Consider the following 230,686-nt stretch of genomic DNA (forward strand, 5'->3'; position numbering starts at 1 on the left):
TAGATCGATTGATCGATGTTTTGCAGGGATGACAGATAGAAAATCATGTTATATCCGGTCCAACGCCAAGTAACGGCGATTATGATCGTAATTTTAGCCCAGAACGGGTCTGTGATCCATTGAATTGGATCGCCAATAATGTGCAAGCCCATCAAGAATTGATTCACCATTCCATCTGGTGCGAACAAATATTTGAATACAACAGAGTACGCTACCAATGAAGTTACACAAGGCAAGAAAATCGCAGTACGGAAGAAGCTCCGGAAGCGTAGTGTGCTGTCATTCAGCAATACGGAAATAAACAAACCAAGAATAATCATTACAGGCACTTGAATAATCAAGTAGATAAATGTATTCGATAATGCTGTACGGAACGTTGTATCAACTAACAATCTTTTGTAGTTAGAAAGGCCCGAAAATTCAAGATTGGCTCCTACACCAGATTTGAACGATAAGAGCAGCGCTTGGATCATCGGGTAGAAGTAAAATGCAACAATCCCGACAACAGCCAGCAAAACAAAAGCCCATCCAGTCAAATTATTTTTCTTTTGGAGACTGTCTCCTGTATTCATGGCTTTCACAGTATGGCTCCTCTCTCTCCATGGAACATGGGTAGAACCCACGGAGCCTCTCGCCATATCCGGTTCGACTTGCGCCGGACATGGGAGACGGCTCCGATGTTTCCTAGGGTTCTATAAGTTACCTTGGGTATCTTAGTTTAATTGTGCTTCAGCTTGTTTTTGTGCATCAGCCAGAACGTCATCGATTGATTTACCGTTCAGGAATGCTTGCATTTCTACAACCAGAATATCTTCAATGGCATATGTGTTGATACCATAGTTTACGCTTGGAATTTCTTTCGTCCAATTCGCAAAGTCTGTGAAGATTTTTTGTCCGCCGAAGTACTCGTCTGCTTTGGCATACGCGTCACCATCAACTGCTGGTTTGTACGTACCAATTGCGCCGATGTTGTTCAACAGATCTTGATACAATTGTTTGTCAGAACCAAATGTTTTTGCTACAAAATCAGCTGCTTGATCTGCACCAGGAACGTTGTTCATAACATACCAAGAGCTACCACCCAAGTTGGATGCGTGAACAGAGTTTGGTTGACCAGCCATTTTCGGTATTGGAGCTACAGCCCATTTACCGGATTGGGAAGCTTCTTGACGTACAGATGGTGAGAACCAGTTACCTGTAGGAATTGTTGCTACGCTACCGTTATTGGCGTTGGCAACGAATTGACTCCAGTCAGAGTGCAATTTAACAATGTTGGCATCCATCATTGCTTTGTAAGTAATAAACGCTTCTTTCAGAGCAGCATTATTAGCAATGTCAGGTGTTTTACCATCTTCTGCGGAATACCATTTACCTGCAGTTTGGATCATCATACGAATCAAACCAAGGTCATTCGGGTCAAGAGAAAGAAGCTCTTTACCTGTTTTAGCTTTTACGTCTTTACCAATTTGGATGTAGTCATCCCAAGTGATGTCTTGCAGGTCAGCTGCTTTGTAGCCAGCTTGCTCCAGCAGATCTGTTCTGTAGTACAAACCAGCAACGCCGGAGTCAAATGGTACTCCGTATTGTTTGCCATCAAACGCTGTTGGTCCGAGTTTGTAATCTGCAAAATCGGAAGCCGTGATACTGGAAGACAGATCTTTGAACGCATCAGGATATGCATTCAGGAAGCTTTGTGAACGATAGTCTTCAATCAGAACTACGTTTGGAAGACCGCTGGCAGTTCCGGAGTTAAGACCTGTGTTCAGTTTCTGAATGATATCAGCTTGAGCGTATTCAATGATGTTAATTTTCACATCAGGATTTGCTTTTTGATATGCTTCTTTTGCTGTTTCCATTGCAGCTACGTTAAAAGCTTTGTCCCAAGCCCAGACCGTAATTTCGTTTGTTTTTTCGTCACCACCACTAGCGGAATTACCTCCGCCACCGGATGAACATGCGGACAACAGCAGTACTGTAACGAGCATCAATACCCACATTTTTTTCAAAACATTCAACTCCCCTTCAACCTCTTTGTGTGTAATTTGTTTGCGTTTTCTGAAAGCGGTTGCTTTCGATATATTCATCTTATCATTCCCATATCTCCATTCGTTAGTAATAATTTTGTACGGATTTGTCATCTTATTGCCACAATGAAAACCTTTACAGAAACCGCTTGCATTAAATTTGGTTTTTTGTAATTTCTTTTGATTTTGTAATTTCTTGATCTTGAAATAGTACAAAAATGATTTCACCCGCTTTACCTCTGACACGTGAAAATCCCCCGCCTCTGTATAAAACAGAAGCGAGGGATCTCGATTTTAGTGTATTTAATCGAATCGGGGTTCGATTCAACTCGTGATTAAAGGCAGTGTAACGGTGACTCTCGTTCCTTCCCCAACCGTACTCATAATGGTGACACCATAAGGTGAACCATATAATAATTCAATACGGTCATGTACGTTGCGAATACCGATACCGCTGAATAGTTGACGATTGTTCTTTGGATTGGGTAACGTTTCTCCCATAACGAGCCCTTCAATTCCATCACCATTGTCCATGATCTCACAGATGAGCGATTCCCCCGCTCTGGAAACCATGACATGAATCGTGCCCGTCTCTTTTTTGATAAATCCATGGAAAAATGCGTTCTCGATAAACGGCTGTATAACCAGCTTCGGTACATGGTAATGTGTACAATCGGGAGCGACGTAGAATGCTGCTTTAATCCGGCCACCATATCTGACGTGATTAATGAAGACATAATTTTTCAAATTCTCGACTTCTTGTTCCACGGTAACAGTCTGACTCACATCACTGATCGTATTTTGCAACAATCCAATTAACGCGTTAATCGTCTCCGCAGCCCTGTCTTTGTTGCCTTGTTGCACCAGAACTTTGACAGATGCAAGTGTATTGTACAAGAAGTGAGGATTAATCTGACTCTGTAATGCCGCAAGCTCTGCGTTACGTTGTTCATGCTGTGTCTGTACTAACTGATCCACATAATCATGCAGTTCATCAAGCATGTAATTGTAAGCATGACCAAGCTGCCTGCTCTCGTAGCTTCCGCTCACCGGAATATAGTTGTCCAGATCACTTTTTGTAATGTTGGACATCTGCTTCACAAGTCTGCGCAGTGACTTGGTAATCTGGCTGGTGATGAGAAACACAAGGATGAGTGCCCCCACAACGATAGCTGCACAGATCAGGGCAACCGTCTTCATGTCGATAAGTTGACCCATCGCCAGATCCTTATCCACTACATTGACAATATAAAACCGATAGAACGGTAAATACTCGGATAGCACAACGCTATCCTGATCCATCACACGAGCATTAATACTTCTCGGAGAGTTGTTGTTCATATCCCGGGCATACGATAGCAAATCCAGCTGAGTTGTTCCGATCCAGTCTTCACGATTCGATGATACAATCTCACCTTTTTCATTCATAATGACCACATCATTGCCACGACTTGTAAAGCTACTGTAAAATTGCCGGAATATGTCTTCTCTCATCGTGACATAGAGCGTACCGTATATTCGGCTGCGTGTTCGGTCCGTCAACGCTTTCGTCGCAGAGATCATCTGCTGACTCCCGAGCGTTGCCTCGTTTTGGTAAACATCAAAGATAAGACGACTCGGCGTCTCAGCGGCTTCCATCGTAATTGGCTCCTGCTTCAATTCATCCACGGACAACTGAAGGTGAGCACGATTCGTGGAATAGCTTCGTCCATTAATCCCGATAATTGTTATCCCTACTTCGTAGGATTCTGTGATGGATTGAATTCGATCCATCGTTTCCCTCATATTATAGAAGGATTTGGCCATCGTGAGGGAATCGGCATCTCCTTCGGACAGGAATCCTCGGATCGATCCACTCTGCGTCACATTATTCGATACGGCAGCAATGGCCTCATTAAAGGATTCAAAATTTGTTTTGATCTGATTAAGCACCTTGGAGTTTGTGATACTGAACGTCTCAGTAAACAGATTGGTTGACATGTGAATGGTCGTCCATAAGATGAGTACAGAAACGAGGACAATACTGACCACCATAACCAGAAACAACTTGGGAAACAATCCAAGACGAGATAATTGGTTCATCCATTTCTTCATAATCTTATCCTTCTGACTTTATGCCCAGAATTTGCGCCGGTATCGGCTTGGTGATAATCCGGTGAATTTTTTGAACACTTTGCAAAAGTAACTATGATCGGAATAGCCTACCATACTGCTAATCTCAGAGATCGTTACATCATCGGATCGGAGCAATTCCTCGGCCTTTTCAATCCGAATTTTATTTAAGTATTCATTAAATCCTTCTTTTTTGTGAGATGAGAAATAACTGGATAAATACGATGGATTAAAATGAAAGTGCTTGGCTACTTCAGCAAGCCCGAGCGGCTGATCAAAGTGCTCATGCATGTAATCCAGCAGCATCTTCATGTTGGGATCACTTCGTTTTCCACCCACACCCAACGGTGCACTCCTGAACTTCCGTCATGAATTGGTCAAGCACAGTCATGACTTCGTCCAGACTTGAAGCCCCGTCCACATTTTTAAAATACGTATATTTGCTCTCTTCCAGCCCGGCAGACTGGACATCCATATCCGCGAGGGTAATGGTCACGTTAAAGATCAAGTTACCGAGAAATGATTTGATCTCAAACACATCGGCAATATAATCCCGTCCAAGAGTTTTTGCATGATCCTGTAAATACTCCCTTGCCGCTTCGACCCGGTTACGCTTCACATGCTGCAAAAACATATTCACATTAAACTGGTAACCTGCGGGATGCATTGGAGGCAGTTCACCATACACCAGGATTGGTCGATCCTTATAATAGAAGCGATATTCAATCAGCTTAATCAGGCGTTCCCGGTAAACAACACCCATCTGTTCAAATGAAGTAAAGCTTTCACTAAGCACCCAACCAGGACTGTCTTCTCCTGCTGCATTTTCACTGGCCAACTGTCTGATCCGTTCAAGCATCCATTCATCTCTCGCAGGATCGACATTAAGAAGCATCACAGGTAATGTACCCTCTGCGGGAACCATTGCACATTCTACTTCAGGCAGATCACTGCGGAGCTTGGATTCTATCTGTTCCTGATCCATCTTCAGTGGATTCCCTCCAGCACCCACGGGTTTATACACCAGCAGACGAAAGGATTCATACGGAAAGGTATCTCGAATGATCGGCATTTCGCTATCTTCATCCAGTGTAAATCCGGACAGCATCTTCTCCATCAGTTGCCCAAGTCTCCAGCCATCGTGCGACGGCTCGAACTGTAGCTCGGGAATTTTACCCGCTGTGCGTTGAAGGACTTGCAATAATTCATTTGTATCCAGCTTGGGTTTCAGTATATAATCGGCTGCCCCGTGCTGAAGCGTTGAACGTACATACTCGAATTCACTGAAGCTGCTAAGTACAATTACTTCAATCTGCGGATTACTGGCTTTTAGTGTACGGACAAACGTTTCGCCATCCATGACAGGCATGACAATGTCGGTGATCACAATATCCGGTTTTAACAGGTTCACCTGCTGTAATCCTTCTTCACCGTTGGAAGCTTCACCCACAATGATAAATCCTTCCGCTTCCCAGTTCATATGGTGCTTTATGCCCTGTCTTACCAGAAACTCATCGTCAACAATCAGCACCTTGCACAACCGGTTCATGATCGCGACCCCCTTGTCTAATCTTTCCTCTATATCTGTACAGGCTATACCAACTATTATATATCGGTTATAAACACTTTCCAGTGTTAGCGGTTACATTAATTTTAAATTGATTGTACATCTTTTTATATCTTAAAACGATCCTTTAAGCAATGGTAACTATCTATAGTTTACACTATATTTCGACAAAATAAGAAGCCCCGACTCGCCATTTGATCATCTGGCGAATCAGAACCCCTATTTCAATCCTTTATTTCGTTAAATCACTCACTTATGGTTCAATTCCCCATTGGAGACTTCCCGCGATATAACCGGTGACTTTGGACCAGTCCGTATAGGAAGTCTGACTACCTGCAAAAGAATAATCATCCGTTTGCGTATAGTTGGTCCAATTGTTCTTGGAGATGCGCGTATGGATTTCCGTGCTTTGTCCCGCATTCAGTGTTCCAGCCGAAGCTGTAAATCCAATCTCAAGCACGTGATCAGCACCTGTCCGTACCGGATTGAGTGCACTGAACGTGCCTGTCACATTCACACTGCCAGCAGTCGCCCAGTCAGCGAAAAAGTTCTGAGGCTGTTCACCGTTTATCGTGTAATAATATCTGATTTTCACATCAGACAGATTCAAGGCTGTAGTACCCGTATTTGTCAGTTTGAATTTGGGACTAATCGAGCTGCCCGTCGCTGAAGTGTTGCTGTTAAACATCTCAATGCGTATGGTTCCAACAGGTGCAGCTGTCGTGTCTTTAATGAGCAGATTCAAGGTCGCAGGAGCGCCTGCGCTGAATTGAAAGGTTAGCGTCGCTGCGCCATTTGGCAGTGAAGCCAGGTAGTTTTTACTCAATACGACCTCATTGCCTGTCAACGTGTAATCTGTACCTGAAACCAGCGTTGCATTCCCGTTGCGAATGGATGCAAGTGTATTGCCGTTAAGTGTTAACGTGACTGGAATATTAACCTGATTGCCTGCTTTGCGATCAAATTCGGCTGTAACCGGTGTAATCGCAGAGTTGGTCACTGGTGTACCCCCGCCGTCTCCTCCGCCATTGTTACCTCCAACACGGTCAGCATACAAAATTCCGCGGCCATTTGTTCCGAGATATACTCTTCCATACAAACGCGGATCACCCGTAATTGTAGTTACACGAGCATACTGATGCTGATCATCGTTGATACGAACCCAATTGGCACCACCGTCATCGGAGCGGAAGAATCCACGTGTTCCATCGATCTGTGCAACCGTGTATAACGCAACAACGCTCTGCCCAGGTGCCGCTTTACCAAATCCGATACTGTCTGCTTCCTCTACATTGGCAAGCTTTGTGAATGTCGCTCCTGAATCCGTAGAATGCCATAATCCGTAAGGACCTTCTTCCTCACTGCCACCAGCAAACCAGAGTTCACCTTCAACACCTGGAACGGCATCCAGATCGGCATTTCCTTCCATCGGAAGTCCGGTCGCAGACGATGCTGTGAAGGTAGCACCACCATCCACACTCACATAGATTTTACCCGCTGCAAATCCATAAAATTTGTTTGGATTGACACGATCCGAAATCACTTTTGCCTGTGCAGGTATCCCCGTACTTGCCGTCCATGAATTGCCACCAGTCGAATAATGTACGCCTTTATCTGACGTGCTCCATACGAGTCGGTTACCATTCGCAGAGATGGCTACGGTCCCCCCTCCGGTTGTGCCGGCAGGTTCTGCATTGGCCTTATACCACGTAGTACCTCCGTCACTGGACAAACCAATGGATTTTGCATTTGGATCAGCAGCATAATCTGCTTTACCTACGCGAACCATCGTATTTGGACTTAACTCTGCAAAATCCAGACTTTCTGTGGAAGGATAGTTCGGGCTCGTAAATATGGTAGCTGGAGCCTGGTCCAGATTGTTATGACGGAATCCGGAGACATCTCCCACTCCGCTTATCAAATGTGCACCACTTGGCGGGCTGATCAGATCCAGTACGGCAATCTCCTCAACCCCCTTCGCCATCACTGAAATATTGATTTTTTCATCATCATCCCAGTCTGTCAGATTCTTCGTTCCATAGATCGTAGCACCTGTTCCATACATCATACGATCCGAATCAAACGGATCAATCTCCAGATCACCGATCATCCAGCCCAGTTTTGGGGTTGTTTCGGGTGGGGCAGGATTGGTGCCAAATGTGAGCCATGGCGCTGCCGAAATATCCTGTGTATAACGTAACTTCCGGTTCGGATATCCTTCAAATTCCCATATGCGTGTCCATGTCGCTCCGCCATCTGTACTGCGGAACAAGGTGGCATCCGGCCACCAGGAATTTAATGTCGCAACCATCAATGTACCGGGATTCTGTGCATCAACAGCCAATCCGCCATATCCAAAATAATTATCCGTGCTGCTGCTTGGAACAGGGCTGATGTTGGTCCAAACACCTGTCGACGTGTTCAGTTTCCACACGTCACCTTTTTCCCCATCATAGGGTCCAACACCATCGCTGTACGTAATATAGAGGCTTCCGTCTGAATCAAACACACCATGATGCGGGATATAACCTGTAGGTTGACCAGCAACAGCTGACCAAGTCAGGCCGCCATTTGTGCTGCGATATACGCTTTGATCTTTATCCGCAACACCCACATAGATTGTCTGGGTTGCTTGCCCTGCCGAACCTGTTGTTTTGTCAAATGTAATCCATGCCAGACCTACGATGTCACTGGTATATTCATTCGAAGGGTCTTGCACATAATTTCCCGGATTCGGGAAGCTTGTGACTTCGTTCCAGGTCACACCGTAATCGGTACTTTTCCATAACCCATGACCACTTCGTGCACCGAAATACAGGATACTGTTATCATTTGGGTCCACGGTCAGGCGTTCTCCCATTGAACGTCCCGGCATGTTGCCGCCCACTTTGAATGGAAGTGTTGTGGTTTGCCATGTATCTCCCCGGTCCGTAGAGCGCAAGATGGAGCCATTATTTTGGTCCCACGAATTCGTATACGTCCCAACTGCCATATACACCCGATCGGGATCAACCGGGTCCGTAGCCAGTGCGTCCACACCATTCTTGTTCCAGTCATCCCAGCCGACAAAATCCGTTAAGGGTATCCATCTCTCGTCAGCCGCATTCCAGCGATAGGCTCCCCCGATATCCGTACGGGCATAGATCAGATCCTTTTCCGACTCGTTGAAAATAATGCCTGGTACAAACCCGCCTCCTGCACCAGTCACCACATTTTTCCACTCATAGGCTTCACTTGGTGCCGCCGCTGTTGTTCCAGCAAGTCCTCCCAGCGAAGCGGTTACTACGGCAACCGTCAGGCTCATCATTCGCAATTTCCCCATAAACGTTCTCATATCAACTTATCCTCCTCTTCTACTTCGTTACTGCATTTCGGTCTATCCCCGCTGTCTCATCGTGCTGATGATGGCGTGCCAGACGAATCAATGCATCCCTTGATACAAGAAGCCTCACCCCCTTCCAGTCACATTGTTAAGCGCTTACATAATTGTTCTTGATTCGCGGTTATCTGGATAATACTTTCAATAAATAACATTCGCTGGCAATCTTCAAACCCCTCTGTCGAAATTCCGATTTTTGTAAAATATTTTCAGTGTTTAAACTTGTTTATACAACAAAAAAAGATGCTGTTAGAACAGCACCTTTCGACATTTTATATAAGAGTAAAAAATGAACTCGTTTCTTACCTGGCAAACCAGGCAGAGGTTCACTAAGATTCACTACATAAATGGCACCTGTTTATTTCTGGCTACCATAAGCGTGAGTCTCCTGCCCTTTTAACCCCCGGTCTGATGACAAAAAGTGAGCCCGCATCCGGTGTCTCTTTCAGACGTTCTTCCTTAATCCCTATACGTGCTGTTGTAATGTATAACTCTTCGAGATCCGGTCCACCAAAACAGCAGGATGTTACCTGATCTGCCGGCACCTCAATCTGTTGCAACAGTTCTGATGTATGCGGGTTCCAGCGAGTGACTCTTCCTCCGCCCCAGTGCGCAACCCACAGCATGCCCTCACCATCAACCGTCATCCCATCCGGAAAACCGAATTCCTCCGGTATGTGAATGACACTTGTCCGATTTTGTATCGTACCTGCCGTCAGATCAAAATCAAACCGGTCAATAGAACGTGTCGGGGTATCAATGTAATACATGGTCTGCCGATCCGGACTCCAGCCCAGGCCGTTGGATGTAGACACACCTTGTACCATTGTGCGAACGGGTTGCCCTTGCTCCAAACAATACAACGATCCGGCTTTGCTTTCATTATTCATGCTCATCGTGCCTGCCCAGAAGCGGCCCTTCGCATCACATTTTCCATCATTAAAACGATTGGTATCCTTATCTTGTTCGGGGTTCTCAATGGCATGCAGCTCACCCGTATGCAAGTGATACGTATGGAATCCACTGCGTAAAGCAACCAAAACTTCGTCACCACGATAGGGAACAACAGCCCCGACATGTTCACCGACATCATAAGCCTGATCCTGCCCTGTAGCCGGATCATACACATGCACCTTAAAACTTTCAATATCTACCCACAATAATCGATTGTTCTCCGCATCCCAGCTTGGACCTTCCCCCAATAATGCCGGGGTTTGTACTGCTACAGTTACGTCGCTCATGCCATCACGTCCTTATTTAGATTTGACGCCGCCTGACCATTCGAATCCGATGGCATCCAAGAATGCTTTGGACAGTACCATATGGCCCGTTGCATCCGGATGTACCCGGTCATAAGTCAACACAGACGTATAGAAATGATCCCAAAATGGAGCAAATGCAGCCTGTGTATCCACATACACCGCATCATACTCACTCGCTACCCTGCGTACCGCTTCTCCGTAGATATCCATCGTTGCCCGCATCGGGTCTTCCGGATTAGCCTCAAGATAATAAGGCGTCATTAGTACCAGACCTTTCAGGTTGGGACGAACCGAAGCCACCAGTTCACGCAATGTGGATTCGTATTCTTCAAGAAACACATGTGAGTCTGTTGACAATGGGTTGTCGAACTGACGCCATACATCATTAATGCCAATCATGATCGTCAGCCAGTCCGGTTTAAGGTCAAGCACATCACGATCCCAGCGCTGTTTCAGATCACGAATCGTATTTCCACCATTACCCACATTCTGGACACGCAACATCAATTCCGGATAGATGGACCGCAAGAGGGCATAGACTTGTGCTACGTAACCATGGCCCAGACCTGAACTGCCTTCACCTACAGGATGTTCCCGACCACAATCTGTAATCGAATCCCCGATAAACAGAAGCTTGTCATTTTTCTGCAATTTCATCGTCGTTTTCTCCTTCGCTCCAAGGCGTTAATATAGGAATAATTGATTAGTCAGGACCGTTAACTTGTTATCATTCAGTGATTACCAGCCTTGATTCTTGAGCCATGTGAGACACAGATCCGACCATACCCGAATCGCATGGTTGTCCTCAGCTAATCCAAGTCCATGTGAACCTTTCTCAAAAACGTGCAAATCATAGGGAATCCCATGCTCGCCCAATGCAAGTGCGTAACGCAAGCTATTCTCTACAGGCACTGCCTGGTCACCGCTGGTGTGCCAGATGAACGCTTCAGGAGCATCCGCTCTCACCTGCTGCTCCGCGCTGAAAGCCTTGATCTGCTCGGCAGACGCGTCAGACCCAAGCAAATTCTCACGGGAACCGGCATGTCCATAGGACTCCATCGTAATTACCGGATAACAGAGAATAACTCGGTCCGGGCGTGAACTTTGGCGTTCAATGAGGTCCTCATGATCCGGTTGTCCCTCGTCATACAGCGTTCCCAGTGTTGCTGTGAGATGTCCGCCTGCTGAGAAACCAAGCACTGCAATCTTGGCAGGGTTGATGCCATACTGCTCAGCATGAGCACGAACATAACGTATGGCACGCTGACCATCTGTTATAGGTGCAGGATGCTGGTGAGGCGCCACCCGATATTTCAGGACAAATGCACTTATACCTGCACGGTTCAACAATTCTGCTATTGGAGCACCTTCATGATCAGCCAAAAATCCATAGCCGCCCCCTGGACATACAATGACAGCGCTCTCGGAACCGGGCTGAATAAATGGAATCAAATGTGGCATCTCGTCTTCATGGCCATGGGCTGCATAAGGTGCAGCATGATCCCATAAGGGTATAGTTGTTGTCATCTTCAATCATCCTCTCCAAGTAGAACGGATACATGGGTCCGTTTAAACGTTTTCGAATCTCAGGAATCGATACCATCATAACGGTAATGACCCTAACGCATCAATACCTTCCTGGCATCACTTTTTGATCATTTGGGTACATGTTAGTACAAATTACGGAACTGTTCAGGAGTTACCCCCTCAATCCTGCGAAAAGTTGCTACAAAATGGCTTGCATCTCGAAACCCTACCCTAACTGCAGTCTCCCTAATCGTCCGGGCGGTATCCCCGGTCATGATTTCCTTGGCTTTGCGGATACGCAGCAAAATGAAATAACTGTAGGCTGTCATGCCAAAGGACTGCTTGAACAAGGTGTTCAGATGTCTGGACGAGATCCCCGTGACGTCAGCCATATGTTCGAGACCAATCTCAGGATTCGCATAATGCTGTTCCATGAATGCAATGAGCGGAGCGAGTCTCTCCACGGCATGAGAGATCGAAGACCGATTGCCGGTCATGCCATGTTTTTTGAGCAAAATCAGAAATCGATATATATCCGCTGACGCCTCGAGTCCCGACAAATCCTGATCACTTCTGATCGAATCCAGCACTTCCTGGCCGTAATCATTGAACGGACTGCTCTGCTCCCACTGATGGAACGCAGCTTCACCCAGACTAAGTGACTCCAAAATTGCCGGACACTGGGAACCGCCAAATGTAATATAAAGTGTCTCCCACTCTCCTTGGGCGCGCACATATTCATGCGGTTCATTCGGTGGCAGCAAAATACCGGATGCTTCCCCCAGTATGACCGTGGACCCGGCAAACTTGAATTCTCCGGCTCCCTTCACAGTCTGAAGCCAGTGGTAACAGGGATACCCCACAGGTCTGGACACCTTCTCCTGATTGCCGTTATAACCCAGGCTCTCAATATAAAGGGGTAGCGGCTGATCACGTGATGTCATGAAATATCGTTGATGTCGGGGGGAGATAAACATGGGATGCCTCCTTGGGTATAAGCTGAAATACACTTCCGTATTCTTATATGAGTCATTACTTTTATTATATTTTAAAAGTCATATGTATCATATAGTATAGGATTATTCTTATACAAGAGGTGAACACATTGATTAGCAGCAAACTGCCCAAAATGTTCTACGGGGGCGATTACAACCCGGAACAGTGGGATCACGAAACCCACCTTGAAGACTTGCGCATGTTCCAATTGGCAGGCATTGATATTGCCACAATCAACGTATTTTCATGGGCACTGATTCAGCCTGATGAAGTTACTTACCGTTTTGAAGAACTCGACCAACTAATTAATCGTTTATATGAAAACGGTGTCTATATATGCCTTGCAACAAGCACTGCTGCCCATCCGGCTTGGATGGCAAAGAAATATCCAGACGTGCTTCGTGTAGATGCCGATGGACGCAAACGCAAATTCGGTGGGCGCCATAATTCCTGTCCCAACAGCCCGACCTATCGCAAATACGCTGAGAAGATTGCAAATAAACTGGCAGAACGATACAAGGATCACCCCGCGGTTCTCGTATGGCACATCTCCAACGAATATGGCGGTGAGTGCTACTGTGACAACTGTGAGAAAGCGTTCCGCGTGTATCTGAAAGAACGCTATCAGACTCTGGAACAGGTCAACAAAGCATGGAACACGAATTTCTGGGGGCATACCTTCTACGATTGGGACGAGATTGTATTACCAAGCAACCTGAGCGAACATTGGGGTAACAATAATTCAACGTTCCAGGGAATCTCGCTGGACTACTCTCGCTTCAACTCCGACAGCATGCTGGATTGTTATCTGTTGGAATACAATGCGATCAAAAAACACATTCCGGACTCCGTTGTTACTACCAATCTGATGGGATTCTTTAAGCAATTGGACTATTTCAAATGGGCAAAATATTTGGATATTGTCTCCTGGGACAGCTATCCCGGTCTCGCAACACCCGTCAGCTTCACCGCAATGGCTCATGACCTTATGCGCGGACTGAAAGATGGTCAACCGTTCATGCTGATGGAGCAAACACCAAGTCAGCAGAACTGGCAGCCATATAACTCACTGAAACGTCCAGGTGTCATGCGTCTGTGGAGTTATCAATCTATTGCGCACGGGGCCGATACCATCATGTTCTTCCAGCTTCGCCGCTCCATCGGTGCCTGTGAGAAGTATCATGGTGCAGTTATTGAGCATGCTGGGCATGAGAATACACGTGTATTCCGCGAAGTTGCTGAGCTGGGCAAGGAATTGCAGTTCCTTGGAGATACCACGCTGGATGCATCTGTTGAATCCAAAGTGGCAATTGTGTTCGACTGGGATAACTGGTGGGCCATCGAAAAATCAAGCGGACCTACGGTTGCCCTGAATTATGTGGATCAGATCCATAAATACTACGCAGCCTTCTTCCGCCGCAACATACAGGTAGATATCATCAGTGTGGATACGGATATGAGCAAATACGACATTGTCCTTGCTCCTGTTCTTTACATGGTTAAACCAGGGTATGCCGCCAAACTGGAGAAGTTTGTTGAATCAGGTGGAACATTCCTGACGACCTTCTTCAGTGGCATTGTCAACGAGAACGATCTCGTGACCACAGGTGGATATCCGGGAGAACTTCGTAAACTGCTCGGAATCTGGGTGGAAGAGATTGATGCCCTGCTGCCTGAGCAAAAGAACCGCATTGTCCTCAAAGAAACCTACGGTGATCTTCAAGGAGAGTATGGCTGCGGCATGCTGTGTGACCTGCTGCACAGTGAAGGAGCCGAAGTCATCGCGGAGTATGGAGACGACTTTTATAAAGGCATGCCTGTTGTGACACGTAATACCTTTGGCCAAGGTGAAGCCTGGTACGTTGCATCCGACCCGGATGAGCGCTTCCTGGATGGTTTGCTGGGACAGCTCGCAGCAGCCAAGAACGTAGAGTCCTTGCTTGAGACACCAGAAGGTGTTGAAGTAAGTGCACGAACCAAAGATGGCAAACCCTACCTGTTTGTCATGAACCATAACGCAACCACACAATCCTATGATCTGGGAACAGCTAAGGCACATGATCTGCTCACCAATCGTGAGCTTTCGGGAAGTGTTGAGATTGAAGCCCGTGGAGTGCAATTGCTCGAAATGAAATAAGCGATTTCACTTAATTGAAATCATTCGGAATAATATAATGTGATAGAAATACCCGTGATACAAAGTGTCACATATTCATTCCTTTTATACTTGTTATTGTCTTCAGCGAGGATATTGGTATAGATTTCAGACCATTATCGACTTCTGTAAGCCAAAAGCTGCTACTTCCCGTATCCGTCTACACCGGATACGGGTTTTTGGCATGAACTGTGGTCTTTTTGATAGAAGGAAATATCAGTATGCAAAGCGAATTGGACGAGAAACACATTTTAACAGAGCCTGCCGGAAGATGCTTGTGAATCCTGATGCTGATCCATTATAAAATAATGAACAGTTGAAATATTAGTGACACTCATGATGTCACTTATTCGTTGTTACAATAGAAACATAACTACGACATCACTTTCCGGCGGCGCAGATCGAAACGGAGTGGCTGACATGAACAGAACAAATCGGCTTGCTGCCATTGTAATGGCATTACAGCATGGTCACGAAACGGCACACTCATTAGGCGAGAAATTTGAAGTTTCCCGTCGCACGATTCTCCGGGATATTCAGTCCCTCTCCGAGATGAATGTGCCCATTATTGCCATCTCCGGTCCGGGAGGCGGTTTCAGACTTATGGAGGGTTACGTATTACCCCCATTACAGCTGGACCCGGTAGAAGCAGCGACGCTCATATTCGCTCTTGAAGGTCTAAGTCGCTACGCTGACACACCCTTTCATGAGAAACGCTGGACCCTGATGAACAAAGTTAAGGCCATCATTCCGGATGATATTATGTCGCGAATTGATCCCATGCTCAAACAGCTGCATCATCATATTCCAGACCGCAATTACATTCTTCCTTATCTGGACGCACTGCTGGCATGCATACCCGAACACGGGTGGCTTAGTGTGCTGTATCGCTCCGTATCAAGTCAGCGATGGTTGCATATCTGTCCCACACGGGTATATGCTTCCTCCGGCTTCTGGTACTGTGAGGCATATTCCATCGAACATGGTGAACAGCGTCTGTTCCGAGTTGACCGAATTATTGAAGTCAAAGCGATCGAACCACAGGATGCACTGGTGCTTAACGAACAGGCGCAGCAACAGCAGAGCAAGCCGATCCCTCCAGAACAGCCGCCAACCCTGGTTAAGGCACAACTGAGTTATCGGGGAATGATTGAAGCTGAACAGGACGAGCATATTGGTGAAAAGATGATTGAAATTGCCCCGGATCTCTGGGAATTATCATTCCTTTGTCCACCAGGGGAATGGGACTGGGCCGTACGATTCTTTTACCGATTGGGACGTGAAGCCGAAGTGATTGAACCCCTCCAACTTCGCAGTGAGATTCGTCAGCATGCCGAGGAAGTGAGCCGGAGATACCTTGCTTCAACCAAGTCGTAGCCTGACTACACACAAAAAGGAGCCTACTGATATCATGACATATGAAGCCGTTATAACGTACGAAGAAGCAGTACAGCGTATCCAGTCTATAGGGCTGCTGCCTCTGGCACCACTATTTGCCGAATATCCTTCTCTGTCATCGCTAACCCCCAAAGAACATTGGCACAAGGATGATGAACTTGATCCCTGGTTATGGCGTTCACGCCTGGCTGAAGAGGGCATTGCTGCATATGGAAAATTTGTCAAAAAGAAAGCGCTTCTTGTCTCATCTGAATACTTCCCTTGGGTACACCGACTGCTGGCCGATTCCAGAACCATCAAGGAACAGTATGAAGCGGGTCTGCTCTCCCGTGAAGCGTTCAAACTTCATGCGTTAGTTGCAGAACAAGAAGGCATCGATGGACGTGCCTTGCGATCACAAGCCGGTTTTGGGGCAAAAGAGGACAAAAAAACATTTGACCGTGGACTTCTGGACCTTCAGGGCTGTGCAGCCATTGTGATCAGTGGCACCAAAGAAAAAGAAGGGCTCGCAGAAGGCAAAGTTGCATGGAACAGCTCCGCATACGAGACTGCTGGTCACTGGATGGAACGTCACGGCATTAAGCCGTTTGAAGGTAGCGTTGCAGAGGCGCGTGAACTGCTGGTTGCTCAACTGCAACAACATGCCTCACCAGCCGCATTATCAAGCATCGCCAAAGCCCTTGGCATCCGTGGAATCTAAATAAAGCCAATTCCGGTTGTAGTGCAAATTTCAACCGGAATTGGCTGTGGTTCACCATATAATGTAACCCAGACGATAAACAGCCCCCATCGACAATGGATTTAGAGAATTACGCCATCCTTGAATATGGCAATCTCCCGGAATCCATGCTGCTCACTGAGTGTGTGTGACCGTCCTGAAGCAATGTCAATCAGCTGGCTGAACAGCTGTGCTTTCACCTCATCCATCGTCTGCCCCTCCAATAGCTGGCCTGCGTTGAAATCAATCCAGTGTTTTTTGCGATTAGCCAGATCGGATTGGGTCGCAATCTTGACGGTAGGTACCGGACCTCCGAAGGGAGTCCCCCGCCCTGTTGTGAAGAGCACAATATGTGCACCCGCCGCAGACAGTGCCGTTACAGACACCAGGTCATTACCCGGTGCTTCTACAATGTTCAGACCGGTTTGAGTTACACGTTTGCCATAGCGCAGAACGTCGACAACGGAAGAACGTCCTCCCTTTTGCGTACATCCAAGTGACTTTTCCTCCAGCGTTGTGATGCCACCAGCCTTATTCCCAGGTGAAGGATTCTCATAGATGTTCTGGCCATGGTTCACAAAATATTGCTTGAAGCCGTTCACGAGGTCCACCAAATCATGAAATACCTGCTCATTGGCAGCCCGGTTCATTAAGATCGTCTCCGCACCAAACATCTCCGGAACTTCCGTCAGAATAGCCGTACCCCCGGCAGCAACCAGCATATCAGCAACTGCACCGACCAGCGGATTGGCTGTAATGCCGGATAAACCATCGGAACCACCACACTTCAAACCAATTTTGAGTTTGCTGAGCGGAAGCGGCTGCCGTTGTTCATGTTCAGCGATCTCCACAAGTTCTTCCATCAGTCGAAGTCCTTCCTCAAGCTCGTCATCCGTTTCCTGTGCTTTGAGAAACCGTACTTTGCCGCGGTATTCCGGAGCAATACACTCACGGAACTCGTCTACTTGGTTGTTCTCACAGCCCAGACCGATGACGAGCACGCCTCCTGCATTCGGATGCTCCACCAAGGAGGCCAGCAACTGTTGTGTATACTTCAGATCATCACCAAGCTGTGAACACCCGAATGGATGTGGAAAGTGAAATACACCATCTACCCGGCTTCCAAACTGGGACTGACCCATACGTGCCAAAGCTTCACACACTTTATTGATACATCCAACCGTATTCACAATCCAGATCTCATTACGAATACCTGCTTCACCATTGGGGCGCAAATATCCATCGAATGAGCGCAGATGTTCCGGAGGCATGTCTGTCTGAACCTTGGCTCCCGGTTGGTACTCATATTCAAGCAATCCGTGCAGACCCGTCTTCAGGTTGTGACTATGAATCCAGCTTCCCTGCTCGATCTGTTCTTGGGCAATCCCGATGGAAAAACCATACTTCATCACATCATCACCTGGCTCCAGGGTATGCACAGCAATCTTATGCCCCTTCGGCACGTCATCGAGCAGTGTAAAGGAAACACCGTCTGGCAGTGTAATACGTTCTCCTTTGGCATAATCCCGAAGCGCTATAATGACATCATCCTGTGGTTGAATGGCAATCCAGTCATTGATTGTACTTGTTGTGTTCATTTCCCTTCACCTTCCAACAATCCGATTTCACGAACAAGTGCTGCACGCAGCCCTTCTCTTGCATCCAGATTTTCGCCCCAGATCAGGGTATCCGACAACACAGCCGCTACTCGGTTATCCAGTTGCTTCTGATCCCTGTTAAGCGTGTCATAACCGTCCCAGTGTGCAGCCAAAGCAGCCAGGACATCGGGGTCATCCCGCAGCAGAATGTCCTCCCCATTCAGTCGTTGTGCCTTGTAACCTTCTGGCGTATCTACCGGACGATATAGACACAATAATCCAGCAAACCCTTGAATTAAACGTTCTGGCCAACTTCCCTGATTTTGCTCATAAGACAAAAGTGTAGGCAGCACACGAACCTTGAATTTTCCGATCGTATTCAAAGCAATATCTTGCAATTTGTGATTAATATACGGGTTAAGGAACCGTTCGAACACTTCTTCTGCATACTGGTCCAGCTGATGATCGGGCATATCCAGAGCAGGGACGATCTCCTGATGCACAGCTTCCCTGATCCATGTGCCAAAATGTGGATCTTCCATCGTTTCTCTCACATGCTGCTTGCCTTGGAGAATGCCGAGGGATGACATTAAGGTATGCGCCCCATTCAAAATACGAACCTTGCGTATCTGAAAAGGCTTCAGATCTTTCACCCAATGTACATTAAGACCTGCCTGCTTGAGAGGAAGTTTTTTGTCCAATGATTCATCACCCTGAATGGCCCAGAAATGATATGGCTCTGCCGTATTAATCAACTGGTCCTCATACCCCCAACGATTCGTCAGGGAATCGGCTTCCTCCTGGCTCGGCGCACCTGTGACAATTCGGTCTACCAGATTGTTCAAGAAGTGATTATGATTCTCGATCCATGAACGGAAGCCATCCGAATACCCATAATCCTCACTATGACGGAGTACACAACTGCGCAGCACATCACCATTGCCTTCAAGCAGCTCGCATGGCAGATGAATCAAACCTCTGGATGGATCACCATCAAATTTCAAATATCGCTGATGCAGAAAAACCGTTAATTTCCCCGGAAATGATTGAACGGGTTCACCCTCGATATAGTCTGTCTGCATATATTTCAATCCTGATTCGGTTGTATTGGAAATAACGAACTCAAGTGAAGGCAGTTCTGCCAAGTTCAGAAAGGCATCCCATTCCTCATACGGATTGATACACTGTGAGAAAATGGAGATCAACTCTGTCCGCTCAACCGGCTTTCCTTGAGACAGCCCACGCGTAATCATCGTATATAATCCGTCCTGATCACGAATCTGCTCCAGCTTGGCTTTGCCTCCCGGTCGTGGTTGGGTAACAGCTACACTTCCATGGAATTTGCCTTGTCTGGCACTCTCATGAAGCATCCAGTCTGCAAATCCCCGCAAGAAATTACCTTCTCCGATCTGCAAAACCTTCACGGGACGCTCCATAATCTCCTTGCACTTGCGCTGACCATCGCTCCCCAGTAAATTCAGCTTCAACCTGGGCCGTTTCGTGCTTGCCGACATGGACACTCACCTCATCGATTATTTGTACTGTCGGAATGCAGCTCAAAGGCTCTGCACCCTTTTATTGTAAACGCTTTAAATTCATTGTATCATCAATAAAAGGAAATTAAATTGCTTATATTGCGGTAAATATACTCTCTCATGACCAGGTATAACATCTCGTTGAAGACGATCGTCTGGAAAGGAGTCTTTATGGAACGTTCACCTGTTCGTACGACTATTCAGGCAGAATCCGGTATTCCGTTCCGCCTGGTATACAGCGACACCAAATCCCCTCAGAACGAATTGCCAGATCACCTTCACGACTGGCATGAAATTATCTATGTATATCGGGGGCAGGGAAGCATCTTTATTGATACTGGACTTGAGAATATGCAAGAAGGAGATCTGTTCATTATACCGGGCAGCACGGTTCATCGAGCCTTGCCGGATGCAGGCAATCCTGTCACATCTTCCGCATTGTTCTTCAGCCCGGGATTGCTGGCATCCACCGCCGGAGGTGCTGCTTCTTCCTTGCTAAGTCTGTTTGAACGTTGTCGTAAACAACGCGTGTATAAGAGACATCTGAACACAGAGGAGCAATCACAGGTCGCCGCCCTCATTGATGATATTCAGACCGAATTCCAGCTCGGTCATCATCTAAGCGCACATGCGGCCCTGTTAAGGCTGCAACTGTTGCTCATTTTTCTGGAACGTCTGGAAGCTGCGGGACCTGCAAATCCGGGTAAATCCGCTCCGGGTCCCTCATGGCTCTCTTCTACGATCTCTCATATTGACGATAACCTTCGGAATGGCCTGTCCCTCCCTGAACTGGCGCAGTACGCCTCTGTATCCCCTGCCCATTTCAGTCGTGCCTTCAAACGATACACGGGTATGACTCTAACGGACTATGCATTAGCGCGAAGGGTTATTATGGCGAAAGAGCATCTGGTGCAAGGTGATGAAACGATGGCAGCCGTTGCCGATGCTTGCGGGTTCGACAGCCTGCCCCATTTTTACCGTCAATTCAAAAAATTAACCGGCACAACTCCCGCAGCTTATCGCAGAACCATGAACAGTTCTCGTTAAAATAGACACACCCTAATCATATATATCCACATATTCTTCCATATGGAAGATGTGGTATGATAATCTGGATTATTACTTGTCGGAAACATTGCATTCCGTTGTCAGAGGAGCTTAGCATTCCATGTTAAACGAATTGAATCGCAGGAATATTGGCATCTTCGCCCATGTGGATGCGGGGAAAACAACCACCACCGAGCATATGTTATTTGAGAGTGGTGTCGTCCGCAGTCCGGGACGTGTAGATGACGGAACAACAGCCACAGACTCCCTGGACATTGAGAAAGAACGTGGCATATCCGTTCAGGCAGCCATGACCTCTCTGATCTGGAAGAACACCATCATTGACCTCATTGATACGCCTGGTCACATTGATTTTAGCTCCGAAGTAGAGCGAACGCTACGGGTAATGGATGGCGCTATTCTCATTCTGTCGGCAGTAGAAGGCATTCAGTCCCAGAGTGAAGCCATCTGGCATGCCCTTCGTTCACTTCGCATCCCAACCATCATTTATATTAATAAAATGGATCGGATTGGCGCATCTGCCCCAGCGGTAATGGAGCAGATTCGTTCTACCCTGTCCCCTTTCGCATGCGAAATCCAAACGTATCAGCTCCATGAAGATTCATTTCATGGCATCGACTCCCTATGGAACCCGAATCAAGATTCTCTGTCAGATGGCACACCTTCCATTCCAGGTCTGGTCGAGATACTTGCCGAGCTGGACGAAGAGGTCATGGAAGCCTACATCCAGGAGACTCCGTTATCGCAAAGGGATCTGAATGAAGCATTCCTACGGTATGTGCATCAGGGTGAGATGTTCCCTGTGTGTTATGGCGCTTCCGGCAAAGGAATTGGCGTCACGGCATTGCTGGACACGGTCCTTGCATTCCTGCCCCCACCTGCACAACCAGTGGATTCTCCCGTATCGGGTGTTGTATTCAAGATTGAACGTGACCGTACGATGGGACGCACGGCTTACGTCCGTATGTATGCTGGCAGCTTACACAATCGGGATACCATCCATAATTCTACGCGGGAGCTTGAAGAGAAAGTGACGCAGATTCGCCGCATGGATGGACGGAAATGGGCGGATACCGGTGCCGTTCACGCGGGGCAGATTGCTGCGCTGTACGGACTGAGTGACACACATGTGGGTGACATTATCGGCAATCCTGAGGGTGTGCCTCCTCTGCCACAGATGGCTGTGCCTTTGCTGACCGTACAAGTGCATGGTAAGGACCCGGCACGTTACCCCGATCTTGTCGCAGCATTGCAAGAATTGACGGATGAAGACCCCTTACTCGACCTGCAATGGTTGCCGGAGGAACGAGAACTGCATCTCAAGGTCATGGGAACCATTCAGCTTGAGATTTTATCCAGCCTGTTGCTGAGTCGTTTCGGATTGAATGTCGTGTTTGATCCTCCATCCGTCATCTATAAGGAGACACCACGTACAGCCGGAGAAGGTTACATCGCTTATACGATGCCTAAGCCCTGCTGGGCCATCCTCCGCTTCAAGATTGAACCTTTGCCTCGCGGAAGCGGTCTGATCTATGCCTCAACCGTAAGGACAGAAGATCTGCTGTTACGTTATCAGAATGAAGTTGAACGACGAATTCCGGAAGCCTTGTCTCAAGGTATGCTCGGTTGGGAAGTAACCGATCTGCGCATCACGCTGGTGGAAGGGGAACATCATGTCTGGCATACACATCCGCTGGATTTTGTTGTAGCCACGCCTATGGGAATCATGGATGGATTGTCGAGAACAGGTACCACGTTGCTGGAACCCCTTCTTCAGTTCCGGCTGACGGTCCCGGAGGAATACGGCGGTAAGGCCCTTAGTGATCTGGTACATATGCGGGTAACCTTCGAAGCCCCCGTCATTGGTAGCGGACGTTGTATTATTGAAGGAGTTATGCCTCTTGCCACCTCAATGGATTATCCGGTGAAACTGCGTTCCGAGACAAGCGGCCGCGGATTGCTTACGACTTCGTTTGCCGGATACCAAGATTGTCCTGCGGATGTGAATCATGCTCGCAAACGCAGAGGAGTTAACCCGCTGGATCAGTCGAAATATATTTTAAGTGTACGAAACGCGATTACATCATAAATGGAGTTGAACCTGTGCTTATTAAATTTCTTATCTTTGGCCTTCTATGGCGGATTGTAGGTAATCCGTTCATTGCCATCCTCATTTTGCTCGTTATACTGTATTTCCTGGATCGTCGTTACGTTGGGGTGTTCCCAAGCTTCACAAAACCTCTCAAACGTATGCGCAACATCTCCCGGCTTCGGCAACAGCTTGCCATGAGTCCCAATGAAGTTTCCTCCAAGCTGGAACTGGCTCGCCTGCTGATTGAGCGTAAACGTTACAGTGAGGCATATGCGTTATTGCTTGAACTGGAACGCCCATATGAGCAATCGGCTGAGTACTGGGAGGCATTAGGGACGACTGAGCTTCATTTGGGCAATATCGAAAAAGGCGAACGTCATATTTTGCAAGCCCTTGAGATCAACCCCAGAGTCAAGTACGGACGTCCGTACCTAACCCTTGCTGGAGCCTTCAAAGATACGCATGAGGACAAAGCGCTGGATTATGTGCATCAGTTTCAGGAGATTCATTCCTCTTCCAGTGAAGCTTATTATCTGCTCGGCTCGGTTCACCGTTCCCTCGGACGCAATGCAGACGCGAAGCAGGCATACGAGCAATCGTTGAACGTTTATCGTTCGTTGCCCAAATACAAAAAACGTCAGGAGCGCCGCTGGGCTGTCCGCAGTTGGTTCCGCAAACGTGGATTGTAATGTCATCCGCTATACACTGTAATCTTCATATATCACTTTTCTAACCAATAAAAGTGCACTGATCTCTGCCCTCGTATGAGCAGAACCAGTGCACTTTATTCTTAACAACGATATTAATACACCAATATCTCACGCAGTCGTTCTTCATGGAGATGCATCCAGTCGATCCGCTGTTTGAGCTTCACAATCTGCTCCACAGCCACTTCCGGCTCATCTGTACCCTCGAACATCCGACTGATGAAATGCATGACCACATCCAGACTACGCAGCAAAATCAATCGAGGTATGGCCAGCAACTCTTCCGGTTTCAGGCTGACCTGTTCCCGAAATCCCCTGATCAGTCCCTCCTGTGCCTGCCACATCCAATCTTCACTCTTGTCCATGGTAAGGAGGTCAGACATTGGAACAGCCAGCTCCATTACCCGCAAATCCCATGTCGCAAATTCAAAATCCAAAATGGCACAGATTTCACCATCCTGCTGATCTACCAATACATTTGAGGCATTCACGTCCCCATGAACCAATTGATGCGGCAGATGTTCCATTCCCCGCAGGGCTTCAAACAGATCTGGCAGCGCATCTCTCAGTTGCTTCAACTCATTTGCACATGAGGCCAATTGCTCTGGCGGCGATGTGCATAGCTGTAATAATCGTTCTGGTGAACAGAGCGGATACGCATCCTGAATTCGATAGTACGGTGGGTACACAGGTTCAAGTGGTATATCCAACGTAGCCATAACAGAAGACAGGGCCCCCGCCGCTTTACCGAGCCCTATCAATTGATCTGGTGTATGCCAGATGGGATTGACACCTTCCCTATAATGAAACAGAGTCACGATTTTGGTATGACCTGTGAGGGTATCTTTTACAGGAAGGAATGTACCTCCCTCACCAGATAACCGCCTTACAGGTGAAGGTGTATCAAGCTTAAAGTTCGAACGTTGAAGGGCTGCCAGCACCTTGTGTTCAAAGGCGATTTTCATCGGATCATTATGTGTTTCATATTGTCTCATGACGTAATTAGTCCCGTCTACATCGAGCATGTAAGTAGAATTATTCATTCCACCCTTTCCACGCTCGCCTTTCCAATCCGATGTGAAACCATATAAGGCCAACACTTCGGATATACGCTGCTGCTCTGAAGGATGGAGGGAACCGGAATCGATGTTTTGCACCAAAAATTAACCCCTTTATCTCACAAAATGGAACTGTCTTCTATTTATCTTAAAGGAAGTCCATCGCTTGGTCTAGTTCTGTTCCAAAGTGATCAAGAGAACGGATAATATCCCGTCCGATTAAGCTGCTCCGCAATGACACGATACCCTCTTGCATTAGGATGCACTCTGTCCCAGAACAACAGTTCACGTTCACGACCTTCAAACCTGTCATACACCTGAGCACACGCATAATTGCCTGATCCCGCTCCATTCAGAAACGAATTATATTGGCGCACCCAGTACGCAGCTTCCGTCGCTTGTGGGTACGGGTTGTACAATCCGATGGATCGGACCATATACTCATGGTTACCCTTTAACTGCCGAATGTGCCGCATGATCTGGGATACATTACTGCGGGTTTCTCCGAGCACCTGTGTCATTTTACTGGCATTTGGAATGCCATTACTTGCTTTGAACGTACGAATCAGATCATTCCCGCCAATGGATAGGGTAACGATATCTGCTTCACGGAGCGATTGCCGTACACGGGGATGCGAAGAGATCATCTGCAACATTTCCCCCGACGTCAGTCCATTTACGCCCATATTTTCCATGGATACAAACGTACGAACATTCATTTCTGCCATTCGCCGATATAAAGGAACAAAGCCGGTGCCCAGCAACGCTCCTGTACCTACCGTTAATGAATCGCCTATAGCCACGTATCGATATACCATCCCGTCGCCCCTCTCTGCTGTGATTTCTCTGAACAATAATGAACTGCTCTATATCTTATGATGAGTGGTAAGACAAGGCGCGGGATGGTGTCCTTAGGCATGCACCTTTCTTTTGCTGCACAAAACCACTGTTCTTCTGTAGAGGTAAAAAAAAAAAATCCCTGCCGCATAACGCGGCAGAGCCTAATCCATTGCAATGCATTACATGCCTATGGTCCGATCCGAATCAACGGAATCTGATTGTTCCTTGTTCGGAAATGGCCACCAGTTGGCCCGGCCAAACATCTTCACCATCACTGGGACGAAGAATGGCAGGAACAACAGAGAGTACAAGATCAATCCGCTAAGGACTACTGTGGCAATCTGCATCATCGAGAGAACACCGGATGGATACATGGCAGCAAATGTACCGCTCAGAATGACCGCGGCAGATAGAATAACGGTGCCCATGTTCTTCATCGCATACAACATGGCATCCTGTACTTTCATGCCTTTGTTCTCATTGAAACGGTCCATCAGGAAGATGCTATAATCCACACCGAGTGCAATCAGCATAACAAATCCGAAGAACGGAGTAACCCAGCTGATGCCTGCGAATCCGAGGATATTAACAAAGATCACTTCGGTTAACGCCATCGATGTGAAATAAGCCAGTAATAAGGAAACGATCAGATACAATGGCATAATGACTGAGCGGAGCAGCACAACCAGAATAATAAATGTGCCTGCCAGCATCAGCATTACAGTACGTGTATAGTCGTTATTCGAGATCTCCTGCAGATCTGCAAACGTACTGGTAACTCCGCCTATGGCGATGTCTGCTTTTTCAAGCGTACTGCCTTGTACCGCGCGATGTACTGCCGCCTCAATGTCAGGAACACGATCAATGGCTTCTGTTCCGTATGGATTTTCGGCGAAAATAACATCAATCGTCATCGTTTTCCGATCTTCGGACAGATACGTATCAAATACCTGTGTGAAGTCTTTGCTGTTCAGTGCTTCATCAGGAACGTACCAGCCTGCCAGATCGGAATCTGGTGAATTTTGCAATTGCGTCAGGTAGTCCTGCGCTGAATCCAGTCCCCCGGATACCTGTTTGATACCATCGACACTTTGATTCAAGCCATCTGTCAGTTGTGTCAGCTGACCACTCAGATCCGAGAAGCCTTGCTGAATTTTCTCCTGACCACCCTGAAGCTGGCCAAGTCCATCCTGAATGGAAGGAATTTCGCTAATCACTTTGCCCTGACCATCCGCAGCCTGTTTGAGACCGGATTGCAACTGACCGATTCCCGTTACAATCTGGCCCAGGCCATCGGCAAGTGCCTTTTGTCCGGCTGCTGCGGAGGCAAACCCTTCATTGGCCTGATTAATTCCAGCAGCGGCTTCCCCAAGTTTGGTCTTAATTTGACCCAAGCCTTGAGCAAGCTGAGCTGTGCCAGAACCTGTTTCACCAATCGTACCTTTGATACGCTGGTAATCAGCATCTTGCTGCAATTCAGGATAACGCTCTTCAAGTGCTGTGAAGGATTCGGACAGACTGGTTAGAGCTGTCGAAACCCCGTTCAGCTGTTGTTCCAGTTCGCGGGTTCCATCCCCCAGTGCAGCGACCCCTGCTCCCGCCTGACGATAGGCTTCAAGCAACTGATTGTTCGCCTGCGCAAGTTGATCTGCACTTGTTTTGGCTTGCTGAAGTCCGGCTTTCAGTTCACCCGCACCTGCGGAACCATCTCGAATGCCTTTTTCAATCTGCCCAAGTCCCTGACTGAGTTGCGTGATACCCGATTGCAACTGAGTCGTTCCTTTCGTAAGTTCACCTGCTCCATCAGCAGCTTCTTTTAACTGTGGTTCATTTTTACTTAGCTGACTGCTGGCTTCACTCAGGCCATCACGGATTTTGTCCAGACCCGTCTTACCTTCACCCAGTCCATCCGATAATGTTCCGACTTGCTGTGTAACTTCAAAATCTTTAATCTCATCACCCGTAGGTCGTGTCATACTGCGGACACCAGAGACTCCGGCTACTTTCTCTACTTCCCGGCTAATTTTCTCGGCAACGGCCATATATTTGGCATTATCCATCGCTTCATCGTTCTGGATGACGATCTGACCCGGCAGCGATTCACCCGGACCGAAGCTGTCAGAGATAATGTTGAATGCTTTTACGGAATCATATTTCTCACCAATCTCATCGAGACTGTTGAACGACAGTTTGCCATCGTAGGTTGCCAGAAGAGGCACACAGACAGCTGCAACGATGAGCAGCGCAGCCCATGGACGTTTAAGTGAAAAGCGACCAGCTGCACCATAGATCTTGCTCTCCGCATGTTCAAGTGAACCCTTCGACGGCCAGAATAACTTCTTGCCCAGCACCGCCATGAAGAATGGCACAATGGTCACCAAGGCGAGCATCATCACAGCAATACCTACAGCTACGGCAACCGCAGAACGGTACAACATAAACTGGGCAAAGCCGATCGCAATGAATCCAACCAGCACAGCTAGTGCTGAGAAGAGTACCGTTTTACCGGCAGTACGATAGGTCGCAATGATGGCATCCCACGTATTCTCATGATGAGCCAGTTCTTCCTTGAACCGACTGATCAACAGGATGCAATAATCCGTACCAATCCCGAACATAACTGCGACCATAAAGATCTGTGTAAATGTGGATATCGGGAAGTCGAGCCCATCCACCAGGAATGCAACAATCTGTTGCGATACAATGTAACTGATCCCCACCGTCAGCAGCGGGACAAACGGAGCTACAAACGAACGGAAGACCAGGAACAGAATGAGTAAAATAAAGACAACGGTAATATATTCCGATTTCTTAAGCCCCTCTTGTGAACTTTCAATGGTGTCTTCATCAATCAGACCTTTACCAGTTATGTAGTGCTCCACATTGACGGACTTCAATGCTTCATTCAGGTCTTCCCGCATTTCCTTGACCGTACGATCTCCCTGATTAATGGATAGCGATGTTAGAATCGTTTTGCCATCAGCTGAGATCATCTTCTCTGACAATTCAGGCTGAGAGAAAGGTTCTAGAATGGACAGAATGCCCAACTTCTCCTTGTCGGCCTCCAAGTTTTTAACGGCCTTCTCTGCTTCTTGTTTTCCCGTGGTACCCAGACCTTCCGGATTATAAAATACAAGAGCGATCTGGCTGCCTTGCTGCTCTCCCTTTTGTGCTGCAGCTTCATTCAAAATTGCTGCTGCCTGGGTGGAAGAGTACCCTTCCGGAACCGAAAACTGTCCCTTTTCCCGAATCAGTTCACTCATGTTAGGGGCGGTAAACATCAAAACGGCAGCTACAACAACCCATAGCCCCATTAACCACCATCTTGCTTTTAGTATCGTTCTCATTCGTTCTCCCGTCCTCCTTCATGCGATAGCAAAGCTGCAAGCTTCTCAAAAGATTCAATGAAAATTCGGACTTCTTCCGGTTTAAAATGAACCAGATACGGCTCCAGAATCTGCTGTATTTCCTGTTCTGTTTCCCTGTATACCTGTCGTCCGGTATCCGTCAGTGTCAGATATACAACGCGGCGGTCGCGTTCATCCCCGGCCCGATGGACCAGATCGCGATCCACCAGCTTGTTGACCAAAGCGGTAATGCTGCTCTTACCTATGCACAGAAGCTCTGCCAGATCAGAGGGTGTGCAGGAAGGTTTCTCTTCAATCAGACGAAGTGCGCAGAACTGATCGGTCGTTATGGTCTGCCCAACTTGTTCACGTATCCGCGTATCGAACCGCTTATTGACCATAAAGGAAGCATCTAAATAGCGATTCACCAAACTTTTTGCATCCGGTGTATTCATTCTTCATTCTCCTTTCCCGAATCTATATAGTTCACTTAACGAACTATTCTCCTGTGAAACTATTCTATAATGAAACAATCTCTTAAAGCAATACTTTTTTCCTGGTTTTATGATAAAAACAACAAAAAAACAGGACGTCCGACTCAGCTCATTGCTAAATCCAACATCCTGTAATGATTATGATCCATATATTTCTTAAAGTAATAAAATCCTCTGTGCTACTCTTCGTCTGTATCTTCCTCTTTTTCAAGCACACAACGGAATCGCTCCACACCTGGGTATAATTCACCCAGACTATACACCACGAACCCCGTATTCCGATAAAACTCGACGGCTTCCAGTTCGGTCTCAGCGATCAGTCTATCGGGATTGTAGGTTGCCAACAGTTGTGAGATCATACCACGTCCATAATTTTTGAAGCGGTTTTCAGGCAAAACCGAGATATGATGAATGGTAATCTCACTTGTTCCTGTCTTCTCATATCCAATCAGACCGATCAACTGTCCTTCATCTTCGTAACCGGCCATTTGCAATTCGTCTTTCTCTACATATTGTTGCAACGCACGGTTCAAGTGATCCGGATCAGGAAAGACCGAGTAGGACAACAGCTCCTGTACTTCCGGCTCCTGTATGCGTGATTTCAGATTAATTAACACCTTGATTCCTCCTATACCTTGCTTGTTTCCGTTATCGTATTGTAGTCGTTAGCCTCTAAAAGTTCAAGTCGTGTGCCGATTCAGCTCCGATTGAAGCACAGTTGAGATGTTATCCGATACGTTGATCTGCGCCAAATGATAGGCATCCAGCAGTGCGCCCCCAACTGCCGGCAAGTTACTGGTTATGTATTGAATTCTTTTGCCTTCGCGCACATAGGCAGCATCCAGTCCTTTCTGAACAGCCTCCACCATATATGGTGAACTCAGACAGCTTCCGGTAAGCGTCATGGACACTGTGGGCTGATCGAAACAGGATGCCAGCATGAGGATTCCCACAACAGCCGTATCGGCAGCCGAGCCGCACACCCTAACTGCGAGGGGAATATTCCGATCTGCAGCTTCAGTCACCATAGATGCCATCTGACCAAATTTCCGGTTGGTCGCCTGTTTATTTTCGGCAAAACCGGCTATCCCCAGCGCAGCGAGCTCTCGAATTGAGGTAACATTCCAATATTTCAACACCTGCTCAATCCATTCTTCATCCTGCAACTCATAACGTCCAGCCAGTATGGAATGAACAGTGTCGTAAGCTAAAAAACGTGCTGCTGTAGGCGCGTAATGTCCGAACTGATCATTGCGGAGCCAAGCTCCCTGTTCGGTTCTGCCTAGGATCAGAGATCCTGTTCCTCCAATAGCGACAATACCTGGCTCACCGTCGAAGGCCGCTGTATGTGCGATATGCGTATCGTTTACTGCACTAATCCTGCCTGTAATCCCCGTACGAGCGAGTAATGCCTCCGCCCAAACTGTATCTTCAGGCCGATTCAGACCCGCCATTCCTGCCTGAATGGCAGCGATCTGATCTGATTGGACTCCAGCCTGAGTTATGGCTTCAGCGATACCCTCCAGCACATTTTGTTCAGCATTGGTATCGTGATAGCGGTTGCAACCATTCTGTTGTACATAGGATAAAATCTTCCCGTTCTGATCTGCGACAGCCACACGCGTGTGGCTCCCTCCTCCATCCATCCCAATTACATATGTATTCATCCTTAACGATCCCCCTTCAGACCACACATTAAGAGTGCCGGGTCCATTGTCAGGTCCCGGCAGAGAATTTATTGCTTTTGCACAGCAAAACGAAGCAGTTCACAACGAAATTGTGTCGGTTCATCATACTTTTCCTCTTCAATCGTCTGTGTAACATGTTCCTGGAGCAGAATATTCCAGCCTTTGTAGGCATCCTCCAGTATAGCAATCGCCTCGGCTGTGGGCAGGTTCAGCTCAATTAATGGTTCAATCTCCTTGCCTGTATTGATTTCTTTCTCCTCCACATTGGTACTCATCGTAATACAATGAATGCCCCCTGTACGAGTTCCGGCCTGTAACCGGTCTATCGCTTCCATGAAGGCTTGCTTATTCGAGACATGTTCCAGACAAGAACAAGCAGCAATATAATCAAAATAGTTTGGCTCCACAGCATAATGTTCAACATCTGCTTTCACTGCCTGTACGATATGATCAACCTGATATTCTTTCGCATACTTGCGAAGTCCATCTATAGCCTCGTCCAGCAAATCCACACCGATGACTTCACTGTTTGTTTTTGCAAGGCGCTGTGCAATCGGTATCGTATGCCTTCCCACTCCGCATCCCAGATCGAGGACACGCAATTCCTCCTTGTGAGCAAGTAGACGTTCCAGCATATCCATCACCATAGGCATGGGCCTCGACATCCAGGTACCAGAGGCGAATAATTCATTATTCTGATAGAAATTGGAATGATAACCTGCCTCTGCTTTTCGCGCAGCCTCAAATTGTTCGTTTCCCATCAAGATACCCCCGTCGTTTAGAAAATGATTTGCATCTTCTACTTAATACCCAGATTGTCACAAAAAAATCAATTAAAAGCAGGCGACAGATTTTTCTTCATAAAGGATTCCAGTACCGCCTCATATCCGGTGCGATCGACTTGAAACGCTGTGCCATGACCCGCACGGGGGATGGTCAGCAATTCCTTTTTGGTTGGGCAAGCTTCATACAACCTGTACACCATTTCCGTTGGTACAAACATATCAGCCTCACCGTGGATGAATAACACGGGAACGTTAACTTTGGCAAGCTGCTTGAGAGCCGAAGCCTCTCTAAAGGAATACCCTGCTTTCCACCGGGAAATCAGACTTGTGACAGGTATAAACGGAAATGCAGGTAGCTTGTATAATTGCTTTAACTGGAACGTCAGTTCTTCTTCCACGGATGTATACGCACAATCAGATACTATCGCTTTAACCTGAGTCGGCAGGGCTTCACCACCTGTCATCAGTACGGTTGCTCCTCCCATGGATATGCCGTGCAATATGATTTCCCCTTGTGTACCCACTTTTTCAAGCACCCAGTTGGCCCACTGGACATAATCCTTCCGATCTAACCAGCCAAAACCGATGATATCACCTTCACTCTGTCCATGACCTCGATCATCTGGCATGAGTACGTTATAACCATGCTTTTCCGCATAAAACCGGGCGAATCCAGCCATTTCTCTGCCTCTCCCCGAATAACCATGTGCCAGAATAACCGTCTGATCCGACCCTTTATTGGAACCGAGCCATGTACCATACAGTTTTAATCCATCATGTGATTGAAGAGATATCTCTTCTGTAGGCTGAGCATCCAGCCACTTCAGGTCAGAAGCACTGCTAATGATTTCATTGTCCGGTTCAGGCATCAGATTTGGATTATCCACCAAGAACGTTTTTGGCGTACGGCGAATGGCCGTTTTGAAAAAATAAAGCCCACCTGTCCATAGAAGAGCAAGAACGATCAGTACCAGTGCTGCAAGTACGTAGAATAACATGAACGAGTCCTACCCTCTTTCCTTATTAGATATGTTCAATCTTTACTTACTCGTTGCAGTGACGCACATGCTGCTTGATAGGCGGGTAACAAAGCATCCAGCAAAGGTTCTGCTTTTCGTGATTGACCTTCCTTCGCGAACTGCTCTATCCGGGCAAACAAAGTTGATAAATAACGAATCCCCAGACTCAAACTCCCTGATTTCAGATCATGGGCTACCTCGGTTGCAGCAACATGGTCGCCCGACACAATATGTCTGCGCAGCACCTCAATCTTGCCAGGTGTTTCGGTACGGTACATGTCCAACAACATACCAAGGAGTGTACGATCGCCATCGGTGTTTAATTCCGCAATCTCATGTACGATGCTCATATTTAGTACCTCTGTCGGTTCAGAGGATTGCTGCCATTTTTCGATCATCTTACTTAGAATTTCCAGCGTGAAGGGTTTGCCAATAAAGTCATTCATCCCGGCTTCCATACACTTGTCTTTCTCTTCCTGCATGACATTACCCGTCATTGCAATAATGGGTGTGGTATGGCGCATTTCATCCATTTCTATCGAGCGGATTTTGCGTGTTGCCTCCAAACCGTCCATCAATGGCATCATATAGTCCATGAGAATCAAACTGTATTTTTTGCTGAGAAAAGCAGCTATTGCCTCTTCCCCATTCACTACAGCGTCAACTTGGGTTATTCCCAGTTTCTTGAGCTGCAACATAACAAGCTGCCGGTTGATTACATTATCATCGGCCAGCAATACAGATACAGAAGGAGCTTCATCATCCATATCCTGCCCCTGATGCTTTTGAGCGGAAGCAACAGACTGGTTAGCGGACTGGTTACCGTCTTTCTTACCAAGTGTAAGTTCGAACCAGAATGTTGATCCTTCACCCTCCTGACTGTCTACTCCAATCTGACCTTCCATCAGTGTAACGAGCGACCTGCAGATCGATAATCCAAGGCCCGTTCCTCCATACTCACTTGAGCGTCCTCGTTCAGTCTGCATGTAGGGTTGAAATAACTGGTTCTGATCTTCTTCCGAGATACCAATCCCCGTGTCTTCGACTTCAAAGCGGATCATTTGTGTAATCTCATCATCTTTCATAAGGGTAACTCGTATCCGCACCGTACCTTCTGATGTGAATTTGTTCGCATTCTGAATTAGATTGATCAGTATCTGTGTAATCCTCGTTGGATCCCCTTCAAGAAGATTAGAGATTCTGGGATCACAGTCTATCGATAACTGATTTCCGTTCTTTCTGACTTGGGGTTCGAGCAAACGAACAATATAATGTATCGTTTCTTGCAGATCCACTTCCCCCAGTTCAAGTCGCATCTGCCCCGCCTCAAGTTTGGACAGATCCAGAAGATCCTGAATCAGCTTAAGCAACAGTCTGGCAGCATCCTGTATAACAGAAACAGAATTCTCCTGTTCTTCAGACAAAGGAGACAGCAACAGCATTTCAGCCATCCCCAATATTCCATTTAATGGCGTACGAAAATCATGACTGATTCCTGCAATAAATGCGCTTTTAGATTCACCTGCATCTACTGCCTTCTGGCGTGCGGCTTCAAGACTAATATTGTTCTTCGCAAGCAGACGCTGGAGTGTGACCAGTTCATTATTCATATCCGAGAATTCCGAGAGTGTCCGTTCCTCCTGCTCTCTGCTGCGGATCATCTGATCCGATAACTGCTCAATCGTTCTGCGTAGCCTCTGTATCTCTCCGCTCTCATTAGACATCACATCATCCCTCTCCTAATCCCTAACCATATCAAGATGATTACATGTAGCTGGCTGAGCCAGTAATTGTTCTGCAACCGCTACCGCTTCATCGGCTCCTGGAGCATAACCGTCAGCTCCTATCGTTTTCCACAACTCCTGATCAATATTGAAGGGATATCCCCCAACCATAATCTTCACATGTGCCGTTGCCGGATGATGACGGATCAGATGAATCAACTCTTTGGCCAGATGAAGGTGATACGTCATCGTAACCGATATCGCAACAACATCGCCCTGATGCCGCTCTATAGCCTCTATTACACTTCCATTGGGAACATTGGCTCCCAGATAGTGCGTATCCCAACCTTCCATCTCGAACACATCTGTGAGCATACGCAGCCCGATCTCATGTTGTTCACTGCTTACACAGGTAGCCACTAGTTTTTTATCCTGACCCGTATGATTCAACCAGCGGGAATAAAGACGTGACATAAATGACTGGGTCGCTGCAGTACAAAAGTGTTCTTGCCCGACACTGATACGATGGCATTGCCACAATCGTCCAATTTCATATTGGGTGGGCTGAAAGATATATCGATAAATATCACGAATCGTCACCCCAGTTTCTAACTGAGCTTCAATGATCTCGAAGGCTTCTTTCCGTTTATTCTCAAGCAAACACTGCAAGTACGATTGCGCGGCATCTCCATATGGCATGGATTCGTTGATGTAACCCGCCTCTGACTCCATGTGTGTTGTTCTATATATTCCCATCTCCAGATACTCGAGCAGAAGTGCCTTTGACGGATGGTCAAATTCTTCTTCCAATGTCTCTTTGATCAGATTGAGATTAATCGCCAGGTCTTCTGGTGATACCTTATAACCCTCAAGTAGAACTTTCAGCCAGGTAATATAATGAGTAAACAGACCTGGACTCTGTACGAGCGCACTTTCTGCCAAATAGTTCAAGCTATACTCCGAATCCTGTTTGGTTCGCATTTTTCCATTCTCGCCAAATCGCTCAAGTAAATCGGGCTGTCTGAGATACTGTTTCTCCGTTATTTTATCAGCTAAGTTCGCAGATACTTGGAGCAAACGTTCTCCTGCTTCTTGATGACTCATAGATGTCCCCTCCTCATACCCGCATCACACTCAATTCGTGGCTAATCCAGAATGAGATTGATGTTAGCTAACTTGCAATCGAGATAGGTTCTTCTACTTGATCCAATCCATCCATTCCGCTCTTAATCGTTCTGTTCCATTATACATGAACTTTCGATAATCATGTTTTACACACGATGGATGTATAGAACAATCTTCCTATATTATGGAGGACCTTGCAAGTCAGTCAGCCAGTATATACCTGTACTTTTCGAGTTCCACAAAAAAACTGACCTGCGTTATGAACGCAAGTCAGTTTTCCCTTCTGCCGCCAGTCCCAGCTTCTTCAACATCTTAATCGCATCCACTTTCTCAGAAGGATCAAGTCCTTCCAAAGCATCAATGATGACCTGATGATGTTGAGGAAATATCTGTGTGAACAATTCTCTTCCTTCCTCGGTTAACTCAGCGTAAATGACACGCCGATCTTCCTTGGATGGTCGACGAAACAGCAGATTTTTATTTTGCAACTTATCTACAACATACGTAATATTACCACTGGACATTAAGACCTTTTCACCAATTTTTTGCAATGCCTGCGGTCCCTTATGATATAACAAATCAAGCACACCAAATTCTGTCGTATTCAGTCCGTGACTCTGGATGTCCCGATTGGAACGTGAGGTCACAGAATTGTAGGCCCGAACAAGAACCACGAATAATTGTAAAGACAGTTCCCGGTTGTCCTCCGTGTTCAGCATTTCAATAATCCTCCATCAGTTGTTTACATTTCGGTTCGTATGGGGGGCCAGCTTCTGCTCCCACTCCTCACGGAGCATCCCCATACGAATTGAATCATAGTACTGCCCGCGAACGATACGACACTTCCGCATTCGCCCCTCCACCTGTAATCCGGCTTTCACAGCCGCACGTATCATTCGTTCATTACCAGACCAAGTAGTCAATCCAACCCGAACCAAAGGCAGCTGTTCAAACAAATGACTTGACCACATGACAAGTGAACGTGTGCCAACCCCACGTCCCCACTGAACAGATCTGTATATTACAATCCCCATTTCCAGCCACATGGATAACTCATCTTCTATGTAATAGCTGATTGTACCCACAATTTGTCTGTCGGATTCAATGATACGGATTGATACGGGTTTGGAATCGCCTGGATCTACGTCCATACGTTTGAGCATACCTTGTTCAAAACTTTCATAACTTTCGTGTTTAAGTGGGTAATAGGGGGCATCCCATTGCTTCCATTCAGGTACGTCATCACTGTAGATCAATTCATAGAGTTCTTTCAGATCCTGTTTCTCCACACACCTGAGTACAAGTTCACCATCAACGATTGGCAGTTCTTTCATACGATGAAAAGCACCCTCTTCCATATTAAGAACGATGAAGCTCTTCGATACTTCCGTCCGCATTGGCAAGAATGACTGTACTAGCCATATCCACAAATAGTCCGTTATCAACAACACCTGGTAACATGTTCAATTGAACATTAAGATCGGCAGCGTGATCAATCGCCTCCAAGTGGCAATCCGCTATCAGGTTTCCGTTGTCTGTCAGATAACGTTGCTGTCCATCCATCCGCCACTGTGGTTGACACCCCAATTTTTCGAGCGCCTGGAAGGTCCACTCAGAAGCAAATGGAACCACCTCAACTGGAAGCGGGAATTTCCCCAACTTTTGCACGGCTTTGCTGCCATCCGCTACAATAATCAATTTGTCACTATTGGCCGCCACGATTTTCTCACGCAAAAGAGCCCCGCCCCCCCCTTTAATCAGGTTAAATTCGGGATCTACTTCATCAGCGCCATCAATGGTCAGATCCAGACGTCCAATCTGGTCAAATGGGACGATGGGAATCCCCCATTCACGGGCAAGCTTGTCCGAAGCCTCTGAAGTGGCAACCGCTTGAATGTTTAATCCATCACGTACCCGCTCACCGATCCGACAGATGGCATAATAAGCTGTTGAACCTGTACCCAATCCAACCTTCATTCCATCTTCAACATATTCTGCCGCACGCTCTGCTGCTATCTGTTTAAGATTCATCTATAAACCCCCGCTGCTCATAATTTGAGAAATGCATATGTAGTTATTATAGATAAAACCGCTTCCGATGTATATCCGTGCCTTCTGTTGCATCTTTGCCATCATATTTTTGTTTTGTTGAAGGATGTATTTTTACCCACCATGTTATAGAATACAGAATGAAGCTAAAAAATGGGAAATTTTAAAATAAACAGTTCTAAATACCTATAATACATCTGATATGTCCATAAATACGTAAAATATTAAAAAAAATTTAACGATACTATTCAATTTAACGACATTTTATACGACATATTAATTATAGATGTGTTTTAATAATTAGACACCTATGGTTCATACGGTACATAAGTCTCTACGAAAGCGACTGATAAACCAAGACCATGGTCGCATAAATTTCCTTTGGAGGGGATCACGGAATGATCTAGTTCACTGTACCAATGCAAACCTAAAGTTTCTTAATTTAAAGAAGATCAGGAGTGGAATTTAGTGAAATCATTAAGTTGGAAAAGCATGTCGTTTTTCTCCAAAAATTTGTTACTCTCATTTACTAATATCGTTATCATCGGGGTAGCACTTATCGCAAGCAGTTACTATTTTCAAAAAACAGTTCTTGTTGATCAACTGCATGGACAGGTGGAGCAAATTACCAAAAAGTGGGCTGAAGATATCAATCCTGCCGAGGTACAAGCTGCTATTACGGAAGGTAGCTATGATGGAGCAACACAAACGAAATTACGAGCGTATTTCGATGAGATGCAAGAATATTATCCTAACATTGCACAAGCCTACATCTTTGGTGTTGAGCTCGGTGGCGATAACAAGAGATTAACTTCCCTTGTAGCGATGCCGACCAACCTAAGAGAGGCTTTTCAAAGTGAGAACGTAAATATTGGTGACATGTATGAGCAGCCGGTTGTTGTAGCCAATGCACTGAAAGAAATGCTTAATACGGATCGCCCAACATTCACAACATTTTATTCCGATGATTTCGGAACATGGACAACCATTGCATATCCAATCAAAGACAGCAACGGTAAGATTTTCTCATATTTTGCCGTTGATGCAGATGCATCAGCCGTACCCGCGGGACTGAACTCCTTGCTCAAAAACGGAATTATCATCCTTGTGGCCTTCTTGCTGTTATTCCTGATTATCCAATACCTTGTAGTTAAAAACACACTTTCCCCTATCCGTCACTTGATCAAAGGAATTGATGACGTCAGTCGGGGTAATTTGAATGTCAACATTCCGACAGGCAAAGACGATCTGGGACTCGTTAACGAGAAGTTCAACACCATGGTTCGCAAAATCAACGATACGATCGTTAAAGTGCAAATCACATCACAAGAAGTAAATCAGTCTGCCAAAGAGCTATATGAAGTTTCCGAGCGCAACAGTGAGAATGCAGATTCTATCAATAATAATGTGACTCAAATTACTTCCAACATTCGTTCACAGGAACAGGCAACCCGGGATAGTGCACGTGCCATGTCCGAGATGGCTACCGTAATCCAGACGATTGCCAGCAGCTCGGCAAGTGTAGCGGATGAAGCCTATGAGATGGAACGTCGTTCGCAACAAGGTAACAGCGTTGTCCGTCAGGTATCTGAACAGATGAATCTGATTACGGAATCGGTTAAAAATACCGCTTCTGCCATTGAGGTTCTGGAGAGTCGTTCACAGGAAATCGGCGATATTCTCAATATCATCTCGGGAATCTCCAGCCAGACCAACTTGCTTGCTCTTAATGCATCCATTGAAGCAGCTCGTGTTGGTGAAGAAGGAAGAGGATTTGCAGTTGTTGCAGGTGAAGTACGCAAACTTGCCGAGCAGTCTGAACAAGCAACCAGCCAGGTTGGCGTATTGATCCAAGAGATTCAAGCTGGAATTAAACAAGCTGTACGTGCTATGGAACAAGGTACATCAGAAGTAGATACAGGGCTCAGCGTAGCCGATCAAACAGGACAACTGTTCGAAGATATTTTAGAAGCAGCGAAAAAGGTATCTAATCAGATTCAGGAAGTATCAAGCGCGACGGAAGAAATCTCTGCGGGTACGGAGGAAATGACCGCTACAGCAGAAGACTTGTCTTCAAGCGTAAGTAAGACAGCAAACAGCAGTGAACAAATTTCCTCATCTGTTGATGAGCAAAAAGCATCTTTGATTACACTGGTAGACTCCTCCACACGTCTTAACAGCATGTCTGAGGAACTCCAAGAATTGATCTCTCATTTCAATGTAAGCAAACAATAATTCAAATCCACAAACATTCGGTTTGTACCAAGGAGGAATAACTGAAGTGATTGAAAACCAACCATCTTCTTCCCATTCCATGGAATCTAGCTTGCCAGTTCTGCAGATTCCACTGGATTTTGGGCGACGTCAACAATCATTCTCTTATCAGTCTGCTCAAATCACATTACATGCTTCTCTGAGCCGTGAACTTAAACAGAAGTATGGAGAACAGATGGTGTACCCGGTACTCCTCTCAGCTTATGCAGCCTTGTTATTCCGTTTGTCAGCTGAACAGGAACTTGCCATAGGTATACTTTCCCCAGATCAGGCAGCTTCCTATCTTTCATTACAGATTCAGGGAAAATTGACCTTCAGCCAACTATGTCATCAGGTTTCAGAGCAGCTCAAGATTGAATATACGTTGCAAAACGGTGGATACCCTGAAACGTTTTTTATGCTGAATAGTGTACAGTTGCCTCAAGCTCCTCAAATATTAAACTGGAACGTTCGAGATGATCAGAACATGCTCATCCTCGATCTGTTCTATGATAGTTCACTGTTGAAAGAGTCTACCGTGCTGAGATATGCAGAATATTATCAGACTCTTCTACTCGCCCTTGTGCGTGACGGTGAGAAAGCAATCGGTACGGTAGATATTCTTTCTGCCTCAGATCGATTGCTTTACCGTGAAATGAATGATACTTCTGTTCTCGAACCAGAGAATCAGACGGTTCATGGCTGGTTCGAAGCAACGGCAGCGGCATATCCGGATTCACCGGCGATAACATCGCCATCCAAAAGTTATACGTACAGAGAATTGAATGAACGAGCTAATCAGGTTGCACGTGTTCTGTTATCCAATGGATTGCAAAAAGGTGAATTCGTCAGTATCTTTATGGATCGAAGTCTGGAGACGATCATCTCACTACTTGGTATTCTGAAGGCAGGTGGTGCATATGTTCCGATCGACCCTGAACATCCACAAGAACGTAACAGTTATATCGTGGAAGATACGGCGTCCTCATTCGTGTTGACAACGGAAGCTTCTTATGCCCAAGCTTCCAGCTTGTTCTCCAGTATAGCTACGGTCCGTCAGATTCTCGCTGTGGATGGTCGTTTGGCCGGATTTGCAGCAAGTAACCCCAATCTGGATATTCAGCCAGACGATCTTGCGTATATTATCTACACGTCAGGGTCGACCGGCAAACCCAAAGGTGCACTGATTGCCCACCGGGGTGTAACCAATCTTGGCAGTGTGGTTCAGCGTGATTGTGACATTCAACCAGGTGATGTATTAACCCAGTTTGCTACATACAGCTTTGATGCATCCGTGTGGGATACCATTGGCGCCTTGTTCTATGGAGCAGAATTATATCTGTTGTCTGCGGAAGAACGTGTATCCGTTGAAGAATTCGCAAGTGCAATTGAACGGACAGGAACAACCATCATTACGATACTACCTACGATTTTCTTCAATCAGCTTGCTTCCTACTTATCCGATGAAGGTTTCCACAAACTGGCCAAAGTCAGAATCATTACTGTAGCCGGAGAAGCGTTGTATGGTGAACAGGTTCGTGCCTTCCAGCGCAAATTCGGAAACCAGATTGATATTGTTAATGTGTACGGACCTACCGAATGTACAGTAGCCACAACTACTCACCGCATCAGTGAGCAGGTTCCCGAACATGTGGTGAACATCCCTATCGGTAAACCGATTCATAACTACAAAGTATACATTGTGAATGAAGAACAACAGCTCTGTCCGGCAGGTGTACCTGGTGAGGTATATATTGCTACCCCTGCATTGGCCAAAGGTTATCTGAATCAGCCAGAACGTACAGAGCAAGCATTCATTGAGAACCCGTTTGCGATAGGTGAGAAAATCTACAAGTCCGGCGATATTGCCAAATTGCTGGATACCGGGTTGCTCGAATATGTTGGTCGCAGTGACTCTCAGCTGAAAATTCGTGGTCACCGGATTGAGATCGGGGAGATTGAAGATCACTTTGCACGGCTTGATCAGATCCAGAACGTTGCCGTCATTCCGAAAAAAGAATCCGATGGACAAAATATGCTGGTTGGTTACTTTACATCGAAAGATGGCAGTACCCTCTCTGTTTCGGACATCAAGGTAGAACTGACGGAGAAACTTCCTTCTTATTTTGTACCAAAGTGGATCTGTCAGCTGGATGAAATGCCGATTGCACCAACTGGAAAAATCAATCGCAAAGCGATGGTATCCCTGCCCCATGTGGAACGACATGAAGATCGCCCTGACCGGGTCATGCCTGAGACGGAGACGGAATCCATTATCTTGGACGCATGGAAAGAAATCCTTCAGCACGATGACTTCGGTGTCGAAGACAGCTTCTTCAATATCGGTGGTGATTCACTCCGGGTCATTCATGTACTGGTCATTCTGAAGCCACATTATCCGCAACTGAAAATCGCCGACTTCTTTGCCGAGAAAACAGTCCGTGCTCTCGCTCGTCGTGTGGAAGCATTGTCTCTCAGTGCTGCAGAAGTTACGGATTCAGTGGTGACCGAAGGTATGATTACACAACTATCCGAACACCCTGTGGAGCTAACATCCCAGTTGGGTTATCCGCTCATTCGTGAACCTGAGCATGTGTTACTGACCGGAGCGACTGGTTATCTGGGCTCTCATGTGCTGCAACAGTTAATTCTGAATTCCAGTACACGAATCTACACCCTTGTTCGTCGACCTTCCAATGGAATAACTGCAATGGAACGTTTGACTAACGTGCTGGAAGGATATTTCGGCAAACAACTGACTGACCATCTCTCCACTCGTGTGGAGATTATTGAAGGGGATCTCGAACAACCTAATCTCGGTCTTTCCGCTGAACAAACGGCTTATGTTCAGAATAGAATTGACCGTGTCATCCACTGCGCTGCAGACGTACGTCATTTTGGCGATGCCGATCAGTTCGCTAAAACAAACGTGGAAGGAACGGTCGCATTGCTAGACTTGATTCGCAGCAAACCAGGTGCTTCCTTCCACCATGTATCCACGATGGGTATTCCGGAAGATCTCGCACTCAGCGGACAATGGGAATCTTCCCTGCAATATGATCGGTTCCCGGCTGACTTGCATGTGGACAACCTGTATTCGGACAGCAAGCTTGAAGCCGAGAAAGTGCTCATGATTGCGGCAGAGGAAGGTGTACCTGTCAGCATCTATCGTGCTGGTAATCTCACTTGCCACTCCGAAACTGGACGCTTCCAGTCCAATATTGATAGCAACGCCTTTTATCGTATGATCAAAGCGATGTTATTGCTCGGCAAGGCTCCTGCGGCTGACTGGATGGTTGATTTTACACCGATTAACTATGCAAGTGAAGCCATCGTTCATCTGGCCTTACGTCAGGATACCGCCGGTCGTGTATTCCACATCTGTAATCCAGAGCCTATCCGCTATGATGAGCTAATCCGTTCTGTGAATCGGGCTGGTTACGAAGTCGAGACGCTACCATTCGCGGATTACACACGTTGGTTGTTCGATGCGAGCATCAGCAAAGAGCCGGAAGCTCTTCAGTTGGCTATTGCACAGCTTGAAGGCGACGGTGCGAAGGATTCAGCATATGTCTATGCTTGCCCTGTCACAACGGCTTATGTGGAACCTGCCGGAATCTCATGTGCGAGAACAGATGATCGCTTCATCTCCGCCATGTTGGACTACGCCGTTCAGATCGGATATTTCCCGTCTGCAATCCGGCACCATAACGGCACTTCTACAGCAATGGAGTAAGTTTCAATTTATCATTAGCATTTATTTAATAAATAAGGTCACACGAAGAGAAGCCATCTTATCGTCATTCACTGACGATAAGATGGCTTCTTTACTTCGCATTTTTGGATCATTCTTTTAGACCCATCGGATAATTGCAATGATGGCAAGATGCGCTGGATAGAAATAACGCCAGACCCAACGTGGCCCCTTCATACGGAATCCCGCTTGGTAATACTGAGCAATAGCAATGCCGGCGGTTGCGAGCACACTATACATTTGCACAGAGCTGTTATGCAGGAGAAGATATAGTGCATTTAACACGACATGTGCCACGACAAGTACAGGACCCTGGAAATAACGGAATAACAGAACCAATAACAATCCGTACATCCCGTAATCCATATGGCTAATTTCCATGAACCAACCTGCTCCAATTACAATCGGAATCCCCAGTAGTTTGGATGGCAATTTATCAATAACGAATAATACCAACAGGGCTGACCACAATGTCCATACCACGTTCAGAGAATAATGATTAAACGCAGCCATGAACGGCACCTGTGATATGATCGCGATCCAGAACAGCCGCCATATGTATTTTTGTACGTCTCGTGTATGTTTGTAACCGATATACACTGCAAAAGCATAGATTGGAAAAGCGATACGACCTATGATCCTCAACTCTATAATATGTGGAAAAAAGACAGCCCCTATATGATCAATTAACATCGTGATCATGGCAATCCACTGCATCATGTTGCGACTCCCCTCCCTTGTTCCCGACGACACGAGTCTGCCATTCATTTATATAGTGCGTCTTTTTGAGCAACCTCTTATACATTAAGTTCATAATACATGAATTTGGTATCCTGTGCATATCCTTCGGATTCATATAGAACTTGCGCATGTTTGTTATTTAACTCAGTAGAAAGTGATATACGAAGAACTCCACGCTCAAATGCCAATCGCTTGGCTGCTTGTAAGAGCTTCCTTGCAATGCCTTGCCGACGATAATTCGGATGCACATATAGATCATTAAGTACCCAGACAGGCCCCATCGATACCGAACTAAAACTGGGATATAGCTGAACAAATCCACTACAGATTAAGCCATTGGAGAGTGACATAACGTTACTTTTATCTGTCCCATGATCACTTTCCGCATCTGTTTCTGCTACCAAAATCACCGATTCATGGCCTTCCATTCGTTCTCTAATATACTGACGTGCTGCCTCAATATCAGCATTTTGGTTGTAGAACATCCTGTACTCATTGAACAATCGTCCCACTTCGTTACTATCAGGAAGACCCGCTTGTCTGATTCGGTGCTGCATTTCACTCAACTCCTCTGGGATGGAGACCATCGTCCCATCGTTTGTATGTCTTCAATTGTAAAACATTCCTTTCCTTTTCCCCATTCATCATCTGTATCAAAGTTTGTAGTATCCTGAGCAGTGAGCTGACATTCGTTCATGCGCGCTTCCAGATTGCATCTTTCTCATCTAGTCCATGCCAATTCTGTACGTTTTGTTATATTGACCTCGTATTGGCAAAAATAAAAAGGCGACCAAAGCATCCACTGCTCCATCGCCGTAATTATTCAGTTCGATTCAGCATTCTGCTGTTCCTGACCAGGATCAGCATCGGGGAAAATGACGCCTTTCTTCAAAATCAGATTGGCGTATTGCGCTCGCTCACCAGTTGCAACAATCACATAGGCATTCGAAGCCCTTTTATAAAAATCAAATCGCTCTTCATGATCAAAAGCATCCGTAATGCCTTCGTATTCTTCAATCAACCGGCGATAGTCTTCCCATATGATCGGGATCACCTGATCCCCTTCCACAACCTGCATGACAGCAGCGGGACGCTCAGCATAGGTATCCAGTGGATATAATTGCAGGATAGCATCCAGCAGTTCAACAACTCCCAGTGCATCACAGCGTACCAGTCGCTTGGCATGACTGGCTGCGGGGAAATTGCCATCCGCCAGAACCAACTCGTCTCCATGGCCCATTTCGGACATGATTTTGAGTAACTCTGGAGGTATTATTGCGGGTATATTCTTTAGCATACACAGCTCTCCTTGGTCATCTCCAACATTAGTTAGAGCAAATTGGTTTTCTCCATTTTTCAAGCACGCCAGATATCGATTTCATAAAAGCGGTTTCATCACTATTCTAACAGTATTTTTGGATGATTGCACAGCGCACACGTACGTTCGATATGATAATATTTCATTTTGACAAAAATACTTGTTTGACATATAGTTGTTATAACAACTAATTGATTGGGACATTTTATTATGGAAGCGAGGTCTAGCAATCACATGGACTATACACTGGAACAATCTGTTGGATTCATGCTGGGTTTCACACATCGTAAAGCTGTAGCTTTACTTGCAACGCGATTCAAACCTTATGATATTACGACAGAGCAATTTTCTGTTCTCTTTAATGTTGACCGCGGTGAAGGTGTTAATCAGAAGGAGCTCGCTGCACGTGTCTTCAAAGACCAACCCACCACTGCGCGGATTATTGATCTGCTTGAGAAAAAAGGCTGGGTAGAACGCCGGACCAGCGAACAGGATCGCAGAGCCTATCTGTTATATCTCACCACGGAAGGCAAAGCGTTAATTGATATCCTCGTTCCGATTGAAAGAGAAATGAATAAAGAACTTGCTGAAGGTATATCCGAAGACCAGATGGAAGCATTTAAACATACTCTTTCCCTCATTAACCGCAACTTGTAATGAATCACAACTCAGGGGGAATACATCATCATGAAAGAACAATCTACACAACAAGTTAGACTATGGACCACCGATTTTATACTGCTGATGCTGTGCAACTTCTTGTTGTTCTTGCAACTGCACATGATCGTCTCTCCGCTTCCGTCCTACGTTCAGGAGCGATTTCACGCCAATGCATTTGAAGTAAGTTTATTCACCTGTCTGTTTGCACTAAGTGCTATTGCAGCCCGTCTCTATTCCGCTAAAGCACTGGAGAAGGGCCTTCGTAACGCCATGATCTATATAGGCCTGTCCGTAGCCCTGCTGGCAACGCTCGGCTATTATTTTGCTGCCGGTATAGCTGTACTCTTGTTGCTGAGAATGTTGTTTGGTATCGGGTTTGGTATGAGCAGTACCGCTTTTCCAACGATGGCCTCGGACATTGTGCCCGTTAAACGAATGGGTGAAGGTATGGGTTACTTTGGTCTATCGACTAGCCTGGCTATGTCTATGGGGCCAATTATTGGGGTCACTCTGCTACAGGGTTCTGGATTTGTAACCCTCATGTTATGTACTGCCGGTGTCCTCGCTGTGATCTATCCACTGAGTTATTCGCTGACACGTAAAAAAGCAGTCAGAACCGATAACAGTACAACCATCATGCCACAAGCTACAACAAGTGCTTCAGGGTCCAACCCGAAACAAAAGACACCTTTCAACCGCAAGCTGATTCTGCCCAGTGTGCTGAATTGCCTGTTATCCATCACCTATGGTGGACTTGTCGGATTCATCGTTTTGTATGGCAAGGAAGCCAATCTGGCCAATCCTGCGCTGTTCTTTTTGTTCAATGCACTCGCCGTGTTATTGGTTAGACCATTTGCAGGACGGATTTATGACAGTAAAGGTCCAAAAGCACTGCTCATTCCAGGGGCAATATTCGTTGCTGTTGGCCTCATTTTGCTCTCGTACGCAACCTCCATGTCTGTCCTGTTCATTGCTGCCTTTATCTACGGAATCGGTTATGGTTCCATGCAGTCGTCTCTGCAGACCTGGATGATTCAAGTTGTATCTCCTACTCAACGGGGTATGGCTAATGGTATGTTTTTGAACTCGCTGGATCTGGGTATTGCGACCGGTGCCCTTCTTCTTGGCGCCATTGCGGCCATAACCAGTTATACCGATATGTATCGATATTCCGTGATGTTTATGATTCTGTTCTTGCTTATATATCTGATTCAGGGAAAACGAAGCGGCAGCTTCTCCATTGAACCTCATGCTCTGCTCGCTCATACGCATATACCTGCAACAAATACAGGTCAGCCTAAGGATTCGGAACATAATACGCAAGATACCAGTAATAAGAAATAAACCAGTCAATGGGAGTGTACGATTACGAGGTTTATTCTGATGATCAAGAAAACGCGTTTACACCGAGGATGCATACTTTCTCAGGCGTAAACGCGTTTTTTATGTGTTCATGGTATTCAATTAAAGATAAGAATGAATTGTCGGCTAATACCATCCATCTAGAGTGGACTTTTCTTGCGCCGTATAGGAGCATAACCTCGACTCGTCTCAATCCGATCGATATGCCGTTCATCCTGTTTATGTCCGCTTCCTGAAGTAGGTTGGTCTCCCTTATTGGGTTTGACCGCAAATAAGGTGAGCAATGCCCCTACAGCTCCAGATGCGGCGAGCACACCAAAAAGCCAAAAATGTTGGGTGCCAATCAACAGAGATACAACAGGAGGACCTAGCGATACACCGATGAATCGCATGCTGCTGAACAAACCCGTAATCGTACCACGCTGTTTCTTGTCTACTCCCTCAGTAATAAGGGCATCCAGACATGGTAAGGTTGCTCCTATTCCCGCACTTCCTAATGTGAACAATCCCACCACAACGAAGATATTATCGAAAATTCCAATAACACCCAGCGAAACGGTTACAAGAACAAGTCCTGCGAATCCGAGCCATTTCATGCGAGGCTTACTCTTTCCAATCCACTTTCCTCCGAAAAAGGAAAAAAGACATAAGGCTGCCAACGGAATCGCAAGTACAAGACCTTTTACGACCCCTTTCATGGCGAACTCGCTCTCCAACGTCTCGGATAGATAATAAAGCACACCAAAAAGAATAAACATGCAAATTCCACCGATTGCAAACAAGGCGTATAACCATCGTCCTTTTTCTTTCAATACGTCCCGAATGGAAGCCACAAATTCCGTAAAGGTGGGTGGCTTTTCTTTTTTCTTGGGAGACTTCACCAAGAAAATAACCAGAATCACCGAGATTAAACACAATACAGGAATAGCCATAAATGGTAAAAACCATAGCCAAACAGCCAGTGCTGCACCCAAAATCGGACTTAACACTTTACCAAACGTATTCGAGGTTTCAATGATTCCCAGGCTTTTGCTAACCTGATCTTCATCATTGAACATGTCCCCAACCAATGGAATGACAATAGGGAATGCGCCGGCTGCTCCAACCCCCTGCAATAACCTGCCACCCAAAATGGTCCAGTAAGCTACATTTCCATCCAGAATCCATGCACCTACACCAGCTACAGCACCCCCGACGGCTGCAATGATAAGGCTGGGAATAATGACTGCTTTTCTGCCAAAACGATCAGACAAATACCCTGCGAGTGGAATAAGCAGGATGGCAACTACAGCGTAGACTGTAATAAGCATACTGACCTTGAATGCAGATACCTTCAATTCACGTTCAATCTGTGGCAAGATCGGTATAAGCATGGAGTTACCCAAGGTCATAATTAAAGGGATGGAAGCAAGTGCGACGAGGTCCCACTTTTTATCATTCATACCACAACCACCTTTACAGATTCTACACACAACAGCATTATTGTGCTTGTTTCGGAGGTTGATTATTCAGGATATGCTACAACTACAACAATCTAAAGTGCCGTAACGCTGCTCCACCTTTGAAAATAATATACAGCTCATTCACCTTATGTGGGGCCTCAAGCGAGCACTGGACTGTTGTCCACTTGATATCTTTCCCATTCACACTGCCTCCAGGTCCAGAAACTTCACATACACCAAGCAGTTCGCCCTCCAGTCCTCCGGAACGAATCTCCAGACTGCCCTCTTCCCCAAAAGCTGCCACTCTGGCTTCAAATCCTTGTACTTCTTGAACAGCATTATGGTTGAAAGCGATCCAGGACAACTGCGCCTCTTGATATAAGGGTTCTTCCCGAATGATTGCCCGAACTGCCGAACGCCCTTCCAGACATTCATCCAGTAGAACACCTGCACAAGCATCGTAATTTTCGGCAAAGGTAAGCAAGTGCAGCGGACGATCAGGAATTGTCTCACCTTCAATTTCAATATCAGCCGACTGACGTATATCTGCGGAAGAACGCCCTGCCAGGATGGACCAGGTCGCTGTCTCCAGGCAGTATCGATCTCGGGTAACATCCCATAGCACCAGCTTCTGAACAGGGACTTCGAGACTTATCGTAACACGCGTCCCTGCTTTGACATGAACACGACGGAAAGCAAGGAGTTGCTTCTGAGCACGTTTCACTCGGGAGGTATATGAAGAACCATAGATCTGTACGACTTCATCACTGTCACGTTCACCTGTATTGTGTACCTCCACTTCAATCTTCAATTGATCTGGGGTGGTGGATTCCGCCGAAGCACTTCGACTTACACGAATCGCTTCGTATTCGAATGCGGAATACGTCAGGCCATGACCAAATGCATATTGAACCGGTCCTTCATGATACATATAAGTCATGCCATTCTGAATGATGTCATAATCCATCATGTCAGGAAGCTGTGATTCGTCTTCATACCATGTCATATTCAATCTGCCTGCCGGGGCATAATGACCTAACAGCACATCTGCAAGCGCGTTCCCCAATTCCTGACCTGCATGTGTCATATAAATGATTGCGCGGGCAATACCTTTCAACTCCTGCAAGGCAAATGGATAACTGCCCATAATGACAACCACTGTATTGGGATTGGCTTCACACACGGCTTTGACAAGCTCGACCTGACTCGGCGGAAGCAGAAAACTTGGGCGGTCAATTTCTTCTTTGCCGTTGATATATGGGCTGTTGCCAACAACAACGACAGATGCCTGACTGCCACGTGCAGCTTCTACGGCTTGTTGTATTCCGCTGGTCACAATATCAATATTGAATGCAGAAGGTCTCTGTGTATTGCCTGGTGATTGACTTGCGTGTCCAGAGTCACCAATATCATTCGGGTTTGTATCTGTAGCTGTAGTTTGTTCTCCATGTGGCCGGAGTGGTGATACAGCAGACTGTCCCTGATATTCGCTCAGTCCAACAGGGGTACCGTTCCAAGACCGCAAGGTGTTACTTCCATCCGTTAGAGGATCTATACGAACAACTTCCTTCACAAACCAGCCACCAATCTCCGGTGCGTTTGCCTGATACATGCCTTGCTCGGTTAAGCTAACGTATCGATTATTGTTCACACTTCTCAGCGTATGACTTCCCCAACCCCAATCCTGATGTTCAAATTCGGCGGCTGTAGGTACACTGGCTTCCGGTACAGCGACGAGTGTACCTTCCGCACCCAAGGTTATAACCTGACCATCTGTTGTCTTCAGCTGAATACGGTCATTCCCATCGACATAGGTCACGTCTGCTTCAGGTAGCCGATTGCGCAATCCATCGAGGACGGATACACGATAAGGCAGTGTGCCACTGTACCAATCGGTGTAGACAACATCCGCAAGTGGTCCAATCACACTGATTTTCTGCAACACTTCTGGCTGCAACGGAAGCAATCCATCATTTTGGAGCAAAACAATCGATTCGGCAGCGGCACGATAACTAAGTTTGGCATGTTCCGGTGCACATAATACCGACTCGGGAATAGACGCATATGGATTGAGCCCGGACAGATCCAGTTGTCCAAGTCGCATTCGCACACCAAAGATGTTGCGGATGGCTCTGTCCAAATCAACTATTTCCAACAGATTCCGGTCAAGAGCCTCCTCCAGAGCAGATACAACAAGATCAACTTCATCTGTAAGACAATCCACTCCTGCCTTCAATGCACCTGCTGCTGATTCGGCATGACTGGTATGATAACCATGATAGTTCACCGTCTGTGACAGGTCTCCACCATCACATACAATGAAACCTGGCATCGCCCACTCACCCTTAACCACATCATTCACATATGGACTTTCAATGGCAGGTGTACCATTGATGGAATTGTAGGCTGTCATCATGGACAAGGCTCCACCTTCCACAAATGGTGTCTCAAATGCTTTTAAATAATATTCACGCAGATTGCGCGGATCGATGCTGGATGAACAATTCAGCCGATCTTTCTCATTATTATTGGCAAAAAAGTGTTTCAATGTCGCGACCATTTTCAGATAAAAAGGATCATTTCCCTGCATTCCTTTGACGAGAGCTGCCGACATTTCTCCCGTGAGGACTGGGTCCTCACCATACCCTTCTTCTGTTCTGCCCCAGCGTGGGTCACGTTCCAGATCAACCGTTGGTGCCCACAATGTTAACCCGTGAACCTCAGGATTACGGTGATGGTATGCCCTCGCTTCATCGCCAATGACTGAACCAATCTCCCGCATGAGCCTTGTATTCCAGGTACTTGATAGACCGAGCGGTTGCGGAAATACCGTTGCCTCCCCTTTCCATGCAACCCCGTGAGCAGCTTCGCCCCCAACGTTGTAGGCTGGAATGCCCAGTCTTGGTACAGCTGCTTCGCGTGTAGGAATTAGTCGGATCTTCTCCTCCGTTGTCAATCGTGAAATCAGGTCATCCAATCGTTCCTCAAGTGAAAGTGACGCATCCCACATTGGGTATTGATGATACTCCTTCATCCTTCATTCCCCCTGCGAATTAGTTAAGTCCAAGTTGCTTCCATTGCTCCAGTAAATCCAGCGTGCGCTGGCGATACTTCTGACCATCTTCAGGTTGATTGACCTGATGTTCATGAACGTAGGCATTAAAATAGGAAGATAGTATTCGGTAGGCAAGCCTGCGTGCCTGTCCTTCAACAGATGAGTCCAGAGGACGATCATATCCTTCATGAAAATTCACCGATTCTGTCGACAATATGGCTTCAAACTCCCTGTCGGCAAACATGGATCGATCTCCGTCAATGATGGCCGCAATGTTTAGCTCACCATTTTCCTGATGAACAAGTACATTTGCTTCCCACAGGTCATTATGAACGAGTACCGGACGGGTCACTTGATCAAATAAGTCTTTATTTTTGATGAAAATAGCGGCGATCTCTTCTCCCACACCTGACATATAATCGGCTTGTGCCGCTTTAAGTGCCGTTTCTTCTGCAAAAGAGTGAAGCACCTCGGACCATTGATCCGAGCCTCTAATCGTCCCATCTCCCTGCGGCCACCCAAACGATGCCCCCTCGATCTGATGCATGATAGCGGTATAGACGCCAAGCTGATGATACAATCGCTCTTTGTCTATGTCTGAAATTGATGCGTGATCCAGCTGCTTACTCGGGATAAATTCCATAAACATGTACGTTCTTGGAATGATTGAACTGCTGTCATCACAGGCGATAATGTTTGGAGCAGGAATGCCTGCCTTACGGTAATATTCATACACAATCGGTTCAGCCGCCATCATCGTACGTTCAAAAGAAAAGAGTGGGTCACTCGCAGAACCAGCCGCCATCTCTCCCCGCTCTGGAGCCAAACGTAAAATCACATCCGTATAGGATGTATGTTCAAGGTGAATCCGATAGGTTGTATTAAAAAGTCCACCTTGCAGGAGACCAAACTCCTTCACTTTGGTATCGCTTCCAAAATGAATTTCTACCAGTTGATGCAGCATATCTGCTGATATCGTACAGTGCAAACCCGAATTCATTGTACTCATTTCATTCAATCTCCTATCATCGTAGACAAACAGACGGCACCTTTCGGCACCGTCCTTTTCTTTTACTATATCATGTTACAGTTGGATTGTAAGCGCGTTTGAGCCAGTTGCTGCCGTAACAACAACACCATTTGCACCAGATACTTGGGAACCACCTTCAACGCTGGATACACTCTCAATGCCGCGAAGCACCAAGCTCCATGGTTTGCCTGCACCTTCAGCACGAACCTCCAGCACTGATCCATTACGTGTAACGTTAACTGTCAGCTCCTGTTCAGCCGCTTGGTTCACAACGATAGCTTGAGCCGTTTGACCGTCAGCCAGTTCGAACAAGTGCAGGGACACCTCATTCGCAAAGTCGTAATCCGGTTTGCTATCCACCGCACCTACAGCGATCAAGCTGTTTGGTTTGACCATCATTGGCAGTGTTTTGAAGTCATGGTTTTCACTGATCCAGCGTCCACCTTGTACTTTCGCTCCTGTCAGATAGTTCGTCCAAGTTCCTTCAGGCAGGTAGTAACGAACATCGCCTTCCTTGTTGAAGATTGGAGCCACCAGAATCGAATCACCAAACATGTATTGCGTATCCAGGCTGTATGTTGTTGGGTCCTCTGGGAAGTCCAGCAGCATAGCACGCATCATCGGAATCCCTTTTACCGTTGACTCCACCGCAGAATTGTACAGATACGGCATCAGGCTGATTTTGAGTTTGGTAAAGTCACGAACAACGTCCACGGATTCCTCGTCAAACAGCCAAGGCACACGATACGAAGTACTGCCATGCAGGCGGCTGTGTGAAGATAACAATCCGAATTGTACCCAGCGTTTGTATACGTCAGGGCTCGCTGTGCTTTCAAAACCACTGATATCATGGCTCCAGAATCCGAAACCGGAAAGTCCCAGTGAAAGGCCACCGCGAAGTGATTCAGCCATGGATTCATACGTGGAAGAGCAGTCACCGCCCCAGTGAACCGGGAATTGTTGCCCACCTGCTGTTGCAGAGCGTGCAAACAGGGCAGCTTCGTTTTTGCCAATCTTCTCTTCGAGCAATTCAAATACAGCTTTGTTATAGAGCTGTGTGTAATAGTTGTGCATTTTAACCGGATCAGAGCCATCGAAGTACACAACATCTGTCGGAATTCTTTCACCAAAGTCGGTCTTGAAGGAATCTACACCTTGATCAAGCAGGACTTCCAGCTTGCTCTTATACCAATTCACAGCATCCGGATTCGTGAAATCAACCAGAGCCATACCTGCTTGCCACATATCCCATTGCCATACGCTGCCATCCGCTGTTTTAACCAGATAACCATTCTCCATACCTTCATCGAACAAGTAGGATTTTTCTGCAATATACGGATTGATCCAAGCACAGATTTTAAGCCCCTTTTCTTTCAGACGTGCAAGCATGCCTTCCGGATCCGGGAACATCGCTTCATCCCATACAAAATCAGACCATTGGTATTCCTTCATCCAGAAGCAGTCAAAATGGAATACAGACAGCGGAAGATCACGTTCAGCCATGCCATCTACGAAATGGTTAACCGTTGCTTCGTCATAATCCGTTGTGAATGATGTTGTCAGCCACAGACCAAATGTCCATGCTGGTGGAAGCGCTGGTTTACCTGTTAATTTCGTATAATTATCAAGTACATCCTTAGGATTGTCACCGCCGATAATGAAGTATTCCAACGTCTCGCCCTCTACGCTGAACTGAACTTTGGATACATTCTCGGATGCAATCTCGTATGATACGCGTTCAGGATGGTTTACAAATACGCCATATCCTTTATTGGACAGGTAGAACGGAATGTTTTTATATGACTGCTCACTGCTTGTACCGCCGTCCTCATTCCAGGTATCTACGATTTGGCCATTCTTAACAAACGGCGTGAAGCGCTCACCGAGTCCGTAAACGTATTCACCAATACCGAGATCAAGCTGCTCGCGGAAGTATGCTTCCTTGCTTGGACCTGTAATATAACCAGCAGCTCTTTGACCGCTACCTGTAATCCGTTTTCCTCCATACAGGAAGCTAATGTCCCAACCGTTTGTTTTGTCGATTTGAACTTCCAAATTGCCGCTTTTCAAAACAGCACCTTGTTCATTTTTTGAGATCTCAACGTTGGCTTCTTGTGTGTTAAGCTCAAATACAGGCCCTTTTTTCACGCCGCCTTTATGGTGATTCAGAGTTACACGAATAACGTTAGGCATTGGTGAGCTGTACGTTGCTTTCAGCAATGTACCGTTCAACGTGTCGCCTTTGGAACGAATATATTTAGTTGCCGCATATACGGTCACAGAATTCTCTTTTTGCACAATATCACGAATGTCAGTCGGGTTTTGAATCTGGTACCCTTCACGAGTCATCCAGAATCCATCAGTAAATTTCATGTTTTCTTTCCCCCTTTGGTTATATTATAATAATATTGATATTAATAACGAATTTCTTCTCTTATTTTGACCAAATATATCACGATTTTGATAATAACTACCCGATTCTTGAACATCATCACCAATCTATGGAAACGATTACATTAATAATGATACAAAAGGAGAATCTGATATGGAACGTGAACGATTACGGGAAGACCGGATTCACGGCAATGCCATGTATCCCGTCAGTGTGTACCCGGATATTCAACAACTGAACGGGGATAGCATTCTCGATTGCCATTGGCATGATGAGATGGAGTTCACCATGGTGACCAAGGGCCGCGCCGTCTTTCAGATTGATATGAACACCGTTGAGGTACAAGCTGGAGAAGCCATTTTCATCAATCGAGGGGAGATCCATGCGGGCTACCTGAAGGGTGAGGTTCCCTGCGTATTCTCTTCCATTGTGTTTAATCCAGAGCTGCTCGGCAGCCGCACCTTCGATACGGTACAGGAGAAATTCATCGGTCCACTGGTACGTAAAACAGTGATTCCCCCTTTTCATATCAAGGCAGATGGGGATTGGGGGCAAGAAATTCTGGATCATCTGAAACGTATATTTGCGGATCATGCTACCAGAACAGAAACGTGCGAAATGTCAACAAAAGCGTACCTGTACCTCATATTTGCCCGAATGTTCGAACACATGAGATCTGCTCCGCTCAAAGGCACCGTGACTACAGGGAGTCACGATAAGATCGAGCGACTGAAATCCGTACTCGGTTATATTCACAAACGGTATCCTGAACCTCTGAAACTAAGAGAACTGGCCGATGAGGCCAATATGAGCGAAGGACACTTCTGCCGTTTCTTCAAACAGATGGTGCAGAAAACCCCTGTTGATTACATTAACTATTACCGTGTTCAACAGGCCTGCGTTCAGCTTGAGAATACGGATCACAAGATTGTTGATATCGCCATGGATGTGGGTTTTGAGCATCTAAGCTACTTCATCACTACATTTAAAAAGCATAAAGCCACTACACCTTCACAGTATCGCAAAATGTTCTATGAGAACGTAGGAATGGAATCTGCCCTGGTTCAGGTGTAAAAGAAGAAGGTGCTCACAGCTCATCAGCTGCAAACACCTTCTTTATCAACTTCCAATTCCCAAGAACTAACAAGATAAGGTTCCGAGTCACGTTGTCTCAGTTAGAACTCATTTCATATGCTGCTACAAGCATTGCGCTAAGGAGTTATTGATGTCTCACTTTTTCAGCGTCTTCCATGAAGTGTACTCATGTACGGAGAAACCGTTAAAGGACGCATGTACTGAAGCCATTTTTTCGACCAACTTTAATTGTGCTTCCATATAAGCAGATCCCTCTTCATAAAAAGTAATGAAGTCGCCTTCCTTACTTTGCTTTGTTTCCACGGCGATCGAGATCGTCTTGCCGAGCAGAGCTGCTTCTGCAAGTTCATCCTTCGCTACACTATAGATTGCAGTAGCTGTATCGCGGTAAGCCATAATGGTGATGGAATCAAACTTGCGAATCATCCAGCTGCTCACGGCCATCGTGGAACCCGGAATTTTGTAGTTATCGAGCCAGAAAGGCAGATCAGCCGCTACCGGCATCTTCATCCGTGATGCTCTCTCAACAATATACTCCACATTGCCTTGCCACTGGGTAATTACACTGGCCTGATTGATTTTCCATTGTGGGTGCACATGTGGCTCAATATCCAGATGAATACCAGCAAATTTCTCATTGGACAACGCCTGCGCCTGATATGCCTCGATCCAGTCCAGGAAGGATGCAATCTGCTCCCGACTTTCCGTCAACCCCCAGGCTGATCTTCCATCCATGACGTCAACCGCAATGTTCTTGGCTCTCGCCTGACGGATAAAACTTTTATACTCAGGAAGCTTTATATCCCGGTTCAACTGCAGATAGATCGTATTGATCTTGTTCGCTGTAGCGTAACTTAACACCTCTTGAGGATTACTTCGGATCTGGGTGGTATCCCATACCCAAGTCGCTCTCACTGGCACATCAAGTTCTCCATGAATCGTTGCATAACTGTCGACTGAACCATCCGCAATGGCTTTGGAAGAACAGGCTGTACTCGCACACAGGATCAAACAACTCAGTAATAAGATAAAACGGTAACCCCTTTTGCTTTTCATATTTGTACACTCCCTCTGAAGTTATCAGCTCTGACGTGCAAATCTGGATGAAATTGTGTCGTTTCATATTCATTTAATGGATACTTATTAGGTACGACGAATTTGGATTGCTTTTATATGCAATATCATCTTTAAGACTTACTACGAAAGAATCATATAACTATATTTCGGGAATTCGTAGTTCTGTATGTATAGTTCAAAAGTCACAATTATTCATTATTTTCAAATTCGATCCTTATTTCAGCATGACTTCAGTCATTATTTCCATATGTACACCAAGCTCCGGAAGACCTAGAAAGCGTTTTCTCCCAAAACACACTAAAAAACCGCCCTAAGGCGGCTTTATATGGAACCCTATTTAATGATGTCTTGTCGACATTTCCGTTCATTCATTACCCGATGGAGCTACGGGTGTATTCTTAACCACTTCATCGAAAAGGGACACCAGTTCAATACCTTCTGCCGAGATCCGCACAAGCCCCTTGTCGGACAAACGTAATTCCGGAATCACAACCAGCGCGAGCAACGAAAGCGTCATGAACGCATTATTTAATGTACATCCCGCGGACCGTAAAGCTTCACTGACTGCTGCCGATTGGGCTGCAACGACTTCGAATGGCTCGGTTGACATCAAACCTGCAATCCGTAGCGGGAATTCGGTTACACCTGCTGCCGTTACCACGGCGACCCCGCCCTGCATACGAATGACGCGATTACCGGCTTCAGCCATTAGCGCATCATCATTACCGATAATCAACAGATTGTGACTATCATGAGCAACCGTCATCGCAATCGCTGCAGGTGATGTGAAGCCGATGCCTCCAACAAGCGCTACCGCTCGATTCCCGGTTTGTTTATGACGCTCCAATACCGCAATTTTACATACTTCCCCTGAAGTTGAAACCACAACCTTGCCGTTCTCTACGGTGACTGGCAGGTGTTTCTCCTTTGTATTCACATGGTTCTCTGTCACATGAATGATTTTGGCACCAATGATCCCCTCTTGAATCGGCGCAGCCAACTCCAGATCTACTGGCTGAATATTAGCTTCTAACTTCACCGTGTTCAGCGCTTCCTCAGGGTACGTGAAGCTGTCCCAGACCGCCGTCATCTTCCCATTCTCGGCTACAACTTGCCCGGCAGCAATCGTCATACCCACACGTACATCCGCCAACCGGCCGTCCAGCAGAATAATATCGGCTATATTGCCTGGAATAATCGCTCCAATGTCGCGCGCAACACCAAAGCGCTCAGCCGTGTTAATGGTTGCCATCTGGAAAGCCGTGACCGGCTTCACCCCTTGGGAGATTGCGAGACGAACAACAAAATCCATATGTCCTTCTTTGAGCAGCGATTCAGAGCTTCGATCATCAGTCACCAGCATCATCCGGCGTGTATCCAGACCAAGCTCAGTGCAGGCTTTGATTGTCTCAGCCACATCATGCCATGCCGAACCTTGGCGCATCTTCGCGTACATCCCGAGTCGCAGACGTTCAACCACATCTTCCTTGGTCACACATTCATGATCCCCTGTAACGCCACTCGCTGCGTAGGCTGGCAGACGCCAGTCATCTGCAGCCCAGGTGAAATGACCGTCTGCCACTTTACCTGCCCGGAGGGTTGCCTGTATCTCACCAATCATCGTCTCGTCCCCATAGACTACCCCAGGGAAGTTCATCACTTCACCAAGACCAATCATGTCTGGACCCCAGGAAAGAGCCTCAGCTACCTCTTCAGGTCCGATATAAGCACCTGTTGTCTCCAATCCTGGATGCGTGGAAGGCACACAGGAAGCCACCTGCATATAAGCAGCCATCGGTGTGGTCCGTGCTTCATCCAGCATCAGTCTCAGACCTTTCAGACCAAGCACGTTGGAGATCTCATGTGGGTCAAAGAAACCTCCGGTCGTGCCTGAAGGCAATACCGCTCTCGCAAACTCGGTTACTTTCATCTGTGTACTTTCAATATGGCAGTGTCCATCCAGCAAACCAGGAGCGATATACTTACCGTTTGCTTCAATAATCCGGGTATGTTCTCCAATGGTGTGGCTTACATCTTTACCAACATAAGCGATTCGAGCTCCCTGTACAGCTATGGACATCTCAGGCAAAATCTCACCCGATATCACGTTTACCAGCGTACCTCCCCGAATGACCAAAGTCGCTGGCAAATCTCCCCGTGCTGTAGCGACCAGATCAGGTACACAATCGGCCATAAGTGGCCGTTCAAAAGATGATTTGTTCATTTTGTTGCCTCCTTTAATAAACGATCCAAAAAAAATATATTGTTACGATTATATGAGTCCGGACTTCATGTGTAAAGAAAAATCACATCGATTGTGCTTAAATACAAATTATGCAGTCGTATTTATCCACGGGACCCAATCCTTACGAATTCACGTTAGGTATTTTTATCAATACGATCACCTATATGGCTGTAACCTCATCATCTATACTTCCCTCGCTAAGCTAGCTTCTTCCCGATATATGTATCATATACAGAAAGACTCCCGTTCCATTGAACGGAAGCCTTCTTCATGCATATGAAGTGTTATGTCAGTCCACTTGCGCAGCAGACACCTTGCCAAGATCATACTTTTCTTCCGACTGGGCGGTAATGAACGGACTCGGTGTGCCCACGCAGTAAACGTGCAGCAGATGCATCGCTCGTGTGCAAGCCGTATAGAACAACTTGCGTTCATGCTCCTGAGCATACTGCTCCGCAGAGCCGTCATAGATCAGGACAGCATCGAATTCCACACCTTTGGCCAGATACGCCGGGATCACATGAACACCCTGCTCAAAAGCCAGCGTCGTTTTTTTGATTAACTTCGGTGCTGTGGGCAGCGCCTTACTCAATGCAGCATGTACGTCCCTGCTCTCTTCGGCGGTTTTGCAGATAACTGCAACCGATTCGTACCCTTCCTTAATCAAGTGCTTGAGGTCTGTCGTGATGACATTCATATGACGCTCTGAATCGGAAGATACGATCACTTTAGGTTTCTCACCGCTGCGGTTAAATGGAATAATCTCTTCCCCACCAGGCACCATGCCACGTGTAAACTCCACGATCTCACGGGTAGATCGATAACTTCTGGTTAGCTCAATCACTTCCGTATTGTCTGGTCCGTACAGGTTAGTCAAGGGTCCTGTTCCACTAAGTACTGAAGAGTGGGCATAGATTGCCTGATTAAAGTCACCAAGTGCTGTTATTTTCGCCCGTGGGAACAATCTCTTCATAAATGCCAACTGAAACGCAGAATAATCCTGGGCTTCATCAATGATGACATGGCGAATATTGGAGTTAATATGGAATCCAAGCATAAGCTCACGCAAGTACAAGTATGGCGTAATATCTTCATATGCCAACTCCTGAAGCTTTAATCTGCGTAAAGTCATTTTACAGATTTCATCCCATTGAGCAGGCAGCGCTTCGTCACCCAACAATCGCTCCATCTGAGCCTGATCGTTGAATAGATGTGCGTATAATTGTCTTATATCAACGAATCGTAAGGACTTAATCCATTTTCGCAACGGTTTGAGTCGGTCACTGACCACCATACGTGCCAGAATTTCTCTTTCCTGCTCAAAGTCATTAAACGTATGGGTCTTTCCTTTTTGCTTGCGCTTCAGGCGCTGATAGGCACGTTGCAGATCCTCCGGCTCCATCAGATCAAGCTGCTGATCGACCCAAGGCGCATCCAGTTCACCTTTACCAAAGGCAGACAGTTCTTTCAGCATCCATTCCCGTAACATCTCCAGACGGCTCACCAGCTTAACGGACGACTCGAAGCTGTAGAATTTCTCAGCCATAGCCTCTGACGTGACAATCGCTCGGCCCTGGAAGCGAACCGGCTTGAATTTCATGCCACCTGACAACATACTTTCCTTATAACGTGTAATCACCTTGAGGAACGTTTCGGACGACTTGAAGCGAATGCTGGACATGCGAACATCGTAATCGGGATCTTCCGTCCCCGTAAGTACATATTCGAGTTGAATAAACGGATCTTCCAGTTGATATTCACGACCCAAACGGCGCTCCAGATACTCCTGGAAGGTCGTTTGCAACATGTTTTCCTCCCCAAGCTCAGGCAGTACCGTGGAGACATAACTGTTGAACATTGGATTTGGTGAAAAAAGAACCATCTGATCCGCTTGCAGATGCTCGCGGTATTTATAGAGAAGATATGCCACACGCTGGAGCGCCGCGGATGTTTTGCCACTGCCGGCTGCGCCTTGCACAATGAGCATACGTGTCCGGTCATTACGGATAATCCGGTTTTGCTCCTTCTGAATGGTCGCTACAATACTCTTCATCTGTGCATCCGAAGTTCGACTGAGCACGGCCTGCAACAACTCATCACCAATCGTAACCCCCGTGTCAAACATAAAACGGATACGACCGTCCCGAATGACAAACTGTCGCTTCATCTCTATATCACCGCTGATCTCCCCACTGGGTGTATGATACGTGATTGGACCCGGTGCTCCGTCATAATACAGGTTGGAGATTGGCGCACGCCAGTCGTAGACCAGAAAAGATTCTTCCTTCTCATCCAGCAACGATGCAATGCCCAGATAAATGCGTTCTGCATTTGGATATCCATCTTCTTTGAAATCAATGCGCCCAAAATACGGTGAATGATGCAGTCGTTTCATTTTATCCAACGCAGCTGCTGTATTGAGATGGCTGCGCTCCCGATCGGACAATACCTGTGACTGCTGCCGCATGCTGGTTGAAGTCTCTCCAACATCATCCGCTTCGCTAAAGTTCATCGTGACTTCGTCCCAGAAGTCTTTTCTCATTCCTACCACTTCGTCACGGAAGGAACCGACTTCATCTTCTAACGTTGTGATCTTGCGTTCAATCTGATCGGTCACCGTGTCGACCCGTTGTTGTTCTTCACTCCACTGCTGGTCTGTACTCATATGTTAATAGCCCCTCTTTCCCCGGATTGTGTCCTCAAAATCCCATTTGACAAGCCCGAAAAGGCAATGGTATAATTATTAGAAAGTAAACATTTTAATTATATGTTAATTAGTTCTAATTTTCGAAAACCATTTTTTATTGTACCAGTGACAACGTCCCGATGCAAGCGGAGGCGTTTTTTGTTGTTTTCTTCTTCATTATTACCCATCACCGGGTCCTCATCTGACTTAGCTACTCCTGCCTATTTTCGTAATTCTTCAATCGTCTCTTTCCAACGTGTAATTGCTCCAAGTTCATCTTTTAATTGAAAGGTTATTCCTGAAGTGATGTCCGCATATGGCGCGTGATCCACACGTACCTGAAGCACTTGTGCTTCAAAACGATCTCTCGGATGAACAGCGCCCTTCATCTCAGGCAGCCGTTCTACTTCTATACGGATATGCAGCAATCGATGTCCTTGAACCGCAATCAAGGTAGCCTTGCCTGTTTTGCTCATGTTCATACTGGTCTGTGTACCTGGCCATAAAGCAAGTCTAAGCTGATGCGGATTTATCGCAATCACTTCCCCCATACTAATCATCGCCTGATGCGGCCATTGATCCTCAGATACGGTTAGCAGTTGCATGGCTTCATGCTGTTTATGGTCCAGATTTGTCCCACTCAACCATTCCATTAGTTCAGCGTCCAATTCCTCTATAATCATGTCTCTATCCCTCAGTTCGTTATATTCATTCATGCCCTTCAGCCGTATGTATGACAAAACAACCCGGACACGATTGTCCGGGCAATGTTGTAACTACATTGTATATGATCGCCAAGCAGGTGCGCAATTCGCACGTAGAGAGGTTGTTCAAAAAGTCTAATTTTGATTACGAATCATGCCTAACGGCATCATCAGCATCGAATATGAAATTCAGCCGAAATCTCCGTTGCTCACGTAGTTTTTCCTACGCTCCGCCACTCCATTTCTAGCTTCATTCCATCTTCTCGGTACTGAAAACCAGCCTTTTTGAACTCGCACTTAAGGCCACTTAAGCCAATTCAAAATTTTGTCCTGTGATTCTTTGTCTTCACTGGCGCTATGCACATGTTCGGCAAGTCGATTCAGACGTTCCAACTGATATCCGTAATCATAAATGGCAGCAGCCACGATGGACAATCGTAACATCCCTTCCTTGTCGATATCAAACTGCGTGATCGCCTGCTCCATGAAACGGTCATTATCCAATACAAACTGTGCGGCCTCTTCCCCATTAGGTTTCAGCTTATCCTCGAACTTGAGCAGTGCATGCTCATGGAATTTGATAACCAGTTCAAGATGTGAGTCAAAAAACTGATCCATGGCCGTTGTCCGCGGTGCCTGGAAATAGTGGCGTTCCACCGAATCCAGCACCTCATACCCTTTTTGCAGACTCAGCAGCATTTGTTTGTAGACCACCATCTGCCGAGTTTCGCTGAACTTCGAACGTTTCATCTTTTTCTGTTCCTCTTCGAACAAGTTATACTTGTCGGAGAGAGACTTAATGGAACCGCCCAGGTTGCTTTTCTCCTCCCGGAATACAACTTCCTTGATCTCATCCGAGATCGAGGTTCGTAGAAGCAATGACATACCGCTGAATACACTATGGATCTGCTTCACGAACTGAACCTTCGGTTTCGGAGGAAATACCGTAATGTTGATGAGAAACGCCGATACAATACCAACCAGTGTCAACAGAAAACGATTGAGTGCAAAATGCCAGTCACCCGAGGCTTCCATAATGGATACAACCGTGACCAGTGTCAGGCCAACCGTCTCACCCATATTCAATTTAAGACAGATCATGATGACAAGTACAATAATTAATCCAACGGCGATTGGCTCATTGGACAACACCATGCCCCCCAGAAGGGCGACAATAGCTCCCAGCGTGGTCGTTTGCAACTGATCCAGGAAGTATTTCCAGGAACGATAGATGGAAGGCTGCATGGCGAATATAGCCGCGATTGCGGCAGGCACGGGAGATTGCGGGTTCAAGAACAGGCTGCTTAGGTACAAGGCAAGTGTGACCGCGATCCCCGTCTTAAGTACACGTGCACCAAACGACATGGTGGTGACCCCTCCTCTTTACCGAACCTGAAATTTTACATTTGATAATCATGTTCATTATTACCCCATATTTCTTTTTTTGCCTGAATTCATTCAGGAGAACGATTTATTGTACCATGTAAGGTCTTCCGTTGCCATGTCATAAGTCAGAGGTATTGTGAAATTGATTTCTTTATGTATGTTAATACACATTATTAACCCAAAAAGAAGCAAATCTTCAAAATGGATTTTCGCCACTTCAAAGATTCGCCCTGTTACTTATTATACCTCTGTGGAATGCTCATGCTTGTTATGCCTGCCTAACGGTCCGTGCCCTCCCATTCCCTTTTGAACTGGTCCACGAACTGCACCATATAATCATGACGCTGTTCCGCCAGCTCCTTGCCATAGGAGGTATTCATCAAATCCTTGAGCTTGAACAACTTCTCGTAAAAGTGATTTATCGTTGTACTGCGCCCATTGCGATATTCCTCATGGGTCATCTGCTCCCGTGGGGGAAGGGACGGATCGTACATCTCACGCCCTCTGGCGCCTGAAAAGGCAAAGGTTCGCGCGATCCCAATCGCACCCAGTGCATCCAGTCGATCCGCATCCTGAACAACCTGTGCTTCAAGCGAACTGACCGCAGGACGCTGTCCTCCCGCATATGAGATGGTGCTAATAATACCCACAACCTTATTACGTATATCCGGGTCAAGAGGCTGGGTATCCAGCCAGTTATTCAATTTGGCCATCCCGGCTTCCAAGCTCTCATTCAGCTTCTCATCCGGTACATCATGTAATAATGCAGCCAGTTCGCAGACAAATGGATCTGCCCCCATGCGGTGAGCGAGTTCAACCGCAAGTGCGGTTACCCGTTCAATGTGCGGCCAGTCATGACCATCACTATGCTTGGATGAGTCCCCTTGAACAAAGGATCGGGCGGCGCGCAGAACAGCCTCTCCTGCCGTTATTCCATCTATATTATACATGTGCCCTAATTCTTGCAGATTCCCACCAGGTTCAAGAGGGTTCTCTGACATCTTACGATTCCCCGCCTTCACGGGCCTGTTCACGCGGAATACGCCGAGCTACACCCGTCTTAATAGCTGCTTCAATCACGCGACTGCGCATCGATTTGACCACTTTATCATTGAACACACTCGGAATAATGTAATAACGTGTACGCTCTTCATCCGTAATGGCCGAAGCAATCGCTTGAGCGGCTGCCAGCTTCATTTCTTCATTAATTTCGGTGGCTCGGCAATCCAGAACTGCCCTGAAGATACCCGGGAAACATAACACGTTGTTGATCTGATTCGGATAATCGGATCGTCCCGTTGCCATTACAGCCACAATGTCTTCCACCAAGGCAGGCATAATCTCAGGTACCGGGTTTGCCATCGCAAACACGATTGGATCTTCTGCCATGGTCTGCACATCTTCGCGAGTTAACAGATTCCCGCGGGACAGGCCAATGAACACATCGGCTCCACGAATGACATCACGCAGCGAGCCAGTCTCCAGTTCGGGATTAGTACGAGCTGCATAATCACTCCAGACTTCATTCTCATAGGTTTGTGTTCGTACAATTGCACCCTCACGATCGACACCAATAAGTCGACTGGCTCCTGCAGACAATAATATGTTGCTGCAAGCTACACCTGCTGCACCAATACCGCAGACCACAATCTTCACATCTTCAATGGACTTGCCCACCAGTTTGAGCGCATTGATCAGACCAGCATATAACACAACCGCTGTGCCATGCTGGTCATCATGAAATACAGGAATGTCCAATTCCTCATTCAGACGACGTTCAATTTCGAAACAACGCGGTGACGAGATATCCTCCAGATTAATGCCGCCAAAACCAGGTGATATCGCTTTCACAGTACGTATGATTTCCTCGGTATCCTGTGTGTCCAGGCAGATTGGGAAAGCATCCACACCAGCAAACTGTTTGAATAACATCGCTTTACCTTCCATGACAGGCATCGCTGCACGAGGCCCAATATTACCAAGCCCAAGCACCGCACTGCCATCAGATATGACGGCCACTGTATTCCGTTTAATTGTCAATGAGAAGGCTTTGCCAGGTTCTTCTGAAATGGCTGAACATACACGAGCCACATCCGGTGTGTACACACGTGACAGATCTTCCCGGTTTTGAATCGGGGTCTTTGGTGTTACTTCGATCTTGCCGCCCAGATGAAGCAGGAACGTCCGATCCGATACATTAATAATGGACACACCTTTAAGCTGGCGCACCCCTTCTATAATTTTACTGTTATCTTGTGCATCTGTAACTGCGACCGTCAAGTCGCGCACGCTTACATCCTGATTGGTGGAAATCACGTCGATGGCAATGATGTCTCCCCCAGCTTCCGAGATGGCCGAAGCCACTTCGCCAAACTTGATATCCTTAGTTGTCATTTCCAGTCGAATAATAATGCTGTTACCATCCAGATTTCTTTGATTCATTTCCATTCCTCCCAGACTGAAAGTCTTGAGTTACATGTTACGTGTTTGTCTTCGCTACGCGGACACGTTTATCCTTTATCTTGTCCAGAAAAAGTGGTTCAACAGCCAAATGCATAAAATAAAAAGATGCCCTGAACACCAATGCAGGCGTTCAGGGCAATCTCTTCTTAATACTACTTCATTTATTTAATAACATAAGAATCTATATTATTTCCGGGCAGCCGGTCTGCGCAGAACACAAATGTCATATGGCTTCAAGCTGAGACTTGCTTCCACGGTATCACCACTGAGCAGATCGGTATAGGACTGTCCATCTAGTTCAATCAGCTTCTCATCTGGCGTGTAGTTCTGTACAAACACATAATCAGCTGTACCATCTGTACGTGTATGTGCCGTTGTTCCGGCAGGCAACTCGGTTTCAATTCCACGCTCAATGTTCAGGTCAGCGATTAGTTTCGCATAGAAATCATCATAGAATGGCGCTTTCAGACGTGTCGCTACATAATATGCTTTTCCTGAACCTAACTGGTTAACCGTCAATGCCGGGCGTCCGGCATAGAAGTCAGAACGGTACGTAGCCAGGGACTTCGCGCCTTCCAGATGAATCAGATCACACAGTTCAATTGCATCATACGCTGCATTGAGCTGAAGCTCATTGCCCTTCTCCGGGATAATTCCGTTCAGATCACGATCATGCAAGCCGTCAATTTCCTCGGACCAGATGCCAAGTGTCTTACGCAGTGGGCCTGGGAATCCACCCAGGAAACACAGATCGTTTTCGTTAACAATACCAGACCAGTAAGTTGCTACAAACGTACCGCCTTGTTCTACAAACTTCTCAATGCGTTCCCCGACACCTTCACGTACCAGATAGAGCATTGGAGCAATCAGCAATTTGTACTTGGACAGATCTGCATCCATATCAATAACGTCTACAGCGACTCCCTTTTTCCAAAACGCTTCGTAATGCTCTTCCACCGTCTGCTCATACTTTACACCGATATTACGCGGACCCTGTGAATCATTAACGGCCCAGCGGTTTTCCCAATCAAATATGATTGCAACTTCTGCCGGAACCGCTGTTCCTACAATGGCTTCCATACCTTCAAGAGCCGTTCCTACGTCGGTGACATCTTGGAACACTCGAGTGTGTTCCGTTCCTACGTGGTCTACCACCGCACCATGAAGTTTCTCACTGGACCCCCGGCTTTTTCTCCACTGGAAGTACTGAACACTATCGGAGCCGTGTGCCACAGCCTGGAGAGAAGAGAGCAGATGCATGCCAGGTTTTTTCAGTTTGCTGACATCTTGCCAATTCGTTGAACTTGGAGTACTCTCCATCAGCAAGAACGGCTGACCACCTTTGATAGAACGAACGATATCATGCATCATTGCGATCCGGGATGCCTGTTTCGCGTCGTCATCTGCATCATGCCAAGTCGGATAACTGTCCCAAGAGAGGAAATCCAGAATATCAGCGAACTTCCAATAGTTCAGACCGCCATAGAATTCCATCAGGTTTGTTGTGACCGGCAGATCAGGATTCTGAGCTTTCAATGGTTTCGTTTCATGCACGATAAAATCAGCTGTCTGGTCCGTAACGAAACGGCGCCAATCCAGATTCATTGCGTGTACCTGTGTCTCACCGTGTGGAGCCGGAGATTCCACTTGGCTCCAGTCTGTAACCGTATGGCTCCAGAATGTCGTCCACCACGAATGATTCAGTTCATCGAGTGTTTTATACTTCTTCTGAACCCAACCACGGAATGCTTCCTGACAATAATCACAATGACAGTCTCCGCCGAACTCGTTCGAGATATGCCAGCCGATTACAGCCGGATGATCCGAATAACGTTCTGCCAGTTTTGTGTTAATCGCAGTAACCTTCTCACGGTATACCGGGGAAGTATAACAATGGTTGTGACGGAAACCATGCAGATTGCGGACGCGCTTCTCGGATACGCGGAGCACTTCCGGGTACTTCGCGGACATCCAAGCAGGTCTGGCACCACTTGGTGTAGCGAGGAATGCATAGATACCGTTTGCTGCAAAACGATCCAACACCTGATCCAGCCATTCAAACGTGTATACGCCCTCTTCTGGCTCAAGGGATACCCATGAGAAGATACCAATGGACATCACGTTACACTTTGCAAGCTTCATCAAGCGAATATCTTCTTCCAGAACTTCAGGATAGCGGAGCCATTGCTCCGGGTTATAGTCTGCGCCATGCAACATGTGCGGGGCTTTGGAACTTACAGGTGGAAATTTGTATGTCATAAGGACAACTCCCTTGCTTTAATTACTGTTTTTTTAGTTTATATACGATAACGATAACAACGACTTCACAGACGATACGTATTACGCTAGATTACACGTATGTCACGACATCTGATTCTTCAACAGTAGCAAGTGCTGTAAACGATTCCAACTTGCGACCTTTAAAATCAAACATGGTGAGGTTGCCCCAGTTATTCGGATGACCGACGGACCATTCTTCTTTACTTGGTATCCAGGCAGGTTCCCAATAATAGAATCCGTGACCCAAACCACCAGGAACTTCGCGAATAATCTGCAATAGATCCTTCAGGTATTTGGTCTGTCCCTCTACACTTGCAGGGTATCCTGGTAACAACATATCTTCCTGATTCAATATCCATTCAATACCTTCCGGCTGCTCCAGCGTCCATGGATAAGCGGTTTCAACTACATTGATAGGTTTGCCATAACGCTCAGCCAGATCATGAAGATTGTCACGTAATGCGTCGAGTGTGCCATGCCACCAAGGGTAATACGAGAGACCAATGATATCAAACTCCACACCCAGTGCTTCAAAGCGATCGTAAAACTTGCGGCTCTCGGTGTTATCTCCACCACGATCAATATGTATCATAATCTGAATATCCGCGTCAACGGATTTGACCGCAGCAATTCCGTACTTCACAAGGCCTGCAAAACGCTCCCACTGTTCATCCGTATCATGCTCTTCTCCACCGACACGTCCCTCATTCCATAACATGCCTGGTGTAATCTCGTTGCCCACCTGCACCATGTCCGGAAGCGCATCGTGTTCCTTCAACGTTCTCAGAACGTCTGCCGTATACATGCATACCGCACGTTGAAGCTCTTCATAGGACAGCTGCTCCCATGCTTTCGGCTTCCATTGATTGGCTGGATCAGCCCAGCGATCAGAATAATGGAAATCAAGCAAAAATTTCAAGCCCTGTTCCTTGATCCGTTTGGCTATCTCCACCGTCCGTTCCAGATTGCAGAATCCACCAACAGGATCATTCCAGATTCGAAGTCGTATCGCGTTAGCGTCATTAATCTTCAGGATGGACAGCAAGTCTTGTTCCTTGCCATCCACATCACTATAACTCCCGCCATGCTGTTCGATTTCATCCATAAAGGACACATCCATTCCCAGAATGAATGTCTTTTCCGTCAAGTTGCTCACTGTATCAACCTCCATTAATTTGGGGTACAGGCTCAGCCTTTAACTGAGCCCAACGTCATACCTTTGACAAAGAAACGTTGCAGGAAAGGATACACAATCAAGATTGGTGCACTTCCGATGAAGATCTGAGCTGCCCTTACCGTAGTTTGAGAGAGGGCTTCCATTTCTTTTGGATTCATGCTCATGCTACTCATATCACGTCCAATAATGACCGTTTGCATAAATGTAGCAAGTGGGTAATCCTTGGCGTTATTCATGTAGAGCAATCCATCAAACCAGGAATTCCAGTGGAACACCATACTGAACAATGCAATTGTTGCAATGGACGGCATCGAAATGGGAAGGAAGATACTGAACAATGTTCTGAAATGGTTAGCTCCATCCATGAGCGCCGCTTCCTCCAACTCTTTTGGAATACCGCGGAAGAAGTTCAGCATCAGAATGACAAGGAATGTGTTAACTGCCCCTGGGAGTACCAGTACCCAGAAGGAATCCATCAACCCGATCTTCTGGATAACCATATAGAATGGCACCAGTCCCCCATTGAAAATCATACTGAATACAAAAATCCAGGAGTAGATCGTTCTGCCTTTGAATTCACTATTCTCTTTGGACAACGGATACGCCGCCAGGAACGTAATCAGCAAGGTAATAGCTGTACCAATTACTGTACGTAGAAGTGAAATCCAGAGCGAGTTCAAGAAAATTGGATTATTCATCGTTTTTTTGTAAGCCTCAAGTGAAAATCCTACGGGCCAGAGATTGACCAGATTGGCGTCGGCAGCTGCCTTCGTACTAAAGGATACAGCCAGGACATGAACCATCGGTATGATACACATAATGGCGATCAAAATCAGAAAGCAGGTATTGACTATATTAAACACGCGATAAGGCAATGATTTATGATACATCGTGGTCCCTTCTTTCTCTGTTCATTCGTTTAGAATATGCGATATCCAGCGTATTTTTTGGCTAAGCTGTACGATACAAGAATCAAGATCATACTAATGACCGATTTGAATAATCCAATCGCGGTTGCAAAGCCCATCTCACCATTCTGCATTGCGGAACGATATACGAATGTATCAATGATGTCACCCGTTTGATATACGAGCGGGTTATACAAGTTGAATATCTGGTCAAATCCGGCATTCAGTACGTTACCAAGTGCCAGTGTTCCTACAACCATCAGCATCGGCACAAGCGAAGGGATTGTAATGTGCAGTGTCTGTTTCCAGCGTCCTGCTCCGTCAATTTCCGCTGCTTCGTACAATGCTGGATTAATTCCGGCAAGGGCAGCCAGAAAGACGATCATGTTATAGCCAAATTCTTTCCACACATCTGTCAGAATGACCGTAGATCGGAACCAACTGTTGTCTCCTAGGAAGAAATATGGCCCGAGTCCGAAGGTTCCCAGAACCCGGTTAACCAAGCCGCCTGTTGACAACAGATCTATCAAAATCCCGCCCAGAATGACCCAGGACAAGAAGTGAGGTAAATAGACAAGTGTTTGAATCGTTCGCTGTATAGCCATCTTGCGAACCTCATTCAAAAGAATGGCAAAAACAAATGGAACAAATAAATTAAAAATCAGTTTAAGTACAGCAATAATCAATGTGTTCCAGATGACCTGTAAGCTGTCTTCACGTTCAAACAGATATCTAAAGTTGTCCAGCCCAACCCATTCAGAACCGCTAATCCCAAGCCATGGCTTGTAGTTCTGGAATGCCATAATGATCCCGCCCATAGGCACATAACTGAAGATAATCAGAAAGATAATGGCTGGCAACAGCATAACGTGGAATGGCCAAGTGCGTTTCAAAGTTCTCATGATTGCTCCCCCTGTATTTCTTCCTACTCAAGTACTCCCTGAGTGGCTTATAATGCGATTATATCAACCTTTTACGGGGTCCAAACAGCACATAAAAGCAATATAAATGGCACAAATTCAACCACTTTGCCTTAGCTTGAATAAACAAAAAAAAGCGCCCAGACGTTAGTTGTCCGGGCGCTACTTGTAACTATTTTTTCACACTGTCATACCATTCGTTAACCTCTTGCGTGATTTGGTCACCGCCACCCGATTTCCACGTTTGTACAAAGGTATCAAACGCATCCGCCGGATTTTTGCCATAGATAATTTCGTTAAATGCTTGATTCTCGATTTTGTTCAGATAGTCAAGCTTGGATTTCATCGTCTGTGTTGTTGGACCTGTGAACATGTTTTTAAAGGAAATTTCTTCTTGGCTCAGTAACACTTTGGCTGCTGCTGGAGTTTCTTTACCGTAATTAACAGCAACATCTTTCTCAAGCTTCGTTTCAGGCTCTTTGCCATCCGCTAAGTTCAGAAGTGCTTTCATCTGGGCATCTGGAATACGAGCACCGTCACGAACAAGCAAATAACGTACAACGTTCACGTATCCGCCTTCGATCTGGTCAATCGGCATTTGTTTTCCATTTGCATCCAATTGGTAGTCATAACCTGCAAACAGACCGTTATCATAAGGGCTGCCTGGTGCTGGATCTGCATAATTGTCAAACAGGTAGTTCTGATACGTAAAGAACGCTTCTGGGTGTGCCATATCTTTTTTGATCAACGTAACACCATTAACGAACTGTGTTCCGTGACGCATCGCTTTTCCTTCAGGACCGGTAGGAATTTCAATCGGTTTCCATACCGCACTCGGTACATTTTTCACTGTATCGAGAAGTGGCCACCCACTCATCCAGTAAGGTCCTGGTATAATGCCGGCAGTTCCTGCGACTGCTGGCTCTGCTGTTTTGTTCTCATCCCATAGAGCTGCTTCCTGCGGGATATATCCTTTTTTGAGCCATTCGCTCAATTTGGTCAGACCTTGCTTCATGCCTGGATTAATGGAGCCATACTCGAGCTTGCCATCCGCAGCAAGATTCCATTGTTGAGGTAAGGTGCCATATGCACCAAAGATCCAGGATACATCTCCCATCCATGTGTTCATCGATGTTTTGAAACCAACGCTGAGCGGAGTGACTTTTTCAGGAGCCAAGCCGTCCGGGTTATTGTTTTTGAATGCTTCCATAACGGTTTCCAGCTCATCGATTGTTTTTGGTGCTTTCAGATTCAACTTGTCCAGCCAATCCTGGCGAATCCAGAGCAAGTAATCATTGTTGTATGCGTAGTCCAGAACAGGGATACCCATTCTTTTGCCATCACGACTATATTGGTTCCAAACGTTAGGATCTTGCTCCATCGCTTTTTTCCATGTGTCTGAAGCATATTTGTCGAACAGTGGACCGACCTCTTCGTACATGCCAGAGTCGATCAAGTCTTGAGCAACGAGATTGTCCGCACTACCAATCGTCACGATATCTGGCATTTCCTGTCCAGAGGACATAGCCAGACGAAGTTTGGTTGCAAACGCACTGTTTGTGTCTGTTACTGACCAGAGCGCGCTGACATTAATCCCGAATTTTTCCTTGGCCCACTTGGTTGCCACGTTATTTTCCATGGATTCGCCATTTTTAAACTTCAGCTCAGGATCGATTCCCCATGCTGTTGTAATGGTTACTTCCGGATCATACTTTTCTTTGTATTCGTTTTGGGTTCCAGATGTACTTGGTGTTGCACTATCTCCGCCCCCACTGCCTCCTGAACATCCTGCAAGAACGACAGTTAGACTCAGCGTTGTAGCGAGAAGCGTCAAGAATCTCTTTTTCGTTGATTGCGCTCTCATGTTGTTCCCCCTTAAATCGTTTTGGTTACCCTTTCATTATAGGCTGACCAGGCCTTTGAGCCTATGATACGAAATCAAGATTTCTGCACCTTTGCCAACCTATATTCTGGAATGTTGTTGTAATTATGCCTGATCCCGAAATTCATTTGGTGTCATACCATAATGTTTTTTGAACATTTTGCTGAAATATTGCGGATTTTGATAGCCAAGCTCACTCGTAATCTCGTATATTTTTTTGTTGCTATTCTTAAGCAGATACAGAGCACGCTCCATGCGCATACGAATCATGTAGTCCCCAAGACCTTCCCCAGTCTCTGCCTTGTAAATTTTTGATAGATATACGGGGTGTAGATATACCTTGTCCGCAATCATCTTCACCGACAGATCCTGTCCTGTATCTCTTGTCACTAGCTCCTGAACCTGCTTGATCACATGTCTGCGGCTCTGCACACCTTCCTGATCGGACAACTCTTCCTGAAGCTTCGCCAGCATCTCGGTTGCCCAGCGTCGCAGCTTCTCGGGGGATTGAATCAACTGATGAGCAAGGAGCAGATCGAATCCCGCATGATCAATCTCATGCACCAGATGCCCCTGTTTATGGGCGATATACATAAATGCATTGGTTACCGACAGATACATCTCATACACATGTTCTCTGGACAATCGAACCTGTTCTGCCGCGTCAAAGACCGTGTTCAGCTTACGCGCTGCCGCTTCCCATTGCTTGGTCTCAAGCAATTGCGGAAGTACAGGCGGTTTGTACAGCTCTTCGAGCGCCTGCGTTGCATCATTCTCCGGTCTTTTGCTGAGTGCCTGATCCATGTCCATATATATAATCTTGTGTTCTTCCGGTCCTGAAAGGACAAGCGAACCCAGACTTTTTCGATAAGCTGCTGTCAACTCATTAAAGGGAAATGACGGTGTAACTACCATGGACAGATCTCCCTGTAAATATCGAATGACATGCTCACGGAAAGTTTCAGCTGAGATTCTCAACGTCTCCAAGTCCATCTGCGGAGCTACGATCTGATCTTGATTCTGCAAGAACATAACCAGACACTCATGGGGTCCGCGACCAAACCACACGTTAAATTGCTCTCCGAGTACTTCCTCTGCAATATTACCTACCGCAAAATCCATCAGATCCAGAGACTGCTGGTCCATTGATGAGAAGCGTCCTGTAAGGCGAATCAGCATCATCACAGCCGATTGTTCCGGATCAATATGAATCTCATATTGTTGCAGTTGTTCCCGAAGCGCCCGCGCCGTGATCTCACGTCCAAGCAGCAGATCATGCATAAGATTTTCTCGTAAAATCTTATAGTCAGACTTCCGACTGTATAAAAGCCGGTGATATTTATCAAATTCATCCCACTCATCGCGAAGAGACGTGATGGCTGCCGACACCGATCCCATAAACTCATCATCGTTTACGGGTTTGAGGATATAATCCGCTGCCTGCAATTGAATGGCTTTTTTAGCATAATCAAAATCACTGTGACCCGTTAGTAAAATACAGCGAATATGAGACCAGCGCTTGCTTACCTCTGCAATGAGATCCAGTCCGGACATGCCAGGCATGCGAATATCGGTAACTACGATGTCTACTGCATTTTCCTCCATAATCTCCAACGCTTCCTTACCGGATGCGGCACGCAGCACGGTCGTTACTCCAAGCTCTCCCCAGGGGATCGTAAGTTCCAGACTTTCTGTTACGTATGTCTCATCATCTACCAGCAATATATCAATCAAGTGATTCACTCCCTATTTCGTTCATTCTGCAAATGGATTCCATCGTGCATCATGCACTACACATTCCAAGTGCTTATCCTTCATTCTCCAGAAGAAATTCCTGCTCGGCAGGCCACGACAGCGTAACGCGTAATCCCCCAAGTTCCGATTCCGTTATATCAAGCCCAGCCTGCTCCCCATATCGAAGCTGGAGTCTCTGATTTACATTCCACAGGCCACAGCCCATCTCCTGATCCATCGTTCCCCTGAGCTTATTCAGAAGCGCCTCACGTGCCTCCTGCGTCATGCCTTGCCCATCATCTTCTACCACAAGAACCATGACACTGCCCTGTTTTTCCCCGGATACTCTTATTTCTCCGGCCTCCGCGTCCGCTTCGATACCGTGAATCACCGCATTCTCCACCAATGGTTGCACGATGAGTGGCGGTACCTCCTGTCTTAACATCTCATCAGGCAGATCAATCTTGTAATGAATGCGGTCCATACGCATCCGTTGGATCTCCAGATAACAGCTGACAAATTCAATCTCTTCTGTCAACGGTACCACGTCCCGCTCCTGTCTTGTCGTATACCGATAATATCGCGATAGATTATGCGACATCGCTACAACAGCGTCCATACGCTTCAGCTTCGCCATACTTGTAATGAAGGAGAAACAATTATAGAAAAAGTGCGGGTTAATCTGCGATTGCAGCTGCTTCAACCGGGCTTCACGCACATGAATCTGTTCCAGGTAAACGTGTTCAAATAACTGCTGGATCTGCTCCACCATCAAGTTGAAACGTTCGGAAAGGAAACTGAATTCATTGCGGCCTTTTGGCTTAATCCTCACGGAATAATCTTCTTGCTTCAACCGCTGGAACCCACGAATGAGTTGTTTCACTGGTACCTGTACCTGAACATAGAACAAATACGCCACACCAAAACTCATTAACAACAAACAAATCATGGAAGAATAGAACAGCATATTGGATTGATGAATAGGCTTCAGAATATCTGACAGGGGCATGTAGTCCACCAAATACCAGCCTGTTGTACTGGATTTCACGGTGTTAACCATGTAAGGCTCGTCCCCGATCACCACTGTACGGTTATCAACGTCCTGAAGTTTATGAACGGACAGTTCTTCCATCAACTGATTCGTTAATGAACGATCTGAAGTCCGATTATAGATAACCCCCGACTCTTCTCGGAAATAGAAGGGATCATGCCTGCCATCGTCCTTGAATTTGTCGAGCATATCCCGAATGTTGTCACTATCAAACTCCAGTTTAATAATCGTTTCCGCATTATTAGCCGGGTCTTTAATGCCGTACGGAGATACCGTAATCCAGCTAAACATGAACCGATCATCTTCCCCATCCTGAATTTTGCGTACATCCCAGCCGGAACTGATATTCTCCCTTAGCGCTTGTTTATCGTAAGAACGTGCGTCCCTTTCGGAAACCACCCTGCCCAGCGAAGGAGAATACAGATATAATTTCGTGGCCCAATTGGATGAGCTTTCCTGAATACTCAGCTTATTCTGAATACGTTTGACCAGGTTGATCGCATCCAGGTCAAAGTAGTTACTGTCCGCATAGATTCGCCTGAAGCTGGCAATATCAGGATCATGTATGAGCAGATTCGGCCATGAGGATAACAGTTCGATGTTTGTGTTCACTTGATTTTGGAAAAATTCAAGCTGATTACTATTTGATCGATTCAACTCATCTCTGAGAACAGCTGTTGTTTTGTGATTGGAGTACCAGTACAGAAGCACCACAGGAATCAGCATAATCAGAATAAGAATGACCATTTTGGAAAACAGATTTGTCCGATATGACATCTTTTCATCTCACCTTGTCTTAATTTGTCGTGACATTAATTGTAATGATGTAAGCGCTAAAGACAAACTATTTTTTTTGAGACAAACCGATTCATTATCTAGCGTAAGCGTTACCAATTCAAGGGGAAAGGAGATAAAACCAATATTTCTGCACTAAATGCAACTTCCACGCACAAAAAGAGCCAGCGATTAGCCAGCTCTCTATCTAATTTCAGTATATATCTTTGATCTTTCTATTCAACTCAAACCTTATTCCACTTCTGTTTATGTAATTATTCTTTTTTTCTATAAAAATATCAACTATGGAATATCATAATCAAACACCGTATTCGCTCCATCCACGCCTACATCCAGCACAATATCCATAAGTTTCCCACTGACAAACAGAGGGGATTCCGCTTTCCCGTAAAACTCCAACTTGCCTGTAAACGTTCCATGGCGTTCAATCTCAACATGTACTGGCTTTAATTGGACAGACTGCAAGGCTTCCAATAATGGATCGTCCTTAAACTTATAACTGCGTGCGAGATCAGGCAATAACACGGCGGATACGGAATCTCTGCCGTAATTTTTGAGTGTCAGGTCACAGGTTGCTCGGGTCTCACCCGTTTTCAGCACGTTAAAGGTACAAGAGCTTGCATTCTGAACATAGGATACCGCATTAATGCCTGTAGCTCCCCACTTGGCTACATACATGAATTTATCCGTCATGTACGAATAACTGAGAACGATAGCGATAACTACGATCCATAACCCTTTTGCAAGACCGGGGAACGATTTCCCGATTTCTTTGCGTGTAAGGTAGAAGCCGCAAGCGAAGATCCCCAATCCTAGAAAAAGTGTGATATGTACACCACTTAAATAAGACGTAGTATACGGTGATATACCTATTGCTGACAGCATGGTATCTCCAACAGAAAAACCAAGATGATGGTTAAATGTAAAGATAATAGCAAATAGCAATAAAGCCCCTGAGAACACAAGTCTGGTTCTCGACACACGAACACCCCCTAATCAACCACCTTATTATATCATATTTTTCCTATTTATGATTAACAATCCAAATCAAAAAAACAACAATAAAAAGAACGCCTTCGGTTGTTCACCGAAAACGTCCTCCCTATTTGCCACCGACAAGAGCTTGTAGTAACACAGGTCTCTCTGGCATGGCTGACGATCATTTATTGCTTAGACAAGAATGCATCGAGTTGTTCCTGTTTGGCTGCAATAATTTTATCAATTCCCGCTGCTTTCAATTTCTCCAAATATTTCGGAATCATCTCATTTGGATCAACGGCGCCCGATGTCATACCCGGCTTGAACTGTTTGTTCACGTTGTTGACCGCAGCAATTTCATTTTTGACAGATTGGCTATTGAACGTAAAGCCCAGTGCTGGAGACTTCACACCTTTGGCGTTAAATTCTTTGAACTTTTCCCACTTCTGCGGATCTTCATTATCCCATAGGAAGTTCAGGAACTGGTTACCAAGCTGCCATTGGGCACCTGGGTTATAGGTACGACTGTTAGCATCAACGCCTTCAGGGAGAGCAATGATATTATCCTGTCCGTCTTTTTTTACATAATGAGTACCTTCAATTCCGAAGTTCAGCAAGTTGTTAATTTCCTTGTCGGAATGCAGCAGGTTAATAACCTGCATCGCTTTCTCCGGTTGCTCGGAAGAACGGGAGATTGCAAGCATCGCTCCAGACGCATCACCCGTCGTGATTGTCGGCTGTGTCATCTCAATCTGAGTGAGTGGGAAACCCACATACCCTTCTTCTTCTTTATCCTTGCCTGGCTTCATGCCATCTGTCCAGAGAAACGCTTTTCCAGCCTTGGCCTGGTCTTTCGGGAACACATTAGAAGTAGCAGCATCACTGTTGATATATCCCGCTTGATACCACTTGCGAGCGAGTTCAGCCGCTTCTTTGAATTCAGGGGTCTCCACTTCATTCAGCACCGTTGTTCCGCCTGCTGTTTTGGAGATGACTCCAGGTACGGAAGCATCACCGAGATAATCCCAATCCAGATTTTCCAACAGCCCGTTACCGTTGGTATTGGACATATAGAATGGTGTGATGGCTGGCTCGTTTTCCTTGATTGTTTTGAGCAGGGGCTCCAGATCAGCCCATGTCTTTACAGCTGTCAGGTCCAGCTTATACTTGTCAGCCAGATCTTTACGTACCAACACACCACGTGTGGCAGCGAGTTCCTTATTCGTAGGAACGCCGTAATTCACGCCGTCTACCTGGGAACCTTCCAGAAAGGCAGGGTCCAGGTTTTTCTTAATATCCTGACCATGTGCATCAAGCAGATCATTCAAGGGCAAGAATGCGCCTTTAGCTACATTCACCGTGTAGTTCTGCCAAGCTGCTGTGAAGATAATGTCTGATTTTTCACCTGAGGAAATCATGAGATTCAGCTTGTTATCCCATTGTCCCCAGTCAATTGCATTGATCTTAAGCGTGGCTCCGATCTTTGGTTCCATCTTTTTGTTAATCTCGGCTTCCACCAGAGCGACATCCTTCTGTGGTGTCCCTGGGTAGAACAGTGTCACTTCATAGGGTTTGCCCCCACCTTCACTTGCTCCTCCGCCTTCTGCGCCAGGTGTTGTTGTTCCACCCTTGTCTGATGAGCAAGCAGCCAGCACCAGGCTCAGCGCCATAACCGTTGCCATCATGCGTGACCATACCTTTAATGATCTAACCAATTGAACCCCTCCTGTCATGTGTTGAACCATACAACCGAATTCCCCAATTCACAATTAAACCGATAACTACTTCTGTATATGCCCTTTCAGTCCATCTTCATTTACCTTGCCCACTCCGCTAACCGGTTCAGAGTTATCCCTTCACAGCGCCAACCGTAAGACCTTTGATGAAATAACGCTGGAAGAACGGATATGCCAGTACAATTGGACCAATACCGACCACAGCCATCGCCATTTGCAGAGTTTTGTTAGGCAGATTGAGCAATCCACCCTGCGACGAAATCTGTGAAGAGACGTTGGAGTTGGTTGTTAAATATTGAATATCGAGCAGCGTCCGGTACATAAGGTACTGAAGGCTGATCGTCCGGTTATCTGATATAAAAATCATGCTAAGGTACCAGTCATTCCAGTAATTCAATGTACTGAACAACGCAACGGTTGCCATTACGGGAAGAGAGAGCGGAAGCACGATACGTGCAAACGTTCTCAATTCTCCCGCACCATCAATCCGAGCCGATTCCAGAATAGACACCGGAATGGAGTTCGCGAAGAATGTACGCATGACCAGTACAAAGAATGGGGATAGCAGTAGCGGCATAATGAGTGCCAGTAGGGAGTTTTTCAGATCCAATACGTTGACATAGACCAGGTACCAAGGTACCAGACCCCCATTGAACAACATTGTGAAGAAGATGAAAAAGGCGAACCAGCCCCGGTAAGGCAGATCTCTCCGTGAGAGCGGATACGCATACAATGCGGTCAGCGCAACACTTGTAATGGTACCTACAACGGTAACGATAAAGGATATACCATACGAGTGAATGATCTGATCCATATCTCTGAACAGAAACTCATAAGCCGTCAGGCTGAATTTCTCTGGAATAAGTTTATATCCATTGGCAATTACTGTTGTCTCGTCCGAAAATGAGATGGCGAAGACAAGCAGGATCGGCACGATACAGGCAATGGCATAGAATAGAAACATCGCATGAATAACGGATGCGGAACGCTTCGATACGGCTAGTGGATCACGTGATTTCACAGCTGACTTGCCTCCTCTCAAAATAATGCATTATCTTTATCTATTCGCCTTACGATGGTATTGGATACAAGAACCAGAACAAATCCAACGATTGCTTGGTATAGACCAGCTGCTGATGACATCCCGATATCTCCACCGATAAGGAACGTACGATATACGTAGGTATCCAGTACATTCGTTACAGGGAACAGCGCCCCCGATTCCAATGGAACCTGGTAGAACAGACTGAAGTCTGCATAGAATATACGGCCAATTTGCAATAACGTCATAATGACGATTAATGGGACGAGAAACGGAATGGTAATGAAACGGATCTGATGCCATTTGGTTGCGCCATCGAGCACAGCTGCTTCATAATATTCTTCATCGATACCCACGACAGCTGCCAGATAAATGACGGCATAATATCCAATATTTTTCCATGTGTTCACCAGTGGCAAAATATACGGCCAATACTTCGGCTCTGAATACCAGTCGATCGGCTGACCGCCGAACATCTGCAGAATCGTTGAGTTCATGAAGCCTGAATCCTTGCCCAGGAAAGCCAGTACCAGATAACTGACCACAATCATGGACAGGAAATACGGTAATAACATAAGTGATTGATATAACTTGGACATTGCCTTGTTCTTCACTTCATTGAGCAGAATAGCAAGCCCGACACCTACAAAGAGATTCAGTGCAATGAACACCGTGTTATACGCGAGTGTATTTCGGGTAATTTCCCATGCATCACTGGTTGAGAATAAATATTTAAAATTGTCCCATCCACTCCATGGGCTACCCCAAATACCATCAGCATAGTTTACATTTTTGAATGCGATCAGAACGCCGAACATCGGCATATAGTTGTTCACCAGCAGAAACAGGACACCTGGCAAGAACATGAGATACAGCACCTTGAATTTGCCAAGATTGTGCCACACAGACTTGCGCTTTCGGACTGTTTCTCCCGGTATTTCCGATATCCGTACTCCCTGACCCGCCTGGGGTTGTGTCTTCATAACTTGTTCTCCCTCACTCCTCTTGAATTCTTCCTCAGGATGAAGCTCCGTTGCGGCTCCTGTGGTTCAAGTATACGGCGGGGCGAGTAAGACCTCTATCTGCTGTGGTGACCTGTTGACTTATCAAATTATGACTTTAGTACCAAAAAAAACAAAAGACGCAGCATGCTGCGCCCTGAACTATACGGTACGTGACTGTTTTCGAAACTCCTGTGGCGTTATACCCGTGCACTTTTTGAACATTTTAGTGAAATGCGAGTAATTATAGTACCCCACCTTGCCAGCGATATCCGTCACTTTGACGGTGGACTGGGACAACAATGTCTTTGCTTTGGCTACTCTGCCCTGCAGGATAAACTCAGATAGGGACATCCCCTTCTCTTTCCGAAACAGACGTGATAGATAAGCAGGATTGAATCCGGCAAAAGCTGCAAGCTCCTCTCGCATAAGTTCTTCACCAATATGAGTTTCAATATAAACGCACAACTGATCCACAATGGTCATGGGGCTATGATCGTCCGGGTACAACACCGGGATAACACGATCAATCAGATCCGACGTCCCACTGCTTCAACTGCGGCAACGACCTTGTCACCATACCCTCTTCCGGCTCCCGTTCACCCGGATAAAGACTGCGTATTGACACGTTTTTCTGATGAAGCAGCGGATAGACCACATGCAGCATGGCATGATAGTAGAGATGCAGCATTTCAGGAGACAAACCCTCCTGTGCAGCAAGCAACTCAAAAATCTCATCCACACGTTCTCGCAAATCCCCTACTTTACCTGTCTCAAAAAGAATGGATAATTCCGAAAACCATGGAATAGGCAAAAAGCGATCTTCCTGATCTCTTCCCCGCTCATCATAGACAAATACTTCTTCAAGCTCCTTAATATTACGCCGCTCCATATCCATCAGTTCATTTAACATGCCTTGCAGCTCAGTCACAGCAACCGGGGCACCAACATAACAGGACAACCGACAGTAGAAATACGTACCACATTCCTGAATATATCCCTGACAACGTTGTGCCACTTCGCTCGCACTCGGAATGATGCCATCTTGCTCATAAGCAAGCACAATATTTAATCCACTTTGATCCTGAAACACCTCACCGGGCTTGTCGCCAAGCAGCATCTCTTTGGCTGCATTACGAAGGGCATATTCCAATACCTCTTCGTCACGCAAATCAAAATCACGCACCCATTCCTCTACCGATATCACAATGGGTAACACACGAGCCTGCGGATCAATCTCGGCACCATACAGTTCTGCGAGCTCTTGCAACCGTTGTTCGGTTAACGTGATACGCTGAGAGATGGCATCTTTCCAGAAGCGTTCCGTCAGTAGCGGTTTATGGGTTTGCCAGCGTTTGTATACGGTCTCATAAACTTCGTTGGTACGGGTACGCTGCTCTCCATCCTTGATCTTCTCCACTGCCTGGGTGACTACCTTAATCAATTGATCCGCTGGAGCCGGCTTCAACACATAATCAAAGCTGCTTAGCTTAATGGCTGTCTGAGCATAATCGAATAAAGCATGCCCTGTCAGGAAAATGGTCAGTATGCCTGGATCATGTTTTAACACCCAACTTTGCAGGTCAAGCCCTGTTTCACCAGGCATCTCGATATCACAGATCATGATATCAATAGCATTAGCCCTTAAAATCTTTCTTGCCTCTTCGGCATCACCAGCACTGTATATCTGGTCGATGCCTGCTGCTTGCCAATCGACTCCTTCCACCATTGCTTGTAGTGCATACACTTCATCATCCACGATCAACAGGTTCCGCATAGGCTCCCCCTTCTTCCTCTTCGGTCTGAGCGGGTAAATCAATGATGACTTTGGCGCCATGATCCACCTCATTGCCAAACTGCAAACTGGCTTGATCACCATACTTTACTAAAAGCCGATGAGCCACGTTCCATATACCGATATGCTGTCCACTCGGGTCTTCAGCGTATTGTCCATGTTGCAGACGCCCCAACAACTCCTCTTCAAATCCGACACCATTATCCACAATCATCAGTTGAAGCACCGTCCCATCGACCTGACCGGACGACTTCTCACCAAGGCGCGCCACGATCCGAATGACAAATGCTTGTGTCCGGCGCTGAAATCCATGAATAATGGCATTCTCCACAAAAGGTTGAATGGTTAATGGCGGAATCACATAATGTCCCAGATTCGGTTCGATATCCAGTTCAAAATCGAATCTGCTTGGAAACCTCAGCTTTTGAATTTCTAAGTAATGACGAATGTGCTCCAGCTCTTCATCCAGACGAATAACACGTTTGCCTGCACGCAGACTGAATCGAAAATAATCGGCCAGATGACCAGCCATCTGCTGCACCAACTCATGCTTTTGCAAGGAAGCCAGACTATGAATAATATTGAGTGAATTCAAGTAAAAGTGAGGATTGATCTGCATCTGCAGTTGTTTGAACTCTGCCTCCCGCGTCCGGAGTTGTTCCTCATACACATCAATCTTCAGATGCCTGATCTCACTGGTCATTTGATTGAAACTTCGTGTCATAAATTCAAGTTCCGAGGAAGATGGCGGGTCCAGCTTCACATCGAGATCTCCACGGCTCACCCTTCTCATGCCTCGGATTAACGCATTCATCGGGCGGAATAACAGATGCCGCAAAAAGATCAGTGCAGTAACCAGAATTACTGCCGCACCAATGGGAAGCAGACGAATGATCTGCTGGAAAAACGGGAGGTTACGCATCATGTCTTCCTCAGGCAGCAGCACGATATAATTCATCTCGGACATGGCCGAAGCAATACCCAACATCAAATATTGACGTGCTTCTCCCTTGTTCACAACTTCAGAGATAACCTGATACGGATTCTTCAGGCCAGGAAGATGCGCTGCAGCCAGCTGAATCTGTGCAGTATTTAATGTGGAATCCGATAGTGCCCCACCGTCTGTTCCAACAATGACTGCGCCTCCCCGATCTCCGGATTCAGTGAATTGTTGTGTATGATTCAGTGCATTCATATCAACAAGTGCACCTGCATAGAACTGCTGGTTGATTCGCACCGTTTTCACCAGCGCATTCCACGTCCCGCCACGCACAATGCTCCATTCCGGCTTCTGGATATCCCCTTCCAATTGCTGCATCTGGACTGGCATACTCTCCTGCACAACCGACTTTTTGACATCATAATTGCCTGAAGTGGCGAGCAGCAGATCATCATTCACGGCATCATATAGAAAAAAAGAATCGATTAGATTATAAAAACCGATATCTGTCATGAATTTGTTCATAATCCGTTGCTTTGCAATGATATAATCACCGCTGCCGTATTTCAGAAAAAACAGAGAGATAATATCCGGGTCCCGCTCACCCAGACTATATAAATACCGATTCGTCTCCTGTAACACACGTTCATTCTGCTCCACACTCTTGGCGAGATGATTCATATTGGTGAGGGATACTTTGTCACGTACAACTTTCATGGCGTAGACGTTGTTGTAATAAAGCAGCATGAATAATGGCAGCATGATCAATGTAAGACCCACTATAAATTTAAAACGAAGTGAACGGATTAAACTCATGGATTATAGATTCCCGCCCTTTTAGTTCAACATAGTTTTTCTATTTTCTTCCTTATGATGGCATGTTTATTGTAATCACCCCTGCTTGCCATTGTCTATGGGGTCCCGTGACCTTCACCTATCAATTCTGGTGACTTTCATCCGCTCCAATTTCAAGAGTAACAAGCTTCATGTTGTAATAAATTCTCCAGTTGTAAAAAAAATCCTTCATTATTACTCTGAAGCTTCTCCCTAAAAATAAATGCTGCGGCAAACCCCGGACTCCACGAACGCCCGATCTTGACATGCATACGATATATCACTCCTCGGGTTAGTCACCAGGATGTAGGGAGGCCTGTTCGATGAATATTCAACTCACTGCGTTACACTATGTCTATCTGGCATTTATCGTCTTGATCATCGCCGTAATGATCCGGCGCAGGGACACCACCATCATCTGTGTCGCGGGTATTATGACCATTGGACTTCTGGCAACCGAAACCTTAAGCGGGTCAGTTGCTGGGATCTTCAGCAGTTTTATCTATGCAACAAAAGAATTGTTAAGTACGATCTTCATCATCTCGATTATTGTGGCAATGAGCCGTGTTCTAATCAGAACCGGCATTAATGAGGTCATGGTAACACCCGTCACCCGGTTTATCCGTTCCCCTCAGGTCGCGTATTGGGGTATCGGATTGATCATGATGGTAGTATCGCTATTTTTCTGGCCATCCCCAGCAGTAGCACTCGTCGGTGCAGTACTGCTTCCTGTAGCCGTGCGTGTAGGTCTTCCTCCGATTGGAGCTGCTATTGCCATGAATCTGTTCGGACATGGGATTGCACTGTCGGGAGATTACATTATTCAGGGGGCTCCCAAACTTACGGCCGATGCAGCCGGTATACCGGTTACTTCCGTCATGACGGCCAGCATACCTCTGGTCATTGTCATGGGAACGGTATCTACACTTACAGCCTTCTGGATGCTGCGCAAAGAGATGAAATCAGGTTCACCTGTCCATTCCCCAAACGTTATATCTGGTACCGTGAACACGGAACCTTCTTCCTCATCAGAGGCTGTGTCCACTTCTCAACCTGGCAATCTGCCTGTTGAACGTCAAGCCATGTCACTCCGTTTGCAAAAAGCATTCGCTCTGCTTATCCCTCTGTTATTCGCAGTTGATGTGATTCTGATGTTTGTATTGAAGTTGCAAGGTGGCGACGCAACAGCTCTGATTGGCGGAACCGCTGTGGTTATACTGATTGCCGTTACCCTTGCCGCACATCGACATGCGGGACCAGAGGAAACGACCAATTATTTAATAGAAGGATTTCAGTTTGGTTTCAAGGTGTTTGGACCAGTTATTCCCATAGCCGCATTTTTTTATCTGGGAGATGCTGCGATTACGGAATTGTTCATCAACCCTCTTCCTGAAGGTTCACACGGGATTGTGAATGATCTCGGGGTCGCACTTGCTGGGCTGGTGCCATTGAATGATACGGTGGGCGCCATTACAATGACGGTGACCGGAGCGGTCACAGGAATGGATGGTTCGGGGTTCTCGGGGATATCCCTGGTTGGCTCGATTGCGTCCATGTTTGCAGGATCGGCAGATTCCGCACCTGTGCTGACAGCACTCGGTCAGGTTGCAGCCATATGGGTAGGTGGCGGAACCTTGATTCCATGGGCATTGATTCCTGCTGCTGCAATCTGCGGAGTCAATCCTTTTGAACTTGCAAGACGCAACCTGAAGCCTGTGCTGCTGGGGCTCACGGTAACAACAATTGTAGCCATCTTTCTAATCTGACCAAAGGTTATGCTAAACCGTTTAAAAAGACGTGCGTGAACGCGCCCAGTTCCAGAGATCTTCACGTTTCATCTCTGCCAGATGCAGCATGTCCACATATGGATCTCCCTGTAATCCAAGTACAGAAGCAAAAGCAGGCTCCGTCTTCCACCCTGCCTGTTTCAGTCTGCGGATCTCACGATGTCCCGCGTCCCCCCACAGTTGCAACAATCTCCACTCTACGATCATATGTAAGTATGCATTCTGCCTGTAAACTGGCACGGATTGGGCAAAAATCTCCACAGGCCAATGTCCCACTTGCAAATTACAAGTCACATAAGGACGTTGGTCTGGAAGATCCCCACCACGTACACATTGAAATTCAGCAACGGCTCCGATTCGATTGTGTATCTCGGCTTCAAACACGTCCAGATCCTCTGCATAACACAGCAGATCCAGATCACTGCCCGGAATATCAATATCAATCGGTACCGTTCCTGCTGGATATGGGTGATAGTCAGCTAATATATCGAGCAAGCCACTGCTCTGTAACACATGATAGGCATCCTGCTGACGTGCATCACCCGAAGCCAGATGTGCCATTACTTCTGCGGTAGTACTCATCTCCCCGCCTTGGGCCACAGTTAGTTCGTGCCTCCTGTAATGACCTGTTTCACACGTCCCACTTGACCACTCGTCAGTCGTACTTTGATTCCGTGTGGATGCGTAGGTGACTTGGTTAACAGATCCTTTACAATTCCACGTGTCAGCTTACCAGTAGCTTGATCCTGCTTCAGCACAATGTCCACTTCCAGACCTGGCTTAATATTTACACGTTGTTGTCCATTCATTATGTTCACTCTCCTCTATATCGTAATTCATATCTTGTATACTATATAACCCTTAAACACAAAGCTCCATCTATTGTAGACGTTTTGGTTTCAAAAAAAAAGCTATGCAGACAACAACCTCCTACTTCTGGTTCAACGTTTTATATGGGACACATGGAGACCAAGATAAAGAAACCGCAGGTCTCTTCATCTGAGACCTACGGTTTCTAAATTGGATTACCATTCTTAGGGCTTCACGTGCTTCAATATTGACGAAGGTGAAGTGTTGTCCTTCGCAGCTTCGCGTGCCTTCACAGCAAGCAGCTCAGACACCGTCACGAATCGATATCCCTGCTGCTGTAACTTCGGCAGGATTGTTTTGAGTGCAGCTACTGTATGGGACTTGCCTTCCACCTTATCGTGGAAGAGTACAATATCCCCATTGCGTGCGTTATTCAGTACTTTTTTAACGATAGCCGATACACCTGGAGATGCCCAGTCCCGTGTATCCTGATGCCAAGACCAGAGTACAATGGTATATCCTTTTTGTTTGGCAGCCTGAATGACCATGTCATTGTAATAGCCGCCCGGTGGCCTGAACAACAGGGGCCGCTCCGCGCCTGCTTCAATGATGGAACTTTCTGCTTCGTTCATATCCTTCATGTACTTGTCCGCACTAGTTGATCGAACTGCATACGTGTGCGCATACGTATGATTGGCGATTTCATGCCCTTCGAGCTGTTCCTGCTTAATCAGTTCAGGAAATTTATCTGCCCATTTGCCAAGTACAAAAAAAGTTCCTTTAGCATGATACTGCTGTAACAAAGCCAGAATCTGCGGAGTCTGAATCGGATCTGGTCCATCATCAAAGGTAAGGGCGATGAGTTTATCCTGTGTGGGAACTTCCCACACAATCTCTCCTCGTTCCTCATAATACTGACGGTTCTTCTGTACAGGCTTTGCATAGGCAGAACTGCTACCCAGCAAAATAATTAGCGTGAACATTCCGATGACTCGGGCTGCCTTCAGGTTCATGTGGTGTCCTCACTTTGTCTTCATACGTAAACTCCCTGTTAGCATTTCCCGATTCACCCGAACTCATTAACGAAAGATCTGATCCACGACTGCAATTTCTTCAGCAGTTAATTCCACATTTAATGTTTGCAGATTGTTAATGACCTGCTCGGGTCGCTTGGCACCCGGAATCAATGCATCGATGGAAGGCTGAGTCAGGTACCAGGCCAGAACCAGATGAGCAACCTCAACATCCTTGGATTGTGCTATGCTGCGCAGTTGCTCAACTTTATCGAGATTTTCAATGAAAGCTTCACCCGTAAACAGCGGGTTCTTTGCCCGTCCATCCTTAAAGGTTGTATTGCGATTATATTTACCGCCCAGCAGTCCCGCAGCCAGTGGGAAGTAGGGCACAAAAGAAATCTCATGCTCAGCCGTATACGGCAACAGCTCTTTCTCCGCATCTCTTTTGAACAGATTATATTCAGATTGCAGTACGTCTACATGCCCGTCCTTGTTGGCTTCACGCAACTGATCAATGGAGAAATTAGATACGCCAATGGCACGAATTTTGCCAGCGTCTTTCAATTGTTTTAACGTATCTACCGCTTCATCCTTAGGCGTATGTTCATCCGGAAAGTGGATGTAGAACAGATCAATGTAATCGGTTTGCAGTCGTTTCAACGCCTCATCCACGGACGTTTTCAGAAAAGCAGGTGAGTTATCCATGACAATCTTGCCATCCACTAATTTATGAGCTGCCTTGGTTGCAATGATGGTATTCTGACGCTGACCGGTTTCCTTCAATACTTCACCGATCAGTCGTTCGGAATGCTCCGGTCCATAGATGTATGCCGTATCCACAAAGTTAATACCTTGTTTCAAAGCCGTACGAACCACTTCCTTACCTGTCTCATCATTCAGCATGTCCGGATAGATATTATGTCCGCCTACTGCATTCGCACCCAGTCCAATGGGATTCACGATCAGATCCGTCTTGCCCAACCGAATTTGTTGTTCTGCCATGTCTCATCTCTCCTTCACTGATCGATATAAGTACATTTCTGTAATGATGCGTGTTTCTTGTTACATATTATAGCAAACCATTTAGCATATTTAAAATATCGGGTTTATCGGATTAAGTGTTTTTCAACGCAGTCGCTTCCACATCGTTAATAAACCGGCGCAGTTTCGCAGCCACATCACGGGTGATTTCACCGTTTTCATACAGTTGTTGCACTGTATTACGCTGTTCCTGAATCGCCACCATCTGCAACTCCAATTTCTCCTGATTAAACGGATCTTCCGTTTTACCTTGGTTCCAGGTGCGCAATTTGGCAATTACACGCTCATACTTGGCAATGACCGACAGTGCGACGACTCGATTCCCATCATTCATATGAGCACGAATGGCCTTAATTGCTGCTTCAGAGGTGCGCAGCTTCACCTGACGGAACAGTTCTGCATTTTCAAGCATAAATGGTTGATTCGGCTTCTGGGACCGGTTGGTGAACAGATGTCCTAACACACGCCCGATCTCGCTGATCGAGGTCATGAACTGAGTGTTTGCGCGATTCGCCAGCATCATTTCCTTGCGATCCAGCCAGCTGTCACATTTGAAGGCCGCATCAGAAGCAATTGCATTGTCGTCTAACATTACTTCAACTTCTTTACGCTCCGCCCGGGTGGCAATCAGGTTAATAGCCGTTTCTTGTTTCTGAATATCTTTGCGTTTATCGGCGGTAAGCTGACCTGCGGCCTGTCTGATGTACTTGGACAAGTCGGAGACAACCGCGAGTGCCGCAGCTTTGTTCTCATCGTTCATTTCGGATTTGACAGCTCGTATTGCCGCATTCAGCATAATGTCATGTGCTTTTCGTTCTGACTTCTGCGGTGTTTCTTCTGTGGATTTCCCATCGTCCTTGGCCAGAACTGGAAGAAACACGCTCGCCGCAATCAGGGAGAAGAGGATAACCCCTGCCGCGAGGAAAATAATCAGATCCCGTTCAGGGAAAGGTGATCCATCCTGAAGCACATAAGGAATGGAGAACGCACCCGCCAATGTTACAGCCCCCCGCACCCCAGAGAGGGAAATGATCGTAATATCCTTGAATCTGGGCCTGCCAATAGAGGATTTGGTACGCAGCAATTCATTCCCTTGCCAGAACAGATAGATCCAGAGAAAACGCAGAACCAGCAGTAGCACCGAGATCAAGCCCACATATCCCAACACCTGCAGATTATTAAACGAAACATTTTCAAAGATGGTACTCAACACATCCGGTACCTGTACACCCAAAATAACAAACACCAGACCATTTAGTATAAATAAAATGACTGACCATGTGCTCGCAGATACCACCTGCATTTTCAACTGAACCGATTCAGCGCGGTCACGCTCAATGGCGTGGATAATACCGCCTGCCACTACCGCAAGAATACCTGATACCCCAATTTCTTCACTCACCAGATAGATGATAAATGGCGTCAGGATTTGCAGCAGCATGTGAATGGTCACATCTTCCATGCCCAGTCTACGGATCCATACCCCTAGCCTGATTAACAGAAAAGATAACAATGCCCCGACAAGAAGTCCGCCAATCGCAATCAGAATAAAACTAAAGGTTGCCTGCGCCAGGGAAAATACACCTGTAACCGTGGCTGCAATCGCGAATTTGAAGGCGACCAAGCCGGATGCATCATTCATTAATGCTTCACCTTCAAGAAGCCTATGTATGCCTTTGGGCAAATGTACTCGCCCTGCCATGGCACCAACGGCCACTGCATCTGTCGGGGACAATATGGCTGCAAGAGCAAAAGCAGCAGGTAACGGAATCGAAGGAATCAGCCAGTGAATGGCATATCCCGCCACGACTACTGTCACGAATACAAGTCCCAGCGCAAGCAGAAGTATCGGTGCACGCAGATTCCATAATTCATTCCTAGGTGTTCGCTTACCATCGTTGTATAACAAAGGTGCGATGAACAGTACAAAGAACAACTCCGGATTCAACGGCAGATGAACACCTGCAGGAAGCAAAGCTATAGCTACACCAAGCACAATCTGAATGAGCGGAATGGGAATAAAGGGTACAAACCGGTTTAAAATATTGGATAAACCAATCAGTACCAGTAACACAAGTACGGCAATAAATATTTCCATGATGACAATCCCTTTCCGCTATAGAAGTGGTGAAACCTTTGTTGTATAGGTTTATTTTAACATAATCCAACCTTTATTATAAAAATGTTGTCATATTCATATACCCAATCAACTCGCCTCAGACCAGTCTGAATTGAAGATTTCTGATGGATTCTGTATATAAGATGTTACAATATGCTCAGGACAATACCCGTTTGGAAAGGAACTTGCATCTATGGCATTTGGAATTAAACGACAAGAGCTGGCTGCGTGGAAGGAACAAGTGGCTCGTGGTGAAATTGCGTACCTCACTCATTTCTGGATTGACAACCGATTCCCCGGTATCACCAGTGTCACCAAAGTTGGCTGTGCAGATCTGGAACGTCTCGAGCGTTGGTGCAACGATCATGGGCTGGACCCGCGATACATTCATCGGCGGCAGCCATTTCCCCACTTTGACCTGATGGGCAGCAAACAAAAAGAAATTTTGATCCAGGAAGGCTTTACGGATCATGTGGTTCGCTTTCATTTGTAATCAACTCAAAAACGCCAGTCTTCAAGGTTCATCCCTCCGCAATTAGGGACGAACTCATGAGGACTGACGTCTTCAAGGATCAAGTCATATTATGGACTACCGGTGGATCTGCTCAAACGACTTCATGTTCTCCAGCAGTTTCAGTTCAATTTTCTTTAGCATGCCAAACATCTGCTGTTGCTCCTCTTCGGAAAGTGCTTGCAACAATTCCCACGTCATTCGGCCACGATTCGCATTAAGTGTCTTGGCAAGCTGCGCGCCTTCATCCGTTAAGGACAGCCACACAATTCTCCGATCTTCTTCACTGCGCACCCGCTGGATCAACCCTTCCGTCTCCAGTTGATTCAGTACAATGGTGGTTGCGCCCGAAGACAAACTGAGTTGTCTGGCCACATCAACCGCCATGCAGCGTTTTTCACGTAAAATCATGCCCAATATATGACTTTTTGTCGGATTCAGTTTACAGTTGGTTTCGGTCTTCTGCTGCTGATCCAATACTTTGTTTTTATATCTGAAGAAGGCCTCCAACAATTGATCCACATTTGCCAATTGAGAGTTTCGCTCCGTATCCGGGCTCATAAACGTTCCTCCTGCCTTTCATCATAACCTACCTTATATTGTAACATATTTACACTATGATGTTTGTGAAAAATGCGCTTGTATCCGACACCCTATAGTTGACCGAAACACTCTTGTTTTATTTCGGGTTTCACCTATTGCATAATGGCAACGGGTTTGTTTATAATAACCTATATCTCCAAAGTTACTTTTAGTTACTTAATGATTTTAATAAATCTGTTGTTATAAAGTAAATAAAGCGTCACCATTATAATGCAAGGGACTTATGCACATGAATCAGAATACACAATCACAACTCAAAACGGAAGTTTGCATCGTCGGCGCTGGACCTGGCGGGGCTTTGCTTTCTTACTTACTGAATCAAAAAGGAATCTCCACGATGCTCATTGAGCGGCAGCCCCACCTGCACAAGTCGTTTCGCGGGGAGTTGCTCAATGTAGACGGCGAAGCCATTTTAAATAAACACGGCCTCTATTCCCTCATCCAGGAACGCGGAGCGCTACTCTTGGAACAGATTCAGTATTGGGAAAATGGGCAGATTATTCATACGGTATCACCAGGCAATGGAGAATCTCATGTTGGTATTCATGTACCCCAAGATCATCTCCTGGAAGCCATCGTGTCGCACGCTCAGCAGCACAGTTCATATGAACAAGTACTATTCAATACGATTATGACCGGTTTGTTACGAGACAAGAACGGCCAGGTCGTGGGTATTAACATTCGGCAGAACGGCGTTCCTGCTTCCATTGAAGCATCTGTTATTGTGGGTGCTGATGGCAGATACTCTGCTGTACGCAAACATTCCGGTATGACCCCGGAGATTCGCAAACACGGGTATGATCTGCTCTGGGCACGCATTCCGGCACCCGTAGGTTGGGAACCCGCTGTCCGGATGGCCAGCATGGATGGTCAACAGCTCGCACTGTTCTCTCAGTTCGGCGGTTATGTTCAGATTGGATGGAACATTCCCGAGGGAGCTTACTCCAAGCTGCGAGAGCAGCCGATTGCTCCTTTTGTAGATAAACTTGTATCTGCTTTTCCTTGCCTGTCTGATTCTGTAGCTGCCAACATTCAGAGCTGGAGTGATTTTGTTTTGTTATCTGTTGAAAGCAGCTATTGCCAGTCGTGGGTACAGGACAATGTTGTTCTCATCGGTGATGCCGCTCATACCATGACACCAACCGGTGCGTTTGGACTTAATGCCGCGCTCGAAGATGCGGATGTGCTCTCCGAATTACTTGTCCAAATGGCTGCAGATCACTTCAGTTCCACTGTACAACTTCAGGAACTTCAGACGATTCGCGGGGCAAAGGTACAGCAGCAACTTGCTCGGCAAGTGGAGATGGAATCCTCTTTCCAACAGCGTTATGAATCCTTTCTCTAAACCCAGTTAATACGGATAAAATGCCTATATGCCCAAACAGCCGATCACTTCATCATAGAGAAGAATCGGCTGTTTGGCTTGTTGGTTTATCTTTTTATGTAATTCCGTATCCTTCTTCATTTTCGTTTGCGTGGAGCAAACGTGTCTTCTCTGGGTGCTTCTTGTACAGTATCAACGTCCTTCGGATAGGATGAGATGTTATCTTTTTCATATACTGCTTTCTCCAGATTGCTTAAGCGGCGCAATACTTGTTTGCTTTTACGAACGATATATACAATACCAATAATCAGCAGGATCAACATCAGAATGAATATAACCATCTCCGGATAAAAGACAAATGACATGAATCCACCTCCTTTGAAAACGATTTCTCTATATCATTCTAACCTTAATGATCCAAGATGTGAACCCGATTGGAAGTTTCGCTTGTGGAATAAGGACAAGATCGCCTGACACGACGAAATGAACTCACTTGCTGCAAAAGTAAAAAAGGTGGCATCCCTGATCAGGATTACCACCTTGAACCTCGAATAAGATTCGAAGTCTGTTATTATTTTATCCTTCTCTGCCGTTCATGGCACTGACCCGAAGTTCTGTCAGTGGCAGAGACGACTGCTCCGGATGACGAAGTCTTACTGTTCGACTCTCACCAGGGAGCAGATCGAAATAATTGTCACTGAATCGGACACGTCCAAGGGGAAGCTCCAGCTTCACCAATCGTGCAATCGCACCACTGGCCGTAACCGTTACAGACTGCTCCTCTTCGTTCACATGCACGCTCAATTGAGACTCCGGCAATGTCACATCCTTCGGATCACGCAAGAAGTATCGATTGCTCGGTGCCGCAAACCCTTCGGATACCAACTCAACCATTACTTCCTCCGCACGTCTACCCTGTAGCACCTCTACTTCATTTAGTTCGGCAATACACAGTGAGGATTGGGATGTTACTTCAACAGCATGTGAGCATGAGTAGATCTTCTCTCCATTCAATGCATAGACATTGAGTTGAAGCTCGCCTTTCAAGACGTCCTGCGTATCGTTCACGACCCACAACGCAAGCGGCTCACCCGGTTCATGCTCCAGTGACAATAGGACAGGATGAAAGAATATTTTCCCGTAATAAAAGGATGCCTTCGGCAACAGCTCATAGTCAATCATGGACCAGCTTGTTCCTGGCCAACTATCGTTCAATTGCCATACGAGCGCTCCGCTGTTGCGATGATTGATGCGCCGGAAATGTTCAATTCCATATCGCAGCCCTTCTGCTTGAGTGAGCATGGAGTAGTTCATATACTCTTCTATATCTTGCGGAATGCCTGTATAACCCTCCATTAGCAGAATACCTTTTTGATGATTGGTATCCTTGTTACGGTAGGCCATCTCCGGGCTGCCCCAGTAAAACTGACCTGCGGGCATATTTTTCTCCAGCGTGTAGCGGTTAGCTGAGGCGTGCATACCGAATTCACTGCTGAACAGCGCATAATCCTTTTTATAATTTTTGAACGTTACACCTTCAATACTGTAGTCCAGCAGCGGTGGCTCTCCATGCTTCCTTGGATAGACCGAACCATGCCATACCTGCCAGTTGTGGCGATCCCCCACATCCGGGTCATTCGCATCCTGACCGTTGCTGTCCCCGAACGGCGAAGAAGGCCAATATGGACGGGACAGATCCAATCGCTCCAGCACCTCAGGGATCAGTTCATGATAGATAAGTTCGCCGTAGAACGGGCTGGTAATATCTCCACTTGCCGACTTCATATCATAGAGCCAATCTATTTCATTATTCCCACACCAGAGGGCAAGCGAGGCACGGTTACGCAGGCGTAAGACATTGTTTTCTACCTCTTGCCGCACATTATCCATGAAATCACGATTGAAATCCGGGAACAATGCGTTCGCGAATGCAAAATCCTGCCACACCAACACCCCTTGCCGATCACACTCATCGTAGAAGACATCCTTCTCATATATACCACCAGCCCAGACACGCAACATGTTCATATGCCCTTCCACCGACAGCTCGACAAGCTCACGATACCGGGAGTTTGGGATGGCACCAATCAGATGATCAGCCGGAATCCAGTTGGCACCCTTGGCATATACTTTGACTCCGTTCAGAATAAAAGTAAATGTATCTTCACCCCGTTCATTGTGAAGAGCCAGCTCAATCGTTCGTAACCCATAAGGCTCGTTATAACGATCCACCTCAACGCCATCTGCGTATAATGTAACCTCCAACGTATACAGATAAGGCTCACCCAGATCATGGGTCCACCATAACTGAGGTGACGGGACGTTCAACGTGGTATCTGCCTTAGCACCATCTATGGGTAGTTCAGGCACACCTGCCACCTCGTGTCCGCTGCGATCCAACAGACGAACATTACAGGTCGCAACCACAGCCTGCTCACGTTTCTGTCTGCTACGGTAAGACAAGACCGACTTCACATCTGCCGTGACATGTAAGACAGCCAGCTCTGTACTGACTGATTCCGTTCGAGCATACACACTTTCCAGCTTGGCGATTGTTCGTTTTTCCAGCCGTACAGCACCCCAGATGCCCACCGTAACCATACGTGGCCCCCAGTCCCAGCCAAAGTTCATCGCTGCTTTGCGCAACCATGGCCGTTCCTTCGTATACGAGGACCAGTCGAAGGTTTCTTTGTCCCGGTGATGCAGGTGAAGCGGATCAAACTTGACAGCAATCGCATTCCAGCCGCTCCGCACCAGTGACGTTACATTAAACGTATGTGACATGAGCATATTGGCCGTTTTCCCGACCTCATGGCCGTTGACATATACCGTTGCAAACGTATCCAATCCTTCGAACACCAATTCAAAGTGCTCCTCGATCTCTGCATCTCTCACCAGATTGAAGGTTGTGCGGTACCACCATTCCTTTTGCTCAATCCAGCGACTTTTGGCATCATTATGTCCGTAATATGGCGGATCAATGATACTGCGTTCAACCAGTGCAGCGTGTACATCGCCAGGCACTTCAGCCCCGATCCAGAAACGGTCATCCAGTGCAGCAGCTGCCACATCCATTGCCCGCTTCTCTCCAACTTCAAAATGTTGTATCTTCCATTGTCCCGATAAATCCTGACTTGAACTATAGGTCTTCATCAGTATGCCCTCACTCTCCAATAACCCTGAGTAATACCATATCGAAAACGTTTGCAGAAAGGCAAGACATGTTTCCTAATCTGCTCATTTCTAACTTCCCGAAGGCTTGAACGACAACGCCTCTTCGCGATATTCACTCGGGGTTTTGCCGGTATGTTTTTTGAACAGTCTGCTAAAATATTTCACGTCCTCGTAGCCGCTGATGGCAGCTACTTCACTGACCTTCGCTGGAGACACCGCGAGCATATCCATCGCTCTTCGTATACGCATATCGGTGACAAAATCTCCGAAGGTCACACCCATTTCTTTTTTAAACAGCTCACTGAGATGACCCGGATGCAAATGAACATGTCCAGCTACCTGCTGCAGATTAATATCCTGCGCCAATGAAGATTCAATATAACCGATAGCCTTCTGCACATGGGCAGCCTGTCCCTGACCCATTCGGCTATGATAGACATGCATCAGACCATACAGATGATGAAACAGCATATCCCCGAGCTCCGCAGCTTCGGCATCCGGTTCCGGCAACCAGGGCTCGAGCCTTGCGGGTTCTTCACGCCCTGTGGCTCGCATTGTGCGAGTCAGCCAGCGATGACCTGCAATAACGGCGGAGTGCAGACAAGCACTGAGAGATTCTGGTGTGACCTCTGGTTCTGTAATCAAATTAGCCACAAGTTCTCGCGTCCATGTCGTTAACGTGACTGAATCATTATCCAGCAATAATGTACCAAGTGTGGTCTCCTCTTCGTGCGTAAGTACGGTTTTGCCACCTTGACGATCCTGAATGTGCTCATAATGCCATACTTTATAATCCATCAAACCCCGATATCGGAATGCAGCTGAGGCAGTACTGTAGCTTTCGTGCAGATCTGCATATCCACGCACAGGCAGACCCACCGCTACGCGCAGGGTGCACTTCAGTAATTGCTCCACCCGACGTAATGCATTCTCCAGCCTGAACGTAGTTTCATGTTCCACAGGCGGCCATGCAACTACACAAATAATTTGCTGTTTCTCTACATGAGCAATGGCACCAGGTAACATATCCTCCAGGGTATTCTGCACCGCAAATCGTAATAGCGCATCCGAGGATCGATCCCAACCCTCTGCTCGAAGAATAATGACTTGTCTGAGAATCTGTTCATCATCAAGGCCACCAACCCCTGCCTCTTTTCCAGCATCAGATCGCAAGAATGAAGGAAAATGGCCCGAAGCGGTGTCACCATCAATGATCCATCCAGCAAATAACCGCTCTCGATTCTCCCGCATAAGCTGGCCCTCTCTGGACTTCTCTGCCCAACATTCCGTGATGCGCTGTTTGGCCTGTAATACAGTCTTGATGATCTCTTCCGGCTTGCTTGTTTTGAGCAGATAATCTGTAACGCCTTGGCGAATCGCCTGTTGGGCATAAGAAAAGTCATCGTATCCGGACAAAATAATGACCTCCAGCTCAGGTAGCAATCGCAGGCCCTCTTCTGCCAGTTCCAGCCCTGATCTGCCTGTCATCCGAATATCCGTCATCAGGATATGCGGACGTTCCTCAGCCATGCGTGTTAACGCCTCCTCTGCCGAGGCAGCAGGTTGAAGAAGTTCAATTCCGAGTTCATGCCAAGCGATAACGCTGGCAAGCCCTGTACGGATAATCACTTCATCATCAACAATTAATAGTCTCATGGCGAACCCTCCAAGATTGGAATGGAAAACGAAATCCGAGTACCTCCCCCAACCCTGCTGTCTACTTCAAGCTGTGCATCCGCTCCATAATGGAGCAGCAGTCTCTCATTCACGTTGCAGAGCCCATAACCGCCTTGGTTCAGCTGTTTTTCCGGCTGTTTTCCCTTCCATTCCCTAATGCTTATCCTTAATTGCTCCAGTCTGTCCGGCTCCATGCCAACACCATCATCCAGCACCAGCACATTTATCTGTTCATTATCCGGGTCCTTGCGAATCATTATGGTGATGGTACCCACGCCTGCTTTGGGCTGAATGCCATGAATCATGGCGTTCTCAACAAGCGGTTGCAGCAATAGCTTCAGCATCATTCGCTTCTCAAGTGCTGGATCTACGATATAATGCAACACAAATTGATCAGGGAAACGAATCGACTGCACACGCACATAATGGCGAATATGAGCAATCTCCTGTTCCACAGGGCAGTAATCCTGACCATTGTTCAAGCTGATACGCAGAAAATCACTTAGGCCCTCAACCATATCCGCAATCCGCTTCTCTTCAGACATCAAGGCAATCCAATGAATTGAAGAGAGCGTGTTATATAGGAAGTGCGGATTAATCTGCGCCTGAAGCACCCGAAGATCCGCTTCTTTTTTGCGAGCTTCACCTCGAATAACCTCTTCCTTTAATAACTGAATATGTGCACCGAGCAGATTGTAACTCTCCCCAAGCCTGCCAATCTCGTCATCACTTTCAGATCGAAACAAAGGAAGCGGGCGTTCCGGATCAATTCGGGACAGATGCCGGGTAAGCACACGAAGCGGCCTCGTCACACGCCGCACCGTAAACCAGACCAAGCCAGCACTGATCACAGCAGACATGGCAACGGCGCAGCCGGTTAGAATAAGAATGTACCGATTCTCGGACTTGTACTGGTCGTATGGGACTGTTCCAACCAACGTCCACCCCGTCAATTCTTCCGGATAATAGAGCAACGTCCGTTTATCGTCACCACTGCCATACGTGGTGGTTCCGCTACCGCCATCCTGAATTAACGTCGAAATCCCTGGTTCGACACCTTCCAGCTTAAGTCCAAGCCGGGATTTGTCCATCGAAGACAGAATCTCTCCAGAACTGCCAATGAGCTCCAGTCTGCCTTGCCCTCTGCCTAATCCCAGAGCGGCCCATCCCTTGGATATGGCCTTCTCATCCAGACTAATGGCTAACCAGCCGATGGGTCGATAATCATGGATACTGCGAATCGGCCGAACCAATGTGATCACATTTTGTATACCCGCGTAATTCTGCACCGGGTATACCCCTGTCCATTGTTTGACTGCTTCACCGCTTGGGACAGAGGGATACGAAAGGTTCGATTCATTGGATTCATACCAGGTAGCGGTTGATAATGTAGCATTAAAACGTCCCGGATATATGGCGATGTTGGCGATATATTTCTTAGAAGCCGCCAGATTAGTCATCCTGCCCAGAATATCCACCCGGTCCAGCTCATGATCTTCATTATGGCTAAGATACTGCTGGATGTCCCGTTCTCCAATCAGGAAAATCGATAGGTTCTCGGCATCTTGCAACATATAACGAAGATTTGCTTCTACCTGTTTCAGCGTATCCATGCCGGACAGCTTTGTTTTTTGCTCTGTGATGCGGGAAGAGATCAGAAAGGCGAACAGGCCCAAGGCCAGCAAAGGCACAATCATTGAAGCCGTCACAACGACGGATAGCTTCCTTTGTAACGAAGATGTGAGCCAGCGTGCCAAACGTTTCTCCTCCTCTGGATGCGCTTTCGTTTACCCTTTGACAGCTCCTGCGGTCATGCCTTTCATAACCTGTTCCTGGAATATAAGATACAAGATAATGGTTGGAATGACTGACAGGGTCATGGCGGCAAGCGTTAATCCGTAATCCGTCTGATATCCATCCGCAAAGTTCGCAATGGCCAGCGGTAACGTTTTCAATCCGGTTTTGTTGATGAATACAAGCGCAAATGAAAAGTCATTCCACGCATGCAGGAAACTCAGGATCGTAACCGTCGACAACGCAGGCACAGACATGGGTAGCATGATTCGGGTAAACAGCCCCCACAGGCCTGTTCCATCAATAAAAGCTGCCTCTTCAATGTCACGTGGAACACTTGTCAGATAAGCCGTAAGCACAAAAATTGCCGTAGGCAGTGCAAAAGCCGTATAAGGTAATATTAAGGCCCAGTACGTATTTAACAAGGACATCTGTTTCATTAGAATAAATAAGGGGACAAGTGTACTATGGATCGGAATGAGCATCCCTACAACAAAGAAGGTCATGATTAACCCTTTCCAGCGAAACTGGAAACGAGCCAGGATGAATGAAGCCAGCGCTGCAATAAACAGCGTCAAAATAAGTGATCCCACCGATACGATTAGTGAATTGCCAAAAGCGGTCCCCAGCCTGGAGCTTTCCCATGCATTGCTGAAATTGGCAACATTCCAGTTTTCCGGCAGTCCAAAGGGCCGGCTATAGAAATCTTCATTTGTTTTGAATGCACTAATCACGAGCCAGTAGAACGGATACAATGTTAAAATACCATAGACCGTTAGCAGCGTCCAAACAATTCCGCTACGTAGGCGGCGAATCGGATGGCCCGAGCTGCTTCGTGGTGATGGCATGGATACAGGTGTCACTTGCATGATAACTCCTCCTCTCTATTGATTCTCTTTTCGTTTGCGACTGGTTAGCCACTGGCTTGTTCCGATCAGAAGCAGCGAGATCAGTACGATGGTTGTTGAGATCGCACTACCAAAACCATATCGGTATGTTGTAAAGGTTGAATTGTACATATACGTTGCAAGCAGTTCTGTCGCATGTGCCGGACCACCCTTGGTCATGATGTAGACCAGATCGAATGATTTCAGACTACCCGAAATACATAGAATGATCGCTACCTGAACCGTACCCCAGATCATGGGCAAAGAGACGGATACCAGCTTCCGGATTCCTGAAGCCCCGTCTATTTTGGCAGCATCATGAATTTCGCTGGGAATATTCTGTAGTGCGGAGATAAAGATAATTAGATACAACCCAACAAAGCTCCAGAGCAGCGGCGGTACCAATGAGAAAATGGCAATCTTGTCATCGGACAGCCATTGCAGCTTCCAACTTTCCAGCCCCAGTGCGTCCAGCAGAAAGTTCAATATCCCGATCTGCGGATGATAGATATACTGCCAGATCATACCGATAACTACAGTGGATAACACCATCGGCAGAAATACGGCTGAGCGCAGAAACCGCTGTAATGGATTGCTTTTGTGTAAGATGACCGCCAGCATCAGCGCTAACGGAATCTGTCCAAAGACCGATGCCAATACAAAAATAACGTTATTTTTCAGTGCCCGCCAAAACACAGGATCATGCCAGATCTCAATGTAATTATCCACACCAATATATTTCGATGCGCCGATGCCGGACCAGTTGAAGAAACCATAGTAGGCCGACCACACGACCGGTACAAATACAAACAATGCATAAATGATGACTGCCGGGGCCAGCCCCAGCATAATAAAACGCCGACTGCGCAGTGCGTTCATCTGTTCACTTCCCTTCCTTGAATGAATGCCTTTCTCAACTTGCAACTGACTATCTCGTCCAGACTCAAAACCCCTCCCCTGCCGGGAAGGGGTTTTAACGAATGGTTACTGACTAACTGCATTGGCTTGAGCCGCCTGAATTTTGGCTGCAATGTCTTCGGCCTTGCCGCCCATTAGCAACTCTTGCAATGCATTATTAATAACCTCAACCGTTGCCGATCCCAGCTTGGAATCGTATACTGGCGTGATCTTCACTTCTTGCATCAGATCATATAATTCTACGAACAATGGATGTGCTTTGGTTTTGTCCAGATCAATCTTGTAACTCACCAATGTGCTGCTATCCAATGTGGCCTTCTGACCATCAGGTCCTGCCAGCGCGTAGAACAGCTCCATCGCTGCCTCTTTTTGTGCACCGCTCAGCTTTTTACTTACACCCAACCCGGTTCCTACAACACCGGATGTTGTTCTTGGTTCACCCTGGCCTCCGTCCACTGGAGGAAGAATCGTAATATGCGTGTTGTTCAACACCTCTTCAGGTGCATTGTTCACCAGATTTGCCAAGGCCCATCCGCCGTTCATGACCATCGCTGCCTTACCTTGGAAATAAAGCTGCATCATCTGTGTCTCATCGATACTATTGAATCCATCCTGGAATGCCTTGGTGTTGCCAAGCTCCTGCATCTTGTTCAAGGCTTCAATAAATTGCGGATCGGTAAAGCTTGCACCATCTTGTGCTGTCGCTTTCAGGAACCAGTCCGTGCCGGTAATCCGATCAGCCAGTGTACTGAATATCGTTGATTGAGCTACCCAGTTGGCTTTGTTGCCAAGTGCCATGGGAATGACTTTATTTTGATTAAAAGTAGCAATCGCTTGTTCCAGTTCCGCCCAGGTCTCAGGCACTTTTACGTTGTACTGTTTGAACAAAGCTTCATTGTAATAAATGAAGGAACTTGGCGCCAGATTCATCGGCACGGAGTAGATATTCCCGTCCACAGTGTATCCATCCAGTGCATTCGGGATAAAGTTGTCTTTCCACTCCGGCTTTGCGTCCAGCTCAGCATTAATGGGCTGTAACAGATCCCCTTTTACAAATTCCTTAGTCATGGCATCCGGCCACATCACAAATAGGTCTGGCATCTCGTTAGCAGCTGCCACCGTGCGAAGCCGGGTTTTGAGACCATCTGTTGGCAAGCCTTCATCCACAACTTCAATATCTGGATGCGCCGCGCGAAAATCTTCAATTATTTTGCGCATCGCAACCGCCTTTGCATCCTGTCCGGTCCAGTTGTGCCAGAGAGTGACGGTTACTTTGTCATTGCCGCTGCCTCCTTCTGAAGTGTCCCCGCCAGCACAGCCAGCCAGAATAATGCAGAACAATGTTATTGCCAGGAAACCCGAAAGCCATTTTTTCAACATCTCTATAATCCCCCTCGGCGATTTGAATACACTTATTGTAAATGTTAACGCTATCATACCGTAAGGTGACGATCCACGGATGCAGGGGTGAAAAATATCGGTTCCCCTGTTTGGAATTTACTTTGCTGACTTATTGTTCATAACATATAAAAAGAGCCCTCACAATGAGAGCTCTTTCTTGTTGCAGCCGTCGGTAGCTTCACCCCAGGCTAATATATAATGAATTAGTGCTAAATCGTATTAAATATGGATTGCGTATTATTGGATACTGTTCTTCACCAGTTCTGCAAAAGCTTCGGACCCTTGCGTAGTGAGATGTACGCCATCTTTTTCAAAATATTCGTCATGTCCCTCACTTGCACTGTTCCAGTCAATCAACGAGACATTGCTGTACTTGGATGCAGCCTCATTCAACGCCCTGTTCACCGTTCGTTCCCACGGACGAGGTACGCGCACAGTAACCAGATATACCCGATCCTCATCCTTCAGATAATCAAGCACAGCATTCAAGTTTTTGGAGTTAAAGGAACCATTCGTCCCGAGCTCCAGCACCACTTTACTGCCCATTTGGTTGTTTTGCTTCAGACCTTCCAATACATCGCCTGCCTGCCACATCTGACGACCGACATGTCCGTCCACATACACTCCTGATATACTTTGCTCCAGATACGGTTTTGCATCCAAAATCACCGAATCTCCAATAACGGTATAATGAACCTTTCCATCCTCGGCAGGAGAAGCCGTTTCTTCATTGCCCTGAGGTGAATCAGGTGTATCATCCGTATGATCCGTATCATCGGATTGATTCGCTCCGGCGTCATCCGGTGTATCATTCTCGTTATTCACGGAGTCATCAGCCGGCTTATCTTCAGACTGACCGTCCTTGCCAGGATTCACTGAATTGTCCTGTTCGTCAGGTTTTGAGTCTGGAGCAGACTCTCCTGTTGGCTTCTCATTTTTCCCCGGATCATCTTTCGTTCCTGCTTCCGGTTTATGGGTATGAGCATCGTTCTTTTGGCCAGAGCCTGACGTTGCTGTAATAGCTGGCAACACATCCTGTCCCTGTTCCTCCGCTACGGAATTCTCTCCATTCAATGTGTTGGACATCGATACCGAATGGGAGTCGGAGTTCGCTGCATGTGTGACCATCATCTGAGATACCGTATAGGACAACAGCAGAATCGTCATCAACAGACCTGCCCGCTTCCACCATACGTTACGTATACCGATCGATGACCGCCCTCTTCCCCATAATCGGGACCAAGAATCACGGAATCCATTGTACCGAATCGGATTTTCAATATATTTAAGGGACAATGAGGCCAGTACAACCGTTGCAGCAACCTGTAAAATGATTCGTACAGGATGTGCTCCTCCCGTATCCACCGCGGGATTGGTTAACATAATGACAGGATAATGCCACAGATATAATCCGTAGGATCGCTCTCCGATCCAGCGTAATGGCTTCGCGCCAATGATACGTGCCAGTAAAGACGATGGGTGAGCCAACACCGCTACCAGCAACGTTGTTGCGATAGCCTGAAGCACCATGCCCCCTTGATACAGAAACGGATCATATTCACTGCTGTTCAGCATCATGTAGATTAACAAAGCGAGCGCAGCAAGTCCCGACACATCGAGCACAAGCCGGTTCATGCCAGACAGAGAGTTCGACAGCTTGCGACTAGGCCACACCACGGCAAGAGCAGCACCAGCAAGCAGTGCGAATGCCCGCGTGTCTGTTCCATAATATACACGGCTCGGGTCCAAATCCGGATTATACATGATGGCCATTGCGCCAGCAGATAATTCAGCTGCGACGACAATGAAAACGACCAGCCATCCCTTTCTTTTGAACACTACGATTGCTGCGATCAGTAGAAGAGGCCATATAAGATAAAATTGCTCTTCCACAGCCAGTGACCAGAAATGTCCAAACGGTGATGGAGGGCCAAAACTTTCGAAATAGGAAACGTTGTGAAAGATATACCACCAATTGCTTATGTATAATACACCCGAAACGATATCACCACGAAGCGCAGCAAGCCGGGATGGGTCTGTACAGGCCAACCAGATCATCACCACAGCTGTCATGGTCAGCATGCCTGGAAGCAAACGCCTTACCCGTCTTACCCAGAAATCACCGAGTGAAATGCGTCCATGTTCCTGCCACTGTGACACGAGAATATCTGTAATTAAATATCCCGAGAGAACAAAGAATATACCTACACCGAGCAGTCCGCCCGGAATAAAATCCAAATTCAGATGATACGCGATTACCGCAAGTACAGCGATGGCTCGCAAGCCGTCAAGTCCGTTCATATGTCTCTTACGATTTAACGATTGTGACATGCATGCCCCTCCTTGTTACTGTGAGTCAACAACATCGGTGTTGGGGGCATAAAGGAACTCCTGATCGTTCTGGTTGTCATTAACATACGTATTGCACCTTCCATCTTTCATTTACAACATAAGAAAAGCTTCTGTTTGAAGCACTATCCAATGATGCGACATTCTGTGTGAATTCTATAATCTTAAAGAAGACGAGTTGCCTGTCCATTAAGTTTAATTATTAAAATATTCTTTATATTCATTCGTGAGTTCACGTTTAGCATTATACGCCCGAAATAAGCCTCATACTTTACAGGAATAGTTACAAACGATTAAACCGATGTAACCTTTCCTGCCAGCTCATATAGCTGTAAAATCATACTCTAATTTTGTCGTTAAATATAGTACTTTTCATCGAGTGGCTAAAATTACCTGTCCCGCTTGCGCAAACCAGCATACCCACGCACACATCGATTGAAACAATTGAATTCATAACAAAAGGCTGCCGACTTGCTCAGCAGCCAATATCCATTATAAACCTATGTCAGACCGGATTGAAAGTTTTGCTCATAATTGCTTCTTCTTGCCTAGGACCCTAGAGGTGGAACGGGTGAATCTTTTCTTCTGTCCTCGCATCCATGATCCGGTATGCTGAACGCCCTGTGTACATTGGAATTTGCAACTTCTCCAGATCAACCATTCCATTCTCTAGAAAGTACTTCTGATCCTGATATCGCTGCAACACTTCGCCTGCAATCCATTCATGGTCACCATATGTCGTAATCTCCATAACCTTGCATTCATAAGCAAAATAAGCGTCTGTCAAAATGGGTACACTTACCTTGATTCCTTCCTCATACGGAATGCCGAATCTTGTGAATTTATCCGTATCTCTTCCACTGAACGTTCCTGCAGCTTGAATCCACTCCGATCGATGACCTGGCAGGAAATGAACACCGAATACGCCACTCTTCTCAATGAGTTCATAGGAGTATGTTTCCTTACGAAGGGAGATGCCATATACGCCTGGTGATGATCCGATGTATGTATGCCATCCGGACGCCATCACATTCTGAACTCCCTCATGACGTGAAGTCACCACCGCTACCATTCCAGGATAAGAATAAAATATGGGTTCTTCTATCGGCTGACGCATCTAATCCCCTCTCTTCTTCGTTATAAAGACAACTTTAATTATAAAGGAAAGAAACAGGTTGAAAAAGCGTTTTGCAGAGGATTTCGCTATAAGCGACACATTCAATATCATGTTATACTGAGATGGTCAATTTCTAAAAATACGATACTGGGAATGTGATAGGATATGGTCAAATCAGTCAAATATACCTCCTAAATAAAGACATTATTCAAATTTAGGAGGTTATAACTTATGTTTAATTCAATCGTGTTAGATCAGTGGGATCGAAAGCCATACTTTGACCACTACTTGAATCAGGTCAGATGTACCTACAGCATAACTGCTAATCTGGATATCACTCTATTGAGTACCGAACTCAAGCTTAAAGGATTGAAATTCTATCCTGCTCTTATCTATATGATCTCTACGGTTGTCAATGCACACAGAGAATTTCGAACCTGTTTTGATGCCGAGGGGAAATTGGGCTACTGGGACGAAATGTCTCCGAGTTATACGATTTTTCATGAGGACAACAAAAGTTTCTCAACGATCTGGACAGCATTCCATGAAGATTTCGAGACGTTCCACAATCGACATCTGGAAGATATGAAGAATTACAAAGATCACAAACAATTTGTTGCCAAACCCAATGAACCGCCAAATACATTTCCCGTTTCCAGCATTCCCTGGGTGAACTTTACGGGATTTAATCTGAATGTTTACAATGAGGGAACCTACTTGTTGCCTATATTCACGATGGGAAAATATGTTCAACAAAACGATCGAGTTTATCTTCCCTTATCCGTTCAGTTACATCACGCGGTGTGTGACGGCTACCATGCTGGCGTTTTATTTAATGAACTGCAATCACTTGCAGATCGATGCCAAGATTGGTGTTAGTTAGCTAAATGACAAAAAGGCATTCCTGACTTCGTAATGGAGTCAGGAATGCCTTTTCTTTTTTACTTTTTCCAAATGCTATTTAATTGCACTTACTGTACCCACAGTTGCTGCATGTTTTGCAACCTTCCACATTCATCAGGGATGCCGAGCCGCATGAAGGACATAAATCTCTCGATTCGATAAAGGTTTTCTGATCCTCCACTTTTGGATACGTGCTCTCCACTTGATTCTGTTCTTGTACTGCTCCAGTTTCATTCTCCAGCACATCGCTCTGTACATGACTTTCCAATGCTTTGGCAACTGCATCAGCAATCGATTCAACCCGATTGGCTCCGAAGCCAATCGCTCCCGAACCACCGATTCCCTTGAGATGTTTGATCAACAGTTCAACCTTGTGCCCATGATCTCCGTATCGAAGGAACAGAGAGCATACTCGACCAAGTGCCTCAGCCATGGCAAACACGTCCGAGCCCGCTTTGCCCACGTTCAGGAAAATCTCACCCGGCGTTCCCTCCAGATCATTGATCGTAATGTAAGCCATGCCGAATGGCGTATTGATTTTATATGTCGCACCGCGCAGTACTTGAGGACGGCTTCTATACTGTTTATCCAGCACTGTAGAAGAGGAAGGGGCTTGATCGGAAGAATGCGTTCTAACACCAACCTGGCTATTGGAAGTTCCATCACTTGCCTGTACTTCAGCATTATTCGGGTTTTCTATTGCAGATACGACTGTCTTCTCTTCAGCTTCCGCCGTGTTCTGATCTTCAGCCTGGGTCGCTTCCTTCTTCGACGTGGACAACACCTGCACATCCCTGCTGCCGTCGCGATATATCGTTACTCCCTTGCAGCCTAGGTCGAAGGCCAGTTCGTACAGCTCAGCCGTGTCCTCCACTGTAAAATCAGCCGGACAGTTTGCCGTTTTCGAGATCGAACTATCCACCCATTGCTGGATCGCAGCCTGCACCCGGATATGATTCTCAGCCGACAGATCCATTGCCGTCACATAATAATCTGGTAAAGCTTCACCCGGATGTTCATCCAGCCAATCTTGTGCAATCGGTACGAACTGTTCATCATAACCTAGACGGCTTTGACGGAAATACTTGAAGGCGAAATACGGCTCAATACCTGTTGATGTGCCCACCATCGTACCTGTACTTCCCGTTGGCGCCTGTGTGATCAGTGTGACATTTCGAATGCCCTGTTTACGAATGGCCTCTCCCACTTCAGGGTACGTCGCAACCATGTTTTTCATGAATCCACTCTGTAAGTACCGTTCAGCTTCGAAAGCTGGGAAAGCTCCCTTCTCTGCTGCAATCTCTGCCGATGCCAGATAGGCCTCCTTCGCCATGAATCCATACAGTTTATCCAGAAAAACAAGAGATTCAGGACTGCCGTATCGAATACGCAGCTTAATCATCAGCTCTGCCAGTCCCATCGTGCCAAGCCCAACCCGGCGTTCACGCTGCTGATTCAGTCTATTTTCCTCAAAATGATATGGTGTTGCATCGATGACATTGTCCAAAAATCTAGCCGAGATACGAGTGGTTTCCGCCAGTTCATCCCATGCCACATCATGATTTGTTTCATCGTAGAATTTGGACAGATTAATGGCAGACAGATTACATACACCCCAGCCAGGCAGGCCTTGTTCCCCGCACGGATTAGTACAGATGATCGGATTGAAGTACCAGCTGTTGGACATCTGGTTATAGTACTCCATGAATACCACACCAGGCTCTGCCGATTTCCAGGCTGATTCAATAATGGTATGCCAGATTTCGCGCGCCTTCAGTGTACGATAGTGCACCACCGAATGACCTGCTGCTTTCCACTGCTGCATATCCCCGTTCCACTCGGTATCATAGTCTGGATCGTTTGTATCGGGGAAAACCAAGTCCCAATCACCGTCCTGCTTGACAGCCTCCATAAATGCGTTGCTCACACATACAGACAGATTGGCATTGGTCACCTGCCCCATCGTTTGTTTCACGGTAATAAAATCAAGCACATCCGGATGCCAGTCATTCATCATGAGCATGAGCGCACCCCGGCGGCTCCCACCCTGTTCAATCAGTCCAGTCGTATAACTGAACAATCCGCCCCACGATACGGAACCGCTGGATGATCCGTTGACACCTTTCACCACCGCTCGGCGAGGACGCAAAGAGGACAAATTAATACCTACGCCTCCCCCACGTGCCATAATCTCCGTCATCTCGGTCAAGGTTCTCATGATGCCACCCCGACTGTCTTGCGGAGACGGAATAACATAACAATTGAAGAGTGTCAGCTCATCGCTTGCCCCCGCGCCCGCAGCAATGCGTCCTCCGGGTACTAACTTCCAATCTTCCAGCACAGAGCGGAACTTGGACTCCCACGTTGCCCGCTGATCGGCTGTGGATTCGACAGAAGCCATCGCTTTGGCGAGGCGGTCCCACATCTCTTCCGGTGTTTTTTCTATGTTGAGTGTCAGTTTCTCCACATTTGTCTCGATCATCTCTCCGCTTCGAGTCCTTACCTGTACAAGCTGACCCTGACGTTCTATGATTTCGCCCACTTCCTTGGTTGGGAACTTGGGATCATCCTTCGTTAATACCAATACAACATCTCCGACCTTGGCATGATTCGAATCAGCGTCCTTCCAGGCGTATCGGTCCAGAAATATTTTTTCGCTGAGTCCTTCTAATTGGTGCGATCGTTGGTTCGATTTCATCGCTACGTTCAACCTCCCCGGATTCAAGCTCCATTTTCACTATAAGAGTAAATTATGATAAAACACCACATATAGTGATTTAAATCCAGTATAATACACCATATATTGATTTTCCATATGACTTTTATCACAGACCTTATTTTATAGACTCTCCTGCTCGGACAAACTTCTTCACACACCCTCAAACTCACGCATACAAAATCTGTGAATTTTTTGGGACAGAAAAAACCTGAAAAAGCGAAGCGTTCGCCTTTATCCCCGGATTTCCCCCTCCAGAAAAGGGAATCAAAGAAATCTGGGGATAACAGCGATTGGAAGGTTGTTCTGTCATCGTAGTGTTCGTGCAAATAAACTGTAGTTCAACTTATATAGTTATGAACTGACTCTCATTCGTCCATACTATTACCTACGAATAAAACGTCATCACGTATGGCAGGGGAGGAAGCACCATGAACCGGAAAAACCCGCACCACATGAATCAACCTGTAGCCGAGCTGCCCGTTCCGCTGGAATTTGATCGAAGCTGGATTAATCAATTGGAATCACGACTGGATAAAGGAGGTCCTTGGGGGGATTACAGACTTTTTCAACTTGGCATTCAGGCCGAAGAGACCAACCTGATTCCAAATTTTGATGAGATCCAATGTTTGAAGCATCTACAAGGCCTTACCCCACTCCCTCACCAGATGGACACTGCACGCAAAGTATTATTTGAAATGTCAGGCCGGGCCATTCTCGCCGACGAGGTGGGGCTTGGCAAAACCATTGAAGCCGGTCTCATTCTGAAAGAATATATGGTTCGAGGTCTCGTATCCAAGGTGCTTATTCTCGTGCCTGCTTCTCTTGTGTTGCAATGGGTACGAGAGTTGAATTCAAAATTTGGCATCCCTGCTATTGCCCAGAAAAAGGCTTATTCCTGGCAGAATGAAGTGGTCGTTGCTTCCATGGATACAGCCAAACGTGACCCGCATAAAGATATGCTGCTGAATACCGATTACGACATGATCATTATTGACGAGGCCCATAAGCTCAAAAACAAGAAAACAACCAACTATCAATTCATGCTGAAATTGCGCAAAAAATATTGTCTCTTGCTTACAGCTACACCTGTGCAGAACGATATGAGTGAGCTATTCAATCTGATCAACCTGCTGAAACCCGGTCAACTGGGTCGTCAGGGTGACTTTGCGGCCAACTTTGTCGTAGACAAACGGGTTCCGAAAAATCAGGAACAGCTTAAGAACGAGTTATCCAAAGTCATGATTCGTAACCGCCGCGGCGAAGGCCCCGTTCAATTTACCAAACGGAATGTATCCAACGTGAATCTGCAACTATCGCCCGAAGAACAAGCGCTTTATGATGGCGTGACTTCCTTTGTTAAAGACCAGTACCAGGAAGCTGGCGGCAACCTGAGCAGCATGCTCTCTCTTGTTACATTGCAGCGTGAAGTGTGCAGCAGTCGGGATGCTGTATTCGTGACGCTGGTTAATCTGTCGAAGAAACTTCCGCTGGACTCTCCCCTTCGGGACAAGATTTGGGAACTCGTTGCCCATATTAAAGCGATCAAGGAAAATACCAAAGCCGAGAAAACGATGGAACTGATTCGGAACATGAATGAAAAAGTAATTATCTTCACAGAATACCGGGCCACGCAGGAGTATCTGCTAAACTATTTCCGCAACAATGGGCTTACAGCTGTACCCTATCGGGGTGGCATGAATCGAGGCAAAAAAGACTGGATGATGGATCTCTTCCGCGGGCGTGTGCAGGCCATGATTGCAACCGAAGCAGGTGGTGAAGGCATCAATCTGCAATTTTGCCATCATATGATCAACTTTGATCTGCCTTGGAACCCCATGCGGGTAGAGCAGCGGATCGGTCGGGTACACCGGCTTGGACAGCAAAATGACGTGAACATCTTCAATTTATCTACGACCGGAACCATCGAGGAACATATTCTGAGTCTGTTGCATGAGAAGATCAATATGTTTGAAATGGTGATCGGCGGGCTGGATGTCATTCTGGAACGGCTGGAGAAAAAGGAGTCTATTGAGAAAAGTTTGTACAAAATCATATTGGAATCACAAACTGATGAAGATATTCGCCGTAAAATGGACTCCCTTGGACAATCGCTGAACTCCATTCAACGTGAGGTTGCCGATGAAGGCCCTGCCGTATCCGGGTTGTTAGATCTTCGCAAAGGAGGTAGCTAACTCATGACCATGTCTCCCCATGAAGTGCAGGCTTATGTTCTCACCTATCTGGAAGCACTCGATTGTCAGATTATGGAGCGTTCCCCTGCCCATGTTACAGTCAAACTCTCGCCTGAGGCGGACAAAGCGTTGACCAATCGCCCCTATTATTGGGGGTTCGTGGAACGAACCGGAGCACCCGCTGAGACGATGTCCTTTACATTTATATTTGATCCTGACAGTTATCAGCAGGCCATTGAAGCAGCAGAAGCCAAAGCTGCGCAAGCATCACCTAACGCTACTGAAACGAATGGCATAACCAACGGCAGTCCTCAAGGCGAGCCACCAAAAGAAACTATTCTAGGCCGTTACTTCGGTATTACGCCATCCCTGCCACAGCTGGGGCCAGGACGAATACTACGTGAAGAAGTGGTGTACGGCAGTCGCAGACTCCAGCAGATTTTCGGCGCTGCCCGTGAAGGCGGTGCCTTCGTGAACCTGTTCGAACAGGCTGCCAAACGGCAATTGCGGGCTACAGCGCCAGCCGTATATGAGCCTTGGCTTGGTGTTTGTTTCAAGGTGGAATTCGCCTGTGATTTGAAACGGGAGGAATTACACTTCCTCGGCATCTCGCTTCGCTCGGGTGAAATTATAGAAAAATTCGGCACCAAGCTAAACCGACGTGACCTCAGTCCGAGGCTTGCGGAGAACATGCATGTGCAGACAGCTAAAGTTTCAATATTTGATGCCGGAGCTGCTTTGGAATCTCATTTGACAAACCGCTTGCTGGAACTTGATTATAGCTGGGCCGAGAAAGCCCAAGAGCGGCTTGATCTGGAGCTGGACGTGTTGGACACCTACTATGAAGCGGTACTCCGAGAAGATACGCCTGAGGTAGAATCACCAGGTAAGATAACCTCAGACACGGAGAATGTCCATTCTAACCGCACGCCACCTGTACCACTGAAAAAAGTTCTGGATATAACTAACGCTAAACCCATTGGAGCAGATGTAGAACTGGCGGCAGAAGCCGCAGTACCGATCGAATCCGAGACAGATGCCGAAGAAGAGAAAACAAAACAGGCGGTAATCGATCGTGAAGCTATGAAATTGCAGTATGAGACACGCCGGACCGAGATGATCTGGCAATATGAACCCAAAGTGAAAGTGACTGCCATTAGCAGCGGCATGTTTCACTTAAGATAGACGAAGACACTACTTTTCCTGCAAATGCTGGCAAAAGTAGTGTTTATTCATGATCGGCTGCCCGACAGGTTGCGGCAACCTTTGCATAGCCTGTCCCCTAGAATGAAACTAGGACCCTCTCAGGTAACGGATAAATGAAAAGTAGGTGTAAATTTGAAACGATTCTTTCATATGTGTTGGAACAACGCTCGGAAAACAACCTGTATAACCTTGGGCTTGCTCAGTTGTCTTGCCCTATTCTCTTTTTGGTCGGTAGCCAATGCAGAAGAACAAGAAACGTCTTCACTAGCTCCCGCTGCTGTACAACGGTTTGCAGAGCAACAAGCTGTTGCACTTGGCTCAGTTGATACCAAAGCGCATTGGAAGAACGCCGACCTGGACTTCTACCCTCTGGGTCCGGGTACACATAGCTGGCTCGTTCAAGCTGAGTTTGAAGGCAAACCGATCGGATATATGATTATTACAGCCACAGAGCAGGGTCAGATGATGCTTAGTGAATATGGTCATGGAGAACAGTCACCATACAACAATGAACTTCTTGGACAAGCCTTGGATCGACAACATGTGAACCTTGAGGCATTACTCGCTGGCGGAGGAGAGCTTCATCTTGGTTATACTCTTCCCCTGCTGGCTTATTGGAAAGTGGAACAACCTAACCATCCTGCACTTTATATTGATGCTACGAACGGAGATGTACTACCGTCAGAGTTCCTGAACCTGCTGGAGGCTGATTCCAAACAGACCTCTGTCAGCATAACTGATTTATCCACAACGCCATCTTTATTAGTCGACCCACTTCATCTGCGACCCGTCTTCAATCCGGCTGACAATCTGTTGTGGATTACCTCCAAGCCTGTTGCTGCCGACCGGGCAAAAGATGTGATACAACACGGGGAGAATCAAGAGATTGTTTTCTCAGCGGGTGATCGTAACGTTGTATACGGCGGTCCTCTACCTGTTAGCGGTTATCAGCTGTGGCATACAGATCAGGTAGCAGAGTCTATTCTATATGTAGCGCTAGGTGGAAAATCATCCATTCAACGCTTTGTCCCTTTGAGCACATTGCAGCAAGATGGCCATTTTTACATCGTAAATCCTTGATCATCAGCAAATTCTTAAGACACAGTCAGATAACCTGTAAAACAACAAATAAGACGCCTTCCCATTATTAAGGGATTGCGTCTTTTGGTTTTACATTAGTGAAATAGGTAAGCGATTGTCACCCTTTGCCCGAAGAACTTCGTTTATGAGACTTTGTATCGAATTCTTTTTCCTTTTTCCCCACCCACAGGGATACAGCGAAAGGGATCATACCAAACCACTTCATCGCCCACGGCTCTTTCCTTTTGGTGCGACCTTTCCGCTCATCCTTCGGCGTATCAATATAATGAACAACACGCTGCGTAATGTATTTTACCAACTCATCACTTTTGGCCATAATTCTGCCTCCTTCGCTCCTTCACATTTGCGGAGCTTACGATAGTTCTATTGTGTGCAGGATGTGGACTGGTTAAACATTTTTTTATTGAAAGAAGTATGAAAACCCTCAGAATGCACAGTCTAATGCCAAAGGTATCCATCGAGTCATTAATCTGAAATTCGATACCTATTTCATAAAGGAGTGTGTATTCCCATGTATAAGCTGCTGACCGCTTCGGTAGCCTTGCTAATCAGCTTCCATTGCCTTCTCATGCTGCCCCATGTGGCTTATGGAAAAGCAGCCTATCTTGATATTGCCGTACCTCAAAGTTCAGATCATTCCACCCCGTCCCAGAACAGTCCATCCATGCTACCAGTGACCGATGGAGATGCTTATCGCTCAAGTCATCATGCCTTTGCAGCACCGGTTATCCTGCTCGATGTAGGCCATGGCGGTATTGACGGTGGTACGTCAGCCCAAGGTGTGTTGGAAAAAGATATCAACCTGGCCATTAGCCAAAAGGTCTATCTGCTGCTTCGCAGCAAAGGTTATGCCGTTATCATCAATCGACTTGGTGATTATGCACTTAGTGATGAGAACCGCTGGCTGAACAGCCGCTCCCGTCATACCAGAGATCTTGCCCAACGTAAAAGCCTTAGCGAAGAAGTAAGTACAGATATCGTGGTCAGCATTCATGCGAACTGGAGTCCCCGATCGAATGTACACGGCCCGGTGGTACTACACCAGAAAGAAGGCAGGAGTTATTTGCTGGCCCAATCCATTCAGGATGCCATGAACAAGTTGTACGGAACGGAGCACGGGGTCGTATGGGGCAAGCCCTTTTATATATTGAATTACGTGAAGCAACCTGCCGTCATCGTTGAAACCGGATTTTTGAGCAATGCGGCAGACCGAGCCAGAATGAATGACCCCGCTGAGCAAAAACGAATCGCCCAGTCCATTGCCAATGGCATTATTTATTACCTGTCGGTAGTGTAGGAGCAGAATGCCATTGCCACACATCTCGAACCAGATCACCGATTCCTACAAATTGAACCTGATTTTGCAGACGGGAGACGGATTCACGAATTACTGCGGATGTGTTCATTCCCGAATGACCGACATGACCAATGACAACACAGATATTCTTATCGATCGCACGCTGAGCAGCCAGATCCAGTTGTTTGCGAATGTGTTGCTTGGAGTTTTGATCATCCAGGAAAATGTCATTACCCACAGGTGGCATATTCTTGGATATGGCCAGTTCCCCCACCACGGAGCGAAAGTTCGTACGACTGTCTACAAAGAAGAGGCCCCGCTCCCTGCATACATCGAGCACAATTGACATGATGCGTTTGTCCGAAGTAATTTTGGAACCCATATGATTGTTCATTCCAATGGCGTGGGGCACATCATCAATTGCTTTCTCCACGCGTGAGCGGACTTCTTCATCTGTTAGACTGGATGTGATTGCACCCGGGCCCAGCCATTCAGGTCGTCCTTTCTTGGGTTCCATGGGCATATGCACAATCACATCCATCCCCTTTTCATGTGCAGCTATCGCATCTTTCTTCGTTGTTGGCAAAAAAGGCATGACCGCTACCGTTAGTTTAACTGGCATCGCCAGGATCTCTGCCGTACCCTTCATGTCATTACCAACATCATCGATGATAATCGCTAACCGTTTGTGATTCGATGGGGACTCTGAAGCTGTTGCTGTAGGCCCTCCTGCCGATGTGCCTGCGTAAAACACAATCAAAAATGCCATGATACCTGCAATGAATCGATAATTCTTTCTCTGTTCCTTCATCATGATTCCCTCCCCGTAACTTCTGTGATCTCATTGTTTGATAATGAAGGGAGGAATATGTAAGCCAAAGCCTTCCTTAATAACAATACCCCCCACCATTGGAGACCTCTATCTCAAGCGAAGATCTCCATCATTCCAATTTTCTCCTTTGCATTCAGACAAGAACTGTCATTGAACAGTTAGAAAATAGAGATTAATTAGAAAAAATACTGTAATTTGTCAGGTTTTCAGTTTAGGAATTATTTAGTAGAATCAACAAATGAAAGAGCTTATGTGCTGCATTTCATTCCTATGATTTATGGAAGGAGGTTTTGAAAGGGTTTACATAAAATAAATGCCAGACAATCCGCTATTCTTGTTTGTTATCCCTGGTCGCGGTTTCTCTATGTAACCATTTACCATTATCGAGGAGGATGAAAGTAGTGAAATTCAAACTAAAAAAGACGATTAATGTTCTTTTGGCCTGTTTAACAGCCCTGCCTTTGATGTTAACACCGACAAATGTGTCAGCAGCCAGCGATGCCAACATTAATTTGTCCTCGGAAAAACAGCTGATCAAGGGCTTTGGGGGCATTAACCTTCCTGCCTGGATTGGTGATCTGACTCCCGCTCAACGTGAAACTGCTTTTGGTAATGATCAGAATCAGTTAGGCTTCTCAATTCTCAGGATTTACGTCGATCCAGATTCTAATAACTGGTACCGTGAAGTTGCCACAGCCAAGCGGGCTATCGAAAAGGGTGCTATTGTATTTGCATCCCCATGGAATCCTCCAAGCAGCATGGTTGAAACGTTCAACCACAATGGTGACACAAATGCCAAACGTCTGAAATACGACAAATATGCCGCATATGCGCAACATCTGAACGACTTTGTAACCTACATGAAAAATAACGGCGTAGATCTGTATGCCATTTCTGTGCAAAATGAACCCGATTATGCTCATGACTGGACCTGGTGGACTCCACAAGAGATCCTTCGATTCATGAAAGAAAATGCCGGGTCCATTCAAGGTACCAAAGTCATGGCGCCTGAATCCTTCCAATACTTAAAGAACATATCCGACCCAATCCTGAATGATCCGCAGGCACTTGCCAACATGGACATTCTGGGAGCACATACGTATGGAACCCAGATTTCGAATTTTGCCTACCCTCTCTTTAAGCAAAAAGGAGCCGGTAAAGAACTGTGGATGACTGAGGTGTATGTTCCGAACAGTGACAACAACTCAGCAGACCGCTGGCCTGAAGCATTAGACGTTTCCTATCACATGCACAATGCCATGGTAGAAGGTGATTTCCAGGCCTACGTGTGGTGGTACATCCGCAGACAGTATGGTCCGATGAAAGAGGACGGTACCATAAGCAAACGCGGGTATAATATGGCTCATTTCTCTAAATTCGTGCGTCCAGGCTACCTGCGAGTCGATGCAACGAAAAATCCGGATACAAACACATTTGTCTCAGCCTATAAAGGTGATAACAAAGTCGTCGTCGTGGCGATTAACCGTGGAACTTCAGCCACAAGCCAAAAATTCGTTCTGCAGAATGGTAATGCCTCTACTGTGTCCTCATGGATTACGGACAGCAGTCGAAACCTGGCAAGCGGAACCCCGCTTACCGTATCCAATGGAGCCTTCACGGCACAGCTCCCGCCTCAGAGCGTAACAACGTTTGTTGCCAACGTTACTGGCGGAAATAGCGGCGGGAATACAGGCAGTGGCACTACGTATGAAGCCGAGACCGGAACGTCACTTACGGAAGCTGCCATTGAAACAATCTACCCCGGTTACACTGGCTCCGGGTATGTTAACTTCAATGCGATGACTGGTTCAGCCATTCAATGGAACGGCATTAATAACACGACAACAGGTACCAAAAACGTAAAGTTTCGTTATGCGCTGGAAAGCGGCACACGGAACCTCGACATTTTTGTGAACGGAACCAAAGTCATCAGCAACGAGCCCTTTCCGGCTACGGGAAGCTGGTCCACTTGGGTTGAAAAAACAATACAGGTCCCCATGAACACGGGGACCAATACATTGAAAGTGGTCACCACTGGATCGGAAGGACCAAATATTGACAGCGTTAATGTTACCGCAGCACAATAAACGTTCCGTATGGCTGATGGAAGACCATTTGCGGTAAGAGCAGCTAAGCACTAATCTCTTGGATACTAAATCTAGTGTTATATCAAAAAATGCAAAAAAAGACTCCTTAAGCGTTAGCTTAAGGAGCCTTTTCATTAGATGCGGTCGAGAGGACTCGAACCTCCACGGGGGTTAGCCCACACGGACCTGAACCGTGCGCGTCTGCCAATTCCGCCACGACCGCATATTGTATCTCCGTCATCAATATCGGCGACAAGAAATAATATATCATGCGGAATCTATCATGTCAACACTGAAAATAATAACAATAAAGCCCGAACCAGACGTCCATGTCGATTCGGGCTTTACCTTTAACTGCTGCTAATAGTTTGGTTTATTATAATGGAAGCATACTTCAAATTATAGCTTGGAAGGCCAGTTGCCATACCATGCGTAACCGCCTCTTCTTTCTTTATCAATATCACTTAATTTGTATTTTACTACCCCGTCACGACCAATAAAGATTGGTTTATCCGTTCCTATCTCATAGAAGCGTGCCCAAATTGGTGCAGCTTTGGAATCAGCGATAATTTTACTATCTCCATTAGCTCTTTCATATTTGTAACCCGTAATTTTCACCTTGTTAAACCAAGCCTCCGCTCCTTTAATGGATGCAGTAATTTTAGCGTTAGCAGGTCTGGTTTTCAGAAATTTAACAATCGTTACACTCTCTCCAGCTGTCAGCGATGGCACTTCGTAGATTCTTGCGCTCGCTGGTTTAAGGGAACTGGAATCATGTTGTTGTCCCCATGCTGTCAGCTTACCACCTGAAACGACTTGTGTATTTAGAATCGCCTCCACACCTTTGGCAACTGAATTTTTACTGCGGTTAGCAAGTGTGCTGTCGATAAACGAGAAATCACCTTTGCGTGCCGCTACTTCATCCAGCATGATCATTACATTAATCATGGCATCATCATTGTAAGTGATATGCTTGTGATATCCAGAGCTTTGGTAAACTTGTGGCCATCCGCCGTTTGAATACTGCATGTTGATCAAAAAGTTAATTCCTTTGATTGCAGCTGTGGAGTAACGCGGATCATTCGTCTTTTTAAATTCCTTCGCCAATCTTCTAATTTCTGAGTATGTAGCCTTGTTGTCAATCGTGGACTTCGCCCACTCTCCACTTGTCTGTTTATAATCTTTTCTCCAACCTCCATCCGGCAGCTGGTTCTTCAAAATATCAGAAATACTCGCTGTCGTACCCGATGCATCCGCAGCAGATACCGTCCCTACAGGAAGAACTGCCATTCCAACTGCTGAAAACACCATCGTACATGCCAGGACAAAAGTAATTATTTTCTTCGCTTTCAATTGTAACACTCTCCTATGCTCGTTTTTATAAATCTTCCACTTCTACTTTACCTATGATACGCGTCTATAAACCTCCTTTATTTGTATTTATCGCATAATAAAATCAATTTTAATCCAATATGTGGATTGGATAATCAGATAATATGCAAAAAATCGATTTTTGTCAATATATGCAACTTAATGAATATAATCTCTCCAATTCTACATAACGGGATAGTTCTTTTAACTCATGACAAACCTATTTATTTATCCAAATTCGTCTTAAACGAATCAATAATGACGTTTTTGTCATGAATGATACCCAAACTTGATCCCTTCTTTCATATAAAAACCTTAATTCCGCTAACATTGAGGTATTACGAAGGGTTTTAAATGGGTTTGACAATTACGCATTTATGCAATATAGTTTCAAATAGTTACAAAAACTTAATTATTCATTGCCGAGTTTCATGTTTGAAAACGGGGGAACCAATTTGGGTGAATTATTCTTATACATAGGAAATATAGGGAACCTTCTACCGAACCCTTAGCTAACTCCGTAGGCATCGAAGGGAGAACATTGATTTTGAAAAAACTGATTATCTCCATTTTTGGAGCAGCTGTATTATTTACATCCGGGGCAACAAGCACAGAGGCAAGCAGTATCAACTCCGTAGTGAACAACATGACAGGTATTCCTTACAAATGGGGTGGCACAACTGTAGCCGGCTTCGACTGTTCTGGTTTTATGAGATATCTTTTCAACAAATACAGTATTGAATTGCCACGTACTTCTCAGCAGCAAGCCAAAGCAGGTACTCCGGTATCCAAGAGCAATGTTCGGACAGGTGATCTGGTGTTCTTTAATACAACAGGCAAAGGCATTTCACATACAGGTGTATATATCGGCGGTGGACAATTCGCTCACGCCTCCAGCAGTAAAGGCGTAAGCATCACGAAGTTATCGAATCCATACTTCAATGACCGCTATGTAACAGCACGTCGGGTAACTGGACAGTTTATGTATGATAAAATGTTAGGTAAAATGTAATTCACATACAAAAAGGCATCGGTTATTAACCGGATGCCTTTTTTGTTTAACCATTTTTTGTCTTTAACTGCTTTCTTAAACAATGTAAAATGTTTTAGGAAATAAAAGGAGATGAGGAGAACAATTGAAAAAGTTAATGTTTGTTTTAAGTTTTGCTATTTTAGTAATAGGTAGTTTAGGATGCAGTAGTGAGAACGAAAAAGATTTTAGAGATGTTTCATGGGGTACCAAGATCGACAAAGTCATTTCAGCCGAAGAAAAGAACGGTAACTTGGGCTATGAAGAGGACGTACATAATGACCATGAGAAAAGTATCGAGTATTCCAATCTTGTAGTCTTGGGTAAGAAAGCAGATGCTAAATACGTATTCACTGATTTATTAGACAATGATGGCATTCTGGAAATGATGGAAGAAGGAAGTGAATTATCAGAGGAATTAAATAACCCCAATACCACAGAAACAAGGAAAGAAGAGATATACAAAATAATGGACCAGCGCCTTGAAGAAATGGAAAATGCAGCAGATGCATATCCATTAGATGACTTTTTAATGATTGAAGCAAGTTACGATTTCGGCACTTTGACTAATCAGGATTCTGATGAAATTTTGGAAGAACTTACGAATAAATATGGTAAACCAGAGCTTGAAAGCTACAATAACAGTTTTATATATAATTGGACCAGTGACCGATCAACGATTGAATATTGGACTAAATCATCATCGATTAAATATAAGGCACGCTATTCCATAATGGAAAAATTTGCGGACGTGGACAAATACAATAAAAAACTGAACAGTAAAACAAGTAAAGATGAACTTTAAAAAAACATGGTCATTACTCCTGTACTAAACAGAGTATGACCATGTTTTTTCATTAATGCAGCGCCTTCTGCACTCGCATCGCACCCTGAGACAGGGCATGTCCTCCTCCAACAGCTCCGGCCACCGCAACGGTCTCCATAATCTCCTGATCTGTTGCTCCCTTGGCACGGGCTTCTTCTACATGGTAGAAGGTACATACCTCATTGTTGGCGAATAATCCAATGCCGAGTGCAATTAGCTGTTTTGTCTTCGCATCAATCACGCCAGGTTGGAAGCATTCTCCGGTAAACTCATGATACGACTTAACCACACCTGGCAGCACATCGCTTAATGCTCCAATCTGATCCTTGTAGGCATGAACTTTATCATTCATCAATGTCATGGCTTGTAGCACACCCTCTCGGCTATAGTTACAGATCTTCCTCACTGTACCTATCTTCTCTCCCGAGTGAGTCAATTATGCCAAGAAATCATGGTAATTCCAAACATTTAACGCTCATGGCTCTGCCATAATTATAAGCTGTTACTCACTAAGTGGACTCTGGCGCGGCTCGCTGAACAGCTGATATCGGTAACCTCGATCCAGCTTAACGACACGTCGATTCTGACGACGGATAAGTACCTGCTCGCCATCCCAGGCAACAACAATCCCGGTTACATCGTTAGATTCCAGCTCGTCCCGTACTACTCTTACTTTCTCACCTGACAGACGCAGGGCGTCCAGTTCTGTATCACTGATCATCTTCATGGCTCCTATATTCCAAATTTATTTACAAAAAGAGACCTAAATGAAATGTCATTTAGGTCTCACGTGACTGTATTGGACTGTCATGTCATTCGAAATTATGTCCCGACTGAAAGTTACCGCTGCGCGTGCTCTTTGCTGTCGTTCTTCTCGAACCAAAAATCAAGCACTTTGGCGGACATCACACGTTCTTCAAGGTACTCCACTTGATGCGGTGTAAATTGTTCTTTCCAAGAGAAGGACAACTCTTCGCACAAGCCTACAATCGTCAGTAATTCTGACCAGGCAACATAGCGTTTGTACCAGAAAAATTGAGGATGTTCAATCATATAGGGATAAAGGTCATCGAATTCCGTATGTTTACAATCCAGGGCACGTTCAAAATGAACTTTCGATTCCGCCAGCTTATCATTAAAAAATTGTTCTGTTGCCGGTTGGTTCCCCATGGTGTTGCCTCCTCTCCCTAACATAACCCCATTATAAATGAAATCCGCGGTCATGCAAAGGCATAGTTCAAAAAATAGGCCCTATTCCTTTAAAATGTCACATTTCGTTATCGTCAAATTGTACCGTACCATCGTTCAGGGAACGAATGCGTACCAAGGCTTCCACCGGAATACCCTGTTCACGAATCGTGCGTGCCCCTGCCTGGAAACTTTTCTCGACCACAACGCCGAATCCGACGAGTTCCGCACCGGAACGCTCGATAATTTTGATGACGCCACGAGCGGCATCTCCATTGGCAATAATATCATCAATGAACAAAATGCGGTCATTCTCATGAATGAACTCGCGGGATACCATAATATCAGTTACAATTCCTTTGGTAAAGGACGGTACACGTTCACAGTATGCATCAGGATCAGCCAGAAGTGTTTTTTTGCGACGGGCGAATACAAGGGGCACCCCAAGTTCATAGGCTGCGGCAAACGCAACCGGAATCCCTGAGGATTCTACCGTGATTACCCGAGTTACTCCACTTTCACGAAAACGGGCAGCGAACTCACGTCCCATCTCCATCGTTAATGCAGGATCAATCTGGTGGTTCAACAGACCATCCAGCTTTAATACTTGATCCGAGATAACCACACCTTCTTGTAAAATTCGTTGTTTCAATAATTCCATGATTTGACCTCCCAAGCCTATCCTATGAGGTAAAAGTATCATATATCTATCTATAAGTTCAAGCGAAATTGCCTGGGCGCTTTCCTTGAGACGCAATTCAAGCCAAAGCTCATTATCGATTGTCATGACTTTCGTGGGTCAAGCATACCTTGTACCATGGTACCCGCATGTCCAAACTATACAGGGGCCTGAGAGGGGAAACACATGAAACAGGCATTTCGGGTGCTGCAGATCGCATTTACATACATCGGAACGGTTGTCGGAGCCGGCTTCGCTACAGGGCAGGAAATTTTGCAGTTTTTTACCCAGTATGGCAAATGGGCCACCATCACCATAGGCTTATCCACCATGCTCTTTGTCTGGTTAGGTACCAAAATGATGCTGATCGCTCACGATACCGGGTCCCGCTCTTATGAGGATCTGAACAAACATTTATTCGGCCACAAGGCGGGCAAATGGATCACTTGGGTGACCCTTCTCATTCTCATTGGCGTGAACAGTGTCATGCTTGCCGGAGCAGGTTCCGTTTTTGTCGAACATCTGGGTTTGCATTATCAGACAGGTCTGATCGTCACACTTGTAGGGTCATATCTGCTTCTGGGTCGAGGCATTCAGGCCATTCTACAAATGAATAGCATCGTCGTGCCCATGATGCTCCTGTTATCTCTGCTCATGATCACCAGTACCATCCATCATCCAGGTGCTTCCCGATTCATCACACTGACGACAGATTCAAACCCTATTCAAGTGTGGCTGTCTCCACTGTTGTATACTTCATTCAATCTGGTGTTGGCTCAAGCTGTTCTTGTGCCTGTAGGTAACCAGATTCGTAGTCGGAATGTGCTGAAGTGGGGTGGAGTATTGGGTGGAATTGGCGTAGGTTTCATGCTGATGGCAGCTCATTTTGCCATGTCAGCCCAGATGCCCGGCATCATTCAATTCGAAATCCCGATGGGCAGCATTGCCTTTCAACTTGGATGGGCAGTGCAATCTGTATATGTATCCCTTATTTTCATGGAAATATTCAGTACCTTTGTAGCCGATATCTATGGAATGACCTTGCAACTCAGGCAACATATACGTGTTCATCCCCGTTTCATTACATTAACCATTATGCTGTTGTGTTACTCACTCAGTCAGTTTGGATTCAGTTCCCTGCTGTCCATCCTTTACCCTATCTTCGGAAGTATGGCACTGTTTTGGGCTGCCAAATTGGTACTGAACCGCTGGGGCGCCTTTCGTAGACGCAACAATATATAAACCTCACGGTCCATGTACTTCATGAATATGAGCATCCGTTTACCTCAAAACCACAAGTCACCGCGGGTACTCTTTCCTTAAACATGACAAAAAGCCGCTGTTTATCACAGCGGCTCGCACTTTTTGCTCTACATTTTAGGCTTTGCCAGGAAACTGCAAATACATCTTTTTTAACTCATTGACCGATCTGCCGAGTGAGTAATGTGTCTTGGCTTTTTCACACGCTGAACGGGCAAGTTCATAACGATAAGCCGGGTCCAGCATCACCTTTTCAAGCGCTTCAGCCAATGCAGAAGGATCTTCTGCAGGTACAAGCAACCCATTGCTACCGTTCTCGATCTGTTCAGGTATACCCCCTACATCTGTACCCACAAGGGCAAGACAACTCAGCGCCGCTTCAGCGAAGACGGAACCAAATGCTTCTGCCCGTGAAGGAAGTACAAAAATATCAAAGAATGGCATGAATTCCTCAGGGTGCAGTGTATAACCATAGAAAATGGTCTCATTATAGATCCCCAACCGCTGCGCCAATTCTTCCAGATCAGGACGAATCGGTCCATCTCCAATAATATGTAACACATAATCATGACCTCGGCCCTTCAGTTCCGCACAAGCTTTGAAAAGAATATCCAACCCCTTCGCCGGAACAAGCCGACATACCGTGACCAGTTGTGGTATCGCATTATCATGAGGAATCGGCTTAAACCGCTTCTCATCAAATCCATTGGGAATCACACCGATGACATCAGGTTCCTTCACGTAGGGAGCCAGATAACGACGGAACGAATCCGACACTGTCAAGAGACGCTCTGCCTGGTGTTCCAGCTCACCATATATCGCAAGCAGGAATCGATGCTCGGGACCATCCGTTTCAATGCGTCCATTAAGGATTAATTCTCGTTCATAACTGGAGTGAATCGTCTGAATGAGGGGTGTATCCGGGAAAACCGTTTTCATCGCAAGTCCAGCAATTGGGTGGTGGGCATGGATCAGATCATAGGGCTTCTGAATACGCAGTTTGGTCCACCAAAGATAATCACGATAAGTTTGAATATATTTTTGGACAACAGGACTATCCTGATATTCCGTCCAGTCAAACGTTTCGAACTGAACTTCCTCTCTGCCCTTGTTGCGAATTCGCTTTGGCAACGAGAATAGATCCATTTCCCACCTCGGGGTTGTAAATCTCTCTTGCATATACGGAATCATAGAGGATACACCTCCGGGCTGCTCCGGAGGAAAGAAAAGCGCCTGCAGCAATTTCACCGTTAGTTTCCCCCTTTCTAACTTACGTACTGCTCTACTATCCATTATGACATAGGGAAGCCGGAACATCTATATTACGATAACTCGTATATACAACATATTCATGAAACGTTCCCCTCAGAAGCAAAAGCTTTAATTCAGCAGTCCATCGCTTGCAGTTGTCGTCAACATATTCATTGGATAACCAGAATTTCAGCTCCGTAGCTCCACGGGCTTCTCATATGTACTGTAACCATCGGTCTCTCCCAAAAAAGTATACCCGTTCCGCGCGTAAAAGGCGTTCAACGTAGCATTGCTCGCTCCGCAATCTAACCGAACAGTATGTTTGCCTTCAAAATGTATGCCGCTGCTGGACCATTGCAAAATGGACCGTCCGAGACCGCTCTGAGCATATTTTCTTCGAATCGCTAGCCGATGCAGATAAATTGCACCATCCTCGGCATGAGCTTTTGAACCCCAAAGATGAATATCCCAAGGGCTTGGCTGAACCATAAGGATGACCATCCCCGCTACATCCGCTCCTTTTTTAAATACAAACACATCCCCACGCCGAATCGCCCCTGCCGTATCATGTGAATCTTCACCTTTAAGCAAAGCGTTCCATTGGGAAGAACCTTGGCTCTGTAACCATTCGGCTGTCTCCACCAGCAGCGACATCACATCCTCCGTATCTTCCGGCTTCGCCTGAACCGCTTGAAAACCATCGTTAATATATTCGCTACTGATCCTGAATGAGTGCATCATTGTTCTCCTCCGCTTCCTGATCTCTGTTAAACTAATGGTACTATACCGGGAAATGATTTTTTCGTCAAAATGAGAATAAAAAAAGGTAAAAGGCGGTTGCCCTTTACCCATCTATTCTGGCTTCATCGATAATCTGATTTCGATACAACATCGTCAGGTGCAGGGTATCAAACTCCATCTCCTTGTCCAACTCCTGCACCAACACTTCGACTAGACTCTTTCGCTGAATGCTGGTACCAGGAACCTCGTAATCAATGTATCCCGTCAGATCGGATTGAGAAGTGTCTATTGTTGCAGTTCCCACAGGCAATCCACCTCGTTCCTGAAGAAACAACTCGTATACCCGGAACTCCCGATCCTTACGCTTCAGCATGACATAACATGTTTCTTCAGCAGCTTCCAGCTCATCCAGATCCGATTCATCGGTATCCTCAAAATCCTCGGAGAAATCGCGATGTACCCACTCTAGCGTCTCGAGTTCGTTGCCCTGATGCCACATGCGGATCGTAATCGTATCGATGATATCTTCATCCAGCTCTCTGACAAGCAACTCTGCCGCAGCTTCCAATTGATTCTCTTCCGGCTCGTCATACCAGTGTATTTCACCTTGTACATCAGCGCCATATTGTTTTAATGAAGCTTCTGCAAGTTCCTGCCCTTCGACATCATTGAATATATACGTCGATATGCTGCGTCCCGCGCTTACCATTTCCATCTCCAGAACCTGATCCCGATCTTCATATGTAAACGATTCGGCTTGTGAAACAGGAATTACCTTACTTCCACTGCTGTCTATATCGTCATAACCGCCTTCGTCATGATTCATTTCTTCAGACGGCCACACGGTCTCTGACTCAGGCTTATGCAGAACCGAATGTAATGAGCCACAACTAACCAGCACTTCATAATATGCAGCTTCCAACGCGTCTGCAAGAGATCGGACATAGGCATGCACTTTTTCCACAATACGTTCCTCTGTACCATCTGGCAGAGACTCCTGCTCGATCTGAAGACTACCGGATAAACGATCTCCTTCTCTGTACACAAGGAAAAGTGAGCCTCCATATTGTCCATTGACCATCACGTCCTGTACTTCTCCACCTGATGTCCGCAGGTCTGCAACCAATTCCACATCATATTTCATCACATGTCCTCCTTCATTCCTAACGTTATTCTCTTAGGATGCCCCTGAGGACGGTAGATTATGAGGGAAGCGTACATTTTAAGTATAAGATGTAGGGTTAGACGGATAACACATATTTTTGGATTGCGTGTGCCACACCTTGCTCGTTATTGGAAAGTGTAACCTCGTCCGCAGCAGCTTTCACCTCGTCCGGTGAGTTATCCATGGCAATGCCTTTGCCCGCAAAGGTCAGCATCGTAATATCATTGAAGTAGTTGCCAATCGCCATGATCTCCGAGGGCATGATTCCCTTCGATTCGGCAAGCCTTTTAAGCGCAGCGCCTTTGGACGCTTCGGGATGCATCAGATCAATAAAAAAGTCACCACTCCGTGTCATATAATAAGGCAGATTCCAAGTTGACCATTCCTGAAGTACTGCATCCATCTGTTCAATCGGACCAAATGCAGTGAATTTCGCCAGCGGTTCTGTCATGTCAACCCACTTGGGTAACTTCAGTGGCTCTGCCATAAAGTTGTAATACATCTCACGCACCTGCAACCCCAAACCTTCCGGTTGATCCACATACAGACCAAATGCCGTATTGATGTCAAAATGTACTCCATTGGTTCGACAATAGGATATGATTGGCTCCAGTCCTTGTCCATCTAATGCAAAATGATGGACCACCTCACGGGTATCGACTTGCGCGGTAACGGCGCCATTATGCGTAATCACATATCCATCCAGTCCCATCTGCTCCATAAAGGGAATCGTGTTGGCAGGACCTCTACCTGAACACAGCACAATCTCTGCTCCCTGACGGGAAGCTTGAATCAAGGTCTCCTGAGTCCATTCGGTAAGTTCATGATGATCATTCAGCAGTGTTCCATCTACATCAAGTGCAATTAATTTATAAGTCATTCTGGCTTCATCCTCATCTGTTAGTAGTCGCACCCACCCAAACCCTCCCTTCCGAGGGAGGGCCCCAGAGGGCTCTGCCCTCTGGACTCCCGTCTTGCTCACCGGTGTTAGGTCGGGTCTTGCTATGTCACGGTTGTCGTAGGAATGCTTGTTGCCGGGCACACCGCTGGTCAGCGGCGGTCCCGCCCAAACTTAACCGGGACCATTACGGGCAGGGCTTCGCTTTCTGCCCGGCTCCCTGCTTCACTTCGTGAAGCAGGGAGCTTTTTCGCCTGCGGCGTTAGTATCGAGGCTTCGCTTCCCTCCACAACTCCCTGCTTCACTTCGTGAAGAACGGGAGCTTTCTCGCCTGCGGCGGTTAGTATCGGGGCTTCGCTTCCCTCCACAACTCCCTGCTTCACTTCGTGAAGAACAGGAGCTTTCTCGCCTGCGGCGGTTAGTATCGGGGCTTCGCTTCCCTCCACGACTCCCTGCTCCGCTTCGCGAAGGTCGGGAGCTTTTACTTCCGCAGAAGGCTCAACTCATCTGCGGTTAGTTCACGATAGCTTCCGATAGCAAGATCGGAAGCTAGTTCCAGCTCACCCATGGCTACGCGTTTCAGATAGACCACACGCTTGCCTACCGCCTGAAACATACGTTTTACCTGATGAAACTTCCCTTCGTGAATAATAAGCGAGATCGACGAGATCGTGCCTTCTTCCGTTTCTTCCTGACCAAGTATAGTCAGTTCGGCAGGCAGCGTCTCGTACCCGTCATCCAATTGAACGCCCGCTTTAAAACGTTGCACATCCGCTTCATCCACGTTTCCCAGAACACGGGCTTCGTAGGTTTTGGGCACATGCTTGCGTGGAGATAACAGATCATGGGCAAGTGGACCGTCATTCGTAAGAATGAGCAGCCCCTCCGTATCCTTATCCAGTCGTCCCACAGGAAAAGGATTGAACACCCGATCCTCTTTGCGCAGCAGATCCAGTACCGTCTTATCTCTGTTATCCTCGGTAGCAGACACGACACCCGGAGGTTTATGCAGCATCAGATAGATCATCTCCCGATACGCAATTCGCTGCCCATCGGCTTCAATGACGTTGACCTCGGGGTTCACCTGTACACCGCTGTCTTTCACCGCTTTGCCGTCCACATGGATTCTGCCTTGTTTCACCATCTTTTTGAGTTCACTCCGTGTTCCCACACCCATATGACTCAATATCTTATCTAAACGAAGCGTTTGTTTGCCTTTTCCACTCATACCGATGTCCACCTCCAGCCTGCCGGATATTCATTCTTCAGTACACCATCCAGCCATTTTCCCCAGCCAGCGGCATAACCATCTACACATACAAGAACGTACCCTTTGGCAAACGTATCCGCCTTGAGCACCACCCGTTCTTCTTCAATATTTAACGTTTCACCCTTGAGGTATCTCACGGCTTCGCCATCAGCGGATGACAGATTTACGCTACGCCGTGCTTCAGATGCATTCAAAGCACACGCAAGCGGGTGGGACGGAATAAATCGTCCATTCTTAATCGTGCCCATAAACCAGCCTGGACGAATGACTTTCAGTCCCTCCAACCGAGCTGCACCAACCGAGGATTGATACACCCGATCTCCGTAACATACCGTTTCTCCAGTTAACTCAATCTCCAATTGTTCTTTCATAAACTGAGTGTAGATCGCAACCGGATCAATACTTGCCGGATCAGCTCCGCGTCCCGATTTACGTCCACCGTGATCTTTACCTTTTTTGCTCTGTCTACCCGGATTCTTGCCGCCACCAGCCTGTCTGTCATGGGACTCTCGGGATTCGATTCGCAACAAACGTTCCTTTTTACGATCAGCCTTGGTCATAGCAATTGAAGAAGCAGCAATAGAGTGATCCTTGTTCCCCTCTACTTCAATCCTGGACACATCCACGACCTGTCCATACTCCATTGCTCCTTCTTTAACTACTCCAGGTTGATCTGTTTCTAATTCTTGCCCTGCACGATGCTGCATTACAGCGACATAATGTCCCTCTCCTTCCAAAAGGTGAGGCCACAATCTTGCGGTACCACGCGTTTGATCCAACACAGCTTCCGTCTCTTCTGCCTTCTCCGGCATCATCTGACGTACCCATTCCGGACGTCCTGGAGCGAACCCTGTCTCTTCAGGAATGTCCATTACTACGAAATCACGGTTTACATTCAGGAACTCCGCAATCATCGCTTCGTTTTCCTCCGGCGCAAAGGTACATGTCGAATATACTATGGTTCCTCCCGGGGCCAGCAATCGTGCAGCAGTCTCCAAGATATCCCGCTGCATGAGCACACATTTTTCCACCGAATGATGTTCCCACGATTTCACCATGTCTTCATCCTTGCGGAACATGCCTTCACCTGAGCAAGGCGCATCAATTAATACTTTGTCAAAATAATGAGGAAATGCATTTGCGATCCGCTCTGGCGACTCATTCAAAACAACCGCGTTACGTACCCCGTACAATTCCACGTTTTTGGCCAGCGCTTTGGTGCGTTCAGCATGGATATCGTTCGTCACAAGTACACCCTTGCCTTGCAGCTTTGCAGCAATCTGTGTTGTTTTCCCTCCCGGAGCAGCACACAGATCAAGCACGCGATCTCCAGGCTCCACCTGCAATAATTCAACTGGAGCCATTGCACTTGGTTCCTGTATATAATACAGGCCTGCATGATAATAAGGGTGCAGCCCCGGTTTAACACCATGAGGTACATAGAATCCTGTCTCACACCACGGAATAGATCTTAGATCAAACGGAGCAATCTCATCGAATTGTTCCATCGATATTTTTAGCGTATTCACTCTCAGCCCCGCATGGGGAGACTGATCATAAGATTTCATGAATTGTTCAAACTCATCGCCCAGCAAACTTTTCATTCGCTCAGCAAATATCAAAGGTAACTTTACACCCATATTCCCACTCATCCTGTCTTGGTAAGATTGCAACATCGTTTTATTTTATCATATCCAAGCTTTGCTTTCCTATCATATCGTATCTATTCCACTACAGCGTGTAATGTAGTATAATGGCAAGTAGATTGATTCCTGAGCAAAAATTCGGGTGTTTATGCATATTATCCCAACCTTTATTTTTGCCCAAACTATATTTCGATATGATCGATGGGGGATGTCCAATGAAATCCAAGAAGAAAAAGAAAAGCGCTGCGATCCTTATATTCCTGGGTATTTTAATCATTATGATTGCAGCACTGGTTGTCGTAGACCAGCAATCCAAGAAACAGATGGATTCAGTGGAAAATGCTTATGGCATCGCTGCATCCAAGCTTAATCCAGCTACACGGGAGCTACTTAGTGATCCCAACTATCAACAAATTATTGTTCCCACTGATCTCAAAGCCAAAATCGATAACAAAGACAGCTTTTTTGTTTATTTCTTTGCTTCCGACTGCTCGCACTGCCGTGCCACAACACCTCAGTTGATGCCACTGGTTGACAGTGAAGGTATTGAGCTTCCACAGTTCAATCTGCGTGAATTCGAAGCAGGATGGACCGATTACAATATCGAGTTCACACCTACACTCGTCTATTATGAGGCTGGTGTCGAGAAAGACCGTATGGTTGGCGGACTGAAAGAGAATGGCAGTGACCAAGGCTACACGCTGGATGATTACAAACAATTTTTCCAAAAATATAAAGGCAGTGCCGCTCCTTCGGCAAGCTAAATGATAGATCCGTTTCCACAAGTATCTACAATCAGGCACTTGTATCACCGACACTGTTCTGTTGAAGGACAAGCTGTGCGACCTGCAATCATCTGAATATGACGCAACATTCAAAAACACCCCGATCTTTCCCTTTACAGGAATCGTCGGGGTGTTTCATAACCATGGAACTTCATATCCATGGGATGCTCATTTGAATGCTAACGCTGATAACGGCTTAACTTCTACCCTGATCCATCGCCTTCATCTTCTCTTCGTATATTCGCCCTCTGGTAGGACTCCGGCGCTGCGGAATATTAGGTTTTAGCTCAAGCGATCTTCTAGATATCTCCTGTTCTAAGACCTCATCAACAATACATATGGACAAATCCCTGTAAGTCACAGACTGAATATCTGATTGGGACAGTTCCTTCACGATTTCCTGTACATCCCGTACCAAAGTCCCAAGGTCAATGCCCAGAATCGTAGCAGGATAAGGTTCCAGAAGATCAAGTGAGCTCTGTAACATCATCGTTCCTCCGCGGAGATTGCCATTCCTGAAGTGGTATAAACCAACCGCAATTTGCAACAACCCTTTATAGAGAGAATCCCGGTTCCGTTCAAGCCACAATTCTTCCAGCACCTCATGGCACTCGAAATAATCCTGATCCCGATTGAAGTAGATTAAGTAGTCAATGTACAGTGGCTCATAGATGCTCATCCGGGTTTTCGCCCTTTCTGGCGTTGTTCAGAAGTTTTTTCACGTCATCCAGCAAGTCTTTGAGCCCTTCCATATCATGCCGTTCCCAGTAATCGTTAAATCGCTTCTGTGCTTCAATTGCTTCACTGACAAGGTGGTAGAAGTATAATTGATGAATGATATTCAATGTTCTTGACACGATATTGGAATCATCCTCAAATGCCTTCTGCGCCTCCAAAATCTGTAGACGAATTGCAGACATCTCGTTGTCCAGTATAAACGCGGCCTCAGCCGTTTTTTTCAGCCTGGTTCTCATCTCATCAGGTAACCCTTCGCGAAACTTGTAACTCAGCGAATGTTCAATGGTAGCCCAGAAGTTCATGGCAAGTGTCCGGATCTGTATCTCGGCCAAAACTTTCTTTTGTCCCAGAGCCGTCTGAACGGGATACTCAATAATCATATGGAAGCTGCGATAGCCGCTCTCTTTGAAATTCGTAATGTAATCTTTCTCAATGAGTACCGTGAGATCCTTACGACCTCGAATATACTCGGCAACCCGGCGGATATCATCCACGAACTGGCACATAATGCGGATACCTGCAATATCCTCAATGCCTGTTTCCACGTCATCAAGCGACACATTCAGTCGTCTGGATTTCTCCAGAATACTGGATATTTTTTTGACACGACCGGTAACGAATTCAATCGGGGCATACTCTTCCCGTTTCTTCAGTTCCGCTCGCATTGTCTTAAACTTGACTTTCAATTCCTCTACCGCTTGTTCATAAGGAAGTAAAAATGTACCCCAGTCTCTACCGTCCATGCTTATGCCTCCTGTCTCTATAGCGTCCCCTGTTCTATTCCATTATACATGATGTTTGGTGGGGGGAAGAGTCCCGAACCATTTTACGCTCTTCCCATGCTTCTATATTTTCATTCCGGGGATTCACATTCCTTCTTAACGATGTTCCGCACCAACCGCTTCGGAGATATGACGATAACCGTCTTTGCGCAGCAACTCACGCAGTCCGGCATGAATGCGCCGATTCACCTCAGGCCCTTCATAGATCAATGCTGTATATATTTCGACCAAGCTTGCTCCGGCTTTAATTTTCTCGTATGCATCCTCACTTGTGAAAATGCCACCTGAACCGATGATCGGAAGTTTTCCCTCAGTCTGGCGATAGATCTGGCGAATAATCTCCGTTGAACGGTCACGTAGAGGTTTACCGCTCAGACCGCCAGTCTCTTTTGCATGTTGATGGGAAAGTCCTGTACGACTGATGGTTGTGTTCGTTGCAATAATGCCAGCAACACCGCTGTCTGCAATTGTGCGAACCATATATTCAAGTTCCTGATCATTCACATCCGGTGCAATCTTCACCAGAACAGATTTGGTCGCTCCGCCCGCTCGTGCATGCTGCACGTTCATCTCGTTCATAACCGCAGCGAGCAGTTCCTTCAATTCATTCCCATGTTGCAGATTACGCAAATCCGGTGTATTTGGTGAACTGATATTAACCACGAACAGATCAGCATAATCGTATAGTGCCTGAATGCACTTCGAATAGTCCAGGTGAGCTTCCTCATTAGACGTTGCCTTATTTTTGCCGATGTTAACAGCCACTGGAATACGCCGATCCTGTAGACGTGCCAATTCACCTGCCATGGCTTCCGCACCAAGATTGTTGAAGCCCATTCGGTTCACCAACGCCTCATCTGGAGGCAAACGGAACAGCCGTGGTTGATCGTTACCTGGTTGTGCAAGTGGTGTCACGGTTCCCACTTCCATGAATCCAAATCCGATGGAAGAAAAGCCCGTTACGGCCTGCCCGTTTTTGTCCAGACCCGCAGCCAGACCAACAGGTGTAGGGAAATGACACCCAAACATGTCAACAGCCAGATCAGATGTTTCACGAACGCCGTACATCACACGCAGTCCGGAAGGAACCGGACGGATGCTACCCACGCCACTAAGGCCGCCAATAATCAGATGATGGGCCTGTTCAGGGTCCATTTTGAACAACAAAGGTTTAGCAAGACTTCTGTATAACAAATCACTCACTCCGTTCTGGTCCGGTACGCCAAAAAGCCGTTGTCCGTCTTTTCATATGTAAAAAAACACTCTACACACAAGTCTATCTGTTTCTTATTAAAAAGGAAAGTAGTTTGCGCATAGACAGCACAAATCGAATAATACAAAATGCTCACAAGAAATCCACCCGCCCACTGGAAATGACGAGTTGAATTCTTTACAATGAGAGCATGGTTACTCTACACCAGTTCTATTCCAAATAAGGAGGAATAACTCATGGCTCCCAAACGTAAACCACCTGCATTACAGCAAAAGAAAGAAGAAGTGAATCGCAAAGCCATTGCATGGACTGCAGCCAGTGTAGGCGGCTTGATCATCATCATTGGTGCTCTTATCATTATTGCCAACATGTAGATGATTCAGGCTGAATCCATCTGATTCTACATATCCAACAGATCAATTCAGCCAGTGATACGTTTTGTTCGGATTATTTTGCTTTGGAACAAGTGTATGCTGATAACGCTGCTTTGCTTCTGGAACAAGCGTCAGATCTGGCAGTACATCTTCTCCAATGCGTACCGGGGTGCCTTGCGGAGCAAGAGCGAATAACTCTTCTACATCTCCTGTACGCATTCTCACACATCCAAGGGACTCATCCAGTCCGATACTGTTTGGCTCGTTGGTCCCATGGATGGCATAATTCGTATTCGAGAGTTGCATACCTCTGCTTCCGAACTCCCCGTTCGAGCGTCCATTCGGATTGACCACTTTATCTGTAATGACAAATGAACCCTCCGGTGTTCGATCACCGCCAAGTCCCACATCATACATACGAACAATGGTATCCCCACTGATTAATGCAAGTTTATGTTTATTCTTATCAATGACAATCTCCAGCGGTTCCTGCAAAAAAGGCTGACCTCCCAGCGTATCTGCAAAAGCGGCATTGTTGCCTTGAGACGAATTCGAAGTCGTTGATCCATTCTCTTTACCACTCGAATCGTTCTTTCCTTCCTGTGCCTTTCCTTGATGCAAAGCTAACAGCTTCGGAAACATCTCGGTCATCCCTGGCGCAGTCTCTCCCAGAATATTGTTCGGAAATGGCTGAGCCATTTGCGTTACACTCTTGGGCCAAGCGTCATTTTTTTTGCGATAGGCAACGATTGCACTTGATAATGATGCAGCAGCTTCCTGCTTGGCGGTCCACGCCAAGGCCATCTTTTTGATTTTCGGCGTAATTTCAGGAGGTTCACAGTTACATTGCTTGGCATCATAACTCTGTGCAGTTAATTTCCCGCTTGTATTGGTTTGTACTATGTATTTCACAGGCATATTTCGCTTCCATAAAGACCAATCATCCGAGGTTTGCATACCAAGTACAGCAGAGGTCTCTACTTTTGGGCCAGACCCGGACCAGGCAGCTGCGAGCGCAGCCTCGCCATGGTTGCCTCCACCAAATGCCGCAGCAGTGAACACATTACTTGGTGGAATGGATGCAGTCCCAGCCTGTTGATCCGCTCCTACAGGGTCAGGGATCTCATCCGTGGATTCCAGTGCTGCTGACAGTGCGTCGGCCGCTTCACGACTGAAACCCGGAGCGTCCGCAGGTGGCAGACCTGCCAGCACAAGCAGCATGAGCAACGTAAGCCACATTTTGCGTCTACGTTGTTTTTTCTCTTTTTGCTCAGACATCTCCACCAGTTTCTCCTGATAGTCTACCCAGATGTCAGCAGGAGCTTTACTGCGTTCAAATGCCTCGTAAACCTCGCCCGCTTGCTGAAAGCAATAATTGGCTTTGGCCTCCTGTCCTTCGCCCAAATACTCCTTTCCAAGCAAGTACCAAGCCATTTTATTGTCGGGATGTTTCTTGACATATGTTCTTAGATGAGTATTTTGCATCCGATCCTCCACTATTTCGCCTTTTTCCGTATATCATTATATATCGGCATAACCAAGCGTTGAATCCATAGGACTTGAGTACTCGGTGGAAAAAAGGCGGTTCGACAATGTTCGTCCTTGATCCATAGTCAGATAATCACAGTTAAATGAATGCAAAAAAAGCACCTTCCCTTGTCGTTAAGACAAAAGAAAGTGCTTTGTGTTCATAGGAGAAATACTTAGCCTTCTTTATTGAAAGGCTCGTCCGCTACTTTGATTGAATCTGTAGGGCAGCCATCGCATGCATCCTGCATATCGTCAAACAAGTCGTCTGGAATAGCTTTGACACCATGGTTAGCATCGCCGTCAAAGATAACTTCTGCCAAACCTTCATCATCATAATCGTAGATGTCTGGAGCCGTTGCTCCACAAGCGCCACATGCGATGCATGTGTCTTTTTCAACCCAAGTATATTTACTCATTTACATTCTCTCCTCCTAAAATTCGAAACGTACAGTGTTTTTATCTAGAAACATATTAATACAAAGTAAGGATAATTACAAATCATTTTGCAACCACAAGTCTCTATTATCCCTTATTTAATCAAGACTTTGCAAGTTATCTTTTTGCAGGGAAGTACCGCGCACTTTATGATTACGAAGCAGCACGGAAGGATCATCTCCAAGCATGCCTGCGGTCACAACAGCATTCTCACCAAATTTATCACGTAACTGATCCATAATCCGAATCAAATTGTCCTTCTTGGGCTTCTGCTCATATTCGAACAAGTCCATCTGTACAGCGGATTCCTCTCTTGGAATCAGGTTTTGAAGTGTCACACCCAGCATGCGTACAGGCTTGCCACTACCCCAATGCTTCTCAAATAGTTTACAGGCCTCACGGTATATGACCGTTGCATCCTCCGTAGGAACTTCCATTAGACGTGATCGGGTGATTGTCTTCATATCCGGTGTCCGGATCGTAATCTGAATACCCTGGCTGAACATTTCGTGCTTTCGCAATCTTCTGGCTACCTGGTCACTTATATTGAGGAATACCCGATGAATCTCATTCATATCCGATACATCCGCCGGTAAAGTGGTTGTATGTCCAATGGATTTATTGGCCTCACGTTCCGCGTGAACTGCGGAATGGTTAATGCCATTCGCAGAATTTTTGAGCCACGCTCCATTTACTCCAAATAGTTCGGTCAACATGTTCTCATCCGACTTGGCCAATTGACCAATCGTTTCAATGCCCAGTTTTTTCAACTTTTCAGCCGTTTTTTTGCCAATGCCAAACATCTCGTTACATGGTCTGTGCCAAAGAATCCGGGGTACGTCCCTCATGCGTAAAATGGAGATACCGTTCGGTTTTTTCAGATCCGAAGCCATTTTCGCCAATAATTTGTTGGGTGCAATGCCAATGGAACATGGCAGCCCTAATTCATCCTTGATTCTACGCTGAATGCTCTCCGCAATCTCCATTGGATTCCCGAATTGCCTTGAACCTGTAATATCAAGATAACATTCATCAATGGATGTCGCCTCAAGTTGAGGGGTATAACTATACGCAATCTGCATGAAAGCTCTTGAATATTGACGATATAAATGAAAATCAGGACGAATCACAATGAGATCAGGGCACTTTTTCATGGCTTGGTGGACAACCATACCTGTTGAGATGCCTCGATTACGAGCGGCATATGAGCAGGTTACAATTACACCCTTTCGCAGTTCACTGCTGCCCGCAACGGCCGTTGCTTTTCCTCTATATAAATCTGGTTCCTCGGCTTCATGTACAGAGCAGTAGAAAGCATTCATATCGACATGCAGAATCACCCGTCCGGCTGCAGGGTAATATTGATCCACATTTGCTGGAGGATTGCCGTCTGAAGACATCATGAACCCCCGCCCTTTCTTGCACACTAATTAATGAAACGAATTTCTTTCTTCTATAGTATATCAAACCCGTTATGTTAATTCAGTCACGAGCATTTATTTTCTGCGAGATCTGATCAGAGACCGAATAATTAACCAGCCTACACTCACAAAAAGTATCAAAGTGATCAGAGCAATAACCATATTTTCCCATACAAAACTCAAAATTAACCCTCCTTTCCTTCCATATATTCCAATTAAAACTTAATAATAGATTATAACATACATCTTGATTATGATTACCATCCTTCTTTTTTCTCTAAAATCCGTTAATTGTTACATGAAACTGCGATTTCTATGTAGCATTTGGCTATAATGGTGCTATAATAATTAATTATACAAATTGACGACTTTAGGACAAATCAGCGCACCCAGTTTAACACAGTGTAGCGTTGCCGAATCGAAGGATTCGTCCACTAACGTACTTAACAGCTTTTCCCAACTCACAATCCAAACTTTTAAAAGAGCGCTTTATCTCAAAGGAGGATCTTCATGTCAAAGGCCATTTCCATCTTCGATACGACTTTACGTGACGGCACACAAGGGGAGGGTGTCAGCTTATCGGCAGACGACAAACTCAAAATTGCCAAGAAGCTTGATGACCTGGGTGTCCATTATATTGAAGGCGGAATTCCCGGCAGCAATACCAAGGACATTGAGTTTTTCAAAAGAGTCAAGGAATTAAACCTGAACGCAAAGGTTGTTGCTTTTGGCAGTACCCGCCGTAAAGGCAGCGTTGCTAGTGAAGACGCCAACCTGAAGCGCATGATCGAATCTGGTGCTCAGGCTGCAACCCTGGTCGGTAAATCATGGGACTTCCATGTGCATACGGCTTTGCAGACTACATTGGAAGAAAACTTGTCCATGATCTATGATTCCATCGCCTATCTGAAACAGAATGGTATGGAAGTGATCTTTGATGCAGAACACTTCTTTGACGGATTCAAACATAACCCGGAGTATGCTCAAGCGGTCTTGACCAAGGCCCACGAAGCTGGAGCGGACTGGCTCGTCATGTGTGATACCAACGGCGGGACGATGCCAAACGAGGTGCACGAGATCGTATCCACACTGCATAGAAGCCTGCCTCATGCACATCTCGGCATCCATACACATAATGATTGTGAACTGGCTGTGGCCAACACACTCAGCGCTGTACAAGCCGGAGCCCGTCAGGTGCAAGGAACGATGAACGGTTATGGAGAGCGTTGTGGTAACGCCAATCTCGCATCCATTATCCCGAACCTGCAACTGAAACTTGGCTATGAATGTGTTACTGAGGATTCCATGAGACAACTTACAAACGTGGCTCGTTATGTTAGCGAGATTGCCAATGTGAATATGCCGATTAATCAGCCTTATGTCGGCAATGCTGCTTTTGCTCACAAAGGTGGGATTCACGTCTCTGCCATCCTGCGGGATTCACGTACCTATGAACACATCGTGCCTGAACTGGTTGGTAACAAACAACGTGTGCTGGTCTCGGAACTTGCCGGACAAAGTAACATTGTATCCAAAGCACAGGAACTGGGGCTTGAGTTCGATCCAAGCAGTGCCAATTCACGTCAGATTATTGAGAAGATCAAAGACCTGGAGCATCAGGGTTACCAGTTCGAAGGTGCAGATGCCTCGCTCGAATTGTTAATTCGTGAAGCGAATGGTGACATGAAAGAATTGTTTACTTTTGAATCATTCAAAATGCTTGTAGAGAAAACGGCAGGAAAATCCGTTGTTTCTGAAGCTTTTGTCAAAGTGAATATCGCTGGAACAAGCGCTTATACCGCTGCTGAAGGTAACGGTCCGGTGAATGCACTCGATAATGCGCTTCGGAAAGCACTGGTGCAATACTTCCCTTCACTCGCCAACATGCACCTCTCGGACTACAAAGTACGTGTACTGGATGAGAAAGATGCCACAGCCGCCAAAGTTCGTGTATTGATCGAATCCAAAAATACGGAGAACACATGGAACACTGTCGGTGTATCCGAGAACGTAATTGAAGCAAGTTGGGAAGCGCTCGTTCACAGTTTCCGCTATGCATTGCTTCAAGAAAAATTGCAGGATGAGCCAGGCACACTCCCTATTCCTGCTCATGGGATAAGCAACCACTAAAGTGCATGTTCAAAAAAGCGGGATTTTTGAACAACCTCTTAACGCTTATTTCCCGGAAAATAAAAAAGAAGCCTCTGCATCCATGATTCATGGATGCAAAGGCTTCTTTGTTTACATGAAAATTAATTCGCAATTAACTTTTTAATCTTACGTTCCAACTCTTTCTCTGGTAATATGCCCAGAACAATCTCCTGTATAACTCCTCTGGAGTCAATCAGAACATTCGTTGGAAAAGCCACCCCATTGTATTGAGCATACACAGTCCCCTTCTCATCCAAAGGAATGGGGAATGTCAGTTGGTACTCATCCACAAAAGCTTTGGCATCCTTGAGTTTATCGTATGATGTTACATTAACACCGTAGAGGTCAAGCTTATCCTTGTATTTTGCAGCCATTCTGTTCAACTCCGGAGCTTCCTGTTTACATGGCTCACACCACGATGCCCAGAAACTGACGAACGTGGCCTTATCTTTGGCACCGCCCACACTGTACGTCTTTCCATCCATTGCTGTCAGAGAAAAAGCAGGCGCCAGAAGACCCGCACGTGGTCCCGTCTCTGTAGGCATCGGTTCTTCCTGTTTAAAGACGGCTGCAATGCCGTCACCCGCATTCTGGGCCAGTGCAATACCAACCAGCAAGACAACACCAAGGAGTATGTATATGTTTCGTTTCATAACCCGCCACCCTTTTATATAATTAGCATATTGAAACTGAAACTGTAATTTCTGCACATGCTAAGTGTTTATCACGCTCTATGACAGTTCACCAGAACATGATTCCCAAATGTTCTCTTTATTATTGTACCCTTTTCCTTTTAAATTTTACAATCCGCATTACAGAAAATAAAATGAAAAAGGACTCCTGCCATAGCAGGAGCCAAAGAGAGAGGGGTGAGTACAAATGGCAGCACTTCACGGGCAGCAAAACGCCTTCTACATCCCTTCTTCCGTAGAACAAGAGATGTCAAAGCACATGTTCCTTTCGCTGCCGCAAGAAGCCTGCGGGGTTATGCTGGGTGAAACCGCAGCGGGCGGTATACGAATCAGTCGGTTTCAGCCCATTCGTAACGTAGCACCTGACCCGCTGCACCATTTTACTCTGGACGATGCCGAATGGATTCGGTGCGTATTTTCCGAACCTAAGCTCATTGGTATCTTCCATTCTCATCCGCAGACAAGGCCTGTTCCATCCGTAGAGGACATGCAAGCTCTTCCAGCCTTCGCCGGTTTGCTTCAGATGTACCTCATCGGCTCACCCGACCTAACAAGCGGGTTGCGATCTCATATGCATCTGAACGGTTATCTGATTGAATCCTCGAAAGAATCGCAGGATCCGGCACACCGCGTTGTGCCTTCATACAATCTGCTTCCCGTTCCGTTATGCGTGACTTAGCTGGGTATACAAATCACCCAAGGTCTCCACATTTTTACGAGTCATGTCCTCCAGATAACAGGACCATAACTGTGCAGTCATTTTTGAATCTTCCAGTGCATGGTGACGCCCATAGATCGGAATCCCTCTGGATTCCAGCAATTCATCCAGACCATACCCCGGCCTGCTTGGTTCAAGCCAGCGGGCCAACATCATCGTATCAATTAAACGATGCGTCAGTCTTACTTTTGAAGTCCGCCACAGAGCTGCATTCAGAAAGGCTCGGTCATGCGCACTTGCGTGTGCAATCAGAACATTTCCACCTACAAAAGACATGAAATCATGCAGCCCTTCCAGCAAAGTTGGTGCGTCCAGCGTCATCTCCTGCGTAATACCTGTAAGTTCAGTAATATGTTCCGGAACCGCAGTCTTGGACTGCACCACCGTATAGAACTGCTCTCCTTCCAGAACTACACCACCATGTATACGGACCGCACCAAATGAGATAATCTCATCCCCATGCTGGGGTGAAAATCCCGTCGTTTCCAGATCAAATACAACTGCGTCCAGCTCATTTAGAGGTGTATGCAGAACCTCAGGTCTGCGCTGTTCTCTCATCATCGAACGGATAAACGCCATGTGTTGCGCCGTAGGGGCTCCCATAATGGAAGCGATGGCGGAAGGAACCCCTCCCTGACGCAGCGAATTCCAGAATCCTGTATTGCCCCTTGCCGGCTCTCTCATGGACGTCTCCTTTCTGCAAAACGCAACTGTCTTTGCAAAGCACGATGCACTCGTCGTACCAACCCAAGCGTATCCCTGAGCTCATAATGAATTTGCTTTTGTTTCATCTGTTTCTCATCCAGGAACCCACTGCTATGTTGCAAATCCCCTTGGATGACAACCGGAGTATTTCTGCGAAATTTCAAAGCGGCTAAGAAGGCCCGCTGGCATGCATCCAGTAATGTAAATGGAACAGCTTCAAGTGAAGTTAATCTCTCCATTCTTTTTAACGTAGATGACTCCTTGATCCCATGTTGCAAAGCCAAATAACGGGCACTGTTCACCAGTGGAATGTACAAACCATACTTGACATCAAATCCGCCTGCATGTTCACCAAATCGTTCTGTGACCACACGTCCAAGTACATTTAATGTAGCTTTATGTTTAACCGTATTGCGAAGAACTGCATCCGAAAGTTCAGGAACCAGTCTGAACTGTTCATAAAAACTCGTGATCCATTCCTCCGCCAGGCTTTGCTCACCTGCAACAAAACGCATGTCTGAAGCAATAATCAGATTACGAACGGGCTCCCAATTCAGATCCGAGCTCCAATCTGCTAATTGTTGCTTCCATGACGCCAGCGTTTTTCTCCACAGTGGTTCAGAACACATGACTTTGCCTTCGCATTTGGCGTAACCAAGCTCTTCCAACATATCCGTCATTCGCTGTCCGAGCTGAGCAAAATATTCCTCTTTACCTTCATGCGGAGTATCGCTAATGATCATGCCATTATCCTGATCACTCCATAACGTTGCTTCTTCCCTGCCGGAACTGCCAAATACGATAAAGGCATAGGGGACGGGAGGTTGGCCGAAGCCTTCCTCAACCATCCCCTGAATGCATAACTCTACTGCTTTCCGTGCAATCCGGTCATGCAGTTCATTTACCGTTTGGTACCACTCTATCGGCGACAAGGAAGCGGACAACAATTCCTGGAGCTCGTTCTGTAATATCACACGTGCCTGGCGCAGTTCTTGAGAAGACACCGCACCATCGATTCCCTGATAAGACCAGGAATAGTTTGTATACGAGATGGGTTCCATCATGTCAAGCCTCCTTGAGGCATGATTCAGCATCATTCACCTCAGGAGCTGAACGTACCACCATTGGATTTAGAATCTACATTTTTCATTTGTTCAGGGTATCCGTAAGTACCGTGCTCACTGATATCCAGACCCATTGTTTCTTCTTCTTCAGTAACACGGATGCCCATGATCGCTTTCATTCCGCCCAGAATAATGAAGGACATTACCAGTACGAAGGCAAAAGCACCTGCCAGACCAAGAAGCTGTACGCCCAATTGGTGGAATCCACCGCCATAGAACAGACCCGCTTGACCTACACCAGCATTCTCGGCAAGTTCAGGAGTAGCGAACAAGCCCGTGGAGATCGCACCCCACATACCAGCAATACCATGCACGGAGAAAGCGTAGATTGGATCGTCAATTCCTTTACGATCGAAGTACTGTGCTGTGAAGAATGTGATGATACCCGCCAGAGCACCGATAACCAGCGCTGCCCAAGGTTCAACGAATGCACATGCTCCTGTAATCGCAACGAGTGCCGCAAGCACACCGTTTAACATGCTAGGAATATCAGACTTACCAAGAACTGCCCATGAGATCAACAGCGCAGCAACACCACCAGCTGCAGCAGCTACGTTAGTAGTCAATGCAACATAACCGAAGAATCCATCCCCCATGGCAGATAATGTACTACCTGGGTTGAATCCGAACCAACCGATCCAGAGGATAATAACCCCGAGTACGGAATACACTTGGTTGTGACCTGGAATGATGTTAGGTTTGCCGTCTTTGTTATATTTACCAATACGTGGTTTCAACAAGATGGTCGCTACCAATGCTGCAGTCGCACCAGTCAAGTGAACAACTGTCGATCCTGCAAAGTCTTGCATACCCAGCTCAGCCAACCAGCCGCCGCCCCATACCCAGTGAGCAACAACCGGATACATGATAATGGTATAAAGAGTACCGAAAACAATATATACGCTCATCTTTGCACGTTCAGCCATACCACCGCAGGCAATGGCCAGAGATACCGCCGCAAAGGCGAGGTGGAATACGAATTTAATAGTCAGTGGAACATCGGAGAAAGCCAGTGATTCGAAGGAAGCAGCCATCTTGTCACCACTCAGGAAGAATCCTGTTGTTCCAAAGAAGCTGTTACCATTACCGAAACCAAGACCGAAACCCAAAGCCCAGAAGGCAATAACTGAAATTCCCAATGTCAGGATGGTCTTACCCGCAATGTGTCCTGCATTCTTCATTCGTGTTGAACCCGCTTCGAGTAAAGCAAATCCCCCTTGCATCAAGAACACGAGTACAACAGCCAAAAACGTAAAGGCTGAGTTCAAACCACTTTGAAGTTCAATGTTAGTCGGACCCTCCGCAGCCGCAAATGCGCTGACCGGAAAAGCGAACAAAGTAAGCATTACTAACACGGAAACCAACCATTTCTTTCTCATATACCCCACTCCCTCTTATGTTAAGTTTCTTCACATAACGTGAAACTCTTAATGTCATTATAAGCAGAAGAGAGGAAAGTTGACAAGAGTATTTTCATCAAAACTGAAAATTATTTCTGGGAATAAAGTCATACGTCTTTTTCTTGCACTTAAGTACATATTCACATTCTATGAGTACATAGATATAGAAATGCAGTATGCTTATTGCCAAAGCATAACGTTTGACTGTACGGTTAAAGATCATGTATCATACTTATTAGTAAGAAAAATTGGGCGTAGTCTAGAAATTCACAAGTGGAAACTACAATTCCCTACATTTGAACTTGCAAGCGAGGTGAATATCATTGGGGATATGAAACTTTTTCGGATTGGCGAACTCGCCAAGACCGCTGGTGTTAGTGAACGGACGATTGATTATTACACAAAGCTTGGACTAATCGCTCCCGAAGAACGTACACAAAAAAATTATCGTCTCTATAGTAATGAAACTTTAACGAGGCTTGAACGTATTGTACAGATGAAACAAGAGAAGTATAGTCTCGACGAGATTAAGCAATCTCTTGAGAAGTGGCGTCTGGTTAGTACAGAAGAACAAGTTGCCAGCAAATTGACAACATTGGAGCTTCATGTACAACAACTTGAGCGAGAGGTTAACGAACTCAAACCGCTACTTGGAGAGATGAAACCTGTACAAGCACGTAAAATGATGGCAGGACTCCTCACCAAAAGTGCCGGTACAATGGAGGCACTAAAAATCTTGCTTGAGAACACCATGATGTAGCTTATTCTTAGAAAGCGGAGGAATGAATATGAGTTTTAATAACGGTATGTTCGTATTGATCATTATCGCCTTTTTGCTCTCTTTATGGGCGCAATTTCGCGTTAAAGGTACGTTTAGACGTTGGTCGGAGGTACCGAATCAGAACGGAATGACTGGTTACGATGCCGCTCGCCAGATGCTTGATGCTAACGGCCTGCACGATGTTCCAATTGAACCTGTACGCGGCACGCTCTCTGATCACTATGATCCGATCAATCGGGTTGTACGTTTATCAGAACCAGTATATTATGAAAACTCAATCTCAGCTGTTTCGGTAGCGTGTCATGAAGTTGGCCACGCCATTCAGCATAAAGAAAGTTATCCGATGCTGGCACTGCGTCACCGGATCTTCCCCATTGTGAACTTTGCATCCGGATTAGCTCCATTCCTGTTGATTGCAGGATTCATCTTCAATGCCATGAACCTTGTAGGTATCGGTATCATCTTCTTCTCCGTAACTGTAGCATTCCAACTCATCACTTTACCGGTTGAGTTCAATGCAAGTAATCGCGCTAGAGAGATTATGGTATCCGAAGGGTACATTCGTAACGAAGAAGAAAAAGGTGTTGCAAAGGTCCTGAATGCCGCAGCCTTGACTTATGTCGCTGCAGCGTTGATCTCACTGCTTGAGTTGATTCGTTACATCGGAATCTTCAATAGCCGCGATTAATCGGATACCTAATACAACAAAAACAAAAACAAAAAACAATACCCCACCGTTAATCGGATGGGGTATTGTTTTGTTGTAAACCGAAATAATGAAGCAAAAACGAACGAAAGGACTGGGCAACCAGTGGCAGTTTGTCATCCGCACGGTGAATTAACCCAATGGTCCGTGTTACTTTGGGATGAGAGATGGCCACATGTGCCGGTTGCAGCGGGTTCGTCTGGAATAGCGCCATCTCAGGCAGCAGACTGACTCCCATGCCCGCAGCGACCAATCCGCGGATGGTGTCGGTCTCTTCCCCTTCAAAAGCGATCTTGGGTGTAAAACCAGCTTCCAGACAAGCATGCCACACAATAGGACGAAGAGAATAACCTTTGCTAAACAATACAAATTTATCATCCTTGAGCTGTTCCAGTGCAATTGTCTCTTCACCAGCTAACGGGTGATTGGGAGGAAGGATCGCATGTAATTCTTCCGTGAGTACAATATCGCCATCTACTTGATCATGCTTCTCTGGAAAAGGAGAAATAAATGCCAAGTCTACCTCACCCGATAACACATCACGAATCAGTGTAGGGAACATCCCCTGCTTGAATCTGAATTTCACGTTGGGGTAGCGTTGACGGAAAGCAGCCACCACGGAAGGAATGAGATGAATCCCCAGGCTATGCGGAAATCCAATTCGAATCTCTCCATGCTCCGGGTCCAGAAACTCATGAACTTCCCCGACTGCCTTGTCCAAATCCTTTAATATACCTTCAATTCGTTTGCAAAAAAGCTGCCCTACTGCAGTCAACTGCAGATTTCGCCCCTTTTGCATAAAAAGATCCACGCCCAGTTCTTCTTCCAGCTGATGAATCTGACGACTCACCGCCGACTGTGCCACATGCAACTCTTCAGCAGCCTGTGTTACATGTTCCTTCTGTGCCACTTTCAAAAAGTAATGCAACTGTCTTAATTCCACTCGCCTGATCGCTCCAATCTGTTATACCCTACTTATCCTTGATTGCATTCCATCTTGAGAACGTTCTGACTACCGCTTTAAGCTACGGGGTTTCCACAATCTGATCAACAGTCCGTAAATAAAGAATCCACCCAACAATCCCCCAAGGTGAGCCATCCAGTTGATGCCTGACATGGCGAAGGAGAATATGATCCCGAACAAAAGCAATGTGTACATTGTTTTGCGCGAAGCCTCGTCCATCATCGTTCGCTGGAACAGTGCTACATACAGGAATGCACCATAGACGGCATAGATCGCTCCTGAAGCACCTACAGAGATGGTAATACTCCCAACCGAGTTGTACCACGCAACAGCAAGAATATTACCCAATATACCGCCACCCAGGTACAATACACCATACCTTACCGACCCGAGCAAACGCTCCATCGGTGGTGCAAATACGATTAACGCAAAGCTGTTAAACAATAAATGACTGAAGCCCGCATGCAGGAACATGGATGTAATGTAACGCCACCATTCATGTGCGAACAGTTCATGATTCGTAAGTGCCCCGAATTTCAGCAGCACCATATTGTTCGTTGATCCACCGTTCACCGTTAACACAATAAACATGACTACATTGGCAATTAAAAAAAGCGACGTCAAAGGGAAATACTTCAAATAACCTTTCCAGTTCTCATAGCGAATAAATATCATAAATTTCTTCTTTCACTCCACCCTGTTCAGATCGGACTTACATCTCTGATCCATCGTAATGGTACATGTCCGAATTGGACAATGCCTTTCATAAAAGATTATAATGGATTTTGGCACGGATCACCAATTTATAAGGAGGAACATTATTATGACACAAGAACGTACAGGCGCAGCCACATTTAAAGGCAACCCTATTACATTGATCGGACCCGAACTGAAAGTGGGCGATCAAGCACCTGATTTTACCCTGAGCAAGAACCTGGTTGAGGATGCTTCCCTGAAAGACTTCGCAGGCAAAATCAAATTAATCAGCGTTGTTCCTTCCCTGGATACTGGCGTATGCGATGCGCAAACTCGTCGTTTCAACGTGGAAGCTGGAGAACTCGGAGACAATGTTGTTGTCTTGACAGTAAGTGTTGACCTTCCGTTCGCTCAGGCCCGTTGGTGCGGAGCAGCTGGTGTTGACCGCGTAGTTACATTGTCAGACTACAAAACACGTTCTTTCGGTGAAGACTACGGCGTTCTGATCAAAGAATTCCAACTCGACATGCGCTCCATTTTTGTTTTGGATGCCGAAGACCGGATTACATATGTGGAGTATTTGCCTGAAATGACAGACTCCCCTAACTTCGAACAAGCGATTGCTGCTGTAAAAGCTTTGCTGTAGAAGTTATCATACGTTCAGAACAAAAGCGAGGAAGGTTAACCTTCACTCGCTTTTTGTTATTTATCATCTATTTCAATCATTTGCTTTATACTTGCTTAGCTTTTTATCCAGTACAGAGAATAAGTTCATAATCGTGCGATAATTGGAACCCAAGTCTCCAAGTGAACCACGTGAAGCTGAATACATATCCACCGCACTGCGAACAGGACTTACCGAGATAATGGAAACTGTAATATCCATCGTCCGTCCAAAGGTAGTCCGCTTCTCCAGAATAACTTCTCCAACAGAAGGTACTTCATGCAGCACTTTATAACCCGGAATCTTTTTGAGTGTCGAAGAGACCTCTTCCCAGGCTCTGTCTTTAGATAAGTTATAATACCGTGTTTTTAATTTGGGATCCTTGGCTCGATCGCTGGTCCCCTCCATGCTGCGGATGATACCGACGAGCGTTCTCTTTAAGGTCAAGACCCTTCCTCCTTTGAATGTAACCGTTCCATTTATGTATCTTAGTGTAACATTGTTCAAGTAGTAACAAAAGGGCAAGCATCATATTTATCGTAAAACCAATCAAAAACATTCATCACAACTTAAAAGCACCCTGAAATTCCTTCTGAAGAGGAAAAGTCAGGGTGCTGTACATAAGATTTAGGAACCCGCCTATGCCGTCCGGCTACATTGTCTTATGAACCTGCTTGGCAGGTGGGTGACCGCAAAAATGCTTTTTGAAGTCCCCATGTCGTATAGACAGGGCTTTTCAGCAACATTCTGTGTTGATCTCCCGAAGACATCATCATTGGTTCAAAACAACGAATAACCGAAACGTACATCGCAGGATGTACAATTATTATATCCCTAACTGTGTAAAAAGTAAATGGCGATCCATCATGTTTTATTTTTGCAATGTAATGTTTTTGTCGTCTGATGGCTCAGATGTTTCACCATTCTCTGCTGATTGTTCAGCCAGCGCAGCAGCTTCCTCTTCTTCCTTCTTAAGTTGCATCTTCTCCATCTGCTCCTGCATCTTGTTGAAGGTTGCGTAGAAGTTAAAGAAAGCGAACCAAGCAATGATGCTGATAATGAAGAAAACAAACAAGACCGGATAACGGAAACCGATATAGAACAGCAATCCACTTCCCAGCAATGTGGAAAATACACGGAATGGTCTGATCAGCGTAAGCAATACCGCGTTTTTGATAATGAGTCCGATGGACATATGATAGTGTACAACCATCGAGAAAAAGTTAAAGAGTGATACAAATAACAAGAGAAGCAGTACTAACATGATGATTCCCACGAGCTGCATATTGCGGAACTGCGTCATGTACACTGTATAATCCAGATACATAATCGCGAACAGCAGTGTGTAAAAAATACCCCCAATTAAACTTTGCTTGTAGTTTTCCTTGTAACCTACAAAGAAAGTACGGAAGATCGGTACATCCGTATCGCCCATATTCCATTTACGAACAACCGTAAACAGCGCCGAAGTCGCCGGGAACAGTGTAAGCGGTGCCACAATAGCTATAGCCCAGTTCATTTGCAATGATTCATTTGCGAGGTTCTGCTGCATCACGAGCAGTTTCATAATCAAGAAAAACAAGAACGGAGACGAACAAATAGCCCACAACAGATTGGTTGCGGCCAGTCTCGTAATCCACTCTGTAAGCCGGTAGATCCCACCCATAGCTCCTTTAAATTCCAAACATTTCTCCTCCTCTGCAGCCTTGCGAATTACCTGAAGTCTAATATTAATATACCTTATTATAGATAGGAAAAGCCAGTACTTCCCGAAAAGAGATCGTCCTTGTCCTTAGCTAGCGTTTCTGGCCGCTTCTGACAGTGAAATAAAATGATGCAGTAACTTTGAAAATAAAAAAATGGAGCAGTTGCCCGCTCCATTTTTCAGATCATACGTTTATATTACTCGAAAGAGGAATCTTTCGCTGGACGACGTCCTTCGTTGCTGCTTGGACGCGGTTTGCGGTCACGGTTGTAACCACCTTCTCTGCTTCCACCGCCAGTGCTGCTGCCGCTGTTACGATCACGGTTGTAACCGCCACGTCCGCCACCACTGCTGTTGCGGTCGCGGTTGTAACCACCACCACTGCTACCACTTGTACGGTTACCGCTGTAACCTGATGGTTTACGTCCGCCAGAGCGAACGTCCGGTTTACGACGTTTCGCACGGATTGGATCTTCAGGAGTCAGATCAACTTGAGCATCTTTCTTGTCACCTGTCAGGAGCTTCAGTGCAGCCGACAACAGTTGAACAGAATCATATTGCTCAAGCATTTGAATCGCAATACCTTTGTATTCGTTCAGTTCGCCTGATTGTACGATTTCCAGCAAGCGCTCTGCTGTCAAACGTTGTTTACCTTCAACCGCTTCTGCCATTGTTGGCAGTGGTTTACGTGGAATACGGTGACGTGTTACACGCTCGATGAAGTGCAAGTGATCAATCTCACGCGGTGTAACGAAGGACCAAGCAGCACCCTCTTTACCCGCACGACCTGTACGACCGATACGGTGAACATAGCTCTCCGGATCTTGCGGAAGGTCAAAGTTAACAACGTGAGTTACGCCAGATACGTCGAGACCACGTGCAGCCACGTCTGTTGCAACGAGTACGTCAATGCTGCCGTCACGGAACTTACGCATTACCGCATCACGTTGATTCTGGGACAAGTCACCATGAAGACCGTCTGCAGAATATCCACGTTTTTGCAAAGCTTCAGCCAATTCGTCAACACGACGTTTTGTACGTCCGAATACGATCGCCAGTTCAGGAGATTCCATATCCAACAAACGGCTCAATGCTTCGAATTTTTGACGCTCAGGTACTTCGATATAGGATTGGTCAATCAATGGTGCACTAACATGTTTCGGAATCACAGAAATGTGTTCAGGATTGTTCAAGAATTGTTGTGCCAATTTTTGAATGTTAGGAGGCATTGTTGCTGAGAACAGCATAGTTTGGCGCTCGTCTGGAACTTGTTTCAGGATGGATTGGATATCCTCCATGAAACCCATGTCGAGCATTTCATCTGCTTCATCCAGTACAACAGTTTGTACATCATCTAGTTTGATTGTTTTGCGGTTGATGTGGTCAAGGAGACGTCCAGGTGTACCAATGATGATCTGTGGTTTTCTTTTCAGTGCACGGATTTGACGCACGATATCTTGTCCGCCGTAGATTGGCAGGGAGCGAAGACCTTTGAAGCGAGTGAGTTTTTCGATCTCTTCAGCAACTTGAATGGCAAGTTCACGTGTAGGTGCCATAATAAGGGCGCGGATTTTCTCGTCACTTTTCGTGATTTTGCTGATCAACGGAATACCGAATGCAGCTGTTTTACCCGTACCTGTTTGGGCTTGACCAATCAAATCTCTGCCTTCGAGTGCCAAAGGAATCGCTTTGGATTGGATCGGTGTTGCTTCTTCAAACCCGAGCTCAGTGATGGCTTGCAGCACCAGTGGTTCAAGATTGAAATCTGTAAAGTTTAAATTTGTCAAAATTATTCATGCTCCTTTTATATGGTGGACATGGTGGACAATCCACTTTGTTGTCTGTATTCTTAAGTAGCGTTAATATTTATAGGGTATCCCAACGGGACGAATTATTTTCACTAACGAATATAATTCCATGAATGGGTCCCCAACATAAGACTAAAACTACATACATGTGTTTGAAACATTTCAAAATTTTATTGCTCCATTTAGGAAAAGTTTCCTACTCAAGAATATCCACAAATTATTATATCACAAAACAATTCAAGATTACCAGCAATCTGGTTTTAAATATAAATGAGGTGATTAAATTGCCCAAAATAATTTGGCACTCTTTAGTGATCATTTTGGGTGCTGCAGCTATTGCCTGCGGCTTTAACTGGTTTTTGGTCCCCCATCAGCTTTTAAGCGGCGGGGGTGTCCGGTATTTCAATGCTTCTGGGTTATTTTACAACGTTGAATCTTAGTATAATGTATTTTGTTCTTAACATTCCCCTGCTCATTGCAGGTTGGTTTATTCTTGGACGACGCTTCATTACATTAAGTATTCTTTCGGTAGCAGCCACCTCTTGGTTCATTGCGCTTCTGCCTGTTTTTGCTGTGGCTACAGACCCTTTACTTAGTTCTGTATTTGGCGGTGTGCTTATTGGAATGGGCACTGGCGTTTCCTTCCGAGTCGGCGGCTCCACAGGAGGACTCGACATTGTTGGGTCCATTTTCACGCGTAAACGAGACTTTCCGATTGGTACAGTGATGGCCGGTATGAACGGTACGATCATTATGCTTGCAGGATACCTGAGTGACAATTGGAATACAGCCTTGGCCTCCATGGTGTCCATCTACATTACAGGCAAAGTGCTTGATCTGATCCATATCAGTCACGTCAAAGTAACACTGTACATCATTACAAACGAAACCGAAGCCATGTTAAAAAAATTACTGGTTCGGCCTCGTGGAGTTACCAAAATTAAGACCCAGGGAGCATACACGGATATTGAAAAGGACATGCTCATGACCGTAACGACCCGCTACGAGTTGGTTGAAATTAAACGTATTATCAAGGATACAGATCCAAACGCTTTTGTTAACATTGTGGAAACGGTTGGTGTTATGGGCTCATTCCGCAGAAGTTGAGACACCTGTACGGTTAACAATTCATAACATTGTGGTATAATAACGGTGTACGGCTCCTAAATATGTTGTATAGCAGGTTCAACCCTTCAATTTCACAGGCCATATGCTTTCCCGAATCGCGCCGAATGACTTACCATTTTGGAATTCGAGTAGGAAAGGGTGATTATTGTGGATATGGAAACGGTAAAACTGTTTGAGATTGTCAACAGATGGTGCCCGGAAATGCTCCCTTTCTTGAAACCGAATGAACTCGACTCACTGATTGTCCTCCGGGATGGGCTGGGCATCCTGGAACAGGGAGACGCAATGGAAATCATTCAGTACAGTATTTGTGAGCATCAAAATGAGATTTACATTCAATAATTTTTTCAGATTGATCACGCCGCTTCTTGCAGGGGATTTCCTCAGCAGGAAGCGGTTTTCATTTTTTCCATGTGTTTCATTACTTGATTAATATGGTTAAAAGCCCAGAGGCTTTAATGTATAATTCATACATGGAATGCACACATAAGGGAGTGGAAATGAATGAACATGTTTTGGGCTTTACTGGCTATGGCCTTTGGAGGCTTTGGTGTTGCTCCGGCGGTGGCAGATCAGGGAAATCCTCAATTCCAATCGTTAAGCAACAGTTTTAACACCGCAATTATCCAATCTCAAAAAGATCAGGTTGTTATCGATGCCGATAATCCACCTGCTAAAACTGACCCACAACCTGATGCCCCCGTGGTCAAAGGTATCTATGTAACGGCATACAGTGCTGGCGGCGCACGCATGAAAGAATTGCTAGAACTGACAGACAGTACAGAACTGAATGCGATGGTCATTGATATCAAAGACGATCTCGGATACATAACTTATCCCACAGAAAACAAAGCGCTTCAGAAAATGGGTAAATCCCAACCTTTTATTCGGGATATCGATGCCTTGATGAAACGATTGCAAAAACATGAGGTCTACCCGATTGCACGTGTCGTTGTATTCAAAGACACAATTCTTGCGAAGAAGAATCCAGAACTTTCTTTCCGCAACAAGGATGGATCTGTATGGGCAAATGGCAAAGGCGACAGCTTCGTGAATCCATACAGCAAGGAAGTATGGGACTATAATATCGAAATCGCCAAGGAAGCAGCCAAGCTTGGATTCAAAGAGATTCAATTTGACTACGTTCGTTTCCCGGAAGGTTTCGAAACTCGTGCTGATGTACTCAAATACACCAAATCTGACAAGTCCCGGGTCGATGTTGTAGCTGAATTCGTGCAATATGCACGCAAAGAGCTGGCACCGTTAGGTGTGCGTGTCTCGGTTGATATTTTCGGTTATGCCGCTTCCGTACCTGCGGCTGAAGGCATTGGACAGGATTTTGTTAAAATATCCGAAAATGTGGACGTGATCTCACCGATGGTATACCCTAGTCACTATTCAACTGGCTGGTATGGGGTCAAGGACCCTGATAAAGATCCTTACACAACCATCAAGGGTTCAATGGAAGATACACACAAGAAACTGGACCCTACCAAAGAGCTCAAACCTGTCATTCGTCCGTGGATTCAGGACTTCACAGCAAGCTGGCTGGGAAGTGGGCATTATATCAAGTATGGCAAGAAACAAGTGGAAGACCAGATTAGAGCGATGAAAGACATGGATGTGCATGAATATCTGCTCTGGAATGCGTCCAACCGTTATACATCAGGTGTACAATATAAGTAATCTGCACTCTTTCATACTTCTCATTTCATCCCACCTCGTTCTGCTTGAAGCGGAGCGAGGTTTTTTTGTTGTTTATGTTCTCGGTACGGCCCCTCCTCTGCTTCTGTCCCTATTCAAATTGAACAAAATCCTCTACAATAAATAGCTGTCCATATATGACACTTGGAAGACATCTCTTTAGAATAGCGAGGCACTGCCAGTGAACATGAACACAACAAGCTTTTCCCAAAAAGTGAAGCAATTCCTGATTATATTTTTGCCCATCTTCACCACTCAAATCGCCCTCTCTGCCATGTCGTTCTTCGACACCAATATGTCAGGCAAGTTTTCTCCGGCCGACCTTGCAGGCGTCGCGATTGGCACAAGTCTATGGATGCCAGTTCAAACTGGACTAAGCGGGATTTTGATCGGTATTACACCTGTCGTTTCCCATCTGTTAGGTTCCAAACGAAATGATCAGATCGGGTATAACGTCATCCAGGCGCTGTATCTTGGAATTGCTGTCAGTCTCGTCGTTATCGGAGCCGGGGCGGTGTTACTTGGCCCTATACTGAACGGAATGCCTTTGGAACCTCGGGTTGCCCAAGTCGCCTTCTATTTTTTGTGCGCACTTGCTTTTGGCATTATCCCACTCTTCGGATATACGGTGCTGCGCAGCTTCATGGATGCACTTGGTCAGACACGGACTACGATGTTCATTACATTGGTCTCCCTGCCCGTTAACATCTTACTAAATTATCTGCTGATATTCGGCCGCTGGGGTTTCCCCCAATTGGGCGGTGTTGGTGCCGGTGTGGCTACAGCATGTACATACTGGCTGATCTTTCTTATTAGTCTCTTTTTTGTCCATCGGGTCGAACCATTCGCCCAATACGGCATTTTCCATCAGTGGACGCGTGTTTCCTTGGCCAAGTGGAAAGAGTTACTCAAAATCGGGGTACCCATCGGATTTGCGACTTTTTTCGAAACGTCCATCTTCGCTGCTGTGACTTTAATGATGAGCCGTTTCGATACCACAACAATTGCTGCCCACCAGGCGGCGCTGAACTTTGCTTCTACGCTCTACATGCTGCCTGTGAGCATATGTATGGCTCTTACGATCCTTGTGGGCTATGAGGCAGGTGCGGGACGTCTGAGAGATGCCAAACAATACAGTCTGCTTGGCATTGGTGGAGCCATCGGCCTCTCACTGCTGACAGCGATCGTGTTGATTGTGTTCGGCGAACAGATTGCAGGCGTGTATTCAAACGATCAGGAGGTCATTGCACTTACGCAGCATTTCCTTATCTACGCCATCTTCTTTCAGATCTCGGATGCAATTGCCACACCAACCCAAGGAGCACTACGTGGATACAAAGATGTTAATCCGGCATTGATCATTACGTTTGTAGCGTATTGGATCATTGGTCTGCCTGTAGGTTATCTAACTGCTACGTATACTTCACTCGGCGCCTTTGGATATTGGATCGGGCTTATTGCCGGCCTTGCTGTAGGAGCAACTGCGCTTCTCTGGAGACTCTTCCTGGTACAAAAACAAGCGGCACTCCGTAACGCGTAACATCGGAACACTCACTTACTTTGGAAAACAACAAAAAGAGCACAATCCTCGTCAATGCGGGATTGTGCTCTTTGTTTTTGAATCGAATTATTGGGACAAACGTTGTGCAAGCTGGTACGTTTCCATATCGAAATCTTTTTTTGTGTTAACCACTTTATCAATATCTGTCAGGGTAAGTTCACCCTTGATAATGCCACAACCTTTGTCTGTCTCGCCTGCAATCAGACTGCGAACAGCGAAGTCGCCCAGACGGCTTGCCAGGTTACGGTCGAAAGGTGTTGGCGTACCCCCACGCTGAATGTGACCCAGAACGGTTACACGCGGCTCATACGTTGGGCAACGTTCCATCAGTTCTTTTGCTACATCTTCACCCTTGCCCACGCCTTCAGCAACGATAATAATACTGTGGCGTTTGCCATGTGCAAAGTTAGCTTTCATACGGTCAGCCACTTCGTCCATGTCAAACGGAACTTCCGGTACAAGAATCGTCTCAGCGCCTGAGGCAAGTCCGGCATGCAGAGCGATATCTCCACAGTGGCGACCCATAACTTCAACGATGGAAGAACGTTCGTGTGAAGACATCGTGTCACGCAATTTGTTTACGGCATCCACCACTACACTTACAGCTGTATCGAATCCGATGGTATGATCAGTAAACGAAACATCGTTATCAATCGTTCCTGGCAGACCCATGGTATTAATGCCCAGCTTGCTCAGTTTGTTTGCTCCGTTGTAAGAACCATCCCCACCGATAACAACCAGACCGTCAATGCCACGCGCACGCAGAATGTCCGCACCTTTTTGCTGACCTTCAGCGGTATAGAACTCCTTGCAACGTGCCGATTGAAGAACCGTTCCCCCACGTTGGATGATATCCCCTACACTCCGCAAATCCATTGGGAAAATGTCATTATTCAAAAGACCCTGGTATCCACGTTGAACTCCATATACTTCGAGACCGTGAAACAGTCCGCTGCGAACAACCGCACGAACAGCCGCGTTCATCCCCTGTGAATCACCACCGCTCGTTAATACTGCGATTTTCTTTACTGCTGTCATGATGTTTCTTCCTCCTCTAGTTTCACTTCAGGCTCCGCAATATCACACCTGACTTACATATTTTTCCGTATCCAGCGACTGAAAATGAAGAAAAATATTCTTGTGATCGGACTATTTTTCAGCAGACGTTTGGATACAACGCGAACTTCCTGTTGTTCGCTGACTTTGGGATCAGACAGGTAAATGGCTATCAGTCCTTCGATGATCATCCGGTGAAAGGAGCTTCCCGGAATCTTCTGTACATCACTGCGTGCCATCTCCACAATAAAAGCAATTCGGTCCAGCATTGTCTCCACATTCTCATAATAGTTGCAGAAGTTGAGATCTCCCCCGATGCGGTCCTCATCCTGATCAATTAAATAATCGAGCATAATGTGCAATGCGCATACATGTGGGAAATAGGCCGTGTGGATCGAGGCCGCTTGCTCTTCAGTCAACTGATCGTCACTCGCAGCCAGAAACAGCATGAAAACGCCCAGTGTAGAGCCAGTTGCAGCAGCGAATTCGTTCCAACGAAACTGAGGTGTGCGATGACGATGCTCCGACCACCATTCGAGCAGTGCCGTTTCTCTCAGTTCCGGCTTGATATGCTTATATACCTGCAGGTCCGTGTATAGGCCTGCCAGATCCTGAATTTGGGGCTTGGCGGACGTATAGCCTGGTAACTGACGGGTCAGTTCCTGACATGTGGTCACCAGATTCCGCAGATATCCACCGTCATCCTGCTCCTCACGGAGGGCATAATAATTGACGGGAATTGCTTCGGGATCTACCGCATCAAGCATGGATTGATGGAGAAGACGAAAATCATCCGGGTCCATCGAGGTGCTGCGGTCGCACAGATTGTCCAAATAATCACTAATAGTTTGATATGAAACGATCAGCGGAATCAGAATGTGCCTGTTGGGTAAATCAGCTAAAGCGTAGACGGTTCCGCCTTCACAGTGAAACTGTTTATCCTTCAGACTGGCAAGTGCCTGTGTACGCAACTCCTCATTCGGAATCGCCTCAGCTTGAGCACGCCATCCATTCAGTGCCTTCCGTGTTTCCGGAATGGTGTATTTGTACACCCCTCTCATCAATGCCAGCGGTCCACGCGGATATTGATGACGTTTTCGATTTGATTGGCTCAAAATAAATGTGCCTCCACTTGGTTGAATACGTATTAGAGCGATTTTTAACCATTCCTATTATAATATGATCCCCTTAATTGTACAAATGATCTGCCGTATATTCCGCATAAAAAATCGCATCGGCGTTCAAAGCTTTGTGATATACTATCCATATTTCATCCATCAAAGGAGTCGTTGACATGTCGTCAAGTGAATCACTTTCGTGGAGACGGTTATTTTCTTTTTTTGTGCCACTTGGCATTTCCGCCTCTCTCGTCACCATTTCTCACGTCATCATAAACAGCACATTAGCACGTTCCGCTCATCCCGAGACGGTTATTGCCAGCTATGCCATCGCTGGTAGCTTGTTAACCCTCACGGAACGCCCCTCCACCCTGCTGCGGCAAACCTGTTCCGCACTGGTTCGCGATCGCCTATCCTTTCAGGCCCTCACGTTTGTGACCAAAATATTTCTTGCCTGTGTGCTTCTCATTGGGTTTCTCATCGTATACTCTCCCGTCGGTACCGGGGTGTTCAAATACTTGTTTGGTGTAAGTCCGGATCTGCTGACCAAAGTCATCGACGTATATGAAATTCTCATGTATGTGAGTATCTTTTCAGTGATCCGCAACATCTATCAGGGGATCATCATTACGAATAACCGCACCAAGTGGTTAACCATCGGGATGGTATTCCGTTTAGCCGGAATGTACGGCCTTTCCCTCTATTTCATATACACAGACAGCATTGACAGTGGACGTGTAGGCGCTATCATTTTTGCTGCTGGCATGATGATTGAAGCGCTCGTCAGTTTTCTGGAGGGAAACAGCATCAAGCGCAAAATGCCAGCCAAGCTTGAGGATCATCCCGTCGAGAGCAAGGGAGACGTATTTCGCTTTTATAAGCCGCTGCTGTTATCCAGCTTTGTAGCGCTGTTCATAGGACCGGTTATTAACATCGTACTTGGCAAAACGACCGGGATTGCACTAGCCATTTCGTCCTTTGCCATAGCAAGCAGTCTGATGCAGTTGATGCTAAGCTTCTTTACATACATCCATCAGATCGTGCTGAATTTCTACCTTGGGGACGCCAAATTGGTACGAAAATTCGCGCTTGTCACCGGATTTATTCCGTTTGCGATGATGGTGTCGATTGCCTATACCCCCTTGGGACCATGGGTACTGGAAAATGTCATGAGCGTTCAGGGCGAACTGTTGGAACAAAGTCTGTGGACACTGCGTGCGTTCGTCTTATTTCCGCTGATCTTCCCTTTTCTGGATTTCAGCAATGGCCTTATTCTGCTTCGCGGTCAGACAAAAACGATGTTTCGTTCGCAAACGGCGAATGCAATCTGCACGGTAATTGTGCTGCTTATACTGGTTAGTATTTTCCCTGCGTGGAACGGTATGATTGGCGCTGTTGCCCAATCCCTTGGCCTGCTCGCGGAACTTATCATTGTCTGGCTTGTTATCCGGCGCACGAAGCAAGAACCTACGATGTCTGTGCCGAAAGCCCGTAAATCAGCATCCCTGAAAGGGTAATAAAATCATTGAATTGTTATCAGGATTGGAGTCTCTCATCATGAAATTAAGTCACAACGCCCGCCCGGACCAGAACTGGCTGCGGGCTCTCATGTTCACCATCTTTGGTTCCACCGTTCTGGTGGTATCCTACTTTCAGCTTTACTTCAGTCATCTGGGCTTCAGTCGGGCTGAGATTGGATATCTCTACGGAATTGGCCCCCTCATCTCTGTGTTCTCCAATATGTTCTGGAGCATGGCCAGCGACCGCTACCAAACAGTACGCAAAGTGATGATCATTCTGCTTGGTGGCCAATTGATCACAGGGATCATGCTCGCCAACGCAACAACTTTCGGTCAGGTATTTGTACTCGTAACCCTGTTTTACTTTTTCTATTATCCGGTCTATCCACTCTCCGATACGATGGCTATTACAACCGCCAGCAAGTATGGTCGAAATTTCACTTCCATTCGAGTCTTCGGATCGATCGGTTATGCCTTCTTTGCATTAAGTATCGGGTATTTCCTTGGATCTTTTGGTCCAGCATGGACGATTTGGGTCTGCGTTGGTCTTGCTGCAACTACACTATTGATCAGTTTTCAATTGAAGGATCAACCTTCGGGAAGTAGTAGCAAAATGGACCTATCAGGGTTATGGTCTATTTTGAAACGCAGAGATGTGCTCACTTTTTTTGGCTGTGTATTTTTGCTCGCCATGGGACATCGCATGAACGAAGCATTTCTTACCATCACGCTAAAAGATCTGGGTGCCAGCGAGGGGCTGATCGGCTGGTCTTTGCTGATCTCTTCCGTAAGTGAAATCCCCATATTTCTACTGCTCAGCAAGTATGGAAACCGTTATAAAGAACTGCCGCTAATCGCTTTTGCTGCACTGATGTATACGGTTCGTTTGCTTCTCATGTCCATATCCGATACACCAGCAGCTGTCGTTGCAATTCAGACGATGCACAGTGTTACCTTTGGTATTTTCTACGTTACGGCGGTCCGCTATATTATTCGCCTAGTTCCGGATGGCTACAGAGCTACGGGTATGGCTTTGTTCACCATTGTCTGGTCCAGTGCTTCGGGACTTCTTAGTGGAACGTTGGGCGGACTGCTGCTGGAACATGCAGGCAGACAAACCTTCTATCTCACCGCTATGGCTTTCTCCCTGGCTGCACTGATCGGTTTCGGATTGAAGTTATGGTCCAGCATGACCAATCGTGTCTCCTGAACACACAGGGAAACATACACCATATTCAACCGTTATTTACACTGAAAATTTTAGAATCAAAAAAAGCACAGCCTCCCTTGGGGGACTGTGCTTAGGTTCTTAATATTCAGCTATAAATTTATCATATATAAGAAGTCCGTTGACCGGAAAAATTCTTACAGTTTGTTTACGTTAGCTGCTTGAGGACCACGGTTTCCATCAGTGATTTCGAATTCTACCGCTTGACCTTCTTCCAATGTTTTGAAGCCATCTCCTTGGATTGCGGAGAAATGTACGAATACGTCCTCGCCGCCTTCAACTGAAATAAAGCCATAGCCTTTTTCTGCGTTAAACCATTTAACTGTACCTTTCAAATGAAAAACCTCCTAAAAATATCGCCATCTATGGCGAATACCCTTATTATACTGTATGGGCTTCCATTTTGCAATTTATCTTTCCATAAATGTCGAAAAAATTTGCTTTGAATCGTAGGGTACGGTATCATTTTACCAAAACCGTTAGTTTGGAGACTACCTATGATAAAAAAACATGAAATATACAAAACAGACAAGTGGAACATGATGACCGTAGAAGTTCAAGGCAAATATCTCGTACTGCGAGAAATTTCGGAAGAGTGGGGCGAAGAATGCCATACTTTCCTTAGCCGTCCTGCATTAATGCACTGGGCTGAACGCCGTTTCCCAAAAGCAGATTTTGAGAACCGTGAGGATGAATGGCGTCAATTGATGGCTGCCTTCAAAGGGGTCTAACCCATGCAGCTTGACTCAAGCAATGTCGTCATCTTTATTATCCTTGCCTTCTCTCTTGGTATTGTGCTTATTCTGGGACGCAATTCCATCCCGGATCGACTGAGACGGGGAATGGCACTTATTGCTACCCTGCTCATTTGTTTCGCCTTTTTCCTGATCGTTTATTTTCTGTATAACATGGGAACCTAATCACGGGGACCCAGATGCTCAAATATTTCAACGTGCCTAAGGTCATACTATACGAGATTATTCGTATCGTAAGGAGGAAGGCCGTTGAAATACCAGAAATCGCTATCTGTTATCCTGGTACTTAGTCTGATTCCTTCGTCTCTCTCCGCACAGGCGAGCGCGACGAAGGCAGCTTCGTCCATACATTCATCAGATCATCAAAGGAGGATTTCCATGAGTCAATTATTGAAACGTTCCGAGGTGCCAGCTGAGCATAGCTGGAAACTGGAAGATTTATTTGCCGATCAGAAAGCCTGGGATCAGGAATATGAAGAAGTATCGTCTTTGACCAAGAAGGCCTCCGAATTCCAAGGCAAATTGAATCAACCTGATGTACTCAAATCTTGCTTCGAATTCGAAGATGAGATCAGTCTCAAAATAGAACGCCTCTTTGTGTACGCACGTATGCATCAAGATGAAGACACAGCTAATCCTACATATCAAAACCTGTCCCAAAAAGCCCAGAAATTAGGCGTACGGGTTGGTGAAGCACTTTCTTTTGTCACACCGGAGATTCTTTCCCTGCCGGATGATCAGTTGGACGCATTTATTGCGAACGAAAAACTCTCTGCTTATACATTTACGCTGGAAGAGATGAAACGCGAAAAAGCCCACGTTCTTAGCCAAGCAGAAGAAGCTTTGCTTGCACAGGTAGGCAACCTTTCACAAGCACCACAGACAATATTCAGCATGCTGAATAACGCCGATCTCAAGTTTCCAAGAATCAAGGATGAACATGGTAACGAAGTTGAACTGACACACGGCAGCTACATTCAGTTCCTGGAGAACCCTAACCGTGAAGTTCGCGAACGTGCCTTCAAAGCGGTATACGAAACCTATGCCAAACAGAAGAACACAATTGCGGCTGCCCTGAATGCAAATGTAACCAAAAATATGTTCTATGCTAATGTTCGGAAGTACCCTTCCGTGATGGAAATGTCCCTATATGGAGATAACATCCCAACGGATGTGTATACCAATCTGGTAGATACTATTCACGAGAGCCTTCCGTTATTGCATCGTTATATGGACCTGCGCAAAAAGTTGCTGGGTGTGGATCAATTGCACATGTACGATCTGTTCGCTCCACTCGTAGACGAATACAAAATGGATATTACCTATGAGGAAGCGAAACAAACGGTTAAAGACGGTCTGAAACCACTCGGTAAGGATTATGCAGATGCATTGCAGACTGGATATGATAATCGCTGGATCGATATATATGAGAATGAAAATAAACGTTCAGGCGCATATGCCTGGGGCGCTTACGGCACTCACCCGTATGTCTTGTTGAATCACAAAGATAACCTGAACAGCATGTTCACACTTGCACATGAAATGGGTCACGCTCTTCATTCACATTACTCGGATACAACACTTCCGTACCGTGATGCCCAGTACACCATCTTCCTGGCAGAGGTTGCATCCACAACCAACGAAGCGTTGCTCATGGATTACCTGCTTAACAAATCAACAGATCCAAAGGAAAAATTGTATCTGTTAACCTATTATGCCGACCAATTCCGTACAACGGTATTCCGTCAGACCATGTTTGCTGAATTCGAGAAAATCATTCATGAACGTGGGGAACAAGGTGACGCATTAACACCACAATTGTTATCCGAGATCTATTATGATCTGAACGTTAAATATCACGGAGAAGGCATGGCTGTCGACAAAGAAATTGAAATGGAATGGGCTCGTATTCCCCACTTCTATAACAGCTTCTACGTTTACAAATATGCTACAGGCTTCTCCGCAGCGACAAGCTTTTCCAAGCAAATCCTGGAAGAAGGCCAACCGGCGGTTGATCGATATCTTGGCTTCCTGAAGAGCGGTGGCAGTGATTACTCCATCAACATCCTGAAAAAAGCAGGTGTGGATATGTCTACACCACAGCCAATTCGTGAAGCTATGAGTGTGTTCAAGGAATTGATTGAACAGATGGAGCAGCTAACCAAATAAGGTTGTCTTCCCATGTGACCTGCATCCCTTGCCCGTTTGGGCAGGGGATTTTATCATCATTGCAAGATGCAACATACCCGAATATGGGTAATGCATATCTAGTTCTCAATTGTTCAACAAGGAGGCAACACCATGAAAATGCAATGGGCACTCATAGCAGGTCTTGTTTTTGCACTGCTCACGGGAATCTTTGCGGTCATTAATGTGGATTCCGTACAAGTCAACCTGTTATTTAACACGGTACAAATCCCGCTGATCTTGCTCATTCTCGGCTGTACCCTGATCGGTGGAATTATTGTAGGGTCATATGGCATTTATCGCCAATACAGACTGCAACGTGAAAATAAACAACTGAAATTGCGTGTATCTGAATTGGAAAGTTCCGCGACAAGCAAATCTTCGCTCGATTCTTTCAAATCGATGGATTCGCTTGACTCAAATAAATCCGACAGCCTATTGGAGAATGATTCGATCCAGAGTCAGCGCAAAGGAAACCCTACGGGAACACTGTAACCAATCAGAGACAGCCTGCTGGCGAGTCAGGAATGGTAGTATCACATTCTCTCCCCAGACAGGCTGTATTTTGTTTCACACCATACCCACGATCCGAGGAGGAAATTACACAATGAGTTTTACAATTGATGAATCTTACGTTCTGTCTTTCCTGAAAAAATTGCTGGATACACCAAGCCCAAGTGGTTACACACATCATATAATCGAGATGATCCGGAAGGAAGCAGCAGCACTGGGCATCGCCTGTGAGCTGAATAACAAGGGCGGTGCGGTGCTTACATTGCCCGGACAGGATTCGTCCAAGACAATCGCTTTAAGCGCCCACGTGGATACGCTCGGGGCCATGGTACGCTCGGTTACATCCTATGGAACATTGAAGCTTACCTCTGTCGGTGGATTTTCCATGCAAAGTATCGAAAACGAATATTGCTGCATCCATACTCGGGATGGAAAGACATACACAGGCACCATTCTCTCCCTTCATCCGTCTGTCCACGTCTATCCGGATGCACGCACATTTGAACGGACTGAGAGCCATATGGAAGTTCGAATCGATGAAGTTGTCTCCTCCAAGGAAGATGTGTTGAAACTCGGGATCTCTGTCGGCGACTTTATCTCCTTTGATGCTCGCGCAGTCATCACGCCGAGTGGTTATATCAAATCACGTCATCTGGACGACAAAGCCAGCGTAGCTGCCCTCTTTGGCATCCTTGAGTCTGCACATCGTGAAGGTTGGCAACCATTACATAACGTCTCTCTGCTTATCTCGAACTATGAAGAAGTTGGACATGGCGCATCGTATATCCCTGCAGAAATCAGTGAAATGATCGCTGTAGACATGGGAGCCATGGGCGATGACCTGAGCTGTAAAGAAACTGACGTTTCCATATGTGCCAAAGATTCTTCTGGCCCGTATGACTACGATATGACCAGTCGTCTCATTGAACTGGCCAAACAGGATGGGATGGATTACGTCGTGGACATTTATCCCCACTATGGCTCAGATGGCAGTGCAGCATTACGCGGAGGAAACAATATCCGAGCAGCACTGATCGGTCCGGGGGTTCACGCATCTCATTCCATGGAGCGTACGCATAAGGATGCTGTACTGAATACGGCACGATTGCTCGCAGCTTACATTACAACCAAGTAAAACAGAATCATTGATCGACGAAATTATCATGGATAACATCCACATGTTCGTCTAAGCAGAAGGCCCCTTCCAAGCACACAATTCGGTGTGCTTGGAAGGGGCCTTTGTTGTCATATCTCTTAATCTGCCTGTTCCACATATGCATGATACTTACGATCCAATATCTCTAACTCTGCCTTATGGTCACGCATTTCATTTCTCAATACATTCATGGTCTTTCGAACCGCACTCAGTCCATCCTTCACCTGACGTTCGGCTTTGCGAATTTTGTCCTGAACCATCCAGTCCACGAAGAGGTTATCGAAGAAATAGTCTGCGAATGAAAGCAGACCTCCCAGATGCAGATCCGCGTGTACTGCCATCTCTACATCCTCCAGTTCCTTCTGAAAACGTCGTAGACGCTTACCTGCATCCATGATGGCGACCTGAGCGTCATCCATTCGTCCTCGCTTGATATGCGTGGAGATGACCCCACCGCCCATCATGTCATATACACCCCAATTACCTGCCGAAGACAAAGCCTTCTCGGCACGTTCAAGAGCATAGAGCAGATATTCTCCCTCCCGGAAAGCTTCATCCAGTTCCTGTAGCTCGCTCGCCAGATGTTCCCGATTCTCAGCCATCTGTTGCAATTCCGCATCCTGGTCCAGCAGTCGACCTTCCTTCTTCCCCCACAGAGCGTTGTAATCGCTTTGCCAGTACTGATACTGCCGTTGGCCCTCCAACTCCTGCTCCACATGAATTCGTTGCTCCTGTACGTCTTGTAACATGCGACAAGCGGTGTCGTATGCAGCCTTGCTCTCCATGAGTTCCAGCTCTTCCTTCTCCAGCCGTTCTGTCTTCTTGCCAATCAGTTGATAGAAAAATGCTGACAAAGTCATACTGTTCAGTCGATCAACGTCCTTCTGCTCCTTCTGGAGATGCTCCAGACGACGCTTTACCTTTGCTTCCCATTCAGTTTCCTCCGTTTGAAGCTTCTCCAGACGCTTGGTCCATTTCTCGTAAATTCTCCCCTTTTCCTTGAGCACTGCCAACTGTTGATTAATTTCCTTATACATAAGTGTGGTGTTCTCTCCCTTCTATGGAATTCTTTACTTATAAAACGTAATGAACATACAGAACGTTTCACTTTAATGCGCAAATTCACAGACAAAAAAATCGCCCTTTTCTCCAATGCGACATAAAGTCACTATAGAAGAAAGGGCGATGTTTAGTTATAAATCAAGACTTGCTCTGTTCAATCTGCTCTGCAAGTTCATTCAGAACGGTCCAGCGTTCCATCAATTCATCCAGATGACGTTCAGCCTCAACCTGCTCCGCCATCAACTCCTGCAGACGGGCAGAATCACTAAATGACTCTTCCATCTCTTTGTTAATCCGTACAAGATTGGCCTCAGCCTTCTCAATATTTTCATCAATCTGGTCGTATTCACGTTGCTCCTTGAAGCTGAATTTCAACTTCGGTTTAGCCGCTGACACAGCAGGCGTCGTTTTCTCCGATGACTGCCTCACCTTCGCCACTCCTGTGTCACTCTCTTGAGTAGCTCCGGGTGCATTTTTCAGCATCCATTCCGCATACTCACTGTAGTCGCCGACGTGTACACGTACAGCACCGTTGCCCTCAAAAGACAGCACTTTATCCACAGTACGATCAAGGAAATAGCGATCATGGGATACCACAAAAACAACACCCGGGAAATCGTCCAGATAGTCTTCAAGTACGGCGAGTGTCTGGATGTCCAGATCATTCGTCGGCTCATCCAGCAGCAATACATTCGGCGCAGCCATCAGCACACGCAGCAGATACAGGCGACGCTTCTCTCCACCAGACAGACGCGAGATTGGCGTCCACTGGGATGCCGGAGTAAACAGGAATCGCTCCAGCATCTGGGATGCTGTAATCAGAGAGCCATCGGCTGTTTTCACATTCTCGGCCACTTCCTTGATGTACTCAATGACACGAAGAGATTCGTCCATCTCCTGATGTTCCTGTGTAAAGTAGCCCAGATTGACCGTAGGACCAACGTCAACCACACCTGCATCGGGTTCCAGCTTGCCAGATATCATCTGTAACAACGTAGACTTACCACTACCATTCGGTCCGACAATCCCTACCCGATCTCCAGGTACGGCAATATAACTCAGATCTTCGATCAGTTTGCGACCACCGACGGATTTGGAAAGATGCTCGATCTCCAGAATCTTTTTCCCCAGACGCGTGGAGCCAACCGATACTTCCAATGAACCCGAGCGCTGGATTCCTTGTTGGTCTTTAAGTTGTTCGAACCGATCAATTCTCGCTTTTTGTTTCGTTGTCCGTGCCTTGGCACCGCGACGAATCCATGCGAGCTCTGTCCGAAGCAAGTTCTTGCGTTTCTGTTCGGAAGAGGCTTCCCGTTCTTCACGCTCTGCCTTCAGTTCAAGAAAACGTGTATAGTTGGCTTCATAGCGGAACAAACGACCATGATCCAATTCCAGCATGACATTCGCCACACGATCCAGGAAATACCGATCATGCGTAATCATAAGCAGTGCGCCGCGGCGCTTCTGCAAGTACTGCTCGAGCCATACGACCGAATCATTATCAATATGGTTCGTCGGCTCATCCAGAATGAGCAGTTCACAAGGATGAATCAGCGCAGCAGCAAGTGCTACCCTTTTGCGTTGTCCACCAGACAATGTGCCCATCAGTGCATCGAATTGACGAATACCCAGTTTGGACAAAATGCTCTTCGCTTCGCTCTCCATCTGCCAGAGCTGAAGCTGCTCCATTTGCTGATTCAAACGTAATAACCGCTCTTGCAACGCTGGATCTGACGAATTCAGCTCCAATAATTCCATCGTTTCCGTATATTCACGCACGGTTTTCATTTCCATGCTGTCACCTTCGAATACTTGTTGCAGTACCGTATTATCTGGATTGAAGTCCGGATTTTGCGCCAGGAACTGAATACGTACATCATTACCGATCGAGATCTGTCCCGCGTCTGCAGGTTCCATACCAGATATTACACGCAAAAACGTGGATTTTCCGGTTCCATTTACCCCAACGACACCAATCTTGTCCTGATCAGCCATGCCAAATGAAGCGTCCTTGAACAATATTTTCTCGCCATAACTTTTTGCAATTTGTTCTACCGTCATTATGTTCATTGCTCGTACCCACTTCTCTGTAAAATAAAATTCAATATTACTCGTACCCACACAAGCACTTACGTTTTCAAAAAGGACCGACACCCATCCAGAAATAATGCTGCTGAGAAGGCAATTCGTTTGTTCAGATCTTCTTCGTTGAACTCTGGATTAAGCATAATATCCATCTTCAGACGATCCAGAATCCCAATGTACGATTTGGCTAATAAGACTGGCTCAGGTACACTTGCACTTTCCAGCACCTCGCACACCATGCTCATGTATTGATTCATAAATTCTTTCATAAATTGCATCAGATCCGGATCATTATTAGGTGCCATAAAAAAGAGCTTGGTATGATTGCGACGCTCATAATAATACGTAAGGTGGGTCTTGGCTATTGCGCCAAGTTTATCACCTGTGTTCTCATGCGAGTTCAAAGCATATTCAAGACGACTGATAAAACTGTTACAGTCCCGCTTGGATACTGCTACAAATAATTGTTCCTTACTTTTGAAATATAAATAAATGGTGCCTTTTGCGATGCCAGCTTCGTCTGCAATATCAGACATTTTTGTCTCATAAAAACCCTTCGAGCCAAAAATACCATAGGCTGCATCCAAAATAGCCTCCGATTTGTCTCCATGTACAGTGTTCAAATGTTACTCCCTCCTACAACGCCAAAATGTTACCCAATCCAATCGCCACACATCCGCCAATGACCGAGCTAAGCACGTTCACCAGGTCGTTACTCATCCATGCCCAGCCACGAGCCCGAACCGTTGGATGCCCGCAATGTTCATGTACCTCAACTTCACGACCACACACGGTACAACGATACATCATCTGCACCGTTGCGCCCAGATAAGAATCGGCAAACGCCCCTGCCAATCCGCCTGCAAGGCCGACAAAAATCCAACTAAGCAGACCAAGCCCTTCTACCCCGGCGATCCAGGAAAAGAAAAATGTTCCCGCACCAATCAGAGCCCCGCCTACAGCTGCAGCAAAGGTACCGAGAAGTGAAACGCCTCCTGAGGCACCTGGAGTAAGTACCTTCCACGTGAGAACAGAGCGCGGCGGCTTACGACTGAGACTCCCAATTTCGGTTGCCCATGTATCCGATGTAACGGTAGCCATTACACCAATGAAAGCATATCCCCATGCCGGATGTGGAAATATCCAGTATCCCAGACACAGAAACATGCCCATCCCACCATTAGCCATCACTTGCCCAGCATCCCGATTTCCTGACTTGGCATAGGATTTCTCCAGCTCCTGCTTCCGATCTTTACGAAACCTGGAGAGCAACGTTGAAGTAATGAAAAACAACAATAACGTGCCAAACCAGAACAGGTTACCCGCTCCGTAATATATCGTTCCCATCATGATGGCTGCCAGGCAGCCAGACAAGGTTAGCGACTTTTTCGCATAGGCAGCACCTGCCACCATAGAAGCGCATACGGCGCCAATAATCCAATCCATAATGTCTCCTGCATGCAGCATATGTACAGCCCGCATGACGTTTATTGTATTTTTGAAATTCAATTATACCACGGTTTGATCCCAATGCCGAAACTCCTTACGCCAGCACACAAAAAACCTGTTTTGGCCTCGTGTAGAAGTGCCAAAACAGGTTATTGATCAAACGTTAAAACAAGATAACTTCCCTTTTCAAGTTACGTCTGGAATTCGGTGTTCCCAGGTTCTGTTTCAGACCCGCTTCGCTCCTCCAATGACCCCATATCGGTAGAGTACTCTGCGACCAAACCAGTTAAACAATCGATCCGTCAGGAATCCCATAAAACCCAGGGAAATCAGCCCGACAAAGATCCAATCTGTTCGGAAAAAGAGTCTGGAGTTCCAGATTAAGTAACCCACTCCCTCATTCGAGGCAATCATCTCAGCACCGATTATGGCCATATACGAGGTTCCCATCGCCAGTCGCACACCTGTGAAGATATACGGGGTTGTCGCCGGAACAATCACATGCAGCAGAATCTGCCGTTCATTGGCTCCCATACTGCGGGCCGACCGGATTTTGTCTTCTTCAACGGAGAGTACACCTGTCAGTGTATTCAACACAACAATGAAGAAGGTTGCGTACATAATGAGCGCGATCTTGGATTGCTCACCAATTCCGAACCACACCAGAAATAAGGTAATAAAGGCGATCGGCGGGATAAAACGTATAAAGTTAAGGAACGGTTCGGCGAACAGCCGGATGAGATGAACTTTGCCAATAATCAGCCCTACCGGAATAGCAATGATACTTCCGAGTACCCAGCCCGCCAGTACACGAGTGAAACTGATTCCGATATACTCCATCAGCGTACCGTCAGCTATCAGTTCGCGTGCTCCCAGGATCGTGTGCCACGGACCAGGGATTACGTCAGGCCCATAGATAAGGGCACCAAGCTGCCAGATTAAGATGACCGTTACCCATAGAAGCGGGATAGACACCCATTTTTTCTCCAACCATTTCATCTTACATATCACCTCAGTTATTCTTCAAAGTGGCCTTGAATTCGGTCATACAGGGTGTTGAACTCAGACGAGGCGATGTTCCTTGGGTAAGGTAACGTGTTGTGGTAAATATCCGTTATATTCGAAGACGGACCTACAGACATAATGCCTATGCGCTCACCCAGCAATAACGCCTCCTGAATATCGTGTGTGACAAAGATAACGGTTTTATGTGTTTCTTTCCAAATATTAACCAGTTCCTTCTGCATGGTCCGCCGCGTCATTGCGTCCAGCGCACCGAATGGCTCATCCATCAGCAAGATCGCCGAGTCATTCGCAAGTACCCGGGCCAATTGAACCCGCTGCTTCATGCCACCAGAGAGTTCTTTCGGGAATTTCCCCTCATGAGCACTCAGTCCCACAAGCTGGATGTATCGATCAGAGATCTCACGTCGTTGTGTCTTAGGTACCTTGGACATTCGAAGTCCGAATTCAACATTTTCCCTCACCGTTAGCCATGGAAAGAGAGAAGAATCCGCCTGCTGGAATACCATTGCCCGATCCCTGCCCGGTCTGTCGATCTCCTTGTTGTCTACCTTGAGCTGTCCGCCCGACTTGGAGATAAAGCCAGCGATCATATTCAGCAGCGTTGACTTCCCACACCCACTGGGACCAAGCAGGACAAAGAACTCTCCTCCCTTGATAACCAGATCGACATCCTTAATGATATAATGCACATCCCCATTGGTCGGGGCATGATACGTTTTCCGAAGCTGTTCAATATGAATGGTATGCTGAGTTGCAGGTAAGGACATAACGGACACCTCCCATTTGAATAAGAATTATTTACTGTATGTCACTTTTTTCGGCAACGCCTGTTGGAGAGAAGTCAGGTCGAGTTTGGTGTCGAGATCAAAATCCTGTTCGATGATTCCGGTGTCCACCATATATTGCTTCTGACCTGCCAAACTATCATAAGCAGCCTGCGTAAATCCAACTTCCCATGGATTGATCGGAAGGTCTTTCAACGTGGCATCTTTAGGCTGTTTGGTCTCTTGATACATCAGATCGGCAACCTCTTCAGGATGCGCTTGGGCATACGTGGATGCTTCATCCAGCGCCGCAAGGAAGTCACTTATCTTTTCAGGGTTTGCCTGGATGAATTCATTACTTGATACCAGTCCCATACCAAGGCGTATAGGGGTCTGAGACATATCCGTCAGCTGATGTACTCCTTCGAGTGCATCGAATTTATCGGTTAACGCGGAACCTATAACCCAAGCGGCATCAAGGTCTCCCTGTTTCAGTGCGATGTAGGCTTCATCAAAAGCCCCCTGACCAATTTGCGTCACATCACTCAGCGCCACTCCCTGATCTTTCAAATATTCATCCCATAGATACGGAATAAATGTGCCTCGAATGAAACTCACTTTCTTGCCCTTCAAATCCGCTCCACTCTGAATATCCTCCCTTGCATACAGCTTCCAGGCGGCTGCCGCTTCATCCGTAGTCTGACCTGCGGAAGCGACGACTGAATATTCCCCTTTAGCCAAAGCATTTAATACAGGGAAGTCCGCCCCGTACGCAATATCTACCTGTTTGATAAATAGTGCATTTACACCTTCAGCCGGTGAGCCAAACGTAATACTCTCTGCATCAATGCCCCGTTTTTCAAAGAAACCTTTGGCAATGGCTACCCTGAACGTTGGGTTCGTACTTGTATCTGCAATTCGAATTTTTACATTATCGGTATTCTTGCCGGTAGCGTCTTTTGCTCCAGATCCTGCTGCGTTTGAACTGCATCCGGATAATAGGAGTGCCGTAGCCAGGAATAATATCAATACGCCTGTAATTATGGATGGTTTTCTCACAATATACACCCCATTCGATCTAGTCATGATTCTTGACGCTTAACCGCCCGACTTGCCTTCATCCGACGTTGCCACACAGGCTGCACCCTCCACAAATGGAAGAGTTGTCTCTACGCTCACGATGGATGCAGAACCTTTAGGTGCTGCTCCCGGCACCCTGTAGTTGGAGACATCAATGGCTTCGATCGCAACTTCCTGCGGCTTCTCCAACTGTGGAACCCACTGATAAGGAACTCGATATGAGCGATAGACCATATTGGTATTCCGCCCATCCGTGTACGGGGAGACATACTCCCAGACCAGCTCATGCTCCGCTGTGACTTCGAACAATCGGCCATTGGAACCTTCGGTTATCAGGGTGTTGCCGTTAGGTAAACGCTGGGCGGAACTGATGTATGGGCTATAAAATTTATAAGAATCCGTCGGAACCGAGAAACCTGCTTCTGCCGAGGTATACTGCCAGACAATCTCCAGGGTGACCGGGTTAATCTCCAGTACACGGGAGTGATCCCGAATCGCATGTTTCAATCCAAATGGAGAAGCCGGATTTGGGAGGCCATAACCTGCCCAGCCGCCATTGTCGAATACGAGCAAGTTCCCTTCTCCCGGTAGACCTTGGGGAATGATATGTGCATGATGCTGCCCGATAATTGTGCCGATGTGTTTCACTTCAGGTGAAGCATAGTCTGGCCCTAATCTCCACACGATCTTTCCACTCTGTCTGTCTGTAATGGCGATAATGTTGGCCTCTCTGGCATCCCAGATAATATTGTCGGGGTGGAACCGTTCGTCTCCTTCTTCATAGAAACGGTTGGGTCCGACATAAGAAGCAGAATTAATATGTAACCAGTCACCAACGCCACCACCCAGATGACCGAAAGAACGTGTATTCGGATCACGGAACAGGACATTTCGAGCAGCTTCATCAAAACCTAATTCTTCAAAATGTTCGTTAGGCAGCCACTCCCAGAGTACCTTCCCCTCCCAATCGACTTCTATAATGGCATCATCAAGCAATGGCTTATCTGAAATTTGCGGGTTACTCACATTTTTGTGAGCCAGAATAAGTGTTTTGCCACTCTTCGTCTTTGGTGCAAGGCCAGGTGCATAATAACCTACCGGATTCCCCTCACGCTGATAATCATGATGCTGGCGGGCATACCATAATGGCTCATACCCCGGATCTTCGATGTGTTCGTAGCTGTTGTATTTCCATACAATGTTGCCGTCCCAATCCACCTGAACCAGATCGACATTATCCTGAATACCGAACTTCGGATCTCTCCGACCCGTGCTGCCCAGCACGTAGCCGCCAGGTAATATTTTGGCCGGAAAACCTAACAATCCTTTCCACAGGTGAACCTCCTTGCCATTCATATCGATCAATACTACGCCTTCCTCACCTGCCTGATAGACGGTATAACCGCCCCAAGCCTTATCCGGATTGTATAACGTCGCTCCAGTTGGATATATTGTTGAGTGTCCCATTGATCATCTCTCCCCTAGAATGTTTGTGGTATATCAAATGTCGTTACTTTGACCCAACCTCAATAACTGAGATAGTTCCTCTTCCCGGTATTTTCCCGCTGCTTCTGCTCAAGGTTACTTGTGGAGGACCGATCATGTTCTTGTATCCCGTTGCTCTCCGCCAATTCCAGCACCGTGTCCGAGAACCCCTCCAGATTCGCTACTACCCGCTCGTAGAATTGACTTTGCTGCTCCAGTTCCTCACTCGTAAAACCCTCAAACAGAAGCGTGATACATCGGGCACCGATGTTGCTGTTTCTCGCATACATCTCCCGCCCGCTGGATGTGATGTCCAGTAAAACCGTCCGGCGATCGTCTTCCTTTCTTCTGCGGATGGTGAGTCCCTTTTTCTCCAGCTTATCGGTCAGAGCTGTAATGGCACCCGATGTGAAGTCCAATTGTTCTGCCAGATCTCCAAGCCGCTGTTCTCCCTCACGAATGATTTTGTGCAGGATAAGCATACCTGGCAGGCTGATACCTTCTACAGAGATGCGGTCCCGCTCTTTGACGAATCGTCTGACCATTTTGCGAAATAACCAATCCGTCCGCTCCAACGCTTCCCAGTCTCTATCGCTCATTTCATAACCTCCTTGATCGTTTGAAGCTTCAACAGCGAACAAAAAAAGGCCCCCGAGGACATTCCTTAGAGGAGTAGTCCCGGGAGCCTTTGGTGGTCCAATCAGCTCAATGCAGTTTTCAGTTCAAATTATTTCACTGTTCATTTAATGAGTATTAAAATAATTGAGATTATCATATAACCAACTAACCCAACCTGTCAAGTGTGAATTATATTAGTGATCTTTTCTTTTTGCAGCCATTCTCCGCTAGGTTGAAATTACTTATCCTGTTTTAAGTTTCACTTCAGGTTTCCCGTTTACACTATTCTTAGATCGAAACATCAACAACTACATCTACGACAAGCTACGATTCAGTTCGTACTCAACTACAGAAATGAGGATTATCCATATGAACATGAAAAGAGTCATTATTATAGGCACAATGATTGTCACCATGTCCTTCGCCGGAACAGCCTGGGGCCAGTCTGCCATCTCTCCCATACCTACTGCTAAATGGTCCATCGTTGACTTGGACACTCGTGAGGGAAGCAGCGACGAGCTGCTCAGCGCTCTGAATCAGGCTTCAGAAGCGGATCTCTATCAGGAACTTTACAGCAGCAAATCACTGAGGACAATTACGGAAGAAAATAACGGGAATTTGGATGAGGTCATTGCTATACAAGTAAGACAGCTCAGAGAGCAGTTGGATGAACGGCTCGCAAATGGAAGTATCAGCTCGGAGCAACATGCTGCACAACAAGCTGAACTGGAAGAGTTGGTCACACAGAGCGCAAATACAGCATACAGCTTGGCTTAAATTAGTAGCGTATCCGTACGATGAAGGTATAAACATATATCCACGATAGCACGACAAAAAGGAGCGTATACACGCCCCTTTCTTGTAACCTATTCATCTCAAGCAGTTATGATGTGTAATCCTTATTGCGCTGCCCCAATCGTGCAGGCACCCAAAGATTCGCCGTCCCATGCCAGTTCGAGCACATCTCCTGCTTGTGTTGGTCCAACACCTTCCGGTGTTCCTGTAAAAATGACATCGCCCGGCCCTAGGCCGTAATGATGACCTACATAATCCACAATATCCTGTAAACTGAAGATCATGTTACGAATGTTACCACGCTGGACTACCTCACCATTTTTGGTCAATGTAAAGTCTTTCTCCAGTAATGCTGCCGCACCCGGGAATGCCTGAAATGCAGTAACCGGAGCGGAATTTTTGAATCCTTTGGCCGCTGTCCACGGGTGGCCCTTTTTCTTAATCACGGTCTGTACGTCACGTAACGTAAAATCAATACCAAACGCATACGCATCCACCAGCTCATCTACCGCCATACCTGGCTCATAACTCCGGCCGATTTGAACGACCAATTCAGCTTCATAGTGAACTTCACCCTTGGTAGCAGGCAATTCAAGGGTTTCACCATTCAGGGGCACGACTGCATGAGAAGGTTTCATAAAGATCATTGGCTCATCCGGAACCGCGTTACCCAATTCTTCCGCATGAAGTTTATAATTGCGTCCTACACAGTATACATTGCGAATGTTAGTCAACATGGGTATATTACCACCTTTATCGGATTCATTAGTGCATATAGGAAAGTTAGGGTCTGAAAAATCGGCTGCTCGTCTCCTGAAATGCCAACTCCCACACGTCAGGACGGTTCGTACATAACATGAGTTCTGGATCAACTGCCGCCAGTTTCTTCATAATGGTCTTGTCATCCACTGTCCAAGCCATCACCCGAATGCCTGCACTCCGCATCTCGTTCATTAAGGATTTGTCTACATTGGTGTATCCAATGGAGAGGAATGTACAATTCATCTGCCGCAGGGCGGTTAACAGATCACCTGGTCGTGCATCGATAATCAGCCCCGTCTGGATCTCCGGTGCAAGTTTCTTCACTTCGATCAGAGCGGCTGGTTCAAATGAGGTGATCACAACATCATTTTGCATATGTCTTTTTCTCACTTCATGTATAACAGCCGCAGGCAGACCCTGGTACATGTCTCCCTGCGTTTTCAATTCAATGTTCAAACGCACTCTGCCGCACGAGCGATCTAACAATTCACTCAGCGCCGGAATCCGTTCGCCTTTGTAAGACTTGTTTTTCCATGCTCCGGCATCCAGACGTTGCAGATCAGCCCAATCGGTTTCCCGAACCAGGCCCTTGCCATTCGTCGTGCGATCCACTGTAAAATCATGAATGACCACCGGTACACCATCACGCGACAACTGCACATCCAGCTCCATCCACTGAACTTCAGGCCGTTCCATGGCCATCAGGAATGCAGCCATCGTATTCTCTGGTGCAATAGAAGAAAATCCACGGTGCGCTACACAAAGGTTGTTCATTCGATTCCCTCCTCAAAAGGTTTTTAATTAGGTGAAGCGACTCCATTCCCATCATATCGAATGCCCGGGGAGAGCTTTGCCATCTGTTCCAACAGCAGTTTGTTTGCCTCATCGATCATCGGAATGGCCTGACCAAGCCCGGCCTCATAAGGGATAACTTTCATGCTGCAAGCTGCATCTTGACTACAGCGAGCCTGAAATACCGCCGTTTTCCATGTCTCTTCGGTTGTCGATCTGGAGAAAATGAAATTTCCCGTACTGTATGCAATCCACTTCCCCTTATAGTACTCCAGCCCTTGCAACACATGAGGATGACCACCTATGACCAGATCAGCGCCAGCATCTACAAACTCATGAGCCAATCGGGTCTGGTCACTATTCGGAGTACTTACACGTTCCTCTCCCCAATGTGCAACCACGATCACCAGATCAGCCTTCTTACGTGCCTCCTGGATCGCTGTGACTGCTCCTGTGGAATCATAGGCTTCAGCCACGCCAGCCCGATTGCCTTCCGCCTTCCAACTCGTTTCCGGTACAACTCGGGAGAATCCAAGCAATGCAATCTTCATGCCTTTGCGTTCCAGATACGCTGGTGCATAGGCCTCATCCCTGTTCATACCTGCCCCGGTGTGAGCTATGCCATATTCCTTGAGATAAGTTAACGTATCCACCAAGCCCTCTACGCCCTGATCCAGAATATGATTGTTAGCCAAGTTGACAGCATCAAAACCCGCAGAGGCCATTGCCGCCAATGCTTTGGGCGAAGATTTGTATACATAGGTTTTGTCGACCGCACCAGTCCCACCCAGGGTTATCGGTGTCTCCAAGTTGCCGATGGTAAGATCATCATCCTTGAATAATCTGCCGAGTTTGGCAAAGGGATAGTCATAACCGTTCTTATCCAGCAACTCAGCAACTTTGCCCGAAAATTGAATATCACCCACAAAGTTAATCGTGACATCCTTCGCTGAATTGGTAGGTTTCGACGCCCCTGCTTCCTTATCCGCACCTGCATTTCCCTTGGTGCTGGATGGTGTCGAATCTGCCGTAGGTTTTTTCGCTCCAGATTCTGCTTTCTCACTATTGGTGCTGCCTGAAGAGTCAGATGTCGCTGCGCCCGTTGTCTTTTCTACATCCTCTGTTGTCTCTTCATCCGTAGCTTTAGGATCTTCTTCCGAAGTCTCATCTGATTCCGAGTCTGGAGAACTTATTTGATCCCCGCCTTTGGCATCATCTCCAATGGAAGGCTGATCCTGATCAACTATTTCTTGTTTCACTGGCTGGTCTGCCTGTTGCTGACGTGAATCAATGACATAAAAAATGCCCACCAGACCAATTGCAATGATCAATACAATATTAACTGTCCAGATGATTGTGATTGTATTGCGGGTGCGTTTACTACCATTTTTCTTCTTTACACTTCGCTCTGATCTTGGGGGATACATAAGCAACTCCTCTTCTTCTTCACAGCCATACATACCATTATATCAGGCATATTCTGGATTTCCATCATTCCTTGGAACTGTATCGATTGAAAGGGTATTAACTCGGTTAGCTTCCAGATCTTCATATAAAAAAAGCCATCTCTCCAGTAGATAATTCTACGTTTGAGACAGCTCTCTTGCTGTACTTAATCTGCTGCAAGCTCTTGTGTAGCCTGAACAGACATTTCCTTCGCTTGTCTGATGCAATCAGGCAAGCCTACACCCTCATAACCTGCACCTGCAATGTATACCCCCGGTAATTTGCTGCCAAGCTCCTCACGGAGGGCGGCAATATGTTGGAGGTGTCCCACCGGATACTGTGGCATGGATTTACGAAGCCTTGTAATCTCGGAGAAGATCGGCACTGCTTCAATACCCATCGTCTCTCTTAGATCCTTGAGAACCAGATTCGTCAGCGCTTCATCCGGAAGCTCTACGTTCTGTTCATCACCGGAGCGACCAACATAACAGCGGAGCAGTACTTTATCATCCGGGCTCGTATGCAGCCATTTCGTCGATGTCCACGTGCAAGCCGTAATATTCCGCCCCTCTTTCCGCGGAACGAGGAAACCCGACCCGTCGAATACATGCTCCACCTCTTTTTTCTCAAACGCGAGCACTACATTGGCTACAGACACATAGTTAATCGCATCCAGAGCTGCTGTATCGACGTGAGGCTTCAACAGCTCCGACGCGACATATGTCGGCACAGTAACCACTACATCATCCGCCTCAAGCTGTTCACCATTCTCCAGCTCAACATGGTATCTGGTCTCCGCTCCATCAAGGCGTTGCAGTGACTTCACCGCAGTGTTCAGACGTTGATCCACATCCTGCAACTCGTGGACGAGTGCATGAACAAGGCTCTGAAGTCCCTGGCGAAAGTTCAAAAAAGCGCTCCGTTTTGTTCCGGTATGCGTTTCAGCCGGTTTGCGACCCGTCATCATGCCCCGGATCAAGCTGCCGTAATCGCGCTCTACTTCTCCGAACTGCGGGAAGGTAGCCTGGAGGCTCAATCGCCGCATATCACCTGCATAGATTCCCGCGAGCAGGGGTTCCGTCAAGTTCTCCAGCACTTCTGCTCCAAGACGGCGTTCAATCATATAACCGAGCGATTCATCCTCTGTTGTACGACGCGGCGGGATGACAAAGTCCATCAACGCCCGCAGTTTGCCTGCCGGAGAGACCAGACCACTTCTCAAGAATGGTCTTAGTTCTGTCGGAATACCGAGAACAAGTCCTGCTGGCATAGGATGAAGCTTGCCACGCTGCATGATATACGTTTTCTTCGACTCCGGATTCTGACTGACCAGTTCATGATCGATCTCCAATTCTTTAGCGAGGTCAATCATTGCTGTTTTGCGAGCCAGGAAAGAATCCGGCCCTTTTTCAATCACAAATCCATCCCGGTGCAGTGTCTCAATCATGCCTCCCATGGACGAGCTTTTCTCGACCAAAGTAATCACGGGTTCAACGCCCGCTTCCCGGTAATGCTTACGGATATAAAATGCCGCGCTGAGGCCGGTAAGGCCACCGCCGACAACAACAACACGGCGTTTCTTATCACCCATTACTCATCCGACCCTTGCTGCCATTGGCTTATAATAACGTCGCTTAACGTCTCCATGTATAGAGGATCGCTATTGAGAGAATCAATACGCATCAGGCGCATGTCGATCTCTTTGGCAATCGATTTGGCCTCAATATCGAGATCATAGAGCACTTCGAGATGATCCGAGACAAACCCGATTGGTGCCACAAGCACATCCTCTACCTGTTCACGAGAAAGCTCCTGTAACGTATCCAGAATATCCGGTCCGAGCCAAGGCTCAGCTGTTCGTCCGGCACTCTGCCACGTAAATTGCCAATTGGTTATGCCTACACGTGAGGCAATCACTTCCGAAGTCTCCAGCAATTGTTGCGGGTATGGATCACCCATCTCCACAATACGTGCCGGCAGGCTGTGCGCACTGAACAACACCTTCACATCTCCGCGTTTTGCTCCAGCTTCTTCGAACGCATCCAACTTGGCACTGACACGTGTGGACAACGCCTGAATTAACTTCGGATGCAGATGATAACTCTCAATAAAGGACATATGAACGCCCAGCTCTTCTGCTTTTTCACGCGCACGTTTGATATAACTGCCTACACTCATCGTGGAAAAATGAGGAGCCAGTACAATACCAATCGCTGTCTGAATTCCATCCTTAGCCATCTGCTCCACGCCATCCTCAATAAACGGATAGGCATGCTTCAGTCCTTGATAACAACGGAATTCCACATCAGTGCCACGCTCATCGCGGTTTAATGTCTCTTGAAGGGCCTTGACCTGATTGTCTGTGTTCTCCCGAAGGGGGAAAACACCGCCAACAATGGCTTCATAACGATCCGTCAGTTCTTTCAATTGCTCCGGTTCAGGCGGACGTCCTCTGCGGATATGTGTGTAATACGCTTCAACACTCTCCATATTTTCTGGTGTGCCATACGACATCACCAGTACACCTACAGTATTAGTCATTGGTTACCGTCACCCCAGTCTTCATTGCTTCGGCAGAATATTCATGAATATACGCCGTTAGTTCTCTGAGCTTCTCTAGCGATGCTTCAGGAAATAATCCGTGTCCCAGGTTGAAAATATAACCCGGCTCCTTGATTCCTTCGTCAATAATCACTTTGGCTTGCTCCTTGATCAGTTCCATCGGCGCAGTCAGCAAATATGGGTCCAGGTTACCCTGTACTGCAAATTTGCCACCAAGACGTTGACGCCCTTCCGAAATGGATACTCTCCAGTCCAGTCCAATCACATCGGCTTGCAGATTATGCAGTGCTGGCAACAACTCACCGGATGCAACACCAGGGAAATAAATCTTCGGTACATTCAAATCGGATAATTCGGTAAAGATACGGGTAATCGTAGGCAACACATATGTTCTGAAGTCTTTGGGAGAAAGTGCTCCAACCCAGCTGTCAAACAACTGGAATGCCTTACCGCCATTCGCAATATGCGCACGGACATATGTAATAACCATATCACCAAGCTTCTGCATCAGCTTATGCCACACCTCAGGCTCGCTGTACATCATCGTTTTGGTGCGGATATAACCTTTCGAAGGTCGGCCTTCAATCAGATAACTCGCAATCGTGAATGGTGCGCCCGCAAACGTAATCAGAGGCACATCAAGCTCCTTATCCAGAATTCGAATAGTTTCCAGAATATGTGACAGATCTCCTTCTACGTCGATAGGACGCAGCCGATCCACATCTGCAGCGGAACGAATAGGATTATCGATAACTGGACCAATATTTTTTACAATGTCAAAATCAATGCCCAATGAGGCAACCGGATTCATAATATCGGAATACAAAATAGCCGCATCTACACCAAGTTTGCGTACCGGCATAAGTGTAACTTCAGCCGCCAGCTCGGGTTGTTTGCAGATTTCTAACAAGGAGTACTTTTCTTTAATTTTGCGATATTCAGGATCGTAACGACCAGCTTGACGCATGTACCACACCGGGACACGATCTACCTGTTGTTTGAAACTTGCCCGAATCAGTCGATCATTATAGCTCATGTAAGAAGCCTCCAATAGTTTTTGGACTCATAATTACCATTATGCCCTTTTTAAACAGCCGTAACAACCACATGCAGATGCGTTCTACGTGACAATACTATGACATTCCTTACACCCATCCCTCATATGCCAATTATGTTATAATGAAAGAATGGTGTTTTTTTGAGAATTACAGAAATATCTTTGAAAGGAAGTGAAAGCACTTTGAAAACATGGAAAGTAAACCTCATTGTGCTTTGGTTCGGACAATTTTTGGTCAATTCGGGTATGACCATGATTACCCCATTTTTGTCTCTTTATCTCGCAAGAGATCTGGGCGTTGTTGGCGAACATGAAATTGGCATATGGGCGGGATTTATTTTTGCAGCCAATTTCCTCACCTCATTTTTGTTCCAACCGCTCTGGGGCAAGTTATCAGACAAGTATGGCCGAAAAGTAATGCTGCTGCGTTCGGGATTCGGGATGGCCATCGTAATTGCCCTTATGGGTCTGGCACAGAATCCTTGGCAGCTTCTCTTATTGCGTTTGCTTAACGGTACCATCTCCGGTTTCAACCCTGCAGCTGTTGCGCTGATATCGGGTACCACACCGAAAGACCGCATGGGTTTCGCCATGGGAATCAGTCAGTCCGGGCAGGTTGCCGGCACAATCCTGGGTCCACTCATTGGTGGCTTGTTAGCGGATGCGGTAGGCTTCCGCCCCATTTTCTACATTACAGGTGGACTGATCTTTGTTGCTTCCATGCTCGCCATGTTCCTGGTGAGAGAGAAGTTTGACCGTCAAGAAGCAGCCAAACTGCCGGCACAATCCGTATTGTCCGGTCTGAAGGAATTGAACAAGTCACCTCAACTGCCCGCACTGTTTGCTGTGACGTTTCTGTTGCAGTTTGCGATGATTAGCCCCATGTCACTCTTGCCGCTGTATGTGCAAAAATTGCATGCTTCGGATGTAAATGTGGCCTTCTGGGCAGGACTTGTCGGTGCAGTTACGGGACTATCCAATATGGCTATGTCTCCGATTCTCGGAAAGCTGAGTGACCGGATTGGTCCTCACAAGGTGCTGACGTTTTCCCTCATAGGTACAGGACTCATGCTTATTCCGCAGGCATTTGTTCAGACTGTGTGGCAGCTCATTCTTGTTCGTTTCATGATGGGTGTGTTCATGGGTGGCCTGCTTCCGAGCGTTAATGCCCTGATCCGTTCCTATACATCCGATAGCATGATCAGCCGTGCATTCAGTTTTAATACAAGTACTCTGGCGCTGGGCAACATGCTTGGAGCGATCATTGGAGGATTTATGGCAGGATTCATCGGGATCGAAGGTCTGTTTATCGTATCTGGCGGACTGCTGCTGCTTAATATGGTTTGGGTCCGATTCAAATTGTATAACAAACCTGCTTCTATTCGGGAATCCTGATTCCCTATCCATTTCTTAATGAGTACATCTTACTTTTTCATTTGAAAAAGCCGCTTCCAGCGCCTAATTGGCCTGAGAGCGGCTTTTGTCATTCATGCGCCATTCATCATTTATTTATTAGATTGAATTGTATCGGATAATGTTTCACACCAAATACAAAAGCACTTTGTATCGGTTGCAGAGCCGTTCCCGGCACAAGCTGAATGTTTCCCATGTGCTGAAGCAATGTATGAAGGACTACCCTTGCCTCCAATCGAGCGAGTGGTGCACCCAAACAAAAATGAATGCCAAAACCAAAGCCCATATGCCTGTTCGGCTTGCGATCAGAGATGAAATCTTCCGGGTTTTCAAATTGGGCACTGTCCCGATTGGCTGCTCCAACCCAGGAAATCACCTGCTCCCCAGCTTGAATCATCTGGCCATTCAACTCTACAGTTTCCTTGGCTACTCGCCCAATCGCGACAATTGGCGGATAGTATCTCAGCGTCTCTTCAATCGCAGAAGTAATCCGCTCAGGATGTTCGCGCAACTCCTGTTGTAGCTCGGGTTGTTCAGACAGAATACGAACCGCATTGGTAATCAGGTTGGTTGTTGTTTCATTACCGGCAGCAAGTAAGAGAATACAGAAGCCTACCACTTCATCTGAAGTCAATTGCTGACCATCAATCTCCGCAGCAAGCAGTAATGAGATCAGATCATCCTTTGGCTGCAACCGACGTTCTTCCATAATGCCAGTGAAATAGATATGCAACTCCTGCATATTTCTTTTTTTCTCCTCCAATAACTCCTGGAAGGCCTGCTCACTATCGTCACGTGCACCTTTCACCAACACATCAGACCAGTCTTTGAACTTTTGACGATCCGCCGCAGGGACTCCGATCAATTCCGCAATGACAATGACGGGCAATGGTGTTGCAAGGTCATCAATAAGTTCCATATGTCCTTCTGACAGGTGTGGAGCAATTAACTCATCTGTGATTTCCTGAATACGCGGAGCCAATGCTTCAATTGCCTTGGGTGTAAACGCCTGGTTCACCAGATCACGCAGCTGTTTGTGTTTGGGAGGGTCTGTCGTCAACATGCTCGTATTGGCGCGATCACGTGCAGAAGAGAACAGTTTCGGATTTTTCAGAACGTACTTCACATCTTCATACCCGAAAACATCCCAACATTCTCGATGCTCATCATATCGGACTGGAGTGTTATCACGAAGTTCTGCATACACCTTGAAGGGAGATAACCTCTCTTCCAAAGTCTCCAGTTCCCGAATCGGAATGTAATTTGCATACTTTCTCGGTGCCTGTTTCATCGTTTCTCCTCCAATCATTATTATATATTTATTTACATATGTTGATCACCCCTATTATAAACATAACTCTATAACGAAACCACTCTTTAGACCGTAATTGATCCCCATTACCTAATATGCGTTACTATCATCCTCTTATTCTGTTACTTACTTCTGATATGAGTGCCAATTCGACATTCTTTTATTAAAATGCTTCATTTTATCAGGACAAAAGACTCATTATGTAATGTTAACTAACATTATAAGGGCTTATTTTCCTTCAAAACTGCTAAAACCGCTTCTTTTCTATCTCTATCAAAATGAATAATCTTTCATAATCCCTTATAAACAATCATTTTACTCTCATTATCTATGAATGTAACCGATTACTCTGCCATTATCTATGTTTGTCATATTACTTAACATGAAATACAATCAATTTGAAATGATATACATATTCTTCTTAACAAACTTAACATCACACTTACTTGAAGGAGAGTGCTATTCATGAGTAAAACATCCAAACTTCGTCCCTGGGCCGTATGGAGTACCGCAGCTTTAACAGCATTGACCATCTCGTTGTCCCCCATTGGAACCTACGCCGCGCACGCAGCTACGGTAGAGGTGAAAGGCACAACAGGTGCTGTTCAGACAGCAACTACTACCCCAGCTCGCAATACTTCCATTCCCGCAATACCAGACTCTTCCAAGCAATCTGCACTTCCTAATGTATTGGTAATCGGAACTGGCGGAACGATTGCCGGACAATCCGAGGATGCCACCAGCTTCCAGAATTACAAGGCAGGTACACTTCCGATTGGAGAGATGGTAGACGCCTTACCGGATAAACAGAAGATTGCTGATGTTAGCACACTCCAATTTGGAAACTCAGGTTCAGGTTCCTATAGCATGAGCGACCTCTATGACTTGTCGCAGACGGTAGACAAAGCTCTGGCAACGTATGACAGTGTTGTCGTTACCACGGGTACAGATACAATGGAAGAAATCGCTTATTTCCTCGATATGACGGTTCAGAGTGACAAACCTGTCGTGATCACAGGCTCCATGCGTCCATGGACCGTCATCGGTTCTGACGCTCAAGCCAATCTGTACAACGCCATCAAACTTGCAGGCAGTGGTCGTACCACTTCATTCGGCACAGTACTCATGTTGAATGACACAATCCAGCTTGCTCGTGGTGTAACCAAGACAAATGATTATCGGACAGATACGTTTGAAACGCCGATGCTCGGCGCTGTAGGATATATTGATGAAGAAAATATCCGAATCTACCGTGCTCCTGCACGTGCCTTGAAACCTCAAGGCACAGCAAAGCCCGTATTTGATCTAAGTAAAATCACAAAGGCAGATCTGGCCAAAGTAGAAATTGCGATCTCATATCAAGAAGCTGGCGGCGGAGCCATTGAAGGATTCGTGAGCAGCGGTGCCAAAGGAATCGTGACTTCCGGTACCGGAGCTGGCGGTATCTCCAGAGCTATGGGACAAGCTCGTACCAAAGCCATTGAAGAAGGTGTCATCTTTGTGACCACCACTCGGACGGGTTCAGGAAGTGTGTACGGCGGCGGCAAAGGTATCATTGCAGGCGACAACCTGAGTCCACAACAAGCTCGTGTATTATTGATGCTGGGCTTGTCCTTCAGTGATGATTTTGACAACATCAAAAAATGGTTTGAAACGTACGGAACACCTGAAGTATAAATAGAACTACTACAACGATATATCTGTAAACACAAAGAAAGAGACGACACATTTTCGGTCATTCAAAATGTTGTCATCTCTTTCTTTGTATGTTTTCAGAAAACTCCGTACAGGATCACGATCCCCTCACAAACATAAAAGCGTGAGATCGTGTTCCATCGGAGTTTTATCTTTAGGAAATTTCCACTTTTACTTTACCCAAGCAAGTACAAGCCCATCGTAATCGGGCAACATGGTCGTCACCAGACGCGGGTCACTCGCCATCTGTTCATTGAACCGACGAACAGCAAGCACGGCCGGACCCTGCTTGTCCGGATTCAGCGTACGCCCACGCAGGAAACAATTATCACCTACAATGACAGCACCTGGCCGGGCCAGCTTAATGGCATAATCGAGATATACCGGATAATTCTCCTTATCTGCATCAATAAAGAAAAAATCGAATGTGCGACCTTCCTGCTCCAATTGCTCCAGGCTGTCTGCCGCCGGGCCAATGCGGTACTCCACCTTTTCGCCAAAACCGCCTTCTTCCAGATGACCACGCGCCATTGCCGCATATTCCTCTTTCAGTTCCAGCGAAGTCAGGGTTCCATTCTCACGCAAGCCTCGCGCAATGCAGATCCCACTGTAACCGCCCAGCACGCCGATTTCGAGCGCAGCTTCTGCTTTGGATGTCTTCGCTAGAAAAGTGAGCAATCGTCCATACGCTGCAGCAACCGAAACTTCCGGCATACCGTTCGAACGGATAGCCTCTTTCACTTTCAGCAAAAGGTCATCCTCTTGAAATAATTGATTTACATATTCATCAGGGGTCAGATTCACCACTAAAATCCTCCTTGGACACTTGGACTGCTTTCCATATGGATGCCAATGTTCTATAATAAATGTTTGTTATCAACACAGGCGGTTGACTGGTGTATCACCTCGAAAGAGGAGTACATACATTCACCGCATTTCTCATTGTAAGTTTTTTCACGGAAAGCGGCAAGGCCGCGCCGTCACTATACAGCAGAGAGAAGGATATTCCTTTTCCAGCTTGAAATGGAGTTGAAATGAATCACATGGCTCAATTGCAATTGATTGCAACCTCGGCGATGGGACTCGAGGCTGTTGTTGCCCGGGAACTGAAACAACTGGGGTATGAAGATGTTACGATCGACAACGGCCGGGTTTTCTTTACAGGAGATTATATTGATATTTGCCGTTGTAATCTGTGGCTGAGAAGTTCGGATCGCGTATTGGTGAAAATGGGTGAATTCCCTGCCACGACTTTCGACGAATTGTTTGAAGGCACCAAAGCACTGCCTTGGGAAGAGTGGATTCCAGCCGACGGCGAATTCCCTGTAGAGGGTCGTTCTCAAAAATCCCAGTTAAGCAGTGTGCCTGCATCACAAGGGATCGTGAAAAAAGCAATCGTAGAGAAACTGAAGCTGACTTATGACACAGAGTGGTTCCCAGAGGATGGGTCTCGTTATGTGATTGAGGTCATTCTGCTGAACGATCACGCCCTGCTTACTTTAGATACGACGGGACCAGGTCTGCATAAACGGGGTTATCGTAAACTCGTCACCGAAGCACCACTCAAAGAAACACTTGCTGCAGCTCTTATTCAGCTCAGCCGCTGGAATGTATCCCGTCCATTCTATGACCCATGCTGTGGATCAGGCACAATGCTGATCGAAGCCGCTATGATCGGCTGGAACATTGCACCAGGACTTCGTCGGACCTTCAACTCTGAGGACTGGGCTGTCATTCCTGAAGAATTGTGGGAACAGGCGCGCGAAGAAGCATTCGATGCTGTACGTGACGATGTCCCGTTACAAATTTCAGGTAGCGATATTGATCCGGAAGCGATTGAAGTTGCTATGGCAGCGATCAAAAGTGCTGGCTTCGCCAAAGATATTGAAGTCAGCGTCCTGCCCGCTCATCGCGCAAGACCACAGGGTGAATATGGTGTCATCATTACCAATCCCCCATATGGTGAACGCTTGAGTGAAGAAAAAGAAGTTCAGAAGTTGCTCCGCTCATTAGGGCGCAGTTACCTCGACATGCCAACATGGTCCTTTTTTGCAATCACGTCGACCAAAGCTTTTGAGGAGTATTTCGGTCATAAGGCAGACAAACGTCGCAAGTTGTTCAACGGACGAATTGAAACCCAGTACTATCAGTATTTGGGGCCACTGCCCCCACGAAATAAAACACCACAATCTTCATAATTGTTTCGAATCTAAAGTGCTCCTGCCATCCATGGCCGGAGCGCTTTTTTTGTGCGCTTTTCTGGTCATATGAATTCACCGACTTCGGTCTTCGCTTCCGCAGAAATCAATTCTTCTGAGGCATAGTTGAAAACACATGAGGCCACGCTATAATGGATGGAGCCCTATTTTACATTCCGATAACAAAACAACAAAAGCAAGGGGGACATACATATGGTTGTCACTCGGCCTACGCGCAGCTCTATGCCACGCGGGCTTCTAAATCATCCATTAACGTTATATCTTATTTTTCTTGTGCTCATGCTGCTCAAACTCATGTGGCTCCATCACAATCTTCACGCTTATAACATTACGATGGGACTGCTGGATAAAGTCATTGCCATTGGATCTTTACTACTCTTGTCCTTCTGGACCTGGTTGCTGCCACGTAGAGGTATGATCGTGTCTCTCGCGGTGCTTAACCTGCTGCTTACCGCACTAATCTACGCCGATATGGTGTATTATCGCTATTTCCAGGATTTCTTGACCATCCCGGTATTGTTGCAGGCCAGACAAGTTGACGCATTGGGTGACAGCATCGCTACACTGATCTACACAAGTGATCTCTGGTTCTTTGCCGACTGGCTTGTCGTCATTCCGTTCGCAGCTATCGTACTGTTCAGCAGAAGTTACCGTTCGATGCACTCCAGTACATCTGTTACGGGTTACGGGAGTTATTCGTATAACGATGGCAAGGCACGGTTGCGCCGCCGTCTCACGGCTGGCAGCATTGCCCTTGTGCTGGGACTTGGCCTCGCCGTCGGCCCGATTTATTTTTATAGCAAAACATGGGCTAAGGGCCTGTTCGATAACAACTGGTGGAATGTATCCATGTACAATGTGACCGGACTGCTCGCTTTTCACGGTTATGATCTGTACAACTTTGCCAAAGACCATATCGGCTCCGGGCCGCAGGCTGAACCAGCTGATGTTGAGCAAGCAAAAGCGTTCTTCGCTGAAAGGCAAGGAACTGCCCCGCAGAATGATGCCTTGTTTGGCAAGTATAAAGACAGCAATGTGATCATTGTCCAGGGTGAGGCTTTTATGAACTTCATGATTGGCCAGAGCATTGGCGGTCAGGAGATCACACCTTATTTTAATGAACTGATGAAGGAAAGCCAGTATTATAGTCACTTTTATCACCAGACCGGTCAGGGCAGAACGTCAGATGCCGATTTTGGAGCAAACATTTCCCTACATCCACTTCCGGTTGGTTCAGCCTTTGTACGATATGCAGACCATACGTACGATTCCCTCCCTTCCATTCTGAAGGATAATGGGTATAGCACCAACGTATTTCACGCTTATGAGAGTGGATTCTGGATATCGGTACACGATGTATCAGAACATGAAGTATGACAAGTTTTATAGTAAAAATGATTTTGCACAGGATGACCCGCTTGGCTGGTCCCTGTCTGACGAATCCTTTTTCCGCCAATCCGTTGAGAAAATGAGCAGTGAGGTGACCGAACCGTTCTATTCCTTCCTAATCACTCTTACCAGTCACCACCCATACGCCCTGCCTAAAGAGAAACAGCAACTGGATGTAGGCGAGTTCCAGGGGACCATGTTCGGTAACTATCTGCAATCCGTTCATTACGTGGATTCGGCGCTCGGCAAGATGGTGGATGATCTGAAAAATCGGGGATTATGGGAAAATACCATTTTTATGTTCTACGGAGACCACGACAACTCGATCAAGGAACAATCACAATACGAACAGTTCCTGGGACGTTCACTGAACGAACTCGATATGGCTCAGATCATGAACGAGGTGCCTCTGCTCGTGCATTTACCGGACGGAGCAGATGCCGGAACCATCAACGAACCTTCGGGACAACTGGACATCACTCCATCCGTGTTGCATCTGCTCGGCGTGTCCGACCAGTCCTATTATCATATGGGTAACGACGTATATGACGGGTCTGCACGTACGGTTGTGCTGCGTAATGGCGCATTCTCGGATGGTTCTGTATTCTATATCCCATCGGATGATTATATCTACGAGAATGGCGCTTGTTATGACCTGTCAACACGTGACAAAACAGATATCAATGCTTGCCGCCCCGGTCATGATGAAGCAGCCAAGCGATTGCATGTCTCGGACACGGTCATTACCTATGATTTGATTCAGCGCTTTCGAGAGGAAGACAGTTCAACAGCAACATCGCAATGAGCAATATCGTAATGACAAACTAAACAATTACACGAAATGAATTGAATTGGATTTAAAAAGGGGAACTTACATTACATGACATCACTCACTGAACCAATCAATATTGAACAGAAATTGTTCGATGCAGCTGCCAACTTTGTGCAGCAACGTTATCCTCAGGGATGGGGCGGTGCGGGTGCCGTCTATACGGAAGCTGGCTCCCTGCTGATTAGTGTAGCTCCAGAGGTCATCAACGATGCCACGCATCTGTGTATGGAAACAGGAGCTTATCTGGAAGCCCACAAATTGAACGAACACGTCACCCACTCCCTCTGTATCGCTCGTGATGATGAGCATTCAGAATTTAAGGTCCTTACACCTTGCGGTGTATGCCAGGAACGATTATTTTACTGGGGTGAAGAAGTTAAAGCTGCCGTTTACGATCCTTCTGGCCAACTGGTCTTCAAGAGACTGGATGAGATCCAACCGTACCATTGGTCCAAGGCATATCGGGATAAAAAGTAATCTCCTTGCGAATTATAGAAAGTGGCTTTATAATTGTAACCATATTAGTTTCAACTAAAAGGATGATGGAGGTTTTAATAAAATGAATATTGAGATATGGTCTGATTTTCTGTGCCCTTTCTGTTATATCGGCAAACGCCGCCTGGAGAATGTACTGGAACAGTTCCCACACCGTGATGAAGTGAAGCTGCAATTCAAAAGCTTCGAACTTGATCCAAACGCTGCATTGAACCCAGGCAAAACCAATTCGGAATATCTGGCTGCCAAATATAATATGAGCGTGGAACAGGCCAAAGGTATGAATGCACAGATGAATGCCAATGCTCGTACGGCAGGACTGGAATACAATATCGATGCCATGATCCCTACAAACTCCTTCTCAGCTCACCGCTTGACACACTGGGCAGATACACAAGGCAAAGCGCTTGAACTGAGTGAACGGATATTCCAAGCTGTGTTTATTGAAGGTAAACACTCCGGCGACCCTGAAGTGTTGGCTCAGTTAGCAGCAGAAGTCGGCCTGGATCGAGAGGCAGCTACGGCAGTGCTGTCCAGTGATCAATTCACCGACAATGTCCGCGCTGACCAAGCCGAAGGCGAGCAACTCGGCATCCGCGGTGTACCGTTCTTTGTATTCGACCGCAAGTTCGCTGTATCGGGCGCTCAACCTGACGAGGTGTTCCTGGATGCCATTCAAAAAGCATGGGACGATCGTTCCCCATTCACCATGGTTGAATCCAACACAACAGATGCTGATGGCAGCGGAGTCTGCACAGATGACGGATGCGAAGTCCCGAAAAAAAATTAAGCCAATTCACACACACAAAGCAGCAGAATCAGGGGACACTCCCCGATCCTGCTGCTTTTTTTATATACTTACTACTCCAGCTCATTGCATATATTTGTGTTTGATGAACAGTTACTGTGGAGGGGACGGAATCGATTCTGAAGAAGCGAAGCGTTCGCCTGAAAGCTTTCTGCAAGAAAGCTGCATCGGAAGCATAAGCTGTCTCCGAATTTTACCCTCTGAAAAGAGGAATCAAAAAAATTTGGATACAACAGCGATCAAAAGAACGATTACGTAACTGGAACAAACACAAGTAGTTCATCAAACACTTATATTCAATTAGCGTCTACCCATTTAATCCCAGAACAGTTGATCCGGATGTGGACCCGTCCGCTTATCGGAATCCAGCGCATCAATCTGTCTCAACTCATCCGGTGTCAATTCAAAGTCAAAGATATCCGCATTCTCACGAATACGCTCCGGGGTAACCGACTTCGGAATCGTCACAATCTGATTCTGAATGTCCCAGCGCAGAATGATCTGTGCTGGCGTTTTCCCATATTTCTGGGCCAGTGCTTTGAGGGTGGACTCATGGTTCAGCTTGCCTTTCATGATCGGGCTCCAAGCCTCCAGTTGAATTCCTTGCGCCCCGCAGAAATCCTGAAGTTCCTGCTGGATCAGACCCGGATGCAGCTCTACCTGATTTACCGCAGGCACCGTTCCGCCCTCATCTATGATATCTTGCAAATGATGTACTTGAAAATTACTCACACCAATCGCACGGATGCTTCCTTCGCTATATAGACGTTCAAATGCTCTCCACGTCTCCTTATACTGGTCTCTGCCAGGCCAGTGAATTAAGTAAAGATCAATCACATTCAGTCCAAGTGCCTTCTGACTGGCTTCAAATGCTCTCAACGTTGAATCAAATCCCTGATCCTCGTTCCAGAGCTTGGTCGTCACAAACAGTTCGTTACGGGCAACACCACTGCTTGCAATAGCTTGTCCCACTTCTTCCTCATTACCATAGATGGACGCGGTATCAATACTGCGATATCCAACCTCCAAAGCGGTCTCAACCGCCTGTTGTACTTCCTTACCTTTTGCTTTATATGTTCCAAATCCTAGCCATGGCATCGTTACTCCGTTGTTCAGAATCGTACAATCTGTAATATGTTTTGTCATTCTGTACCTCCCGTATGGAATTTTGCCTGCTCTTGTTCTATTAACCTTCTCACAGAATTTTAAGCGACCATTCGACATACTGTCGGAGTAAACCCATGGATCGAGAGTCTTTGCAAAAGATATGAAAAACCCGCAAAGCATTGCTGCCCTGCGGGTTCTGATGTGACAGGAACGTTATATATTCCCTTGACCGTGCTGACTCTGGATTGAATTCAATCGTCTCTTCTCCTCGATGAACATTTCCTCTGCCAACTCAACACCTTGCCCTCCGAGTGAAAGCTCTGCTTGTCGCATTGCCTGCTCCGTATGTGCCAGACGACGTTCCGCCTGTACAATGGTCTGTGCCGTCGGATGAGACAGGGCCTGAGATACAGCATAATGAAGCTTGTTCACCGCATTTTGCGCCTGAGATACGGTGGTATCGGCTTGCAAACTGGAATCATAACGCTTCGGCATGAGTATTCCTCCTTGGGATTATCATGTTCCTGTTACCCCTTTAGGATGGATAACACAAGCCTTCCTTATTCTTCTTTTGTGTTTTTATCGTAACTTTAATTGATTTCGCTACGTTTATGTAGGTAATCATGGCAAATCAGGAGGAATTTATTTGAAGAAAATATTACTGACACTCTGCATGCTGCCCTTGCTCATTTGGGTACAAGGCTGCGCTCCTGCAACATACGAGATAGAAGGATATACAGCGTCATCCATGAACCCAGACATCCCGGTTCCAACCAATGCAAAACTTATTGAAAATATAGCTTATTCCGATCATCCCACTCTTAAAAAAGGGGCTAAGTATGAGCTGAAACATATTGGGGGTGAGCAAGGACTCTACCCGCCAATGGATTATTTTCAGAAGTTAGCTGATACAGGTTGGGTAGAATTGGATGAAGAACGACTTGGAAATGTACACTTCCTGAAAAAGGATATTACCGTCATTGCCATTGAAATTCAAGAAGATTCCTTCCAAATTACTGAAATGGTCCAAGGTGCTATGGAGTAACACATCCTTTCACTGCTACCCAAACGCAAAAAAGGAGAGGCACGTAGCCCCTCCTTTCTGATGTGTGGACAGTTTTCTCCACTCACCTTGTTATATCCTTTACTTCACGAACTTTGCGACTTTGGCGAGCACTTCTTCTTCTGTCGGTGCACTGATATACCGACCGTTGATAAAGACAAATGCTCGTTTCGCGCAAGGACCGCAATAGGATTTGCACCCAATCTTGATCTCCGTGTCTGGAGCCATTTTTTGCAACTTGGGCACAATCGATTTCAGTCGGACATGATTACACTTTTCGCATACGCGGATATCGTTAGCCATGAGTTCCCCTTCTTCGCGCCCTTAGTGGTCGCCGTGATTACCTTGGGACGGATTCGTAATAACAAATCCCTCTTCCGGGAAGTAGAGGTAATCAATTTTAACACCGTTCAACAAAGGCTGATCATTCGCGAGAATGACATCAATCTCTTTATCGGTAGATACAACCGTATCATTTTCTTTTGGTGTGTCGAGATCCAGCCCGTAGTGAGCATGGTCACCATGCGCATGTGTGATGACAACGCGCAGTTTTTTTCCTTCGTTCTCCGGCTTGTCCAATTCAAGCTTCAATACTTTAGCAGCATTACGCGTAATTTTGCAGTTCATTCTCTTCATCTCCTATATTGTAATTGCAGGTTTCAACAATTTCAGCATTCTTAAACTACAGCATCTATTGTAAAGAAAGTTACCGCTCTTCGCAATAACATTGATGCGAATTCAATGTTAAAATGATCCATCGGGCCGCAAATTAAGAAGGTGTCCCCTCCTGAAGCACAGGATATTTACGTTCTGCCCGGCTTACAAACCAGTTCATCAGAATCAAAGTCACCCCGATATCATCAATGGGCATAAACGGCATTACGTCAGGAAGTACCCAGTATAACAGCGCCGGAATAATAAACAACAGCTTTTCTCCCAAAGGAATCTGCGGAGCCCGGAGCAGCCGGGGGAGCCTTTTGAAAACTTGTGTCCATCGTTTGAACGACAGCAGTCTTCTCCACTTCATTTGAATCCCTCCGTATAATTGTATATGTCGCCGAAACGGCACATCCATCATTACCCGTTCAAAAACATTCAGAACGAATGACGTAACATGCCATTATCAAAAATAATAAAAACGGAACGTCGCTCATAGCGTCCGTTCCTGTTATACGAATGATCTACTGTTAAGTTTCACACCATCATAATTCGGGGTCTTGCCTCATTGTCCATTGGATAACAGTTCAGCCAGCAACATTCCCACTTCTATACAGATATCATCAAACTGTTCTACGGGAAGCGGATTAACACCCAATCCAACTTCTACCGTGAAGCCCGGTCTACCGAAATCTTGAATAAACCAGTCCTTGTATCCGGCATCACTGCCACCGAGCTTCACCGCCTTGTAGCCGGAAGCTTTGGCGAGTCTACGCGACAGCGGTCCACTCTCTCTGGGTTCCAGATCACGGTAGTTCCAATAGATCTCCTGTCCCTGACTATGCAGGGATACAACCGCATCAAATGTGTGTTGCCGCGTCCACTGCGCAAGCGCCTGTGCCTCCGGTTCTGTCAATGGCGCTGTCCCTGCATAATCCCTGGGGCCAGGTGAGGTCACACCTCTTCTCGCTGCCTCTTCATCCCAATGGGCTGGAAATTGATCATTCAGATCCACCCCTCTGATGTTGGCCTTCCAATGGGTAAAATGTGATCTGTTGGCATTCCAGGCCAACAACTGCTGTGCATGTGGATGCTGATTGACCACACCTTCCTGAACCAGTTCGACCCCGTCCGGATTTACCATCGGCACGGCCCAGAGTGTCGTCTCTTGCATCCAGCGTTCTGTCTGGTATTGATGCCATGTCCTATGCGCACTATACGCCTCGGCATACTCTTCGATAAACTTCATCAGAACTGCTGTTGTCAACCACTCATTCGCATGAACGGAAGCGTTAACATGGATATGTCTTGACCCTTGCCCAATACGCAAATAAGGCAGCGACTTCCCCATGACACTTGTTCCAATGGACCCCATCTCGATAAACGGGTATTGATTCTCCAGCTTGTCTATATCCCTGATTAATTCTCGATAACCATACTCTCCCTGAATCTTCACAATAGTTTTTCCATTCGAAGCCGGAATATGAATACAGCGACCAACCCAGTCGGTTACATTGGTGATTTCGGGATTGGCTTGGCGCAACTCCTCTTCGCCCAGACCAAATCTGCCTGCAATCTCCCCTACACTTTCTCCGGGCGGCACAGCGTATCTGCGACCTGTCCCGGGGACAATACGCAGCATCTGACCTGCCAGCAAGTATGGCTGGGAAGCCACTTCCGGGTTCAGTGCGGCAAGAAACTCTTTGGTCATATGATGTGCTGACGCAATTCGCGGCAATGTATCTCCCCGCTGAACGATAATCCACTGCAGATCCATGTTGTTCTCCTTTCCACAGGAAAAGACAGGTCTCCTGTCCAGTTCTGACCGATTTCGTGTCTGTAACATATGTATGCAGGTCAGGTTGTCCGTCATGTGACATGAATCATGTTTATCTCCTGTTAATGCATAATGACGACAAAAAATCCCGGAACTTCACAGTTCCGGGATAGTCCACAACCAAAATACATTAATTAAAAGTCTTATTCATGCATATTTTGAGTATAACTATGATAATTGCGTTACCTGCCAGACAACAGGGGTCTTGGAGATCTGCTCCCCCAACCATCGGCGGGTGATATTCTGGAACATTCGCGGGTCACCCGTGCAGAAAAATTGATGCACCGGAGTCTCATCCCCACTGGCCAGCTTTCGCTTATCATATAAAATCGTACTGATTTCACGTGCCGTTTCATCTGCTGAACTGATTAACTTTACTTCCTGTCCCATAACTTCCTGAATCGTGTCCATGAGAAAGGGATAATGCGTACAACCCAGAATAAGACAATCAATTGGCTGTTGTTTGATCTCGCCCAATGATTGTTCCACCGTATGTGTCGTGTGCTCGGAACGAAATTCACCTTGTTCCACCAACGGCACCAGCGCCGGACAAGCTTGACTGACCACATCAATATAGGGGGACAACTGTTTGAGTGCCGATGTATAAGCCCCACTACCTATGGTACCCGTGGTACCAATCACACCAATACGCCCTGTACGTGTCGCTGTGATTGCGGCCCGCGCACCCGGATGTATAACACCAATGACAGGCACATTCACCTTGGCACGGATATACTCCAGCGCGGCTGCTGTTGCTGTGTTACAGGCGATAACGATAACCTTCGGATCGAACTGGATCAAGAAATCAACGATTTGTTCCGTAAATTGTTTTACTTGTTCGGACGAACGGGGTCCGTACGGTGTCCGGGCAGTATCCCCAAAATAAATGATCTTTTCCCGCGGGAGCTGACGCATCACTTCCTTGGCGACGGTCAATCCCCCCACACCGGAGTCTAATATAGCGATTGCTTGCTGCACGAACACACCGCTTCCTTCTTCATTGAATTGGTTCTCAAAACGATTGTTTCTCAGAGCTTTCTTCCTACCGTATGAACATTCCGGCAAAAAGGTACCTACATCTTACCCGATTTCATCGCAGGGTTCAAATTAAATCCACGTGCTACGTCATCTATGTGTGGACACGCAACAAAGCAGGCTCTCCTCTAAATAGAGGAAAGCCTGCTTATCAAGCTTTGCTTAGTTGTCGTCCTTGGACTCATCCGCAGGAAGCTTCGCTACGATATCAATTCCGGGTTCATCCACTGTTTTATCGATATCGTTATCAACAATGGCTGCCGATATGCGAATTTCTTTCCCTTCAGCGCAATTGCGCCAGGATTGAATATCCTGAATCACGACATCTGCGGTCTCTTTAACTTTGGATACGATCTGCGAACTCTGTTCTCCCACGATACCAGCCAGTTCCTGACCTTTCTCCGATACCTGACGAGCACCTTCTGTAATATCCTGACGAAGTTCACGTCCCGATTTCGGCGCCAGCAATAATGCCGTTACTGAACCAACCACGGAGCCAATAAGAGCTCCCCACAACAAACTTTTGTTAGAATCCTTCACGTCACATCTCTCCCTTTACTATTGTTTAAGTACCGGACTAGAAGCAACGGTCTGTCGCTCAGCCATCCGGGCGAATGCCTACTCTGTTGATGCATTATAAGCAGCACAGGCTTGACTTGACACTCCAGATGTTAAAAATAATCTGAACGCCCTTTTTGAATGGATGCAAATGACTTGGCTTAAACTCAGTTCTGACGAGCCGGCTCGAGATCAGCCGCGGCATGCTCATCCCCCGGGTCCAAATCAATCACATATCGTCCAGGTGCAATTAATGCCGCCTGATGTTCACAACGCCAGCGACGTCCACCTGAAGAACCCAGCGTCTGTCCATCTTGCAGAACATCCCCCTGATCAAATATGTAATACGCTGCACCCAGTAAGGTCTGAGCCACCGTATCCGGATCAAGACCGACGAAATGACACTGGACATCAGGTACACCCAGCGCAGATAATCCCACGGTATCCATGACCAACCCGCGTTGTTCCTCTGTACCTCCGGCTTGATACATTCGAACGTTCATGGCTGCATACAAATGTTCCTCACGTTCCTGAGCTTGCGTATATGCTTCCGGTTCAACGAGCTTATCACTGCCATACCAATACAGCGCGTCACAGGTCAAACTCTCCATGATTGCCAGTACAGTCTTCTGAAACAGTTCCAGGCGCTGCTTACGAGGCATGGCTGCCGTGAACATATCATGTATCCGGATGGAGTACCGCGAAGATTCTACAACCTGTCCCACTTCCGGCCAATGCCATGCTTGTTGCAGAGCACCGCCAAAGCGAGCACGATCTGCGATTTCATTCACAGGAAGCATGCAAGTCTGAGCAGGGATATCCCCTTCCTGAAAGGATACCTTATGGTCCAGATGATAGAAGACGAGCATCTCATGCATTTGCCCTCCGCTCTCTTGTTTCACATCCAGTCGGACTTGTCCTGTATGACGAATCATAGCTTCCTGCAAACGCAGGCGATCCACCTCTGGACGTTCCCGGAACAAGAGTTCAACCATATACACCGGATGGAATCCGGAAGGTATTTCATTCGTTTCGTTGCTTTCAGTATTTACTTCATTGAATTCTTTTGATTCATTTGTCATGCGATTTCCCTCATTCCTTACGCTGTCCCTCGGCCTGTGCCGTATTGAAAGGACCAAGTTCTGTTTCCACGTAGGCGCTAACCTGAGTAGTAAAATGTTCAAGTATACTCGGCAACTCTACGCTAAGTGGATGGAGCTCAGACCGCTCCCAACTGTAATAATCCTGCACCAGTGGTTTGCGTAACGTGACAAGCTGACGCAATATCTCATAGGTCGGATTATCAAAAACCTTTTCTTCATAATTAATCTGAATAATATCATCATAACTGCTCGCATCTCTCATGATGAAACCGTCAATCAGATAACTTCCCACATCGGTAACAATCTCGATCGCCAGGTGAAGACAACGTTCCTGTACCATCCCAAGCATGAGACTGCCGTCCCAAGCCTCTGCTGCCCCGCGAAGTCCTTCAGCTACTTCCGGTACAGCAGCAAGCCGGCGGGCAATCTGTTCTCTGTTCACATAATACATTCGTTCACTTCCCGTTCAGTGAGTTATCGGTTCCGTTTCCCTCTTCGCTTAAGCCAGAATATCATCACAGGACAAGCGATTAGAAACACAACAAAAATATATAGGAATTCCATAACGTCTCTTAAATCGCTCATGCAGAGTCCCCTTTATCTCAACGTAGTTTGAATGACAGATCAGATTTCGTAGTCCACTGCAATTGACTGTTCTCTGACTTCGTTCATATACTTGATAACTTCCTGATGAAGCGGGTGTACCTGATACGCCTGGAGATCCTCCAGTGACGCAAACTCCGCCGTGAGTGAAATGTCGAACGATCTCTCCGAGCGAAGCACATCAATCCCGATTTCAAGTGAAACTAGGACATCAATTTTACCTTCCAGATTGCGAAGCACCTGGGCTGCAGCTTCAATACTTTCTGCTGAGCGATCTTTCATTTTGAACAGGACAATATGTTTTATCATCTGGGCAAGCACCTCGTTTAATATAATAGTAGAAATGAATGAATTTTCATGTATCCAAAATATATCATAACGTTCTCTATTACGAAAGGATACTTGGAAACGTTCTCTTGATAAGAAAAACTAATCCGAACCGTTTCCTTTCGATTCGGATTTCTTTTGCGATCCATCCTCCGTCTGTTTCGCTGAGTCATCCTGCAAAGTTTGTCCTGTTTCAGCCTGCTGCTTGATGTTGTCTGGAGTTTGCTGCGGTTTGGCCCATTCACGATTCATCAGATACTCCTGATCTTCCTGTTTCTTCAACACTGCAATGGCCTGTCTGAGCTTTGCAGGCAATGGAAGACCGATTTTGGCATAATTCTCGGTAATCGAAATGAGTTCATTCACCAGATAGAAATAAATAGCTCCGCCTTTGATAAAATCGGTTCCCATGATCAGATCAATTCGGTGGGCAAGCAAAACAACGGTCAGCATGAGCCCTTTGCGAGCAATCCCCCAGAATCCAATGTTGCTATTCAACCCGGTACCCGTTCTTACCGCCGCTGCCAAACCTGTTATATAATCCACAGCCATCGCGACCGCGAGCAGGCTCAGCAACTGATCCCATCCGCCAAAAGCAAACGTAACAAATGCTCCCGAGATGGCAGCAAAGGTATTCACAGATAGATTCACGTCCCTCACCTCTCCCTTACACTTGAGTATCATACAATATATGTAAAAGTGAGAGATTTGACAGGTCACATGTCATGCTGAACACGCGGATTTATCATTTCAGATTTGTGCACATCCTCTTCGCAACAGGGGAACGAAAATCACATACTTTTGGGGAATTCAGGGAAATAAACCGCATCATATCAACAAAAAATAGATAAAAGTTCTTTAGACCTAATAATAAGTAATTAGAACTATATTATTTTTATTCCTGTTCAATTTCTCCCCTCATTTTTAGTGAAACATTGTAATCTAGGAATATACTAGGATGTGAATTGCGCATGGTCTAGTTCGTAGTTCCCTCTTTATCATGAATTGACGCATTGACGCATTTGTAACCGGTAAACCCGGCACTTGAAAGTACCCCGTTGTTTATTGTAGTATTTGGTTAAAAAAAATCGGAGGAAATATGCCTAATCAACCAGAACAACATTCCATCCAGGCGTGGTCTCTGATCAACCGTAAATACTTGGGAAAAGGCGTCCGTGTTAAACGATTCCGAAAACCGACACGCTGTCAAATCCGCAATCGTGTTCTTCTTGCCGTGCTGATGGCCAATGATATCAAGTTGTCCCAGCTTGCTGAAGACCTCTCCATCTCTTCACGCAGTGTCAGTGCGTGGGTATATGAAGGACGGATACCCGGCAGTACCAATTTGGACAAGACTTGCCAATTACTCGGCTACCCACGTCATATTCTCTTCAATGAAGAAGTTGTGCGTAATAGCCCTGTTATATGTCAACCCGAGTCATCTCGCTTCATGAAGCGTACGGTGACCCGTTCTCCGGTTAGTAACCGTATTTTGACAGGCTTGTGTATGGTCCATGATTTGTCGGTGACAGATGTCAGCCACTGGATCGGGGTTCATCCCGGCACTTTCCGCAAATGGCTGCATCAGGGAACACTGCCTTCTGCTGCGTTTCAGGAACAAGCGGAGCAATTTTTCCGTATCCCGAAAACTATTTTGTTCGCAGATGTCATCTTGAAAGATCGTCGCAACAACTAAATAAGCGAACAGCCAAAAGGCTCTGATCTCCTCTTAGGAGGCCAGAGCCTTTTTAAAATGAAATGCATACCTTCTCTCTCGGACTTGAAGCACTGTTCTGGCTATTCCATCAGAAATGTCAGATAACCTACCCTTTTTCGCCTTTTGCACCCAAGGAGAGCCATCACAGCCCGCTACAAGCTAAGTTTATGCATTTCATCATGACCATTCTCTCTAAAAGGTCATCCTAACCTCGTGTTCAACACTTCATTTATATATCTCAACCCCGTATATCGAGGACGAAGCGTATGCGCTGTGTTGAACGCATGTTCCACCATCTCCGGGGTTACACCGAGTTGCTCAGTAGTCACAGGTCCACCTACTTGTTCCAACCATGCGATGAGCTGAGAAGCCTCCGGCAATTGGTCATATATCCCAAACACCGGTTCACCCGATGTCTGTGCAAGTTCTTTATATTTCACCGTAAGCAATGCACAAGCTACGCCAACTTTGGCACCATGCAGAACCGGTCTTTCTCCCGCTTGCATCAGATCCATCTCCAAGATGTGAGACAGATGATGCTCACCTCCGGATGCCGGACGGGAATGGTCAATGATCAGCATGGAGATACCGGAAACAATTAATGCGTCCATTAATACAGCTACTCCCTCTGCTCGCCCCTCCGCAATAGCTTGTACATGATCTATGCAGGTATTCAGCGCTTCTTCTGTCATCCGATAAGCAACTGGACAGAACGGTTCTCCGCCCAGTTCACGAGAAACAATCCAGTCTGCAAGTGAAGTATATTTACCAAGCATATCTCCGAATCCGGCAGCTGTCATCACTTGCGGGGCTTGCTCCAGAATATCCAGATCGGCAAAGATAGCCTCCGGCGGAACAGCCTGAAATGTTTGTTTGACGCCGCTTACAATTAAGGGTGCACCCGCAGAGGTAAACCCATCCACTGAAGCCGCTGTCGGTATCGACAGAAAGGGCTTGTTCATTTTGGAACACACAAATCGCACCAGATCGTGGATGGTACCTGAACCCACAGCGATTACAGCCTGACTTTCCAGTTTTACACCCAACATGACCTGTACAATAGCTGCTTCATCCGCAATGATATCCCCCGTACGATTCTCTGGCAGAGCGATCTCATCCACATTCATTCCCGCTTCGCGAATACTACTCAGCACATCAGATCCGGCCGCCTGAAACGTATGTCGATCATAAACAACCGTCACCTGACGATATCCTTGCTCAGACAAATAACCCGGTAACCTCTGAATGGCCCCAGCTTCCAGATGAATCAGCATATCCACCACCCGGTGTTGATGACCGCAAGCACACTGCTGTGCTTCCTCATTCCATGCTGCAATTCGTTCGTTCATATTCATTCACTCTTACCCTCCCATATGAGATATCATGCATAATTAACGGGTTAAAACCACAAGATAAAAAAGGAAATAAAATGTGATGATTTTCCTGATCACACTTTACTGCCTGTACCCAATATTTGCAAATCCGTATCTCACATTTCCAAGTAGGTGAATCGATGAAATTAACGAAAGAATTAGGAATTTCGCTCGGATTTCTGGCCGGAACCACTTTTGGCAGCGGTATCGCTTTTTTGTTTCGTCTCCAGTCGGTTGAAGTGGTTGCCAGTGTTACGCTATTTGGTATTGCAGGAGCCATTGCCGGGATCATCACGGCAGTCATTCTGCGCCAGCGGCAACATTAGAATGCCAGCAGCTACATGCCAGATTCACACAAATGATCCAAAAAACAAAAATAGGTTCGTGAATTGCCCTAGAGCAACTCACGAACCTTTTTTGTTAGATGCGGTCGAGAGGACTCGAACCTCCACGGGGGGTTAGCCCACACGGACCTGAACCGTGCGCGTCTGCCAATTCCGCCACGACCGCATAATATGTATCTCCTCATCCATCGATGAAAAGCGTTCCGGTGAAGCAATTCCTTGTTTTACCGTAATTCAGAGTATACATGCTCCAAAATAAAAATGCAACTTCTTTTTTTATTCAAGATAGGACATATGTCCTTTTTTATCATCACCAAACACCCTATCGTAGCATTAAACAAATATACCATCCATACGAATGCAAAAATGAAGGAGAGATCCACCTTGAAAACAACCAATCTGTGCTTTATCGGTGCCGGGTTTCATGCATCCACGAATATTTACCCTTCTATTGTTGAAGCCGGAGCACATATCCAGGCCATTGCCACACGCAGTATGGAACGCTCTGAAGCAGCTCTGCTGCGATTTGGCAGCAACGGAAAAGCGTATGACAATGCTCAGCTTATGTTGCAGCAGGAAATCTGTGACGGAGTCGTTGTGGTCGCCCAGCCTGTAGATCAGACCGCTCTTGTCCTTGAATGTATTCGGGCTGGTAAGAATGTATACGTGGATAAGCCACTCGGATGGAATGCAGCGGAAGCCGCCACTGTAGCAGAAGCTGCCGAGCAGGCTGGCGTCGTTGTCATGGTCGGTTTTATGAAACGTTATGCTCCCGTATACATGAAGCTGAAGGAGCTCATTGATAGTGGTTCGCTAGGTAAGGTACGTTCATTCCAGATGAAATTCGCTGTAGACAGTACCCCATTTTGCAAGGATGAGGAACAGTTCATGAAGCTCGCTGCCATTCATATGGTCGATCTGATGCGTTACTTATTCGGAGAAGCAATACGGGTTACAGGCACAACCGTGAAGAATGGGGAACATATTAATCAAAGCATTTCTCTTGTTTTTGAGAATAACGTAGTAGGCAGCGCTTATTTTACCGGCATGAGTGCTTGGTCACGGGAGAGTGAAAGTGTACTCGTCACCTTTGACAACGGATTTGCGTCAGCTGAAGAGATCAACACACTTACTGTTCATCAATCCCGAAGTTCGACCAACCTTGCCTGGAAATCTCTCGAGGAGCAAGATACCGTATATACGCCTTCCGGTTCTCCCATGTCAGGAGCTTATCGTGACCTTTATCTACGCGGGTTTGTTGGTGAAATGGCGCACTTCATCGCGTGTTGCCAAAATCAGACCGCCCCACATTCCAGCGCCAGGGATAATGTTGCAACGATGGCTCTATGTGACTCCATTCTATCGTCACTGAAGTAGCGTATATACGCTCATCATCATATTTTATACATCCAGAGAAGAGCCTGAAACCGGGGCTCTTTTTTTATCTTATAGATATCATCGCATCTGCCTTCGCCTAGAATTAGGGTTTATAATCTTCATCATAAGTGATATGCTCTTTCATGAACTATACGTACTTTATGTAATGTAACCACCCAAATAGATACCATAGAGAAAATCACCGTAAAGTGGAGGTGTATTTATAATGAAAAAGGACGCAACCAAGCTATGTCCCGCGCCATACGGCTGTTCCGTGGAAGTTACCCTCAGTGTGATCGGAGGCAAATGGAAAGGTGCCATTTTATATCATTTATTCTCCGGTCCTTTGAGATTTAACGAGATCCGAAAATTATTTCCTGACATCACCCAGCGTATGCTCACCCTGCAACTTCGAGAGTTGGAAGGCAGCGGAATTGTTCATCGTGAAATATACCCCCAGATCCCACCCAAAGTGGAGTATTCCCTCACACCATTTGGTGAAACGTTACGGCCGATTATCTTCAGCATGCGAGATTGGGGAGAAACGTATACAAATGAGGTTCTGGCCAGATCCTCACAAGAGGTATAAAACACAAAAGAAGCTGCCCCTGGTTTTTAGGGAACAGCTTCTTTGCTTGCTTATTTAATAACCGATTGGATCGTAACCGTACGGTTACGTCCCTCTTCCTTCGCTTGATACAATGCATTATCCGCCAGGTGAAACAGTTCTGTGGATGTTGTGGAGTGCTTCGGATATTCAGCAATTCCAGCCGAGATGGTGACGGAACGATCTATAGGCAATATGCTTTCTTCGACCGTTATTCGGATACGTTCAGCAATCTCAAAAGCCACGTTAGACTCGGAATTTCTTAACAAGACTACAAACTCCTCTCCACCAAACCGAGCGCAGACATCTTCTGGTCGAACAGACAATTGAATGATATTGGCAATGTGTTTCAAGACTTCATCCCCAGCATGATGCCCGAATGTATCATTAATGGACTTGAAGCGGTCGATATCCAGAACAATAATGGAGAACGGCACCTCATCCTGAATCCATTCCTGGATGACTTCTTCGAAGGTTCTGCGATTGTTCATGCCTGTTAAAACATCGGTTCTGGCATCATAGACAAGCTGGTTTGTCTGCTTCCTAAAGTTCGCCAATGCACCAACAACCGTTCGTGTGAGAAGGTCTGCCTCTCTATTCCAGTGAGGTTTCATCACCGGTAAATCCACTTCTCCCTTATCGACCTGATTCACCAAATCAGCCAGCATAGCAAAAGGACTGGCCAGCTTGCGTGCAACCCGAACCACAATAAGGGTCAGGATCAGGAAAGGCACTGAAGTGTACAGCAACAACATACGGATATGATGATTCAACTGATCGTACACCGTTTGTGTTGGAGACACGATTACGACGCCCCAGTCTGTTGATGGAACTTTGTAATAACCTGCAAGCGAATCCACACCTGCCAGGTTTTTGTATTGTTCTTTACCGTTCTCGTTTGCTAACAGCTTTTGCACCACTTCATTTTTACTGACATTTTCACCAATTCGGTTGGTGTTTGGGTGAAATAACAAAGTGCCCTTCTTATCCACAATAAAAAAGTAGGAACCATTACTTGTCTTGAGCTGACTGCCAAAAGACAGGCTCAATATATTATTTTCCTGCAAAAAGATATTTCCACCGATCGTTCCTTGATACTCCCCTGCCGAATCAAAGATCGGTTCACTGACAAATACAATTCTGCGTTTGGTTCTGGGTGTCTGGTACGCTTCGGAGATATAAGAAGCTCTCAATTTAACCGCTTCTTTTGCTGCATTAGAACTAACATGGTGACCTACACTAGCCTGTGAGTAAGGTGAGGTAGACCTGACTACCCCCGCTTTATTTACCAGAGAAACGGAATTGAAAAAATTACTGCTATTGCGAACCAAATCCAATGTGGAATTCAACTCTTTTGTATTGGAGTGATCCATATCCGGGAAATATTGGGCTGCATATTTCAAGCTCTCCTGCATGGAATCAAAAAGCGAATCCAGCGTTTGGCTCATTTGCACAGCGCTTGCATAGTTTAGCGAAAGGGTGTTATCAATGAGTGACTGTTTCTGAGATGTATAGGATGAGATGACCATGAGGGTCAGTGTCATTATAACTGAAATAGTGACCAACCCGCCGAGTAAAGCCGTGAGGCTGATCTTCTTGATATTTTTTATTTTTTTTCGTAATCTCGATCTCTTGATCTGTGCAATCATCGTTTACTTCCCCCGGATTTTCATGAAAAGGCATATTCCTTCTATCTTATACGAAAGTTGTTAAGATCAAATAAAGAGTTTGAGAAATCTTAACAATTACATCGTAAGATTGACGATTTAATGACATTTTACTTTCCCTGGAAGAATCACTGTTCAGGATCGCCCTAATCGACAATGATATATCCTTCTTCTGGCTCTTGTTCAACAAACCCTGCCATCTGACGAACCTGAAATTCGATCGGGTGATGACTACCCATTAAAATGCGATTTTGAACTTCATCCGCTGTTTCTGTAGGTAATGCGAATGCACGTGTATAGGCAAACTGTGCCTGAAGTGTCGTATAGATCGCATTGACAAGCCGATCGTTGCCCGCACGCCCAAACACATTAAGGATCACAGCTCCGTCCGAGTCCAGCTTGTCCTTGACCATGGCAAAAAAATCACTGGATATAAACTGCTCGGGTGTACCCGTTGCCGTAAAGGCATCAATAATAATATAATCATATGTCGCAGCGGCTTCCTGGCCTAATAATTCACGACCATCCCCAATGAGCACAGGACTTCCCTCATATCCAAAGAAGGTTTGGCTCAACTCCACGACCTCTGCGTCAAGCTCAGCCACTTTTACCTGACGATCAGACAAGTAGGTTGGCAATGTGCCAATACCATGTCCCACCACAAATACGGTATCAAAATCAGGATCATTCCGTTCCATTAGATGCACCATCGCTCTCGGATACTCCAACACCATCCGGTTAGGCTCATCCAGATCCATGGCTCCCTGCACAGCTGCGTTGGAGAATTCTAATACACGAAACTGGCCCTTCTCTCCATATAGCTTTTTGGTATCATATACCGTCAGCTCATGCTGTTCACTTTTATTCCGATACAGAACTCTCACTAACCGTTCTCCCTTCAATCTCTTACGCCTATTCGACATATACCTTCATTCTATTACACGGGATGACAACATTCCACCCTATACTTGAAAGATCATAGTACAACAAAAAAACCGTTCCGACTCAACCGGAAACGGCCTTTTGATGAACCATTTAACACTCCTAAGACCCTATGGCCTCATGCAGAGCCTGGACATATGCTACACCCAGATTAGAGAGAGAAGTACTCTTGTGGCTTATCCACCCTACATTAATGGATTCCTCACATTCCAGCGGTACAGGAATTATTTCGTTTCCGTTCAGATCAGCGCTAAGTACACCCGTAGAGATCGTATAACCATTCAGACCAATCAACAGGTTAAACAATGTTGCGCGGTCATTGACCTGTATGCTTTTGGGGTGAGATAACGTACTCAGGATCTCTTCGGAAAAATGAAAGGAATTGTACTCTCCCTGATCAAATGACAAGTACGGATAATCCTGCAGTTGCTCGATTGCAACCGACTCCTGCTTCGCCAGCGGGTTCTTCACACTGATAAAGATATGGGGCTTGGCTGTGAACAGGCTCGTGAAAACCAATCCCGCATCTTTTAACAATTTGTTAATGACCTTGGCATTGAACTCATTCAAATACAGGATGCCAATTTCACTGCGCAGGCTTTTCACGTCCTGAATAATTTCGTAGGTCTTTGTCTCCCGAAGCGCCAACTCGTATTCATCCTGACCATACTGCTGTACCAGACGAACAAAGGCATTCACCGCAAACGCATAATGCTGCGTCGATACGGAGAAGTGCTGCGGGGATGGCTTGGCGTTCAGATAACGATTCTCCAGCAATTCAGCTTGTTCTACCACCTGACGTGCATAACTCAGAAACTCAACGCCTTCTTTAGACAGAGATATCCCCTTATTGGTACGTTCAAAAATAGTAATTCGCAACTCCTGCTCCAGATCCCGAATGGCATTCGAAAGGCTGGGTTGCGAGATAAACAACCTTTTGGCTGCTTCATTCATGGAACCGCGCGTGGCAACTTCGATCACATATTTTAGTTGTTGTAATGTCACTGCACTATTCCTCTTTTCGTATCAATTGAACCTATTATATACCAAAAGAGGATCCGAGCTTAAGCCATGCTTGCTGTCGGTCTGACTACAATCTCATTTACGTCCACCTCTGCCGGCTGGCTAATGGCAAACAAGATACTTTGTGCAATCGCCGAGGCGGGAATGGATATGCGCCGATACTCTTTCATGAGATCACGTGCTTCTTCATCAGAAATCGTATCCGCGAGTTCCGATTCCGTCACGCCTGGTGATACAAGGGTTACACGGATATCTCCGCCTACTTCCTGTCGCAACCCCTCCGAGATGGCGCGAACCGCGTATTTGGTTGCACAATACACCGCTGCCGTTGGTGACACGGCATAGGCTCCAATAGAGGCGATATTAATAAACTGGCCGAAACCCTGCTTTTTCATGACTGGTAGTCCAGCCGCAATGCCATGCAGAACCCCACGAATGTTAACATCTATCATGTGATTCCACTCATCTACTTTTAACGATTCAAGGGGAGATAGGGGCATGACTCCAGCGTTATTTAAAATAACATCGATACGTCCATAGCGAGTTTGAGCGAGGTCAACGATCGTTTGCACCTCTTCCAATCTGGCAACATCCAGCGAATGATACTCCACCGATCCGCCTTCCAAACGAATGGAAGAGGCCAATGCCTCCAAACGTTCCATACGTCTAGCTCCAATAACTACATGTGCTCCATGCTGTGCAAGCAATCGAGCTGTTGACTCACCAATTCCACTACTCGCACCGGTAATCACAACAACTTTCCCTTTTACATTGGACATATTAAATCGCTCCTTATTTAGTTGTTATTGTACATTTTCTCTATACAAAATCATGCCTGCATGGTACAAAACGCCGTCCCTGAAGTCTCCATCCGCTGTAAATCCCGTATCATCCACGTATTCTATATGTTTCCCATGAACAACATAGCGACCCTGATACGCACTTTGCCGATCTCCTCTCGCTTCATCATATCTACCGGAAGGAAGAAGTTCGTGTCTGATATATCCATCCTTCGTAACCCACATCCCCACATACGGGTGTTTTGGTTCTTGTTGGTCACCCATTGAATTGCGCTCCATTGTTTCTCACCCCTCTCTGCTTCAAAAGATTCCGTTGCTTATCTCCATTATGTAGAGGATCAGTCGTTGTACGATAGAAAAATCCCGCAGTATTCTTGCCTATTCCTCCAGCGCGTTTTAAAATAATAGTAATAGTGGTTTACAAGGGGGCTGCAATTCATGTATATCAAAACAAATGAAACGGATACGGGCATCACAGAGCAGCAGCAACAATTGGCTCAACTTATTGAGCATTTCACCCCAAATGACGGGATACATCCAACAGCAATTCCATCACTTGCCTTAATCCGTGCCTCCGAGATCTCACAACCCATATATTCCGTTCATCAGCCTGCCCTCTGCATTGTCGCTCAAGGTTCCAAATTAGTTATACTCGGCAGCGAGAGCTACACCTACGACCTGTCACAATATTTGGTAGCTTCCGTAAACTTGCCTATTTCAGGGCAGGTTGTAAAGGCGACAACCGAACACCCCTATCTATGTATTCGACTGGATTTTGATTCAGGGCAGATTTTCGACCTGATTCAGGATACGCCTTCTGCACAACCCAAACCTGACCATTCAAGCCGAAGAGGATTGTTTGTTAGCTCAACCAAACCTTCCCTTCTTGAAGCCGTGATCCGATTGGTTCGGCTGCTGGATACACCTGAAGACATTCCCGTCCTTGCCCCTATGTTTATCCGCGAAATTCTATATCGTATTATTCAGGATGAACATGGACATTCCATCAAGCAGTTTGCTATTCAGGACAGTCACGCACAGCACATCGCCGATTTGATCGAAGTCATCCAATCTGATTATGCTAAGCCACTTCGGATTGAACAACTTGCTGCCATGATCAACATGAGTTCTTCCTCATTACATCATCATTTCAAAGCCATTACCGCCATGAGCCCTTTGCAATTCCAGAAACAAATTCGATTGCACGAAGCCCGGCGAATGCTGCTTGCAGGTTCAACTGATGCCGCCGACGCTGCGTTCCAGGTTGGCTATGAAAGTCCGTCTCAATTCAGCCGGGAGTATGCCCGCATGTATGGTCTCCCTCCCAAAAGCGATATCAAACGACTTCGTCATACACTCGATATTACATACTAGAAACAGCAAAAAGACCCGCGTCATCATGACGTGGGTTTTCGGATTCATATAGGCAGCAGCGCCATCAAGAGAATATGTTCTTTTTTTCAAAAACAGACATCTGGTTCTCCACGGTAATAGGACATTCATCAGGATACATACTTCGTTTTTCCAACTTCTCATCGATAAAATCAACGACTTGCTGTAGCGAAGCAATCTGTGCTTCAACTTTCTTCCGGTGATTCACCAGCATCTCCCGTTCATCCGGGAAATCTGCGAGATCGGAATCCATGGACATTTGTAAATAAGGCTTCATTTCCTCCAGAGACATTCCTGTTTTTTTCAGGCAAGTGATCAACTTCATCGTATGGATATCCTCCGAGCGATATACCCGATGGCGATTGGCCTTGCGTTCAGCTCGGGGAAGCAGCCCAATCTTCTCATAATAACGAATTGTATCTTCCGATAATCCGGCCTGTTCTGACGTTTCTTTAATGGAGAACACTTCATTCTCACTCATCATATGGGCCTCCTCCACATTCATTTCTCTCCATTTTACAACTTGGAGCTGACTCCAAGTCAAGCATGATCCGTTCCAGCCCAACACCCCTTGACTTGGAGTCGACTCCAAGTTATAGAATGAGCGCAGCATACAGATTCGTTCTGTAATCCCATTCTATCTGGAGGTATATATGAATATACAAAATCAGCTTCGCACCGCTCTCATCACAGGGTCAACGTCAGGAATTGGTCTTGAACTGACACGCAAGTTACTGGCTGAAGGATGGCAGGTAATCGGTCTCAACCGTTCTGCTTTCCCATCCGAGGATACCGATATTCAGAACGCCTTACGTTCAGGCCAGCTCCGTTGGGTTCAGGCTAATCTGACCAACTACGACAGTCTGAGAACTGCACTGGATCAGATTAAATCCGATACCGATTCGATCGATGTTTTGTTTAACAATGCGGGTGGCAGCGCTTCGGAGCTTCGTTTCTCTGATCAGGGGCATGAACTGCACTTTGAACTTCAGACGGTAGTCCCTTACATCATCTACATGGAATTAGTCGAGCTATTGCTCAAAGGAAAGATGAAAACAGTTATTAATACTTCCACCACCGCCTTCAAAATGGTCAAACAATTTGATCTGAACATCCTGGAACGTCCAGCTGAATTCAAAAAGCTGTTTGGTCCCTATGCCATTTCAAAGCTCGGTCTATCTCTATGGACACGCGAGGTTGCCAAGTCTGCCAAAGCGGATGGCATACAACTGCTTAGCGTAGATCCCGGTGGAAATAATACGCTGAGGGGCAACAAAACATCCGGCCTGCCCTTCTATATCAAACCTATCATGAAATGGTTCTTTCCTCATCCAAGCCATGGCGCTTCGTTGCTCTACAATGCAGCCTTATCCCCAACCGGACACGAATCCGGTGCATTCCTGGTTAAAAATAAAGCTACAGCGCTTCGTTTCACAGAGCAAGGCCCTACCGTTTTGAACCGGGTAAACGAGATTTATGAGCAGCGTTTTCGTACAACGCAGTCTGGAAAGACCACAATCACCCCATCTTAATCATGAGGGAGAGGGATGTTGTCCCTCATATTATCCAGGCCCTGATTCATAGGTGTAAACATAACGATACAATGTCGCGCGTGACATGTTATTGAATCTGGAGGGATCACTCAATGACCAAAGGACAGCAACCTAACGAAAAACCATTTATTATCCCGCAACCCATTCGCAGTGATGGCGCTGGAGGACCTGATCTGGGACCCAGAGACGTCATGAGAGATATACAAAACCCCGATATGCTGGTACCTCCTGCAACCGATAGCGGGTTATTGCCCAATCTGAGAATGTCTTTTTCCGATACCCATATGCAATTGAACCATGGGGGCTGGTCACGTGAAATTACCGTACGGGATCTCCCTATTGCCACTACACTGGCTGGTGTGAACATGAGCCTGACACCGGGAGGTGTACGGGAATTGCACTGGCATCAACAATCCGAGTGGGCCTATATGATCTGGGGAACGGCAAGAATCACTTCGATAGATCAGAACGGACGTAATTTTATTGCGGATGTCGGGCCCGGCGATCTCTGGTTTTTCCCCAAAGGTCTACCCCATTCCATTCAGGGACTGGAGGATGGTTGCGAATTTCTGCTTGTATTTGATGACGGGTCCTTCTCCGATCTGAATACGTTATCCATATCGGATTGGTTTGCCCATACCCCGCCAGAGGTATTGTCTGTCAATTTCGGCGTGCCCGAATCCGCTTTTCAGTCGATGCCGAAGGAACAAGTCTACATTTTCCAAGATACCGTCCCGGGTTCCATCGAGAGCCAGGAAGTTCAGTCGCCATATGGCAACGTTCCTCTCACATTCAAACACCGATTGCTGGCCCAGGAACCACTCATTACCCCCGGCGGAAGCGTGAGGATTGTCGACTCCACCAACTTCCCCATCTCAACTACCGTTGCAGCCGCACTCGTTGAGATCCGACCTGGCGCCATGCGTGAACTGCACTGGCATCCCAATGCAGATGAATGGCAATACTATCTGACAGGACAAGGGAGAATGACTGTCTTTGGAGGCAATGGCATTGCTCGCACATTTGACTATCGGGCTGGAGATGTCGGATATGTTCCTGTCGCAATGGGACACTATATACAAAATACCGGCACAGACACTTTATGGTTTTTGGAGATATTCCGAAGTGATCGATTCGAGGATGTATCACTGAATCAGTGGATGGCGTTAACTCCGCGGGATCTGGTCCGTGACAATCTGAATGCGCCGCCTGAGTTGCTCAATGCCTTGCGTAAAGTAAAATGGCCTGTCGTTTAATTTAGTATGTATATCTATCATTTATGCTGAAATGGGGTAATTCCAGAGAATCCCACTATATAAGGAGGAATATGAAAGATGAGAGCCGTTACGTTTCAGGGAATCAAGGACATTCAAGTCAAAGAGGTTGAAGATCCCAAACTGCAACAGAAGGATGACATTATCGTTCGTATAACTTCCACAGCTATATGTGGATCCGATTTGCATATTTATCAGGGAGCCTTGCCTGCTGCCAAAGATTACGTTATCGGTCATGAACCGATGGGCATTGTAGAAGAAGTAGGTCCAGAAGTGACACGTGTGAAGAAGGGGGACCGTGTGGTCCTGCCTTTTAACATCGCTTGTGGTGAATGCTTCTATTGCAATCATGACATGGAGAGCCAGTGCGATAATTCCAATGGCAATCCGGATATTCATACAGGTGGATATTTTGGATTCACCGAACGCTACGGAAATCACCCCGGAGGTCAGGCAGAATTATTGCGTGTTCCCTACGGGAACTTTACTCCGTTTGTGATTCCTGAATCCTGTGAACTGGAAGATGAAGCTTTATTGTTCCTGTCCGATGTTCTTCCAACCGCTTACTGGAGCGTCGAGAATGCCGGAGTTAAACCGGGAGATACGGTCACTGTACTCGGTAGTGGGCCCATTGGGCTGATGACGCAGAAGTTCGCCTGGATGAAAGGTGCCAAACGCGTTATTGCTGTGGATCGCCTGCCCTATCGACTGGAGAAAGCCAAACGTTTGAACGATGCAGAGATCTTTAATTTCGAAGATTACGATGATATGGGTGAGCACATTCGCGAGATTACACAAGGCGGAACCGACGTTGTTATCGACTGTGTAGGTATGGATGGTAAAAAGAACATGCTGGAGGAGATCGGACAGAAGCTGAAACTTCATGGCGGTTCACTGAGTGCGATCGAAATCGGCATGAAAGCAATCCGCAAATTCGGTACACTCCAACTTACGGGTGTATATGGCTCTTCCTACAACATGTTTCCGTTAGGCAATCTGTTTGAACGCAATATCAATCTTAAAATGGGACAAGCTCCTGTTATACATTACATGCCTGAATTGTTCCGCAAAATCACTGCCGGTGAATTTGATCCAACCGAGATCATCTCCCATCGGATTTCACTGGAGAATGCAAGCGATGCTTATCGCATTTTCAACGATCATGAAGACGAATGTACCAAAGTTATACTAAAACCCTGAACCGTCGCTTTGATTATAAATATGCAAAATAAAACAAGCAGATCTACCTGTTCAAGGTACTCTGCTTGTTTTATTTTATCAACATTCATGCTGTTACCGTTGCATAAACTGCCCAGCTAAATCGTTTGTTTTACCTAATCAGACATGAGTCGGTTTAATCGCTTGGATATACACACTTTCTCCTTCGAAGCTGTCGAGCTTCCCGTTCTTTGTCACTTCAAAATTAAAAAAATTTCTGATAATGGACGGTGCACTCAACATGCTTGCTTCAAGTTCCTCTCTCTCCTGTTCCGGCAGTGCTGCACGGTTACACCACTCTTCAAACTTAAAGCGTTTCTGGAAGGAAGCCATCGTTTCCATTCGGAAGCCGGCATACTCCAGCATATGAATCCATTCTGTCTTGCGCCATGCTCGAACATGGCTTACATCCCGGCACTTCTCCACTTCATTGTAAAACTGGTCATTCTCATCACGTTCAGGTGCCACGTTGTCGATGAATAACAACCTTCCACCAGGCTTCATGACGCGTAATGCCTCATGAACAAACGAAGAAACGTCCGGAAAATGGTGAGCAGCGATTCGGCAGGTCACAAGGTCATAGATATCATCATCGAATGGCAGCTTCTCTGCATCCCCGACTACAAAATCTACATTACCGTGTCCATTCCCCTGGATAAATCGTTCAGCTGCCTGAAGCATATCCTCCGTTAGATCGAGGGCTGTCACCCGCTGAACAAGCGGAGCCAAAGCATTAGCAACATGCCCTCCCCCTGTGGCGATATCCAGCACGTTCATATCCGGAGTGGCTTGAGATGAAGCCACGAGCAACGCGAGATCCTCACCTTTGGCATGCCCCGCACTCGTCACGTATTTTCCTGCATTTTTCGCAAACTGCTTCTGCACCTGACTTTTGATTACATCAGACATTTCAATTCCTCCTGCATAAGTTTCATTAGACGAAACATAGTTTCAAAATAATTATATTTAGTTTACCACACATGAATGTAAAAGCTAAATAAGCATTTTACACAAATCCGGAGTCAACTTTCCACTACATGACGAAAAAGCTGAAATAAAAAAACATCCCCCAAGTGAGTTTCACCCAGGAGATGTTACTTATATTTGTTACTTCACAAGCGTTGGTGACTTCTTCCACAAGCCCAGAATCAGACCGGAGATCACAGAACCAATCGCAACAGCGAGCAGGAACAATAATGCGTGGTTCGCCAGTGCTGCAACAAAGATCCCGCCGTGCGGAGCTGGTACATTAATGCTCCACAGTTGTGTCAATCCGCCAGCAACAGCGGAACCCAGAATACAAGAAGTCAATACACGCAATGGATCAGCCGCAGCAAATGGAATTGCACCTTCTGTAATGAAAGAGAATCCAAGTACATAGTTAGTCAGGCCTGATTTGCGTTCTTGTTCTGTAAATTTGGATTTGAAGAACGTGGTTGCAAGTGCAATCGCCAGAGGAGGCACCATACCGCCTGCCATTACCGCTGCCATCCAAGCACCGTCTGTGTTACCACTGGATGTGAATACACCAATGGCAAACGTGTAAGCCGCTTTGTTGAACGGTCCACCCATATCGATGGACATCATACCGCCAAGCAACAAGCCCAACAATACCGCATTACCTGTACCCAGATTACCCAGTGCATCTACAAGCCATGTGTTCAGGGAACCAAAGATTGGATCAAAGACATAGAAACTGATGGCACCCACGATCAGCAAACCAAATACCGGATACAGCAATATTGGTTTCAAGCCATCAATCGCTTTAGGCAATCCTTTGAACAACTTACGGAGACCAACAACTACATAACCCGCCAGGAAACCGGCAGCCAAACCACCAAGGAAACCGGCGTTTGAGTTAACCGCCATCAATCCACCGACCATACCAGGCATCAGGGCCGGGCGATCACCAATACTCATCGCGATAAATCCGGCAAGTACCGGAATCAGGAAGTGGAACGCACCTGTTCCGCCACCGATCGTTTGAAGCAGTTGCACAATCGGATTCTCAGGGCTAGCAAGCTGTTCGAACAAGAAGGAGATTGCTAGCAGGATACCGCCACCTACAACGAATGGTAGCATATGCGAGATACCATTCATCAGATCTTTATAGATTTTGCTACCTACACTGATCTTACCAGTGCTTGCGCCCTCTTCCTTGGCATTTCCGCCCTGGCTGCGATAGATCGGTGCATCACCGTTAACGGCCTTGCGAATCAGCTCTTCGGATTTACGGATTCCATCACTCACCGGTCTTTGCAATACCGGTTTGCCATCGAAACGTGCCATCTCCACATTTTTGTCTGCGGCAACGATAACCCCTTTAGCACGAGCGATCTCATCAGCAGTGAGAACATTCTGCGCTCCTTCAGAGCCGTTTGTCTCTACGCGAATATTAATACCCATTTCCTGAGCTTTCTTTTTAAGTGCATCTTCAGCCATAAACGTATGAGCTATACCGGTTGGACAGGCTGTAACCGCAACAACAAAATCTTCCGAATTGGCATTACCTACAATCACACCAGAGGTGTTTTGTTGCTGATTGCTAGTAGAAGTGGATGCGGCATTTGCTGCTTTTTCAGCTTTTGCTTTTTCTTTGGCTGCTTCCTTCTCCGCTGCTTCTGCCTGTTTGGCATCAAACAACGCACTAACTTCGGCAGGTGTATCTGTACTCATCAATTGTGAGATGAAATCGCTATCAATCAACAACCTGGAAAGAGCTGCAAGCGTACGCAGATGGGTATTACCTGCGCCTTCTGGAGCCGCAATCATGAAGAACACATGAGCTGGCTGATCATCCAACGCTTCAAAATCAAGCCCTTTTCTACTCTTGGCAAATACAACCGTTGGTTCGTTCACCGCTGTTGTTTTGGCATGTGGCATCGCAATTCCGCCACCGATACCCGTGCTGGATTCAGCTTCTCTTTTATAGATCATTTCCTTGAACAGGACCGGATCATTAATTCGTCCGCTTCGGTTCAGGCTTGCAATTAGTTCATCAATAGCCTCATCTTTGGTTGTGGCTTGCAGGTCCATGATCATCGTTTCCTGGATCATCAAGTCTGTTATTCTCATCTTGGTACACTCCCTTAAGTTCAGTCGGCCTGCCTAGGCAGGCCTCACTACATTACAATTACAGTGAAAACCTTTTATATGGATGCTAGACTAAATCGTCGTAATGGTTACTTGATTACGCAATTCATCAATCAATTCTCGTGATGCCAGATCATCCGAGAACGCAGTTGCGCTTCCAGATGCAACCCCTGTGCGGAAAGCTTCCAGCAAATCCCCGCTCTGTACATAGGTACCTACGAATCCGCCAATCATGGAGTCACCGGCACCAACCGAGTTTTTCACAGTGCCTTTTGGCACATTCGCATGATGAACTTCCGCTTTGGTAATGAATAGTGCACCCTCGCCTGCCATGGAGATCAACACATGTTTAGCACCGGCTTCCAGCAACTTACGCCCGTATAACACCAGTTCCTCGCGAGTATCAATCGTTACACCGAACAGTTCAGCCAATTCATGATGATTTGGCTTCACCAGCAATGGTGCATGTTCAAGAGCTTCCATTAACGCAGGGCCAGTTGTATCAATCACAAATTCAGCACCCGTTTGCTTGCATACTTTAATGAGACGATCATAAAAATCCGTTCCAAGTGAAGGCGGTACACTTCCGGAGAGAATGACAATATCTCCTTTTTCCAACGAAGACAATTTGTGAAGCAACTGCTCGGCCTCTTCGGCACTTATTGCAGGTCCAAGACCATTAATCTCTGTCTCTTCTCCATGCTTCAGCTTGATGTTAATGCGAGTATCGTCTGCAATCGTAACAAAGTCTGTCCGAATGTTATCCTCTTGCAACTTGTCATTAATGAAACGTCCCGTGAATCCACCAAGGAAACCAATGGCCGTGTTATCTGCTCCAAGTTGATTCAGTATGCGAGAGACATTAATGCCTTTGCCGCCAGGGAGCTTCAAATCCCGATTCATTCGATTCAATCCGCCAAGCTTCAGTTCATCCACTTCCACGATGTAATCAATGGACGGGTTAAGTGTTATCGTATATATCATCGTTATCCCTCAATTATTTTAGTTTTCTGGGCGATTCCAGGCCGCCAATGTTCTGGCATCTGCTCGGTAATCAAATCGGCCTCCTCCAAATCAAACAATTTGGCAAAAGTAATTTCCCCTATTTTGCTGGAATCAGCCAGCACATAAGATTTTCCCGACAATTGATGTGCACGCCTTTTAATCAAGGCTTCCTCCGGATCCGGTGTTGTATACCCCATTTCGGGATCAACTCCGTTGCTTCCAAGAAAACATTTATCAAAACGGAAATTATCCATGTTCTGTAATGCGATACTGCCAATGACTGCTTTTGTATGAATTTTCATCATACCTCCGAGCAAATAACTGCGAATACGCTTGCTTACCAAAGCTTCAACATGTGAAAGTCCGTTGGTAACAACCGTTACGTCTTTAGCTTCAATAAAAGGAATCATGGCTAACGTTGTCGTTCCTGCATCCAGATAAATGCATTCGCCATTTTCGATCTCCTGTGCAGCCAAACGGGCAATCGTCGTTTTTTGTTGAATGTTTTTGAACGTTTTTTCTTCCATGCCCGGTTCCAGCGTTTTTTCATTCACCAGTGCGGCACCGCCGTGGATGCGTTTGAGCATCTGACGACTCTCCAGATCGATCAAGTCACGCCTAATCGTTGATTCAGAAGCGCCCAACACATCAACAAGCTCTTGTAATTTCACAATTCCCTGTAAATGTAAGCGCTCTATAATTGCAGCATATCGTTCTTCAGTCAGCATCTTCATTCCTCCAACTGCTTCTATAGTATCATAAATCCCTCAAAAAACAACCACTTTCATTCAAAATAATTTAAAAACATTCAAAAACCCGCAACTTTCGACTCACGTAACTCATACTCTTCCGCACTGGTCAATATTATTCGGGCCCGCGAGCCTCGTTCCGATCACTGGGTCTCCTAACCCTTGTAATGATGGATTTACGGTTCGTCGGAGACTTGAGTATTCATCGAACGAAGTTTCCCTGTCCATAAAGATGTCATTCCGTGCGCTTCATATCCATTAAAAATCCTGCAGCATTCGGCGCTTCAAGCGCGGCGTTGCAGGATTTAACTATTCATAGGATTTTCATGCGCGTTTATGACTCTACAACCATTGCATCCGGTTTGGGTTTAACCCATTTGCCTTCTTCATTAATAAAAGCCCCCTTAAAGCGGCCCATCTCCAATTGTTCTATCAACCGCTCCTCATCCATGACCAGAATCTCAGCCAATTGCCCCGAGGTGTAATAATCAGCGGGATTGTAATCGAGCAGCACAGGAACAGACGTATCATATAGTTCTTTGATCAGATTCTCAAATGAATGCCGACCCAGGTTCTCCATATCTCTATAAAACTGCAAATGTTGGGACACCATATTACGGAAAGATTTATTCTCCAGATGCATCCACAACGTATTGCAGGCCTGAACACTCATATGATTTTGTTCCACATCGTAAAATTGAACTTCTTCAATCTTCATGTATTTCTCTTGAAATGCTACGATCTTAATCAAAGGTACATTTCGTTTACGCGACGCTTTCTTCAAATGGGCTCTAAATTGTTCATAGTTCATTACATTCATCTATTATCCCTGCCTTTAACATGTTCCAACCGACATTTTACAACAAATTAAAGGCAAGTGTAACCTTCATCACATGAAAAACGAAAAAACGTGCAGCATCAGATGCCACACGTTCACAATATTATAGAATGCGATTACTCAGCGAGGGCACCGCTTTTCACCCACGTAGCCGTAAATTCCTGTTCTTCATACGCATAGAATTGCTGCAAAATAATCTCCCGATCATCGAGGAACAACTGATCCGCTATGGCAGAGACTAGTTTCGGCACCGCGTTCTTGGTTCCCGATATTGCCGATGCCGACAGACCACAGCTGGCAAGTGCAGAGTAGTTGAATACAAACAGTCCGTGCAACGGTTTCTCACCCTGTTCACTCCTGCTTGTCATTGCAAACCCGGAACTCAGGTATGGATGTGCGTCCAGCAACGCATTGCGATGCTCTGTTGGAGCCTGGTAACAATCCTCCCAACGCGCGATGTATGGCTCCACAAGCTTCAGTTCAGGACGGAGTGCCGGATCACTGAGAAGACCTGTGCTAATAATCAGAAAATCAAACTCATATGCTCCCTGTGCGGTATGCACAATCGCGCCTTGGTCTGTTGCTTCTACACTCAGCCAAGGCGAATTCAAATGCAGTTCGAATCCAGGCCAGGCTGCCGCACGATTAAACGTATCGTTGGTTGGTGGTTGATTGAATTTGAAGAAATGAGAGATCACTTCATATTTATCCGCAACCGGAAGAGCGTGGTATCGCTCAATCATACCGGATTGTTCCATCTGACGAATGGGATTAACACTAGGCAGTTGTTCCCGCCGTACAAATACATGAGCTTCAGCCACACCCGTGGCAAGGGCATAACTCGCATTATCGAATGCAGAGGCACCGCCGCCAAGCACAGCAATTCTTTTACCTTTTAACCGATCAAAATCAATCGCTTCAGACGTATGGGCATACAGCTCCCGAGGTAATCTATCGGCAATCATGGAAGGTACATGCCACTCTCCGCCCCCTTGAATTCCCGTAGCAAACACGACTTTACGAGCAAGTATGACATCCATCTGAGTTCCTGCTTTGTTCACATGAAGTCGATGTATTCCGTTCTCTGTTGGCTCAACCAGTGTCAATTTCACCTCATTAAGCACAGGCAGATTCAATACTTCCCGATACCAGCGCAAATAATTCATCCAGTCTCCACGCGGGATTTTGTCTACCTCTTCCCAACCTTCGGGCCCTACCTGTGCTTCCCACCATGAGCGAAAGGTTAACGAGGGGATCCCCAGATCGATGGAAGTCAGATGCTTGGGTGTACGCAAAGTAACCATACGTGCATAAGTCTCCCAAGGTCCTTCAAGCCCCGATGCATTCTCATCAATAACAACAATATTGGAGATCCGTTCACGAAGAAGTCCAAATGCCGCCCCTAATCCACTCTGGCCTCCACCCACAATGACGACATCATAGACATGACCATCTGCATGTTCTCTCGGACGTACCCAGTTCGCGCCACCAAATGACAAATAAGCCAGATCATTCTTCACACGTTCATTCAAAGCTTCCAGGCTCATGATTCATCAACCCTTTCGAGATACATATATGAACTAGTCTTTCTTTAATTATTTGATGTAAGTTTGTTGTCAGTTATATTGAGAGTAATTGTGCTTTTTGTTTGTTTTTCTGAAATATATTAGCGTTATTATATGAGTTATCGGGGATGAATTGAAGTTGGCGGCAGATTTATTGTCATCAACACTAAAAATAACTGACATGCTTGTTAATCTGCACGAAATACCTAACTGGATGGTACTTTCTCTTATAAAGTGCTTTTTTCCTGATGGATGCTCTACAGAAAATGAAAAAAGACAGACCAAGATGTAACCTTGGTCTGTCTTATTAAAGGAATGCTATTGGCCGGCCTGTTCACGGCGCTGCAATTTTTCGTTGGTTAATTTCTCAGGGGTCACATCATGACCCAGTGGGTCCACAACGGATACTGCCAGCATGGTTGTCAGTACCTGACCTCGAATAGCCTGCAAATATTGTTTTCTAAGCTCCTGCTGCTCGCTTTGTTCTGCTTTTGTCAAACCGACACTGCTGCGTTGTTTTCGACTTAATTCGTTAATGCGTCCCAAAATAGGAATCATGAAATCCACCTCACTTGTTAGTCCACTTTCCAGAAGATATTTCGAATATCTTCAAACTAACTTATTACAACTTTACGAATTTGTCCATAGGCGCAATCCGTTGAGAAGTGTTTAGGTGATCTCATGCACAGACCACACAATGCCATTTGTAGCACCACTGCCAAGGTTCAATGTAATCGTCAACCCGTTTGCAGCATAGAACAGTCCAATCACATCCCCCGCATTCAATGCGACTTCCACTGCCAAAGTCACTGAACCACTTCCCAGCACTGCCCGCAGTGTGAGTAACGTAATCGCGACATTTAGGACGGGCAACAAACCACTGACAAGTGTCGTTACCGTAGGGGATGTTCTCTGTACAAGAAAGGCTGGGTTAACGCCTGCACCCAGAGATAGAGCAATCGCTGCAGTCGTTGCATAATTGATCGTGGCCACAATGGAGTATCTTCCGGTTACCGGGACGGTATAGTTTCCTGTTGTTGCATTGAAGTTGGCATTACCGTAATAAGGAGCCGTGGTCGTCCAGTTGGTTAACTGAGTGCTGGTTGCTGTCGAAAGTGTAGCCAGGAATGCCGAGAACCCTTGTGTTGCAAAATTGGGTCCGGTTGGTCCAGTGGCTCCTGTCAAACCCGTGGCCCCGGTTGCTCCTGTTGTTCCTGTGATTCCTGTTGCTCCCGTAGCTCCTGTTGCACTCGTTACACCGGTTGCCCCCGTAATTCCGTTAGCCCCAGTTGGTCCAATTGGTCCTGTGATGCCTGTAACTCCCGTAGCTCCCGTTATTCCTGTTTCTCCAGTTGCTCCGGTCGCGCCAGTAATACCCGTGGTTCCCGTGGTTCCCGTGGTTCCTGCTGTTCCAGTCGCGCCGGTCGGTCCCGTTACACCGGTCGGGCCGGTAGCGCCTGTTACACCCGTCTCTCCTGTAATGCCCGTGGTTCCTGTTGCTCCAGTCACACCTGTGATCCCAGTGGCTCCAGTCGTACCTGTTGTACCCGTAACACCAGTTACGCCAGTTGTGCCGGTTATGCCAGTGGCACCAGTCGCGCCGGTTACGCCAGTAACTCCCGTAGTTCCCGTTGCTCCAGTAGCCCCGGTGGGTCCCGTCACACCAGTCGTACCTGTGACCCCTGTTAGACCCGTCTCACCAGTTTGGCCAGTTGTGCCGGTGGCTCCTGTAATTCCAGTAGCTCCAGTCACCCCCGTAATGCCAGTTACGCCGGTCGTACCGGTTGTTCCTGTTTCACCAGTAATACCCGGTGGACCGGTTGCCCCTGTAGCACCAGTCGTACCTGTGACTCCGGTTATGCCAGTCGCACCAGTGGCTCCGGTTGTACCTGTCGTGCCGGTTACGCCAGTAACTCCCGTAGATCCGGTCGCCCCAGTCGTTCCTGCAACCCCTGTTATACCTGTTTCCCCAGTGGCTCCGGTCGCACCGGTTGGTCCTGCCGTGCCGGTTATGCCAGTGGCACCAGTCGCGCCGGTTACACCAGTAACTCCCGTAGTTCCCGTTGCTCCAGTAGCCCCGGTGGGCCCCGTCACACCAGTCGTACCTGTGACCCCTGTTAGACCCGTCTCTCCAGTTTGGCCAGTTATGCCGGTGGCTCCTGTAATTCCAGTAGCTCCAGTCACACCCGTAATGCCAGTTAC

The 230,686-nt window shown here is 46.4% G+C and carries 198 protein-coding genes, 2 tRNA genes, 1 other RNA gene, 3 pseudogenes and 1 riboswitch (2 of these 205 running past the window's edge); of the genes and pseudogenes, 57 read left to right on the top strand and 147 right to left on the bottom strand.

The genetic code is table 11. The features are described from left to right. The 10 genes from QF041_RS09585 to QF041_RS09630 all read right to left on the bottom strand — a co-directional run. On the bottom strand, positions 1-572 hold the 5' portion of the coding sequence (locus tag QF041_RS09585; RefSeq protein WP_036610887.1) for a carbohydrate ABC transporter permease. The gene continues 319 nt to the left of window position 1, outside the view; 572 of the gene's 891 nt are visible here — the first part of the coding sequence; the start codon lies at positions 570-572; its stop codon lies beyond the left edge, outside the window. 141 nt (positions 573-713) lie between these two features. Beyond that, complete coding sequence (locus tag QF041_RS09590) at positions 714-1,997, bottom strand: extracellular solute-binding protein (protein WP_307416937.1); 1,284 nt, start codon at positions 1,995-1,997, stop codon at positions 714-716. Between the two features lie 351 nt (positions 1,998-2,348). Beyond that, positions 2,349-4,118: a cache domain-containing sensor histidine kinase gene (locus QF041_RS09595; RefSeq protein WP_036670305.1), complete on the bottom strand. Its 1,770-nt coding sequence runs from the start codon at positions 4,116-4,118 to the stop codon at positions 2,349-2,351. A gap of 18 nt (positions 4,119-4,136) precedes the next feature. Further along, a complete protein-coding gene (locus tag QF041_RS09600; RefSeq protein ID WP_307413745.1) occupies positions 4,137-4,475 on the bottom strand; it encodes a helix-turn-helix transcriptional regulator in 339 nt (112 codons plus the stop codon). Further along, positions 4,456-5,685, bottom strand: coding sequence for a response regulator (locus tag QF041_RS09605; RefSeq protein WP_307413746.1), 1,230 nt, complete (start codon positions 5,683-5,685; stop codon positions 4,456-4,458). The genes QF041_RS09600 and QF041_RS09605 overlap by 20 nt, the downstream gene beginning before the upstream one ends. Before the next feature lie 271 nt (positions 5,686-5,956). Next, positions 5,957-9,037, bottom strand: a complete 3,081-nt coding sequence (locus QF041_RS09610) for a X2-like carbohydrate binding domain-containing protein (RefSeq protein ID WP_373461324.1) — start codon at positions 9,035-9,037, stop codon at positions 5,957-5,959. Positions 9,038-9,450: 413 nt separating this feature from the next. After that, positions 9,451-10,323 carry an SMP-30/gluconolactonase/LRE family protein gene (locus QF041_RS09615; protein WP_307413748.1) on the bottom strand — a complete coding sequence of 291 codons (873 nt, stop codon included), beginning with the start codon at positions 10,321-10,323 and terminating at the stop codon, positions 9,451-9,453. A 12-nt stretch (positions 10,324-10,335) separates the two neighbouring features. Beyond that, positions 10,336-11,001: an SGNH/GDSL hydrolase family protein gene (locus QF041_RS09620; RefSeq protein WP_307413749.1), complete on the bottom strand. Its 666-nt coding sequence runs from the start codon at positions 10,999-11,001 to the stop codon at positions 10,336-10,338. A gap of 81 nt (positions 11,002-11,082) precedes the next feature. Continuing rightward, complete coding sequence (locus QF041_RS09625; protein WP_307413750.1) at positions 11,083-11,871, bottom strand: alpha/beta hydrolase; 789 nt, start codon at positions 11,869-11,871, stop codon at positions 11,083-11,085. Positions 11,872-12,014: 143 nt separating this feature from the next. Then, complete coding sequence (locus QF041_RS09630) at positions 12,015-12,848, bottom strand: AraC family transcriptional regulator (protein WP_307413752.1); 834 nt, start codon at positions 12,846-12,848, stop codon at positions 12,015-12,017. A gap of 128 nt (positions 12,849-12,976) precedes the next feature. Here QF041_RS09630 and QF041_RS09635 point away from each other — a divergent pair, with 128 nt between their 5' ends. The 3 genes from QF041_RS09635 to QF041_RS09645 all read left to right on the top strand — a co-directional run bounded on the left by QF041_RS09635 (position 12,977) and on the right by QF041_RS09645 (position 17,120). Further along, on the top strand, positions 12,977-15,004 hold the full coding sequence (locus QF041_RS09635; RefSeq protein ID WP_307413754.1) for a beta-galactosidase: 2,028 nt from the start codon (positions 12,977-12,979) through the stop codon (positions 15,002-15,004). Positions 15,005-15,442: 438 nt separating this feature from the next. Then, on the top strand, positions 15,443-16,399 hold the full coding sequence (locus tag QF041_RS09640; RefSeq protein ID WP_307413756.1) for a helix-turn-helix transcriptional regulator: 957 nt from the start codon (positions 15,443-15,445) through the stop codon (positions 16,397-16,399). 34 nt (positions 16,400-16,433) lie between these two features. Further along, on the top strand, positions 16,434-17,120 hold the full coding sequence (locus tag QF041_RS09645) for an AlkZ-related protein (protein ID WP_307413759.1): 687 nt from the start codon (positions 16,434-16,436) through the stop codon (positions 17,118-17,120). A 101-nt stretch (positions 17,121-17,221) separates the two neighbouring features. Here QF041_RS09645 and QF041_RS09650 read toward each other — a convergent pair whose 3' ends face one another. Both QF041_RS09650 and QF041_RS09655 read right to left on the bottom strand, forming a co-directional pair. Next, entirely contained in the window at positions 17,222-18,736 is a 1,515-nt protein-coding gene (locus tag QF041_RS09650; RefSeq protein WP_307413761.1) for a UxaA family hydrolase, read from the bottom strand. Further along, on the bottom strand, positions 18,733-20,250 hold the full coding sequence (locus QF041_RS09655; protein ID WP_307413763.1) for a tagaturonate reductase: 1,518 nt from the start codon (positions 20,248-20,250) through the stop codon (positions 18,733-18,735). The genes QF041_RS09650 and QF041_RS09655 overlap by 4 nt, the downstream gene beginning before the upstream one ends. A gap of 192 nt (positions 20,251-20,442) precedes the next feature. Here QF041_RS09655 and QF041_RS09660 point away from each other — a divergent pair, with 192 nt between their 5' ends. From QF041_RS09660 to QF041_RS09670, 3 genes are all read left to right on the top strand, one after another. Next, positions 20,443-21,318, top strand: a complete 876-nt coding sequence (locus tag QF041_RS09660) for an AraC family transcriptional regulator (protein ID WP_221824237.1) — start codon at positions 20,443-20,445, stop codon at positions 21,316-21,318. A 121-nt stretch (positions 21,319-21,439) separates the two neighbouring features. Beyond that, positions 21,440-23,428: an elongation factor G gene (locus QF041_RS09665; protein ID WP_307413765.1), complete on the top strand. Its 1,989-nt coding sequence runs from the start codon at positions 21,440-21,442 to the stop codon at positions 23,426-23,428. Positions 23,429-23,442: 14 nt separating this feature from the next. Next, the gene (locus QF041_RS09670) at positions 23,443-24,120 is read left to right on the top strand and encodes a tetratricopeptide repeat protein (protein WP_307413767.1); all 678 of its coding nucleotides are present in this window, start codon (positions 23,443-23,445) and stop codon (positions 24,118-24,120) included. Positions 24,121-24,233: 113 nt separating this feature from the next. On the opposite strand, the gene QF041_RS09675 is transcribed toward QF041_RS09670, so the two are convergent. From QF041_RS09675 to rpiA, 13 genes are all read right to left on the bottom strand, one after another. Beyond that, positions 24,234-25,295, bottom strand: coding sequence for a phosphotransferase (locus QF041_RS09675; protein ID WP_307413768.1), 1,062 nt, complete (start codon positions 25,293-25,295; stop codon positions 24,234-24,236). A 92-nt stretch (positions 25,296-25,387) separates the two neighbouring features. Then, positions 25,388-26,014: an SGNH/GDSL hydrolase family protein gene (locus QF041_RS09680; protein WP_307413770.1), complete on the bottom strand. Its 627-nt coding sequence runs from the start codon at positions 26,012-26,014 to the stop codon at positions 25,388-25,390. A gap of 201 nt (positions 26,015-26,215) precedes the next feature. Then, positions 26,216-29,383: an MMPL/RND family transporter gene (locus QF041_RS09685; protein WP_307413772.1), complete on the bottom strand. Its 3,168-nt coding sequence runs from the start codon at positions 29,381-29,383 to the stop codon at positions 26,216-26,218. Further along, positions 29,380-29,838, bottom strand: a complete 459-nt coding sequence (locus QF041_RS09690) for a MarR family winged helix-turn-helix transcriptional regulator (protein WP_307413774.1) — start codon at positions 29,836-29,838, stop codon at positions 29,380-29,382. Before QF041_RS09690 ends, QF041_RS09685 begins: the two co-directional genes overlap by 4 nt. A 218-nt stretch (positions 29,839-30,056) precedes the next feature. Continuing rightward, positions 30,057-30,494: a GNAT family N-acetyltransferase gene (locus tag QF041_RS09695; protein ID WP_307413776.1), complete on the bottom strand. Its 438-nt coding sequence runs from the start codon at positions 30,492-30,494 to the stop codon at positions 30,057-30,059. Positions 30,495-30,557: 63 nt separating this feature from the next. Next, complete coding sequence (locus QF041_RS09700; RefSeq protein WP_307413777.1) at positions 30,558-31,544, bottom strand: N-acetylglucosamine kinase; 987 nt, start codon at positions 31,542-31,544, stop codon at positions 30,558-30,560. Between the two features lie 68 nt (positions 31,545-31,612). Next, positions 31,613-32,326 carry a class I SAM-dependent methyltransferase gene (locus QF041_RS09705; protein ID WP_307413779.1) on the bottom strand — a complete coding sequence of 238 codons (714 nt, stop codon included), beginning with the start codon at positions 32,324-32,326 and terminating at the stop codon, positions 31,613-31,615. 68 nt (positions 32,327-32,394) lie between these two features. Continuing rightward, the gene (locus tag QF041_RS09710; RefSeq protein ID WP_307413782.1) at positions 32,395-33,348 is read right to left on the bottom strand and encodes an alpha/beta hydrolase; all 954 of its coding nucleotides are present in this window, start codon (positions 33,346-33,348) and stop codon (positions 32,395-32,397) included. A gap of 35 nt (positions 33,349-33,383) precedes the next feature. Next, positions 33,384-35,093, bottom strand: coding sequence for an ATP-binding protein (locus QF041_RS09715; protein ID WP_307416939.1), 1,710 nt, complete (start codon positions 35,091-35,093; stop codon positions 33,384-33,386). Between the two features lie 15 nt (positions 35,094-35,108). Next, the gene (locus tag QF041_RS09720) at positions 35,109-36,197 is read right to left on the bottom strand and encodes a cobalamin B12-binding domain-containing protein (RefSeq protein ID WP_307413783.1); all 1,089 of its coding nucleotides are present in this window, start codon (positions 36,195-36,197) and stop codon (positions 35,109-35,111) included. 278 nt (positions 36,198-36,475) lie between these two features. Further along, positions 36,476-36,937, bottom strand: coding sequence for a MarR family winged helix-turn-helix transcriptional regulator (locus QF041_RS09725; protein ID WP_017689273.1), 462 nt, complete (start codon positions 36,935-36,937; stop codon positions 36,476-36,478). A gap of 15 nt (positions 36,938-36,952) precedes the next feature. Then, a complete protein-coding gene (locus QF041_RS09730; protein WP_307413785.1) occupies positions 36,953-37,552 on the bottom strand; it encodes a GNAT family N-acetyltransferase in 600 nt (199 codons plus the stop codon). A gap of 25 nt (positions 37,553-37,577) precedes the next feature. Then, positions 37,578-38,249 carry a ribose-5-phosphate isomerase RpiA gene (gene rpiA / locus QF041_RS09735; RefSeq protein ID WP_047842431.1) on the bottom strand — a complete coding sequence of 224 codons (672 nt, stop codon included), beginning with the start codon at positions 38,247-38,249 and terminating at the stop codon, positions 37,578-37,580. Between the two features lie 510 nt (positions 38,250-38,759). Here rpiA and QF041_RS09740 point away from each other — a divergent pair. Beyond that, positions 38,760-40,502, top strand: a complete 1,743-nt coding sequence (locus QF041_RS09740; RefSeq protein WP_307416940.1) for a methyl-accepting chemotaxis protein — start codon at positions 38,760-38,762, stop codon at positions 40,500-40,502. A 79-nt stretch (positions 40,503-40,581) separates the two neighbouring features. Next, a complete protein-coding gene (locus QF041_RS09745) occupies positions 40,582-44,256 on the top strand; it encodes a non-ribosomal peptide synthetase family protein (RefSeq protein ID WP_373461384.1) in 3,675 nt (1,224 codons plus the stop codon). Positions 44,257-44,373: 117 nt separating this feature from the next. Here QF041_RS09745 and QF041_RS09750 read toward each other — a convergent pair whose 3' ends face one another. From QF041_RS09750 to QF041_RS09760, 3 genes are all read right to left on the bottom strand, one after another. Next, positions 44,374-44,994, bottom strand: a complete 621-nt coding sequence (locus QF041_RS09750; RefSeq protein ID WP_307413789.1) for a TraX family protein — start codon at positions 44,992-44,994, stop codon at positions 44,374-44,376. A 77-nt stretch (positions 44,995-45,071) separates the two neighbouring features. Then, positions 45,072-45,572: a GNAT family N-acetyltransferase gene (locus tag QF041_RS09755; protein ID WP_307413791.1), complete on the bottom strand. Its 501-nt coding sequence runs from the start codon at positions 45,570-45,572 to the stop codon at positions 45,072-45,074. A 266-nt stretch (positions 45,573-45,838) separates the two neighbouring features. Then, positions 45,839-46,312 carry an RbsD/FucU family protein gene (locus QF041_RS09760; RefSeq protein ID WP_307413792.1) on the bottom strand — a complete coding sequence of 158 codons (474 nt, stop codon included), beginning with the start codon at positions 46,310-46,312 and terminating at the stop codon, positions 45,839-45,841. Positions 46,313-46,543: 231 nt separating this feature from the next. On the opposite strand from QF041_RS09760, the gene QF041_RS09765 reads away from it, so the two are divergent. Beyond that, the gene (locus QF041_RS09765; RefSeq protein ID WP_235200756.1) at positions 46,544-46,990 is read left to right on the top strand and encodes a MarR family winged helix-turn-helix transcriptional regulator; all 447 of its coding nucleotides are present in this window, start codon (positions 46,544-46,546) and stop codon (positions 46,988-46,990) included. 30 nt (positions 46,991-47,020) lie between these two features. Next, a complete protein-coding gene (locus QF041_RS09770; protein ID WP_307413794.1) occupies positions 47,021-48,337 on the top strand; it encodes an MFS transporter in 1,317 nt (438 codons plus the stop codon). A gap of 158 nt (positions 48,338-48,495) precedes the next feature. Here the strand turns inward: QF041_RS09770 and bcbE are convergent, their stop codons facing one another. From bcbE to yicI, 4 genes are all read right to left on the bottom strand, one after another. Continuing rightward, positions 48,496-49,797 (bottom strand): bacillibactin exporter BcbE, encoded by a 1,302-nt coding sequence (gene bcbE, locus QF041_RS09775; RefSeq protein ID WP_307413795.1) that lies wholly within the window; start codon positions 49,795-49,797, stop codon positions 48,496-48,498. 82 nt (positions 49,798-49,879) lie between these two features. Next, complete coding sequence (locus tag QF041_RS09780) at positions 49,880-52,831, bottom strand: glycoside hydrolase family 3 C-terminal domain-containing protein (RefSeq protein ID WP_307413797.1); 2,952 nt, start codon at positions 52,829-52,831, stop codon at positions 49,880-49,882. A 19-nt stretch (positions 52,832-52,850) separates the two neighbouring features. Beyond that, positions 52,851-53,861 (bottom strand): aminoglycoside phosphotransferase family protein, encoded by a 1,011-nt coding sequence (locus tag QF041_RS09785; RefSeq protein WP_307413798.1) that lies wholly within the window; start codon positions 53,859-53,861, stop codon positions 52,851-52,853. A gap of 75 nt (positions 53,862-53,936) precedes the next feature. Next, entirely contained in the window at positions 53,937-56,255 is a 2,319-nt protein-coding gene (yicI, locus tag QF041_RS09790) for an alpha-xylosidase (RefSeq protein ID WP_307413800.1), read from the bottom strand. A gap of 172 nt (positions 56,256-56,427) precedes the next feature. On the opposite strand from yicI, the gene QF041_RS09795 reads away from it, so the two are divergent. Beyond that, positions 56,428-57,348, top strand: coding sequence for a helix-turn-helix domain-containing protein (locus tag QF041_RS09795; RefSeq protein ID WP_307413802.1), 921 nt, complete (start codon positions 56,428-56,430; stop codon positions 57,346-57,348). A gap of 156 nt (positions 57,349-57,504) precedes the next feature. Here QF041_RS09795 and QF041_RS09800 read toward each other — a convergent pair whose 3' ends face one another. The 21 genes from QF041_RS09800 to QF041_RS09900 all read right to left on the bottom strand — a co-directional run bounded on the left by QF041_RS09800 (position 57,505) and on the right by QF041_RS09900 (position 86,985). After that, positions 57,505-58,425 carry a hypothetical protein gene (locus QF041_RS09800; protein ID WP_307413803.1) on the bottom strand — a complete coding sequence of 307 codons (921 nt, stop codon included), beginning with the start codon at positions 58,423-58,425 and terminating at the stop codon, positions 57,505-57,507. Positions 58,426-58,810: 385 nt separating this feature from the next. Continuing rightward, positions 58,811-60,670, bottom strand: a complete 1,860-nt coding sequence (locus QF041_RS09805) for an adenine deaminase (protein WP_307413805.1) — start codon at positions 60,668-60,670, stop codon at positions 58,811-58,813. A 310-nt stretch (positions 60,671-60,980) separates the two neighbouring features. Next, positions 60,981-63,356, bottom strand: coding sequence for an RNA polymerase recycling motor HelD (helD, locus tag QF041_RS09810; RefSeq protein WP_307413806.1), 2,376 nt, complete (start codon positions 63,354-63,356; stop codon positions 60,981-60,983). 242 nt (positions 63,357-63,598) lie between these two features. Continuing rightward, positions 63,599-64,060, bottom strand: a complete 462-nt coding sequence (locus QF041_RS09815; protein ID WP_307413807.1) for a pyridoxamine 5'-phosphate oxidase family protein — start codon at positions 64,058-64,060, stop codon at positions 63,599-63,601. 318 nt (positions 64,061-64,378) lie between these two features. Continuing rightward, entirely contained in the window at positions 64,379-65,446 is a 1,068-nt protein-coding gene (locus QF041_RS09820) for an FUSC family protein (RefSeq protein ID WP_091032071.1), read from the bottom strand. Between the two features lie 299 nt (positions 65,447-65,745). Then, complete coding sequence (locus QF041_RS09825; RefSeq protein ID WP_307413809.1) at positions 65,746-66,468, bottom strand: HD domain-containing protein; 723 nt, start codon at positions 66,466-66,468, stop codon at positions 65,746-65,748. A gap of 1 nt (position 66,469) precedes the next feature. Continuing rightward, positions 66,470-67,909 (bottom strand): NAD-dependent malic enzyme, encoded by a 1,440-nt coding sequence (locus QF041_RS09830; protein WP_124113995.1) that lies wholly within the window; start codon positions 67,907-67,909, stop codon positions 66,470-66,472. Positions 67,910-68,116: 207 nt separating this feature from the next. Next, a complete protein-coding gene (locus QF041_RS09835) occupies positions 68,117-70,189 on the bottom strand; it encodes a beta-galactosidase (protein WP_307413811.1) in 2,073 nt (690 codons plus the stop codon). A gap of 91 nt (positions 70,190-70,280) precedes the next feature. Next, positions 70,281-71,366: a glycoside hydrolase family 53 protein gene (locus tag QF041_RS09840; protein WP_307413814.1), complete on the bottom strand. Its 1,086-nt coding sequence runs from the start codon at positions 71,364-71,366 to the stop codon at positions 70,281-70,283. A 32-nt stretch (positions 71,367-71,398) separates the two neighbouring features. Then, on the bottom strand, positions 71,399-72,277 hold the full coding sequence (locus tag QF041_RS09845; RefSeq protein ID WP_091032085.1) for a carbohydrate ABC transporter permease: 879 nt from the start codon (positions 72,275-72,277) through the stop codon (positions 71,399-71,401). A gap of 29 nt (positions 72,278-72,306) precedes the next feature. Beyond that, positions 72,307-73,197 (bottom strand): ABC transporter permease, encoded by an 891-nt coding sequence (locus QF041_RS09850; RefSeq protein WP_074094500.1) that lies wholly within the window; start codon positions 73,195-73,197, stop codon positions 72,307-72,309. A 190-nt stretch (positions 73,198-73,387) separates the two neighbouring features. Then, positions 73,388-75,079 carry a type 2 periplasmic-binding domain-containing protein gene (locus tag QF041_RS09855; RefSeq protein ID WP_307413816.1) on the bottom strand — a complete coding sequence of 564 codons (1,692 nt, stop codon included), beginning with the start codon at positions 75,077-75,079 and terminating at the stop codon, positions 73,388-73,390. A 123-nt stretch (positions 75,080-75,202) separates the two neighbouring features. Continuing rightward, positions 75,203-76,831 (bottom strand): response regulator, encoded by a 1,629-nt coding sequence (locus QF041_RS09860; protein WP_237176029.1) that lies wholly within the window; start codon positions 76,829-76,831, stop codon positions 75,203-75,205. Positions 76,832-76,904: 73 nt separating this feature from the next. After that, a complete protein-coding gene (locus tag QF041_RS09865; protein ID WP_307413819.1) occupies positions 76,905-78,659 on the bottom strand; it encodes a sensor histidine kinase in 1,755 nt (584 codons plus the stop codon). A gap of 300 nt (positions 78,660-78,959) precedes the next feature. Next, positions 78,960-79,658, bottom strand: a complete 699-nt coding sequence (locus QF041_RS09870; RefSeq protein ID WP_237176031.1) for a hypothetical protein — start codon at positions 79,656-79,658, stop codon at positions 78,960-78,962. Between the two features lie 182 nt (positions 79,659-79,840). Then, on the bottom strand, positions 79,841-81,370 hold the full coding sequence (locus QF041_RS09875) for an ABC transporter substrate-binding protein (protein ID WP_307413822.1): 1,530 nt from the start codon (positions 81,368-81,370) through the stop codon (positions 79,841-79,843). Positions 81,371-81,503: 133 nt separating this feature from the next. Continuing rightward, a complete protein-coding gene (locus QF041_RS09880) occupies positions 81,504-82,412 on the bottom strand; it encodes a carbohydrate ABC transporter permease (protein WP_017689303.1) in 909 nt (302 codons plus the stop codon). A gap of 17 nt (positions 82,413-82,429) precedes the next feature. Next, positions 82,430-83,416, bottom strand: a complete 987-nt coding sequence (locus QF041_RS09885; RefSeq protein WP_307413823.1) for an ABC transporter permease — start codon at positions 83,414-83,416, stop codon at positions 82,430-82,432. A 180-nt stretch (positions 83,417-83,596) separates the two neighbouring features. After that, on the bottom strand, positions 83,597-83,920 hold the full coding sequence (locus QF041_RS09890) for a helix-turn-helix domain-containing protein (RefSeq protein WP_307413825.1): 324 nt from the start codon (positions 83,918-83,920) through the stop codon (positions 83,597-83,599). 40 nt (positions 83,921-83,960) lie between these two features. Further along, on the bottom strand, positions 83,961-85,211 hold the full coding sequence (locus tag QF041_RS09895; RefSeq protein ID WP_307413826.1) for a response regulator: 1,251 nt from the start codon (positions 85,209-85,211) through the stop codon (positions 83,961-83,963). Next, entirely contained in the window at positions 85,186-86,985 is a 1,800-nt protein-coding gene (locus tag QF041_RS09900) for a sensor histidine kinase (RefSeq protein WP_307413828.1), read from the bottom strand. The genes QF041_RS09895 and QF041_RS09900 overlap by 26 nt, the downstream gene beginning before the upstream one ends. Before the next feature lie 341 nt (positions 86,986-87,326). Here QF041_RS09900 and QF041_RS09905 point away from each other — a divergent pair, with 341 nt between their 5' ends. Then, a complete protein-coding gene (locus tag QF041_RS09905; RefSeq protein ID WP_307413829.1) occupies positions 87,327-88,769 on the top strand; it encodes a hypothetical protein in 1,443 nt (480 codons plus the stop codon). Between the two features lie 21 nt (positions 88,770-88,790). Here QF041_RS09905 and QF041_RS09910 read toward each other — a convergent pair whose 3' ends face one another. The 5 genes from QF041_RS09910 to QF041_RS09930 all read right to left on the bottom strand — a co-directional run bounded on the left by QF041_RS09910 (position 88,791) and on the right by QF041_RS09930 (position 93,755). Continuing rightward, positions 88,791-89,372 carry a DUF4269 domain-containing protein gene (locus tag QF041_RS09910; RefSeq protein WP_307413831.1) on the bottom strand — a complete coding sequence of 194 codons (582 nt, stop codon included), beginning with the start codon at positions 89,370-89,372 and terminating at the stop codon, positions 88,791-88,793. Between the two features lie 20 nt (positions 89,373-89,392). After that, on the bottom strand, positions 89,393-89,599 hold the full coding sequence (locus QF041_RS09915) for a YwbE family protein (RefSeq protein WP_221823438.1): 207 nt from the start codon (positions 89,597-89,599) through the stop codon (positions 89,393-89,395). A gap of 225 nt (positions 89,600-89,824) precedes the next feature. Further along, on the bottom strand, positions 89,825-90,613 hold the full coding sequence (locus QF041_RS09920) for a polysaccharide deacetylase family protein (protein WP_307413834.1): 789 nt from the start codon (positions 90,611-90,613) through the stop codon (positions 89,825-89,827). A gap of 66 nt (positions 90,614-90,679) precedes the next feature. Then, a complete protein-coding gene (locus QF041_RS09925; protein ID WP_307413837.1) occupies positions 90,680-91,618 on the bottom strand; it encodes an aldo/keto reductase in 939 nt (312 codons plus the stop codon). Positions 91,619-91,730: 112 nt separating this feature from the next. After that, positions 91,731-93,755, bottom strand: coding sequence for a Na+/H+ antiporter (locus tag QF041_RS09930; protein WP_307413839.1), 2,025 nt, complete (start codon positions 93,753-93,755; stop codon positions 91,731-91,733). Between the two features lie 214 nt (positions 93,756-93,969). Here QF041_RS09930 and QF041_RS09935 point away from each other — a divergent pair, with 214 nt between their 5' ends. Next, positions 93,970-94,269 (top strand): hypothetical protein, encoded by a 300-nt coding sequence (locus tag QF041_RS09935; protein ID WP_307413841.1) that lies wholly within the window; start codon positions 93,970-93,972, stop codon positions 94,267-94,269. Between the two features lie 96 nt (positions 94,270-94,365). On the opposite strand, the gene QF041_RS09940 is transcribed toward QF041_RS09935, so the two are convergent. Continuing rightward, on the bottom strand, positions 94,366-94,848 hold the full coding sequence (locus QF041_RS09940) for a MarR family winged helix-turn-helix transcriptional regulator (RefSeq protein ID WP_036609579.1): 483 nt from the start codon (positions 94,846-94,848) through the stop codon (positions 94,366-94,368). 271 nt (positions 94,849-95,119) lie between these two features. On the opposite strand from QF041_RS09940, the gene QF041_RS09945 reads away from it, so the two are divergent. After that, complete coding sequence (locus tag QF041_RS09945; protein ID WP_307413843.1) at positions 95,120-96,235, top strand: FAD-dependent monooxygenase; 1,116 nt, start codon at positions 95,120-95,122, stop codon at positions 96,233-96,235. Positions 96,236-96,351: 116 nt separating this feature from the next. On the opposite strand, the gene QF041_RS09950 is transcribed toward QF041_RS09945, so the two are convergent. The 9 genes from QF041_RS09950 to QF041_RS09990 form a co-directional block, all read right to left on the bottom strand. Next, positions 96,352-96,579 (bottom strand): hypothetical protein, encoded by a 228-nt coding sequence (locus QF041_RS09950; RefSeq protein ID WP_047842410.1) that lies wholly within the window; start codon positions 96,577-96,579, stop codon positions 96,352-96,354. A gap of 211 nt (positions 96,580-96,790) precedes the next feature. Then, on the bottom strand, positions 96,791-99,367 hold the full coding sequence (locus tag QF041_RS09955) for a beta-mannosidase (RefSeq protein ID WP_307413845.1): 2,577 nt from the start codon (positions 99,365-99,367) through the stop codon (positions 96,791-96,793). 90 nt (positions 99,368-99,457) lie between these two features. Further along, the gene (locus QF041_RS09960) at positions 99,458-101,044 is read right to left on the bottom strand and encodes a helix-turn-helix domain-containing protein (protein ID WP_307413847.1); all 1,587 of its coding nucleotides are present in this window, start codon (positions 101,042-101,044) and stop codon (positions 99,458-99,460) included. Next, complete coding sequence (locus QF041_RS09965) at positions 101,041-102,822, bottom strand: cache domain-containing sensor histidine kinase (RefSeq protein WP_307413849.1); 1,782 nt, start codon at positions 102,820-102,822, stop codon at positions 101,041-101,043. The genes QF041_RS09960 and QF041_RS09965 overlap by 4 nt, the downstream gene beginning before the upstream one ends. A 30-nt stretch (positions 102,823-102,852) precedes the next feature. After that, a complete protein-coding gene (locus QF041_RS09970; RefSeq protein ID WP_164783106.1) occupies positions 102,853-103,707 on the bottom strand; it encodes a carbohydrate ABC transporter permease in 855 nt (284 codons plus the stop codon). A gap of 36 nt (positions 103,708-103,743) precedes the next feature. Beyond that, a complete protein-coding gene (locus QF041_RS09975; RefSeq protein ID WP_307413851.1) occupies positions 103,744-104,625 on the bottom strand; it encodes a carbohydrate ABC transporter permease in 882 nt (293 codons plus the stop codon). Between the two features lie 105 nt (positions 104,626-104,730). Further along, a complete protein-coding gene (locus QF041_RS09980) occupies positions 104,731-106,044 on the bottom strand; it encodes an extracellular solute-binding protein (RefSeq protein ID WP_307413853.1) in 1,314 nt (437 codons plus the stop codon). Positions 106,045-106,302: 258 nt separating this feature from the next. Then, positions 106,303-108,396: an acyltransferase family protein gene (locus QF041_RS09985; RefSeq protein ID WP_307413855.1), complete on the bottom strand. Its 2,094-nt coding sequence runs from the start codon at positions 108,394-108,396 to the stop codon at positions 106,303-106,305. 574 nt (positions 108,397-108,970) lie between these two features. After that, positions 108,971-109,531 (bottom strand): flavin reductase family protein, encoded by a 561-nt coding sequence (locus QF041_RS09990; RefSeq protein WP_076318443.1) that lies wholly within the window; start codon positions 109,529-109,531, stop codon positions 108,971-108,973. 231 nt (positions 109,532-109,762) lie between these two features. Here QF041_RS09990 and catA point away from each other — a divergent pair, with 231 nt between their 5' ends. Continuing rightward, positions 109,763-110,410 (top strand): type A chloramphenicol O-acetyltransferase, encoded by a 648-nt coding sequence (catA, locus tag QF041_RS09995; RefSeq protein ID WP_307413857.1) that lies wholly within the window; start codon positions 109,763-109,765, stop codon positions 110,408-110,410. An 82-nt stretch (positions 110,411-110,492) separates the two neighbouring features. On the opposite strand, the gene QF041_RS10000 is transcribed toward catA, so the two are convergent. Continuing rightward, positions 110,493-113,132, bottom strand: a complete 2,640-nt coding sequence (locus QF041_RS10000) for an adenosylcobalamin-dependent ribonucleoside-diphosphate reductase (protein ID WP_307413859.1) — start codon at positions 113,130-113,132, stop codon at positions 110,493-110,495. 449 nt (positions 113,133-113,581) lie between these two features. On the opposite strand from QF041_RS10000, the gene QF041_RS10005 reads away from it, so the two are divergent. From QF041_RS10005 to QF041_RS10015, 3 genes are all read left to right on the top strand, one after another. Next, positions 113,582-115,345 carry a DEAD/DEAH box helicase gene (locus QF041_RS10005; protein ID WP_307413860.1) on the top strand — a complete coding sequence of 588 codons (1,764 nt, stop codon included), beginning with the start codon at positions 113,582-113,584 and terminating at the stop codon, positions 115,343-115,345. Between the two features lie 3 nt (positions 115,346-115,348). Next, a complete protein-coding gene (locus tag QF041_RS10010) occupies positions 115,349-116,530 on the top strand; it encodes a YqhG family protein (RefSeq protein WP_307413862.1) in 1,182 nt (393 codons plus the stop codon). 153 nt (positions 116,531-116,683) lie between these two features. Next, entirely contained in the window at positions 116,684-117,631 is a 948-nt protein-coding gene (locus tag QF041_RS10015) for a hypothetical protein (protein WP_307413863.1), read from the top strand. Between the two features lie 118 nt (positions 117,632-117,749). Here QF041_RS10015 and QF041_RS10020 read toward each other — a convergent pair whose 3' ends face one another. Beyond that, positions 117,750-117,968 (bottom strand): YqzE family protein, encoded by a 219-nt coding sequence (locus tag QF041_RS10020; protein ID WP_221823397.1) that lies wholly within the window; start codon positions 117,966-117,968, stop codon positions 117,750-117,752. Positions 117,969-118,163: 195 nt separating this feature from the next. Here QF041_RS10020 and QF041_RS10025 point away from each other — a divergent pair, with 195 nt between their 5' ends. Then, positions 118,164-118,949: an N-acetylmuramoyl-L-alanine amidase family protein gene (locus tag QF041_RS10025; RefSeq protein ID WP_307413865.1), complete on the top strand. Its 786-nt coding sequence runs from the start codon at positions 118,164-118,166 to the stop codon at positions 118,947-118,949. Here the strand turns inward: QF041_RS10025 and QF041_RS10030 are convergent. Continuing rightward, positions 118,924-119,766 carry a divergent polysaccharide deacetylase family protein gene (locus QF041_RS10030; protein WP_373461385.1) on the bottom strand — a complete coding sequence of 281 codons (843 nt, stop codon included), beginning with the start codon at positions 119,764-119,766 and terminating at the stop codon, positions 118,924-118,926. The genes QF041_RS10025 and QF041_RS10030 overlap by 26 nt on opposite strands. 407 nt (positions 119,767-120,173) lie before the next feature. On the opposite strand from QF041_RS10030, the gene xynC reads away from it, so the two are divergent. Continuing rightward, positions 120,174-121,868 (top strand): glucuronoarabinoxylan endo-1,4-beta-xylanase XynC, encoded by a 1,695-nt coding sequence (gene xynC, locus QF041_RS10035; protein ID WP_373461327.1) that lies wholly within the window; start codon positions 120,174-120,176, stop codon positions 121,866-121,868. A 139-nt stretch (positions 121,869-122,007) separates the two neighbouring features. Here xynC and QF041_RS10040 read toward each other — a convergent pair. Both QF041_RS10040 and pelA read right to left on the bottom strand, forming a co-directional pair. Continuing rightward, a tRNA-Leu gene (locus tag QF041_RS10040) sits at positions 122,008-122,091 on the bottom strand. 176 nt (positions 122,092-122,267) lie between these two features. Next, the gene (gene pelA, locus QF041_RS10045; protein ID WP_200868499.1) at positions 122,268-123,221 is read right to left on the bottom strand and encodes a pectate lyase; all 954 of its coding nucleotides are present in this window, start codon (positions 123,219-123,221) and stop codon (positions 122,268-122,270) included. Positions 123,222-123,649: 428 nt separating this feature from the next. Then, positions 123,650-123,781: riboswitch (cyclic di-AMP (ydaO/yuaA leader) on the top strand. Between the two features lie 5 nt (positions 123,782-123,786). Here pelA and QF041_RS10050 point away from each other — a divergent pair. Both QF041_RS10050 and QF041_RS10055 read left to right on the top strand, forming a co-directional pair. Then, a complete protein-coding gene (locus tag QF041_RS10050) occupies positions 123,787-124,251 on the top strand; it encodes a C40 family peptidase (RefSeq protein WP_036609611.1) in 465 nt (154 codons plus the stop codon). Between the two features lie 124 nt (positions 124,252-124,375). Beyond that, positions 124,376-125,074 (top strand): hypothetical protein, encoded by a 699-nt coding sequence (locus tag QF041_RS10055; RefSeq protein WP_307413869.1) that lies wholly within the window; start codon positions 124,376-124,378, stop codon positions 125,072-125,074. Between the two features lie 52 nt (positions 125,075-125,126). Here QF041_RS10055 and QF041_RS10060 read toward each other — a convergent pair whose 3' ends face one another. From QF041_RS10060 to QF041_RS10075, 4 genes are all read right to left on the bottom strand, one after another. Continuing rightward, on the bottom strand, positions 125,127-125,456 hold the full coding sequence (locus tag QF041_RS10060) for a carboxymuconolactone decarboxylase family protein (RefSeq protein ID WP_017689352.1): 330 nt from the start codon (positions 125,454-125,456) through the stop codon (positions 125,127-125,129). 141 nt (positions 125,457-125,597) lie between these two features. Continuing rightward, positions 125,598-125,816: a hypothetical protein gene (locus tag QF041_RS10065; protein ID WP_307413871.1), complete on the bottom strand. Its 219-nt coding sequence runs from the start codon at positions 125,814-125,816 to the stop codon at positions 125,598-125,600. 119 nt (positions 125,817-125,935) lie between these two features. Then, positions 125,936-126,265, bottom strand: coding sequence for a hypothetical protein (locus tag QF041_RS10070; protein ID WP_036609615.1), 330 nt, complete (start codon positions 126,263-126,265; stop codon positions 125,936-125,938). A gap of 97 nt (positions 126,266-126,362) precedes the next feature. After that, positions 126,363-126,944 carry a xanthine phosphoribosyltransferase gene (locus tag QF041_RS10075; protein ID WP_036609617.1) on the bottom strand — a complete coding sequence of 194 codons (582 nt, stop codon included), beginning with the start codon at positions 126,942-126,944 and terminating at the stop codon, positions 126,363-126,365. 204 nt (positions 126,945-127,148) lie between these two features. Between QF041_RS10075 and QF041_RS10080 the strand changes: the two genes are divergently transcribed. Continuing rightward, positions 127,149-128,204, top strand: coding sequence for a YkvI family membrane protein (locus tag QF041_RS10080; protein ID WP_307413872.1), 1,056 nt, complete (start codon positions 127,149-127,151; stop codon positions 128,202-128,204). 135 nt (positions 128,205-128,339) lie between these two features. Here the strand turns inward: QF041_RS10080 and QF041_RS10085 are convergent, their stop codons facing one another. The 6 genes from QF041_RS10085 to QF041_RS10110 all read right to left on the bottom strand — a co-directional run bounded on the left by QF041_RS10085 (position 128,340) and on the right by QF041_RS10110 (position 135,187). Continuing rightward, complete coding sequence (locus QF041_RS10085; RefSeq protein ID WP_076209009.1) at positions 128,340-129,470, bottom strand: glycosyltransferase family 4 protein; 1,131 nt, start codon at positions 129,468-129,470, stop codon at positions 128,340-128,342. A gap of 192 nt (positions 129,471-129,662) precedes the next feature. Then, entirely contained in the window at positions 129,663-130,211 is a 549-nt protein-coding gene (locus QF041_RS10090) for a GNAT family N-acetyltransferase (RefSeq protein WP_307416942.1), read from the bottom strand. 106 nt (positions 130,212-130,317) lie between these two features. After that, on the bottom strand, positions 130,318-131,358 hold the full coding sequence (locus QF041_RS10095; protein ID WP_307413874.1) for a hypothetical protein: 1,041 nt from the start codon (positions 131,356-131,358) through the stop codon (positions 130,318-130,320). A gap of 97 nt (positions 131,359-131,455) precedes the next feature. Further along, the gene (locus QF041_RS10100) at positions 131,456-132,259 is read right to left on the bottom strand and encodes a Cof-type HAD-IIB family hydrolase (RefSeq protein WP_036670159.1); all 804 of its coding nucleotides are present in this window, start codon (positions 132,257-132,259) and stop codon (positions 131,456-131,458) included. 499 nt (positions 132,260-132,758) lie between these two features. After that, positions 132,759-133,505 (bottom strand): pseudouridine synthase, encoded by a 747-nt coding sequence (locus QF041_RS10105; protein ID WP_307413875.1) that lies wholly within the window; start codon positions 133,503-133,505, stop codon positions 132,759-132,761. Continuing rightward, the gene (locus QF041_RS10110; protein ID WP_307413877.1) at positions 133,502-135,187 is read right to left on the bottom strand and encodes an RsmB/NOP family class I SAM-dependent RNA methyltransferase; all 1,686 of its coding nucleotides are present in this window, start codon (positions 135,185-135,187) and stop codon (positions 133,502-133,504) included. Before QF041_RS10110 ends, QF041_RS10105 begins: the two co-directional genes overlap by 4 nt. 221 nt (positions 135,188-135,408) lie before the next feature. Between QF041_RS10110 and QF041_RS10115 the strand changes: the two genes are divergently transcribed. After that, on the top strand, positions 135,409-135,957 hold the full coding sequence (locus tag QF041_RS10115; RefSeq protein WP_036609632.1) for a thioredoxin family protein: 549 nt from the start codon (positions 135,409-135,411) through the stop codon (positions 135,955-135,957). Positions 135,958-136,174: 217 nt separating this feature from the next. On the opposite strand, the gene QF041_RS10120 is transcribed toward QF041_RS10115, so the two are convergent. From QF041_RS10120 to QF041_RS10130, 3 genes are all read right to left on the bottom strand, one after another. Beyond that, positions 136,175-136,657: a DUF309 domain-containing protein gene (locus QF041_RS10120; RefSeq protein ID WP_307413878.1), complete on the bottom strand. Its 483-nt coding sequence runs from the start codon at positions 136,655-136,657 to the stop codon at positions 136,175-136,177. Then, positions 136,644-137,459: a GTP diphosphokinase gene (gene yjbM, locus QF041_RS10125; RefSeq protein ID WP_036609636.1), complete on the bottom strand. Its 816-nt coding sequence runs from the start codon at positions 137,457-137,459 to the stop codon at positions 136,644-136,646. The genes QF041_RS10120 and yjbM overlap by 14 nt, the downstream gene beginning before the upstream one ends. Positions 137,460-137,594: 135 nt before the next feature. Further along, on the bottom strand, positions 137,595-138,692 hold the full coding sequence (locus tag QF041_RS10130) for a quinone-dependent dihydroorotate dehydrogenase (protein WP_017689366.1): 1,098 nt from the start codon (positions 138,690-138,692) through the stop codon (positions 137,595-137,597). 255 nt (positions 138,693-138,947) lie between these two features. Between QF041_RS10130 and QF041_RS10135 the strand changes: the two genes are divergently transcribed. Further along, entirely contained in the window at positions 138,948-139,085 is a 138-nt protein-coding gene (locus QF041_RS10135; protein ID WP_017689367.1) for a hypothetical protein, read from the top strand. Between the two features lie 42 nt (positions 139,086-139,127). Here QF041_RS10135 and QF041_RS10140 read toward each other — a convergent pair whose 3' ends face one another. From QF041_RS10140 to QF041_RS10150, 3 genes are all read right to left on the bottom strand, one after another. After that, positions 139,128-140,570: a L,D-transpeptidase family protein gene (locus QF041_RS10140; RefSeq protein ID WP_307413879.1), complete on the bottom strand. Its 1,443-nt coding sequence runs from the start codon at positions 140,568-140,570 to the stop codon at positions 139,128-139,130. A 218-nt stretch (positions 140,571-140,788) separates the two neighbouring features. After that, the gene (locus QF041_RS10145; protein WP_017689369.1) at positions 140,789-141,031 is read right to left on the bottom strand and encodes a ferredoxin; all 243 of its coding nucleotides are present in this window, start codon (positions 141,029-141,031) and stop codon (positions 140,789-140,791) included. A gap of 117 nt (positions 141,032-141,148) precedes the next feature. Beyond that, a complete protein-coding gene (locus QF041_RS10150; RefSeq protein ID WP_100529310.1) occupies positions 141,149-142,450 on the bottom strand; it encodes a DNA polymerase IV in 1,302 nt (433 codons plus the stop codon). A 531-nt stretch (positions 142,451-142,981) separates the two neighbouring features. Here QF041_RS10150 and cimA point away from each other — a divergent pair. Further along, positions 142,982-144,601 carry a citramalate synthase gene (gene cimA, locus QF041_RS10155; protein ID WP_100529309.1) on the top strand — a complete coding sequence of 540 codons (1,620 nt, stop codon included), beginning with the start codon at positions 142,982-142,984 and terminating at the stop codon, positions 144,599-144,601. A 122-nt stretch (positions 144,602-144,723) separates the two neighbouring features. On the opposite strand, the gene QF041_RS10160 is transcribed toward cimA, so the two are convergent. Then, positions 144,724-145,275 carry a TlpA family protein disulfide reductase gene (locus QF041_RS10160; protein ID WP_307413881.1) on the bottom strand — a complete coding sequence of 184 codons (552 nt, stop codon included), beginning with the start codon at positions 145,273-145,275 and terminating at the stop codon, positions 144,724-144,726. 226 nt (positions 145,276-145,501) lie between these two features. Here QF041_RS10160 and QF041_RS10165 point away from each other — a divergent pair, with 226 nt between their 5' ends. Beyond that, positions 145,502-145,993 (top strand): M67 family metallopeptidase, encoded by a 492-nt coding sequence (locus tag QF041_RS10165; protein WP_307413882.1) that lies wholly within the window; start codon positions 145,502-145,504, stop codon positions 145,991-145,993. Here QF041_RS10165 and QF041_RS10170 read toward each other — a convergent pair. The 3 genes from QF041_RS10170 to QF041_RS10180 are packed head-to-tail and all read right to left on the bottom strand — an operon-like array spanning position 145,979 to position 149,240. Next, positions 145,979-146,716 carry an exonuclease domain-containing protein gene (locus QF041_RS10170; RefSeq protein WP_017689374.1) on the bottom strand — a complete coding sequence of 246 codons (738 nt, stop codon included), beginning with the start codon at positions 146,714-146,716 and terminating at the stop codon, positions 145,979-145,981. The two genes, QF041_RS10165 and QF041_RS10170, sit on opposite strands and share 15 nt — an antisense overlap. After that, positions 146,713-147,798 carry a DUF294 nucleotidyltransferase-like domain-containing protein gene (locus QF041_RS10175; protein WP_373461386.1) on the bottom strand — a complete coding sequence of 362 codons (1,086 nt, stop codon included), beginning with the start codon at positions 147,796-147,798 and terminating at the stop codon, positions 146,713-146,715. Before QF041_RS10175 ends, QF041_RS10170 begins: the two co-directional genes overlap by 4 nt. 41 nt (positions 147,799-147,839) lie before the next feature. Then, positions 147,840-149,240 (bottom strand): ammonium transporter, encoded by a 1,401-nt coding sequence (locus tag QF041_RS10180; protein ID WP_074094452.1) that lies wholly within the window; start codon positions 149,238-149,240, stop codon positions 147,840-147,842. A 352-nt stretch (positions 149,241-149,592) separates the two neighbouring features. Here QF041_RS10180 and QF041_RS10185 point away from each other — a divergent pair, with 352 nt between their 5' ends. Together QF041_RS10185 and QF041_RS10190 are read left to right on the top strand one after the other, a co-directional pair. Next, complete coding sequence (locus tag QF041_RS10185) at positions 149,593-150,021, top strand: MerR family transcriptional regulator (RefSeq protein WP_017689377.1); 429 nt, start codon at positions 149,593-149,595, stop codon at positions 150,019-150,021. 28 nt (positions 150,022-150,049) lie between these two features. Continuing rightward, positions 150,050-150,730, top strand: coding sequence for a zinc metallopeptidase (locus QF041_RS10190; protein WP_036609646.1), 681 nt, complete (start codon positions 150,050-150,052; stop codon positions 150,728-150,730). Between the two features lie 49 nt (positions 150,731-150,779). Here QF041_RS10190 and gltC read toward each other — a convergent pair whose 3' ends face one another. Beyond that, positions 150,780-151,691 (bottom strand): glutamate biosynthesis transcriptional regulator GltC, encoded by a 912-nt coding sequence (gene gltC / locus QF041_RS10195; protein WP_062833647.1) that lies wholly within the window; start codon positions 151,689-151,691, stop codon positions 150,780-150,782. A 69-nt stretch (positions 151,692-151,760) separates the two neighbouring features. Further along, positions 151,761-152,387 (bottom strand): rhomboid family intramembrane serine protease, encoded by a 627-nt coding sequence (locus QF041_RS10200; RefSeq protein WP_307413888.1) that lies wholly within the window; start codon positions 152,385-152,387, stop codon positions 151,761-151,763. Positions 152,388-152,535: 148 nt separating this feature from the next. On the opposite strand from QF041_RS10200, the gene tpx reads away from it, so the two are divergent. Then, complete coding sequence (gene tpx / locus QF041_RS10205; RefSeq protein WP_036609653.1) at positions 152,536-153,054, top strand: thiol peroxidase; 519 nt, start codon at positions 152,536-152,538, stop codon at positions 153,052-153,054. Positions 153,055-153,126: 72 nt separating this feature from the next. Here tpx and QF041_RS10210 read toward each other — a convergent pair whose 3' ends face one another. The 4 genes from QF041_RS10210 to cshA all read right to left on the bottom strand — a co-directional run bounded on the left by QF041_RS10210 (position 153,127) and on the right by cshA (position 156,564). After that, positions 153,127-153,519, bottom strand: coding sequence for a DUF1499 domain-containing protein (locus QF041_RS10210; protein WP_017689382.1), 393 nt, complete (start codon positions 153,517-153,519; stop codon positions 153,127-153,129). A gap of 181 nt (positions 153,520-153,700) precedes the next feature. Further along, a non-coding RNA gene (gene ssrS, locus QF041_RS10215) (6S RNA) lies at positions 153,701-153,892 on the bottom strand. Between the two features lie 51 nt (positions 153,893-153,943). Next, the gene (locus QF041_RS10220) at positions 153,944-154,756 is read right to left on the bottom strand and encodes a YesL family protein (protein WP_017689383.1); all 813 of its coding nucleotides are present in this window, start codon (positions 154,754-154,756) and stop codon (positions 153,944-153,946) included. 218 nt (positions 154,757-154,974) lie between these two features. Further along, positions 154,975-156,564, bottom strand: coding sequence for a degradosome RNA helicase CshA (gene cshA / locus QF041_RS10225; RefSeq protein WP_307413891.1), 1,590 nt, complete (start codon positions 156,562-156,564; stop codon positions 154,975-154,977). 305 nt (positions 156,565-156,869) lie between these two features. Between cshA and QF041_RS10230 the strand changes: the two are divergent. The 4 genes and pseudogenes from QF041_RS10230 to QF041_RS10245 all read left to right on the top strand — a co-directional run bounded on the left by QF041_RS10230 (position 156,870) and on the right by QF041_RS10245 (position 160,957). Then, a pseudogene (locus tag QF041_RS10230) lies at positions 156,870-157,692 on the top strand (YitT family protein). A gap of 174 nt (positions 157,693-157,866) precedes the next feature. Continuing rightward, entirely contained in the window at positions 157,867-158,055 is a 189-nt protein-coding gene (locus QF041_RS10235) for a hypothetical protein (protein ID WP_029880762.1), read from the top strand. A gap of 162 nt (positions 158,056-158,217) precedes the next feature. Continuing rightward, positions 158,218-159,399, top strand: a complete 1,182-nt coding sequence (locus QF041_RS10240) for a putative glycoside hydrolase (protein WP_307413892.1) — start codon at positions 158,218-158,220, stop codon at positions 159,397-159,399. 205 nt (positions 159,400-159,604) lie between these two features. After that, the gene (locus QF041_RS10245; RefSeq protein WP_307416943.1) at positions 159,605-160,957 is read left to right on the top strand and encodes an MATE family efflux transporter; all 1,353 of its coding nucleotides are present in this window, start codon (positions 159,605-159,607) and stop codon (positions 160,955-160,957) included. 87 nt (positions 160,958-161,044) lie between these two features. Here the strand turns inward: QF041_RS10245 and pfkA are convergent, their stop codons facing one another. Next, positions 161,045-162,016, bottom strand: coding sequence for a 6-phosphofructokinase (pfkA, locus tag QF041_RS10250; protein WP_307413894.1), 972 nt, complete (start codon positions 162,014-162,016; stop codon positions 161,045-161,047). A 53-nt stretch (positions 162,017-162,069) separates the two neighbouring features. Then, entirely contained in the window at positions 162,070-163,149 is a 1,080-nt protein-coding gene (locus QF041_RS10255; RefSeq protein ID WP_017689390.1) for a tetraprenyl-beta-curcumene synthase family protein, read from the bottom strand. 179 nt (positions 163,150-163,328) lie between these two features. Between QF041_RS10255 and QF041_RS10260 the strand changes: the two genes are divergently transcribed. Both QF041_RS10260 and QF041_RS10265 read left to right on the top strand, forming a co-directional pair. Then, on the top strand, positions 163,329-164,669 hold the full coding sequence (locus QF041_RS10260; RefSeq protein ID WP_307413895.1) for a polysaccharide biosynthesis protein: 1,341 nt from the start codon (positions 163,329-163,331) through the stop codon (positions 164,667-164,669). 40 nt (positions 164,670-164,709) lie between these two features. Next, positions 164,710-165,882 (top strand): MFS transporter, encoded by a 1,173-nt coding sequence (locus QF041_RS10265; protein WP_307413897.1) that lies wholly within the window; start codon positions 164,710-164,712, stop codon positions 165,880-165,882. 155 nt (positions 165,883-166,037) lie between these two features. Here QF041_RS10265 and QF041_RS10270 read toward each other — a convergent pair whose 3' ends face one another. Continuing rightward, positions 166,038-166,235: a cold shock domain-containing protein gene (locus tag QF041_RS10270; protein ID WP_017689394.1), complete on the bottom strand. Its 198-nt coding sequence runs from the start codon at positions 166,233-166,235 to the stop codon at positions 166,038-166,040. 162 nt (positions 166,236-166,397) lie between these two features. On the opposite strand from QF041_RS10270, the gene QF041_RS10275 reads away from it, so the two are divergent. The 5 genes from QF041_RS10275 to QF041_RS10295 all read left to right on the top strand — a co-directional run bounded on the left by QF041_RS10275 (position 166,398) and on the right by QF041_RS10295 (position 170,490). Continuing rightward, positions 166,398-166,631, top strand: a complete 234-nt coding sequence (locus QF041_RS10275; protein WP_017689395.1) for a hypothetical protein — start codon at positions 166,398-166,400, stop codon at positions 166,629-166,631. Between the two features lie 3 nt (positions 166,632-166,634). After that, the gene (locus QF041_RS10280) at positions 166,635-166,820 is read left to right on the top strand and encodes a hypothetical protein (protein WP_047842378.1); all 186 of its coding nucleotides are present in this window, start codon (positions 166,635-166,637) and stop codon (positions 166,818-166,820) included. Positions 166,821-167,033: 213 nt separating this feature from the next. Further along, a complete protein-coding gene (gene pepF, locus QF041_RS10285) occupies positions 167,034-168,824 on the top strand; it encodes an oligoendopeptidase F (RefSeq protein ID WP_307413899.1) in 1,791 nt (596 codons plus the stop codon). Positions 168,825-168,956: 132 nt separating this feature from the next. Next, the gene (locus QF041_RS10290) at positions 168,957-169,337 is read left to right on the top strand and encodes a LapA family protein (RefSeq protein WP_307413901.1); all 381 of its coding nucleotides are present in this window, start codon (positions 168,957-168,959) and stop codon (positions 169,335-169,337) included. Positions 169,338-169,449: 112 nt separating this feature from the next. After that, on the top strand, positions 169,450-170,490 hold the full coding sequence (locus QF041_RS10295; protein ID WP_307413903.1) for a M42 family metallopeptidase: 1,041 nt from the start codon (positions 169,450-169,452) through the stop codon (positions 170,488-170,490). A 119-nt stretch (positions 170,491-170,609) separates the two neighbouring features. On the opposite strand, the gene QF041_RS10300 is transcribed toward QF041_RS10295, so the two are convergent. The 9 genes from QF041_RS10300 to QF041_RS10340 all read right to left on the bottom strand — a co-directional run bounded on the left by QF041_RS10300 (position 170,610) and on the right by QF041_RS10340 (position 180,061). Then, positions 170,610-171,548: a hypothetical protein gene (locus QF041_RS10300; protein WP_307413906.1), complete on the bottom strand. Its 939-nt coding sequence runs from the start codon at positions 171,546-171,548 to the stop codon at positions 170,610-170,612. Between the two features lie 163 nt (positions 171,549-171,711). Next, on the bottom strand, positions 171,712-173,643 hold the full coding sequence (locus QF041_RS10305) for an ABC-F family ATP-binding cassette domain-containing protein (protein WP_307413908.1): 1,932 nt from the start codon (positions 173,641-173,643) through the stop codon (positions 171,712-171,714). Between the two features lie 59 nt (positions 173,644-173,702). Further along, positions 173,703-174,281 (bottom strand): TetR/AcrR family transcriptional regulator, encoded by a 579-nt coding sequence (locus QF041_RS10310; protein ID WP_221823344.1) that lies wholly within the window; start codon positions 174,279-174,281, stop codon positions 173,703-173,705. A gap of 13 nt (positions 174,282-174,294) precedes the next feature. Next, positions 174,295-175,104: a DUF92 domain-containing protein gene (locus QF041_RS10315; RefSeq protein ID WP_307413910.1), complete on the bottom strand. Its 810-nt coding sequence runs from the start codon at positions 175,102-175,104 to the stop codon at positions 174,295-174,297. Between the two features lie 228 nt (positions 175,105-175,332). After that, positions 175,333-176,106, bottom strand: coding sequence for an ABC transporter permease (locus QF041_RS10320; protein WP_074094444.1), 774 nt, complete (start codon positions 176,104-176,106; stop codon positions 175,333-175,335). Positions 176,107-176,123: 17 nt separating this feature from the next. Further along, on the bottom strand, positions 176,124-176,900 hold the full coding sequence (locus QF041_RS10325) for an ABC transporter ATP-binding protein (protein ID WP_074094443.1): 777 nt from the start codon (positions 176,898-176,900) through the stop codon (positions 176,124-176,126). 27 nt (positions 176,901-176,927) lie between these two features. After that, entirely contained in the window at positions 176,928-177,956 is a 1,029-nt protein-coding gene (locus QF041_RS10330; protein WP_307413913.1) for an ABC transporter substrate-binding protein, read from the bottom strand. 39 nt (positions 177,957-177,995) lie between these two features. Beyond that, positions 177,996-179,444: an aryl-sulfate sulfotransferase gene (locus tag QF041_RS10335; protein ID WP_307413915.1), complete on the bottom strand. Its 1,449-nt coding sequence runs from the start codon at positions 179,442-179,444 to the stop codon at positions 177,996-177,998. Positions 179,445-179,503: 59 nt separating this feature from the next. Continuing rightward, positions 179,504-180,061, bottom strand: coding sequence for a MarR family winged helix-turn-helix transcriptional regulator (locus QF041_RS10340; RefSeq protein ID WP_307413917.1), 558 nt, complete (start codon positions 180,059-180,061; stop codon positions 179,504-179,506). Between the two features lie 388 nt (positions 180,062-180,449). On the opposite strand from QF041_RS10340, the gene QF041_RS10345 reads away from it, so the two are divergent. Beyond that, the gene (locus QF041_RS10345; RefSeq protein WP_307413919.1) at positions 180,450-180,857 is read left to right on the top strand and encodes a hypothetical protein; all 408 of its coding nucleotides are present in this window, start codon (positions 180,450-180,452) and stop codon (positions 180,855-180,857) included. 122 nt (positions 180,858-180,979) lie between these two features. Here QF041_RS10345 and QF041_RS10350 read toward each other — a convergent pair whose 3' ends face one another. The 6 genes from QF041_RS10350 to hemE form a co-directional block, all read right to left on the bottom strand. Then, entirely contained in the window at positions 180,980-181,612 is a 633-nt protein-coding gene (locus QF041_RS10350) for a fumarylacetoacetate hydrolase family protein (RefSeq protein WP_307413920.1), read from the bottom strand. Between the two features lie 46 nt (positions 181,613-181,658). Continuing rightward, a complete protein-coding gene (locus QF041_RS10355; protein ID WP_307413921.1) occupies positions 181,659-182,411 on the bottom strand; it encodes a glycerophosphodiester phosphodiesterase in 753 nt (250 codons plus the stop codon). A gap of 23 nt (positions 182,412-182,434) precedes the next feature. After that, positions 182,435-183,856 (bottom strand): CapA family protein, encoded by a 1,422-nt coding sequence (locus QF041_RS10360; protein WP_307413923.1) that lies wholly within the window; start codon positions 183,854-183,856, stop codon positions 182,435-182,437. Between the two features lie 185 nt (positions 183,857-184,041). Then, positions 184,042-185,466, bottom strand: coding sequence for a protoporphyrinogen oxidase (hemY, locus tag QF041_RS10365; RefSeq protein ID WP_307413924.1), 1,425 nt, complete (start codon positions 185,464-185,466; stop codon positions 184,042-184,044). Continuing rightward, positions 185,466-186,416, bottom strand: coding sequence for a ferrochelatase (gene hemH, locus QF041_RS10370; RefSeq protein ID WP_036609705.1), 951 nt, complete (start codon positions 186,414-186,416; stop codon positions 185,466-185,468). Before hemH ends, hemY begins: the two co-directional genes overlap by 1 nt. Further along, positions 186,409-187,473: a uroporphyrinogen decarboxylase gene (gene hemE / locus QF041_RS10375; protein WP_074094433.1), complete on the bottom strand. Its 1,065-nt coding sequence runs from the start codon at positions 187,471-187,473 to the stop codon at positions 186,409-186,411. The genes hemH and hemE overlap by 8 nt, the downstream gene beginning before the upstream one ends. Before the next feature lie 204 nt (positions 187,474-187,677). Here hemE and QF041_RS10380 point away from each other — a divergent pair, with 204 nt between their 5' ends. Then, entirely contained in the window at positions 187,678-188,889 is a 1,212-nt protein-coding gene (locus QF041_RS10380) for an MFS transporter (protein ID WP_036670103.1), read from the top strand. Between the two features lie 106 nt (positions 188,890-188,995). Here the strand turns inward: QF041_RS10380 and QF041_RS10385 are convergent, their stop codons facing one another. Beyond that, positions 188,996-190,198: a cytochrome P450 gene (locus tag QF041_RS10385; protein ID WP_237176079.1), complete on the bottom strand. Its 1,203-nt coding sequence runs from the start codon at positions 190,196-190,198 to the stop codon at positions 188,996-188,998. A gap of 486 nt (positions 190,199-190,684) precedes the next feature. Between QF041_RS10385 and QF041_RS10390 the strand changes: the two genes are divergently transcribed. Continuing rightward, positions 190,685-191,896, top strand: coding sequence for an asparaginase (locus tag QF041_RS10390; protein ID WP_307413926.1), 1,212 nt, complete (start codon positions 190,685-190,687; stop codon positions 191,894-191,896). Between the two features lie 189 nt (positions 191,897-192,085). Here QF041_RS10390 and QF041_RS10395 read toward each other — a convergent pair whose 3' ends face one another. Further along, entirely contained in the window at positions 192,086-192,718 is a 633-nt protein-coding gene (locus tag QF041_RS10395; RefSeq protein ID WP_036610944.1) for an O-methyltransferase, read from the bottom strand. A gap of 239 nt (positions 192,719-192,957) precedes the next feature. Between QF041_RS10395 and QF041_RS10400 the strand changes: the two genes are divergently transcribed. From QF041_RS10400 to QF041_RS10420, 4 genes and pseudogenes are all read left to right on the top strand, one after another. Then, complete coding sequence (locus QF041_RS10400; protein ID WP_307413928.1) at positions 192,958-194,112, top strand: THUMP domain-containing class I SAM-dependent RNA methyltransferase; 1,155 nt, start codon at positions 192,958-192,960, stop codon at positions 194,110-194,112. Between the two features lie 213 nt (positions 194,113-194,325). Beyond that, positions 194,326-196,327, top strand: a pseudogene (locus QF041_RS31255) (LTA synthase family protein). A gap of 75 nt (positions 196,328-196,402) precedes the next feature. Further along, complete coding sequence (locus QF041_RS10415) at positions 196,403-196,831, top strand: cytidine deaminase (RefSeq protein WP_307413932.1); 429 nt, start codon at positions 196,403-196,405, stop codon at positions 196,829-196,831. Between the two features lie 82 nt (positions 196,832-196,913). Beyond that, positions 196,914-197,639: a DsbA family oxidoreductase gene (locus QF041_RS10420; protein WP_307413934.1), complete on the top strand. Its 726-nt coding sequence runs from the start codon at positions 196,914-196,916 to the stop codon at positions 197,637-197,639. Positions 197,640-197,972: 333 nt separating this feature from the next. Here the strand turns inward: QF041_RS10420 and QF041_RS10425 are convergent, their stop codons facing one another. Further along, positions 197,973-198,803: an aldo/keto reductase gene (locus tag QF041_RS10425; RefSeq protein ID WP_307413935.1), complete on the bottom strand. Its 831-nt coding sequence runs from the start codon at positions 198,801-198,803 to the stop codon at positions 197,973-197,975. Positions 198,804-198,977: 174 nt separating this feature from the next. Then, positions 198,978-199,259 carry a hypothetical protein gene (locus QF041_RS10430; RefSeq protein ID WP_307413937.1) on the bottom strand — a complete coding sequence of 94 codons (282 nt, stop codon included), beginning with the start codon at positions 199,257-199,259 and terminating at the stop codon, positions 198,978-198,980. A 151-nt stretch (positions 199,260-199,410) separates the two neighbouring features. Here QF041_RS10430 and QF041_RS10435 point away from each other — a divergent pair, with 151 nt between their 5' ends. Continuing rightward, positions 199,411-199,809, top strand: coding sequence for a hypothetical protein (locus QF041_RS10435; RefSeq protein WP_307413938.1), 399 nt, complete (start codon positions 199,411-199,413; stop codon positions 199,807-199,809). Between the two features lie 99 nt (positions 199,810-199,908). Here QF041_RS10435 and QF041_RS10440 read toward each other — a convergent pair whose 3' ends face one another. The 10 genes and pseudogenes from QF041_RS10440 to QF041_RS10485 form a co-directional block, all read right to left on the bottom strand. Beyond that, positions 199,909-200,130, bottom strand: coding sequence for a YuzB family protein (locus tag QF041_RS10440; protein ID WP_017689421.1), 222 nt, complete (start codon positions 200,128-200,130; stop codon positions 199,909-199,911). 21 nt (positions 200,131-200,151) lie between these two features. Next, a complete protein-coding gene (locus tag QF041_RS10445; RefSeq protein ID WP_036670085.1) occupies positions 200,152-200,454 on the bottom strand; it encodes a heme biosynthesis protein HemY in 303 nt (100 codons plus the stop codon). 142 nt (positions 200,455-200,596) lie between these two features. Continuing rightward, positions 200,597-200,854 (bottom strand): hypothetical protein, encoded by a 258-nt coding sequence (locus QF041_RS10450; RefSeq protein ID WP_036670081.1) that lies wholly within the window; start codon positions 200,852-200,854, stop codon positions 200,597-200,599. A gap of 195 nt (positions 200,855-201,049) precedes the next feature. Beyond that, positions 201,050-202,261 carry a M14 family zinc carboxypeptidase gene (locus tag QF041_RS10455; RefSeq protein ID WP_373461328.1) on the bottom strand — a complete coding sequence of 404 codons (1,212 nt, stop codon included), beginning with the start codon at positions 202,259-202,261 and terminating at the stop codon, positions 201,050-201,052. Positions 202,262-202,489: 228 nt separating this feature from the next. Then, positions 202,490-203,299, bottom strand: a complete 810-nt coding sequence (gene racE / locus QF041_RS10460) for a glutamate racemase (protein ID WP_076209504.1) — start codon at positions 203,297-203,299, stop codon at positions 202,490-202,492. Between the two features lie 219 nt (positions 203,300-203,518). Continuing rightward, positions 203,519-203,896: a YtxH domain-containing protein gene (locus tag QF041_RS10465; protein ID WP_017689426.1), complete on the bottom strand. Its 378-nt coding sequence runs from the start codon at positions 203,894-203,896 to the stop codon at positions 203,519-203,521. A 185-nt stretch (positions 203,897-204,081) separates the two neighbouring features. Continuing rightward, positions 204,082-204,996 (bottom strand): DUF4261 domain-containing protein, encoded by a 915-nt coding sequence (locus tag QF041_RS10470; RefSeq protein WP_307413941.1) that lies wholly within the window; start codon positions 204,994-204,996, stop codon positions 204,082-204,084. A 10-nt stretch (positions 204,997-205,006) separates the two neighbouring features. Next, the gene (locus tag QF041_RS10475) at positions 205,007-205,468 is read right to left on the bottom strand and encodes a DUF86 domain-containing protein (RefSeq protein WP_307413943.1); all 462 of its coding nucleotides are present in this window, start codon (positions 205,466-205,468) and stop codon (positions 205,007-205,009) included. A 173-nt stretch (positions 205,469-205,641) separates the two neighbouring features. Next, positions 205,642-205,929 (bottom strand): Dabb family protein, encoded by a 288-nt coding sequence (locus QF041_RS10480; protein ID WP_017689429.1) that lies wholly within the window; start codon positions 205,927-205,929, stop codon positions 205,642-205,644. Between the two features lie 285 nt (positions 205,930-206,214). Beyond that, positions 206,215-206,631 (bottom strand): annotated as a pseudogene (locus tag QF041_RS10485) (phage holin family protein); the annotation flags it as partial. Between the two features lie 415 nt (positions 206,632-207,046). Here QF041_RS10485 and QF041_RS10490 point away from each other — a divergent pair. After that, positions 207,047-207,643: a helix-turn-helix domain-containing protein gene (locus QF041_RS10490; protein ID WP_017689431.1), complete on the top strand. Its 597-nt coding sequence runs from the start codon at positions 207,047-207,049 to the stop codon at positions 207,641-207,643. A gap of 221 nt (positions 207,644-207,864) precedes the next feature. Here the strand turns inward: QF041_RS10490 and QF041_RS10495 are convergent, their stop codons facing one another. Further along, positions 207,865-209,019: a sn-glycerol-1-phosphate dehydrogenase gene (locus QF041_RS10495; RefSeq protein WP_307413945.1), complete on the bottom strand. Its 1,155-nt coding sequence runs from the start codon at positions 209,017-209,019 to the stop codon at positions 207,865-207,867. 158 nt (positions 209,020-209,177) lie between these two features. Between QF041_RS10495 and QF041_RS10500 the strand changes: the two genes are divergently transcribed. Next, positions 209,178-209,363: a hypothetical protein gene (locus QF041_RS10500; RefSeq protein ID WP_036609735.1), complete on the top strand. Its 186-nt coding sequence runs from the start codon at positions 209,178-209,180 to the stop codon at positions 209,361-209,363. A gap of 99 nt (positions 209,364-209,462) precedes the next feature. Here the strand turns inward: QF041_RS10500 and QF041_RS10505 are convergent. Then, a tRNA-Leu gene (locus QF041_RS10505) sits at positions 209,463-209,547 on the bottom strand. Between the two features lie 218 nt (positions 209,548-209,765). Between QF041_RS10505 and QF041_RS10510 the strand changes: the two genes are divergently transcribed. Beyond that, positions 209,766-210,758, top strand: coding sequence for a Gfo/Idh/MocA family protein (locus tag QF041_RS10510; protein ID WP_307413948.1), 993 nt, complete (start codon positions 209,766-209,768; stop codon positions 210,756-210,758). Positions 210,759-210,984: 226 nt separating this feature from the next. Then, positions 210,985-211,347 carry a winged helix-turn-helix transcriptional regulator gene (locus tag QF041_RS10515; protein WP_017689435.1) on the top strand — a complete coding sequence of 121 codons (363 nt, stop codon included), beginning with the start codon at positions 210,985-210,987 and terminating at the stop codon, positions 211,345-211,347. 50 nt (positions 211,348-211,397) lie between these two features. Here QF041_RS10515 and QF041_RS10520 read toward each other — a convergent pair whose 3' ends face one another. From QF041_RS10520 to QF041_RS10540, 5 genes are all read right to left on the bottom strand, one after another. Further along, entirely contained in the window at positions 211,398-213,014 is a 1,617-nt protein-coding gene (locus QF041_RS10520; protein WP_307413950.1) for a sensor domain-containing diguanylate cyclase, read from the bottom strand. A 164-nt stretch (positions 213,015-213,178) separates the two neighbouring features. After that, positions 213,179-213,916 carry a spermidine synthase gene (locus tag QF041_RS10525; protein WP_307413952.1) on the bottom strand — a complete coding sequence of 246 codons (738 nt, stop codon included), beginning with the start codon at positions 213,914-213,916 and terminating at the stop codon, positions 213,179-213,181. Positions 213,917-214,076: 160 nt separating this feature from the next. Continuing rightward, positions 214,077-214,979: a LysR family transcriptional regulator gene (locus tag QF041_RS10530; RefSeq protein ID WP_076209057.1), complete on the bottom strand. Its 903-nt coding sequence runs from the start codon at positions 214,977-214,979 to the stop codon at positions 214,077-214,079. A gap of 59 nt (positions 214,980-215,038) precedes the next feature. Beyond that, positions 215,039-215,776 (bottom strand): SDR family oxidoreductase, encoded by a 738-nt coding sequence (locus QF041_RS10535; RefSeq protein ID WP_307413955.1) that lies wholly within the window; start codon positions 215,774-215,776, stop codon positions 215,039-215,041. Between the two features lie 24 nt (positions 215,777-215,800). Further along, the gene (locus tag QF041_RS10540; RefSeq protein ID WP_307413957.1) at positions 215,801-216,076 is read right to left on the bottom strand and encodes an Atu4866 domain-containing protein; all 276 of its coding nucleotides are present in this window, start codon (positions 216,074-216,076) and stop codon (positions 215,801-215,803) included. 159 nt (positions 216,077-216,235) lie between these two features. On the opposite strand from QF041_RS10540, the gene QF041_RS10545 reads away from it, so the two are divergent. Then, positions 216,236-217,171, top strand: coding sequence for an AraC family transcriptional regulator (locus QF041_RS10545; RefSeq protein ID WP_307413958.1), 936 nt, complete (start codon positions 216,236-216,238; stop codon positions 217,169-217,171). A gap of 64 nt (positions 217,172-217,235) precedes the next feature. Here the strand turns inward: QF041_RS10545 and QF041_RS10550 are convergent, their stop codons facing one another. Further along, positions 217,236-217,673, bottom strand: a complete 438-nt coding sequence (locus QF041_RS10550) for a MerR family transcriptional regulator (protein WP_373461329.1) — start codon at positions 217,671-217,673, stop codon at positions 217,236-217,238. 169 nt (positions 217,674-217,842) lie between these two features. On the opposite strand from QF041_RS10550, the gene QF041_RS10555 reads away from it, so the two are divergent. The 3 genes from QF041_RS10555 (at position 217,843) to QF041_RS10565 (ending at position 221,216) form a co-directional block, all read left to right on the top strand. Then, on the top strand, positions 217,843-218,721 hold the full coding sequence (locus tag QF041_RS10555) for an SDR family NAD(P)-dependent oxidoreductase (protein WP_307413961.1): 879 nt from the start codon (positions 217,843-217,845) through the stop codon (positions 218,719-218,721). Positions 218,722-218,834: 113 nt separating this feature from the next. Next, entirely contained in the window at positions 218,835-219,998 is a 1,164-nt protein-coding gene (locus QF041_RS10560) for an oxalate decarboxylase family bicupin (RefSeq protein ID WP_307413963.1), read from the top strand. A gap of 78 nt (positions 219,999-220,076) precedes the next feature. Further along, positions 220,077-221,216, top strand: coding sequence for a zinc-dependent alcohol dehydrogenase (locus tag QF041_RS10565; protein ID WP_074094414.1), 1,140 nt, complete (start codon positions 220,077-220,079; stop codon positions 221,214-221,216). Positions 221,217-221,354: 138 nt separating this feature from the next. Here the strand turns inward: QF041_RS10565 and QF041_RS10570 are convergent, their stop codons facing one another. From QF041_RS10570 to QF041_RS10605, 8 genes are all read right to left on the bottom strand, one after another. Next, the gene (locus tag QF041_RS10570; RefSeq protein WP_307413967.1) at positions 221,355-222,143 is read right to left on the bottom strand and encodes a class I SAM-dependent methyltransferase; all 789 of its coding nucleotides are present in this window, start codon (positions 222,141-222,143) and stop codon (positions 221,355-221,357) included. Positions 222,144-222,341: 198 nt separating this feature from the next. Continuing rightward, complete coding sequence (locus QF041_RS10575; protein ID WP_307413969.1) at positions 222,342-224,309, bottom strand: PTS fructose transporter subunit IIABC; 1,968 nt, start codon at positions 224,307-224,309, stop codon at positions 222,342-222,344. Positions 224,310-224,399: 90 nt separating this feature from the next. Then, a complete protein-coding gene (gene pfkB / locus QF041_RS10580; protein ID WP_307413972.1) occupies positions 224,400-225,311 on the bottom strand; it encodes a 1-phosphofructokinase in 912 nt (303 codons plus the stop codon). A 2-nt stretch (positions 225,312-225,313) separates the two neighbouring features. Beyond that, complete coding sequence (locus QF041_RS10585; protein ID WP_017689448.1) at positions 225,314-226,060, bottom strand: DeoR/GlpR family DNA-binding transcription regulator; 747 nt, start codon at positions 226,058-226,060, stop codon at positions 225,314-225,316. 355 nt (positions 226,061-226,415) lie between these two features. After that, a complete protein-coding gene (locus QF041_RS10590; protein ID WP_307413975.1) occupies positions 226,416-226,901 on the bottom strand; it encodes a hypothetical protein in 486 nt (161 codons plus the stop codon). Between the two features lie 134 nt (positions 226,902-227,035). Then, a complete protein-coding gene (locus tag QF041_RS10595; protein WP_307413976.1) occupies positions 227,036-228,466 on the bottom strand; it encodes an NAD(P)-binding domain-containing protein in 1,431 nt (476 codons plus the stop codon). A 336-nt stretch (positions 228,467-228,802) separates the two neighbouring features. Then, positions 228,803-229,042: a DUF896 domain-containing protein gene (locus QF041_RS10600; protein ID WP_017689452.1), complete on the bottom strand. Its 240-nt coding sequence runs from the start codon at positions 229,040-229,042 to the stop codon at positions 228,803-228,805. A 111-nt stretch (positions 229,043-229,153) separates the two neighbouring features. Beyond that, positions 229,154-230,686: the 3' end of a beta strand repeat-containing protein gene (locus tag QF041_RS10605; protein ID WP_307413977.1), read on the bottom strand. The gene runs 4,518 nt beyond the window's last position; the window shows 1,533 of its 6,051 coding nt (coding positions 4,519-6,051); its start codon lies beyond the right edge, outside the window; it ends in the stop codon at positions 229,154-229,156.

This window comes from Paenibacillus sp. W2I17 (assembly GCF_030815985.1).
Classification (GTDB): Bacteria; Bacillota; Bacilli; order Paenibacillales; family Paenibacillaceae; genus Paenibacillus.

Excerpts from the sequence above, each read along its gene's own strand:
- QF041_RS10065 (WP_307413871.1), bottom strand. The coding sequence starts at position 125,816 with ATGATCAGTGATACAGAACTGGACGCCCTGCGTCTGTCAGGTGAGAAA.
- QF041_RS09765 (WP_235200756.1), top strand. The coding sequence starts at position 46,544 with ATGGAAGCGAGGTCTAGCAATCACATGGACTATACACTGGAACAATCT.
- QF041_RS10305 (WP_307413908.1), bottom strand. The coding sequence starts at position 173,643 with ATGAACATAATGACGGTAGAACAAATTGCAAAAAGTTATGGCGAGAAA.
- QF041_RS10175 (WP_373461386.1), bottom strand. The coding sequence starts at position 147,798 with ATGGAACCCATCTCGTATACAAACTATTCCTGGTCTTATCAGGGAATC.
- QF041_RS09970 (WP_164783106.1), bottom strand. The coding sequence starts at position 103,707 with ATGCCATCACCACGAAGCAGCTCGGGCCATCCGATTCGCCGCCTACGT.
- rpiA (WP_047842431.1), bottom strand. The coding sequence starts at position 38,249 with ATGAATCTTAAACAGATAGCAGCAGAGCGTGCGGCAGAATATGTTGAA.
- QF041_RS10060 (WP_017689352.1), bottom strand. The coding sequence starts at position 125,456 with ATGACATTGATGAATGATAAAGTTCATGCCTACAAGGATCAGATTGGA.
- QF041_RS10000 (WP_307413859.1), bottom strand. The coding sequence starts at position 113,132 with ATGAAATCGAACCAACGATCGCACCAATTAGAAGGACTCAGCGAAAAA.
- QF041_RS09605 (WP_307413746.1), bottom strand. The coding sequence starts at position 5,685 with ATGAACCGGTTGTGCAAGGTGCTGATTGTTGACGATGAGTTTCTGGTA.
- QF041_RS10490 (WP_017689431.1), top strand. The coding sequence starts at position 207,047 with ATGCCTAATCAACCAGAACAACATTCCATCCAGGCGTGGTCTCTGATC.
- QF041_RS09650 (WP_307413761.1), bottom strand. The coding sequence starts at position 18,736 with ATGAACACAACAAGTACAATCAATGACTGGATTGCCATTCAACCACAG.
- QF041_RS10360 (WP_307413923.1), bottom strand. The coding sequence starts at position 183,856 with ATGTATCCCCCAAGATCAGAGCGAAGTGTAAAGAAGAAAAATGGTAGT.
- QF041_RS10320 (WP_074094444.1), bottom strand. The coding sequence starts at position 176,106 with ATGAAATGGTTGGAGAAAAAATGGGTGTCTATCCCGCTTCTATGGGTA.
- QF041_RS10300 (WP_307413906.1), bottom strand. The coding sequence starts at position 171,548 with ATGTATAAGGAAATTAATCAACAGTTGGCAGTGCTCAAGGAAAAGGGG.
- QF041_RS09980 (WP_307413853.1), bottom strand. The coding sequence starts at position 106,044 with ATGTTGAAAAAATGGCTTTCGGGTTTCCTGGCAATAACATTGTTCTGC.
- QF041_RS10390 (WP_307413926.1), top strand. The coding sequence starts at position 190,685 with ATGAGTAAAACATCCAAACTTCGTCCCTGGGCCGTATGGAGTACCGCA.
- QF041_RS10185 (WP_017689377.1), top strand. The coding sequence starts at position 149,593 with ATGAAACTTTTTCGGATTGGCGAACTCGCCAAGACCGCTGGTGTTAGT.
- QF041_RS09885 (WP_307413823.1), bottom strand. The coding sequence starts at position 83,416 with ATGAAGACACAACCCCAGGCGGGTCAGGGAGTACGGATATCGGAAATA.
- QF041_RS10345 (WP_307413919.1), top strand. The coding sequence starts at position 180,450 with ATGAACATGAAAAGAGTCATTATTATAGGCACAATGATTGTCACCATG.
- QF041_RS09845 (WP_091032085.1), bottom strand. The coding sequence starts at position 72,277 with ATGTATCATAAATCATTGCCTTATCGCGTGTTTAATATAGTCAATACC.
- QF041_RS10565 (WP_074094414.1), top strand. The coding sequence starts at position 220,077 with ATGAGAGCCGTTACGTTTCAGGGAATCAAGGACATTCAAGTCAAAGAG.
- QF041_RS10520 (WP_307413950.1), bottom strand. The coding sequence starts at position 213,014 with ATGATTGCACAGATCAAGAGATCGAGATTACGAAAAAAAATAAAAAAT.
- QF041_RS10545 (WP_307413958.1), top strand. The coding sequence starts at position 216,236 with ATGTATATCAAAACAAATGAAACGGATACGGGCATCACAGAGCAGCAG.
- QF041_RS10470 (WP_307413941.1), bottom strand. The coding sequence starts at position 204,996 with ATGACAAATGAATCAAAAGAATTCAATGAAGTAAATACTGAAAGCAAC.
- helD (WP_307413806.1), bottom strand. The coding sequence starts at position 63,356 with ATGAGTACAGACCAGCAGTGGAGTGAAGAACAACAACGGGTCGACACG.
- QF041_RS09630 (WP_307413752.1), bottom strand. The coding sequence starts at position 12,848 with ATGTTTATCTCCCCCCGACATCAACGATATTTCATGACATCACGTGAT.
- pepF (WP_307413899.1), top strand. The coding sequence starts at position 167,034 with ATGAGTCAATTATTGAAACGTTCCGAGGTGCCAGCTGAGCATAGCTGG.
- QF041_RS10500 (WP_036609735.1), top strand. The coding sequence starts at position 209,178 with ATGAAATTAACGAAAGAATTAGGAATTTCGCTCGGATTTCTGGCCGGA.
- QF041_RS09680 (WP_307413770.1), bottom strand. The coding sequence starts at position 26,014 with ATGGTATATCGATACGTGGCTATAGGCGATTCATTAACGGTAGGTACA.
- QF041_RS09710 (WP_307413782.1), bottom strand. The coding sequence starts at position 33,348 with ATGTTATTCTACGTACTTGCAGCACTGGTACTGATCGTTCTTGCTCTT.
- QF041_RS10090 (WP_307416942.1), bottom strand. The coding sequence starts at position 130,211 with ATGCACTCATTCAGGATCAGTAGCGAATATATTAACGATGGTTTTCAA.
- QF041_RS10400 (WP_307413928.1), top strand. The coding sequence starts at position 192,958 with ATGGCTCAATTGCAATTGATTGCAACCTCGGCGATGGGACTCGAGGCT.
- QF041_RS09665 (WP_307413765.1), top strand. The coding sequence starts at position 21,440 with ATGTTAAACGAATTGAATCGCAGGAATATTGGCATCTTCGCCCATGTG.
- QF041_RS09950 (WP_047842410.1), bottom strand. The coding sequence starts at position 96,579 with ATGTCATTTGTCTTTTATCCGGAGATGGTTATATTCATTCTGATGTTG.
- QF041_RS10245 (WP_307416943.1), top strand. The coding sequence starts at position 159,605 with ATGAACACAACAAGCTTTTCCCAAAAAGTGAAGCAATTCCTGATTATA.
- QF041_RS10430 (WP_307413937.1), bottom strand. The coding sequence starts at position 199,259 with ATGCCGAAGCGTTATGATTCCAGTTTGCAAGCCGATACCACCGTATCT.
- QF041_RS10260 (WP_307413895.1), top strand. The coding sequence starts at position 163,329 with ATGTCGTCAAGTGAATCACTTTCGTGGAGACGGTTATTTTCTTTTTTT.
- QF041_RS09785 (WP_307413798.1), bottom strand. The coding sequence starts at position 53,861 with ATGAGTACAATGAATTCGGGTTTGCACTGTACGATATCAGCAGATATG.
- QF041_RS10135 (WP_017689367.1), top strand. The coding sequence starts at position 138,948 with ATGGCTCCCAAACGTAAACCACCTGCATTACAGCAAAAGAAAGAAGAA.
- QF041_RS09770 (WP_307413794.1), top strand. The coding sequence starts at position 47,021 with ATGAAAGAACAATCTACACAACAAGTTAGACTATGGACCACCGATTTT.
- QF041_RS09645 (WP_307413759.1), top strand. The coding sequence starts at position 16,434 with ATGACATATGAAGCCGTTATAACGTACGAAGAAGCAGTACAGCGTATC.
- QF041_RS10440 (WP_017689421.1), bottom strand. The coding sequence starts at position 200,130 with ATGGCTAACGATATCCGCGTATGCGAAAAGTGTAATCATGTCCGACTG.
- QF041_RS09940 (WP_036609579.1), bottom strand. The coding sequence starts at position 94,848 with ATGAGCCCGGATACGGAGCGAAACTCTCAATTGGCAAATGTGGATCAA.
- QF041_RS10170 (WP_017689374.1), bottom strand. The coding sequence starts at position 146,716 with ATGAGAGAGCCGGCAAGGGGCAATACAGGATTCTGGAATTCGCTGCGT.
- QF041_RS10165 (WP_307413882.1), top strand. The coding sequence starts at position 145,502 with ATGGCAGCACTTCACGGGCAGCAAAACGCCTTCTACATCCCTTCTTCC.
- QF041_RS09960 (WP_307413847.1), bottom strand. The coding sequence starts at position 101,044 with ATGAGACTATTAATTGTTGATGATGAAGTGATTATCCGTACAGGGCTT.
- QF041_RS10200 (WP_307413888.1), bottom strand. The coding sequence starts at position 152,387 with ATGATATTTATTCGCTATGAGAACTGGAAAGGTTATTTGAAGTATTTC.
- QF041_RS10550 (WP_373461329.1), bottom strand. The coding sequence starts at position 217,673 with ATGATGAGTGAGAATGAAGTGTTCTCCATTAAAGAAACGTCAGAACAG.
- xynC (WP_373461327.1), top strand. The coding sequence starts at position 120,174 with ATGAAAGTAGTGAAATTCAAACTAAAAAAGACGATTAATGTTCTTTTG.
- QF041_RS10070 (WP_036609615.1), bottom strand. The coding sequence starts at position 126,265 with ATGGGGAACCAACCGGCAACAGAACAATTTTTTAATGATAAGCTGGCG.
- QF041_RS09685 (WP_307413772.1), bottom strand. The coding sequence starts at position 29,383 with ATGAGAACGATACTAAAAGCAAGATGGTGGTTAATGGGGCTATGGGTT.
- QF041_RS10335 (WP_307413915.1), bottom strand. The coding sequence starts at position 179,444 with ATGGGACACTCAACAATATATCCAACTGGAGCGACGTTATACAATCCG.
- QF041_RS10350 (WP_307413920.1), bottom strand. The coding sequence starts at position 181,612 with ATGTTGACTAACATTCGCAATGTATACTGTGTAGGACGCAATTATAAA.
- QF041_RS10290 (WP_307413901.1), top strand. The coding sequence starts at position 168,957 with ATGAAAATGCAATGGGCACTCATAGCAGGTCTTGTTTTTGCACTGCTC.
- QF041_RS10540 (WP_307413957.1), bottom strand. The coding sequence starts at position 216,076 with ATGGAGCGCAATTCAATGGGTGACCAACAAGAACCAAAACACCCGTAT.
- QF041_RS10475 (WP_307413943.1), bottom strand. The coding sequence starts at position 205,468 with ATGTATTATGTGAACAGAGAACAGATTGCCCGCCGGCTTGCTGCTGTA.
- QF041_RS10265 (WP_307413897.1), top strand. The coding sequence starts at position 164,710 with ATGAAATTAAGTCACAACGCCCGCCCGGACCAGAACTGGCTGCGGGCT.
- QF041_RS09815 (WP_307413807.1), bottom strand. The coding sequence starts at position 64,060 with ATGATTATAGAGGAATTGGACGCTGAACTAATGGAATGGTTGAGTGGG.
- QF041_RS10160 (WP_307413881.1), bottom strand. The coding sequence starts at position 145,275 with ATGAAACGAAACATATACATACTCCTTGGTGTTGTCTTGCTGGTTGGT.
- QF041_RS09975 (WP_307413851.1), bottom strand. The coding sequence starts at position 104,625 with ATGAACGCACTGCGCAGTCGGCGTTTTATTATGCTGGGGCTGGCCCCG.
- QF041_RS09745 (WP_373461384.1), top strand. The coding sequence starts at position 40,582 with ATGGAATCTAGCTTGCCAGTTCTGCAGATTCCACTGGATTTTGGGCGA.
- QF041_RS09730 (WP_307413785.1), bottom strand. The coding sequence starts at position 37,552 with ATGAAAGAACTGCCAATCGTTGATGGTGAACTTGTACTCAGGTGTGTG.
- QF041_RS10280 (WP_047842378.1), top strand. The coding sequence starts at position 166,635 with ATGCAGCTTGACTCAAGCAATGTCGTCATCTTTATTATCCTTGCCTTC.
- QF041_RS10590 (WP_307413975.1), bottom strand. The coding sequence starts at position 226,901 with ATGAATGTAATGAACTATGAACAATTTAGAGCCCATTTGAAGAAAGCG.
- QF041_RS09805 (WP_307413805.1), bottom strand. The coding sequence starts at position 60,670 with ATGAACAAATCATCTTTTGAACGGCCACTTATGGCCGATTGTGTACCT.
- QF041_RS10355 (WP_307413921.1), bottom strand. The coding sequence starts at position 182,411 with ATGAACAACCTTTGTGTAGCGCACCGTGGATTTTCTTCTATTGCACCA.
- QF041_RS09850 (WP_074094500.1), bottom strand. The coding sequence starts at position 73,197 with ATGAGAACTTTGAAACGCACTTGGCCATTCCACGTTATGCTGTTGCCA.
- QF041_RS10025 (WP_307413865.1), top strand. The coding sequence starts at position 118,164 with ATGTATAAGCTGCTGACCGCTTCGGTAGCCTTGCTAATCAGCTTCCAT.
- QF041_RS10240 (WP_307413892.1), top strand. The coding sequence starts at position 158,218 with ATGAACATGTTTTGGGCTTTACTGGCTATGGCCTTTGGAGGCTTTGGT.
- QF041_RS09795 (WP_307413802.1), top strand. The coding sequence starts at position 56,428 with ATGGAACGTGAACGATTACGGGAAGACCGGATTCACGGCAATGCCATG.
- QF041_RS09725 (WP_017689273.1), bottom strand. The coding sequence starts at position 36,937 with ATGCTGAACACGGAGGACAACCGGGAACTGTCTTTACAATTATTCGTG.
- QF041_RS09830 (WP_124113995.1), bottom strand. The coding sequence starts at position 67,909 with ATGAATCAAAGAAATCTGGATGGTAACAGCATTATTATTCGACTGGAA.
- QF041_RS10145 (WP_017689369.1), bottom strand. The coding sequence starts at position 141,031 with ATGAGTAAATATACTTGGGTTGAAAAAGACACATGCATCGCATGTGGC.
- QF041_RS09925 (WP_307413837.1), bottom strand. The coding sequence starts at position 91,618 with ATGGCAGAACAACAAATTCGGTTGGGCAAGACGGATCTGATCGTGAAT.
- QF041_RS10190 (WP_036609646.1), top strand. The coding sequence starts at position 150,050 with ATGAGTTTTAATAACGGTATGTTCGTATTGATCATTATCGCCTTTTTG.
- QF041_RS09615 (WP_307413748.1), bottom strand. The coding sequence starts at position 10,323 with ATGAGCGACGTAACTGTAGCAGTACAAACCCCGGCATTATTGGGGGAA.
- QF041_RS10585 (WP_017689448.1), bottom strand. The coding sequence starts at position 226,060 with ATGCTGACTGAAGAACGATATGCTGCAATTATAGAGCGCTTACATTTA.
- QF041_RS10315 (WP_307413910.1), bottom strand. The coding sequence starts at position 175,104 with ATGGATTGGATTATTGGCGCCGTATGCGCTTCTATGGTGGCAGGTGCT.
- QF041_RS09715 (WP_307416939.1), bottom strand. The coding sequence starts at position 35,093 with ATGTCTAATGAGAGCGGAGAGATACAGAGGCTACGCAGAACGATTGAG.
- QF041_RS09825 (WP_307413809.1), bottom strand. The coding sequence starts at position 66,468 with ATGTCAGAGAACCCTCTTGAACCTGGTGGGAATCTGCAAGAATTAGGG.
- QF041_RS09625 (WP_307413750.1), bottom strand. The coding sequence starts at position 11,871 with ATGACAACAACTATACCCTTATGGGATCATGCTGCACCTTATGCAGCC.
- catA (WP_307413857.1), top strand. The coding sequence starts at position 109,763 with ATGTTTAATTCAATCGTGTTAGATCAGTGGGATCGAAAGCCATACTTT.
- QF041_RS10110 (WP_307413877.1), bottom strand. The coding sequence starts at position 135,187 with ATGGGTGTAAAGTTACCTTTGATATTTGCTGAGCGAATGAAAAGTTTG.
- QF041_RS09640 (WP_307413756.1), top strand. The coding sequence starts at position 15,443 with ATGAACAGAACAAATCGGCTTGCTGCCATTGTAATGGCATTACAGCAT.
- QF041_RS10325 (WP_074094443.1), bottom strand. The coding sequence starts at position 176,900 with ATGTCCTTACCTGCAACTCAGCATACCATTCATATTGAACAGCTTCGG.
- QF041_RS10595 (WP_307413976.1), bottom strand. The coding sequence starts at position 228,466 with ATGAGCCTGGAAGCTTTGAATGAACGTGTGAAGAATGATCTGGCTTAT.
- QF041_RS09700 (WP_307413777.1), bottom strand. The coding sequence starts at position 31,544 with ATGAATACATATGTAATTGGGATGGATGGAGGAGGGAGCCACACGCGT.
- QF041_RS09920 (WP_307413834.1), bottom strand. The coding sequence starts at position 90,613 with ATGAACCTGAAGGCAGCCCGAGTCATCGGAATGTTCACGCTAATTATT.
- QF041_RS10425 (WP_307413935.1), bottom strand. The coding sequence starts at position 198,803 with ATGACAAAACATATTACAGATTGTACGATTCTGAACAACGGAGTAACG.
- QF041_RS10340 (WP_307413917.1), bottom strand. The coding sequence starts at position 180,061 with ATGAGCGATAGAGACTGGGAAGCGTTGGAGCGGACGGATTGGTTATTT.
- QF041_RS09955 (WP_307413845.1), bottom strand. The coding sequence starts at position 99,367 with ATGAAGACCTATAGTTCAAGTCAGGATTTATCGGGACAATGGAAGATA.
- QF041_RS09905 (WP_307413829.1), top strand. The coding sequence starts at position 87,327 with ATGAATATTCAACTCACTGCGTTACACTATGTCTATCTGGCATTTATC.
- QF041_RS10515 (WP_017689435.1), top strand. The coding sequence starts at position 210,985 with ATGAAAAAGGACGCAACCAAGCTATGTCCCGCGCCATACGGCTGTTCC.
- QF041_RS09935 (WP_307413841.1), top strand. The coding sequence starts at position 93,970 with ATGGCATTTGGAATTAAACGACAAGAGCTGGCTGCGTGGAAGGAACAA.
- QF041_RS09690 (WP_307413774.1), bottom strand. The coding sequence starts at position 29,838 with ATGAATACACCGGATGCAAAAAGTTTGGTGAATCGCTATTTAGATGCT.
- QF041_RS09750 (WP_307413789.1), bottom strand. The coding sequence starts at position 44,994 with ATGATGCAGTGGATTGCCATGATCACGATGTTAATTGATCATATAGGG.
- QF041_RS10150 (WP_100529310.1), bottom strand. The coding sequence starts at position 142,450 with ATGTCTTCAGACGGCAATCCTCCAGCAAATGTGGATCAATATTACCCT.
- QF041_RS10120 (WP_307413878.1), bottom strand. The coding sequence starts at position 136,657 with ATGAGCATCTATGAGCCACTGTACATTGACTACTTAATCTACTTCAAT.
- QF041_RS09620 (WP_307413749.1), bottom strand. The coding sequence starts at position 11,001 with ATGAAATTGCAGAAAAATGACAAGCTTCTGTTTATCGGGGATTCGATT.
- QF041_RS10010 (WP_307413862.1), top strand. The coding sequence starts at position 115,349 with ATGACCATGTCTCCCCATGAAGTGCAGGCTTATGTTCTCACCTATCTG.
- yjbM (WP_036609636.1), bottom strand. The coding sequence starts at position 137,459 with ATGGACGGTAGAGACTGGGGTACATTTTTACTTCCTTATGAACAAGCG.
- QF041_RS10600 (WP_017689452.1), bottom strand. The coding sequence starts at position 229,042 with ATGATTCCTATTTTGGGACGCATTAACGAATTAAGTCGAAAACAACGC.
- QF041_RS10445 (WP_036670085.1), bottom strand. The coding sequence starts at position 200,454 with ATGAACTGCAAAATTACGCGTAATGCTGCTAAAGTATTGAAGCTTGAA.
- QF041_RS10535 (WP_307413955.1), bottom strand. The coding sequence starts at position 215,776 with ATGTCCAATGTAAAAGGGAAAGTTGTTGTGATTACCGGTGCGAGTAGT.
- QF041_RS09835 (WP_307413811.1), bottom strand. The coding sequence starts at position 70,189 with ATGACATACAAATTTCCACCTGTAAGTTCCAAAGCCCCGCACATGTTG.
- QF041_RS09595 (WP_036670305.1), bottom strand. The coding sequence starts at position 4,118 with ATGAAGAAATGGATGAACCAATTATCTCGTCTTGGATTGTTTCCCAAG.
- QF041_RS10100 (WP_036670159.1), bottom strand. The coding sequence starts at position 132,259 with ATGACTTATAAATTAATTGCACTTGATGTAGATGGAACACTGCTGAAT.
- QF041_RS10005 (WP_307413860.1), top strand. The coding sequence starts at position 113,582 with ATGAACCGGAAAAACCCGCACCACATGAATCAACCTGTAGCCGAGCTG.
- QF041_RS09865 (WP_307413819.1), bottom strand. The coding sequence starts at position 78,659 with ATGTCATATCGGACAAATCTGTTTTCCAAAATGGTCATTCTTATTCTG.
- QF041_RS09915 (WP_221823438.1), bottom strand. The coding sequence starts at position 89,599 with ATGAATGGACAACAACGTGTAAATATTAAGCCAGGTCTGGAAGTGGAC.
- yicI (WP_307413800.1), bottom strand. The coding sequence starts at position 56,255 with ATGAAATTTACTGATGGATTCTGGATGACTCGTGAAGGGTACCAGATT.
- QF041_RS10570 (WP_307413967.1), bottom strand. The coding sequence starts at position 222,143 with ATGTCTGATGTAATCAAAAGTCAGGTGCAGAAGCAGTTTGCGAAAAAT.
- QF041_RS09820 (WP_091032071.1), bottom strand. The coding sequence starts at position 65,446 with ATGTCGTTTGGTGCACGTGTACTTAAGACGGGGATCGCGGTCACACTT.
- QF041_RS10235 (WP_029880762.1), top strand. The coding sequence starts at position 157,867 with ATGGAAACGGTAAAACTGTTTGAGATTGTCAACAGATGGTGCCCGGAA.
- QF041_RS10480 (WP_017689429.1), bottom strand. The coding sequence starts at position 205,929 with ATGATAAAACATATTGTCCTGTTCAAAATGAAAGATCGCTCAGCAGAA.
- pfkA (WP_307413894.1), bottom strand. The coding sequence starts at position 162,016 with ATGACAGCAGTAAAGAAAATCGCAGTATTAACGAGCGGTGGTGATTCA.
- QF041_RS10115 (WP_036609632.1), top strand. The coding sequence starts at position 135,409 with ATGAAATCCAAGAAGAAAAAGAAAAGCGCTGCGATCCTTATATTCCTG.
- QF041_RS09760 (WP_307413792.1), bottom strand. The coding sequence starts at position 46,312 with ATGCTAAAGAATATACCCGCAATAATACCTCCAGAGTTACTCAAAATC.
- QF041_RS09800 (WP_307413803.1), bottom strand. The coding sequence starts at position 58,425 with ATGAAAAGCAAAAGGGGTTACCGTTTTATCTTATTACTGAGTTGTTTG.
- QF041_RS09895 (WP_307413826.1), bottom strand. The coding sequence starts at position 85,211 with ATGCGGAACCTGTTGATCGTGGATGATGAAGTGTATGCACTACAAGCA.
- QF041_RS10415 (WP_307413932.1), top strand. The coding sequence starts at position 196,403 with ATGACATCACTCACTGAACCAATCAATATTGAACAGAAATTGTTCGAT.
- QF041_RS09910 (WP_307413831.1), bottom strand. The coding sequence starts at position 89,372 with ATGAGTACTACCGCAGAAGTAATGGCACATCTGGCTTCGGGTGATGCA.
- QF041_RS10575 (WP_307413969.1), bottom strand. The coding sequence starts at position 224,309 with ATGAGAATAACAGACTTGATGATCCAGGAAACGATGATCATGGACCTG.
- hemE (WP_074094433.1), bottom strand. The coding sequence starts at position 187,473 with ATGAGCTATAATGATCGACTGATTCGGGCAAGTTTCAAACAACAGGTA.
- QF041_RS09930 (WP_307413839.1), bottom strand. The coding sequence starts at position 93,755 with ATGGAAATATTTATTGCCGTACTTGTGTTACTGGTACTGATTGGTTTA.
- cimA (WP_100529309.1), top strand. The coding sequence starts at position 142,982 with ATGTCAAAGGCCATTTCCATCTTCGATACGACTTTACGTGACGGCACA.
- QF041_RS09590 (WP_307416937.1), bottom strand. The coding sequence starts at position 1,997 with ATGTGGGTATTGATGCTCGTTACAGTACTGCTGTTGTCCGCATGTTCA.
- QF041_RS09655 (WP_307413763.1), bottom strand. The coding sequence starts at position 20,250 with ATGTCGGCAAGCACGAAACGGCCCAGGTTGAAGCTGAATTTACTGGGG.
- QF041_RS09990 (WP_076318443.1), bottom strand. The coding sequence starts at position 109,531 with ATGCGTCAGCCGATAGAAGAACCCATATTTTATTCTTATCCTGGAATG.
- QF041_RS09705 (WP_307413779.1), bottom strand. The coding sequence starts at position 32,326 with ATGGGAAACGAACAATTTGAGGCTGCGCGAAAAGCAGAGGCAGGTTAT.
- QF041_RS10455 (WP_373461328.1), bottom strand. The coding sequence starts at position 202,261 with ATGGATCTGCAGTGGATTATCGTTCAGCGGGGAGATACATTGCCGCGA.
- QF041_RS09720 (WP_307413783.1), bottom strand. The coding sequence starts at position 36,197 with ATGAGTCATCAAGAAGCAGGAGAACGTTTGCTCCAAGTATCTGCGAAC.
- QF041_RS09780 (WP_307413797.1), bottom strand. The coding sequence starts at position 52,831 with ATGAAGGAGTATCATCAATACCCAATGTGGGATGCGTCACTTTCACTT.
- tpx (WP_036609653.1), top strand. The coding sequence starts at position 152,536 with ATGACACAAGAACGTACAGGCGCAGCCACATTTAAAGGCAACCCTATT.
- hemH (WP_036609705.1), bottom strand. The coding sequence starts at position 186,416 with ATGACTAATACTGTAGGTGTACTGGTGATGTCGTATGGCACACCAGAA.
- QF041_RS10140 (WP_307413879.1), bottom strand. The coding sequence starts at position 140,570 with ATGCAAAATACTCATCTAAGAACATATGTCAAGAAACATCCCGACAAT.
- QF041_RS09985 (WP_307413855.1), bottom strand. The coding sequence starts at position 108,396 with ATGTCACAATCGTTAAATCGTAAGAGACATATGAACGGACTTGACGGC.
- hemY (WP_307413924.1), bottom strand. The coding sequence starts at position 185,466 with ATGGGTGATAAGAAACGCCGTGTTGTTGTTGTCGGCGGTGGCCTTACC.
- QF041_RS09610 (WP_373461324.1), bottom strand. The coding sequence starts at position 9,037 with ATGAGAACGTTTATGGGGAAATTGCGAATGATGAGCCTGACGGTTGCC.
- QF041_RS09660 (WP_221824237.1), top strand. The coding sequence starts at position 20,443 with ATGGAACGTTCACCTGTTCGTACGACTATTCAGGCAGAATCCGGTATT.
- QF041_RS10560 (WP_307413963.1), top strand. The coding sequence starts at position 218,835 with ATGACCAAAGGACAGCAACCTAACGAAAAACCATTTATTATCCCGCAA.
- QF041_RS09740 (WP_307416940.1), top strand. The coding sequence starts at position 38,760 with ATGTCGTTTTTCTCCAAAAATTTGTTACTCTCATTTACTAATATCGTT.
- QF041_RS09855 (WP_307413816.1), bottom strand. The coding sequence starts at position 75,079 with ATGAGAGCGCAATCAACGAAAAAGAGATTCTTGACGCTTCTCGCTACA.
- pfkB (WP_307413972.1), bottom strand. The coding sequence starts at position 225,311 with ATGATATATACGATAACACTTAACCCGTCCATTGATTACATCGTGGAA.
- QF041_RS10295 (WP_307413903.1), top strand. The coding sequence starts at position 169,450 with ATGAGTTTTACAATTGATGAATCTTACGTTCTGTCTTTCCTGAAAAAA.
- QF041_RS10275 (WP_017689395.1), top strand. The coding sequence starts at position 166,398 with ATGATAAAAAAACATGAAATATACAAAACAGACAAGTGGAACATGATG.
- QF041_RS09900 (WP_307413828.1), bottom strand. The coding sequence starts at position 86,985 with ATGAGTTTAATCCGTTCACTTCGTTTTAAATTTATAGTGGGTCTTACA.
- QF041_RS10075 (WP_036609617.1), bottom strand. The coding sequence starts at position 126,944 with ATGGAATTATTGAAACAACGAATTTTACAAGAAGGTGTGGTTATCTCG.
- QF041_RS10105 (WP_307413875.1), bottom strand. The coding sequence starts at position 133,505 with ATGAGTGGAAAAGGCAAACAAACGCTTCGTTTAGATAAGATATTGAGT.
- QF041_RS09755 (WP_307413791.1), bottom strand. The coding sequence starts at position 45,572 with ATGCAGCACCGAATCAGACAAGCGGGTCTTCCTGATAGTAACGAAGTG.
- QF041_RS09945 (WP_307413843.1), top strand. The coding sequence starts at position 95,120 with ATGAATCAGAATACACAATCACAACTCAAAACGGAAGTTTGCATCGTC.
- QF041_RS10555 (WP_307413961.1), top strand. The coding sequence starts at position 217,843 with ATGAATATACAAAATCAGCTTCGCACCGCTCTCATCACAGGGTCAACG.
- QF041_RS10385 (WP_237176079.1), bottom strand. The coding sequence starts at position 190,198 with ATGAAACAGGCACCGAGAAAGTATGCAAATTACATTCCGATTCGGGAA.
- QF041_RS10020 (WP_221823397.1), bottom strand. The coding sequence starts at position 117,968 with ATGGCCAAAAGTGATGAGTTGGTAAAATACATTACGCAGCGTGTTGTT.
- QF041_RS10420 (WP_307413934.1), top strand. The coding sequence starts at position 196,914 with ATGAATATTGAGATATGGTCTGATTTTCTGTGCCCTTTCTGTTATATC.
- QF041_RS09890 (WP_307413825.1), bottom strand. The coding sequence starts at position 83,920 with ATGACCATTGTGGATCAGTTGTGCGTTTATATTGAAACTCATATTGGT.
- QF041_RS10450 (WP_036670081.1), bottom strand. The coding sequence starts at position 200,854 with ATGAAGTGGAGAAGACTGCTGTCGTTCAAACGATGGACACAAGTTTTC.
- QF041_RS10495 (WP_307413945.1), bottom strand. The coding sequence starts at position 209,019 with ATGAATATGAACGAACGAATTGCAGCATGGAATGAGGAAGCACAGCAG.
- QF041_RS10180 (WP_074094452.1), bottom strand. The coding sequence starts at position 149,240 with ATGAGAAAGAAATGGTTGGTTTCCGTGTTAGTAATGCTTACTTTGTTC.
- QF041_RS10080 (WP_307413872.1), top strand. The coding sequence starts at position 127,149 with ATGAAACAGGCATTTCGGGTGCTGCAGATCGCATTTACATACATCGGA.
- QF041_RS10095 (WP_307413874.1), bottom strand. The coding sequence starts at position 131,358 with ATGAAATATGATGTGGAATTGGTTGCAGACCTGCGGACATCAGGTGGA.
- bcbE (WP_307413795.1), bottom strand. The coding sequence starts at position 49,797 with ATGAATGATAAAAAGTGGGACCTCGTCGCACTTGCTTCCATCCCTTTA.